A 161,493-nucleotide genomic window follows, 5' to 3' on the forward strand; every position below is an offset into this window, starting at 1 on the left:
AGTGGCACGCGAGCTGGGTTCAGAACGTCGTGAGACAGTTCGGTCTCTATCTACAGTGGGCGTTAGAAATTTGAGTGGACCTGATCCTAGTACGAGAGGACCGGATTGGACGAACCTCTGGTGTATCTGTTGTTCCGCCAGGAGCACTGCAGAGTAGCTACGTTCGGAAGGGATAAGCGCTGAAAGCATATAAGCGCGAAACCCACCACAAGATGAGATTTCTTTAAAGGACCGTGGGAGACTACCACGTTGATAGGCTATAGGTGTAAAGGCAGTAATGTCATAGCCGAGTAGTACTAATAATCCGTAAAGCTTGATGCGCGATGGCTCTGAGGCTGCAAAACCTCAGAGCCGCCAAATGCTTATTTTATAAGTGTAGTACAGGTACTTGTAACTTTTTTGTTTCTTTAATTATGTCAACGATATTAGTTCTGAGAAATCAGAACAGTTTTAAGCTCGAAGCTTATAACTTACCTTTTAAGGTGGCTATAGCAACGGGGCTCACCTCTTCCCATCCCGAACAGAGTAGTTAAGCCCGTTAGCGCAGATGGTACTGCTGTATTGTGGGAGAGTATGTCGTCGCCTTCTTCTTAAGAACCCTTCATCATATTGATGAAGGGTTTTTTTATGCAATAAAGTCAAAGAAAGATGCTAAGCACTTACTATCCAACTACAGGATTCTAATTGTACAATTAAATCAGCAAGTCTCCCTACATATTAGAACTATAAAATTGTCTAAACATACCTAAGACAACCATATATCGCTTATACTATCGCAATTCCTCTTTGGATTCATATATTCTGGAATATACAGAGTCGAATTACTCAGTACACAAGTGGGTTTCTCAAATCCCTGATTTCACAACAAAAGGAAGCTTACTATAAATGATAGCCAATAAAATATATAACACAAAAGCAGCCGATTGGCTGCTTTTGTGTTTCAAAGTCTCAATATTTACCTTTCCTACACTTGCGGAAGATCTCCCTCTCCCTTTACAGGCAATTTAGATTTACCCATCAGGAATTTATCTACGTGATGTGCTGCCTCACGTCCTTCAGAAATTGCCCAGACAATTAATGATTGTCCTCTACGCATATCTCCGGCAACAAACACATTCTTCTTATTAGTAGTATAGGATTTACTTCCTTTAATATTAGTTCTTTCATCTATTTCCAGTCCCATTTTTTCTGCTAGAGATTTCTCTGGTCCTGTGAATCCAAGAGAGAGGAGTGCGAGATCACATGGCCAGTCTTTTTCAGATCCCTCTACTTCTTTGAGTTCTGGTCTTGAACCTGGTCTTTTAATCCATTCTACTTCAACTGTATTTAAAGCTTTCAGTTTACCACTTTCATCCTTGATAAATTCTTTGGTTTGTATACTCCAGTTTCTTTCAACACCTTCTTCGTGGGAAGAGCTTGTCTTCATAGTAAAAGGCCAGTATGGCCACGGATTATCTTTTGTACGCTGTTCCGAAGGTAAAGGCATGATCTCGAAATTAATTACCGATTTTGCTCCGTGTCTATTGGAAGTTCCAACACAATCTGATCCTGTATCTCCACCACCAATAACGATTACATTCTTGCCATTAGCGTTGTATTTGCTGTCCAGCTGATGCAGTCCATCAACATGCTGATTATTATGAGTGAGAAAGTCCATTGCTTGCACAACCCCTTCAGCATCTGATCCCGGAATTGGTAATTTCCTCTTTTCCGTAGCTCCACCACAAAGGACAACGGCGTCGAAACCTTCTAGTTCTGCTATGTCATAATTATTTCCAACCTCAGTTTCTGTCTTAAAAATAATACCTTCAGCTTCTAGAATTTCCAGTCTTCGGTCTATTATTTTCTTCTCTAATTTAAAATCAGGTATACCATAGCGTAGGAGTCCGCCCGGTTTCGCACCACGTTCTAAAACTGTAACTTCATGACCAGCTCTATTTAATTGCTGAGCGGCTGCCAGTCCAGCAGGTCCGCTACCAATGACGGCAACTTTTTTACCAGTTCTCACTGCAGGAATTTCAGGCTTTATCCAGCCTTCTTTAAAGCCTCTTTCTACAATATACTTCTCGATCATTTCGATCGCTACAGGAGGCTCTATAATCCCTAATACGCATGCCGATTCACAAGGTGCGGGACATAATCTTCCCGTAAACTCCGGAAAATTGTTCGTTGCATGCAGGATTGTAAGTGCTTTTTGCCATTTATTCCTGTAAACTGCATGGTTAAAATCCGGGATCAAGTTACCTAAGGGGCAACCTGAATGACAGAATGGTATTCCGCAATCCATGCATCTGCCTCCCTGCTTCTTAAGTTCCTCAGTTGGTAGCTCTTTCTGAAATTCATTATAATTCTTTATCCTGTCCTGAGGTAGTATCGTATCCTCATCTTTTCTTTCGTATTCTAAAAATCCTCTAATCTCTCCCATACCTTACGCCGTTTTAAGAGTTTGCTCGTTGTTTTCTTTCATTTTCTGTAAAGCCTTTTTGTATTCTGTAGGCATGATCTTTATAAAGCCAGCAGAACTTGACTCCCAATTATTCAATATTTCGCGAGCTACATCACTTTCTGTATATTGATAATGCTTTACGATCAAATCTTCTATTTCCGCAATATTTTCTTCGGAAAGTTCTTCGAATTCGATCATTTCCATATTGAACTTATTCCGGTCTATTTTATGGTCAGGATCGTAGATGTAAGCTGTTCCGCCACTCATACCTGCTGCAAAGTTTCTACCTATTCCTCCAAGAATAACTGCAATTCCTCCGGTCATATATTCACAACCATGATCACCAATTCCCTCGATTACGGCTTTTGCACCGGAATTCCGAACGCAAAAGCGTTCTCCGCCGATACCGTTTATATAAGCTTCACCAGCGGTTGCGCCATATAAAGCAACGTTTCCAATAATGACATTTTCGTTTGAAGCGAATGTTGCTTCCTTTGGCTTCCGTATAGATAGTACTGCGCCAGAAAGGCCTTTTCCGAAGTAATCATTAGAATTCCCCTCAATATTTAAGTTTAGTCCGCGAGCGGCAAATGCACCAAAGCTCTGTCCTGCAGATCCTTTAAAATTAAGAGTTAACGTGTTTGGAGGTAGTCCGTTTGCACCGTGAATTTTTGAAATCTCATTACTAATAATGGCTCCCGTCGTTCGATTAGTGTTATCAATAGGGTATTCCAGTGTTACCTGTTCTTTTCGATAGATCGCGGGGTGAGCATGCTTCAGAATATCAAAATCCAATACTCCTTCCAGGTTGTGTAGCTGTTTTTCGGTGTTTGCCAGTGGAACCTGTTCACTCATATTCGGCTTATGTAGAATATTAGAAAGGTCTATTCCCTGTGCTTTATAATGTTTGATCGCTTTATTCATGTCAAGTTTCTGACATTGACCTACCATTTCATTAATGCTTCGATATCCTAGCTGAGCCATGATCTCTCGCAATTCCTGCGCTATGAAATACATGAAATTGATCACATTTTCTGGTGTGCCTTTAAAATTCTTTCTTAATTCAGGATCCTGCGTGGCAATCCCTACAGGGCAGGTATTTAAATGACAGGCCCGCATCATGATACATCCAGAGGCTACTAATGGTGCGGTGGAAAAACCAAATTCTTCAGCTCCTAATAAACAAGCGATAGCTACGTCACGGCCGGTTTTTAATTGTCCGTCGCATTCTACCACAATCCTGCTTCGTAGATTATTCAGTAATAATGTTTGCTGCGCTTCGGCAATTCCAAGTTCCCAGGGTAATCCTGCGTGTCTTAGCGAAGTAAGCGGAGAAGCTCCGGTTCCTCCATCATATCCGGATATCAAAACTACATCTGCCTTTGCTTTTGCAACACCGGCGGCAATAGTTCCAACACCAATTTTAGAAACCAGTTTTACGTTAATTCTAGCTTCGCGGTTTGCGTTCTTAAGGTCAAAAATAAGTTGCGCCAGATCCTCAATAGAATAAATATCATGATGGGGAGGCGGAGAGATCAATCCAACATAAGGCGTAGAGTTTCTTGTTTTAGCAATATCAGGATTCACTTTTGGACCAGGTAACTGTCCTCCTTCACCGGGTTTTGCACCCTGAGCCATCTTTATCTGAATTTCTTTTGCATTGGTTAGATAGTCAATACTTACTCCAAATCTCCCTGAAGCAACCTGTTTAATGGCTGAATTCCTCCAGTTTCCATCAATATCCTTCTGAAAACGTCCGGGATCTTCACCACCTTCACCAGAATTACTTTTTCCTTTAATTCTGTTCATAGCCACTGCCAGATTCTCATGTGCTTCCTTACTTATAGAACCAAAAGACATGGCGCCGGTCTTGAAACGTTTTACAATTTCTGTCCACGGCTCTACCTCTTCAATAGGAATAGGATTTAGTTCCTTGAATTTGAACATCCCTCTAATGGTCATTAACCTTTCGGTCTGCTCATTAATTATTTTTGAATATTCAGTATAAGTATCATAACTATTTTGCTTAACCGCCTGTTGTAGTTTGGCTACGCTGGCAGGGTTAAAAACGTGGCGCTCACCATTTCTTCTCCAGCGATAATCCCCACCTATTTCAAGATCAAGATCGGAATCTGTTTCTGGTGGGAAAAAAGCATGCTTGTATCGTTTCTGAATTTCCTTTTCTACTTCGTATAAGCCTATCCCTTCTATCCTTGTTGGAGTATTACAGAAGTATTTATTTACAAATTTCTTGTTGAGCCCGAGTATTTCGAAGATCTGAGATCCACGATAGGAAAGTAAAGTAGAGATTCCAATCTTATTCATGATCTTCACGATCCCTTTTCCAATAGCAACGTTAAAGTTCTCTACCGCTACTTCAGGATCTTCGATATTGATTTCTTTTCTTTCTACAAGGTTGTAGATAATCTCATTAACCATATATGGGTTAATCGCGCTAGCACCATATCCAAAGAGAGCAGCAAAATGATGAGGCTCACGAGGTTCAGCAGATTCGATGACAATTCCAAAACTGGATCTTCGGTTATAATCCTTCACCCTATGATGAACAAATGAACAGGCTAGTAGAGATGGGATTGGCGCAAGGCTTTTATCCACATTTCTATCTGAAAGAATAATTACATTACAGCCATCATCCACAGCCTCTTTGATCTCTACGATCATTTCTTCCAGCCGGTCTTCGAGACCATTCATTCCTTTTTCTGCGGAATAAAGCATAGAAATACTCTTAGCCTTAAAGCCTGGGTAGTCGATATATTTGATCTTATCAAGATCTTCATTGGAAATAACCGGATTCTGAATTTTTAATTTTTTAGCCTGTTCCGGGACTATATCAAATAAATTGATGTCCTCTCCAATAGTCAGACTAATATCTGTAACAATCTCTTCCCGGATTCCATCCAAAGGCGGATTGGTAACCTGGGCGAATAATTGTTTAAAATAGTTAAATAGTAATTGTGGTTTATCTGAAAGTACTGCCAGTGGAATATCGGTTCCCATGGATCCAATAGCTTCTTTAGCATTGGAAGCCATCGGGGTGATAATTGTGGTAATATCTTCGTATGTATAACCATGCAATTTCAGCCTGGTGACATAATCCACATCTTCAACCGGAGTCTGATTTCCTGTATACTTTACATCTGCCAGATGCAAAAGATTGTTATCGAGCCATTCCTGATAGGGGCGCTTAGAAACAATTTTCTCTTTCACTTCTTCATCTTCGATAATTCTACCTTCGATCATGTCAACCAGGAACATTCTTCCTGGTTCGAGTCTACCGTGTTTAAGAACATTTTCCGGCTTGATGTCAAGAACACCAGTTTCAGAAGACATTACCACGTAGCCATCTTTGGTAACCGTATATCTTGAAGGTCTTAATCCATTTCTATCGAGTAAAGCGCCTATATAATTGCCATCGGTAAATGGAATAGAAGCCGGTCCATCCCACGGCTCCATGATACAGGCATTGTATTCATAGAAAGCTTTTTTACTATCTTCCATTGAAGGGTTTTTCTCCCAGGCTTCAGGAACCATCATCATGATAGCTTCCGGTAAGGATCTACCCGTTTGTAACAGCAGTTCTAACGCCATATCCATGGAAGCTGAATCTGATTTGCCTTCCAGAATTACTGGAATAATTTTTTTAATATCATCTCCAAAATCTTCACTTTCGAAAAGCTCTTCTCGCGCCTTCATTCGGCTTAAATTACCGCGAAGCGTATTAATTTCACCATTGTGACACATATAACGAAAAGGTTGTGCCAGGTCCCACGTAGGAAAAGTATTGGTCGAAAAGCGCTGATGTACCAGTGCAAGTTTGGTGATCACATCTGGATCATTAAGATCCTTGTAATAGATATTAATATCCTGAGGCATGAGTAGCCCCTTATATATTATAGTATTGGTTGATAAGCTTGAAAAATAGAAATAGTCACTTTGTGCCAGACCGGAATGTTCTACCTCATGTTCTGCAATTTTCCGGGCTGAGTACAATCTCTTATTAAAAGACTGCTCATCCATCTCAGATTTCTTACCTATAAAAACCTGTTCAACAGCTGGTTCTACATTAGAAGCCATTTTCCCAAGACATGTGTGATTTACGGGAACTTTACGCCAGCCCAGAATTTCCAGATCTTGATTAGCTACATGTTTTTCAAAAATAGTACGACAAAGATCAGCCTGATTCTTATTCTTCGGAAGAAATAACATTCCAACCGCGTATTCTCGAAAATTTGGAATTTTGAATTCACATACTTTCCTGAAATAGTCATGTGGAACTTCTATTAGAATTCCTGCACCATCTCCAGTTTTACCATCGGCACTGACTGCACCACGATGTTCCAGCCTGATTAAAATATCGATGGCTTTATGTATGATATTATTAGTTCTTTCTCCGTTTAAATTACATATAAACCCTGCTCCGCAGTTATCACGCTCGTTTAGAGGAGAGTACAACCCCTGTTCCTTTATTCCCATATCTTCATTTTCTATATAAATCTCTTAAAGTTAGTTAAAACTGATTAAAGGAAGAGTGTCATATTTCTCGAAGCTATAACTTTTAAGGATTTGATAATCTGAGTGTTTCTAATTGAGAATAACTGAAATATAAGGGCTTAAAATTGTTTTTATTTATTCAGCTTCGCGGACAAGTTTTATTTGGGGGGGTTCCCCCAATTTTAAACAGATCTTAAAAAAATTAGCATATGCATCGGTAATACTCACTAAATTTAAGTTATTAAAATTCAAATCTTTAGCTCCTGATGGGAGTCTTCTTTAGTTCTGAAAATCTTTTCTGCACCCCTCGATGAGCCAGTGCAATTATGCACTACAAACTGTTCTACACAGGTGATACTCCATACTCTATATTCTCATTGAGGACTGCCCGGTCTACTTTTACTTTTTAATGTTTGTTATGGTTCTAACCATTAAATCAATCATTATGGAAAAAATTACTCAATTCAGTCTTCTACGAAGCTTGGATTCTTTCAGATCACTATCAATTAAAACTCTTAAAAGCATTCTAATGCTTGTCGTTTTGATGATTTCGATATTTGAAGCCGTAGCTCAATCACCTCCATTACCGCCCCAAACAGATTGTGTTTCGCAAGATTTACTAGTAGTACAGGCGCGGTTGGATGCACCAACTTGTGTTGACTGCGATGAAGGCACACAACAAAGCTTCCCATTGATCTTATCTATTAATAATAAAACTGGATCTTTCCGGCCTACATTTGCCTTTTTTGGTACGCTGGAAGTTAGAGATGCTGAAGGTAATTTAATTTCTACAGAAACTATCTCCGGCTGTAACGATACTGATGGTTTGCCGGCGAATACAATTACAGAACTGCCATATCCTCCTATTAATTATACCTGTGGCACCAGTTTAAAAATTACAAATTTATATATGGCATGGACTGATGCATCAAAGGTTACGGACCAGTCAAGTAAAAATAGTTGTACTAACATAACTACGAATATAACTTCCAAGGGAGTTCTCGATATTGCTCCAAAATGTGGTACTCTAGGTGAGCTGAATGTCGAAACACCGCTCTCAGGTGGAGTAAGGAATCTAGACTCCAGCTGTTATCAATTGAACGATGCTGAGATTGAAGCACTCCCAATTGGTGGGAAAGCTCCTTATACTTATTTATGGTCTAATGGAGACACAACAAATAAAATCACGGGATTATCGCCAGGAATCTATACATGTATAATTACCGATTCCAACGGATGTACTTATAATATTGAAGGAAATGTTGGCGAACCTACAGGACTTGAGGCTATAGTCAATTCTTCTAATAATGCAACTTGTAATGGAGATTCTGATGGTGCTATTGATATAAGCGTGAGTGGTGGAACAGCAGACTACGCGTATTTATGGAGTAATAATGCGACTACACAGGATATCTCAGGTCTTACTGCGGGAACGTATTCAGTGACGGTGACCGATGCTAATGGCTGTACCGATACGATAGAAAATATTCAGATCAGTGAGCCAGACGAATTGGTAGCTAGTGTGACATTAGTCACTAACGCGACTTGTAATGGAGATTCTGATGGTGCTATTGATATAAGCTTGAGTGGCGGTACGCCAGATTACACATACTTATGGAGTAATAGTGCGACCACCCAGAACACCTCAGGTCTTACTGCGGGAACGTATTCAATGACGGTGACCGATGCTAATGGCTGTACCGATACTATAGATGGTATCGAGATCACGGAGCCAGACGAATTGGTAGTTAGTGTGACATCAGTCACTAACGCGGCTTGTAATGGAGAATTAGATGGCGCTATTGATATTATTGTAAGTGGTGGAACAGCAGACTACACGTATTTATGGAGTAATAATGCGACTACACAGGATATCTCAGGCATACCTGCCGGATCTTATTCAGTGACGGTGACCGACGCTAATGGCTGTACGGATACGATCGATAATATAGAAATAGAAGATCCTTCTACCCTTGAAGCCGAGGTAGTTGATACTTCGAATGTAAGTTGTAATGGATATTCTGATGGATCCATCGATATAAGTGTAAGTGGCGGTACGCCAGATTACACATATTTATGGAGTAATAATGCGACCACCCCAAACATCTCAGGTCTTACTGCGGGAACGTATTCAGTGATGATCACTGATGCTAATGGTTGTACCTATAATCTGAATGATATTCAGGTCACAGAACCAGACATTCTTGATGTCCAGATTGTGGTAGAAGATGTGTCTTGCCCAGGATTTGATGATGGAAGTATTACTTTCACAGCGACTGGAGGAACACCTCCTTATACCTCAGAACATGGAGATTTTAATGAGTTTGGAGTACTGATGCTAAGTGGTTTGACTCCTCAGGAATATGGTATTGTAGTTTCAGATGCTAATGAATGTGGATTAGCGATTGATGGTATTATTATTTCCGAACCTGATGAAATAGTGATTCCAGAAATTCAAACCCAACTTGCAGACTGTATTGGTGGTGATGGTAGTTTTATCTTCCTTGGTGATCCACAGAATCTTTATATAAGTTTTGATGATGGATTATCCTTTGATCTATATGCTGGAGCCATTTCACTTTCAGTAGGGCTTCATGATTTTGTAATCAAATATGGTGAAGATGGTTGTGTGAGCGATTCTGGACAAGTAGAAATTCAGCAAATACCTGCAACTAATTTCCCTCTTGATTTAACAATAACTCAACCCGATTGTGATACTGGTTTGGGTAATGTAGTGATAAGAGTTGGAGTAAATTCTAATATCGATACAGAATTCTTTACCTATAGAATTACTAGTGGAGAAACTGTGTTGTATGAAGAGAAACAAACCCTAGCGGGATTTGATCTTCCACCAGGTGACTATGTTATCTTTGGTTTAAGCGATAATGGCTGTGATTCCGGAAGAACTGAGATTAGATTGGAAGAACCAATATGTGAGAATTTCCAAGGATGTACTTTAGGTTACTGGAAAAATCATACAGACAGATGGTCTTGTCATTCAACCTGCACCTTGTATTCTGATGTATTTGGAAATAGTACTCCTTCACAATTACAGGGTAAAACCTTGATGGAAGTGTTGAACCAGGGTGGTGGTGGAATCTACAATCTAGGTAGACAATCTGTAGCTGCATTATTAAATATTTGTAATGGTGACGTGAACTACGAAATCCTTACTGAAGCTGAGTTGATAGTGTATGTTCAGGATAATTTCAGTAATGCTGGTGCAGCTGGTAGTTATTTGGATGAGTTGAACAACGCCGGTTGTACACTTGGTGGATCTAGAGCAACATCAGCCCCTTCAGAAGGATGTGAAGAGCAAGATGACACAAGACCAGGAAAAGGTAAGCCTACCAAGAATTCTTCTTCGGTGACAAGTGGCTTCAAAGCTTCTCCTGTTCCTTTCAAAGAAAGATTAACTGTACAATATGACTTTGAATATACTTCAAATGTTACTATACAGGTTTATGACCTTAAAGGTCAGTTATTAAGAACTTACAAAGATCGAAAAGTAACGAAAGGAGATAGAACTGAATTAGCTGTAGATTTCAGAATGAAAGCAAATCAGGTTTATATTCTTAGAGTTGCTACCGACAGAGAGGTGTTTAGTAAAAATGTGGTTTCTACTCGGAGATAATTATTAATCAACCAAAAATAGAAAGAGCAGCCAGTTGGCTGCTCTTTTGCATTATAAAAATTCCGAAGAACTTAATCCTTAAGAATACTTCTTGAGATCACAATTTTCTGAATCTCGGAAGTTCCTTCGTAGATCTGAGTGATCTTTGCGTCTCTCATTAATCTTTCTACGTGATATTCCTTTACATATCCATTTCCTCCATGAACCTGAACTGCTTCCACAGTTACATCCATCGCAGTTTTAGAGGCGTGAAGTTTTGCCATGGCACCTGAAAGATCATAGTTTTCTCCCTGATCCTTGTCCCATGCTGCTTTCATAACCAGGTGACGTGCTGCTTCAATTTGAGTATGCATATCTGCAAGTTTGAAGGCGATCGCCTGGTGATTGCAGATTTCTGTTCCAAAAGCCTTACGTTGCTTCGAGTAATCTTTAGCTAGCTCATAAGCTCCTGCTGCAATTCCAAGTGCTTGTGCCGCTATTCCAATCCTACCACCAGAAAGTGTTTTCATGGCAAATTTGAATCCGAAGCCATCTTCACCAATTCTATTCTCTTTAGGAACCTTTACATCGTTAAAATTTAAAGAATGTGTATCACTTCCTCTAATTCCCAACTTCTGTTCTTTAGGTCCAATTTCGAAACCTTCAGAATCTTTTTCAACGATAAAAGCGTTGATCCCTTTATGTTTTTTTTCCTTGTCTGTTTGAGCGATCACAAGATAATAGTCGGCTGAACTACCGTTGGTGATCCAGTTTTTGGTACCATTAAGAATGTAATGATCACCTTTATCTATAGCCGTTGTTCTCTGTGAAGTTGCATCACTACCTGCTTCTGGTTCAGAAAGGCAAAATGCACCCAGTTTTTCACCAGTAGTAAGCTTAGAAAGATATTTCTTTTTTTGCTCCTCGTTACCGAAGGTATCAAGGCCCCAGCAAACCAGCGAGTTATTCACTGATACCATCACTGAAGCTGATGCATCGATCTTCGAAAGTTCCTCCATGGCAAGTACATATGAAATGGTATCCATTCCACCCCCGCCATATTCTGGTGACGCCATCATTCCAAGGAAACCAAGTTCACCCATCTTTTTGATAAGCTCCTTCGGAAATTCCTGCTTCTCATCTCTCTCGATAACACCCGGCAAAAGCTCCTGCTTTGCAAAATCACGGGCGGCATCACGTATCATTATATGTTCTTCGGTAAGTTTAAAATCCATGTGAAAAGAAATTTATAAAAAACTGATTTTTGGAGGGCAAAGATAGCTTTTTGGTATCTATAATTCAATTGATATTGAGTATTTTTACGAATATGAAAAAAAACGAGTATAGATTACTTGGAATAATGTCTGGCACCTCTCTGGATGGTGTCGATCTCGTTTTTACCGAATTGAACTTCAGCAATGCTACGAATTTCAAGATCATATATTCTGAAACTATTCCTTATTCTGAAAAATGGCAAAACAGACTGAAGAATTCTTCCCGTCTCGAGCCAGCTGAATTGAATGAATTGGACCAGGATTATACAAAATATCTCTCTGAAGTTATTCTGAAGTTTATTGCTAAGTACGAGATTGATCTTCTGGATGCTATCTGTAGTCATGGACATACCGTAAAACACAGGCCAGACAAGGGTTTGACGTTCCAGATAGGAAATTTACCTAAAATTTCCAGTCTAACCGACGTTCCTGTAGTTTGCGATTTTCGAGTGCAGGATGTGGAACTTGGTGGACAGGGCGCTCCGCTGGTGCCTATAGGAGACCGAATATTATTCAGTAACTATAAATATTGTATCAATTTAGGAGGTTTTGCTAATATTTCCGAAGAAGTAGAGGAGCAAAGAATAGCCTACGATATTTGTGCAGTAAACACCGTGCTTAATCATTACATGCGCAGCCTTGGAAAGGATTTTGATGAAGATGGCAACCTGGCCAGAACTGGAAAAGTAAATGTTGATCTATTTAACGAACTTAATGCACTCAAGTATTTTCAAAAAACTCCTCCCAAGTCACTTGGTATAGAATGGGTAGATAAATATGTGTTGCCTTTGATCGATTCTTACACCTTGCAAGTTCCAGATATTCTTCGAACTTTTATTGAGCATATTGCTGTCCAGATCGCTGCATGTCTAGAAACTTCTTCAGCTTCAGAAATACTTCTAACTGGTGGCGGTACCTTTAATAATTTTCTAATTGAACGATTAAGATCATATTCTGATGGTGAATTTGTAATTCCGAAGAAAGAAATCATAGATTTTAAAGAAGCGTTGATATTTGCACTTCTGGGTGCGCTTAAATTAAGAGGAGAGATTAATGTGCTTTCCTCAGTAACCGGCGCAAAAATGGATCATTCTTCTGGACGTATCTATGAACCCTGAATATTTTATCAAATTCGGAATAGAGCCTGCTTAGTTTTTTATATTTGCTTCAAAATAATCCAAAAATGAAAGAATTACTCAAAGTATACGAGAATAAAGAACCTGAAATTGTTTTTAACTGGAAGGATTCAGAAACAGATGCTGAAGGCTGGACGGTGATTAATTCTCTTAGGGGAGGAGCTGCCGGTGGTGGTACCAGAATGCGTGTGGGATTGGATCAAAATGAAGTGCTTTCCCTGGCAAAGACCATGGAGGTAAAATTTACCGTTTCCGGCCCACCAATTGGAGGAGCAAAATCTGGAATTAACTTTGACCCTGCAGATCCTCGTAAAAAGGGTGTTTTAGAACGCTGGTATAAAGCTGTATCGCCATTGCTGAAAAGTTATTATGGTACCGGTGGAGATCTTAATGTAGATGAAATCAATGAGGTAATTCCAATTACGGAAGATTGCGGTGTGTGGCATCCACAGGAAGGGGTTTTTAATGGACATTTTCAACCTACGGAAGCAGATAAGATCAACAGGATTGGACAATTGAGACAAGGTGTGATCAAAGTCCTGGAAAATACTAACTTCTCTCCAGATATTAGTAGAAAATACACGGTGGCAGATATGATCACCGGTTATGGTGTTGCAGAAGCTGTTCATCATTTCTATGAAATTTATGGCGGCGATATAAAAGGTAAACGTGCGATCGTACAGGGATTTGGAAATGTAGGTTCTGCTGCAGCTTATTACCTGGCGCAAATGGGTGCTAAAATTGTTGGGATTATCGATAGAGCAGGTGGTCTTATAAATGAGGAAGGTTTCAGTTTTGAAGAGATCCAGCAAATGTTTCTTGATAAAGATGGAAACGCCCTGCGTCACGACAATGTAATTCCTTTTGAAGAAGTGAATGAAAAAGTGTGGAAGCTTGATGCTGAGATTTTTGCTCCCTGTGCAGCTTCGAGATTAATCTCCAAAGAACAGATTACTAATCTGATTGATCGCAAACTGGAAGTAATTTCCTGTGGAGCGAATGTTCCGTTTGCAGATAAAGAGATCTTTTTTGGTCCTATTATGGAATATACCGATGAGCGAGTAAGTCTTATTCCAGATTTTATCTCCAATTGCGGGATGGCCCGAGTTTTCGCCTACTTTATGGAAAGAAGAGTGCAAATGACCGATGAGGCTATCTTCAATGATACTTCTATGACGATCAAAAATGCCATTCAGAATACATTTAATAACAATAGCAGCAAGACGAATATCAGTAGAACTGCCTTTGAAGTTGCTCTGAAACAGCTTGTTTAAAAGTTTGTGCAAATAATTTGAAAAAGCCCGTGAAAGCGGGCTTTTCTTTATTTAAATTTGATTTACAATTTAAAGCGCGATAGCACGTTACATTACAAAACCCAATTATACATATGCTTAATTTTTTACAGCAGGACGAGGTGGTAGATGCTGCTCAGGTAGCAGAACCAGTCGTAGAGGAGAAAACTCTTTCCTTATTTGATTTGATGTTTAGCGGAGGTCTTGGTGGCCAAATCATTATTATCATTCTATTTGTTTTATTATTTGCGGCAGTCTACATCTATTTTGAAAGATTATTTGCGATCAAAGCGGCTAGTAGAGTGGATAAGAATTTCATGCTCCAGATCAAAGATAGTGTTCAAAGTGGCAACATAGAATCTGCAAAGATTCGTTGCGCTCAAAGTGATTCTCCAGTGGCGAGATTAACTGAAAAAGGTATTTCCAGAATTGGGAGTCCGTTGGAGGATATCAATACCGCTATTGAGAACGCAGGAAGACTGGAAGTTTACAAGCTTGAAAAAAATGTTAGTATTCTGGCAACTGTTGCCGGAGCTGCACCTATGATCGGTTTCCTTGGAACCGTTATTGGTATGGTGCTTGCGTTCCATGAACTGGCAACAAGTAGTGGACAGGCTCAAATGGGAGCACTTGCAGAAGGTATTTATACAGCAATGACCACAACGGTAGCTGGTCTTATAGTTGGTATTATAGCTTATATTGGATACAATCACCTCGTTGTGAAAACAGATAAAGTAGTGCACCAGATGGAAGCAACTGCAGTAGATTTTCTTGACCTGTTAAACGAACCGGCTTAATATGAATTTAAGAGGTAGAAATAAAGTAAGTCCGGAATTTAGTATGAGTTCGATGACCGATGTGGTTTTTCTTCTACTCATATTTTTTATGCTGACTTCACCTGTGATCACTCCGGAAGCGCTGGATCTTATTTTGCCTAAAGCAAAGGGTAAGACTACCAGTCAGCAAACACTTTCCGTGAGTATTACGAAAGATCTGCAGTTCTATATTAATAGCGAACGTGTAAGTAGTAGCGCGCTTGAATCTACACTGAAGACGAAACTTGCCGGAGAAGAGAACCCAACGATCATTCTGCGGGCTGAAGAAGGAGTGCCAATTGAGAAAGCTGTGAACGTTATGGATATTGCCAATCGTAATAGCTACAAAATCGTATTAGCAGTAAAACCTGAATAGAGAATGTCGATGCTGGAAACTAAACATGAGAAGAAGTCTTTTACCATCACTGTAGTGTTACATGTGCTGCTTATTCTTCTGTTGATTTTCTTCGGAATGACTTATTTGGATCCACCGCCTGAAAATGGGATCGCGATAAATTTTGGTACTTCGGAAGTGGGTTCTGGCGATAAGCAACCTACTGAACCGGTAAAGTCTGCTCCAAAACAGGCAGCAGCTCAACCGGTGCAGTCTGAACCTGTGATCGAAAAGGAAGTTGTAACCCAGGAAATTGAAGAAGCTCCGGTGATCGAGAAAAAGAAAAAACAACCTACGCCTGTAAAAACAAAACAGCCGGAACCTCCGAAGGAAGAGCCGAAGCCAGTTAAGAAACCTGAGCCAAAGCCAGATAAATCTACTAATGATGCCTTAAGCAGTATCTTAAACGGACCCGAAAGATCTGGAACTGCTACCGGCGGTGAAGGCAATGACAACCAAGCAGGGGATAAAGGTAGTCCAGATGGTGATCCAAATGCCAGTTCTTATTATGGGCAGGGATCAGGATTGGATGGTGATGGAAATTACAGGCTTGGAGGTAGAAAAGCATTGAACAAAGAGAAATTTGTTCAGGATTGTAATGAGTCTGGGATCGTGGTAGTGAAAATCGTGGTAGATCAAACCGGTCGCGTAGTAAGCGCTCAGCCCGGAATGAAAGGCACTACCAATAGTGCAGCCTGTTTAACAGGCCCCGCGCAAAGAGCAGCATTAGCAACCAGATTCAACAGTGATTCCAATGCACCTTCCAAACAGGTTGGAACCATAATTTATAACTTTAAACTTACCGAATAATTGAAATCCTATCAGGAAACCCTGGAGTGGATGTTTCAGCAATTACCCATGTATCAGCGGGTAGGAAAAAGTGCGTTTAAGAAGGATCTTTCCAATACCCTTAAACTTGCAGAACATCTGGATCATCCCGAAAATAAATTCCGAAGTATTCATGTAGCCGGTACAAATGGTAAAGGCTCGGTGAGTCACATGCTTGCTTCGATATTTCAGGAAGCTGGCTATAAAACTGGGCTTTACACTTCGCCTCACTTAAAGGATTTTCGAGAACGAATAAGAATTAATGGTGTGGTGATTTCAGAAGAAGAAGTTGTTGGTTTTATTGAAGTGAATCAAAATTTTCTGGAAACCAACCGACTTAGTTTTTTTGAAATGACTGTGGGAATGGCCTTCGACTATTTTGCAAAGAGTGAAGTTGACATTGCGATCATTGAGACCGGGCTTGGAGGACGTTTAGATTCAACGAATATTATCACTCCTCAATTATCTGTAATAACCAATATTGGTCTGGATCATACTGCATTTCTGGGAACAGATATGCCTGCAATTGCTACAGAAAAAGCTGGTATTATTAAGAATTCTGTTCCGGTTGTAATTGGTGAGAGACATGATCAAACCATGCCTGTTTTTACTGCAAAAGCTGCTGAAGTGGATTCTCCTCTGTTTTTTGCTGATGAATTTGAGCTGGCTGAAGTTGATTCCGATCTTATAGGAACTTATCAGGAGTATAATAAAAAGACAGTTCTGGCAAGTATTGAGATGTTACGCAAAGGTGGCTGGAAGATTACTTCTGAAGCTATTATTCATGGTTTAAATAAAGTACAGAGCAATACGGGTTTAAGAGGAAGATGGGAGATTTTGGGAAATGAACCTAAGATCATTTGTGATACCGCCCACAACGCTGAAGGGCTTAAGCTGGTATTGCAGCAACTTCTGAAAGAAAACTTCACCAGATTACATATAGTTTTGGGAGTCGTTAACGATAAGGATTTGAACTCAATTTTACCATTATTCCCCAAAGACGCCGACTTTTACTTTGCAAAGCCAGATGTACCTCGTGGAATGCCTGCTAAATTTCTGCAGAAAGAAAGTCTCAAATTTGGTTTGAATGGAAATGTTTATTCTTCTATTTCCGAAGCATATATTACCGCGCGGAAAGGAGCTAATACGGAAGATCTAATTTTTATTGGAGGCAGTAATTTTACAGTTGCTGAAGTTCTATAGACTAATGATAATGTGTTAGTTAACATTTATTTGTTTCTTTAGAAGACTTTGTAATAGAGCGCTGCCCTACTTCTGAAATATCCTACAGGCTATTATAACTCCAATCCTACATTGGGCTAACCATTTTGCTGTGTTTTAATAACTAAAACTCGAAAAAATGAAAAGCACTATTCAATTAAGCATTCTGTTATTCCTGGGCTTTCAGCTTGCAGTATACACGCAGGAAACTGAAGAGACCGAGCAGTACGAACCGGTTTACATTACGATGACCACAACTCACTGGAGCGACGATCCTGACACAGATTTCTCGGGATGGTTAGATACTGAAAAGGAGTATTTCGAAAAGGTTGCCAGTAAAAATGACCTTATTCTTAGTTCTGGCGTTTTTACGCACTATTTCACTCCAGATAATTCTGAAGTTGTTCTGGTGAATGTGTACAGAACCTGGAACGATATAGAGGAGGCGAACAGCAGAACTGAGGAACTCATTGCTGAAGGCTGGAAGGATGATGAATCCAGAAAGAAATTTTTTGAAAAGCAGCAATCTTATTATTCTGCAGAACATCGGGATGAGATCTATCAATCCATGCAATTTTCAATACCAGAAACTGTAGATAAAGAAAACCCGAAGATTTATTATGTAAGGACTGCAGATCTAAGTATGAATGGAGAAGGAACACCTGAGAACTTCAAGCAGTATTACGAAAATATCACTAAAAAGAGTAAGAAATTAAAAGGTTACTATACTCACAGGCATCTCTGGGGATCAAATGCTCGTGAAATGAACGAAGTATTTGTATTCGATAAACTCGGTGATATTGAAGAATTCTTTGAAGAGGAACAAGGTCTTGTTAATTCTCATTGGGCAGACGAAGATGAAAGATCAGAGTTTATGGAAGAAATGACTAAGCTGTTCACGGGAAAACATGGGGACTATGTTTACAGAAATGTTCCATCTCTAATGAAATAGGTTACAACTAATTCATAATTAATAAGTTCCAATTCAGGAGTGCTCTATCACAGTTTTTCTTTTGTAATTTCTTTAAAATTGTTTTGTGTAAATGAAAATGTAGTCTATATTTGCATCCGCAATCACGCAAGGGCGCGTAGCTCAGTTGGTTCAGAGCACTTGGTTTACACCCAAGGGGTCAGGGGTTCGAATCCCTTCGCGCCCACAGAATCAAAAGGTTTTCAGTAATGGAAACCTTTTTTTAGCTTAACTCAGTATAAATGCTGAGAAGTGATTGCGAAAATTTAATGAATACCGATTTATTCGGGCGCGTAGCTCAGTTGGTTCAGAGCACTTGGTTTACACCCAAGGGGTCAGGGGTTCGAATCCCTTCGCGCCCACTTATTAAAAAGGCTTCCATATTTGGAAGCCTTTTTCTATGCAATGTCTTCTGTTTTTCTATATTTGATATTAAGGGTGATTAGCTCAGTTGGTTCAGAGCACTACCTTGACAGGGTAGGGGTCACTGGTTCGAATCCAGTATCACTCACTATTGAGGTTAAATTTCGTTGAAACTAAAAAAGGTTCCCGAAGGAACCTTTTATTTATATATTTTATTTTACAGCTTTACGAAAGCAAGGTGCTTATCAAAATGATAAGTGCTATGACCGTGACGCCTAAAGCTGATATCAGAATCTTGTATTGTTTCTTTATCATAGTGCGAAACTACCTCGAATTAGCATACAGTCTTAGCTCCTTTCGAATAGATGATGCCGCTTTACGATAGATTACACACTATTTTTAGCTTACTTCTTACTGGACTTTTCTGCGGGAATATTTTCCAGCACTCTTTCGAGAGCCATTCCTCTTGAGCCCTTGATCAAAAAATAACAGTTCTTAAAATTCGTTTCTTCCAGGTGATTTTTCAAGGCTTCCATCGACTTGAATTTAAAAGTAAAGCTGCTGGAAGTTTCAGTTAGATTAAAATTATCTCCAAGCAGGTATATCTCGGTCAGATTGCCGTTTTCGGCATCTGTAATGATCGTTTGATGCTCTACCGGTGCAGAACTTCCTAATTCGAACATATCTCCAAGAATGGCTATTTTTTGTTTGTCAGTTTTTAAGCTCGTAAAGTTTTGAAGCGCTGCCTGCATGCTAGTTGGATTTGCATTGTAAGCATCCAGAATGATCGTGTTGCTTCCTGCTTCTATCATCTCAGATCTATTATTATCTGGCGAATATGCGGCAATCGCTTTGTCTATCTCATCAAATGGGACCTTAAAGTAGAGTCCAATACACAAGGCAGCGGCCATATTCCGACCATTATAATTACCAGTAAGTTTGCTGATGAAGTCGGTTTGGTTATAATGTACACCGGCGTATTTCTCGCCGTCCAGATATTTTACCTGAACTTCAGATTCAGGATTTTCACCAAATGCAAACGTATGCTTATAGTTCCTGTGCTTTTGTTGTACCTCGTCATCCAGATTCAGGAATATAAGTTTGGTCTCTTCCTGTAGATAATGATACAGTTCTGTCTTCGCTTTTATAACACCTTCAAGACTGCCGAATCCTTCAAGGTGGGCTTTACCAAAGTTTGTAATATACCCATAATCTGGATTTGCTATGGTGCATAAAAAGGCAATCTCTAATGGATGGTTTGCACCCATCTCAACGATCCCGAATTCAGTTTGCTGATCCATGGATAGCAAGGTAAGTGGCACTCCGATATGATTATTTAAATTACCGTGCGTAGCAATGGTTTTGAATTTTCTGGAAAGTACTGCGTTGATTAACTCTTTAGTTGTCGTTTTACCGTTACTTCCAGTAATTGCCAAAATTGGAATGCCTAAATAATTTCTATGGAACAGCGCTAGCTTTTGTAATGATTCAAGTACGTTCTTTACTAATATGTATTGTTCACTGGACTCGGCAACCAATTTATCATCAACAACCACGTAACGTGCGCCCGCAGCAAGCGCATCTGCCGCAAATAGGTTTCCGTCGAAGTTTTCGCCCTTAAGAGCGAAGTACATGGAACCTTGTTTTATTTTTCTGGTATCTGTGTTTGCTCCACTGCATAATAAGAAGCGTTGGTGTAGTCTGGCTGTATTCATGAAATAAATCTATAAAAAAAGCCCTAAACAAGTTAGGGCTTTAAGTTTATTTTATGTTCAGGAAGTCTAGTTGCTTCTTGCGGTTTTATTGTCATTAAGAGACTTCGAACCAACTCTGGACATAGCGTTTCTAAAACCAATATAGTCTGTTGCCATATCCTGCGGGAAATATCTTCTTTGTGCCGGATCCAGCCAGTAAGCACGATCTCTCCAGCTACCGCCTTTATATACTCTTACTTCGTCACTTACAAGCGTTGTTCTTTTCTCTGTATCATACCCTCTTTTTGACAGCGATCCATCAGAACTACTATCAGCGTAAGTGAAATTGTCATATTTAGGAGAGTTATACATTCTCTTGTTAGGATCTTCATCATCTTGCTGAAATGCCTGGTAATATCTGCTAGAGCTCTTATCACCATCACGGAAGTTTCTCTGGTCACTATCTGTGAAGTTAGTTCTCATGTAAGTATCCTCTTCGGTAACTGCTACCTGAGCAATTTCACCTGGAAGATTTCTTGCTACCAGTTTCCCGTTACTTAAAGTGTCGTAAACAACATCATCTGTGCCTACTACTTTTACTGAGCCATCTTCATTGATAGCATGTTTGGTGTAAACGTTACCACGGTAGTAGTTAAAATCGTTGAATTCATCATCTACTATAGGTCTGTAAACATCAGCTACCCATTCAGAAACGTTTCCAGCCATATCATACAGGCCAAAATCGTTAGGCTCGTAAGATTTTACTTCAGCAGTAATATCTGCTCCATCATCACTCCATCCGGCAATTCCGCCATAGTCACCATCACCTTGCTTAAAGTTAGCCAACTGATCTCCCATTTTCTTTACATCACCATTTCTGGTGTACTGTCCATCCCATGGATATTTCTTACGTCCACGATAAGTATTATAACTTCTAATTCCTGTAAGGCCCAGTGCAGCATATTCCCATTCTGCTTCAGTTGGAAGTCTGTATTCAGGATAAATTAAACCACTTTCGCGACCTGGGTAAACCTTTTTGATAGGATTTCCTGCTTCATTAGTTTCAGAAAGTCTATCCTGAGATTCGTCTCCACCCTGGCTAATGTCGGTATTACCTCCGTAAGCCTTGCTAGGAGAATGAATATAGGTGTCGGTGTTGAAAGTTGTACCTGCAGCAACATCTGTATATCTTGCACCTTTCTTTATAAAACCTTCTTTTTCAAGATTGCTTTCATTTACACGGTCTGTTCTCCATTTACTGAATTCCACAGCCTGTATCCAGCTAACTCCTACTACCGGGTACTCAGCATATGCCGGGTGACGAAGGTAGTTGGTTACCATAGTCTCATTATATCCTAAACGGTTTCTCCATACAAGGGTATCCGGTAAAGCACCGGTGTAAATGTTTTTGTAATTCTCTTCACTTGGTGGAAAAACTTTTCTTAGCCAATCAAGATATTCAAGATACATTTTATTGGTCACCTCGGTTTCATCCATGTAGAATGACTGCACGTGTTGTTGGGTTGGAGTGTTATTCCAATCGTGCATAGGATCATCGGCAACGCGTCCCATTGTATAGGTTCCTCCTTCTACAAATACAAGACCCGGTGCAGCATCCTGCTCTTTATAATCTGTATTGTATTGAAAGCCACCTTCGTCAGAATTGATATCCCAACCGGTTGCTCTTGAGGTATTTTTGTAATTGTTCGATTTATTACAGCTCAGTAAGCTTACGCCACAAACCACAGCAATTACGGCTTTAAAAGCTACATTCAAATTCATAGTATTCCCTTCTTAAATGATAGAAAATTAGGCTTTGCAATATACTAATTAACGATAAAAGTACAAGATTATTTTGTTAATTCTAAAAGCTCGCTGAAAGCTATAACTGCCTGATATAGATATAGGTAACAATGATTTATAGAAGCTTAGTTACTAGACTGTTAGAATTTCATGATTATCTGGTTTTCAAAACGGAAAAGAAGATGAAAAATTGCAGTTGTATGTATATTTCATTCCCGTAATTTTAATTTATACTCATAAATTGCAATAAATGGTCGTATATTGAGTTATAACTGTTTAAGGTTTAGTTATCTCACAAAAGCTTCTGATCGACCCCTGTCTAAGGCATTTTAGCTAAATGGTGCTTTCTTAACAGGAATATTACTATATATTTGTTTATCATTCATTCATAAGGAAAATGAAAAAAACTACAATCTTATTGATCGCGACGATCTTTCTTGTCGACTTTTCAATATTTGCACAGGAGGATAGTGGGGATCGTGTGATAACTACGGCTGTTCCCTTTTTGCTTGTAGCGGCAGATGCCAGAGCTGCAGGGATGGGAGACCAGGGAGTCGCTACTTCTCCAGATGTGTTCTCTCAACAATGGAATCCAGCAAAATATGCTTTTGCTACCAGTGAAAATGGAGTTTCTGTTTCTTATACTCCTTACCTCAGTGAGATAGTGAATGATATCTTTCTTGGTAGCTTAAACTATTTCCATAAGATCGATGATAGAAGTGCGGCCGCAGCCTCGCTAAGATATTTCAGCCTTGGTTCTATTGAAACCAGAGAGATCTTCGAGCAGATGCCAATCCTTGTGAATCCTAACGAACTTACTTTTGATATTTCTTATTCCTTAAAGCTAAGTGATTATATTTCCATGGCTGTAGCCGGCCGGTACTTACGATCTGATCTTGGTTTACAGGATAACGAGGATCTTGGAGCGGCCTCTACCTTTGGAGTGGATGTAGCCGCATATTATCAGAGTGCCAATCTAACCTTTGGAGGTTTTGACGGGCAATGGAGATTAGGTGCAAACATTGCGAACATTGGACCTAAAATGAAGTATGATGATGCAGGTCAGGAAAACTTCATACCAACCAATTTAAAGCTTGGAGGTGGTTTTGATTTTATTTTTGATGTGGATAATAAATTAGGGACCTACGTAGAATTTAATAAACTTCTGGTTCCAACTCCGCAGGATTTTAATGGTGATGGACAAATAACTGCTGAAGATGATCTTATTTATAACGAAACCAGTTCCATTGGTGGTATTTTCGAATCTTTCGGAGATGCTCCAGATGGTTTTTCAGAAGAATTGAAAGAGGTGACCGTTGCAGTAGGAGCGGAATACTGGTATCAGGAGAAATTTGCTTTGAGAGCAGGTTATTTTAACGAAAGTGATCAAAAAGGTTTTAGAAAATTCTTTGCACTTGGAGCTGGCTTCGCTTATGAATCTGTAGTGATCGATGCTTCATATTTATTCTCGACCTCTACAGTGCCTAGTCCACTGGAAGGAACGCTTAGATTCGGTTTGAGCTATAATTTTGGCGATACTTTCAATAATTAAATAATACGTTTTAAATTATAAACAAATCGGGGATCCTGTGGGTTTCCGATTTTGTTGTCTTTAATAATCACTAATGAGAAAATTAGATATTACTACCAGCCTCGAGGTTTATGATTCTGCGCAGGAGCTTTCCGAAGAATTACAGGATCTTATGAAGCAGGCAGTTGAAGTAAGAGATCAGGCTTATGCACCATACTCAAAATTTAAAGTAGGGGCAGCGATTTTACTGGATAATGGTGAGGTTGTTGTTGGGAGCAATCAGGAAAATGCATCCTATCCTTCTGGTCTTTGTGCTGAAAGAACCGCTGTTTATTATGCTGGGGCAAAGTTTCCTGGGTCCAGAATCCTGAAGATCGCAATTACTGCTCGTTCTTTGAACCAGGAAATCACCAAACCGGTACCACCTTGCGGAGCTTGCAGGCAGGCATTGGTAGAATACGAAGTAAAGCAAAAGGAAGCTATCGAGTTATATTTTATGGGTGAAACCGGAGAGGTGATGAAAGCAGCATCGGTTGCCGAGATTCTGCCTTTAGTTTTTGACAGTAATTGTCTATAAGGTTTTCGTAATTTTTTGCTTTAAAACTGTTTTCGTTTCTTGCTGAAAATAGTATTTTTGTTATCCGCTCGGCAAAACCAATCTGTCTGGCCTTTTAAATATAAATTTTAGATGAAGAAAATTACAAAAGCCACATACTTAAAGTGGTACGAGGATATGTTGTTCTGGCGTAAATTTGAAGACAAGCTTGCGCAGGTTTATATTCAACAGAAAGTTAGAGGATTTTTACATTTATATAATGGGCAGGAAGCAATTTTAGCCGGAGCATTGCATGCGATGGATCTTGAGAAAGATCGTATGATCACTGCTTACCGAAATCACGTTCAGCCAATAGGTATGGGTGTGGATCCAAAAAGGGTGATGGCAGAGCTTTACGGTAAGAAGACTGGAACATCTATGGGACTTGGCGGTTCTATGCACATTTTCGCAAAAGAACATAGATTTTACGGGGGTCACGGGATCGTTGGTGGTCAGATTCCACTAGGAGCCGGTTTGGCCTTTGCAGATAAATACCACAAAAGGGATAACGTAACTCTAACTTTCATGGGTGACGGTGCTGTTAGACAGGGTTCTCTTCATGAAACTCTAAATATGGCTGTAAACTGGAACCTTCCAGTTGTATTTTGTGTTGAAAATAACGGATACGCGATGGGAACATCTGTAGCTCGTACTTCTAAAGATACAGAGATCTGGAAGTTAGGTAATGGTTACGAAATGCCATGTGGTCCTGTAGACGCTATGGATCCAGTAAAGGTTGCTGAAGCTTTGGATGAAGCGATCACACGTGCTCGTAAAGGTGACGGTCCAACTTTCCTTGAGTTGAAAACTTACCGATACAGAGGTCACTCTATGAGTGATGCTCAGAAGTACAGAACTAAGGATGAGGTAGCCGATTATCAAAAACTAGATCCAATCACTAAGGTGAAGAAGATCATACAGGATAAAAAATACGCTTCAGATAAAGAGATCAAGGAGATCGATAAGCGAGTAAAGGAAAGAGTGGCAGAATGTGAGAAATTTGCTGATGAGTCAGATTTCCCAGATAAGAACATCATGTACGATGTTGTTTACGAACAGGAAGATTATCCATTTCTAGCACATAAATTAGATTAAACTATGGCAGAAGTTATCAAAATGCCGCGTTTGAGCGATACCATGGAAGAGGGTACCGTTGCAAAGTGGTTAAAGAAAAAAGGAGATAAAGTAGAAGAGGGAGATATCCTTGCAGAGATCGAGACCGATAAGGCGACGATGGAGTTTGAATCTTTCTATGATGGTACTTTGCTTCATATAGGTGTTGAAGAAGGAGACGGCGCACCAGTTGACGAGCTTCTGGCAATTATTGGAGAAGAAGGGGAAGATATTTCAGACCTTATTGAAGGTGGTGGAAAATCTTCAGATTCTTCGGAAGATAAAGAAGAGGCTAAAGATTCTTCAGATGATGATTCCGAAGAGAAGAAAAATGATAAAAAGGATAAGGAAGAGAGTAAATCTGATTCAGATAAAGACTCTTCTGATGATTCTGATTCTTCAGGAGGTATTCCTGAAGGAGTTGAGGTGGTGAAAATGCCACGTCTTAGTGATACAATGGAAGAAGGAACTGTTGCAGCCTGGCTGAAGCAGGAAGGAGATAAAGTAGAAGAAGGCGATATTCTTGCTGAAATCGAAACAGATAAAGCAACAATGGAATTCGAATCTTTCTATGAAGGAACACTTCTAAAGATCGGTATCCAGGAAGGTGAATCTGCCAAAGTTGATAGCTTACTAGCTATTATTGGACCTGAAGGAACAGATGTTTCTGGCATTGATGGTTCTACAGACACTTCAGCCAAGAAGAAATCTTCAGATTCTTCCGAAGAAAAACAAAAAGACGAATCGAAAGATTCAGATAAGGAGGAAAAAGAAGATAAGAAATCGAGTGATTCTTCTGCATCTAACGATGGAAAACGAATTTTTGCTTCCCCTCTGGCTAAGAAAATGGCCGAAGATAAAGGAATCGATCTTGCAAATGTAGATGGTTCCGGAGAGAATGGAAGAATCGTTAAAAAAGATATCGAAAACTTTAAAGGAGCTGAAAAGAAGGAAGCTGCTACAGAAGCAAAATCAGATTCTTCAAAAGAAACTACTGCTTCAGTACAGCCATACACTCCAGCAGGTGAGGAAAGCTATGAGGAGCGTAAAAACTCTCCAATGCGTAAAACGATCGCCAAAAGACTTGGAGAGTCTAAATTTACAGCACCACATTACTATCTTACGATAGAAGTGGACATGGCGAACGCGATGGCTTCACGCAAGCATATCAACGAGATGCCTGATGTTAAGGTGTCTTTCAATGATATGGTGATCAAAGCTTCAGCAATGGCCTTAAGAAAGCACCCGCAGGTGAACAGCCAGTGGACAGGTGACACGATGAAACTTGCCAATCATATCCACATGGGAGTTGCAGTTGCAGTCGATGAAGGATTGGTAGTTCCAGTACTTAAGTTTGCTGATCAAATGTCTCTTACTCAAATTGGAGGTAATGTTAAAGACCTTGCCGGGAAAGCTAGAAATAAAAAGATACAACCAGCCGAAATGGAAGGAAGTACTTTTACTGTTTCTAATCTTGGAATGTTTGGGATTGTAGAATTCACAAGTATTATCAATCAGCCAAACTCAGCAATTCTTTCTGTTGGAACGATTGTAGAGAAGCCTGTAGTTAGAAATGGGGAGATCGTAGTTGGTAATATCATGAAACTTACCCTTGCTTGTGACCACCGTACAGTAGATGGAGCAACAGGAGCACAGTTCCTGCAAACTCTAAAAACATATATGGAAAACCCAGTGACGATGCTGGCATAAGTTTAGCCGTCATAACTATATTTGAATCCCGCATAATTGCGGGATTTTTTTATCTTTAGCTTTATGAGAAACACTACATATAAAGGTAAAATAGCTGGTTTGACAATGGTAGTTGCAGGATTATTATCCTGTAATGCGCAAACTACTGAGAATGTTATAGACAGTAAAGAGGTTGCAGAGCATCTGGAATACTTAAGTTCAGATGATCTATTGGGCAGAAAGACCGGTACAGCCGGAATTGAAGAGGCCGCCAGCTTTATAGAAAAAGAATTTAAAAGCGCCGGAATCAAACCTTATTTTGAAACTTACCGGGATAGCTTTCAGGTTAAAAATATCGATGGATTTAATATTGTAGGTTACCTTGAGGGAAGTGACGAAAAGCTCAAAAATGAGTTTATCGTGATAGGAGCTCATTACGACCATATTGGTGAAGGAAAACCGGTGGATGGCGATGCTATAGCTAATGGTGCTAATGATAATGCTGCGGGTACCGTTGCAGTCCTCGCGCTGGCAAAAGAGTTCGCTAAGCTGAAAAATAATAAGAGAAGCATCCTGTTTACTTTATTTTCTGCGGAAGAGATGGGGTTGGTAGGCTCAAAACATCTTGCCAATAAACTAAAATCTGAAGAGCTTGATCTGTATGTCATGTTCAATATTGAAATGATTGGAGTTCCCATGAAAGCCAAAGATTACAAGGCGTATCTCACCGGATTTGAAAAATCTAACCTAGCTGAAAAATTCAATGAATATTCTAAAGGTGAGAAGGTGCTTGGATTTTTGCCACAAGCGCAGCAAATGAGCTTATTCAAACGAAGCGACAACTACCCATTCTATGAAACCTTTGGTGTGCCGTCACAAACTGTTTCTACTTTCGATTTTTCAAATTATAATTACTACCATCACGTAGATGATGAAGCTGAAAAACTTGATCCGGAATTCATGTCTGAGCTTATTAGTGCATTGATCCCAGGACTTACCAAAATGGCAAATTCTGAAGAGAAAGAAATTAAAATGACGGGTGATGAGTAAAATTGTGATTACCGGAACCAGTCGTGGAATTGGATTTGAAATGGTGAAGATCTTTGCAGAACAGGGTCACGAAGTACTGGCACTTTCCAGAGATAATGAACCAGTCAAAAAACTAAGCCTTGACCAAGTGAATGCGCTCGCATTCGATATTACCAGTGTTTCTGAGATTGAAAGTGTTGGTAAATGGATCGCAGATAGATGGGACTCTAAAGTTGATATTCTAATAAATAATGCAGGAACACTTTTAAATAAACCTTTTGCTGAGTCTACCATGGAGGATTTTTCAGAAGTATATAAAGTGAATGTGATAGGAGTCGCTGAGCTTACCCGCCAGTTTTTACCATTTATGAACACGGGAGGACATGTTGTTAATGTTAGTAGTATGGGTGGAATACAGGGAAGTATGAAGTTTCCGGGACTTGCTGCTTATAGTTCAAGTAAGGGAGCGCTTATTACACTTACTGAGCTACTTGCTGAAGAATACAAAGAGAATGGTCCAGCCTTCAATGTTCTTGCCTTGGGTGCTGTTCAAACTGAGATGCTTGAAGAAGCTTTTCCTGGTTACGAGGCACCGATTTCTGCGGAAAAAATGGCGAGTTATATAGCCGATTTTAGTCAGAACGGTCAGCAGTTCTACAATGGGAAGATCATGCAGGTTTCTAATAGTACTCCATAATTTATGAGAGAAATTCTTTCAAAATATCTTCCGGCTACTGCTGTGGAACCTATTTCTGAAATGATCAGGTTGCATTCGGTTCATTTGAAGATTGTAAACGAAAGAGTGACCAGGCATGGAGATTACCGGAGAATGCCAGATGGGTCTCAGCAAATTACCATCAATTCTAATTTGAATAAATATAGATTTCTAATTACCACAGTACACGAGATCGCACATCTGGTAGCTTTCGAAAAATATGGAAGAAGTATCAAACCACATGGCCAGGAATGGAAACATTGTTTTAGAAGTTTAATGTTACCTTTCATCAGGCCCGAGGTTTTTCCAGGTTCTTTATTGCCAGTGATAGCAAATCACTTCAGAAACCCTAAAGCTTCAAGTGATACAGATGCACATCTTTCAGTAGCATTGAAAAGCTATGATGCCGAAAATGATAAGAACTATGTTTTTGAGATCCCTTCTGGTAGCATTTTCAGAATTCATAATGGTAAAACCTTCAAGAAAGGGCCTAGAAAAGTAAAAAGATTTGAATGTCTGGAAATTGATACCGGACGTATATATTTATTTCAGCCTAATGCTGAAGTAGAACTGCTAAAAGTTTAAATATGACTGGAACCAAGAAAGACAATTATTATGCTATCCTTATGGCCGGTGGAGTCGGTTCCAGGTTCTGGCCTGCCAGCAAGAAATCTTCTCCCAAGCAATTTCTGGACATACTTGCTGTTGGTGAAACTCTATTTCAAACCACTTTTAAAAGACTGTCGAGATTAATTCCCCAGGAAAACATCTACGTGCTTACGAATGAAGATTATGTAGATGTGATTAAGGAACAGATTAGTTCGATCCACGATGATCAAATTGTTGGAGAACCGGCTATGAGAAATACTGCACCCAGCATTTTACTGGGGTCCATGAAGATCTACGATAAAAATCCAGATGCCAGTATTGTGGTTGCTCCAAGTGACCATTGGATTAAGGAAGAGGAGGATTTCATTACAGCTTTGGAAAAGGCCTTTTTAGAGGTTGAAAATAATGATAAGCTTATCACTCTCGGGATTGAGCCTAATAGCCCCAATACTGGTTATGGCTATATAGAGTATGATAAAAATGAAGCTGCTGAGGTTAAACCAGTAATTAAATTTACTGAAAAGCCTGGCGAGAAGAAAGCTCAGGAATTTCTGGATGCAGGGAATTATGCCTGGAACGCGGGTATTTTTATCTGGCGGGCGGAGACGATCATTGCAAATTTCAAGACTCATTTGCGTGAAATGTATGACCTGTTCGCGAAGGCCGAAAAACTCTTGAATACTACGGAAGAAAAAAAATTTATAAAGGAGAACTATCATCTGGCAGCTAATATTTCTATTGATTACGGTATCATGGAAAAGTCGGATAAAGTATATATGATCCCTGCCAGTTTTGACTGGAATGACCTGGGAACCTGGTCATCTGTTCAGTCTGAGCTTCCAGCAGATGAAGACGGGAATACCTTAATGAAGGCCCGAGTGCTTTCAAAGGATGCAAGTAACAACATCATCTCTACCTCTGGGAATAAATTGGTAGTGATTCAGGGACTTGATGACTATATAATCGTAGAAGATAAGGACGTGCTTATGATCGTTCCCAAATCCAACGAACAGGGGATTAAAGAATGGCGTAAAACGGTGATGGACAAATTTGGTGTAGAATTAGGTTAAGATGGAAGAAAAACAAGCTCTTAAGGAAGAGCCGAAAGAGAAGGTTTCAGAAAACCTTAGTAAGGATGCGAAGCAAATAAGCAGCCAGGCAAGAAATTTCCTGAGCCGATTGCTGGATATACGTCCGGATACCGATAGGGAATCTACGGTAGAGGCTGTGCAGAAGGATATATCCTTTAAAGGACATAACGCCTGGATCCTTATTTTCTCCATTTTCGTAGCGTCTATTGGTCTAAACGTAAGTAGCACTGCTGTAGTTATCGGTGCCATGCTTATCTCTCCATTAATGGGTCCTATTGTAGGAATTGGAATGGCGGTAGCTATAAACGATGTGGATACACTCAGACGTTCATTTGTCAACCTGGGAATAATGGTTGGGCTTAGTGTTTTAACTGCCACTGTTTACTTCTTTATCTCACCCGTTAAGAACGAAACACCGGAGCTTGTAGCCAGAACATATCCAACCATACTGGATGTGCTGGTAGCGATTTTTGGTGGTTTAGCGTTAATAGTGGCGAAGACGAAAAGAGGAACCATTGCCAGTGTGATACTTGGAGTTGCGATTGCAACAGCTTTGATGCCTCCATTATGTACGGTGGGATATGGTATAGCCAATGCTAAATGGGAATATGCTCTTGGAGCATTATATTTATTTTCAATTAATGCCGTATTTATAGCGCTATCTACATTTGTGGTTGCCAAATTACTTGGTTTTCCATTAGTACGTTATGCCAATAGCAAGCGAAGGAAGAGAATCGCGCAGATTGCATCTACTATAGCCATTATCGTAATGATCCCGAGTGTTGTTTTATTTGTTAAGCTTTTAAGAGAGCAGGTTTATCATAGTAAGGCAGAAGAGTTCATCACAAATAACCTAAGATATAACGGAGCTGAAATCATCAAAAATACCAGTGATTTTAAGGATAAGGAAGTTGATATCTATTTTATTGGGAACCCTGTTCCGAATGCCACGATCGAAACCTGGAAGAGCCAGATGAAAGAGATTGAAGCACTGGCAGATGCTGAACTGATAGTCCACCAGGGAGCAGATCAATCACAGGATATGGATATGCTGTCGAGTCAGTTGAGAAGCGGTATTCTTGAAGATCTTTATGTTAAGAATCAGGAAGTGATGGCTAACAAGGATAAAAGAATTGAGCTTCTCGAAAAAGAGTTGTCTAAATATCGCGGAGAAAAATTCAGTTTTACTGAATTGAGTAAGGAAGCCAAGATCAATTATGAAGACATTGAAGAAATAGGCTACTCTAATCTTATGACCACAAATTTCCAGAAGACTGATACTATCCCAACCTTTACTGTAACCTGGGATAGAGATTTACGCGGTGACAAGTTAAAAGTTCAGCAAGATAAATTTGGTCAGTGGATGAAGATGAGATTAAAGCTGGATACAGTAGCGATCAAGAATGTTCGTTAGTCAAGAGTTTATGAGCACTTAAATATCTGTACTGAGTGAAAGTTCAAAATTTAGACTTATACGACTATAAGAAGTTGTAAACAATTCAGAAAATTGGGAGAATAGGACAGATTTTACTACTGATTTTGATTGGGATAAGTTTTCATGTGAAACTAATATAAAATTTAGCTGAATAAATACCGCGAAAGAAATGGAATAATCTTAAAGATCTAATTGGTAATTGGATAGAACTTGAATGAGATAATGATGGTTGATTTTTGAAAAAGTTCTTGAACAAGAATTTTTACCGGTAGAATCAAACTAGCTCTGTTTAGAACAACTGTCAATCTTTTACTGGGTATAAAGCGGAAAAATTGTTTTTGTTAGACAAAGAAAATATTGATCCGAAAATTCAGTTGCCAAAATCGCACAACTTGCGATAACAGAAAACTACTGCTGCAAGTCCTACGACTAACCAAAAAACTTTATATTTCTAATGCCCCTTCAGCTGAGCTTCTCGAACTTTTTTGAATAGATTGGAAGAGTAAACGAAATCTGTTACAGTTCTATCCTGAGTATGGAAGATGTCTTCTTTAGTACCTTTCCAGGCCAATAGTCCGTCTTTTAAAAACGCGATTCTTTCTCCAATCTCTAATACAGAATTCATATCGTGCGTAATTACAACAGTAGTAATTTCATTTTCATGAGTCAGCTGTTGTATAAGGTTATCAATGATGGTGGCTGTCTGTGGATCCAGACCCGAGTTTGGTTCATCGCAGAAAAGATATTTAGGTTTATTTACAATCGCTCTGGCAATCGCTACCCTTTTCTGCATCCCTCCACTAATTTCAGAAGGCATTTTAGTGTCGTTTCCTTCGAGATTAACTCTTTTCAATACTTCGTGTACGCGATCACGCATTTCACCTCTCTTCTGATTAGTGAACATTCGCAATGGGAACATCACATTCTCTTCAACGGTCATGGAATCGAAAAGCGCTCCACCCTGAAACAGCATTCCAATTTCGGTTCTTAATTCCCTCTGCTCTTCATCTGAAAAGTTGGAGTAGGGTTTCCCGTCATATTCTATCGCACCCTGATCTGGTTTAAACAATCCAAGCATACACTTCAGAAAAACACTTTTCCCAGATCCAGATTGCCCGATGATAAGATTTGTTTTACCGCGCTCAAATTGATAGTCGATACCTTTTAGTACTTCCTGACCGTTAAAACCTTTATGTAAATTCTTTACCTGTATCATATGCTAGCTTAATAAAAGTTGTGTTATAACGTAGTTGGTAATGATCAAGACCACACTTGTCCATACGAATGAGGTGGTAGAAGCTTCTCCAACTTCGAGGGCTCCACCTTTCATAAAATATCCGTGATAAGATGGGACCGTAGCGAGAATAAAGGCAAATAATATTGTTTTAATAAAAGCGTAAACAAGGTGAAAGCCAATGAAATCATCCTGCAACCCAGTAAGAAATTGATCGCTAGTCACAAAACCACCAAAAACTGCAGCTGTATAAGCCCCCGCAATTCCCAGGAACATAGATATGGCGATCACGAATGGATACGTAAGCATCGCCATGATCTTAGGGAAAATAAGGTAGTTCTTGGAATTAATACCCATAACCTCAAGAGCATCGATCTGCTCCGTAACCCTCATGGAACCAATACTGGAAGTGATAAAAGATCCAACCTTACCCGCCATGATAATGGAGATAAATGTGGGAGCAAATTCCAGAATGATCGACTGTCTTGCTGCGAAAGCAACCAGTGATTTTGGAATTAACGGATTGTTGAGGTTCAAAGCTGTTTGGATCGCGACAACCGCACCTATGAAGAAAGACAGGAATGATACAATTCCCATAGAGCCCATAATAAGCTCATTGATCTCCTTAAATATTAGATTTCTTAGAACCGAGCCTTTGGTCATTCTGCCAAAAACTCCCTTAAGCATTATAAAGTATTCCCCAATGGAGTACAGGTACGTCATCAATTCAATTTTCTCCAGCTAAAATACTAAAATTTCGTTCTAAAGTATTTAACGCTTAATTAAACTTTAGCGTTTCAAGTTTAGTAATTTTGGGAATTCAAACTAATTTTTTACAGAATGAAACGAAGCTTGATCATACTACTGATGCTAATAAGTTTTAAACCAGTTAGCTCTCAGATCACAAAAGAAAAACCAAAGCTGGTAGTTGGTATTGTTGTAGACCAGATGCGTTATGATTACCTAACCCGATTCTGGGATCAATTTGGAGAAAATGGATTTAGGAGAATGGTCAATAATGGCTATAACTTTAAAAATCATCATTTTAATTATGTTCCTACCTATACCGGCCCCGGGCATGCTTCAGTATTCACCGGGACAACTCCAGCAAATCACGGTATCATAGGAAATAACTGGTATGACAAGTTCGAGGATTCCTTTGTCTATTGTGCCGGTGATGATAATGTGAATCCTGTAGGAACTACAGACCGTGCTGGAAAAATGTCGCCTCATCGCATGAAATCTACCACTTTTGGTGATGAGAACAGGCTGCAAACTCAGGGAAAGGGTAAAACCATAGGGGTAGCCTTAAAGGATCGCGGAGCAATACTCCCAGCTGGTCACGCAGCTAATGCTGCTTACTGGTTTCATGGTAAGGACGAAGCGAAATGGATCACAAGTTCTTACTATATGGAGCAATTACCTCAATGGGTACAGGATTTTAACGAATCGGGTATAGCCAAATCTTATTTAAAGGAGTGGGCGCCGTTGAAGGATATTATGACGTATCAGCAAAGTGGTGTGGATCGTAATGAATTTGAGTTTGGTTTCGACGGAAAAGAAACTGCAGATTTCCCTTACGACTTGAAAGCACTGGCTAAAGAAAATGGTGAATATGATCTTATAAAAGCTACGCCTTTCGGAAATGATCTTACTGCAGAATTTGCTAGAGCTGCGATCAAGGGTGAAGACCTTGGAAAGGATAATGTTACAGATGTGCTTACCCTTAGTTTTTCCAGTACCGATTATGTAGGTCATAACTTTGGAGTGAACAGTAAGGAAATTCAGGATACCTACATGAGATTGGACCAAAATATTGCCGATGTTCTACAATATCTGGATGCTGAGTTTGGTGCTGGCGAGTATGTGGTTTTCCTGACTGCAGATCACGGTGGAGTAGATGTGCCTGCTTACTTAAAGTCTAAAAAAGTACCTGCTGGTTATTATGAAGAATTAACCATGAAGGAAAAACTGAATAAATTTTCTTCTGAAACATTCAAAAATGATAGTCTTATAAAAAATATAAGCAACAGCCAGATCTTCCTGAATTACGATGAATTGTTAGCTGAAGATCTTAGTTTGGAAGAAGTGACTTCAAAGATGTCTCATTTTTTATTGAAACAGGAGAAAATATCAAGAGTATTCACGAGGAATGAACTTCAGATCGGTGCGTTTTCAAACCAGATAGGAGAACTTATTCAGAATGGATATAATCAGAAACGTAGTGGAGACCTGGTATTTGTGATAGATCCTGGTTATATTGTATACCCTGATAAAGGGACGACTCATGGAAGTGGTTTCGCTTACGATACACATGCGCCTCTTCTTTTCTACGGAAAAGGAATTAAGAAAGGTGAAACTTACGAGAAAACGTACATTAGAGATATTGCACCCACTATTTCAGCGATGCTGGGAATTGCTTTTCCAAATGCTAGTACCGGGAAACCTTTAAAAGAAGTACTGGACAGGTAAATTAAAGAAACTTATTTTTAATAGCGTCCCAACGCAAATTTCTTATAAAACGGCCTTCTTCTTCGGAAACGAGAAAAGGTCGTTTTTTCTTTCTGGCATTAAAAAAACCAGATAGATAATGTAAAAAAGCGAAGGGATTCATCTTTAGAGCAGCAAGTTTAGCTGAAGCGATCATGCTTAAAGCAACTCCATATCGAAGTCTGTAGAATGCCTCTCCTTGCTTACGACCAGAATGTTCAAAATAATTCATCCCGGTAGGACGAAGATGTTTGACCAGAAGATTTTCATCAGTCACAACTTTCCATCCGTGGAATCTAGCCAGAAGTTCATCTGCGGTATCCCAGCCCATAGCAGGTTTAAGTTCCCCTATTTGTATAAAACAATGTTTGCTGTAAGCTTTTAATGCGCCACGAATATGATCTTTGCCTGTAAGATTTTCGGGAATCCATTTGTCCTTCCTCTGGACACTGCAAAAGCCTCCAGCCATTCCAACACCAGGTTGCGACTCAAATATCTCAACGATCCTTTGCAGATAATTTTCAGGAAAAATAAGGTCAGCGTCAAATTTGCAAATGATATCGAAATCATCGTCAAGCTGATAGTAGCCCTGATAGAAAGCATTGATCACCTTGCTTCCTGGAGCATGTTCTGCAGAAGATTTATTCTGAATGAGATCTATGAAGTCATATTTTTCAGCAAAACCCTCTACAATTTCTGAAGTTGCATCTGTAGAATTATCATCCACCACCACGATTTTCGCAGGTTTCAGCGTTTGATTAGCAAGGGACTCCAGAGTCCTGCCAATGATATTGGCTTCATTATGTGCGGGGATGATAATATAGATTCTCACGAAATGGGAATTTCAGTAAGCAGCTAAGATAGAGTATTAGATCCTTTCAGCATAGACCGCGTAGTACCTTGGAGTAAACTTCCGAAGAATAGGGCGTAAGCCAATTTTATTTACTGGATGTGCCCATTGAATACTATCTTTTATCTGCCAGCCAGATTTTTCCAGCAACCAGTCAAACTGCCATTTTTCAAACTCATGATAATGCCGGTCCCAGGGATCTATTTTGCTACGATAGGCGGGAGCAAACCATAGTTTTAAGGGAACGCTTGCTACAAGTTTTGAAGCTTTGATCTCTTTCAGAATATTATATGGAGCGAGTAGATGTTCGAAGATTTCGAACGCTGTAACGCAATCATAAGAATTTGTTTGGACCGCCTCAAAGTGATCGTCCAGATCTTCCCCACTGGTATTAGTTACCTGAAAACCCTCCTTTTCCATAATTTTTGAAAACGGATTGGGAACTCCCAGATCCAGAATTCGTTCCTCTCTGGAAATATGATTTTCTAAAAATTCCAGTGTCTTCTGAAAGCGTTCTTCAGGGAAACTTTGTTCGTACATTATACCTCGTAAGTGATCGCATTAATGTTCATTCCTGCACCAACGCTGGCAAACATTACGACGTCACCTTTCTCAAGTTTTTGATGGTCAATTTTACCTTTGCGTACAAGGTCCAGAAGCGTTGGAACGGTGGCTACACTGCTATTTCCCAGTTCGTGGATGGTCATAGGCATCACATGTTCAGGTGCTTGCATGTTATGCAATTTGTAGAACCTGTTGATGATAGCTTCATCCATCTTCTCATTCGCCTGGTGGATAAATACAGTTTTAAGATCTCCAATTGATTTCCCGCTATTCTCCAGACAGGTTTTCATCGCTTTTGGCACGTTCACCAGAGCAAATTCATAGATCTTGCGACCATTCATTTTTATAAAACGAATATCTTCGGAAGATTTGCTATTATTGGATTTTCCGAAGTAAATATATTCAGATTCCTGCAATGAGAATGTTGCCGACTCGTGAGAAAGAATACCTCCAGTTTCTTCTGAAGCTTCTAAAATTGCTGCTCCGGCACCATCAGAAAAGATCATGCTATCTCTATCGTGACTATCTACAACCCTGGATAAAGCTTCAGCACCAATTACCAGACAGCGTTTCGCAATTCCAGCCTTAATAAATGCATTTGCCTGCACCATCCCTTCGATCCAGCCAGGACAGCCAAAGAGGATGTCGTATCCTACACATTTAGGATTGCTGATCTTCAATTTTGCTTTTACCCGGGTAGCTAAACTTGGTACGGTGTCGCTTTGAACAGTATTAGATTTAACGTCACCATAATTATGAGCAACTATTATATAATCAAGAGTTTCAGGATCTATTCCAGCATCTTCTATAGCTTTTTTGCTAGCCAGAGTTGCAATGTCTGAAGTATTCATTTCAGGTTCAATATACCTGCGTTCTTCAATGCCAGTAATAGCTTTGAACTTGCGAATCGTAGTAGGATTGTCCTGAGGAAAAGAACTCCCGTCGAGGTTAAAGAACTCATGTTGCTCAAAGTCAGCATTTCTTGTGACAACATTGGGTATGTAACTTCCAGTACCGGTAATTTTAAAATTCATCTGACTCTGAGATTATAAATATTTCACAATTTAATTAAATAGCCTTAAGCTACATTTAAAATTTAATACTTTTTGGTCGAAAAAAAACCTGCCAGTTGACAGGTTTTTATTTCTAAAGTGCTATCTAGCTTATACTTCGGCATATTCTTCAGTAGGAGGGCAGGTACACATAAGGTTCCTGTCTCCATAAGCTTCATCCACACGTCGTACACTTGGCCAGAACTTATTTTCATGTAAATGGCTTAGTGGATATGCTGCTTTCTCACGAGTATACGGTAAATTCCATTCGTTAGCGGTAAGCATATGTATGGTATGCGGAGCATTTTTCAAAACGTTATTAGGTTCATCTACCGATGCTTCGTCAATTTCTTTTCGAATTGAAATTAGCGCATCACAGAATCTGTCCAGTTCAGGTTTTGATTCACTTTCGGTTGGTTCGATCATTACAGTTCCAGCTACCGGGAATGATACTGTTGGAGCATGAAACCCATAATCGATCAAACGTTTGGCGATATCTGTCACTTCAATCCCTTTTTCTTTGAAAGGTCTGCAATCTACGATCATCTCATGTGCAGCACGTCCTCTTTCTCCAGAATAAAGGGTTTTATAATGTCCGTTTAAACGTTCCTTTATGTAATTAGCATTCAAAATTGCATATTCTGTTGCCTTTTGAAGGCCTCCAGTACCAAGCATTTTGATGTATCCGTAAGAAATAAGGCAAACGAGAGCAGAACCCCATGGTGCTGAAGAAATTGCACCAATCGCCTGATCTCCGCCGGTTTTAATCACCGGGTTTCCAGGAAGGAAAGGTTTCAACTGCTCAGCTACACATATTGGACCAACTCCAGGTCCACCACCTCCGTGAGGAATGGCAAAAGTTTTGTGCAGGTTCAGGTGGCAAACATCAGCACCAATTTTACCTGGATTGGTAAGTCCAACTTGGGCGTTCATGTTAGCGCCGTCCATATAAACCTGACCGCCATTTTCATGAATGATATTGGTTACTTCACGAATAGCAGATTCAAATACCCCGTGTGTAGAAGGATAGGTAACCATTAGTGCAGCAAGATTGTCCTTGTGTTTTAATGCTTTTTCGCGTAGATCATCAACGTCTATATTTCCATTTTCAGTGGCCTTGGTGACAATCACTTTCATACCGGCCATTACTGCTGAAGCAGGATTTGTACCGTGAGCAGACGATGGGATCAGGCAAATATTTCTATGACTGTCTCCATTCGATTCGTGGTACGCACGTATAACCATTAAACCAGCATACTCGCCCTGAGCACCGGAATTTGGTTGTAATGAGGTTGCTGAAAATCCTGTAATTTCAGTTAACTGGTCTTCCAGTTCTTTTAATATGGTTTGATAACCCTGAGCCTGGTCTACAGGAACAAATGGGTGCAAGTTCCCCCATTGTGGATTACTTAAAGGTAACATTTCTGAAGCGGCATTCAATTTCATGGTGCAGGATCCAAGACTTATCATCGAGTGGTTCAATGAAAGATCTTTGCGCTCCAGTTTTTTGATATAACGCATCAATTCAGTTTCTGAATGATACAAATTGAATACTTCATGAGTTAAAAATTCAGTGGTACGTCGAAGTGATTCCGGCATTCTAATTTCTGAAGATAATTCAGATACTTCAGTAGCCTCTTTATCTTTTAATTCAGCAAAAACTGAAATGATCGCGTTCAGATCGTCTGTAGTAGTGGTCTCATTGATCGAAATACAGGCACTTTCAGAATCGGGATAGAAAAAGTTTATCTCTTGCTTTTCAGCAATAGTTTTCAAAGATTTAGCGTCAACCTTTACATGTAGCGTATCAAAATATGCTGAATTCTGCTGTTCGAAACCAAGTTTCTTCAAACTATCCTCCAGGCTAACTGCCGTTGCATGCACAATACCTGCGATGTACTCCAGTCCGCGTGGACCGTGATATACCGCATACATTCCTGCCATCACTGCAAGAAGAACCTGTGCAGTACAAATATTGGAAGTTGCTTTATCTCTTTTTATATGTTGTTCACGGGTTTGCAGCGCCATTCTAAGGGCATTATTCCCGTCAACATCCTTCGTAAGACCAATAATACGTCCTGGAAGGTTTCTTTTAAAATCCTCTCTGGTTGCAAAAAATGCTGCATGAGGTCCTCCATATCCTAACGGAATTCCAAAACGCTGCGTAGTTCCAACAACCACGTCTACTCCAAGTTCTCCCGGAGCCTGAAGCATTACCAGACTAAGTATATCTGCCGCGAATGCAGTTTTGATATTAGCTGCTTTACAATTCTCGACAAATTTTTTATAATCGAAGATCTGACCGAATTTGCCAGGATACTGCACAAGTGCTCCAAAGTATTCTTCAGAAAAGTCAAATTCTTCATGATCTCCAACAACCATATCGATCCCAAGGAAGTTAGCACGCGTTTCCATTAGAGAAATGGTCTGCGGTAATGTTTGCTGAGAAACGAAAAATTTATTGACGTTTGCTTTTTTCTGATCTCTTTCGCGAACAGAGAATAAGAGTGCCATGGCTTCAGCTGCAGCAGTAGATTCATCTAATAAAGATGCATTTGTTAGCTCCATACCGGTAAGATCGCTTACCATGGTCTGGAAATTCAGAAGGGCTTCTAATCTACCCTGAGCGATTTCTGCCTGGTAAGGAGTATAAGCAGTGTACCAACCCGGGTTCTCCAGAATATTTCTCTGGATTACCGCTGGCAGGATGCTTTGATGGTATCCTAAACCAATGTAGGTTTTATATAATTTATTCTTTTCTGAAAGCTTCTTGATATGTTCTGCATACTGGTTCTCACTCATTGCTTTTGGCAAATTAAGTGGGTTTTCCAGCCTGATATCATCAGGAATTGTTTCGTATATAAGTTGCTCTATAGAATCAACGCCAATCGTGTCCAGCATTTCCTGAAGATTTTCAGCTTTGGGACCAATATGGCGTAATGCGAAAGAATCTGTTCTCATCAATAAATTAAGTTGTGTTTTTGTGGCGCAAAAGTACATAATTCCGTGCTAATTTAAAGTGGTTTAGAGGTATACAGTTGTTAAGATTTTTGACTGATCAAAAACTAGTAAAGAATATGTAATTTCGTAAGATGAGGTACCTTCGGCAGGCTTTTGAATTATATATAAATAGTAGTATTCACGTTGCTGTTGCGGTGGTATGCTTCGCGGTGATAAGTATAGTCGAAAATAACTTCCAAATAAGCCTAGGTCTACTGGCTTTTATTTTTTTCTCGACGATCACTGGATATAATTTTGTCAAATACGCTGGCATTGCGAAACTGCATCATTCCAGTCTTGCCGGAAACCTGCGAATCATTCAAATATTTTCTTTTATAAGTTTTCTGGCATTGATCTATTTTGCTATTCAACTGTCAGTAAATGTCCTGCTAGCAACAGGTATCCTAGGCTTACTAACACTTTTGTATGCATTACCGGTTTTTGGAAACAGCAGGAATTTGAGAAGTCTAGCCGGGATTAAAATATTTGTCATTGCAATGGTATGGGCGGGAACTACTCTTTTACTGCCCGTGATCAATGCTCAGCAACTGCTTAATCAATCAACTCTTATAGATTTATTCCAGCGGTTTTGTATGGTGGTTGTGCTTACGTTACCCTTTGAAATAAGGGATCTAATTTATGATTCTCATTCTCTTGAAACGATTCCGCAAAGAATTGGAATTAGGAAAACAAGGATCTTTGGGGTTATTTTATTGATACTGATATGTCTTATTGAAATATTTCAGCAGCAATTTCGCAGTTATAGCTTTCTAAGTTTATTTCTGGTTTGTGTAATTCTTGGAGTATTTCTGCTTAGGAGCAGAGAGCGGCAGGCTAAATATTATGCTTCTTTCGTGGTGGAGTCGATTCCCATAATATACCTGGGTATTGTATTATTTATGAAGTATGTTCTTCCGATTGTAGTTTACTAATATTTTCACGCCATTCTTTCTTTTTTTCTTCGGAACAGCATTCTAGATTTGCTTCTTTCAGCTTATGGGTGAGTTTGGAATTTCTACTGGAAAATGTGCGGCATGTTCTGCAGAAGGCAAGATGGATCGTTAACTTGATCTTTTCAAAAAAACCTGCTTCATCGTACTGTGCTTTCGTGCAACAGGTAGCTGCTTCAGAACAGTCAACAAAAAGAGATTTACTTTTTTCACTCATAATTAAAACCAGTTTTTTTCCATGCACGCGGCCAGAGCAGTTCTGGCGCGATGAATAATTACCCACAAATTAGACGGCGTGATATCAAATTCATTACAAATCGCTTCCGTATCAACTCCATCTATAGTTTTACGCTTAAAAATTGCTGCTTGCTTTTCATTAATAGAATCCAAACAATCCAGAATTGCCAATCCCAGTTCATTATTTTCCATTTCATCCTCGGCAGTACGATCAAATTGGTCTGCGACCTGTTCTTCCAGCCATTCACCTTCGCTATCTTCTCCAGTATAATTGATCTTAACTTCAGCCTGACCTTTCCTGGAGTTATTACGCCGATAATGATCAATAATCTTTCGCTTCAGGATCGAAATGAGCCAGGTTCTTTCGCTGGCTTCGCCTTTAAAGTTTTTGGCAGATTTTAAGCCCGCCAGGAAGGTTTCAGAAATAAGGTCATTAGCGACTTCACGGTCATTTACACGCACGATCGTATAATTAAACAGATAATCTGAATATCTGTCTACCCATTTATTTGGTTCAAGTTGGTTTGAAGGCATGTGTGCTTGTGACGGTTGCAACTCAAAAATATGAAAAGAATGGCGATCCCGTAGCTTTATAATCAGGTTTTACCATTCTTTTCAGAATTATTTATTTACTTATTAAGCCAGCTCTTCTTAATAGAGCATCTGGTTTTGGTTCTTTTCCGCGGAAGCGTTTGTACAGTTCCATTGGATGCTCTGTACCACCTTGCGAGAGTATGTTATCTTTAAATTTATCTGCGACATCCTTGCTGAATATTCCGTTTTCCGTAAAATATTCAAATGCATCTGCATCCAGTACTTCTGCCCATTTGTAAGAATAATATCCTGCAGAATAACCACCCTGGAAGATATGGGAAAATGCTGTACTCATACAATTACTGACTACATCCGGGAATAATTTGGTAGATTCGAATGCTTCTGTTTCATGTGCCTTTACATCACTTACATTCGAAGGGTCCTGTGCGTGCCAGCTAAGATCTAACATTCCAAAGCTTAACTGTCTCATGGTTGCCATACCTTCCAGAAAGTTGGAAGATTCCTTGATCTTAGTAATATATTCCTGAGGAATGGCCTCACCGGTTTTATAATGTTTTGCAAAGAGTTGCAAAGCTTCCTCCTCATAACACCAGTTTTCAAGAACCTGGCTTGGTAGTTCTACAAAATCCCAGTATACATTGGCACCAGAAAGACTTGGGTAAGTTGTATTTGCGAGCATACCGTGCAGTGCATGACCAAATTCATGGAACAAAGTTGTTAATTCATTGAAGGTTAGTAATGAAGGTTGCTTCTCTGTTGGTTTAGTGAAATTGCATACTATAGATATATGGGGTCTCTCATTCTGCCCATTCTCTATCGACTGCTGTTTGTAAATCGTCATCCATGCACCATCTCTTTTTCCTGGGCGGGGATGAAAGTCGGCATAGAAAAGAGCAATATCATCTCCTTGATTATCGGTAACATTGTAGGTTCTTACATCCTGGTGATATACATCAACATCAGTTGTTTGTTCGAATTTGAGTCCGTAAAGTTTCCCTGCGATGGTAAACACCCCATCGATCACTTTTTCTAACTGGAAGTATGGTTTCAGCTTTTCGTCATCCAGATCAAATAATTTCTGTTTCAATTTTTCAGCATAATAAGCTGAATCCCATTTTTGGAGGGTATCGATCTGGTCAAGCTCTTTAGCGAAGTTTTCTAATTGGTTAAACTCTCGTTCTGCTGCAGGTCTTGCTTTTTCCAGCATTTCCTCGAGAAAAGACTCTACTTTATGCGGGGTTTCTGCCATACGTTCTTCAAGAACAAAGTGAGCATGGGAATTATAACCGAGAAGTTTTGCTCTTTCATATCGCAGTTTTGCGATATCAAGAACATTTTGCTGGTTATCAAGTTCATCACCTTTAAAAGCTCTCGATCCAAATGCGAGAGAAAGTTCCTTTCGCAATTCCCTGTCATTGGCGTATTTCATGAATGGAATGTAACTTGGGTATTCCAGACTGAAGATCCAGCCTTCAGTATCTTTGGATTTTGCAATATTCCTGGCTTCTTCTTTGAAACTTTCAGGCAATCCACCTAAACGGGATTCTTCAGTAACAACCAGCTCATATTTATTGGTTTCAGCTAAAACATTTTCACCAAACTGCAATTTTAGCTTAGATAATTTCTTGTCGATCTCACGTAAGGCCTGTTGATCTTCGCTAGCCAGGTTGGCGCCATTACGAGTAAAAGCCTTATACTTCTGGTCAAGTAAGGTGGTTTGCTCCTTGTTGAGGTCCAGTGATTTTCTTTGATCGTAAACCTTTTTGACTCTTTTAAAGAGCGCATTGTTCAGAATAACATCATTCTTGAATTCTGAAAGTAAAGGAGAAATATCCTGGGCGATCTTCTGAATTTCTTCATTGGTTTCCGCAGAATTTATATTGAAGAAAATGCTGGTAACCCGATCAAGTTTTTTTCCCGAAAACTCTAATGCTTCGATAGTATTTTCGAAGCTTGGTTCTTGTTTACTGGAGGTGATCACCTCAATATCATTTTGGGCAAGTTCTATAGCCTTTATAATGGCAGGTTTGTAATCTGAAGTTTTTATGCTTGAAAAAGGAGCTTGATTGAAATCTTCCAGTAATATATTTTGAGAGCTCATGAATGTAAGTTTAACGCTTTTGCAATATTATATGAACGTTATTGCAAAAGATCTAATTAAAATTTCTATTTTAGCCTTTTAATCGATTAAAGATCAACTTATAACGATACAGTAGTATAACAAGTTCTGGTTAAAATTTAGAATGGTTAATAAATAATAACGGGTTAAAGGTTTACTGCTTAGGGATCACTTTGTGATCCCTTTTTTTATTTCTTTTTCTGAACGCTTTTCGCGCCTTCGATCACCTTTTGTTTAAGACCTTCTTTGTAAACAAGAATTTTGTCCATGATGCACTTATCTGCCGTGCCTATTATTTGCGCTGCCAGGATACCTGCATTCTTAGCGCCATCGAGTGCAACTGTCGCGACAGGAACGCCGCCAGGCATTTGCAGAATTGATAATACTGAATCCCATCCATCTATAGAGTTTCTTGATTTTACTGGAACTCCAATCACTGGCAATGGGGACATGGAAGCTACCATCCCTGGAAGGTGAGCTGCACCGCCGGCACCTGCGATAATAACTTTAATATTTCTTTCGTGCGCATTTTTACTAAAATCGAATAGTTTCTCTGGGGTACGATGAGCGGAAACGATATCTACTTCCACCGGTATATCAAATCCTTCCAGTATGTCGATTGCTTCCTGCATTACAGGCATATCACTGGTACTACCCATGATCACAGCTACTTTTCCCATTTTACTATTTTTTACTAATAACTTGAATACTATTCTTTACCTTTTCAGCGATCTTTCTAGCTTCGCCCAGATCTTTATTTACGATGGTTACATGACCCATTTTTCTAAAAGGCCTGGTGATCTTTTTACCATAGATATGCGGAGTAACTCCTTCCATACCCATGATCCTCTCGATATTTTTATATAGAACCTCTCCTTCGTGATTTTCATCACCTACCAGATTTACCATGATCCCTCCAAGTTTACTATCGGTTTTACCTAAAGGCAAGTCCAGAATTGCTCTAATTTGCTGTTCGAACTGGTTGGTGTAGGAAGCTTCAATGCTATAATGACCACTATTGTGAGGCCTTGGAGCCACTTCATTGATGAAGATTTTATCGTCTTCAGTCTGAAACATTTCAACCGCGAGTAACCCTACGTGTTCAAATGCTTCGGAAACATTTTCAGCTAGTTTCCTTGCCTTTTCAGCTACATTATTATCGATACGCGCTGGACAGATGACATATTCTACCTGGTTTGCCGTGGGATGAAATTCCATCTCCACAACAGGATAAGTGCGAACTTCACCTGAAGGATTCCGTGCCACGATAATCGCCAGTTCATTTTTGAAAGGCACCAGGTTTTCAGCAATACATTCTGCATCGGGAAGATTGGCGAGATCAGCTTCCGTTCTTATAACCGATACTCCTTTTCCATCATAACCACCGGTAGCACTTTTCCAGACGAAAGGTAAACTTACTTTCTGTTCGTTGACGTCTGATTTTAAAAGTTTCAGATTTGGAAATCTTTTGAAAGCTGCAGTCGGTAAATTGTGTTTTTCGTAAAATTCTTTTTGTACCGCCTTATTCTGAATCTTCTCGAGTGTTGCTGCGGAAGGATATGTTTTAACGCCTTCGCTTTCCAGCTGTCTTAAAGCTTCTATATTAATACTTTCAATTTCAAAAGTTAATACATCTGCTTTTCTACCAAATTGAAGCACAGTTTCATAATCCATTAGATCTCCCTGCTCAAAATAGTCGCAGGAAATTCTTGAAGGAGCCTCTGGGCTTGGATCCAGCACAAGTGTCTGGATATCGTACTTTCGGGTCTCATAAAGCATCATTTTACCAAGCTGGCCACCACCTAGAATTCCCAGTTTAAAGTCTGATGAGAAATAATTTATCATAAGTTAATTCGGCTTTTAGCAAAAATAAGTTATTCCTGATTCCTGCCATATTTATTCAGCAAGAATTCGGGAAGGCCGGCTTGTATAGATTCCTTATCTTTGCCACTTAAAATTGCTGAATTTTGATAAAGCTACACGATCTGGAATTCGAACCTTATATCTCTGAGGAGGAAATTACGAAAGCCATTGATACTATTGCTAAACGATTGAATGACGAATATACAGGCAGAAAACCTGTTTTTATCGGGATCCTGAACGGCTCTTTTATGTTTGCTTCCGAAGTGATCAAACGATTTGAGAGTGACTGCGAGATAAGTTTCGTGAAAATGGGTTCTTATGAAGGCACCAAAACAACCGGGGAAGTTAAAACTTTATTGGGTTTAGGACAGGAACTTGCAGGTAGGGAAGTTGTTCTTCTGGAAGATATTGTAGATACCGGTAATACGCTCGTTGAGGTGGATAGAATTTTAACTGAGGCAGGTGTAGCTAATTACCAGGTGGCAACACTGTTCTTTAAACCTTCAGCTTACAAAAAAGATGTTCCGGTACAAATTATCGGGATGGAGATACCTAATAAATTTATTGTTGGTTACGGTCTTGACTACGACGGTCTGGGCAGGAACCTAACTCAAGTATATAAACGCAAAGATAGCAAAATGACAAATCTAGTGCTGTTTGGCCCTCCGGGTGCAGGCAAGGGAACTCAGGCAACCATTTTAAAGGAAAAGTACGATCTTATACATATTTCTACAGGAGATGTATTCCGGTATAATATCAAGAATCAGACAGAACTTGGGCTCAGCGCAAAATCGTTTATTGATAAGGGACAACTCGTTCCAGATGAGGTTACCATCAATATGCTGAATGCTGAAGTTGAAAAAAATGAAGGTGCTAATGGATTTATTTTTGACGGATTTCCAAGAACTGAAGCCCAGGCTGAAGCATTAAGTGAATCTCTGGAAGCGAAAGGTACTGAAGTAAATGCCATGATCGCTCTGGAAGTTGAGGATGAGATACTTGTTGAAAGATTGCTGGAAAGAGGTAAAACTTCAGGTAGACCAGATGACGCTGATGAGCGTGTTATTCGCAATCGTATCAAGGTTTATTATGCTGAAACTGCCATTTTAAAGAATTTCTACCAGAAACAAAATAAGTATTACGGAGTGAATGGTGAAGGTAGTATAGAAGACATCACTACTCGACTGAGTTCTGTGATCGATGAATTAATGAAATAAGATATGACTGAAGGGAATTTTGTTGATTATGTAAAGATCCATGTTTTCTCCGGAAAAGGAGGGAAGGGTTCTGCGCACCTGCATAGGGAGAAATATATAACCAAAGGAGGTCCCGATGGTGGTGATGGTGGTCGTGGTGGCCACGTAATCGTAAAAGGGAATGAGAACCTCTGGACATTATTCCATCTTAAATTTAAACGTCACGTTAAAGCTGAGCATGGTGGTAATGGGAGTAAACAGAGAAGTTCTGGTGCTCAGGGTACAGATGAATACATCGATGTGCCATTAGGTACGGTGATAAGGGATACTGAAACTAACGAGATCATCAAGGAAATTACTGAAGATGGTCAGGAATTTATAATTGCTGAAGGTGGTAAAGGAGGACTCGGAAACTGGCATTTTAAAAGTTCAACGAACCAGACTCCACGTTATGCTCAACCAGGAATTGATGGTCAGCAGGTGGATATTACTCTGGAGCTGAAAGTTCTTGCAGATGTTGGTCTGGTAGGTTTTCCTAATGCTGGAAAATCAACCTTGCTTTCAGTAATTACTGCTGCAAAACCAAAGATTGCCAATTATGAATTTACCACTCTAAAGCCAAATCTAGGGATTGTTCAGTATCGTGATTTTCAAACTTTCGTGGTTGCAGATATTCCTGGGATCATTGAAGGAGCAGCCGAAGGTAGAGGTCTTGGACATCGATTCTTAAGACATATCGAGCGTAACTCAACGCTACTTTTCTTAATTCCTTCAGATGCGAAGGATATTAAAGAGCAGTACGATATTCTTGTTGATGAGCTTAGGCGATACAATCCTGAATTAATGGATAAGGACAGGTTGATCGCAATTTCCAAAAGTGATCTTTTAGACGAGGAACTTAAGGCAGAAATGAAATCACAACTTGATAAAGAACTTGATTTTCCATACCTGTTTATTTCTTCGGTAGCTCAAAAAGGACTGCAAGAGCTCAAAGATAAATTATGGCAAATGCTTAATTAAGCTTGTTTAATTCCTGTTAAATAGGTGTTTGCTCCGGCTGGTTTTGGCTATTTTTAGAAAAAACCGGTTATGAAAATTCTAAAAATATCTACTTTATTATTATTTATGGCTGCCTGTAATACACCGCAGGCAGTCTATGATTACGATCAAACGGTTCAGTTCGATCAATACAATTCTTATTCAATTTATTCCGATTTACAAACAGGACTCAATCAGTTAGATCAGGGAAGGTTATTAAATGCTGTAAACTCTAAGATGCAGGAAAAGGGCTTCAGTAGATCTCAGACAGCCGGACTTCAGGTAAATGTATATACGCAGGAGTACGAAAGAGATAATCGTAGCAGAGTTGGTCTTGGCCTTGGTGGAGGTGGAGGCAATGTTGGAGTAGGAGTGAGCGGAGGTATTCCTATTGGAAAAATGGATACCTACATGAAGCTAACATTTGATTTTATAGACATAGAGAAAGATGCTTTGGTTTGGCAGGCGGTAGTAGAGAGTAGCTTTGATGCAAACGCTGATCCAGAAAAACGTCAAAAAACTTTTGATAAAATAGTTGAGAAAGCTTTAGAAGGCTATCCGCCACAGGAATAGTCAGCTTCAATTATACTAATAAAAAAGCCCCATGCAATTGCATGGGGCTTTCCATTTTGATTGGTTAGTTAGTACAAGGTTGAAACTAGTTCTCGTTGTCTTCAATCATATCGTCATCCATGGAATCTTCAGAATCATCTTCTGTCATCGACTGACTTTCAGATTTTCTGTTTGATACTACAAATGCACTTCTTCTGTTCTTAGCATATTCTGCATTAGAGCATCCGGTTGGTTGAGTACAGTCATTTACTGGACGTGTTTCACCATAACCTTCAGATGTTAGTCTGCTTCTGTCAATTCCCTTCTTAACAAGGTAGTCTACTGTAGAAGCTGCTCTTCTTTTAGATAATGCCATGTTGTAGCTGTCTGAACCTCTAGCATCTGCATGAGACTCAACTTTCACTTTGATATTTGGATAATCATTCATGTAAGTTACCACTGAATCCAGAACAACTTCAGACTCTTTCTTGATCGTTGCTTTGTCAAAGTCGAAATAGATTTTGCTGCCATCGATCGGGATAAGATCCTGACCACTTGTTGGGTCAACTTCAGTAGGAGCCTCGACGATCTCATTCTCTTCACGGGTGAATTGATATAGATTATCTGTTCCTCTTCTATTTGAGGCAAAATATCCAGTTTCATCACTCTCTTTCACAACATATGCGAAATCATCGTTACCACTATTAATAGAAGATCCAAGGTTTTCTACTTCACTGAAGTCGCCTTCAGTTCTGTAGATGTCAAGGTTACCAAATCCCTGGTGTCCATCTGAAGTGAAGTATAAAACATCATTTTCGCTAATGAAAGGAAATTGCTCTCTGTGAGCTGTGTTCACTCCAGCACCAAGATTTTGAGGCGTTCCGAAGGTTCCATCTTCATTGATGTCCACCACGTAGATATCAAAAGATCCACTTCCACCAGGCATGTCGCTGGCAAAGAATAACTTCGTTCCATCTGCATTTATGCTTGGGTGTTCTACTGAATATTCTTCACTACTAAAAGGTAGTTTTTCAACGTTGGTCCATTCACCATCTACCATTTCAGCACGGTAAATACTAATGTGAGCTACACGAACATCATTCTCATTTTTCACACGATCTTCATTCGTTCTGGCAAAATAGATAGTATTTCCATCCCGACTGAAGGTTGCTGAACTCTCATGCTCATCTGTATTGATAACATCTGAAAAAAGAACTATGTCTTTCATCTCACCATCATCATCCATTTGTGCACTGTAAAGATCCAATGCTGGCATTTTATTCCATGGATAGATAGGACGTTCCTGGTTTCTTGTCGATGCAAAAGCTACACGATCACCATAGAATCCAATTCCGAAGTCTGAAGATGAAGCGTTGTTCATAATCTGATCATACTTGAATTTATGAGGAACTACAGTATCCAGAGTATTCTTGAATTCCTCATGATTCCAGTCATTTCCAGATAACTCATTCATTAGCTCATCGGCTTTTACATAATTACCCTGAGCCATCAATGCGTGAGCATATCGGAATTGATACTCCGGTGCAACAGCACCGGAATGTCTTAAAAATAACATCTCATATACTTCAGCTGCGTTCTGCATCTGATTAGTATAGAAGTAAGAGTCTCCAAGATTCTGAAGAATCTCCTGAGGTTTCTCATTTACGTTTTCATAAGCATCAGCTGCATCGATATAAGCTGCATTGGCGAAAAACTTGTTTCCGTCTCTAATGTCAGACTTTTGACCGAAAGCTGTAATGCTCACGAATAAAATTAAAAGTGTACTATATATATTTTTCATCTTAGTCTGGTTTTAGAAGAATCTTGGTGATTTGTCATATCCTTTCTTAAGTCCGAATAGGTCCAGATCAAACAATAGCATGATCTCATGAGAACCATCGTCGCTCAGGTCATAAGTAGGGTAATCATATGCATACCCAATTCTTAATCCCGGAGTAACCTGAAAGTTTACCAAGCCTGTAACAGACTTATCGAATCTATAACCAACACCTGCTTCAAATCTGTCATAAAGCAATGCGTTCGCATTTACATCTACAGATAGTGGTGATCCTTCAACCCCTCTAACCATAGTAGAAGGCTTTAATTTAAAGTTTTCAGTAATGTCAAACACATAACCACCGGTAAGGTAGTAATGGATCTCTTCAGAACCTTTGTCTCTTAGTAACTGGCTGTCATCAAGATGATCTGCTGTTAACAAGTTAGGTGCAGAAACACCTAAGTAGTGCTTGTCACCAAACCAGAAAGCTCCAACTCCAAATACAGGAAATACTTCGCTAATGTTTTGGAATGCTGCATCACCTGGATCATTTAAACGTAACCCTGCAAGGTTTGCGTCGAATGTCGTTAGACCTGCCTTTGCACCGAAAGATAACTTTGTGTTATCACCAGTTGGGATCACGTATGCGAAATCTGCAGTGATGTTATTTGTTTTCTCAACATCACCAATCTCGTCATGAACCACAGTTAGTCCAAGTTCAACACGTTCGCTTACCGGAGTGTGGGCAAAGAAGTTGAGGGTGCGTGGTGCACCATCAACATCTGTCCATTGCATTCTGTAAATCGCTCCCAGGTTCAACATGCCTGGATCGTCTGTCGCATATGCAGGATTCACTACACTCATATTGTACATGTACTGAGTGAATAGTGGATCTTGTTGAGCCATACCCTTTATAGAGAAAAGGATAATGCCTGCGAATAATAAATATTTTGTGATTATTTTTTTCATCTCTTGTTCTTGTTTATCCTAATTATCTACTTAAGTATACTTTTCCTCTTCTTGGCTCAGTGCTACCATCTTTGAAGTCCAGGTAATAGAAGTAAACTCCTACTGGTAACAAACCGTCACCGAATGAACCTTGATTGCTGGTACCATCCCAGTTTGGAGTATTTGCATTCCCCTTGTAAACTGAGTCACCCCATCTGTTGTAGATCTCAATAGTGTAGTTAGGATAGAAATCTTCGATATATCTAATCTCGAAATCATCATTTAATTGATCACCGTTTGGTGAAATACCTTCTGGTATGAAGAAGTCACATTCCAGGCTAACGTTCACGGCAAGTCTTTGTGAGCTATCACAATCTGATGCCGGGTCGTATAATGAAGCGAAATATGTTACTCCATCCTGAAGTGCTGTTCCAGTGCTTAATGCATCAGTACTATCTGCACTTGCATACCAGGTTACATTTGAAGTCTGGTCTATTGCATCATTCAGGTCTGCGATCGTTGGATCGTCGAACTGGCAGAAAGTTTGATTTGCATCTTCGATCGTTGGAGTTCCAGGATCTGTAATGCTTACTTCGAACGTTGTAGCTGCAGATTCACAACCTGCATCTCCTCGTTGAGTTACATAGTAAGTTCCTTCAGCTAAAGGAGCATCTTCAGCAACCATCATCGTAAGATCAGCATCAGTATAGAAAGTTAGATCTTCACTGCCTGCTGTTAGATCTGCACCTGTTGGATCAAGTACCGCACAGAAAGTTGCATCACCAACTACTGGAGCGTCTCCTACTTGCTGAACAGTAATTGTAAACTCAGCACTAGCATCTCCACAATCATTAATTGCAGCTACAGTATAAGTAACAGTGTAAGTTCCTGCATCAAAAGCTGAAGGATCCATCATTCCATCTGTAACAACAGTACCATCTTCAAGAGTGAACTCACCATTTGTATCAGCATCAACTGATAAGAAATCAAACAGATTCTGTACACCATCGTTTTGACAAACTGCAATGTCCATATCCATTCCTGCAAAAGCAGCGTCCTGTACAGTAATTGTAAAGGTTGCAGAAGCTTCGCCGGTTGTACATGGAGAATCATCAGTAAGAGTATATGTAATTTCGAAATCACCTTCACCCATCATAGTAGGACTAAATGTACCGTCTTCATATCCTTCAAACGTTCCGTTTAGATTTGCACCCTCAGGTAAATAAGAGAATAAGTCTACATCTTCAGCATTTCTACAGATTGGATCTGGATTGGCGATGTTGCCAATTTCAGCGGGTATTCTTTTTGGTATGTTTACTGTTAGCAAAGCACTATCAGAACAATTATCATTTGATACTGTATATGTTGTAGCAAAGATTGTTTGGTCTTCATTGTTATTATAATCAGCTACTAAATCAGCAATCGTAGGATTAAATGTTCCGTCATTAGATACCCCAGCTTCAAGTAAATCTAAATAGAATTCCCTTGCATCGCTTTCGTTGAAGCTATCCACTTCACCTCTACATACCTCAATGTTATTATCTGCACCTGCGCTTACGCCCTGATTTACAAAAATTGTAAAAGTCGTTGAATCACTAGTTCCATCAGTCACACAACTTGCAGAACCATCTACGGAGTAAGTAATCTGATATCCGTTATCGTTCGGTCCAACAGAGCTGTCAAACATTCCATTAGCTACGTTATCTCCACTGAAAGTACCACCTGTTGAAGTATCAGCATTTAAGAAATCAGCAAGATTAATGATTCCAGCATCAGAACAGACAATTTGATCTGTGATATCACCAGCATTAGCTGCTTGTAGATTATTTACAGTAATAGTAAATGTAGCCGTATCTGAAGTTCCATTAGTTACGCAATCAGCAGATCCATCTACGGAGTAAGTAATCTGGAATCCGTTATCGTTCGGTCCAACAGAGCTGTCAAACATTCCGTCAACTACGTTATCTCCACTGAAAGTACCACCTGTTGAAGTATCAGCAGTTAAGAAATCAGTAAGATTGATCATTCCAGCATTAGAACATACAATTTGATCTGCGATATCACCAGCATTAGCTGCTTGTGGATCGTCTACTGTAATGATGAATGTAGCCGTGTCTGAAGTTCCATCAGTTACACAATCAGCAGAACCATCTACGGAGTAAGTAATCTGGTATCCATTATCGTTCGGTCCAACAGAGCTGTCAAACATTCCGTCAACTACGTTATCTCCACTGAAAGTACCACCTGTTGAAGTATCAGCAGTTAAGAAATCAGTAAGATTGATCAAACCTAAATCAGAACATACCGTTTGATCAGCCAGTTCACCAGCTTCGGCATCCTGAATATTATTTATAGTAAGGTTGATAATAATTAAAACACCACAATCTAATTCTGAAGATTCTGAGTACTGAAAATTAAATTCCTGGGAATCATCTGTTGGTGAAGCAATAAAATTAGCAAGATTACTAATCTCTATTATAGCATTGTCATCAAAATTGCCTACTTCAAAATCATCAACTCCTGTCTCTTCTATTAAACCTTGAAGGAAGGAAATTCCCTCTGGTGTATTAGAAATCAAATCTTGCGCTTGTGTTACGCATAATGTTCTGGAAACGCTAGCATTAACTTGGGCATCCTGAACTGTAATTGTGAATGTGGTAGTATCATTATCTGTTACACATGGCTGAGCATCTGCAACGGTGTAAGTGATAGTATACTCACCTGCTCCAACAGAAGGATTAAAGCTATTTCCACTAACACCATCTCCTGTGAATATTCCTTCAGTATTAGCATTAGGATCATTATTGATCAGGGTAGTAAGATTGATGTCATCGTTGTTAGAACACACTATGGAGACATCGTCAAAACTTCCTGCATTTGCAGCTTCTGTAGGAGTTACAGTAACAGTAAGTTCGGTTGAATATTCACACTCCCCATCAGAATAAGAATAGGTAGTAGTAAAATCTTGAAAATTGTTACTTCCATATTGAATCAATAATTGACTAGGAGTAGGATTCAACGTTCCGTTGGTTGGAGTTCCTTCAGGTAATAGGCTTAAGAAATAAGGAGCAATATCACCTAAATCATCAATTGTCTCATCTATAACATCATTACAGGTAGTTACAGAATTACTAGGCAAATTAATTATTCCATCTCCTACGCTAAAACTAAGATTAGCCGAATCTTCACATGATGTACCTTCTCCAACCGTATAATTTGAACTAAAAGGACCTTCAAGACCGTTATTGATATCATTAGTAATGCTGGTAACATTTGAGAAAGAACCTCCCTCATTTGCGTCATCGCTAAGTAAACTTGATAGATAGACTATCAATTCATTTTCTGTTGAGATGTTGCCACCACAAATAATATTTCCATCGGTATTGTCAGTTCCTGCATTACTTCCGTTTTCAACTGTAATTGTGAATGTGGTAGTATCATTACCTGTTACACATGGCTGAGCATCTGCAACGGTGTAAGTGATAGTATACTCACCTGCGCCAACAGAAGGATTAAAACTATTTCCACTAACACCATCTCCTGTGAATATTCCTTCAGTATTAGCATTAGGATCATTATTGATCAGGGTAGTAAGATTGATGTCATCGTTGTTAGAACACACTATGGAGACATCGTCAAAACTTCCTGCATTTGCAGCTTCTGTAGGAGTTACAGTAACAGTAAGTTCGGTTGAATATTCACACTCCCCATCAGAATAAGAATAGGTAGTAGTAAAATCTTGAAAATTGTTACTTCCATATTGAATCAATAATTGACTAGGAGTAGGATTCAACGTTCCGTTGGTTGGAGTTCCTTCAGGTAATAGGCTTAAGAAATAAGGAGCAATATCACCTAAATCATCAATTGTTTCATCTATAACATCATTACAGGTAGTTACAGAATTATCAGGAGCTCCATCGATACATTCTTGTACATTTACTGTAACAGTCGCCGAATCTGAACATGTTCCATTATCAACAGTATAAGTAAAGTCTCCAGCAGTATCTGTTGATGGATCAAAAGTTCCATCACCAGGTGACCAAGTACCACCTAGATCCGGAGTTCCATTAAGAACATCGATTAATTTAATTGGATCGTCAGTTGGGCTTAGAGTAACAGTTCCATTTTCTCCAGCATCTGGATTAGCAAGTACAATCAAATTCAATTCTACATCATCTTCACAACCTTCTTCTGTTGTAAATGTCGCAAGAGTTGTGAATGTCTGGAAGGGGTTGCTGTTGTATTCATTTGCTAAACTAGCAATGGATGGATTAAAACTAACCTCCGATGGCAAGCTTCTGTTGTCAACCAAACTAAGAAAAATAGCCGTTGGAGACTCACCATTACCTAATCTGGTTTGTAGATCGTCCTGGCAAATCGTTTCAGTAACATCAGCACCGGCATCAAAATCTTCTAAAGTAACGACAACTCTCGCTCTGTCACTCATTTGAGTTTCACATGGAGGGAATGGATCATTCCTGTCATTAACAATTTGAGCGGCGTAATAATCTTCACCATTAATCAATTCAACATCATCTGCTAGTGGAGAATTAGAAGTCATGCTTCTATACCATCTAATTGCCTGACTATTTTCTTCAGTTCCAGTTGCTACTAAATCGGCAACAGTAGCACCCTCGCACAAATTTTGTGCAGGTTCTGCAGTCGGTGCTGGAGCTTGTGTTGGATCGTAACCTACTGATGCTCTGGAGGAAGGACAATTGCCATTTACAGAGCTTACCTGTCCTACAAAATAACTTTCATTCGGAGTAAGCTCCTGACCTTCAGGTAAAGCATTACTTCCAGATTCATCTAGATATACCTCTAATGTGTAATCTGGATCTGCAATAAATAGATCCTCAAGGTCTGCGACTGTGAAATTAGAAGAAATACATGGAGCGAGAGTAAAATCATTTCTTCCTGGGAAAAGTGTATTATCAGGAGTGTCAGCTGTAGCTACACTTACCGTAACAGATACTCTAGTGCAATTTTCTGTTGTACTACCAATAAAATAAGTTTCTCCATCAGTAAGCAGTTCATTTCCATTTATAGGATCTGTGTCATTGTTAGAATCAGCCGTTTCGTATATAGCTGCATTCGTGCCGTCACTAAATCTTAGATCACTTACTGTTTGCAAGAAACAGTAATCTTGATCCTGATCTGGTGTAGCGCACTGTCCATAAGAAGACATTGTTCCAAAAATTAAGGATAAGGCAAAGAGATAAAATACTTTCCCCTTAAACCTTAAGGTAAAATTTTGCATAGGCTAGGTGTTAATTGTTAAATAAATTCGGTTTAAATAAAGTTGCACAAATATTAAAATAATTTTTAATATGTACAGTTAAATTAAGAAACATCTTAACGTTTGACTCAAATAATGCTAAATATTGCGGTTCAGGTCATTACAAATCTTAAATTTAATAAAATTTCATTTATGTTAATAAAAAATACGTTTCTGCCTTTTATGTTCATGTTGCTGACGTCAATCGGTTACACTCAATCTGATATTTCCACAGCAGAAAAGTTACTAAACTCTGGAGATGATAAAGCGGCTGAAACATTGCTTCTTCAACATGATTCTGAACTTAAAGCGATTGAGTTACTAGGTGATATTTATAGCTTCAGAAAAAGTTGGGATATGGCGATCTCTAAGTATGAGCAACTTGTAAAAGCGAAGCCAAACGATAGTAATTATAATTTCAAATTAGGCGGAGCATTGGGGATGAAAGCCTATTATGGGTCAAAATTTCAGGCAGCCATGCTTATTGGTGATGTTAAAAAACATTTATTAAAAGCTGCTGAGCTGGATCCAAACCACTCTGAGTCAAGGCGTGCGCTGGTAGAACTCTATATGCAGATTCCAGGATTTGTAGGAGGAAGCCAAACAATGGCAGAAAGCTACGCATCAGAACTTCATAGAATAAATGAATTGGATGGTCTTTTAGCAGACGCTTACATCTATAAATTCTTGGACTACCAAAAGCTTGCGGAGACAAAATACGAAGCGGCGATTAAGCTTTCTAGAAGAAAGCCTGAGTTAATTACTCGCAATTATCTCAATTATGAACTTGCCGAAGTTTCGGCAATTTATTCGATTGAGTTGGACTATGGCCAAGGTCTTATTAAACGTTATATCGAAAACTATGGTTATAAAGACATAAAAGATCCATCATGGGCTTACTATAGATGGGCTCAGATCGAGAGATTAAATCAAAATCAGGACGTAGCTTTGAGCTATATCAGGAAATCATTGGAGATTGCACCTGACTTCGATAAAGCGCTTATCGAAAAGCAGAAAATTCAGAGAATGTAATTTTTAGCCCTCATATTACTTTTATATTTGTACAAATCTTTTCCATGAATATACATTTTATAGCCATCGGTGGTAGTGCAATGCATAGTCTTGCGATTGCACTTCAGCGAAAAGGGTATCATATTACTGGCAGTGATGACGCTATCTTTGAACCCTCCAGATCTCGTCTTAACAAAGAAAATATACTTCCGCAGAAAATGGGATGGGATGCTTCGAAAATAACTTCAAATCTCGATGCTGTTATCTTAGGAATGCACGCACGGGAAGATAATCCAGAGTTAGCGAAGGCGAAGGAGCTGGGTATTAAAATATACAGTTATCCCGAATTTATTTTCGAACAATCAAAGAATAAGACCCGGGTAGTTATAGGTGGCTCACATGGTAAAACTAGTATCACCTCAATGATCCTGCATGTGATGAATTATCATGATAGGGATATTGACTATATGGTGGGTGCAACTCTAGAAGGTCTGGACAATCCTGTTCATTTGACCCAGGAGAATGATTTTATTGTTATTGAAGGAGATGAATACCTAAGTTCTGCAATCGATAGACGTCCAAAATTTCATCTTTATCAACCAAATATCGCCTTGCTGAGTGGGATAGCATGGGATCATATTAATGTATTTCCAACGTATGAAAATTATGTAGAGCAATTTAAAATCTTCATCAATTCTATCGTTAACGGCGGAATACTGGTTTATAACGAGGAGGATCAAACGGTAAAGGAACTTGCAGAGACTACGGAAAATCCAATTAGAAAACATCCATATCATACCCCAGATTATCATACAGAAGATAATACTACGATACTGGATGCCCCGGAAGGTGAATTGCCGCTGGAGATATTTGGTAAGCATAATATGAATAATCTTGCAGGATCAAAATGGATCTGCCAGCATATGGGTATTGATGAGGATGATTTTTATGAAGCGATCGCCACTTTTAAAGGTGCTTCGAAAAGACTGGAAAAAGTTGCTGAAACTTCCAATGGAGTTATCTTTAAAGATTTCGCACATAGTCCATCCAAGGTTGCTGCTACTACTGCCGCAGTTAAAGAACAGTATCCAAAAAGGAAATTGATTGCTTGCCTGGAGTTACATACTTATTCAAGCTTAAATGCAGATTTTTTGAAGGAATATAGAAATACTTTAGAAAAGGCTGATGAAGCACTTGTTTTCTATTCTCCTGATGCGGTCGCGATAAAGAAACTAGATGATGTTTCTGAAGATCAGATTGAACAAGCTTTTCAAAAGGAAGGATTGAAAGTATATACAAGCCCTGAAAATTTTGAGGCTGATCTGAAAAATTTAGGTTTTAATAACGCTGTACTGCTAATGATGAGCAGCGGTAATTATGGTGGCTTGGATATGGAATCATTAAAAGAACTTATCTAATGCTACTATTAGCTCATATTGATATATTTTAGAGTATGAGCAAAAATTCATCAAAAAGTATTAAAACATGGGCTGAAGATGATCGTCCAAGGGAGAAACTTTTATTAAAGGGACGTCTGGCCTTAAGCGATTCAGAATTACTGGCAATTCTCATTGGTTCTGGTAGTAAGAACGAGTCGGCTGTTGAGCTGTCGAAAAGAATTCTTGCGCAGTCTGATAACAATCTCAACCAAATGGGAAAGTTAAGCATTGGGCAACTCTGTCAATTTAAAGGAATTGGAAGCGCAAAGGCAGTAGTGATTACCGCCGCGCTGGAATTAGGAAGAAGAAGACGGCTGGAGGAAACTCTGGAATTAAGTAAAATATCTTCTAGTTCTTCAGTTTTTGAGATAATGCAGCCAATAATAGGGGAATTACCTCATGAAGAATTCTGGATCTTGTATCTTAATAACAGTAATAAGATTCTGGAGAAATTTCAGATAAGCAAAGGAGGAATTACCGGGACTCTGGTAGATGTTCGAATAAGTTTGAAAAAGGCTTTAGAAATAGGTGCGGTTTCCCTTATTTTGACTCATAACCATCCAAGTGGAAATTTACGTCCTAGTGAAGCAGATAAGCAATTGACCCAAAAGCTTAAAACTGCTGCGGAAAGCCTTGATATTAAAATTCTTGATCATATCATTGTTACTGAAAAGTCATATTTTAGCTTTGCCGACGACGGAATTCTATAAGACTTCATTAAATGCTTCTAATTTATACCCAAAAAGTTACACCGCGAATTGTTTACATATTTAAGCATTTATGTGCACACATTCTGGGGATCCCCATCAACTTTACCTCCAAGATCGAAGAGTTTATCGCTCATGATGGACCAAAGTTAAGCTACGGAAAACAAGCATTGGGGAACGAATTTTTTATTCAGAATGTAGATCTGCTTCTGGAGCAGGGTTTTTCAGAAATAGAAATTAAGGTGCAGCCATGGGATGACACGATTGGATTTTTTGCCCTGGCGGAATCCAGCGATCTACCCTTTGATATATTTGCCGCTTCTTTCTATCTGCTTAGCAGATATGAAGAATACCTACCACACGTTAAAGACGAATTTGGAAGATTCCCGGCATCTGAAAGCATTGCATTTCAGGAAAACTTTTTGCATAAACCAATTGTGGATATCTGGGCTTATAAGTTTCAGGAAATCCTGATGGAGCGTTTCCCTCAGTTAGAACATAAAAAAAGAGCTTATCATAACAGTACCATTATTACTTCAGAAAACACATTCATTTTTAAGAATAAAGGTTTTCTAAGAAGTTTTGTTGGTTTGCTGTCAGACCTTGTGCAGTTTAACATAGGGAAGGTAATAGATAGATTGCAGGTATGGATCCGAATAAAATCAGATCCCAATGATACTTTTGAAGATCTTATTAGCATCATTAGAGAAGATAATATCGAAACTTTGTTCATGTTTCAATTAAGCGATTTTTCGAGACATGATCAAAATATAAGCCACAATAGGATTCCCCACAGAGCAGTGATTAAATCGGTAGCAGATTATTCGAAAGTTGGATTACTGATGGGTTATTATGCAATGGAAGATATCAGAATTCTGCGAAAAGAGAAATTGAGATTAGAGGATATAGTGCATAGTTCTGTCGAACATGCGATGAATCATCAGTACAATCTCAGGCTCCCTGATCAATACAATAACCTGATTGAGCTAGAGATCAATAACGATTACTCCATGGGTTACCCGGATAAACTTGGCTTTAGAGCGGGTACGAGCACTTCTTACCTTTTTTATGACATTAATATGGAAGTGACCACGCCTCTAAAGGTTCACCCGTATGCGTTCAATTCGAATGTAGTAGCTAAAATGACCCGCAATAAATTAAATGAAGATCTTCGCAGGATCATACTGGAAACAAAGGAAGTTCAAGGGACTTTAAGATCTGTGTTTTCTAATCACGATTTTTCGCAGTATTCAGATTCCAATTCTTATTATTCAGTATTAAACCAAATTCATGAAATTGACTAATATCCGGGACGTTTATTTTGATCTCGATCATACGCTGTGGGATTTTGATAAAAATTCATCACTCGCATTTCAGGAAATTTTTGAAGATCAGAAGCTGGAGATAGAACTTCAGGAATTTCTAAAGATCTATATGCCTATAAACCATCAGTACTGGAAATCTTATCGAAACAATCTGCTTAGCAAAGAGGATCTTAGGTACGGTAGATTGAGAGATAGTTTTGAAGCTTTAAAGTTTGAGGTGAGCGATACTTTAATCTCAAAAATGTCTGAGGATTACATTAATTACCTTCCTAATAATAATTATTTACTGGATGGCGCAGTGGATATTCTCAGATATCTGTCGGCCTCGTATAATTTACACATTATCACCAATGGTTTTGAGGAGGTTCAGCATTTAAAAATGGAGAAATCTGGCATTCTGGAATACTTCAGGACAGTGACAACTTCAGAAGAAGCAGGAGTAAAGAAGCCGCATTCGCTGATCTTTGAAAAAGCTATTGGTAAGGGTACCGGTAAACCTGAAACTTCGGTAATGATTGGTGATAATTTCGAAGCAGATATTTGTGGGGGTCATCAATATGGCATGAAGGTTATCTATCTGGATCCCAGTGAAGATAATTTCAATACTGAATATCCACGGATCCAAAAGTTAAAACAACTAAGGGATTATCTATAATAACAAAGATTAGGTATTTTCGTAGACTAAGAAAGCTTTCCCGTGTCTAGACAAATCCACATTTCCAAAACAATTGCAGGCCTGTTCTTACTGGCGCTCTTCACCTCCTGTTTTAAAGATGTAGACCTTAGCCAGACAGAGGATATTCAAATAACGCCAGATATTGATGTCGATATCATTTATTATGATCTCAACAAAGATGACTTTCTGGATTCTGACACCGGAGAGTTTACGGCTATCATTAGAGATACAGTTAGGCTTGAATATCTTGATGACAGTTATATGCAGGATGGTCTAACCTATGCTGAATTCAGGTTTCGACATGAAAATAGTTTTCCTTATGCTATAAGAAGTGAGCTGAATTTTTTGAATGACCGAAACAGGAAGGAATTTGATGTGAACTATATCATCCCGGCTGGTAGTGATACAATGATCTCTGTAATTGATACGCTTCATATCGTACAGGAATCAAATATAAATCAGGTTAAGAAATCTATAGAACTAGCAGTAGAATTAGAGCTTTTAGAGCCTTCTAAAAGTCTCGAAGGAAATTTGAAATTTTCATCTAGAGGATTATTTAGACTAACTTTTTAATATGAGAATTGCAATAGTACTGCTTATATTCTTCTATTGCAGCTCTGTCTCCGGGCAAAATAAACCATTGCTTTATAATGTAGATGATCTGCCACAGGCATTACTTCAGAATCCAGGTGCCAGGATCGATTTTACAAGACATTTTGGAATTCCCTTGTTTTCGCAAATTCATTTTTCTGTAGGTTCGACAGGTGTTACTGCCAAAGATATTTTTGAAGATGATGGGCGTAATATCAATGCAAGAATTCAAAGGGCTATCAGGAATCTTACTTCGACAGATTTTTTTTCTATCAATGAGCAGATAGATATCCTTTCTTTTGGGTGGAAGATGGGCAATAGAGGTTATTTTTCTGCAGGGGCATATCAGGAAGCCGATATCTTTGCGTACTTCCCCAGTGATCCTGCAAAACTTGCTTTTGAAGGAAATGCAGACTACATAGGCCGACCCTTTAGATTCGATGATGTTAGCTTTACAGGAGAGGTGCTTACTGTATACCACGCAGGCTTCAACTACAAAATGGATTCTAAACTCACTGTTGGTGGTCGCGTCAAGCTGTACTCCGGAATTTTCAATGTAGAAAGCGTGGATAATGAAGGAACCTTTACAACCTATGATACACCTGGGGAAGAAAACTTCTATAATCACGAAATTGATGATTTTAATATTTTAATAAATACCTCTGGTTATGCAAGTCTTCGTGATGAAGAAGACATGACAGTTGACCAGGCAGCTGCTGAACTTCTTAGCAGGTCCTTCTTTGGTCAGAATGTTGGAGTGGGAGTTGATGTTGGATTTCATTATAGAGTAACAGATCAATTCTCTGTAAACGCTTCTTTCAGGGATCTAGGACTTATGTTTCATCAAAAAGATATTGAAAATTCCAGATACTTTGGATCTTATGATTCAAGTGGTTTAGAGCCGCTTTTTCCTGAATTGGATAACGAAGAGACCATTCCTTACTGGGACGTTCTAGAAGAGCAATTTGATGCGAATCTTAAAGATGTAAAAACCTTTAGCGAATATAATACCTGGCGTCCATTGAAATATAATGCTTCGATTCAATTTGGGACAGGCAAGTCAATCTTACCCTGTGACTATTTAATTAGCAAGAAGCCTCGCTATATGAATTTATTCGGAATGATAGTTTCCGGAGTAAATCGTCCTAAGGGTCCTACTTATGGTGTCACCACTTACTGGGACAGGAAAATAAACGATTATTTTAGATTTAGAGTGTCTTATGGTTTGGATCAATTTTCTCGAACTAAATTTGGGGTAATGGCTTCCAGTAGATTTAAAAACTTTAATGCCTATATCGCAGTAAACGATATTATTGGCTATACCAATCTTGCCAATGCGCATAGTGCATCCTTGCAATTAGGCATACAATACGTATTTAAAGACTTATGAAAAAATTAGTGATTTTAGCAGCAATGATTTTTAGTGGAAACATTTTTTCCCAGGATCTAAATGATTTTAAATATATAATTGTCCCTGAAAGCTATGAAATTCTTGGGAAAACGAACCAGTATCAATTAAACGCCCTTACAAAATTCCTATTTGAAAAGAATGGTTTTAAAACTATTATGAAAACTGAAACCTGGCCAGAAGATCTTCAGCAAAATCCATGTCTGGGCGTAAGTCCGGTTTTAGTGGAAGATTCTGGATTGTTTGTAACCAAGATGCGGATAGAACTCCAGGACTGTAAAGGAATGACCGTCTATAAAACTCGTGAGGGAAAGAGTAAAAAGAAGGAATTTCAAGCTGCCTACCAGGAATCTTTTCGAGATGCTTTTCAGGACCTGGCAGATTTGAAATATGAGTATAACTATAGCTCAGGCAATGCAGAAACGGTTGAAAAGTCAAATGAGATTTCTTCTGTCATAGAGGATAGGAATATAACTTCTGAAGCAAAAAATGAGGTAATTTCAGAATCTGAAAGTGATGTCGCTCATGAAGTAGTAGCTACCAAAAAAAATGATCTGCCAGCAGGGTGTGAAGTTGAGGGAAATTTAGATTCTCTGGAAAATAGTCAATGGATCTACGGTGATGCTGTTTTTGAATTGAGAGCTTTTGATTCCAATTATGCCTTATACCAGCTGAATGCACCCGAACCTATAGCGCTATTATTGAAGACTAATAAACCCAACGAATTTGTATATAGAGCGCTCCTGAATAGTGGAACGGTATCTTATCGCAAAAATTCAGGATTAGAAATTAGCTACTTCGACAGTAAAACTAATAAGCAGGAGTCAGTATTCTTAAAAACTAAAGATTAATATCCATACTTTTTTTGCCAGCGCTTCCGCAGAAATTCACGTTGCGCATTTTCCCGCTGATTATTTCCGGGTTCATATAGGGTAGTGCCAGCGATATCATCTGGTAGAAATTCTGCTGCAACAAAATTACCTGCGTGATTATGGGCATATTTATAATCTTTTCCGTAACCTATATCTTTCATTAATTTCGTGGGTGCATTCCTGATTGCCAAGGGAACCGACAGATCACCTGTTTTCTTTACAATGCTTTGAGCTTTATTAATAGCCATGTAGGCTGCATTACTCTTAGGTGAAGTTGCCAGGTAGGTCACGCACTGGCTTAGTATAATTCTGGCTTCCGGATATCCAATTGTATTCACCGCCTGGAACGAATTATTAGCTATCACCAGGGCGGTTGGATTTGCGTTGCCAATGTCTTCGCTCGCCAGGATCAATAATCTACGGGCAATAAATTTAACATCTTCACCTCCTTCAATCATTCTTGCCAGCCAGTAAACTGCAGCATTTGGATCACTCCCTCTAATAGATTTGATAAATGCAGAAATAATATCGTAATGCTGTTCTCCCGTTTTATCATAGAGAACGGTATTTTGCTGAACCTTCTGAAGTACAAGTTCATTAGTGATCTTTACATTTACTTCTTCTGAAGTGACTAGTAATTCAAAGATATTCAGAAGTTTCCTGGCGTCTCCACCGCTTAATCTTAATAAAGCTTCAGTCTCTTCTAGCTGTACATTTTTAGCCGAAATTACCTTGTCCTGTTCCATTGCTCTCTTCAGGAGATCTACCAGGTCTTCTTTTGAGAACGGTTTTAGAATATAAACCTGACATCTGGACAAAAGGGCAGATATAACCTCAAAACTTGGATTTTCTGTGGTAGCACCAATTAAAGTAACCCATCCTTTCTCTACAGCTCCAAGTAGAGAATCCTGTTGAGATTTACTGAATCGATGGATTTCATCAATAAATAGAATCGGACTTTTGGTGGTAAATAAACCATCACTTTTCTTAGCCTTTTCAATGATCTCACGTACATCTTTTACGCCACTACTAATTGCGCTTAGGGTAAAGAAAGGTCGGCCAGATTCCGAAGCTATAATATTCGCCAGTGTGGTTTTGCCTACACCAGGAGGTCCCCATAAGATCATGGATGGAATGATTCCTTGTTTAATTTGTTGTCGCATAGCACCATTCTTACCAATTAAGTGATGCTGACTCAGGTAATCATCAAGAGTTTTAGGACGCAATCTTTCTGCTAGTGGTTGACTCATAGGTGTTTTGTCTGACAAGTTAACATCCTGATTTATTTGGACGCTTTTTTGTAATATTAATTAAAATTGAATACAATTTGAAACCTTCCTCTCCATTTGTTTTTACCAGCGGCACAATAGGGTATCCCTTGTTATTCGTGTTGATGATCTGGATAGTTTTCTGGGCAGAGCTTCGGTTCAATTTAAATTTAGCGCCCTTCGGTGTAAGGCCGGGGGAAGCGGTTGGGCTTCGGGGGATCATATTCTCACCCTTCATTCACTCAGATATAAAACATCTCTTTAATAATACAATTCCCTTATTCATTCTATCTCTCGCCTTATTTTACTTTTACAGACCCTTACGCTGGAAGGTGTTGTTAATTGGTCTCGTTTCAACAGGTTTGATTACATGGATTATAGGTCGACCTGCAAATCACATTGGAGCTAGTGGAATTATCTATTTACTTGCTGCATTCCTTTTCTTCAAGGGAATTTTTTCTAAGAATTATCGCCTTGTAGCCTTGTCGCTTATAGTAGTATTCGTTTATGGTGGGTTGATATGGTATGTAACTCCAATAGATCCAAAAATTTCGTGGGAGGGACACCTGGCTGGCCTATTGAGCGGACTGGGGCTGGCTGTGGTTTTTAAAAAACAAATCGCAAAACCTCCTAAATATCATTGGGAATCTCCAGATTTTAAAGATTCTGATGATTTATTTATGCAGCATTTTGACGAGCAGGGAAATTTTGTAGATAACCTGCCTTTTCAGAATATGGAAGAGGAGGAAACCGAGTATAACTACATCTATACCGAAAAAAAGTCAGACGACAAGAATTAACTTCTTTGTCTAACTGTTTCGTAAAGCACGGCGCCACAAGCTACAGATACATTCAAAGAAGCGATCTCTCCAAGCATTGGTAGTTTTGCCCTAAAGTCTGATAGCTTAAGAATGGAATTTGATACTCCTTTAGCTTCATCCCCCATTACGATGGCCAGAGGTTGCTTGAGGTCAATATCGTAAACGGTTTCATCTGTTTTTTCAGTAGCTGCAACGATCTTTACATCATATGTTTGTAGATGAAATAATGCATCTTTAATATGATCTACTTTGCATATTGGTACTTTGAACACGGCTCCAGCTGAAGTTTTCACCGTATCAGCATTAATAGGAGCAGATCCTTTTTCCTGAATAATGATGCCATCTACTCCACAACATTCTGCGGTTCTAATAATGGCTCCAAAATTCCTAACATCAGTAATCCCGTCCAGTAGCAGGTAAAGTGGAATTGTACTTTTATTTTGAACAGATTCTACAAGATCATTAAGACTTACAAAACTTATAGGCGATATATTAGCTACGACTCCCTGGTGATTACCCTTACTGAGTTTGTTTAATTTCTCAATTGGCACATAAGACATGGTGAAAGATCCGCCCTTTAGATGACGGTTCAATTCCTGAAACAAGCTCCCGGCTAAGCCTTTCTGGATAAATACCTTTTCAATACTTTTCCCACTTTCTATAGCTTCAATCACAGCTCGAATTCCGAATATTCTTGTAGTTTCTTCCATGCTTCAAAGTTAGTACAATTATATCCTTCGAGAAATGATTAATAAAAAAAAGCCACCCATTTGGGTGGCTTTTCATATTGAATTAAATCAATATTTATTCATCATCTTCCTCAGTCGCTGGACCAGGGTAAGTTGATTGATCTGGTGTAGTCGTATCCCAAAATACTGGAGTTTGAGCATCATCTCCACCAATTGCACCAGCAGCATCAATGTAGTTAGCATTGTTTAAGTTCTGCTCATCGATTGGATAAGTATATCTAAGTGGAACGAAAGTCTCATTATCTGTTGGGATATTGAAAACCGGATCGTCATATAATCTCCATGTAGACCATCCTTCAGCAGGGTTATCAAACATTGCTATCCAGAACTGAGTTGCAAATTGCATTTCAGAACCATCGTAAGCAACTTCAGGCTGTGACAGGTACTCTTCAGTAGCATCACCAGAAATACCCCAGTACTCCATAGATGCTGTAATTGCAGCGTTGTAATGAGTCTCAGCATCTCCAGGAACATTATATCCAAGTTCAGCAGCTTTAGACAGATTAAATCTAACTTCAGCATAGTCTAAGAGAATTCCTTCTCTAGTTGGATCAAGGAATGCGTCTCCAATGTGAGTAAAGGAACCATAGTTATTACTTCCACCATAATCACCACCAATGTAACCATCAGCAATATTATCATCGAAATAAACCATTCTTCTTGGGTCTTCAAATTGATTCATGTAATCAACGATTGTCTCAGAAGCAAGGAAATCAGCTCTACCGCTCTGTACCAAATCTTCCCAAAGTGGGTTTGTGTTTGGTGCATTAGATTGGTAATCGATCGTAGCATTGTCATCATTTGATGTGAAAACACCGGCTGACACAGCAGACTCAACAGTAGCTTGAGATAAAGAAGGATTTATAGCCTGAAGTCTAATTCCCATTCTAAGTTTAAGAGAATTAGCAAACATCATCCATTTAGCCATATCTCCAGCGTAAACAACATCAGATCCACTATAGCCTTGACCTGCAGATAGCATTGCAGTGACATTATCTAATCTTGATATTAGATCTTCATAGATAGTTGCTGCATCATCATACTCAGGATTAGGGAATTCGTTAGGTTGTAAGGCTTGAGTATATGGAATGTCTCCAAAACCATCAACTAGCAGGTGCCAGCCGTAAACCTCCATAACTTCCAATTGGCCTAACCGTGCATCTTTTTGATTCTGGGAAAGTTCAGTATTTTCATTTACAACTCTCTTAGCATCCTGGAGATCGTAGATAACATCGCGATAATATTCGCTCCAAACTGCATCTGGATTTTGGCGAGCCGTAAAATCATAGTTAGGCTCATCAGTATAAGTCGTGGTAGTTAAATACTGTCCTAGAAACCTGTAGATAGGTTCATTTACGTTAGGACTGGCGGTGTAATCACCAACACTCACCGTAGCGGCAGTAAATAAGAATTCTGAAGCTACAGCATCGGGGTTTTTAGGATCCCGGTTTAAATTTTCATACTGTTCATCACTCTGGCAGGACCAAAGCATTGCAACAGCTGAAAAAGCAACAATATATTTTTTCATAGTATATTAATTAAAAGTTAAATTTAAGACTAGCACCTATTTCTCTCATAGTTGGGTAAGCACCAGACTGGTATCCTTGAACGTTACCAGCACTTAAACCTGCTTCAGGATCTGCGTAAGGAATGCTCTTGTCGATAATCCAAAGGTTACGACCAATGAATGATACAGAGGCTCTTGTAAATGGTAAAGCTTCAAGTACTCTATCACCAAAATTGTAAGTAAGTGTTGCTTCTCTCAACTTAACATATCCAGCGTCATAAACATGAAGTGCATTAGGAGCACGAGCATATCCAAATGGGTTTAAATAATTGTCTGTTCTAGCTCTGGTCTCATTTGGAGAAGTGTTAGTTACTTCGTAAGTCCCGTCATCATTGAAACTAACATCTCCCTGAACACCTTCCAGCAGAACCCCACCACCATCTTCGATAGTATTTCTAATTGGATTGCCAAGTTCGTTAGTACCTACACTGTTAGCATAGATACCAGTAGCAGAACCGTACCATTGGTCAAGGGAGAAAACACTTCCACCTTTTTGAACATCAATTAGAAATCCAAGAGCTATGTTTTTATAAGTAAATGTATTCTGTACACCACCAATCCAATCTGGTTGGAAATCACCAATTACATAGTTAGAGTTAGGAGTTTTTGCATAGTTACCAGATGCAGTTATCACTTTATTACCTTGATCATCATATACGAAATCTGTTCCTCTAATAGCACCGTAAGGTTCACCTGGAGCAGCATTAATAGAAATACCACCTTGTAGGCTAGCTAACTGAAGGTTTTCGATCCCATCAGCAAGTTCAAGTACTTCGTTCTCGTTTTTCGCCCAGTTCACGTTGATGTTCCAGTTGAAGTCTTCAGTTCTAATTGGGTTTAAGGTTAATGCAACCTCGATACCTTTGTTTTCAATCACACCAGCATTAAGAAGCTTTTCAGAGAAACCAGTGGAAGCAGATACAGGAACCGGAGTAATTTGATCTTCAGTTCTAGATCTATAGTAAGATACATCTAAACCAATTCTTCTATCGAAGAAGTTTGTTTCCAAACCAACTTCATAAGACTTAAGACGCTCTGGTTTTAAGTCTGGGTTTCTAAGTCTTGAATTGTTACTCGCTACACCAGCTCCATTGAAACCAGAATATATGGTATACGTGTTAAATACGTTGTAAGGATTAGTATCATTACCAACCTCTGCATAGTTACCTCTAAGTTTGGCAAAACTTAACCAGTCTGCATCAATTAGATTTGATAACAGAATACTAGCAGATACCGCAGGGTAGTAGAAAGTGTTGTTTTCTTTTGGTAATGTAGAAGAACGGTCTCTACGAATAGTACCTTCAAGGAAGTAAGTGTTGAATAGACCTACACTTGCTCTAGCATAAACACCATCAAGCATTCTTACAGCTTCATATTCTGAAGGTGGGTTAAGCGGGCTAGCACTGTTACTTAGTGCGTAGAATCCAGCTTTATTTAATCCTCCATTTGTAGAAGCAAAAATGCTGTTGCTTTCATTTCTTCTTAAGTTGAAACCTAAGTTACCATCAATATTCACATCATTACTAATGTCTTTATTGAAGTTTAAAATTAAATCATAGTTATATTCTGCAGCTCTGTTGTTGTAACGGCTGTATTTTGCGATATCAGCAGAATTAACATTGATTCTTTCTTCCTGTAGTTCATCGAACGTATCAAAAGTAAATCTACCTAGTATGCTGAATACATCATTCAGTTCATAGTTAAGGTTTATGTTACCAAAATATCTATTACGAGTATCAGTTTGAAAGTTTTGATAGAACGTCCAGTAAGGGTTATCAGAGTAAATTGGGGATAAATTATCAGGAGAATTCGGGTTCCAGGTAATGTTCTGTCCTGTAGCTTCATAAGCTCTCCTTTGATCTTCTAGATCCACATTAGTTTGGAACCACTGTCGGAACTGTTGCATAATGTTCAAAGAACTATATCCAGTTCCGTAACGTCCTTTACCATCAGTCTTAGTATAAGTAATGTTCGCCTGAGCGTTGAACTTATCTGTGAACTCATGAGAACCACTAAACTTAAGTGTGTTTCTTTTAATGTTAGAGTTAGGAAGGTTACCTTGTTGATTCAGGTGAGTTCCGCTCAATCTGAAAGAAGAAGTTTCTGATCCACCATCTAAAGCAACAGAGTTTACAGAAGTGTAACCAGTTTGCCATACACTGTTAGGATTATTAGCGCCCGCTACCCAAGGAGACGCTTGTTGGTAAGTATCTAATTCAGGGTAGATCGAGTTCCACTGGTAAATTTGTCTGTTTGGATCAAATGCAGCACCAAAAGAAGCATCTTCAGTAAAAGGAGTTGTTTCATCCAGGTTACCATCACCATCAACATCATAAAGGTTAAAGTATCCATCATCAGACGCGTAATAAGCACCATATCCTGTACCGTACTGATCCTGATATTCTGGAAGTGTTTCCATATCTGGATTCGTCACAGTAATAGAAGACTGTACAGATATACCAATACCTTTACCTTTAGAACCTTTTTTAGTTTCAATAATTACAACACCGTTCGCAGCTCTTGCTCCGTAAAGAGCAGTCGCAGCAGCACCTTTAAGTACGTTGATGGAAGCAATGTCATTCGGGTTAATATCCGAAGCAGCGTTACCATAATCATAACCACCGCGACCAGCAGCTTGTCCGCTACTGTTAGGAGTGTTATTGCTAATAGGAGTACCATCAACAACAAAAAGCGCCTGGTTGTTCCCGGTAAGAGAGGAGTTACCACGAATTACAACGTTCGTAGATCCACCAAGTGTTCCAGAAGACTTAATACTAAGACCAGAAACTTTACCTGATAGAGAGTTCACGAAGTTTTGTTGTGGAACATCAGAAACAGCTTCACCACCTACTTCTTGAGTAGAATAACCTAACTGTTTCTTTTCTCTCTTAATACCTAATGCAGTTACTACAACTTCATCAAGTTGAGCAGAATCGTTCTCCATTACCACATCGATTTGGTCATTTGTGCTAACGGTGTATTCTGCTTGTTTCAATCCAACGAAAGAGAAAACCAAAACATCTCCCTGAGTTGCTGTGATTTCATAATTTCCGTCGAAATCTGTTTGGGTACCCGTGCCTGTACCTTTAATAAGAACGTTCACACCAGGAAGGGGAAGACCATCTGAGTCAGTCACCGTACCCGCAATAGAACGTTCCTGTGCAAAAGTTATTTGCACCACGAACGCCAGTAATAGCGTTAAAATACTACTAAACTTTGTTTTCATTTTAAAATTTGTTTGAATTAGCCGACGCCAAATGTGATAATAAATGGTTAATAAACCAAGCTTTTGTTTCCAAAAAACGTGCTTTATTAGAAGGTTTTGTTAAATCCGGTGTTATTTGTTGATAAAATGAAGATTTATTAAATACAATAATTGATTGGGTGTTGAGTTTGAGGATTTTTTAAATCCTTATAGCCGAAATTAAATGTTGTGTACAATGCGCCTTAGTATTTGATAGATGAAACTGTTTGAAAAATAGATAGTAACGTATTTGAATAATCCTTTTTTATTTATATCTTTGCAAACCCTAAAAATCGGGGGATTAAATTTTATTAATAATTAGTGTATAGGAAATTATGCCAACAATTTCACAATTAGTACGAAAAGGAAGAGCCAAAATAACCAAGAAGAGTAAATCGGCTGCTTTGGATTCGTGCCCTCAAAGGAGAGGTGTTTGTACACGTGTGTATACCACTACTCCTAAGAAACCGAACTCTGCTATGAGAAAAGTAGCAAGGGTAAGGTTAACAAACGGGAAAGAGGTTAACGCCTACATTCCTGGAGAAGGACACAATCTACAAGAGCACTCGATAGTATTGGTTAGAGGTGGAAGGGTAAAAGATTTACCAGGTGTTAGATATCACATTGTTCGTGGTGCGCTAGATACTGCCGGTGTTGAAGGTAGAACTCAGCGAAGATCTAAGTACGGTGCAAAACGCCCTAAGAAGTAATTAAAAACTTTTAATGTAAAGAAATGAGAAAAAGACAGGCGAAAAAGAGACCGCTTTTACCAGATCCAAAATTTAACGATCAGCTAGTTACACGTTTCGTGAACATGATGATGTGGGATGGTAAGAAGTCGGTAGCCTTTAAGATTTTCTATGATGCTATTGCAATTGTAGAGGAGAAAAAACAAGACGAAGAAAAATCTGGTTTGGAAATTTGGAAAGATGCTCTTTCTAACGTTATGCCTCACGTTGAGGTGAGAAGTAGACGTGTGGGTGGTGCAACATTTCAGATTCCAATGCAAATTCGTCCAGACCGTAAGGTTTCTACTGCTATGAAGTGGTTAATTAGTTTTGCGCGTAAGAGAAACGAGAAGTCTATGGCGGCTAAATTGGCTGCTGAAGTTCTTGCTGCTGCGAAAGAAGAAGGAGCTGCTGTTAAGAAAAGAGTGGATACTCATAAGATGGCTGAAGCTAACAAAGCATTCTCTCACTTTAGATTCTAAAACAACATGGCACAAAGAGATTTAAAATTTACTAGAAATATTGGAATTGCGGCTCATATTGATGCAGGTAAAACTACAACAACAGAGCGTATCCTTTATTATACAGGTATAAGTCACAAGATTGGTGAAGTTCATGATGGCGCTGCTACTATGGACTGGATGGAGCAGGAGCAGGAGCGTGGTATTACGATTACCTCTGCTGCTACACACTGTAAGTGGATGTACCGCGATCAGGAATTTACTGTAAATATTATTGATACTCCGGGTCACGTTGACTTTACCGTAGAGGTGGAGCGTTCATTACGTGTACTTGATGGAGTGGTTGCATTGTTTTCTGCAGTAGACGGGGTAGAGCCTCAGTCTGAAACTGTATGGAGACAGGCAGATAAATATAGAGTTCCACGTCTAGGGTTCGTTAACAAAATGGACCGTCAGGGAGCAGATTTTTTCAACGTATGTCGTCAGGTAAGAGAAATGCTTGGTGGTAACCCGGTGCCTCTTCAGGTTCCAATCGGTGATGAAATCGACTTTAAAGGTGTGGTAGATCTTATTTCTAAGAAAGCAATTATATGGAATGACGAAGATCATGGGATGACCTATGAAACTATCGATATTCCTGCTGAATTAGAAGCAGATGTAAATAAATACCGTGCAGAATTAGTAGAAGCGGTTGCAGAATATGATGAAGCTTTGATGGAGAAATTCTTCGAAGATGAGTCTTCTATTACTGAAGATGAAATCATCGCTGCATTAAGAGCTGCTACTATAGATATGAGCATCATTCCAATGATGTGTGGTTCTGCATTTAAAAATAAAGGTGTTCAGGCAATGCTTGATGCTGTGATGCGCTACCTTCCTTCTCCAGTAGATGTAGAAGCAATCGAAGGTACAAACCCTGATACAGGTAAAGAGGAAAGTCGTAAGCCAAATGTGGATTCACCATTTTCTGCGCTTGCGTTTAAAATCGCTACCGATCCTTTCGTAGGTCGTCTAGCCTTCTTCCGTGCTTATTCAGGTACTCTTGACGCTGGTTCTTACGTATTAAATGTACGTTCTGGTAAGAAAGAACGTATTTCCAGAATTTACCAGATGCACTCTAACAAACAAGAGCCTATCGATAGTATCGAAGCTGGAGATATTGGAGCTGCTGTAGGATTCAAGGATATTAAGACAGGTGATACGCTTACAGATATGGATCACCCTATCGTTCTTGAGTCTATGTCTTTTCCTGCGCCGGTAATTGGTATCGCGGTGGAGCCTAAAACTAAGGCCGACGTTGAGAAAATGGGAATGGCATTGGCTAAATTAGCTGAAGAAGATCCAACATTTACTGTAAAAACTGATGAGAACTCAGGTCAGACAATTATCTCTGGTATGGGTGAGCTTCACCTTGAGATCATTATCGATCGTATGAAGCGCGAGTTTAAGGTAGAGGTGAACGTTGGTGAGCCTCAGGTAGAATATAAGGAAGCTGTTCGTAGAGATGCAGACCAGAGAGAAGTTTACAAGAAACAATCTGGTGGTCGTGGTAAATTTGCAGACATTGTTTTCACTATGGGACCTGTAGATGAAGATTTCGAAGGTGATGGTCTTCAATTCATCGACTCTATTAAAGGTGGACGTATTCCGAAAGAATTTGTTCCTTCAGTAGAGAAAGGATTCAAAGAAGCAATGAAAGCTGGACCACTTGCAGGATTTACAATGGATTCATTGAAAGTTGAACTTAAGGATGGTTCTTTCCACCCCGTGGATTCAGATCAACTTTCCTTCGAATTGGCTGCTAAAATGGGATATAAATCTGCTGCTAAATCTGCAGGAGCTGTAATTCTTGAGCCAATCATGAAAGTAGAAGTTGTGACTCCAGAAGAAAATATGGGTGATATCGTTGGTGACCTTAACAGAAGAAGAGGTCAGGTAAATAACATGTCAGACAGATCTGGAGCGAAGGTAATCAAGGCTGAAGTGCCACTTTCTGAAATGTTCGGTTATGTAACCACATTAAGAACACTTTCATCAGGTAGAGCAACTTCAACTATGGAATTCTCTCACTATGCTGAAACTCCTTCAAATATTTCTGAAGAAGTAATCAAAGCAGCAAGAGGAGCAGCAAACGAATAATCTTAAGGAAATGAGTCAAAAAATCAGAATAAAACTAAAATCTTACGATCATAATCTGGTAGACAAGTCTGCAGAGAAAATCGTGAAAACCGTAAAGACTACGGGAGCTGTTGTTACCGGACCAATTCCGTTACCAACAAACAAAAAAATCTTTACTGTTCTTCGTTCGCCTCACGTGAACAAGAAATCCAGAGAACAGTTCGAGTTAAGCTCTTACAAGAGATTACTTGATATCTATAGCTCTTCTTCAAAAACGATTGATGCGTTGATGAAGTTGGAACTTCCTAGTGGAGTAGAGGTAGAGATAAAAGTGTGATAAAACAGTTCCGCGCACCACGGTGCGCGGTTAACATGTCCTAAGCGTTTCGCGAAGGAAAAACGGTGAAAAATACAATTCAGGGCTGAATGTGTTTTTCAGCCCTTAGTTTTTTAAATAAGTAAACAATTAATAATTAATTAAATATGTCTGGGTTAATAGGAAAAAAGATCGGCATGACTAGCATTTTCGACGAGAATGGGAAAAACATCCCATGTACCGTGATTCAAGCTGGGCCATGCGTGGTTACCCAAGTCAGAACCAAAGAGGTTGACGGGTATGAAGCACTTCAACTTGGTTTCGATGACAAAAAGACTGTTGGAAAAGCTGCTGAAGGGCATGCTAAAAAAGCAGGAACCGTTGCAAAACGTAAAGTCGTTGAATTCCAGGGTTATAATGAAGATTACAAATTAGGTGACTCTGTTACCGTGGAACATTTCAAAGAAGGTGAATTTGTGGATATCGCAGGTACATCTAAAGGTAAAGGTTTCCAGGGTGTTGTTAAGAGACACGGATTTGGAGGAGTTGGACAGGCCACACACGGTCAGCACAACAGATTAAGAGCTCCTGGTTCTATTGGTGCAGCATCTTATCCTGCGAGAGTTTTCAAAGGAATGAAGATGGCCGGTAGAATGGGTGGCGAGAGAGTTAAAGTTGAAAACCTGAGAGTTTTAAAGGTAGTTGCAGACAAGAATCTTTTAGTAGTTAAAGGATGTGTGCCAGGATCTAAAAACTCATACGTAATCATTAGTAAGTAATGGAAATAGCAGTTTTAGATATTAAAGGAAAAGAAACAGGTAGGAAAGCAAAGCTTTCTGATGCCGTTTTCGCTATAGAGCCTAATGACCATGCTGTTTATCTAGATGTTAAACAATACTTGGCTAATCAACGCCAGGGAACTCATAAAGCTAAAGAAAGAGCTGAGATTGCGGGTTCTACTCGTAAAATCAAAAAACAAAAAGGTACTGGTACTGCGAGAGCAGGTAGTATCAAGTCTCCTATCTTTAAAGGTGGTGGACGTGTTTTTGGACCAAGACCAAGAAATTACGGTTTTAAATTAAATAAAAATCTAAAGCGTCTTGCAAGAAAATCTGCGCTTTCTATCAAAGCAAATGATAAAGCCATTATGGTAGTTGAGGATTTTACATTCGATGCTCCAAAGACTAAAAACTTCACGGAAGTTCTTAAGGCTCTGGGTCTTGAAAGTAAAAAATCTCTAATTGTGTTGGGTGACTCAAATAAAAATGTATATTTGTCGTCGCGCAATTTAAAGTCTTCTGAAGTGATAAGTAGCTCAGAATTAAGCACTTATAAAATTCTTAATGCTAAGAATATTGTCTTTTTAGAAGGATCTTTAGAAGGAATTGAGTCGAAATTAAGTTAATATACCGTTATGAGCATCTTAATAAAACCTGTTATTACAGAAAAAGCTACCGCAGATAGCGAGATGAATAATCGTTTCACTTTTGTGGTAAGTAACAAGGCGAATAAGATTCAGATCAAAGATTCGATCGAATCTGCTTATGGCGTGTCTGTTACAAAAGTTCGAACTATGAATGTCCGCCCGGATCGCAAGACTAAATATACTAAGTCTGGTATGATCACTGGTAAAACTAATGCTTATAAGAAAGCAGTAGTACAGGTGGCGGAAGGTGAAACAATTGATTTATACAGTAATCTTTAAGATTAAACAATGTCAGTTAGAAAATTAAAACCAATTACACCTGGTCAGCGTTTTAGAGTAGTAAATGGGTATGACGCCATTACTACTGATAAGCCGGAGAAAAGCCTATTGGCGCCGATAAAAAAATCAGGTGGTAGAAACAGTCAGGGAAAAATGACCATGCGCTACAAAGGTGGTGGTCACAAAAGAAGGTATCGTGTAATCGATTTTAAGCGTGATAAGCAGGGAATACCTGCTACAGTTGCTTCTATCGAATACGATCCAAACAGAACGGCCTTTATCGCATTGTTGAATTATCAGGATGGAGAGAAAAGGTATATTATTGCTCAGAACGGGCTTCAGGTTGGACAGAATGTAGTTTCTTCCAATGAGGCTGCTTCTCCTGAGATCGGGAATGCGATGCCATTGGCAAACATTCCGCTAGGTACGGTAATTTCCTGTATCGAGTTAAGACCAGGTCAGGGAGCTGTGATGGCGCGTAGTGCTGGTGCTTTCGCTCAGTTGTTAGCGAGAGAAGGTAAGTATGCGACGATCAAATTGCCTTCAGGGGAAATTAGACGTGTTCTTTCACTTTGTATAGCTACAATCGGAGCTGTTTCTAACAGTGATCACCAATTAATGGTTGGTGGTAAAGCCGGTAGAAGCAGATGGTTAGGTATACGTCCAAGAACGAGACCGGTTGCGATGAACCCTGTCGATCACCCAATGGGTGGTGGTGAAGGTAGAGCTTCAGGTGGTCACCCACGTTCTAGAAAAGGTCTTCCTGCTAAAGGATTCAAGACCCGCTCAAGAACTAAAGCGAGTAATAAATATATTGTAGAACGTAGAAAGACTAGAAAGAAATAAGATATGGCACGTTCATTAAAAAAAGGACCTTTCGTTCATTACAAACTGGAACAAAAAGTGGCTCAGAATGTTGAGTCAGGAAAGAAGGCCGTGATCAAAACCTGGTCTAGAGCTTCTATGATTACTCCAGATTTTGTAGGACAAACTATAGCAGTGCATAATGGGAAACAATTCGTTCCTGTTTATGTAACTGAAAATATGGTGGGTCATAAACTAGGAGAATTTTCACCAACACGTTCTTTCAGAGGGCATGCAGGTGCAAAAAATAAAGGTAGAAAATAATTGAAGCTATGGGAGTTCGTAAAAGAGAAAGAGCAGAGCAAATAAAAGAAGCCAAGAAACAGGTAGCTTTTGCAAAGTTAAATAACTGCCCTACTTCGCCTAGAAAGATGCGCCTTATGGCGGATTTGGTTAGAGGAGAGAAAGTAGAAAAAGCGCTTCATATTCTAAAGTTCAGTAAAAAAGAAGCATCCAATCGTTTAGAGAAACTTTTAGTTTCAGCTATTGCCAACTGGCAAGCTAAAAATGAGGAAGCTAACCTTGAAGAAGCTGAGCTATTTGTGAAAGAGATTCGTGTAGACGGAGGAAGTATGTTGAAAAGACTTCGTCCTGCTCCACAGGGTCGTGCACACCGAATTAGAAAGAGATCCAATCACGTTACATTAGTGCTTGGAGCAAACAATAATACACAAAGCTAAGAGATAGTATGGGACAGAAAACAAATCCAATCGGGAATCGCCTTGGTATCATTAGAGGTTGGGAGTCCAACTGGTACGGAGGTAATGACTACGGCGACAAACTTGCCGAAGACGATAAGATTAGAAAGTACATCCATGCTCGTCTTTCTAAAGCTAGTGTTTCGCGTGTAATCATCGAGCGCACGCTTAAGCTTGTAACCGTTACTATCACTACCGCCAGACCTGGTATCATTATCGGGAAAGGTGGACAGGAGGTAGACAAGCTTAAGGAAGAGCTTAAAAAGATTACCGACAAGGAGGTTCAAATTAACATCTTTGAAATCAAAAGGCCAGAACTTGATGCGCATTTAGTTGCTTCAAGTGTTGCAAGACAAATTGAGAATAGAATCTCTTACCGTCGTGCAATCAAAATGGCCATTGCGGCTGCAATGAGAATGAATGCTGAAGGGATCAAGATTGAAATTTCCGGACGTTTAAATGGTGCTGAAATGGCACGTTCAGAATCATACAAGGATGGAAGAATACCTTTGTCTACTTTTAGGGCTGATATTGATTATGCTTTAATCGAAGCTCATACTACTTATGGTAGATTGGGAATCAAAGTATGGATCATGAAAGGTGAGGTATACGGAAAAAGAGAGCTTTCGCCTCTAGTTGGTCTTGCAAAAAACCAAGGAAAGAAATCCGGTGCCGGACGAGGTGGAAACAAATCACGTCGTAGAAAGTAATTTTTTAAAGGAAAGAAAAAATGTTACAACCTAAAAGAACAAAATACCGTAAGCAACAAAAAGGCCGTATGAAAGGGCTTGCTCAAAGAGGGCACAGGCTTTCAAACGGGACCTTCGGAATCAAATCAATGGATTCCAGCTTTGTTACTGCACGTCAAATAGAAGCAGCACGTATCGCCGCTACCCGATATATGAAAAGAGAAGGTTCTATCTGGATCAAAATTTTCCCGGATAAGCCTATTACAAAGAAACCTCTTGAAGTACGTATGGGTAAAGGTAAAGGTGCCGTGGAATATTGGGCAGCAGTGGTAAAACCAGGAAGAATAATGTTTGAAATTGGTGGAGTGCCAATGGCGACTGCTAAAGAGGCTTTACGTCTTGCAGCACAAAAACTTCCGGTAAGAACAAAATTTGTTGTAGCTAGAGATTATCAAGAATAATATTGGAATTATGAAACAATCAGAAGTAAAAGAATTGTCTGTTGCAGAATTGCAAGAAGAGCTTGGTAAGTCTCGAAAAGCTTATTCAGATTTAAAAATGGCTCACGCTGTTTCGCCTTTGGAGAATCCGATACAGTTGAGAACTGAAAGGAGAAAAGTGGCGAGATTAGCTACAGAGTTAACTAAAAGAGAACAACAATAATTGTTATTCTGCTGAAAGATGGAAAAAAGAAACTTAAGAAAAGAGCGTGTAGGGGTTGTTACAAGTAACAAAATGCAGAAATCCATAGTGGTTGCTGAAGTGAAAAAAGTTAAACACCCTATGTATGGAAAATTCGTTTTGAAAACGAAAAAGTACGTAGCACACGACGAAAATAACGACTGCAACGAAGGTGATACTGTAAAGATCATGGAAACAAGACCTTTAAGTAAATCCAAGACTTGGAGATTAGTAGAAATAATTGAAAGAGCGAAGTAAATCATGGTACAACAAGAGTCCAGACTAAAAGTAGCAGATAATACCGGAGCTAAGGAAGTCCTTACTATCCGTGTGTTAGGAGGTACAAAGAAAAGATACGCATCTGTTGGAGACAAGATAGTTGTCAGTGTAAAAGAATCTACACCTAACGGAAATATCAAGAAGGGTGCAGTTTCAACAGCAGTTGTTGTTCGTACCAAGAAGGAAGTACGCAGACCGGATGGATCTTATATCCGTTTCGATGATAATGCATGTGTACTTTTAGGTCCTCAGGGTGAAATGCGCGGTACTCGTGTATTTGGTCCTGTAGCACGTGAACTTCGTGATAAGCAATTCATGAAAATTGTATCATTGGCACCTGAAGTGCTTTAATACATTAAGAAAATGACAAAGCTTAAAATAAAATCAGGAGATACCGTACGTGTAATCGCTGGTGACCATAAAGGTCAGGAAGGGAAAGTGCAGAAGGTACTTATCGAGAAGAATAAAGCTATTGTGGAAGGGGTTAATATGATCTCTAAGCATGAGAAGCCTAGTGCTTCTAATCCACAAGGTGGAATTAAGGAGAAAGAAGCTCCAATTCATATATCTAATTTATCACTAATCGACAAGAATGGTGATTCAACGAGAGTTGGTTATAGAGAAGAAGATGGAAAGAAAGTGAGATTCTCTAAAAAATCTAATGAAGTAATATAGTTATGGCATACGTACCAAGACTTAGACAAGAATATAACGAGAGAGTTAAGAATGCTCTTAAGGATGAATTCAGTTACTCCAATATTATGGAGGTGCCAAAACTGGAGAAGATAGTAATCAGCCGTGGAGTTGGTGGAGCAGTGGCAGATAAGAAACTTATCGACCATGCAATCGACGAACTTTCTGCAATTAGTGGACAGAAGGCTGTTGCTACGATCTCTAAGAAGGATGTCGCATCATTCAAATTACGTAAAGGAATGCCAATTGGCGCTAAAGTTACTTTACGTGGATATAGAATGTATGAGTTCCTGGATAGATTGATTACAAGTGCATTGCCACGTGTTCGTGATTTTAATGGTATCAAATCTAATGGATTTGATGGTAGAGGAAATTACAACCTTGGAATCACTGAGCAAATCATCTTTCCTGAGATCGATATCGATGCTGTGAATAGAATCGCTGGAATGGATATCACTTTTGTTACTTCCGCGGAAACCGATAAGGAAGCAAAAGCATTGTTAACCGAACTAGGATTACCTTTTAAAAAGAACTAATTATGGCTAAAGAATCAATGAAAGCCCGTGAGGTGAAAAGACAGAAATTGGTAAAGAAGTATGCTGAGAAACGTGCTGCTCTCAAAGAAGCAGGTGATTACGAAGGTTTACAGAAACTACCAAAGAATTCTTCTCCGGTTCGTTTGCATAACAGATGTAAACTAACTGGAAGACCAAAAGGGTATATGAGACAATTTGGTCTTTCTCGAGTAATGTTCAGAGAGATGGCTAACCAAGGTCTTATACCAGGTGTTAAAAAGGCAAGCTGGTAATATTATAAACTGGATGAAGGTTCAATAAAGAAAACCACATCCGCAAATAAATTTAAATGAATACAGATCCTATTGCAGATTACTTAACAAGAATCAGGAATGCAAATGCTGCAAACCACAGAGTTGTGGAAATTCCTGCTTCCAATGTTAAAAAAGAGATCACTAAGATATTATTCGATCAGGGATATATTCTAAGTTACAAATTCGAAGACACTACCGCTCAGGGAGTGATCAAGATCGCTCTTAAGTATGATAAGATTACTAAAGAGCCAGTAATTAAGAAGATTCAACGAATAAGTAAACCTGGTTTACGTAAGTATGCCGGATCAACAGAGATTCCAAGAATCCTGAATGGTCTTGGTATCGCGATTGTTTCAACTTCTCACGGAGTAATGACTGGAAAACAGGCTAAAGCCGACAAAGTTGGCGGTGAAGTACTGTGCTACGTTTACTAATACTTAAAAGACTAAAGAAATGTCAAGAATAGGTAAAAATCCAATTACAATTCCAGAAGGTGTGACAGTAGAGCACAAAGATGGTCTTGTAACGGTAAAAGGAAAGTTAGGAGAGCTTAAGCAGCAGGTACAGGATATCGATGTTAAAATCGAAGATAATGTAATTACTTTTGAGCGTACTTCTGATAAAAGTGATCAGAAAGCAAAACACGGTCTTTATCGTGCTTTGGTTAATAATATGATTGAAGGTGTATCTAATGGATTCACTAAATCACTTGAACTTGTAGGTGTTGGTTATAGAGCTAGCAACCAGGGTAACAAGCTTGATTTGGCTGTTGGTTATTCTCATAATATTATACTAGATTTGGCTCCCGAAGTTAAAGTGGAGACGATCTCAGAAAAAGGTAAGAACCCTGTCGTTAAACTTACTTCACATGATAAGCAACTTGTTGGACAGGTAGCTGCGAAGATCCGATCGATGAGAAAACCTGAACCTTATAAAGGAAAAGGTATCAAGTTTGTTGGTGAGCAATTGAGAAGAAAAGCAGGTAAATCCGCATAATAAAGATAGTTATGGCAGTGTCAAAACAAGATAGAAGAAACAAAATTAGAAAACGTATCCGTAAGGATATCGTTGGAACAACAAGCCGTCCTAGATTATCTGTATTCAGAAGCAATAAAGAAATTTATGCTCAGATTATCGATGACGTTGAAGGTAAAACTTTAGCTTCAGCATCTTCAAGAGATAAGGATATCGTATCTGCATCTGCAGATAGAAAAGAGCAGGCTCAAATGGTTGGTAAAGCCATAGCTGAGAAAGCGAAAAGTGCTGGTATCGATACAATCTCCTTCGATAGAGGTGGATATCTATATCACGGTAGAGTTAAATCATTAGCAGAAGGTGCTCGCGAAGGAGGACTTAAATTCTAGAAAATATGTATCAAGATTATAAAAACGTAGAACATGTAAAACCAGGAGGTCTTGAATTGAAGGATCGTTTGGTTGGAGTACAACGTGTTACTAAAGTTACAAAAGGTGGTAGAGCCTTTGGATTCTCAGCTATTGTAGTAGTAGGAGATGAAAATGGTGTAGTTGGTCAGGGACTTGGAAAATCCAAGGAAGTGGCAGATGCTATCTCTAAGGCTGTAGAAGACGCTAAGAAAAATCTGGTACGCATCCCTTTACATAAAGGAACACTACCTCACGAACAAAAAGGTAAGTATGGTGGAGCAAGAGTAATGCTTCTTCCTGCTGCTGCTGGTACCGGTATCATTGCTGGTGGAGCGATTCGTGCGGTACTTGAGTCTGTAGGTGTGCATGATGTACTTTCTAAGAATCAGGGATCTTCGAACCCACACAACGTAGTTAAAGCTACCTTCGATGCTTTACTTCAATTAAGAAGTGCTGAAACTGTTGCAAAGCAGAGAGGTGTTTCTTTGGAAAAAGTATTTAAAGGTTAAAATCAAGGAATAAGATGGGAAAGATAAAAGTCACTAAAAGGAAAAGTGCTATTAATCGCACGAAAAATCAAAAGCTTGTTCTTGAGTCTCTAGGACTTAAGAAGATCGGGCAGACGGTTGAACATGACGATACGCCAAACATCCTTGGTATGGTAAATAAAGTTAAACACTTAGTTTCTGTCGAAGAAACAAAATAATAATCTCTCATGGATTTAAGTAACTTAAAACCTGCAGAAGGTTCAGTTAGAAAGAATAGCAAGCGTATTGGTCGTGGTGAAGGATCTGGTAAAGGTGGAACCTCTACCAGAGGTCACAAAGGAGCCAAGTCTCGTTCTGGTTATTCTAAAAAGATAGGATTTGAAGGAGGTCAGATGCCACTTCAAAGACGTGTACCTAAGTTTGGATTCACAAACAGAAATCGTAAGGTTTACCAGGGAATTAACCTGGATACTCTTCAATCTCTTGTTGATGAAGGAAGAATTAAGGATACAGTTGATATGGACGTGCTTGCAGAAAACGGTCTTGCCGGAAGAAACGAGCTTGTTAAGATATTAGGTAGAGGTGAATTAAAGGCAAAGTTGAAAATATCTGTTCATAAATATACGGCCTCAGCGAAAGAAGCTATCGAAGCTGCCGGAGGTGAAGTTGTTACTTTATAATAGATAATCAAATGAAATTCATCAATACGATTCAAAATATTTGGAAAATCGAGGAACTAAAAAACAGAATTTTAGTAACCCTCGGTTTGCTTTTGGTATATCGTTTCGGGGCGCAGGTAGTGCTTCCCGGAATTGATGCCGCTCAGCTTTCAAGCCTGGCTAACCAGACAGATAGTGGACTATTAGGTCTACTTAACGCATTTACGGGTGGAGCGTTCTCAAATGCTTCAGTATTTGCTTTAGGTATTATGCCTTACATCTCTGCTTCTATTGTGGTGCAATTAATGGGGATTGCTATTCCTTACTTGCAAAAGCTTCAGAAAGAAGGTGAAAGTGGACGTAAAAAGATCAATCAAATCACCCGATGGTTAACCATCGCTATTACATTGGTACAGGGGCCTGGTTATATTTATAATCTGTTTGCCACCCTTCCTGGAGAGGCATTTTTGCTTGGAGATAACTTAACTTTTGTGATCTCTTCAGTAATAATTCTTACTACAGGGACAATTTTTGCAATGTGGTTAGGTGAGAAGATCACAGATAAAGGGATTGGTAATGGTATTTCATTGTTAATTATGGTGGGTATTATTGCTACTCTTCCACAGGCATTCATTCAGGAATTTGCTTCCAGAGTATTTGAATCCAACGGTGGTATGGTAATGATCCTTATCGAACTTGTGATCTGGTTTGCTATCATCATGGCATCTGTAATGCTGGTAATGGCAGTACGTCAAATACCTGTACAGTATGCAAGAAGATCTGCTTCTGGTGGATATGAAAAGAACGTTTTTGGTTCTAGACAGTATATACCTTTGAAATTAAATGCATCGGGTGTAATGCCAATCATTTTCGCTCAGGCGATCATGTTCATTCCTGTAGCTCTTGCGGGTCTATCAGACTCAGATACTGCTCAGGGTGTAACAGCAGCATTCCAGAACATATTTGGTTTCTGGTATAACCTTGTATTCGCTCTATTGATTATTGTTTTTACATATTTCTATACAGCGATCACGGTGCCAACCAATAAAATGGCAGATGATCTTAAAAGAAGTGGTGGTTTTATTCCAGGGATTCGTCCAGGAACTGAAACTGCTGAGTACTTAGATAGGATCATGTCTCAAATTACGCTTCCTGGATCTATTTTCCTGGCTCTTATTGCGGTGTTCCCTGCAATAGTTTTCTCTTTGTTGGGTGTACAGCAAAGTTGGGCGTTGTTCTTTGGAGGTACTTCACTTCTGATTATGGTTGGAGTTGCAATAGATACTATGCAGCAGGTAAATTCTTATCTACTGAATAGACACTATGACGGATTAATGAAAACAGGTAAAAACAGAAAAGCAGTAGCTTAATTATGGCAAAGCAGGCAGCGATTGAACAAGACGGAACCATTATCGAAGCATTGTCTAATGCAATGTTTCGAGTGGAATTAGAAAATGGTCACGTAGTGACTGCACATATCTCTGGAAAGATGCGTATGCATTACATTAAATTACTTCCTGGAGATAAGGTGAAACTGGAAATGAGTCCTTACGATTTAACTAAGGCTCGAATAACTTACAGATACTAAAAAGTAATTTTCAGCCTTTTATAAATTTTTTATACTTTTGCACTCTGAAAAATTTATGACGGCTAAAATTTCACAAAAAGGATAATTCCTTGTAAGTGAATTAAAAAGAGATAAGATGAAAGTTAGAGCATCAATAAAAAAGAGAAGTGCCGACTGCAAGATTGTTCGCAGAAAAGGGCGCCTTTACGTTATTAACAAAAAGAATCCTAGATTTAAACAAAGACAAGGCTAATTATGGCAAGAATTGCAGGGGTAGATATACCTAAACAAAAGCGAGGAGTTATAGCGTTGACCTATATCTTCGGAATTGGTAGAAGCAGGGCTCAAGAGATACTTGCACAAGCTAAAGTAGACGAGAGTAAGAAAGTTTCTGAATGGGACGATGATGAAATCGGTAAAATTCGTGAAGCCGTTGGTCAGTTTACAATCGAAGGTGAGTTGCGTACTGAAGTTCAGATGAGCATCAAACGTCTTATGGACATTGGATGTTACAGAGGAATTCGTCACAGAGCTGGTTTACCTTTAAGAGGACAGCGTACTAAGAATAACTCGAGAACCAGAAAAGGTAGAAGAAAAACAGTTGCTAACAAGAAAAAAGCAACTAAATAGTAATTAGTATGGCAAAGAAGACAAATCAAAAGGCCGGTAAGACTCAGAAGAAACGTAAAGTAATCGTTGAATCCAACGGTGAAGCTCACGTTACTGCTTCTTTCAACAATATCATTATTTCCCTTACCAATAAGAAGGGTGATGTTGTATCGTGGTCGTCTGCAGGTAAAATGGGCTTTAGAGGATCTAAGAAAAATACTCCTTACGCTGCGCAGTTAGCTGCTGAAGATGCTTCGAAAGTAGCACATGAAGCTGGAATGCGTAAAGTAAAGGTTTATGTTAAAGGTCCTGGAAATGGTAGAGAGTCTGCTATTAGAGCAGTACACAATAGTGGTATCGAGGTTACTGAAATTATCGATATTACGCCACTTCCACACAATGGTTGTCGTCCACCAAAGAGACGTAGAGTTTAATAAATTTTATTCATAAGAGAGGATTTAGATTATCGAAGGACTAATGCCTTAATTCATAATCCCTTTCTAAAATATCTATAGTAATGGCAAGATATACTGGTCCAAAGACTAAAATAGCCCGTAAATTCGGAGAAGCTATTTTTGGTGACGACAAATCTTTCGAAAAAAGAAATTATCCTCCAGGACAGCACGGTAATAACCGTCGTAGAGGAAAGAAATCGGAATATGCAATCCAGTTGATGGAAAAGCAAAAAGCTAAGTATACGTACGGTATACTTGAGCGTCAATTCCGTAATATGTTTGAAAAAGCAACCAGAGCACAGGGTATTACTGGTGAGGTTCTTCTTCAACTTTGTGAGTCTCGTTTAGATAATGTAGTGTACCGTATGGGTGTAGCGCCTTCAAGAAGAGCTGCGCGCCAGTTAGTAGGTCACCGTCATATTACTGTAAACGGAGAACTTGTAAATATTCCTTCTTACCACCTAAAGGCTGGTGATGTTGTTGGGGTAAGAGAAAAATCTAAATCACTTGGTGTGATTCAGGAGTCATTATCTAATAGCAGTAATGTTTACGAATGGCTTTCATGGAATTCTGAAAAGAAAGAAGGTACTTTCGTATCTGTTCCGGGAAGAGTTCAAATTCCTGAAAACATCAACGAGCAATTTATAGTCGAATTATATTCGAAATAATAATTCATCATACAGAAGTCGAAATATGGCAATACTAAATTTTCAGAAGCCCGATAAAGTTATAATGATTGATTCTACAGATTTCGAAGGGAAATTTGAATTTCGCCCTTTGGAACCTGGATATGGATTGACTGTTGGTAACGCTTTAAGACGAGTGCTTTTATCTTCTTTGGAAGGTTTCGCGATCACTTCAGTAAGAATAGAAGGTGTAGATCATGAATTCTCTACCATCGCAGGTGTAGTGGAAGATGTAACTGAGATCATTTTGAACTTAAAACAAGTTAGATTCAAAAGACAGATCGATGAGATCGATAACGAATCAGTAACAATTTCTGTTTCCGGAGAAGAGCAATTAACTGCCGGTCACTTCCAGAAATTTATCTCAGGTTTTCAAATCCTAAATCCAGATCAGGTGATCTGTCATATGGATAAGAAAGTAAGCCTGAACATGGAAGTTACTATTGAAAAAGGTAGAGGTTACGTTCCGGCAGAAGAAAACAAGAAGGCCAATGCACCACTAGGTACCATATTCGTAGATTCTATTTACACTCCTATAAAGAATGTAAAATATAGTATCGAGAATTACCGTGTGGAGCAGAAGACTGACTATGAGAAGCTGGTATTCGAAATCATTAGTGATGGTTCTATCCACCCTAAAGATGCTTTAACTGAAGCTGCAAAAACTCTTATACACCACTTTATGTTGTTCTCTGATGAGAGAATCACTTTAGAGGCTGACGAGATCGCACAGACTGAAACTTATGATGAAGAAAGTCTTCATATGAGACAACTGCTCAAAACTAAACTTGTCGACCTTGACCTGTCTGTTAGAGCATTGAACTGTCTGAAAGCTGCTGAAGTTGATACTTTAGGAGATCTTGTTTCTTACAATAAGAATGACCTTATGAAGTTTAGAAATTTCGGAAAGAAATCTCTAACTGAATTGGAAGAACTTGTAAGTAACAAAGGTTTAAACTTTGGAATGGATCTTTCAAAATATAAACTCGATAAAGACTAATATAAAGGCGAGATCTCTCGCCTTTCTTTTATAATTAAAATCTGTCATATTTTGCTCCCCATAAAGGGTAGAAGCAAGATGGCAAAAGATAAAAAGTCATGAGACACGGAAAAAAAACAAATCATTTAGGTAGAAAAACAGCTCATCGTAAAGCTATGCTTGCGAATATGGCATGTTCCCTAATTGAACACAAGCGCATCAACACTACAGTTGCAAAAGCCAAAGCTTTAAAAGTTTTTGTTGAGCCTCTAGTAACTAAGTCTAAAGATGATACTACTCACAACAGACGTATCGTTTTTAGTAAGTTGAGAAGTAAAGAAGCAGTTAGCGAACTTTTTCGTGAAGTTGCTCCTAAAGTAGGTGATCGTCCGGGTGGATATACAAGAGTTATTAAACTTGGTAGTCGTCTTGGAGATGCTGCTGAAATGGCACTTGTGGAATTGGTTGATTTCAATGAGACTTACAATGTAAGCGGAGATAAACCTAAAAAGAAGAAGTCTACTCGGAGAGCAGGTAAGAAGAAGGCTGAAGAAACTACAGCTCAACCTGAAGAAGCGAAGGCTGAAACTAGAAAAGAAGAGTCTAAAGCTGAAGAGCCTAAGACTGATAATAAAGAAGATAAAAAAGACGAATAGAAATGAATCTTTTCAACTTCTAATTTTTAAAAAGGATAAGCTTTCAGAGTTTATCCTTTTTTTATATCCATACGATAATTGTTTAATTTTATTGCCACAACAACATAACTATGAAATATCAGGCTAAAAGAAAAGCGATCATTTTACTGGAAGATGGAACGATCTTCTATGGAAAAGCAGTAGGTAATGCTGAAGGTGAGGCTTCAGGTGAAGTTTGCTTCAATACAGGTATGACCGGGTACCAGGAGATCTTTACAGATCCTTCTTATTATGGGCAGCTCATGGTGACCACTAATGCTCATATAGGGAATTATGGTACGAGCAAGGATGAGAATGAATCCAACGGAGCTAAAATTGCAGGTTTAATTTGTAAAAACTTCAGCTACGTTCAAACCAGACCTTCAGCTGATCAAACACTGCATGAATTTTTAGATACCAATAAGATCTTTGCAATATCTGATGTAGATACCCGTGCGCTTGTTACGTATATTCGAGAGAATGGCGCCATGAACGCCATTATATCTACAGATGTTAAGAATATTGAATCTCTTCAGAATAAGCTTAAAAAGGTTCCTGATATGAACGGTCTTGAACTTGCATCAAAAGTTTCCACAAAAGAAGCTTACTATTATGGAGATGAAAATTCAGATTTAAAAATTGCAGCTTTGGACGTTGGCATTAAAACCAACATTCTACGTCACCTTGCTCAACGTGGAGCTTACATTAAAGTTTTTCCTTTTGATGCCAGTTACGAAGATATGAAGTCATGGAACCCGGACGGTTATTTCCTGTCCAATGGTCCCGGAGATCCTCAGCCACTTGAAAACGCAATAAGCGTAACGAAACAGATCATAGAAAACGATCATCCTTTATTCGGAATTTGCCTTGGTCACCAGATCATTGCACTTGCTAATGGTATTGAGACTTATAAAATGCACCATGGTCACCGCGGAATCAATCACCCGGTAAAGAACCTGATTACGGGCAAAGGCGAGATCACTTCTCAAAATCATGGCTTCTCTGTCGATAAAGCTCAAACTGAAGCTCACGCCGATGTAGAAGTAACCCATGTATGCCTAAACGATCAAACGCTAGGTGGGTTAGCTATGAAATCAAAGAATGTGTTTTCTGTGCAATATCACCCGGAAGCTGGTCCAGGACCACATGACGCTAGTTATCTTTTTGATGAATTCATAGATCGAATCAAGAAAAGGCAGTCAGCATAGTAAAAAGCCGGAGTTCAAACTCCGGTTTTTTTTGTTACTCTTACAGGTAAAATTAATTTGTTTGCTAACTTTAATGGTCTAGATTTGATTGCAAATCTACATCATGAAAAACATCATCGTTATTTTCCTATTCCTATCAGGAATTTCAGCTAATTCACAATCCACAGAAAATCAGTTCTCCTTAAATATTTTAATGCCTTCAGCAGAATATGAACTTGCTTTAGGTGAAAATACCAGTCTTGACGCTAACCTCGGTTTGGGTTTCGGCTATCATTATTCAGACTTCACAGATGAAAGTGAATTTGGCGTTTATCCCAATTTAAGAGCGCAATACCGCTGGTACTATAATTTTGATAAAAGAATCGATAAAGGAAAAAAAGTATCTGAGAATAGCGGGAATTATGTAGCCGGAGTACTGCTGTTATCAAGTGGTGAGCCACTTTTTGGCGATATGGATTTGCGAAATGATCTATCAGGATTTGTAGGTCCAGCCTGGGGCTTACAACGAGTATATAATGGCAATTTCAAACTAAACCTAAATTTGGGGATTGGATATGGTTTTAACGATAATGGTGATGGTTATGTTTCTCCTCTTATCGATATTCAACTAGGATTTAAGCTGGGAAAAGATAAGAGCTAATGTTTCAAATACCTCACAATTCAATCCTAATCCTGGCATCATACCGGGATTTTTGCTTTCCTGACTGGTGCAACTTCGAAAACGTTTTAGTAGATTTCCTGTTATAAATGCTTTAAAACTAGCTCTCTCAGTCGGAATTTAATCCTTGTATTCGTATCTTGCCTGTAATTCAAATAAAAATTAAAATACAGAACATGAGCGCAATTTTAGATATACATGCACGTCAAATTTTTGATTCTAGAGGAAATCCAACCGTAGAAGTAGATGTTTATACAGAAAATGGGATAATGGGTAGAGCTGCAGTTCCATCTGGGGCATCCACCGGAGAGCATGAGGCTGTTGAACTTCGTGATGGAGGAGATGATTTTATGGGTAAAGGAGTATCTAAAGCGATCGAGAATGTAAATGGGGAGATAGCTCAAAAGCTTCTGGGTTTTTCTGTATTTGAACAAAATCTTATCGATCAAACGATGAGAGACCTTGATGGTACTCCAAACAAATCAAAGTTAGGTGCGAATGCAATTCTAGGTGTTTCTCTTGCTGTTGCTAAAGCAGCTGCGAATGAACTTAACATGCCTTTGTATAGATACATTGGTGGAGTTAGTGCTAACACGCTACCTGTACCTATGATGAATATTATTAACGGAGGTTCACATAGTGATGCTCCTATCGCATTTCAGGAATTTATGATCATGCCGGTAATGGCTGAAAGTTTTTCTCATGCTTTAAAGACAGGTACAGAGATCTTCCATAATTTGAAGAAGGTACTTCATGATCGTGGGTTGAGTACCGCAGTAGGTGATGAAGGTGGTTTTGCACCGACTCTTGACGGAACCGAAGATGCTTTGGATACCATACTAAAAGCTATTAAGCAGGCTGGATACGAACCAGGTAAGGAAGTAATGATCGCACTGGATTGTGCTGCTGCTGAATTTTTTGTGAATGGTAAGTATGATTATACCAAATTTGAAGGTGATAAAGGTAAAATTAGAACTAGTGAAGAGCAGGCAGAATACCTGGCAGAATTAGCTTCTAAATACCCAATTATTTCTATTGAAGATGGTATGGACGAAAATGACTGGGAAGGTTGGAAAGCCGTTACCGACAAGATCGGAGATAAAGTTCAGTTAGTTGGAGATGACCTTTTTGTGACAAATGTAGAACGTCTTGGAAGAGGAATTAAAGAAAATATCGCCAACTCGATACTTATCAAAGTAAACCAGATTGGTACTTTAACTGAAACTATCGCTGCTGTAAACATGGCTCACAATGCTGGGTATACATCAGTAATGTCACACCGTTCTGGAGAAACAGAAGATAATACAATTTCAGATCTTGCAGTTGCGCTGAATACGGGACAGATCAAAACAGGGTCTGCATCAAGAAGTGATAGAATGGCTAAATACAATCAACTACTTAGAATCGAAGAAGAATTAGGAGAGGTTGCATATTATCCACAGGATAAAGCTTTTAAGATAAAGTAAGCGAAACATATATATTTCTAAAGCCTCTTCAGTTTGAAGGGGCTTTTTTTGTGAAGTAAATAGTATATTAACAATCATTTAATTAAAAGAATACTTCGGTATTCAATAGAATCCTTATTTTCAATTAAATAACCAACCATACTATTGAAATCTAAATTCTTATTTGTCGCTGCGGAAAATGATGGAATTCCACGTTGTAAAGCTGGGGGAATGGGCGATGTAGTAAGGGATGTTCCAAGGCAGATCGCTGCGAGAGGCGACGAAGCAATTGTGATTACTCCATCTTACTCCAGGATCCATCTTCAGGATAGCAATCGTATTTCTGAAATTAAATTTACTTTTAGAGGGGTGCCTCATACCGGAGAGCTTTATGAAGTTCAGGGGAAAAAGGAAATAGAAGGTATCAGGCATTTTGTAATACATCATCATGATATAAAAGCGGGTGATATTGCGCATATTTATTTTAATGATGCTGACCAGCCATTTTTCACAGATGCTAACATATTTTCTCTCTTTTGTTCTGCAGTTGCAGCTACCATAAAAGATGGTGTCTTTGGAGAGATCAATCTTGTTCATTTACACGACTGGCACACCAGCATGTTATTATTTTTGCGAGAATTCGATCCTGAGTATAAACTTCTGCAAAGCATTCGTTTTGTGTATTCGATTCACAATCTGGCAATACAGGGGATAAGACCTTTCAGTAATAATTATTCTTCGGTAGATGCATTTTTTCCAAATGTCCCGTATGATCATGAAGTTTTGATGGATAGAAGATATCCAGATTGTATAAACCTTATGGCTGTTGGAATCAGGCTGGCTGATGCTGTTCATACAGTTTCACCATCTTATATGGAGGATATACAGAAACCGAGTGATCCACCTCACTTTATTGGTGGAGAAGGTCTGGAAGATGACCTTAAAAAGGCAAATCAGGAAAACCGACTTTTTGGAATTCTCAATGGTGCGAATTATACTGATATAAATTCCGTAGAAAAAGGAATACTATTTAGACAATGCATCCGTCGACTTTTTCGATGGTTACAGGAAGAGAACAAGGATTATAAATCACATTACTTAGCGCATACAGGTGAAAAACTTACACGCTGGCAGCAAAAGCAGCCGGATTTTATCTGTAGCAGCGTAGCACGTTTAACGGAGCAGAAGTTCTTTTTCTTCAGGGAGAATCCAGACCTTTTACCAGCTTTAATGAAAAAACTTGAAGAAGTAAATGGCATATATCTTTTGTTAGGTACAGGTGCGCCGGAATACGAAACAATATTTAGAGAAGCTAGCTATCAATACAAGAATTTGATCTTCATCAACGCCCAGTCTGAAAGTGTTATTGATATGCTTTATCAGGAATCTGATCTTTATCTGATGCCAAGTCAGTTCGAGCCTTGTGGAATTAGTCAGATGCTGGCCATGAGAAATGGTCAACCCTGTTTGGTTCATAATACCGGAGGTTTAAAAGACACGGTTATTCATGGTGAAACCGGATTTAGTTTTGATGGTGAAACTACCGCGGAAAAGACGGCTGACTTTTTAAAGCAGTTCTCTTATGCGGTTGACCTTTTCTTTCAGAATAAAAAAGAATGGAAGAAAATTAAACAGAATGCTAAAAAACAGCGCTTCACCTGGGATAAATCTGTAGATGCATATTACGAGTTTTTGTATAAAGCTAAAGTGGATTCGGTAGACTGATTTTCTCCTACTTTCTAATCTAATAACTTGATACTTGCCGGCATATTTTTTCCCTATTATTTCTGGAATTATTAAATCAGGCCAGACTTAATCATCCGACTTAGTTAAAATTCACGAAAACGGAAGAAAATAGGGGTATTTCTGAAATTTCGTTAGTCGGCTTAAAATAATTTTAACACTAAAATTCGTAAATTAGCAATCCTTAAAAATTAATCTAAAGAACAATATATAATATGTCTAAAACAGCAACTTTCGAATTTGACGGAAAGAAATATGAATTTCCCGTTACTGTGGGAACTGAAGATGAAATTGGTATAGATATCAAGACGCTTCGTGGAGAAGCCGGACTTATCACATTGGACCCAGGATTTAAGAACACTGGTAGCTGTGAAAGTGCGATCACCTTCCTGGATGGTGAGAAAGGAGTGCTTAGATATAGAGGTTACGCAATTGAAGATCTTGCTGAAAAAGCTGATTTTCTTGAAGTAGCTTACCTTTTGATTTTTGGCGAGCTTCCAGACAAGTCACAACTTGATAAATTCACCAAGGATATTAAAGAGCAGTCTCATGTTGATGAAGAAATGAAGAAGATCCTTGACGGTTTTCCTAAATCTGCTCATCCTATGGGTGTTCTTTCATCATTAACCAGTGCTCTTATCGCATTCAATCCATCTTCTGTAGATGTTTCTTCAGAAGAAGATATGTACAAAGCAATTGTAAAAATTCTTGGGAAATTCCCGGTTCTTGCTGCATGGACATTGAGAAAGAAAAACAGTCTTCCGCTAAATTATGGAGATGAAGATCTGGGTTATGTAGAGAATCTGCATAAGATGATGTTCGAGAAGCCAAATAAATCGTACAGTGCAGATAAAGCGGTGATTGAAGCTCTAGATAAACTATTAATTCTTCATGCAGATCATGAGCAGAACTGTTCTACTTCTACGGTAAGAATGGTAGGTTCATCACATGCTGGTCTTTTCGCATCTATTTCAGCAGGTATTTCAGCTTTATGGGGTCCATTACACGGTGGAGCTAATCAGGCTGTGATCGAAATGCTTGAAAAGATCAAGGAAGATGGTGGTGATACGCATAAGTTTATGCAAAAGGCTAAAGATAAGGAAGATCCATTCCGTTTGATGGGATTTGGACACAGAGTCTACAAGAACTTCGATCCACGAGCTAAGATCATTAAGAAATCTGCAGATGAAGTATTAGGGCAATTAGGTGTGCAGGATCCTGTCCTGGATATCGCAAAAGGACTGGAGAAAGAAGCTCTTGAGGACGATTACTTCGTAGAGAGAAAATTATATCCAAACGTAGATTTCTATTCAGGAATTATTTACAGAGCATTGGGAATCCCAGTGGAAATGTTCACCGTAATGTTTGCTTTAGGTAGACTTCCAGGATGGATCGCACAATGGAGAGAAATGAGACTTAGAAAAGAGCCAATTGGAAGACCTCGCCAGATCTATATTGGAGAAAATCTTAGAGATTTTAAACCACTTGGAAGCAGATAAATTTCTGACTATCATATTTTACGAATACCACAAAAAAGCTTCATCATCGTATGAAGCTTTTTTTTATCTATAAAGGAGTGTTGAGTTTTGTAATCGTACTTGTTATAACTTCGTTTCCAGATACGACTGTTAATAGCAATTTGTATTCCTGATATTCTTCAGGTATGCTAAAGGAAATTTTAGGGCCTGAACCTAGAACTCTTAAAGCAAGTGGATTTGAATATGAGTCAAATTTTAATAATGTCCATTCAAAATTATAGGTTTTATTTGCCTCAGTAACGCTAACCCAATATGAGTCACTAAAGAGCATGGCATTGAAAGTGACCGTCTCATTGGCGATAATTGGTACCGCAGGTTTCAGAATTCTAATCGATAAATCGGTTTGAGCTGGGCTATTCTGATTCCATATACCATGCACTGTATTAAAATCAGACTTTTTTCTTCCTTTAAAATCTAAAAGTCCATCGAAACTCAATCTACTGCTTAATCTTTCATCCTGCCAGTTGCTGAGTATGAGGCCAGGATCCTGTTTCAATTGACTATCCGTGTTTTCTGGTGAAATGGAAGTAATCAACGTTGGAATTTTATTAGCCGTAGCAAAATTTAAAGTCTTCGAAAGAAAAGTTGTATCGCTCACTATTAAGCCGAAATAATCCACTTCGAGATTTAGTTCATTCAAATATGATAGTAAAGATCTAGTGTCTGAATTCAATTCAAGGTTTAGGATAATTGGAGTAGTAGAATTATTGTAACGGATTTTTGATAACAATTGGTTGTACAGACCTAACTGTCTTTGAAGTTGCTCAAACTGATAAGGTTTGCTCGATGTTTCTCCAAACACATCAAAAGAGAATCCTATTACATTGCTATATTTTTCCAATTCAGCAATTTTTTCTAATACTTCATTCTCAAAATCGTTGAAATGAAGAGAATTATCTATTTTATCATAAGATTCCGCGGCACCGAAATCATAAATTACTCTCATATCAGTTTTCGAAGCATATTTTAAGGTATTATAATCATAAACGTTACCCCCGGGATAGAAAATAGTTGAAATATTTATTTCCTGCATTAATTTAAAATCCTCGAGTAAAGTTTGGCGGTTAAGAGTGTAATAGTTTTCCTTCCAGTTGATACCTTTTTTGTAACGTACACCTCTTATTTCTTCTGCAAATTGAGTTCTTTTATACCTCTCTGTATTGTTGACTTTTACCGGATCTTCTTTTAAAAACTGCGTAGCATAGTCAGCAAAAATATTTAAAGAATCGGTGGTCCATTCAATATATTTCTTCGCGTATAATTTTCCTTCTGGAATATTATCGTCAAAAGCACTATTAAAGAAAACGATTGCCGATATTTCCTCAAAATCTGTCTCGATGGCTTTTCTAGCATTTTTAAGCCATTTTATTTGGTTTTCTTCTTTTAATAAATTAACCGAACCAAACTCTGTTAGCATGACAGGTTTACTAGTTAATCTTTTTAGTCTTTCGTGAAAACCTGAATAAATATTCTGAAATGAAACGCTTTTTTCATTTTGATTTAAGTAGCCATAATTTAGAGCGGTGATTCCTACCCAGTCTACATATTTATCTCCAGGGTAGTACTTCTGCATTCCTTTAGGTTTCCATGGATTCCAAACGAATATAGTTTTGTAAGCACCTTGATCTTTGATTAGGTTGTAAACATGTATCCAAGCTTTTTTAAACTCTAATTCAGGTTGATTGCCTGCATGGCTCCAGGGATACTGTGGATTATCAAATTCGTGGGCAAAGCGTAGAAAAACAGGTTTGTCAAATACTGCTAATTCTTTACCAAATTTGATAATATAATCGTCATATAATCCAGCTGATACTCTACTAAAAATACTGCTTCGGCTGGATTTCGTAGTTGAAGTAGCTTCGGTTTCTAACCACGGTTCCCAGGTTATCATTGGAATTGCACCTTTCGAATCAATAGAATTTATAAGTTCACCTGGATAATTGCTCTGTCCATTATTCTTCCACGCCAAATAAAAGGATACGATGTTAAAATTTATATTTTGCTCAGTCTCAATCCTATCAATATCACGAAGACTAACTGTGCCGGTATCACTTATGGGGTGAAAAATGCCTAAATATGATTTGTTCTGTTTTTTAATATATGTTGGAGTAATGTTGTCCCAACGAGCTGTTGCTTTTTTTTGGATAAACCATAGAGATCCACAGAGTATAGTTAAAAGCAATGGCAGTGCAATACTTCTCGTACCAATAAATATTATATTTCTAATTTTCCCAATGGCAACTTTAATTGCACTTATTTTCCGTAGAAAACTTTTACTCAATGTATTTTTTAAGATATTATTCTCGTTTGTAGTTTTTACTGTCAGATATATGCCGAAAATCATGATAGCGGCGTTGAATAAAGCAAAGCCCGACATCACTAAAGCGAAAGGGGTGTAGTTTATAGACAATCCATAAATTACAGCAGTAATTGAAATTATTGCAACTATAGTATTTGGTAAAATTATCTTGTAGTTCGTAGCAAACTCATTTTCTTTTGGTGTAGGTAGATATGGTATGTTCTTATCAAATAATGTATATATAAAGCCCAGTACGTAGATCCACCATGTATTAATTTCCAATAATCCACCAAGAAGATGAAAACCTCTTTCCTTGCGTTGTATGACCCAATTTTGAATGTAAGTTCGTATAAGGATAGAGCTAAAAACAACAGGGAGTAATGCTAAGCCGAAATCTATAAAATTCCCTTGCCAGGGCGTGATTGAAAATAAAAGAGAGACGACCGGAATTAAAAAATTTAATAGACAGATAATTCCGCTCAAGTAATGAAGAGGGAGTATTCCGAAGTGAATTTTTTGTCTATAGGAGAAATATTTAAATAACCTAGGGTAGACTTTGAACAATAGGTCAAATGTTCCACGAGACCATTTCAATTGTTGTTTATAATAACCGGTAAGGCTAGAAGGAGCTAATCCTTGTGCGAGTATTTTAGGAAGGTAAATGCCTTTCCAATTTTTAGCATACAGTTTCATCGTTGTATGCATATCTTCGCATAAACCTGCTGCATGACCTCCAATACTATCAAGTGCGGATCTTCTGAAAACACAGTTCGCACCAATAGCATTCACACTACCATAGGCGTTCAGGGTCATCATCATTGGACCATAAAATTGAAACGTTTGTTCAGCTGCTCCTTGAGCGACAAGTGTTTCCTTTATATTATAGTATCCCTGTACAGTCTGTACAAAACCGATTTCAGGATTTGAGAAGTATGGAAGGATCTCATCCAGGAAGTCTGGATCTGGTATGTGATCAGGATCAAGAATAACTGCGATTTCTCCACGTGCAACTTTTTCCAGAGCATTATTGATATTGCCAGCCTTCGCATCCTTTTTGATCAAGCGAGTAACGTGATGAATGCCATTACTTTCACAAAACTGTTTTAAATATGGGTCATCAGCTTCATCACATAGATAGGTCTCGTGAGGATAGTCTATTTTAATGATCGCTTCTAAAGTGGTTATGATCATCTGATATGGCTCACCGGGAAAGTAAGTCGTCAAAACATCTACGGTAAAATCTTTCTCTGTTCCAGTAGTTTTTGGTAATGAAATATTGGAATAATTGTACCAGAGATATAACTTTTTAAGGATACCGTAGAATAGGCTTATAGAAAGGAGAATATATAATATAGTATTTCCGCGAAATTCTGGCTTTGCAAAATAGAATATAAAGTTCAATATACTTACTAAGCCTAATATGATTAACAATTTGATAATCATATTTTGCTTAGGGGTGGGAGCCAGAATTTTACTTTTCCTCATTATCCGGATTTAGTACATAGAATGGAATATTTGCCGTAGCATAGTATTCTGATCCATTTTTGAGATATAGAAAAATTCGGTAAGGGCCTTCTTCCTTAGGTGTTTTGAAGTTAGCATAGTTTTGGTTTGTACTTATATCAGAACCAGTATAGATTTCACTGTTCTTATTCTCAAACCAAGATTCACGTCTGATTTCCCATGTGTACTCATAATTTTTATTATCGGATCCTGTAAGAACAACTTCCATAGTGACTTTGGCTAAAGGTTCAAGCACAATATTTTGCTTAGCCCCTTTCTCATTAAGTAAAATATATTCTAACTCCGGACCAGGATAAGTTTTATTTTCTTCTTTCCATATATTTTCCAACTCAAAGACCGCCTGGGTCTTTAATTTGTTTTCACTAAAGAGACTATACCAAGAAGGAGTATTCTCATTTTTTTGACCCCAGTAAAATACAAAACTACCCAGTGATCCTTCTCTTTTCAATGGAAGAATATATTTCCTGTGTCGCTCCTTGATTTGTTCAGCTTTCTTAGTGCTTGTTTCTTCAATAGGAGCCATCCAACTTGTTGTTTCAGCTTCCCATGGTCCATTAACACCCCATTCAGTAATTACATGAGGTCCGTCCCATATAGGGGAAATTGGACTTAGCTTCTCGGCAAATGCACTCAGAGTCCCGAATGAGTTAAATGAAACAAAATCCAGTTGAGGGCTTCTTGTTATGATAGAGAGAACTCTAGATTTGTTAGCGCCTATCGTAGAGGTGCTAACAGGATGATTTCCATCTAATTCATGTATTAATTCGATGAGCTCGTTGTAATTGGAGAAGAAATCTGTGTTTTTGTGTAAGTAGGGATAGTAGATTTCGTTGCCCAAATTCCAATAAAGTAATGCCGGGTGGTCTTTAGAACTAATGATCGTATTCTTTATATCAACTTTTAAACGTTGGAAAAGCTTTTCTTCCTCATAATATTCCGGAGAGCTATTAAACTTAGGTAAAGGAATATCGACGACTACCGCAAGGTCTAAGCGATGAGCTTCATCAAGGGTTGTTTTTAGATCAATAGTGTCATAGATGCGGGCTGTGTTTGCGCCTGCATTTTTAAGCTCTAACAGATATTCTCCTTGAGCAGCACCTCCTTTAATATAAAATGGTTTACCATTCCTAATTAGCCAATAACCTTGTTCAGTTTTTTCAATATGAACAGTTTTCGTGTGATTTTCACATACATCATCCGAGCAGGCCATAATAGTAGTTAGAACTATTATAGCAATCAAATTTAAAATAATAGTATTTGGCGAATATGTCTTGATAGAAGGATTTATTAAAAAAGCTAATATATTAAAGAATGTTCATTAATTATAAGTAAGATGTTTTTTAAATAGAGTAGCGAAACTTCAAGTAATCTTTGCAGATAAGAAATGAGATAGATTTGGCTTTTATTATATTTGTCAAAACCCTAGCAATGAAATTGCATATATCAAGTGAAACATCCAGATTACGCGCCGTAGTGCTGGGAACCGCCAGGAGCATTGGACCTATTCCAACTCTTGAAGAAGCATACGATCCCAAGTCTCAGGAACATATCAAAGCTGGGACCTATCCAACTGAAGAAGATATGGTGGCAGAAATGGATGCTGTAGCCGCAATGTTGGAGAAGTACGATGTTCAGGTTTTCAGACCTAAGATCGTTGAAGACTACAACCAGATATTTACACGGGATATCGCTTTCGTGATCGATGATAAATTTATTAAATCAAATATATTGCCTGACAGGGATCAGGAGATCGAGGCCATAGAGCATGTAATGAGACAGATCGATCCTGCAAAGATCATTACCTTGCCCGAGGAAGCTCATATTGAAGGAGGGGATGTGATGCCTATGGGAGATCATATATTTGTTGGGACCTATAAAGGAGAAGATTACCGGAACTTTATCACAGCCAGAACAAACCAACAAGCTGTAGACGCCTTAATAAGGGAATTTCCTGATAAAAAGGTGATTAGCTTTAGTCTTAAAAAAAGCAATCATATTGCTAAGGATAATGCTTTGCACCTGGATTGTTGCTTCCAGCCTGTAGGAAAGAACAAGGCAATCATTTACAAAGGTGGGTTTTTGATAGAAGACGAGTATAACTGGCTTGTTGATTTCTTCGGAAAAGAAAACATTTATGAGATCACCCGTGATGAAATGTACCATATGAATTCGAATATCTTTTCCATTTCTGAAAGTGTGGTAATTTCAGAAAAAGGATTTACACGACTTAATTCGTGGTTGAGAGAGCAGGGAATTACCGTAGAGGAAGTGCCTTATGCTGAAATATCGAAACAGGAAGGATTGCTTCGCTGTTCAACCTTACCATTAATCCGCGATTAACAGATAGCTATGAAACAGATTACAGATACCATTTTAATGGTTAGACCGGTAAATTTCAGAATGAATGAACAGACTGCAGTCAACAACTATTTTCAGAAGAAATTAGATAAATCCAATGTGAATAGCCTTGCAACTGAAGAGTTTGACACGTTCGTGAACAAATTGAGAGACGTAGGAGTAAAGGTGATCGTGGTAGATGATATCAAAGAAGAAGATACTCCAGATTCTATTTTTCCAAACAATTGGGTGTCGTTCCACAGCGATGGAGAGATAGCTTTGTATCCAATGTTTGCTGAAAACAGGCGTAAGGAAAGACGACTGGAATATTTCTCCAAACTGGAAGAAGCTGGTTTTAAGATCAATAATATCGTAGATTATACTTCTGCGGAAGAAGATGATATTTTCCTTGAAGGAACGGGAAGTCTTATTCTGGACCGGGTAAATCAAAAAGCATATTGTGCAATTTCACCTCGTGCAGATGAAGATCTGGTCATTGAGTTTTGTGAGGATTTTGAATTTACACCGGTTATTTTCAATGCCTATCAAAGTGTTAAGGACAAGCGACTTCCAATCTATCATACCAATGTAATGATGTGTCTCGCTGAAGAATTTGCGGTTATTTGCCTTGATACAATAGATGACAAGAAAGAACGCAAAAATGTAGTTAAACATCTTAAAATGGATGGGAAAGAGATCATATCCATCAGTGAGGAACAAATGCATGAATTTGCTGGTAACATGTTACAGGTTCAGGGAGCTGAAGAAAAGTTTTTAGTAATGAGTGCCCGCGCACACAGAAGTCTTAATCCGGAACAGATAAATAATATAGAAAAGTATTGTAAGATCTTAAGTTCTGAGATCGAGACGATCGAAACCTGCGGAGGCGGAAGTGCTCGTTGCATGATGGCTGAGGTTTTTTTACCAAAATCATAGTAAAGTCTAAAGTAAATTAATTTAGAGGTGATACTTTACTTTCACCTCTTTACTATCTATTTATTAGCCACGTTATAGGATTTAACCGAAGTGTCAACTTCATGCGCCCCAATATCATCCGTGCTCGATGATAATATTGTTCCAAAATAATCTCTTGTACCTGGATTAGAAATAATTATACCTCCATTAATGGCTGGTGACGTACTTTCCAGTAAGTATGAAGTCAAGTTAGAAAGGTTATTTTCTCTACCTACAACACCACCATTTCCAGGATCTTTTAAAAGTGGATTTGCTTGCAAGCCAGAATTTTCATTATTATAAACTTCGTTTCCAGTTGTTCTGAATTCACTCAACGATGTATAAAGATCTCCCTTATAAAGGATACTGAAATCGGAGTTTGTGTAATATAGATTTCCTGCGAAATAGCCATCATAACCGCTTGGAATGCTAATTAAGTCGGCTCCATTGACAGCATAAAGTATATTATTATAAAATTTTATATTGTTTTTCACTGGTTTCCAGACATTGTATTTTATGTTGGCGGCTTGATTATTGGTTGTTTTTTCTTCAATATACAGGGTATTATTATGAACTGTAATATCGCTCATCGTACCGTTATTTCCATTAAAAAGATAGACGCTTCCACCATTCGTTGCTGCATCATTTTCACTTACATTGTATCTAATAGTTATATTACTCATAGGTCTCGATCCAGTAAACTGGCCCACCATAAATCCTGCTCCATCATTATTGTGAGAATAGTTATACTGCATTACTCCATTAGTAACACCCCCATCCATATCAAAACCTCCACCGTCACAACCGGTTCCAGAACTCATGCCATAGACCTCGGAATATTGAATGGTTACATTATCTGCATCCCAAAACCAAATACCTACTGGTCCACCGCAATTGGTATTGCCACTTCCAGAATTGTAAACGGTAGAATGCTCTATGATAGAATTTTGTACATCTGATAGTAGGATGCCATTACCGGAATGTTTCCCTTTATCGTAACCTTTTATGTTGAAAACTTCGCAATTTCTAACAATTATATTTCTATGAGCATATCCCGTTTTCGATGCGGAGAACTCGCCATAGGAAGAGATACCTGCATCTAAACAATCATGAACCTTGTTATTTTCTATTAGAACATTGGCATAGCCAGAGTTACCGTTCCATGCTCCTATAACAATACCAAACTCCTTGAATCCGTAAACTTCTGTATTTGTAACTTCTATCAAATCCAGTTTTATATTTCCAGGAAGATCATTATAGAAAGAGATTCCGGAATTTGTATTCGTATGCATTCCACTTCCTTTTACGATAATATTATCTATTTTGATACCCGACGTATTATAAGCATAAATACCAAAACCGGTGCCCGCGTTAATCTCTGCTTTTCCAGAACCATATGATTTAATGGAAATTGGATTAGCGCTATTATTGGCATCTTCAGAATCTAAATAAATATTTCCGTTAAATTCATCACCTCCTTTAAGAAAGATTTCATCGCCAGGCTGAAAATTCACACTATTTAGTTTTGAGAGATTTTGCCATGGGTCCTCTGGAGACAAGCCTGTGTTTGAATCATTCCCAGTGGAACTAACATAGTATGTGTTATTTTTACAAGAACTATCACTGGCAAACTCACCCTCAATAGCTCCATAATTTGCAAAACGAAATGCGAAATTTCCGGCTAGGGTAGAGCAGTTTTCTCCGCTTGCATTCGATGAAAACCTGTGTACTCCAGACCAATCTAGATCCTCATTAGCTCCATTTATGCCACTACCATATGTGCAGAAGGTATAATCTGAGTTTGATGAGCAATTTTGTTGAGTTATTACTTGGGTTTCTTGTAGAGATACCACTAAAGCTTGAATGTCAATTTGAGTAGAACCGTCAGCAGTGGTTAACAACATATTGAAAGTTCTATCTTCATTATTAAGAATGATTCCATTTAGAGGTGAATCTTGATCTTGACAGTTAGTGCATTTATAAGTGCCGGTGATCGGAGCTACGTTATTAGTTGCAGTTTCTTCGGAAGCTACAACAGATCCTTCCTGATTTTTAAATACTACATTCGATATTATTGGTTTATCCGATTCATCAATTGTAAAATCAAAACTAAAATCTTTTGAATCGAAATGTACTAATACATCTGAACTTTTATTCGTGTTTTCCTGTTGCTTAAATGAAGTCACTTCTGCATTGAAAGTTTCTCCATTTTGAAGTGTAATAGTGCAACTTGCCTCTGGATCTAACACAGAAATATCTTTAAGGTTCCTGGGCGCTTTTAATAATAGAGTACCTCGAAACTTTGAATTTTTGGTTGCAAAAATACCTTTGTAGATAGAAATTGCGCGATTTCCATCGTGCTTGAGGTCTTTTTCTTGAAGACTATTTTCTTTTCCTAGTTCAACTTCAACAGCATCTTGCGTGCACCCCGTGATCATTAATAGAACTGAACAAATTAATAAAAATTTTGAGCATAACTCGAAACGAGGTGTAAGTAGTTTATAATTTGCCAGATTCATAAATAGGTTGTTTGGGAGAAAAAATAGAATCGGACCTATTGGTAAAATTCACCTCCTTCATTTAAGGAAGCAAAATAAGTTTTAAATTCGTCTAAAAGCAAATAAAATCGATGAAAAGCATCATTTTAACAATGTGAGGTTCATAATTTTAACGTTTAGTTTCGCAAAAACAATGATCATACTGTACAGTTGAACATTTTAAGTCTAAAATCCATAGTAGGAGTTATATTCTGTGTGATTAATTTTTATACTAATCAGTAGTATATCTGTTCTTAAGATTTATGGTAGAATTGCTAATGCTTACTAAAGGCAAATTAAATAGCAAAATAGATGCGTTGCATGATGGCTGAGGTTTTTCTACCTAAAGCCTGATTCTTGCTAATTACTCTTTTGTAGAAGTTTTCTGCTGAAGAGAAAAGTTATAATTACGCTGAATATGGCAAATGGTAGGGAACTGATGATCAGAAATTTTTGCATTGCCGTGAGTACGTTGGAATCTGGTTTCGTATGACCGAGTACAATAATTGCCTCACAAAGTATAAATATCAATACCGCCCATACCAGGCGGTATTTCTTTTTTGGTTCGGTATTTCCTTTATCTGTAAACATACTGAGTACAAAGATGGCCGAGTCTACTGACGTAACCAGGAAACTAATCAATAGTAATATCACGACTAAACTGGATACGGCAGGTAGAGGATAATTTTCGAAAAAGATAAAAACTGATGTAAATACATTACTAAATTCGTTACTGTAAGTACCAGCATCTTCAATGATTTCAAATGCGGAAGTTCCAAATACGCTAAACCAGAAGAAACTTCCCAGGGAAGGAATCAATAGAACTCCAAAGATCAACTCTCTAATGCTTCTCCCTTTCGAAATTCTCGCTATAAATATCCCGGTGAAAGGCGCCCACGCCAACCAAAATGCCCAGTAATAATAGGTCCAATTGGTAAGAAATTGCTTTCCCGGATCGAAATTTCCTCCGGCGAGACTCAGCGGTATAAAATCGAAGACATAGTGATATAAAGAATTCTGAAAATTTGAGATAATTTCAGGGATGTTTCCCTGTACGAAAACAAATAATAGCAATAAAATAGTGATATAAATATTCCAGTTGGAGATCCTTTTTATACCCTTATTTACACCGGCCCATGCCGAGAAAAATGCCAGCACGCATATGATAAGAACGAGAAATAAGTTCGTTAAGAGGTCCCCGGGATCTTTTGATTGCAAATGACTTATTCCTCCTTCGATTTGCGAGGTTCCAAGTCCAATTGCGGCGACTAAACCGATCATGGTGGTTAGAATCGTGAGAATATCAATAGATTTTCCCCAGTGATTACTATGAAATACTTTGAAACTGGAACTTAACCGTATATCCTGTTTTTCTACAAATAAACTGTAAGCAATGATCAATGCAAATAATCCATAGAAGGCCCAGGCAGTAAAACCCCATTGATAAAATGTATATTCCAGAGAGATGATTTCTGGAGCAGAACCTGTTGCTATCGGAGGGTTCAAGAACATGTACACCGGTTCCTGAACAGCTCTCAATAAAATACCTGCTCCCATTCCGGCACTGTAAAGCATAGCTATCCAGGATAACCTGTCATACTCCGGTGGATATTTTCCTAATCTTATCCTTCCAATTTTTGAAATAGCGATTATAAGGAGGAACAGAACGCAACCTGATCCAAGCCATAAGTAGAACGTTCCGAAGTATTCGCGAACCCATAAAGATCCATTTTCTATAGCTTCATAAAATTTGTCTGTAAATAGAAAGATGAAAACCGATCCTGATAATAAAATCGAACCAGAGAAGGTGAGTACTTTATTTCTAAGCAATTCTTTCATGGAACTTAAACAGAGCCGCCTTTAAGATTTTTTTCCAGAGGGGCCATAGGCGATCTTATTGATCATCCCTTCAAATATGAAGAAATGAAACGGGTACATCGCATACCAGTAAGCACGACCTAAAAGTCCTTTCGGTCTAAAAGTGGCATTTTGATGAAGCACATTGTTTTCATCGATCTTAAATTCCAGCCAGGCTTCCCCGGGAACCTTCATTTCTGCAAATAACAAAAGTCTTTTTTCTTCTCTATCGGCAAGTAAAACTCTCCAGAAATCTAGAGAATCACCTGCATGAAGTTTTGTAGCATGTGTACGGCCTCTGCGAAGTCCAACACCACCTGCAAGTTTATCCAGATATCCTCTAATCTTCCAGAGCCAGTTTCCATAATACCATCCGGTTAGTCCACCAATTGCCCATACTCTTTCAAGTACTTCTTCAGTATCGCTTATTTCCTTGCATTTCTTATCCTGCATACACCCGTATTTGGGTATTTGTATGTATTTGTTCAGCTCCCTGCGAAAACGACCACTACTCATGCTGTCTTTCCAGCTAGAGATGACTTCATTCTGTTCGATCTTATAGAAGGCCATTCTAATAGCTTCTTTATACGGAATAAGGTCAACGTTTAAAAGTTCCTGCAAACGTGTGTCTTTTGTGATCACTTCAACAGACATACTATCTACCAGGTTCTGCGCAAGTTTATAGGATGTTGAGGTTACAAAATATAGCCAATATGAACTTAGTTTTGGAGACATAATAGGCACACGAAGTATCCAGAGCTTTAATTTTCTGACCTCTGCATATTGTAGCATCATTTCCTTATAGGTGAGAATATCGGGACCGCCAATGTCATAAGATTCGTTATAGCAGTCCTCGCAGCCAATAACCCGAATGAGATACTGTATCACATTTCTTATAGCAATTGGTTGTATACGTGTGTCTACCCATTTTGGGGTCACCATCACCGGTAACTTTTCACAAAGATCGCGTATGATCTCAAAGGATGAACTCCCACTACCTACGATGATCGCGGCACGGAGTACGGTAACATTGAATTCTCCCTTATATAGGATTTCCTCAACGGCCTTTCGTGATTTTAGATGTTTCGATAGTTCTTCTTCATTGATAATTCCACTGAGGTAGATCACTTGTTCTACGGAAGTTTCAGCCATCATCGTATTAAAGTTCGTAGCGGCTTGAGCTTCCTGTTTATCAAAATCCTCGGTTGAGCCGGTCATCGAGTGGATGAGATAATAGGCAGCATCGATGTTTTTGATAGCTTCCGGAGCTTTTGTGTCTTCAAGATAATCGATCTCTACGATCTCCACTTTTTCCCGGAGTTCCTCATTGGAAGTGAATCTATGTTTATTTCGAACTGCACATACTACATCATGGCCTTGTTCAAGTAATTGAGGCAGAAGCCTCATGCCAATATAACCGTTAGCACCGGTAAGTAGTATGCGCATTTGAGAAATTTGATCTTCAAATTATAAATTAAATTGCTACTTTCACCTGAGATTAGTAAAACTTTATTAAATGAATAACGTGCTCAAATTTGTTCTGCTCATCATTGGGATAGGGCTTATTGGCTATGGGTTGTATGATATTCTAACTCCTGAATTTTCCATCGATGCTGGACCCCTTCAGGTAGAAGCTCATGGTGATAACACACAATCTTATGCAATGATCGCATTTGGAGTGCTCGCTCTGGTAGGAGGTTTAGCATTTGGCAAGCGTTAATTACAAACTTATTGTTCTGAAGATATTGATCACAGAGGAACTTATATATTCAATTCCAATGGCGATCACAATAAAACCTATGATTCTGGAAATAGCATTAATCCCAGATGCACCAAGCATGGAAACTATATAATAGGAGCTTCTAAGAACGAGCAGCGTAGCTAAACAAACACTAAAAATTGCTCCTACCGCAATCATTTTCTCATTCCAGGTCGCATATTCCTCGTATAATCCAATCAAAAAAGATATGGAGCCAGGGCCAGCAAGCATAGGAATGGCCAGTGGAGTAAGCGATACGCCATCACGCTGATAAGCGTCTTCCTGAACCTTCGGCTTATCCATACCTTTATGCTTAGCAAAAGAGCCAGTTAGCAAGGCAAAACCAGAAGTAGTTATAATTAAGCCTCCAGCAATTCTTAAAGAATCGAGGCTTATTCCGAAGAAATTAAGGATATATCTGCCAGTAAAAAAACTTATAAGTAGGATCACGAAAATATTGATCGCTGTAAGCAGGGAGGTGCGAGACCGCTCAGATTTAGTGTCCTCTTTGGTAAGTCCAACGAAAATAGGGACAGTGCCCAGGGGATTGATCACAGAGAACAAAGCAGCGAAAACATAAATGAATAGTTCCATTGATTTTTTTCCGCAAATGTGCATCGATAAACGATTTTCCGCGGAAAGTTGAAATCAATTTTAGGTTAAGGAATTGTTTCGAAATTCGCTTGGAATTACACATTTATAAGTCATCGATCTGCGTAGGAGCATTGTCGGTCTTGTAGTTGATAATTTTCTGGAAGAACTTATGAATACCGGGCTTGTCTGCCTTGACCTTGATGAAATGATGATCCCTGTAAATACTATATTCTTCAGCTTTTCCTTTATATAGATTTAATTTGTAATAAGGAATCACGAGAGCGTAAGTTTCAAGTAGTGATCTAAACATTACGATAATCCCGTTGCCTCTCATTTCAACATTGCAAACATTGGCATTATTATCTAAAATGAGCAGGTTGTAGATTTCTATACTTGAGGAAGTTATCTGTAATTTTGGAGAACCTGAGCCACGAAGTTTGACCCGTTCCATTAGCGTAAATGGTTTTCCTACTTCAGCACTAATCTTTTCTGAGATCGCAGGACGATTGTAAGAGATATTAATTAGCATTTCTTTTTTCCTAAATATAAGGATTTGCGTTAAAAGGCTGGCGACCGGAACTTCAATTCTTTTTATCTTTGCGCACTTAATAGAATACAAAACAGGCATAAAAGCGTTGAAAATGACCATAGAACAAATTCTTGCAGCAAAAGTTAATGAAGCAGTTACCAAACATTACGAGGTGGAAGCTCCAACCATTGAGTTCCAGCCAACACGCAAGGATTTTGAAGGAGACATCACTTTAGTTGTATTCCCAATGCTGAAACAAATCAAGACCAATCCGGCTCAACTGGCAGAAAACATTGGTAGCTATTTAAAAGAAGAGGTAACTGAAGTAGCAGATTATAATGTAGTAAAAGGATTTCTTAATATCGTAATAAGCGATGCTTACTATATTAATTTTTTTAATCAAATCAAAGATCGATCAGATTTTGGAGTGTTGTTGCCCCAAAGTGATGCCAGTGGGATCATGATTGAATATAGTTCCCCGAACACCAACAAACCCTTACATCTTGGTCATATTCGAAATAATCTTTTAGGTTTTTCTGTAGCCGAAATCTTGAAGGCTGCGGGAAATACTGTCCACAAAGTACAGGTGATCAATGACCGTGGAATACATATTTGTAAGTCCATGGTGGCATGGCAGAAATTTGGAAATGGTGAAACTCCTGAATCTACCGGATTGAAAGGTGATAAGCTGGTTGGAAATTACTACGTGAAGTTTGACCAGAAATATAAGAAGGAATTATCTAAAGTAGCCGAAAATGAATTAATTGAAAGGGTGGAAAATGCCTCCAGCGGTCAATGGTTAGATTTGAATGAAAAAGACGAGCCGTTATTGAAAACCGTTGAGAAATGGTATGAAAAAGCTTTGAGGAATTATATTATTGAAACGACTTCTATTGATAAATCTTATGTAGAAAAAAAAGTGTTTTTTAGGAGTGACTTTATATTGAACTCTAATATTGAGAAAGATAAAGTGATTCTAGAACAAAAGGTTAAGTTCTTTTCATTTTTACGAAATAATCAGTTTCTAAGTACAGATATGGTATTGTCAGAAGATGATAATATTATTAGTTCAAAAATTGAAGAATTAAGACCTTATCTCCTTAAAGAAGTTGAGTCAGAGCCTCAAATTATAGCTAATGTTCCGATTTTGCGGGAAGCCCAGGAAATGCTTAGAAAATGGGAGGCGAACGATCCTGAAGTGGTAAAATTATGGTCTACCATGAACCAGTGGGTTTATGATGGTTTTGATAAAACCTATAATGCCCTTGGAGTTGATTTTGATAAAAATTATTATGAAAGTGAAACTTATCTTTTAGGTAAGGATAATGTGCAGAAAGGTCTTGAGGATGGTGTTTTCTTTAAAAAAGAAGATGGAAGTGTCTGGATAGATCTAAGTGATGAAGGTCTGGACGAAAAGATCGTTCTAAGAAGTGACGGTACTGCGGTTTATATGACTCAGGATATTGGAACTGCAATCCAGAGATTTGCAGATTTTGATATTAACCAGATGGTTTATACCGTTGGGAACGAGCAGGAATATCACTTTAAAGTGCTTTTCCTTATTCTGAAAAAGCTTGGCTGTGATTGGGCAGAATCCCTTTACCACTTAAGTTATGGGATGGTGGACCTTCCTTCCGGAAAAATGAAATCTCGTGAAGGAACGGTTGTAGATGCCGATGACCTGATCAGGGAAATGGCTGAAACTGCCAGAAATATTTCTGAAGAATTAGGAAAACTAGATGGGTATTCTGATACTGAGAAAGAAGAACTTTATAGAATTATCGGGCTTGGAGCTTTAAAATACTATATCCTTAAGGTCGATCCAAGAAAACGAATCCTGTTCAACCCTGAAGAATCTGTAGATTTCCAGGGGAACACAGGACCATTTATTCAGTATACCTACGCAAGGATCCAGTCGATATTAAGAAAAGCAGATTTTGATACTTCTGCAGAACTATCGAAAAGTTTTAGTTTCCATGAAAAAGAAAAGGAACTGATCAAGCAGGTTCAATTATTTCCGGAAACCATTGCATTGGCAGCAGAAAATCACTCACCGGCTTTAATCGCCAATTATACTTACGAACTCGTAAAATTTTTTAATTCCTTCTATCAGAATGTTCAGATATTGGGAATAGAAAATGAGGAAGAGAAAATTTTCAGAGTGCAATTATCCGGTTTAGTAGCCAATGTCATAAAATCGGCTTTCAAATTACTTGGGATCGAGGTTCCGGAGAGAATGTAATAAGGAGGTACGATTTTGGAATGACAGGTTCCGAAATTCGTCATGCTGTACTTGATTCAGCATCTAAAATGAAATTCGTTTCATTCTTTTATAAAATAGGATTTTCATCCTGAGCAAAGTCAAAGGATGAATTTTAGAAGATGGACTTTATACTTCAGCTTCAAATCATTAAATTTGCAATTCGCTGTATAGCAGCAATAGAATAAAATCACAGGAAAGATTATGTTTGATAATTTAAGCGATAAGTTAGATAGTGCCTTTCACGTCTTAAAAGGACATGGGCAGATTACAGAAATAAACGTTGCGGAAAGCCTTAAAGAGGTTCGTCGTGCTTTGGTAGATGCCGATGTCAACTATAAGATTGCTAAAGAATTTACCAATACGGTAAAAGAAAGAGCTCTTGGACAGGATGTTTTAACCACGCTGAAGCCTGGACAATTGATGGTGAAACTCGTAAAAGACGAGTTGACGCAATTGATGGGTGGAGAAGCTGAAGGAGTTAATCTATCAGGAGATCCTACGGTTATTCTAATGTCTGGATTGCAGGGTAGTGGTAAAACCACTTTTTCTGGAAAATTGGCAAATTTCTTAAAGAATAAGAAAACTAAAAAACCTCTTTTGGTTGCCTGTGATATTTATCGTCCGGCAGCGATCAATCAGCTTCATGTTGTTGGAGAACAGGTTGGTGTTGAGGTTTATTCTGATGAAGGCAATCAGGATCCTGTTGCGATTTCTAAAGATGCTATTGCTTACGCTAAAAAGAACGGCCATAATGTGGTAATTATTGATACCGCTGGTAGACTTGCTGTTGATGAGGCGATGATGACCGAGATCTCAAATATTCACCAGGCGATCCAACCACAGGAAACTCTTTTCGTAGTAGATTCCATGACTGGTCAGGATGCAGTGAATACTGCGAAAACCTTCAACGAAAGATTGAATTTCGACGGGGTTATCCTTACAAAGTTGGATGGTGATACTCGTGGTGGTGCTGCAATCTCAATTAAATCTGTAGTAAACAAACCTATTAAATTCATCGGTACCGGTGAAAAAATGGATGCGATCGATATCTTCTATCCTTCGCGTATGGCGGACAGGATCCTTGGAATGGGGGATGTTGTCTCACTTGTTGAAAGAGCGCAGGAGCAGTATGATGAAGAGGAGGCTAGAAAACTTCAGAAGAAGATTGCTAAAAATAAATTCGGATTTGATGATTTTCTAAATCAGCTTCAGCAGATCAAGAAAATGGGATCTATGAAAGATCTTATGGGTATGATCCCGGGAGCAGGTAAAATGCTGAAAGATGTGGATATTGATGATGATGCCTTTAAAGGTATTGAAGCAATTATTCATTCTATGACCCCGGAAGAAAGAAGCGAGCCTAAGGTTATAAATGCCAGTAGAAAGAAAAGAATCGCTAAAGGTTCTGGTACTACGGTTCAGGAAGTAAACCAACTCTTGAAACAATTCAACCAGATGGGTAAAATGATGAAGATGATGCAAGGCGGTGGTGGTCGTAAAATGATGCAGATGATGAAGGGGATGCAATAGTCTGTATAATATCAAAACACAACAACAACTAACACACAACAATTAATGACAATTCTCGACGGTAAGAAGCTTAGTAATGACATCAAAGATGAGATTGCTGCTGAAGTTACCAAAATTAAAGATCGCGGGGAAAAAGTGCCGCACCTTGCTGCAATAATTGTGGGTAAGGATGGAGCAAGTTTAACATATGTGAACAGTAAAGTAAAGGCCTGTGAAAGAGTAGGATTTCAATCCTCACTTTACAGAATGCCACATACTGTAAGCGAGATCGAGCTGCTGGACAAGATCCAGGAATTGAACGAGAATGATGATATTGATGGATTCATAGTTCAGCTTCCTTTGCCACCACAAATTGACACTCAAAAGGTATTGAATGCAGTTGATCCAGATAAAGACGTAGATGGATTTCACCCTACGAACTTCGGAAAAATGGCACTGGATATGACCACCTTCATTCCTGCAACACCATTTGGAATACTGGAACTTCTTGAGCGCTATGATATTCCTACAAAAGGGAAGCATACAGTGGTGATAGGAAGAAGTTATATCGTAGGCAGACCTATGAGTATCCTTATGGGTCGTAGTGGTTTTCCCGGTAATTCCACGGTAACCTTAACTCATGAGTTTACAAAGAATATTACGCAGGTAACGTCTCAGGCAGATATCGTTATCATCGCAGTAGGAATTCCAGATTTTCTTAAGGCTGAAATGATCAAAGACGATGCTGTTATTATTGATGTTGGAATTACCAGAGTACCAGATGATAATACTGAAAAAGGTTATGTCATCAAGGGAGATGTAGATTTTGAAAACGTGAGCAAAAGAGCTTCATATATCACACCGGTTCCTGGTGGAGTAGGGCCTATGACGGTTTCAATGTTACTTAAAAATACACTTCTTGCAAGGGAACGACATAAAAAAAGAGGGAATTAAATTCCCTCTTTTTTTTTAAGGTTCCTTCTCAATTTTCCAGTCGAGATAATTATGAAGATCAGATTCTATAAATCTCAATCCAAAAGTAAAGATTGCCATATCATCAATATATCCCAGACCTGGAATAAAGTCGGGTATAATATCAAGTGGATTCAAAATATAAAGAAAAGAGAATGCGACAGTAGCAATTGTGAACCAAGGCACCTTGTTGTAAACACCTATTCTATAGTCTTTTAGCATCCCATACATTAACTTCGCTAGCTCGCTATATTTCTGTAATAACCCCGAATTGTTGATCTTATCATCAACTTTATCCTGGCTATCCATAGCGATGCTTACATCATTGTCGTCGATCTTTGTTACTTCAGTTTTAAAGTAATCTTCGTCTATTTTTTTCTTTAGGTTTCCAAACATAGTTTTTTCTTTTAGTTATAATCGGTGGTGAGCATTCCCATACTCTTTCTTGTAGATCTTCAGAATTAATAAAAACAAGGATACCAGTAATGGTCCAAATATCAATCCTATAAATCCAAATAGCGGTACTCCCACGATCACCCCGAAAAGTGTGATCAATGGATGAACACTTGCCAGTTTTTCAAGTACATAAAGTCGTATAATATTATCAGTTGAGCCTACAACTACTAGTCCGTAAATTAACAGAGCTATTGCCTGGAAGTCGTTTCCCTGCGCGAATAATAGAATGACCGCGGGTAGGACTCCTATAGCTGTTCCTATAAATGGAATCATCGAGCCAATTGCAGTAATCACAAACCAGAAAAAAGGATCTGGAACCCCAAATATCAAGTAACCTATAAGTGCTATTACACCCTGTACGATGGCTACCAGTGGAATTCCCAAAGCGTTACTTCTAACCAATTGATCACTTTCGTCGCCAATCACCCGAATATTATCCTTTCCTAACGGGATATATTCGATTAGGGAATGTCTCATTGACTTCTGATTCATAAGCATGTAGTACAGCATGAAATACATGATCCCGATCGCAATAAAGGCATCAAATGTTCCACCGGCGAGGTTCTGTAAGTTGTTCGACAGCCATCCTGTAATTGCAGAAGTGTCAATACTCTCGCTTATATTATAACCTATATACTCTTCGGCTATATTCAGCTGGTCTTTTAAAGCGCTAAGCACCCTTTCAGAATTTGCAACGGCTTTTCCTATTTTACTGGTAAGCATAATTGCAATTAGTGTGACTGGAATCAGGATGCCAATAATACTTCCGGTCATTAACAGCGTAGCTGCCAAGGCTGGTTTCCATCCTCGGTTTACCAGTTTTTTTTGCCAACCCTTCATGATAACATAAAGTGTTACCGCACCCAGAACTCCAGAGAGGTAAGGAATTACCTCCCTAAAGATCAATACCGAAAGGAACAGTATTAATAGTAATACAAAAATTTGCCGTACAAGTGACGGTTTCAGTTTATCCATTTGGTTGGTTGGTGATGAATAAAGGTTATTAACTCGCGAATAATTTACTCATGTCTTTAAAGGCTTTGAACTCCAATGCATTTCCGCAGGGATCTTTAAAGAACATGGTAGCTTGTTCGCCCGGTTTTCCCTCAAACCTGATATAAGGCTCGATAATAAAATCGATATGTTTTCGTTTTAGGAGGCCGGCAAACTCATGAAATACATCCCATTGCAATACTACCCCAAAGTGAGGAACTGGAACATCCTTTCCATCTACAGGATTGGAAGTCGAACTGGCGCTTTCTTGTGGGTCCTGATAATGTATTACCAGTTGGTGTCCAAAAAAATTGAAATCCACCCAGTGATCACTACTACGGCCTTCGCCACAACCTAAAGTTTCTTTGTAAAATTTTCTACAGGACTCCAGATCAGATACTGGGATCGCTAAATGAAATGGCTGTACTTTCATAAAATTAAAATTGGTTGGTTCAAAATCATGAACGCATAAGGTTCATCCTCTAAATGTAAAAAGAACTACCAATATTAGTACAATAACCAGCCTAATTCTGTGTTAAGATTTGGAGATTCTGGGACGCTTTTTCTTCCCGGTTTGACTATCGTCAAGTACAGAGCCCTCTTCGGTTTTGGTAGATTCGCCGGTGAGTCCATTAATAGTGTCAAGCTCTTCCCTCGTAAGATGACGCCATTCACCTACCGGAATATCCAGGGAAACGTTCATGATGCGTACCCTTTTTAAAGAGGTCACTTCATAGTCTAAATATTCACACATTCTACGAATCTGTCGGTTTAAGCCTTGAGTAAGAATGATCTTAAAAGTATGTTTGCCAAGTTTTTCCACTTCGCATTCACGAGTTACTGTATCCAGAATAGGTATTCCTGAAGACATTTTCTGTATAAAATCTGATGTAACCGGTTTGTTGACGGAAACTACATATTCTTTTTCGTGATTGTTTCGTGCCCGCAGGATCTTATTCACAATATCTCCGTCGTTGGTAAGAAAGATTAGACCCTCACTAGGTTTATCTAAACGCCCGATAGGGAAAATCCGCTTTGGATAATTGATGTAATCAACAATGTTATCTTTCTCAACCCGTGTATCTGTAGTGCAAACGATACCAACAGGTTTATTAAAAGCGATGTAGACATTAGGTTCTTTTAGTTCGGCTTTGGATACTGGTTCTCCATTCACTTTAACCACATCTCCCGGTTTTACTTTAGTTCCCATCTCTGGAACTACGTCATTTATCGTGATGCGACCCTGGTCAATTAATTTGTCTGCCTCTCTACGGGAACAATATCCTAACTGACTCAAATACTTATTAATTCGAACTTCTTCTGCCATGTCACAAAGATAGTAGATACAATCGGTACGTCGGAATTTGAAAAAAAATAAAATTTTTAAAACCTCAGGCAACCTTTCGTAACTTTCTCTCGTCTATATAAATAGAAGGCCTTTTAAAAATGGTAAAAGTAATACAGCTTTTTAAAAACGAATCCTCTCTCATCAAAAGAGCGAGTGCAGGAAACAGGGATGCCCAGAAGCAGATCTATGAAAAGCACGCTCCAAAGATGCTAAGTGTTTGCCGGCAGTATATAAAAGATCTGCAACATGCCGAGGATACCATGTTGAAGGGTTTTATGAAAGTGTTCACTCATCTGGATACCTTTAAAGATGTAGGTAGTTTTGAAGGTTGGATTCGAAAGATCATGGTGAGAGAAAGCATTAGCTTTTTAAGGCAGTTCAAAGAACTACAATTTCAGGAAGATGACGAATTTGGTCATGAAGTGGCAAATAATATAAATTCTGAAATGGACGTGGCAGATATACAATCGCTTATAGATAGTTTGCCTGAAGGTTATAAAGCGGTTTTTGTATTGTATGCGGTAGAAGGTTACAAGCATAGTGAAATTGCTAAGATGCTTGCGATAACCGAAGGGACCTCAAAATCCCAGCTGTTTAAGGCTCGAAAGATGCTTCAGCAAAAAATTAAATCTAATAATACATCTAGTTATGGCGCCAATTAAATTTGAAGAACATATCAGGGAAAAACTGGATAGCCGGGAGATTAGTCCATCAGCTGGAAGTTGGGATAAACTTAGTGAACAGTTAGATGAAAAGGAAAGCTCGGGAAAGAATAATAAATGGTGGATATCCTCAATAGCTGCAATTTTTGTGCTTGCACTCTGCGGAATCATCTACCTGAATATGAATAGAAGTGTCGAAAATACTATAGTGAATACTCCGGAAATCCAGAAGCCTTCTGAAAATGCAATTGATGAATTTGAGAGTCCGGTGCGATTAGCAGAACAGGAAAAAACTGAAGAATCCCAGGCTCAGCCGGAGTCAAAACCGAAGTATGTACAGAAAACAGCTTCCGAAGATATAAGAACTACATCAAACAAAAAAGAGCAGATCGCATTAGTTGAAGTAGAGGAAATGATTAACAGAGAGCCTATAAAAACTGCAAAACCAGCTAGTTTGCAGGAATTAAAAATTTCCGAAGAGATGAATAAAGTATTGGCTGAGGTTTCCAGGCTAGAATCTCAAAACGGAGAGGTAAGCGATACTGAAGTGGAAGCACTGCTCAATAAAGCCATTGCAACTATAGAATATGAAAATGTGCAGAAGTCGAGTGAAATTTCGGCAGACGCTTTACTGGCCGATGTTGAAGCTGAAGTATACGAATCATTTAAAGAGAAAGTTTTTGAGATCGTTAAAACAGGTTACCAGAAAGCTGCGGTGGCGGTGTCCAATAAACTTGATCATTCAGAAGAAAAATAATTTTCCCTATCAGGGTCGTTCATCAATCAATAACTAAATACCAAACATCATGAAATCATTACTAATTACATTCGCATTATGTATTCTCAGTTTTAGTCCATGTGACGCTCAAACTGTCGAAATCACAAATGGGAACAAGATCGAAGTTCTAAAGAAACAGCGCGAAAACATTATCAAACAGGAGAAGGACGAACTAAAGGCAGAAGTAGAAGCTATCAATGAGCGGCGGGATAACGAAGAAATTTCCATGCAGGAAGCTGATGAGCTAAAAGAGGAAGCCGCTAAAAATCATGCGCTGAATATCGAAAATCGCTTGGCTATCCTTGATAATAAAATCGCACTTCTGGAAAGAAACGAGGAATCTAAAGTTGAAAGTGACAAAACATTCGTTTTCTCCTGGAAAGATGAGGACGACAAAGAAGATCCCGATTACGAGGACAAGCGTACAACTTCTACTTTAATGGTAGCTGCAGGATTCAACAATGCTTTACAAGATGGGCAGTCGCTCAATGATTCAGATTTTAAAATTGGCGGGAGTCGGTTTTTCGAAATTGGTTGGGTGTGGAGAACCAGAGTTTTCGAGGAATCTAACTGGTTAAGACTTAAATACGGAATTTCATTTCAGTTCAACGGACTCAAACCTACAGATAATAGATTTCTGGTTGACAATAATGGAATTACAGAATTACAGGAGTTTGAGTATGACCTGAACAAGTCAAAATTTAGAATGGATAACCTGGTCATCCCGGTGCATTTTGAATTCGGACCTTCAAAGAAAATTGAAAATGAAGGGGATTATACATTTTCAACTTATAAAAAGTTCAAAGTTGGTCTTGGTGGATATACCGGTTTCAGCTTAGGTGAAAGACAGAAACTGAAATATAAAGAGGATGGTGACAGAACCAAAGAAAAATTGAAATCTGATTATAACACGAACGATTTTATATATGGACTGAGTGCATATGTAGGATGGGGAAATACCTCGCTCTACGCAAAATATGATCTAAACCCGATCTTTGAAGATCCAAACCCAGAGTTGAATAATGTATCTCTTGGAATTCGTTTCGACCTTGATTAATTAGCCAATATAGTTTAGTTTTGCGGGGCTTTAAATTTGAGTAATCATTTTTAAAGCCCTTTCTTTTTTGAAGCCTTTTCATTTTGTATTTTTCCATTAAATAGTTGTGAAAATTTGATCTCCAGAACTACCATAGATAATGTGTTTGAAACCGCCCGTGTAGAGGAGGTGATTGGGGATTTTGTACAATTAAAGAAGTCTGGTAGTAATCTAAAAGGGCTTAGTCCTTTTACAGATGAACGTTCTCCAAGTTTTATGGTCTCCCCGGTGAAACAGATCTGGAAAGATTTTAGTAGTGGAAAAGGAGGTAATGTCGTTGCTTTTTTGATGGAGCACGAACACTTCAATTACCCTGAAGCGATCAAATATCTCGCGAAAAAATACGGAATTGAAATAGAGGAGACGCAGCAGACAGACGAGCAGAAGGAGCAGGCCGATGAACGCGAAAGTATGTACCTGGTTTCAGAATATGCCAGTAAATATTTTCAGACTCAAATGCATAAGACCGATGAAGGTCAGGCAATAGGTTTAAGCTACTTTAAAGAACGTGGCTTTACTTCTGAAACTATTAAAAAGTTCGATCTGGGATATTCTCCAGATGAATGGGATGCTTTCACGAAAAATGCACTCGGTGATGGCTACAAACTGGAATTCCTGGAAAAAACGGGTCTTAGCATTGTTAAGGATGAAAAGACATTTGACCGTTTCAAAGGAAGAGTCATGTTTCCAATTCAATCAATGTCTGGACGGGTTCTTGGGTTTGGAGGGAGAATCCTCGGGAATTCGAAAAAAGCAGCTAAATACCTCAATTCTCCGGAAAGTGATATTTACCATAAGAGTAAAGTACTCTACGGGATCTATCACGCCAAGCAGTCTATTGCCAAAGAAGATAATTGTTACCTCGTTGAAGGGTATACCGATGTCATACAATTCCATCAAAGTGGGATAGAAAATACGGTATCGTCTTCCGGAACTGCTCTAACTTCAGAACAGATCAGGTTGATCAACAGGTTGACCAAAAATATAACGGTCTTGTTCGATGGCGATGCTGCAGGAACCAGGGCGTCTATGCGAGGGATTGATCTAATTCTCGAGCAGGGCATGAACGTGAAAGTTTGTCCGTTCCCAGAGGGTGAGGATCCGGATAGTTTTGCCCGCTCGAATTCTGAAGCAGAGCTGGAGGAGTTTCTAAAGGGAAACTCTTATGACTTCATTACTTATAAGGCATCCCTGCTTATGGATGAAGCCAAAAATGATCCTGTAAAGAAGGCAGATCTTATTCGGGATATGGTACAGAGTATAGCGAAGATTCCTGATAATATCCAGAAGGAAGTTTACTTACAGGAATGCTCGCGGATTATGGATATTTCTGAAGATGTTCTGTATGCAACCTTAGCTCAATTAGAAAAAAAAGACGGCAAAACTCCGGCGAGGGCCGAGAAAAAACCCATGCAGGTTGTTCGAAATGAAGAAGCTGCTCCAGTCAAGAAAGTAGATCAGCTTTATATTCTGGAAAGAAAGATCATTAGTCTGCTTGTTCTCTACGGAAGGCAGGAAGGTGAATTTCATGATGTTATTCTAAAACATAATGATCAGGGTGAGCCGGTGTATGAATCTGAAGTGCAGGAAGCGAAGGTATTTGAAAAAATCTATCTGGATCTTCAGGATGACGAAATTGAATTTACCAATAAGGACTTTAGGGAATTATTTTCACTTCTTATAGAGAGACTAAATTCTGAAGATGAGTTTGGAGTGGAAATGATCATCAATGACCTTGAGAAATCTCAGGCTGTTGAACTTACCGATATCTTAATGGAAGATGAGCAGTATGAACTTCATGACTGGGAACGACATGATATTCCTGTAAAAAGTAAAACTCAGGGAGTTGCACAATTCGTAACCCAGACTATATTGTCATTACGTAGATTTCTGGTTGGTCGTAAGATCAACGAACTTATGGAAGAAATACGTGAAGTATCTTCAGAAGAAGAACGTACAGAAAAGATCCAGGAGATCATGAGCTATACCAGTTTGAGCACAATTCTTTCAGACCGTCTGGGAAGGGTTATGTAGTGTTTAGTTGTAATAATCTGGATTGCGTAATAAGATCTGCAACATTATCTACTTTTAGTTTTTTCAGCAGCCTTGTTTTATAGGTGCTTACTGTCTTTTCGTTAATGTCAAGCGCTTCAGCAATATCCTTATTTCTTTTTCCGGAAGAAAGCAGATTTAATACTTCAGTTTCGCGAGTAGAAAGCTTCTTGAATTTTGTAATCAAACTCTTACCTCTCGTGATACCGGAATTTAGTTTCTCCGTGATCTTGCGGTTTAAGTAGATTCCACCTCTTGCAACCTGGTAAATTGCCTTCTCCAGAGTCTCACTATCTGTGTGTTTGGAAATATAACCTGCGGCTCCAGCTTTAATGGCGCTCAAGGCATACATTTCTTCTGGATGTGAACTAAAAATAAGTGTTTTTACCTCAGGAAATTCCTGCTTGATCCTTCTAATGGCGTTGATACCGTTGATTTGCGGAAGATCCAGTTCCACGATCAAAACATCGGGAGCGTTCTTTTCTAAATGACTGAACAATTGGGTGCCACTGCTTACTCTGCCTGTAACTTGTAGTGCCGGATTGTTCTGAAGTACGCATTTAATCCCTTCAAAAATTATTGGATGATGGTCTGCAATTAATACTCGATACATGATTCTAAGTTAAAAACAAGTCCGGGGGTAACTCGTTGAGTTTGGTTTATTTAACTTAAAAATACTGCTTTGACCCCTGATATGGGAAATCAGCTACACATATTCGATAAGATGATTATTTCAACAGATGAACGGGTATGTCGCAAACGGGTATTGGCACCATCTTATGTGTGTTCGCAGCATTCAAACGAGAATAGATCTGGAAGACTTCACGTTGTCTGCCTTCAAATTCTGAAGAGGTTTTCCCCGCTTCTTTTGCAGTCATCGCCCATTCAAGTTCATCGTACGATGCTCCTAATTGATCTTCATCACTTCGGCTGTCACCAAAAAGTCCATCGGTTGGAGCTGCAGTCATGATATCATTAATAATGTTGAGGTATTTCCCCAGGGCATAGACTTCACTTTTCATAAGATCTGCTATCGGACTAAGATCAACACCGCCATCACCATATTTTGTATAGAATCCAACTCCAAAATCTTCCACTTTATTTCCAGTTCCTGCAACAAGGTATCCATGTAATCCAGCAAAATAATAAAGAGTAGACATACGAAGTCTCGCTCTTGAATTTGCTAAGGTTAGATCCAGAGAAGCAGATTGTCTTTCCTGCGGCATGACAGATTTAAATTGTTCAAATACCGGGGTGAGATTTACTTCAAGGTTACTTACGTTCGCAAAATTGTGTTCCAGTTCGCTAATATGTTTTCTGGCGCGGGTAACCTGGCTGCTCGCCTGGTGAATCGGCATTTCCAGGCATAGTGTAGGCATTCCGGTTTTTGCGCAAAGCGTTGAGGTTACTGCAGAATCTATACCGCCACTAACTCCAACTACAAACCCATTCATATTTGCTTTTGTAGCGTACTCTTTTAACCAGTTTATGATATGATCAGCGACTTTTTCGGTTTGCATAATGTTGGGTGATTTAATTAGTAAGTAATACCTTTGCCTCACAAATCTAACACTAAAAGCCAATTTTTAAAAGATGGCTGCGTTAAAGCCTTCCTAATTGCCAGTTATGCTGAAAAAGATCCTGTTCTTTATTACAATTATTTCGGTGTTTTCCTGTAATAATCAGTCTGAAACCGAAGAAAAGATCGACAGGATCGAGGTAGATCTGAAAGTTATAAGATTTGAACAGGAATTTGCCAGTACAAAACCTCAGCAATTACCTGAATTAAAACAGAAATATCCATTTTTATTTCCTGAGCAGTTTCCAGATTCGGTTTGGATAGATAAGTTATCTGATACCCTTCAGCTGGAGATTAATCAGGCTGTAGAAGATGAGTTTTCAAATTTCACGAATCAGGAAGATGAATTATATGCACTTTTTCAACATATGAAATACTACTTTCCGGAGTTTGAAGTACCTGTGGTAATTACGGTAACTTCCGAAGTGGATTATAAGAACAAAATAATTTATACAGGAGATTATTTATTTGTTTCCCTCGATACGTATTTAGGTACAGATCATCAGTTTTACACTGGTCTTCAGGAGTACTTGAAAAAGAACTTTAAAAAAGATCAGATAGTAGTAGATGCTGCGGAAGAGATTTCAAAAAAATACGTTCCAGGTCCAGATTCACGAACGTTTTTAAGTCATATGGTGTATTATGGTAAGATTCAGTATTTGAAGGAGATGCTCCTGCCAATGCTTGACGCTGCAAGAAGAATAGGCTATACTGAAGAAGAATTTAACTTCGCCGAAAACAATGAATCTCAGATCTGGAGATACTTTGTAGAGAACGAACTTATTTACGATACAGATAACCAGTTGCAGACACGTTTTCTATTTCCTGCACCATTTTCAAAATTCTATCTTCAGCTGGATGCTGAAAGTCCGGCCAGATTAGGTCAATATATTGGGCTTAAGATCGTGAAAGCATACATGGAAAAGAACGACATATCCCTGGACAGAATGCTAAATACATCTGCTGAAGAAATTTTCAATAAAGCCAATTTTAAACCGAAGAAATAATGCCAGAATTTAAAAAATCTGAGATCAATATAGAAGTTGTAACAGACGATAATCATGTACCTGAGAATATCACCTGGAGTGCTGAAGATGGGAATGTATATAAAGAAGATGCAAAAGCTTTGATGCTATCTGTTTGGGATAGTAAAGATCAGGAAACTTTAAGAATCGACCTTTGGACCAAGGAAATGCCAGTAGATGAAATGAAAAAATTCTTTCATCAAACGTTGGTTTCTATGAGTGACACATATTTTCGCGCTACCCAGGATGATAAAATGCGTGATACCATGAAGGATTTCTGTGATTATTTTGCTGAAAAAACTGAAATCAAGAAGAGCTAATTGGAAAAACTGATCTTTGTTTATAATGCCGATTCAGGTAAACTCAAATCGCTAATAGGAGCTTTCCAAAAGGTCGTGAATCCCGATTCCTACGACTGTAATTTATGTAAACTTACTTACGGTGCTTTCGATGAAAAGAAGGCCTGGAGAGACTTTCGTAAAAACGGAGATCTTGATATGGAATTCCTGCACAGAGATGAGTTTTTGAAAAACTATGCTTCTAAATTTGGACATAAGTTTGAATTTCCTATCATCCTCGCGCAGAACCAGAAAGGTCTGGAAGTTTTGGTGTCAACTTCAGAATTAAAGGAAATAATGGATGTTGAGGAGCTTATTTCAAGAATTAAGGAAAGAACCTAATTTTTCTGATCTTCCGGAAAAAACTTTGACCAGTTTGTTGGCTTAAGATGTTCTAATATTCCCTGCAATCCATATTCTCCGTTGCGAATGAGCATTTCTCCATTTGGTTTTATTATAGCGTATGAACCACATAAGCTTGGGTTCCTAAATATGTTTTTTCTCAAGAAATCATACTGATCCTTAAATATAAATTCAGACTGCTTTTCTTTGAGTTCAGGTAGCTTGATGCCATTTTCGAAATGACTAGAATATTTAACTTGAGGATACTCTTTTTCTAATTGTTTAATGTGTCTGGATATGTATCGATAACTATTACCAACTCGCTGAGAATTCCATTCATTTGGTGCTTGATTAGTGCAATAATCATCTTTGAAGGTGTAGTGTAAAATGAAGGTGGTTTTAGCAGTATATGTATTGCCGGTCAGAATAGTCATGGATTCCTTAAACTGCCGGTAATTGATGTTGTAGATTTCGTAAACAGGATGATTGAATCTAATAACCATGTTGCTATCTCGAGCAGCATATTTCCATAATGCGAAATCCCCATCACCAGAAATCAATTTTGCATCAAAGGCTCCTTGTGAAATAGAATTCCCATTTTTATCGAGGTAGTAATCGGTCGAAGGAACTTTGTATACACTACAGCTATTGATAATAAGAGTGATAAAAAGAAATAATGCAATCTTGCAAATGTTTCCTGACATCTATTTATTATTCAGCTGCTCGTTGATGCTTTCAATATAATCTAATACTTCATCCTGTCCTAAACCTGTAGATGCTGAAGTAATGAAATATTCCGGCATCTCTTCCCAGGTTTCCAGCATCTCCGCCTTGTAGTTGGCAATATGCTTGTCAAGAACCTTCGGTTTGAGCTTATCAGCCTTAGTGAAAATGATACAGAACGGGATCGCGTTTTCTCCCATCCACTGCATAAATTCCATGTCTATAGGTTGAGGAGAATGTCTAGAATCAATAAGAACAAATGCGCAAACCATTTGTTTACGTTGTTCAAAATATGCAGTGATGAATTTCTGAAATACTTTTTTAGTAGATTTTGAAACCTGCGCATATCCATATCCCGGTAGATCCACCAGGTGCCAGTTTTTATTGATCAGAAAATGATTGATCAACTGGGTCTTTCCCGGTTTCGCTGAAGTTTTTGCCAGGGACTTTCTGCCCGTAAGCATATTGATAAGTGACGATTTCCCAACATTACTACGGCCAATGAATGCATATTCCGGCAGGGAGCTGTTTGGACAATGATCAACTTTGGAATTACTTATGACGAATTCTGCAGTTTTGATCTTCATAATAAAAGATTTTTAGATAGCTCTTTCTTTAAGCCATGCGTGAAGCACTTCATTGAATTCCTCAGGATGTTCCATCATAGCGGCATGACCACATTGATCGATCCAGTAAAGATCTGAATCTGGTAATAACCTCTGGAAATCCTCAGCAACTTCAGGAGGAGTGACCGTATCATTTTTCCCCCAGATAATGCAGGTAGGCGTTTTCATCTTTGGAAGATCCTTCGCCATATTGTGTCGAATTGCACTCTTGGCAATGGCCAGTGTCTTTACCAGTTTATTTCGATCACTTACTGTTTCATATACTTCATCCACGATCTCCTTGGTTGCAACCTGAGGATCGTAAAAAACAGCTTCAGCTTTTTTCTTGATAAATTCGTAATCACCACGTCTTGGATAACTCTCGCCCATGGCATTCTCATATAAACCAGAACTACCGGTAATAACCAAAGCTTCTACACTTTCAGGAAACATTTTAGTCGCCAGTAGTGCAATATGACCTCCAAGGGAATTACCAAGCAGAATCACTTTTTCGTAACCTTTATGGTCCAGAAATTCTTTAAGATATTTCGCGAACGTTCCTACACTGGTCTTGAGAAGGGACATTGAGTAAAGTGGTAATTCCGGGATTAACACCTTATAGCCATTTTTTGGAAAGTGACTTACAACTCCGTCAAAATTACTTAGGCCTCCCATAAGTCCGTGAAGAATAACAATCGGGGTGCCTTCGCCTTTTTCAAGATATGTGAATTTCCCCTCCTGCCTTAAGTGATCTTTCATTGATAGCCTTTGCGATTAGCAATCGCAAATATAGCGATTTCGATACAAGTATAATCATTTTTGATTAACTGCAAACTCATTTTTGGTAAGTGGCAATATAAGATTTCAGAGAAAAATTAAACTAAATCCTCCACTTTCTCCCACGAATTTTCAAGAGTCTGAATAATAAGGAAATAGAGCTATTTCAAAGGTTTTCAATCACATACGGTGGTAAAACTTATCAACATTGTGGTAGAAAGTGGTAAAATGTGGTATTATTTTCAATATATTTGACTTTATAAAGTCAAATCGTGGTAAATCTCATTGGAACATACGAATGTAAAGTAGATGCTAAGGGCCGGTTAATGGTTCCTTCAGCATTGAAAAAGCAATTGACTCCAATGTTGCAGGATGGTTTTGTGATCAAAAGATCAGTTTTTCAGCCTTGTCTGGAATTATATCCTATGGAACAATGGGATATCATGATGACGAAGATCAATAAACTGAACAGGTTTAAAAAGCAAAACAATGATTTTATAAGAAGGTTTACGGCCGGTGTGAAAACAGTGGAAGTAGACTCGAATGGTCGACTTCTAATTCCGAAGGATCTAATAGGATTTGCCGGAATTGATAAGGAGATTGTCCTGTCTTCTGCGATTGCCATCGTAGAAATATGGGATAAAGATAAATATGAAAACGCCATCGAAGGTTCTTCAGATGATGACTTTGCAAGTCTTGCTGAAGAAGTGATGGGTAACGACGAGCATGATGGACTATCATAATCCTGTTCTTTTAAAGGAATCTGTAGATGGATTGAATATCCAGCCGGATGGAGTTTACGTAGATGTGACCTTTGGAGGCGGTGGTCATTCCAGGGAGATTTTGAGCAGGCTTGGACCTTCTGGGAAATTATACGCCTTTGACCAGGACAGGGATGCGTTGGAGAACAAGATAGAGGATGAACGCTTTACACTTATCAATGAGAACTTTAGATTTCTGAAGAGATTTCTAAGATTCTACGGTGTAAAGGAAGTTGATGGAATTCTTGGTGATTTTGGTGTTTCTTCACATCAGTTCAATGAAGCTGAAAGAGGGTTTTCAACAAGATTCGATGCCAGGCTGGACATGAGAATGAACCAGGGAGATAAGCTTAGTGCATACGAAGTCATTAATGAATACGAAGAGGAGCAACTGAAGAAGTTGTTCTATGCGTATGCAGATTTGAAAAACGCACCCAAACTTGCCCGTACCATCGTGGAAGAAAGAAAAAATGGAGCTATAGAAACCAGTGAGCAACTAAAGGATCTATTGAAGCCGCATTTATTCCGCGGAAAGGAAAATAAGATCCTGGCGCAGATCTATCAGGCAATTCGTATAGAAGTGAATCAGGAAATTGAAGTGCTCAAAGAGTTTCTTCAGCAAACTGAAGAAGTGATCTGTAAAGACGGAAGGTTGAGTTTGATCTCTTACCATTCTCTTGAAGACAGGTTGGTAAAAAGATATATAAGGAGTGGGTTGTTTGAAGGAGAACCGGAGAAAGACATGTATGGTAACATAGATGTCCCTTTCAGGAAAACCAGCGGACTCATCATTCCCTCAAAAGTTGAGATAAAACAAAATAACCGGGCGAGAAGTGCCAAATTAAGGGTGGCGCGTAAGCTTTAAGAATTATGAAGAAAGGGTTTTACAATATACTCAAGGCTAATTTTCTTATTAGCGAAGATGCTGTAAAAAACTGGCGGTTCATTGTCTATTGTACCATTCTGGCAATTATCATGATCGCCAGTTCTCACAATGCAGAGAAGAAGGTGCATCAGATCGCAAGATTAAGCACAGAAGTGAAGGAGTTGAGAAGTGAGCATATTGAACGAAGATCAGATCTAATGAAGATCAAAATGGAATCCACTATCACCGAATCTATGTCGGGTAAAGGTATTGGACCGTCTGATACGCCACCGAACAAAATTAGAGTCATCATAAAAGAATAAACCTTAAATGGCAACAACAGAAAAAAGCATCCTGAATCGTATGTATTTCGTGGCCGGCTGCCTGTTCCTCTTCGCAATCGCGGTAGGGGTGAAATTGCTGAATATTCAGTTTGTTCATGGTGAACATTACAAAAGTCTTGCGGAAGAGCGTACTCTAAGAAATTTTAAAATTCCTGCGAATCGAGGGAATCTTTACGATTCTAATGGAAATCTACTGGCTACTTCAGTTCCCAAATATGACATTCGATTTGATGCCGTAACTGTTTCAGACAAAAATTTTGAAGAGAACATAGGAGAGTTGTCTGCTAAGCTGTCCAAAATGCTAGGACGTTCTGCTTCCTATTATTCCCAGAAATTAAGAACAGCGCGTGCAAATAAACAGCGCTATGTATTGATCGCTAAGAATCTTGGGTATTCAGAATACATGAAGATCAAGAGTTTTCCCATGTTCAATCTTGGTGCTTTCAAAGGTGGAATGATCACGGAACAAAGCACGGTTAGAGAGCATCCTCTTGGTAAAATGGGAGAACGAACCGTGGGCTATGAGCGTAGGGATGAGAATGGATATTTTACACGCGTTGGCCTGGAAGGAGCTTTCAGTAACTACCTGAGAGGTACAGATGGTCGTCGTTTAAAGCAGAAGATAGCTAAAGGACAATGGAAACCTATTAGTGATAATAACGAAATGGAGCCGAAAGATGGTTATGATGTTATTTCTACCATCGATGTAAATATTCAGGATATCGCGCATCATTCACTATTACGTCAATTAGAATATTTTGAGGCAGATCATGGTACTGTGGTGGTGATGGAAACCGCAACCGGTGAGATCAAAGCAATGTCAAATCTTGGGCGCACAAAAGACGGGACTTATTTCGAAAAAAGAAATTACGCAGTATACGAAGCCCACGAGCCTGGTTCTACTTTTAAATTAATGGCGATGGTAGCTGCACTGGAGGATGAGGTAGTGGATACCAGCCAGGTTATTGATACAGAAAAGGGTGTGGTGCGGTTTTACGGTCGCCCTGTACGGGATTCACATCATGGTGGTTATGGTAAAATTTCGGCGGCGAAGGCATTTGAATTGTCTTCTAATACAGCGTTTACCAAAATGATTACTGAAGGTTATAAGAATGACCCGTCCAAATTCGTAGATAGATTATACGACATGGGTCTTAATGATAAGATAGGTCTTGAAATTAAAGGTGAGGGCTCTCCTCGAATTCCTCACCCTCAGGACAAATCCTGGAATGGCTTGAGTTTGCCTTGGATGGCCTTTGGTTATGGGGTGGCAATTACGCCTTTGCAAACGCTAACTTTTTACAATGCGATCGCAAATGACGGTGAAATGATCAAGCCGCGATTTATCAAGGCGGTGAAAGATCGGGATAAGTCTATAATCACCATGGATAAGCAGGTGATGAACCCATCTATCTGTTCTCCAGAAACTGCAGCCAAGGTTCGTGAGATGATGAAGAATACGGTTGAACGCGGCACAGCTGCCAATATCTATACTGAAAACTTTTCGATGGCCGGTAAGACAGGAACGTGCCAGACCGAATACTGGATAGAACCAGGTAGATATATAGCTTCTTTTGCCGGATATTTTCCTGCCGAAGATCCTAAATACTCCTGTATTGTGGTGATTCATAAGCCTAATAGAAGAAAAGGGTATTATGGAAATATCGTAGCAGCTCCTGTTTTTAAAGATATTGCCAGAAAGATCTATACCGACACACCGGTGATGGATGAGCTTGAAAATCTTGATTTTGAAGACGAGGATATCCAAGCCGACTTTGACACGTACTACGCAAGCATACAGGATGAAAAAATGCTGATGCCAGATGTTACCGGAATGCCGGCAATGGATGCGATCTCTATCCTTGAGAATCTTGGGATACAGGTTCGCTTGAATGGAAAAGGAGTAGTGAAAAGACAATCTGTTTCGGCAGGAAAGAAATTAGATAATAACGCCATCGTAAATCTTGAATTGAGTTAATGCAGGTTTTAAAAGACATACTCTATAAAGTAAATATTAAGTCGGTTTCCGGAGATACCGGGGTGACCATACGCGATATTCATTTCGATTCCAGAAAAGTTTCTCTAAATGATGTTTTCATCGCTATTCGAGGAAGCTTAAGTGACGGTCATGACTATATTAAAAATGCTGAAAATCAGGGAGCACTTGCTATTGTATGTGAGGAGCTTCCGAAGGAAAAGGTGAATGGTGTTACTTATATTGAAGTAGCAGATTCCAAGAGGGCGCTGGCGTATATTTCAGCTAATTATTACGAGAATCCTTCAGAAAACCTAAAACTGGTGGGAGTTACCGGAACCAATGGGAAAACGACCATTGCGACTTTGCTATATGATTTATTTACCAAAGCTGGATTTAAATGCGGACTACTTTCTACGGTGAAAATCATGGTTGGAAATGAAGAACGTACCGCCATTCGAACGACTCCAGATTCCATAAGTATCAATTCACATCTAAGTGATATGAATGATGCCGGTGTGGAATTCTGCTTTATGGAAGTAAGTTCACATGGAATCGATCAGCATCGTACGACGGCTCTCAAATTTCAAGGCGGAATTTTCACGAACCTCTCGCATGATCACCTGGATTACCATAAGGATTTTGCAGAATATCGTGATGTGAAAAAAAGGTTTTTTGATGAATTGCCAGCTTCAGCTTTTGCACTTACTAATATCGATGATAAGAATGGTGATATAATGCTTCAGAATACAAAAGCGAAGAAATACAGCTACGCTTTAAAATCCTATGCAGATTACCAGGCTCAGATTCTTGAAAACAATTTTACAGGATTGCTTCTGAAAGTAAGAGACCAGGAATTATGGTCCAGACTGATAGGAACTTTTAACGCTTATAATGTACTTGCTATTTATGCCACTGCGGAATTATTGGGATTAAAAACCCTGGAAACACTTCGAATTATAAGCGAACTGAGTTCGGTTAGTGGGAGGTTTCAGTATATAATTTCAGAAAAAGAAAAGGTAACAGCAATTGTTGACTACGCACATACACCCGATGCACTGAAGAATGTATTGGAGACCATCAACAGTATTCGCACCAAGAATGAAAACTTGATTACGGTGGTAGGCTGTGGTGGTGACAGAGACAGTACTAAGAGACCAAAAATGGGGCATATTGCTTCTGCATTAAGCACCAAAGTGATCTTCACCAGCGATAATCCAAGAACCGAAGATCCGGATAAGATCATCGAGGACGTGGAAGCTGGAGTGGAGCCCCAGAACTTCAAAAAGATAATGAGCGTAACCAACCGAAAACAGGCAATTCGAACGGCCTGCCAGATGGCTACAAACAACGATATTATACTAATTGCCGGGAAAGGTCATGAGACTTATCAGGAGGTAAACGGAGAACGATTTGATTTTGATGACCTCAAAATTGTAAAGGAATTTCTAAAAACTCTGGATAAATAATGCTGTATTACCTGTTTAAATTTTTAGAAGATAGATATCAGCTGCCAGGAGCACAGTTATTTGAGTTCCTGTCGTTCAGGTCTGCAATGGCGATCATATTATCGCTGGGAATTTCTACGATCTATGGAAAACACATTATCAATTACCTGAGAGCTAAACAAATAGGTGAGAGCGTTAGAGATCTTGGGCTAAAGGGTCAGACAGAAAAAGCAGGTACACCAACCATGGGAGGCGTAATCATTATAGTTGCGACGCTAATCCCTGTTTTGTTGTTCGCAAAGCTGGAAAATATCTACGTCATCCTGTTGATCATAACCACCCTATGGATGGGTGCGATCGGGTTCCTGGATGATTATATCAAGACATTTAAGAAAGATAAAGAAGGATTAAAGGGAATTTTTAAAGTGATCGGTCAGATTGGACTTGGTCTAATTGTAGGATGTACCATGTATTTCCATCCGCAGATTACTACAAAGGAAGTAATTACGGACACGAATCCTACTGAAAATGTGATTGCCAGAGCTGAGGTTGTGGATATGGGTCCGGAAGTAAAGGATACCAGTACAACCATTCCGTTTGTTAAGGACAACGAATTTGAATACTCCAGTTTAATAAGCTGGATAGATGCAGATCTTGTAAACTATGCGTGGCTGATATTTATTCCTATTGTGATCTTTATCGTAACGGCAGTGTCTAATGGTGCGAACCTTACTGATGGTATTGATGGACTCGCCGCTGGATCATCGGCCATTATTGTATTAACCCTGGGAATCTTTGCCTGGGTTTCGGGTAATATCATATTTTCAGATTACCTGAATATCATGTACATCCCACGGTCTGGTGAGATGACCATTTTTATAACGGCTTTTGCCGGTGCTTTAGTTGGTTTCCTTTGGTATAACACATATCCAGCCCAGGTTTTTATGGGAGATACCGGAAGTCTAACCATTGGAGGAATTATCGCAGTGCTTGCGATTGCGACCAGAAAGGAATTACTAATACCATTACTATGTGGAATTTTCCTGGTGGAAAATCTTTCAGTAGTACTACAGGTAGGCTGGTTCAAATGGACTAAGAGAAAATTTGGTGAAGGAAGAAGGATATTTTTGATGTCCCCTCTTCATCATCATTATCAGAAAAAAGGCAGACATGAAAGTAAGATCGTAGTAAGATTCTGGATTATCGGAATTTTCCTGGCGATACTTACCATCGTCACCTTAAAAGTACGCTAGGATGGAAAGACTGGTCATATTAGGAGGTGGAGAAAGTGGAGTTGGTACGGCAATTCTCGGGAAACAGAAGGGCTACGAGGTTTTTCTTTCAGATAAAGGAAGGATCAAGGATAAGTACCGTGATGTTCTTACAAAACTGGAAATAGATTGGGAAGATGAGAAACATACAGAAGAAAAGATTCTGAATGCAAATGTGGTGATGAAAAGCCCTGGTATTCCAGAAACTGCTGCACTTGTTGTAAAACTTCGGAAGAACGATATTCCTGTTATCTCAGAAATTGAATTCGCTTCCTGGTTTTCTGAAACTCCGGTAATTGGAATTACAGGAAGCAACGGTAAAACAACGGTGACCAACCTGATACAGCATTTACTGAAGAACGGCGAGGTAAATTCAGGAATGGGTGGAAATATTGGAAACAGCTATGCGAAAATGGTTGCTGAAAATAAGCATAATTGGTTTGTTCTGGAATTATCCAGTTTTCAACTGGATGGAATCGAAGATTTCAAACCGCATATAGCCATTTTGACCAACATTACGCCAGATCATTTAGATCGCTATGATTACAAATTTGAAAATTATATAGAATCAAAATTCAGAATAACAAAGAATCAAACAGCCGAAGATTATTTCATCTACGATGCAGATGATCCAGTGATCACAGAATGGCTTGAGAAAAATCCTGTGATAGCACAAAAGTTGCCATTTTCGATGGAAAAGAAACTTGAAAAAGGCGCTTACTTAGAAGATACCAACATTGTTATAAAAATAAATAATACCGAGTTTACTATGTCAACATCAGATATATCCCTACAGGGCAAACACAACACCAAGAATGCAATGGCTGCGGCCACCGTTTCTCAGTTGCTTAGAATTAGAAAGCAAACCATAAGAGAAAGCATGGCTAATTTTCAAGGTGTGGAACATCGTCTGGAAAAGGTGCTAAAGATCAACAATGTGATGTATATCAACGATTCCAAAGCGACCAACGTAAATGCAACTTATTACGCATTAGAAAGTATGGAATCTGAAACAGTATGGATCCTTGGAGGTGTGGATAAAGGCAATGTTTATGATGATCTACTTCCTTTAGTGAATGAAAAAGTAAAGGCGATCATCTGTTTAGGAGTTGACAACGAGAAAATCAAAAGAGCTTTTGGAAATATCGTGGAGAACCTTGTAGAAACCGGGTCTATGGATGAGGCAGTTAAAATGGCTTACAGATTAGCAGATAAAGGTGATAATGTGTTATTGTCTCCGGCATGTGCGAGTTTCGATCTATTCGAAAATTATGAGGATAGAGGCAGACAGTTTAAGAATGCCGTTCGTAATCTATAAGAATTAATAAAATTATTGAATAGGATAATGAGCAACGTATTTGCAAATTTAAAAGGTGATAAAGTGATCTGGGCGGTAGCAGCTTTGCTGGCGATCTTTTCCTTTTTGCCGGTGTACAGCGCCAGTAGTAACCTGGCCTATCTCCACGGAGATGGTAGTACTACCGGATTTCTTATCATGCACTTTTTTCACTTGCTTCTTGGTTTTTGCCTGTTATTCGCAGTACATAAAATACCTTATCATTACTTTCGGGGAATAAGTATTTTGCTACTCCCCATAGTAATTATTTTGCTGATTTTTACAATCGCCCAGGGGACCACTATTGATGGTGCCTATGCCAGTAGATGGATACGTATTCCGGTATTAAATGTATCCTTCCAGTCTTCAACTCTGGCTTCGGTCGTATTGATGGTTTATGTAGCAAGATATCTCTCTAAGATCACCGAGAAAAAAGTAACATTTAAGGAGACAATAATTCCGCTATGGGCGCCTGTTTTCGCCGTATTAGTGCTAATTTTGCCGGCCAATTTCTCCACAACGGCGATCATTTTTGTCATGACGCTGATACTGATGTTCTTAGGAGGTTATCCTATCAAATACCTATCAGCCATTGTTGGTGTCGGCATTGTAATGCTGGGAATTTTTGTGCTAACAGCTAAAGCATTTCCAGGTTTATTACCAAACAGGATCGATACCTGGTCAAGCCGAATTGAAACCTTTTTCGATGGAGAGGAAGCAGATGAACAATACCAGGTCGAGAAGGCTAAGATTGCGATCGCTCAGGGAGGTATTACAGGAACTGGAATTGGTAAAAGTGTACAAAGAAATTTTTTACCCCAATCTTCTTCAGATTTCATTTACGCGATCATCGTGGAGGAAATGGGGTTAATAGGAGCTTTTGGAGTAATGCTGGCTTATTTGCTTCTGTTATTCAGGATTGTCATTGTTGCAACCAAAGCAAGTAGCATATTTGGTAAACTGGTGGTAATGGGCGTAGGATTGCCTATAGTTTTCCAGGCGCTTATCAACATGGGTGTCGCGGTGGAATTATTTCCGGTAACAGGACAAACCTTGCCACTGGTAAGTAGTGGGGGAACGTCCATCTGGATGACCTGCATCGCACTTGGAATTATACTGAGTGTAAGTGCAAGAAGAGAAGAGATTAAAGAATTTGAAAATGAGAGCCTGAATGGCGAGGAAGAGAATCCTCTGGATATTTTGAGCGAAGCGATATGAAGAAGAACATGCGAGTTATATTATCAGGTGGCGGAACAGGTGGGCATATCTATCCTGCGATCGCTATTGCAGATGAGATAAAAAATCGTCATCCAGAAGCTGAGATATTGTTCGTAGGTGCGAAGAACCGCATGGAAATGGAGAAGGTGCCTCAGGCTGGTTATAAGATAGAAGGTCTGTGGATCACAGGGATCGATCGTTCCTTAAGTCTAAGAAATTTATCTTTTCCTTTTAAGTTAATTAGTAGTATCTCAAAATCGAGAAAGATTGTAAAGAGATTTAAGCCAGATGTAGTCGTTGGTACGGGTGGATTTGCCAGCGGACCATTACTGCGTGTAGCGATCTCCAGAAATATTCCAACGCTGGTGCAGGAACAGAATAGTCTTCCAGGTATCACAAATAAAATACTAGCCAAGAACGCAAGTGTTATCTGTGCTGCCTATGAAAAAGTAAAAGATTATTTCCCTGCGGAAAAAACTGTCATTACTGGGAACCCGGTTAGACAGGATTTGCTTAAGGTAAATACACTAAGGCAGGAAGCTCAGGAATATTTTAAACTGAAGACTGGAAAGAAAACAGTACTAATTTTAGGCGGAAGCCTGGGAGCAAGAAGGATCAATAAACTTATTGAAACCTATTTGAAAAGGTTCGAACAGGAAAATGTACAATTGATCTGGCAAATTGGGAAATTGTATTATTCAGATTATAAGAAGTACGCTTCAGAAGCTATCGTGGCGAAGGAATATATCAATCGTATGGACCTTGCCTATGCAGCTGCAGATGTGATCATTTCAAGAGCTGGAGCTGGAAGCGTTTCAGAATTATGCATAGTAGGAAAACCGGTGTTATTTATCCCTTCCCCTAATGTTGCTGAAAATCATCAGGCGAAAAATGCCATGGCGGTAACAGATCATGATGCGGCATTGATGATTACTGAAGATGAACTTACAGAAAAATTTGATCCATGCTTTTTCAGTTTTTTAAAGGATGAAAGAAGACTGGAAAGATTTTCAAGAAATATAAAACAACTGGCGCTGCCTAACGCCACATCAGATATTGTCGACGAAGTAGAAAAGCTGGTAGAAAGAAACTAATGAAGAACCCTGATCACATAGAACATTTTTATTTCATCGGTATCGGTGGAATTGGGATGAGTGCGCTCGCCAGATATTTTCAGGCGAAGGGCTCTAAGGTTTGTGGTTACGATCGTACACCTTCGAAACTTACAGCAGAACTGGAGAAGGAAGGAATTAATATTAGTTATGCAGATGAGGTTGAGGCTATTCCACAGAATATTTTAGAGGATGTGGAAAACAGCCTCGTGGTGTATACTCCTGCAGTTCCAAAAGGTCATAAACAGTTTAATTATTTTCAACAGGAAGGATTTGAGGTCGTTAAAAGATCTGAATTACTAGGAATGGTTACCGTTAATAAATACTGCCTGGCCGTTGCCGGTACTCACGGAAAAACTACCACAACCGCTATTTTAGGTCATTTGCTTAAAGAAACTGGCGCGAAAGTAACTGCATTCCTGGGTGGTATTAGTGAAGATATTCAGTCAAACCTGATCATGCAGGGCGATGAGGTCGTAGTAGTAGAAGCAGATGAGTTTGATCGTTCATTCCTTCGGCTTTCTCCCAATATTGCGGCGATTACTTCTATGGATGCAGACCATCTTGATATCTACGGAAGTAAAGAAGAACTGGAAAAATCGTTTAAGGACTTTGCTGCAAAAATACCTGAAAGCGGCACTTTATTCGTAAATAACAAATTATCTCTAAGCGGAAAGACTCTTGGCATAAATGATGCGAGTGATTATTCAGCTAAGAACGTAAAGATTGAGAATGGTACTTATGTCTTTGATCTAAAGACTCCTTCTCAAACTATAGAAAATTTAAGATTTAATCTACCCGGCAATCACAATTTGCTGAATGCTATAACAGCCTTGGCGATGGCGATCGAATACGGATCCCCAACCATCGATCTGGCCAGGGCTTTATATTCTTTCAAAGGTGTTAGACGTAGATTCAATTATAAGATTAAAACTGATAAACTGGTGTTAATTGATGACTATGCTCATCATCCTACAGAGATTTCTGCAGTACATCAGGCGGTTCGTGCAATGTACCCAGACAAAATTGTTCTTGCGGTTTTTCAACCCCACTTGTTTAGCCGTACCCGTGACTTCGCTGAAGATTTTGCCTCCAGCCTTTCAGAATTTGATAAGGTCTTTCTCATGGATATTTATCCCGCACGAGAAACCCCAATCGAAGGCATCACTTCAGCCTGGTTACTGGAACAAATAGAAAATGATTACAAGAGACTTGTTAGCAAACATGATCTTATTGATTCTATAAGGTCTGAATATGCAGATGTTGTAGTAATGATGGGCGCTGGCGATATTGGAGATGAAGTTGAATCTGTTCAAAATGCATTACAGAATGAAGCGTAGTCTAAAGTTTTTAAAGCCTCTAATTTTAATTCTCCTAGTAGGAGGACTTTATGGTTTTGCAGAACATCGCCATAAGAACAGAAAATTAACCAATATCAAGGTTAGTTTTACCGAGACAGAGAACCTCTATGTGACTGAGGAAGTGGTTAATAAATTGTTAATACAATCTAATGACAGTATCTCGAGTATAGATAAAGAAACTTTAGATTTGAATAGAGTGGAAGCCATGCTGAACGATCACGACATGATTGAAAATGCAGAAGTATTTCTAACACTCGACGGAAAATTGAAAGCAACCGTAAGTCAGAGAAAGCCAATAGGCAGGGTAGCTGGAAATTCTTCATTTTACCTGGATAGAAATGGGGAGATCATGCCATTATCAGAATATTACTCGGCTAGAGTGCCACTAATGTTCGGTTTTGATGGAAGTACTGTAGCTGAAGTTTACGGGGTCGTAAGTTATATTCAGAATGATGACTTTCTAAGGAAACATATAACGGGCATTACTCGTTTAAATGCTGAAGCCTATGCTTTAGAACTTAGAGAGAATGATTTTCAAGTTTATTTTGGAGATACTACAAAGATAGATCTCAAGTTTAACAATTTTAAAGCCTTTTACAAAAAGGCTAAGAAGGATAAGAAATTAAATACCTACAAAAAAGTGAACCTACAATTTGGAGATCAGGTTGTGTGCACGAAAAAATAGTTTATGGAACAGAACGATATTGCAGTAGGATTAGATATTGGAACTACCAAGATTGTGGCTATGATCGGCCGCAAGAATGAGTATGGAAAAGTAGAGATCGTAGGCATAGGAAAATCAAAATCCCTGGGCGTACATCGCGGAGTGGTGAATAATATCACCCAGACAATCCAGTCTATCCAGCAGGCAATACAGGAAGCAGAAGCCGATAGCGGTTTAAAGATCAGTGAAGTGGTAGTTGGAATTGCGGGACAGCATATTCGAAGCCTTCAGCATAGTGACTATATCACCAGGCAGAATCCTGATGAGGTTATAGATTCTGAAGACATTCATACGTTGTGCAACCAGGTCCATAAACTGGTTATGCTACCGGGAGAAGAGATCATTCATGTGCTTCCGCAGGAATTTAAAGTAGACGGACAGGCAGAAATTAAAGAGCCTATCGGGATGTACGGTGGAAGACTGGAAGCTAATTTTCATGTGGTTGTTGGACAGGTTTCTTCCATAAGAAATATTGGTCGATGCGTAAAAAGCGCAGGTCTGGAACTTTCAGCAGTGACTCTGGAGCCGTTAGCTTCAGCAAATGCTGTTCTCAGTCAGGAGGAAAAAGAGGCAGGTGTGGCACTTATCGATATAGGTGGTGGTACGACAGATCTTGCCATTTTTAAAGATGGAATCATCAGGCATACTGCGGTAATTCCTTTCGGTGGAAATGTGATTACTGAAGATATTAAGGAAGGATGTTCAATTATTGAAAAGCAGGCAGAATTACTCAAGATCAAATTTGGATCAGCATGGCCGGGTGAAAACAAGGATAATGAGATCGTTTCTATTCCAGGTTTACGTGGAAGAGAGCCGAAGGAGATCACTTTGAAGAATCTTTCCAAGATCATCCATGCACGAGTAGTAGAGATCATCGATCAGGTTTACCTGGAGATCAAAAATTATGGTCACGATGAGCAAAAGAAAAAATTGATCGCTGGAATCGTTCTTACCGGAGGTGGTGCTCAGTTAAAGCATCTTAAGCAACTGGTAGAATATATCACGGGAATGGATACAAGAATAGGATATCCTAACGAACATCTGGCCGGAAATAACGATTCAGAAACCACCAGTCCGGTATATGCTACGGCAGTTGGATTGGTAATGAATAGCCTTGAAAAAGGGAATAACAAGTATCAGGAGGAAGTTGTGCTCTCTAAAAACCAAATGGTAGAAGATGAGGTTGATGAGCAAAATCATGATGAGGACGATGATGAGTATGATACTTACAGGGAAGAGCCCTCTTCCAATAAGGTTGCTCGAAAAAGCATCTTTGATAAATGGGCAGAGAAATTCAAGGATTTCTTAGACAATGCAGAATAAAATAGATACAATACAACCAGTAAAACAGAGTTTATGAGCAGTACAGAATTTGGAGACATCTCATTCGATTTACCAAAAAACCAATCGAACGTCATCAAAGTGATTGGAGTTGGAGGTGGAGGAAGCAACGCCATTAACCATATGTTCCAGGCAGGAATAAAAGGGGTTGATTTTGTTGTTTGTAATACCGACTCCCAGGCTTTGGAGAACAGTTCGGTTCCAAACAAAATCCAGTTAGGGGTAACTTTAACTGAAGGACTTGGAGCAGGAGCGAACCCTGAGATCGGTGAGAAAGCGGCAGTAGAAAGCTTTGAGGAAATTAAGCAAATGTTGGATACCAATACCAAGATGATCTTTATCACGGCAGGTATGGGTGGTGGTACCGGGACTGGTGCTGCTCCAATAATTGCAAAACAGGCAAAAGAACTGGATATTTTAACGGTTGGTATCGTGACCATTCCATTTCAGTTCGAGGGAAGAAACAGAAACGAACAGGCACAATTAGGAGTTGAAAGACTGCGTAAGCATGTAGATTCACTCATCGTGATCAATAATAACAAACTTCGTGAGGTTTATGGAAATCTTGGTTTTAAAGCCGGATTCTCGAAAGCTGATGAAGTGTTGGCAACTGCATCCAGAGGAATTGCAGAAGTTATAACGCACCATTATACTCAGAATATTGACCTTCGCGATGCGAAGACTGTATTGAGTAATTCTGGAACTGCAATTATGGGTTCTGCCCAGGCTTCAGGAGCCAGTAGAGCTACAGATGCGATCATGAAAGCACTTGATTCGCCATTATTGAACGATAATAAGATCACCGGAGCCAAAAATGTTTTACTGCTAATTGTATCTGGTAACGAGGAGATCACTATCGATGAAATTGGAGAGATCAATGATCATATTCAGCTTGAAGCTGGACATAGTGCTAACATCATTATGGGTGTTGGTGAGGACGAATCTCTTGAAGACTCTATTGCTGTAACTATTATCGCTACTGGTTTTGATGTAGAACAGCAAAATGAGATCACTAATACGGAAACTAAAAAGATCATTCATACCCTGGAAGACGAGCAAAGAGCCGAGCAGGAGTTGATCGCTAAAAGAACTGGTTCTGTTTCTGAAGTATCTCAGGACAGGAATGATGATATTGAAGATGCTCAAATAGAATTTGAAGCACCTAAAAAGGAAGAAAAGATCGTTCATACTCTTGATGAAAATGTAGAGGAAGTAGACGAGGTTGGTAAAATTCAGAAAAAGGTAGAAGATATTTATAAAACACCAGATTTCGCAAGAAAGCTTGATGTTATCTATGAGGAAGTGAATCCTGAAGAGTTTATCATCAATGATACTTCGGAAACACTGGATACCGAAAATTTTAAGGAATCTGAAGAAGGTAAATCTGAAAGTGAAGATCAGTTCATGTTTACTTTCGATATTCCAATGAATCAGAAGGAAGAGAAGAAACAGACTTCAGAAAAGAAAGAAGAGGTAAAGCGTCATTCTTTAAACGAAGAAGAGGAAGAGTCTGCAAGAAATATACGAGTGAACGAACATGTTGAGATTGTTCCTGTAACCGAAAATTCTGCCACGGGAGTAAAGCGATATAGTCTTGATGATTATATGGAAGTGGAGCAACAACTTGAAAGTTCCAAGGCTCCGGAAAAGGAAGAAGAAAAGGATGAGACAGTGGCTTTTGAGAAAAAGACTGTAGCTCCAGCTCCTTCAAGAGAAAATGACAATGATGAGCATGATCCATTTGATAATCCAATTTCTTCTGAAGTTGTGCGTCAACGCACGGCAGAGCGTAAAGCGAAGATGAAGGAGTTCAATTACAAGTTTAGAACTGGTTCAGCACAGATCGACGAGATCGAAAAGCAGCCGGCTTATAAAAGAGCTGGAATCGAGTTAAATAATTCGAAGCCTGGCGAAAGCAAACTTTCCAGAACCAGCATCGAGCAGGATGACAATAACGAATTGCATTTTAGAAAGAACAATTCTTTCTTGCATGATAATGTGGACTAAAAGTCACCATAGTGAAACAAAAAAGCTGCCCTTTGGCAGCTTTTTTTATGTTCAGATTTTGCGAACTAATTACTTTCGTGCAGGAACTTCATCTGTATCTCTTCGATATTTAAGCATGGAAATTCCTGCTACGAAGAATACAAATCCCAGGATGGTAAGTGCCCAGGGGCTTAACATAAGTGCTATACTTCCAAAGATTCCTAAGACTCCCATTACCAGTGCGATCGCACCACCAACGGTCATAATCATTGCTAAAACTTTAATCATAAGACATTAAAATATTGGTTATCAGAATTAAAAGTATCTATTTAATTTATTCAGAAATCAATATTAACAAACTTTACAATTTTAACCGAAGCCTTTCAATTTCTTTAATTGCTTCCTTCTCATCACCCCAACCTTCGATTGTCGTATTGTCTTCCAGATCATAATTTGAAAACCAGGTCTCCAGAATATTTTGTGCTCCGGGGTAATTTTTGGATAGTTGCTGATAATTTTCAGCCTGTATTGTTCTTAATTCCCTTCTGGCTGGGATGGCAATAATTTTAAAGTCTTCTTCGCCCGCATCTATCATTTTGATCATACCAATTGGAATGAATTCCACGATATCTCCAGATTGCAGTGTGCTGCTAAGAATCATAATGTCCAGCGCATCACCATCACCTCCATTCGCGGGATCTGAATAAGTGGAAGGTATAAACCCATAGTTCGCAGGATAAGCCAGGAAATCAATAATCCTTTCCTTACCATTACGAAGGGAAGTACTAAAAAGTCTTAAGTCCTTATCGTATTCTACTTTAGCATTTGTACCTGCTGGTATTTCGATCACTGCCTGGTAATTGCCTTTTTTCGAAAGTAAACTGGTAGCCAGCAGGTCCTGTCTGGATTTGCAGGATGCAAACAGTATTACAATAAGAATAGCCAGGTACCTTCTCATTCTAGTTCCAGTAGATCATAAAGTATTTGATCTTTGCATCATCCGGGATTTGTGAAGCCATGATCTTACTATCCGTATCATAACGAAGATTAGACGGTAACTGTGATTTGTCTATTGTAATGTAAGCATTGATCTCATCCAGAAATACCACGGCAGAATTTATCGTATTCTCGATCCTTGAGATCGTATAATTCTCCATGATATCCTTGAAGGTACTATTTACACTTAGTCCGTTCTTAGTTTCGTATCGGGAATCAAGTATGCGAATATATCCAATGGTACTGGTAGAGTCGAATTCCTGCAAGGGTTCCAGGCTCATTAAAGCTGCACCATCTTCACCAAAGATCTTGATCTCATCTGTAGAACGAAAGTCATCAGGACCGCTTGTTTGTCTTACAATGCTATCATTTTGGAAAATGCTATCTAACTGGTTGATCTTAACCTCCTTTTTCAAAGGTCCCACTTGCGTTGGAGTTATTAGAAATGGGTTTTCTTCATCACTCGTGCATGATACCATCGCGGCGCAAAGGCCTAGAAAGATTAGAGCTTTTTTATACATAGATTTCTGTTTCCTTTATTTTAAAAATTTATTCAATATTCCCATTACGCCGCGTATAAAAGTCGCACTCGTTAGCACTTTGATGATCGCTCCTTCACGGGAACGTCCGCTTTTACGACGGCTACTGGTTTTTGCTACTTTTTCTCGCTGATCTTTAGCCTGTTGTTTTGCTTCTTCACGATCTGCTTCTTCGATCTTTTTATTCAGGATCTCGTAAGCACTTTCGCGGTCAATTTCCTCATTATATTTCCGGGCAAGTTCAGAATTTTTGTTGATTTGTCTTAATTCTGAATCACTTAATATGTCCATTCTACTCATTGGCGCGCGCAACATGGTCGCTACCAGGGGAGAAGGTCTTCCTTTTTCGTCTAATGCTGAAACCATAGCCTCTCCAATACCTAACGAGGTAAGCATATTTTTGGTATCGTAAAATTCTGAAATCGGATAATTTTCAGCAGCAAGTTTAATAGCCTTACGGTCTTTAGCTGTAAAAGCCCTTAATGCATGCTGAATTTTAAGTCCCAGCTGTCCCAGAACTTCTTCAGGAACATCAGCCGGATTCTGAGTGACAAAGTACAATCCAACACCCTTGGAACGTATCAGTTTTACAATACTTTCAATTTGATCTAGCAATGCATCTGAAGCTTCATCAAAAATAAGATGTGCCTCATCTATGAATAAAACAAGTTCCGGTTTATCCATATCACCTTTCTCTGGAAAGGTTGAATAAATTTCAGCAAGAAGTGAAAGCATGAAGGTGGAGAATAATTTTGGCCTGTCCTGAAGATCGGTAAGCCTCAATATATTCACATAGCCCTTTCCGTCTGATGTTTTTCTCAGGAGATCGTTTACCTCAAAAGATTTTTCACCAAAGAACAGCTCTGCGCCTTGTTGTTCCAGCGCAATGATCTTCCGCAGAATAGCACCTGTGGATGCGCTTGAAATTCTACCATATTCCTTGCTGATCTCCTCCTTGCCTTCCTCTGTGGTATATTGAAGCATCTTTTTGAGATCCTTAAGGTCCAGAAGTGGTAATTGGTTGTCATCACAATATTTGAATATGATCGCCATGATCCCGGATTGGGTATCATTTAGATCAAGTATCCTTGATAAGAGCACTGGACCAAATTCACTGACTGTTGCTCTGAGTCTTACTCCATCCTGTTCTGAAAGGCTTAGCATCTCTACTGGTGCAGCATCTGGAGAGAATGGAAATCCCAGTTTTTCATGACGCTCATCTATAAAAGTGGCACCTTCTGAAGCTTTCGCGATTCCACTAAGATCTCCCTTTACGTCCATCAGTAAAACCGGCACTCCTTTCTGAGATAGGTTTTCAGCAAGGATCTGCAGGGTCTTTGATTTTCCGGTTCCTGTAGCTCCTGCGATTAATCCGTGGCGATTCATCGTTTTTAACGGAATCTTTACTGGAGCATTTGCAAAAACTTGTTCGTCGAGCATTCCTGCGCCCAGATAAATATAATCACCCTTTGTACTGTATTCCGAAGATATGTGATCTACAAACTTTTCTGATGTGGTCATTTAACTGCAGGTTTTAATAATTTAATAGTTCCGGTTTTGCTATCTATTTCAGCTTCAATTCCATTAGGGATGGTGCTGTTGTCATCTATATGACCAATCATCGCACCTGAGAATGCCGGGATATTTAAAGGTTTTATATAATGGTCTATAACTTCCTCCATAGTAAGTGAACCGTAGCCACTTCCGCCGGGATCACAGCCTGTACACTTTCCAAAGACGAATCCTGAGATCTTATCCAGTATACCACCAAGTTTTAGTTGGGACATCATCCTGTCTACGGCATAGATTTTTTCTCCAATATCTTCAAGATACAGGATCTTATTCGACCAGTCCGTAGGGAAATATGGTGTTCCCATAATTGAGGTAAGTACAGATAGGTTTCCACCCAGTAATTCCCCTTTGGCGTTACCAGTATTGATAGTTCTTATTCTATTGCCAGTTTGGACTTCCAGAAAGTTCAAATTTTCTGGATTTGAATATTCGATCATATCTCCTTCGAATAACAGCCGGTGAAAAATATCGTAATTAAAAGTATTCCATGAAGAGCTTGCCATAGGTCCATGAAAGGTCACTAAACCAGTTTTTTCGTACATCGCAAGATGCAATGCTGTAATATCACTGTAGCCTATGAAAATCTTCGGATTCTTCCGAATGAGCTCGTAATCAAGTTTGTCTATAATTCTTGCAGCTCCCGAACCTCCACGAAGTGAAATGATCGCATCTATTTCAGGGTCACCAAACATTTGATTCAATTCTGAAGCACGTTCTTCATCGGTTCCTGCCAGGTGGCCGTATCGGTTTTTCACAAATTCTCCAAAACTCACTTTTAAACCCATCGCTTCCAGGTTTTCCTTGGCGATCACAAAAGGTTCGCTGTCAAAAATTGCTCCTGCAGGACTTGTTATTCCAATAGTATCTCCTTTAGAAAGTCTTTTCGGTAGAAGTTTCTTATTAGTTGAAATTTGCCGCTCTGCTGTTGCTGAAAATGATTGTAGGGGAATACTTAAACCGGCAAGTCCCAGGCCGTAAACAAAATTGCGTCTTTTCATAGGTATGTATACTGTCTCGAAAATAGGGAATATTTGGAACTTCTAAAATTCAATAGTTATTTCTAATGTGAATAAGAAGCTTTGAAACTTCAGCTTTGATCTCTTTTGCGGAGCTCATATGATTCGAATTCATAATACTGAAAGTTAAAAGTCGGTCGCTATTCGTTTTAAGGTATCCGCTAAGACTATAGTTATTTTTTAAACTTCCTGATTTTGCAAATACGAATGCTTCTTCGTCCGTTAGTAAGTTTGCAAGTGTTCCATGCTTTCCAGCCGTAGGGAAAATGGTTGAAACCCAGGCCTTACCTTTTTCGTCTAATAAAACTTTCAGAATGATTGCCAGGTTAGCAGGAGTATTCATGTTGTACCTTGATAAGCCAGAGCCATCTGCCCATTGGAATTCATCAGGCAATCCTTTAAATATACTATTTTTAGCGTGATCTATAGAGATTTTAGTGCTCATGGTATCCGTCATTTTTTCTGAAATCATGATAAGTAATTGTTCTGCAATGAGATTATCGCTGGTATGCATCATTTGCTTGTAAATACTATCGGAAGCCACAGATTTTATATTATGACTGGCTTTTGGTCCTGGCGGGATGATTTTAATAGTTCGACCAATTTCTTCCTCAATGATTCTGATGCTCAATTCTTCTGAAGTTTCAAAAGGAATTCTTAGAGTATCATTCTTCTGAAGTTTCTGTGGAATCCTGAATTCATTGGTTCCCTTAAGTTTTTCCAGTGTTTCAGAATTAATAGTTCGGGTATAATTGCTAAAAATTTCCGGAGAAACTTTAAGATCTTTATTCTCCATCGTAAAAATTGCTGTATTCCCATAAACAGGTATTGCGGATATTTGAGGGGAGAAGGCATATTCAAAATCGTCCCAGCTCCATCCGGCACCATACATTTTCTGCTTCCAGTTAGCTTTTTGATAATAGATAGAATCCTTGGAATTCCGTAGAAATTGCAATGACGTACTGGAAGACACTTCTGAATCCAGTAGCCCAGGATCACCGGTGGCTGAAAAGATCAAAGAATCTTTAGCCTTCCGGTACCTGAATGTTATGATGCTGTCCTCCAGGCATTTTATAGCAGAATAAAGGCTTAATATTTTGGTGTTGGAAGCTGGAGTAAAAGATTTGTGGGCATTATATTGATAGATATTTTTACCAGTCTCTGCATCTAAAAGTGCGATCCCGGTAAATCCATGGTGAATCTTCTCAAACTTGGTTGTTTTCCGCGATAAGCTAGTAGCACATGAACTCAGGCCGAGAATGAATAAAACTGCTAGGAAGACCGTCAGGCGCATATTAAAATTTTTGACTTAAATATATACTTTATCATACTTACAATTAAACCAATCGTTTGCAAACTCAAAAACAAAGGTTATTTATCCTGAAGTATAATGATTATCTTTGCCGGCTATGATTTCAGAAGAGACAAAGAGCCTGGTTGATAAAGGAATAATGCTTCCGCTAATGGAAGAATTTTATACGATCCAGGGTGAGGGATTCCACAAAGGAACGGCTGCATATTTTATAAGGATTGGTGGTTGTGATGTAGGTTGTCACTGGTGCGATGTGAAGGAAAGCTGGGATGCCAGTACGCACCCGCCTACGCATGTTGGGGAAATCGTTGAGAATGCTACCCGACACAGTAAAACTATTGTGATCACGGGTGGAGAACCATTAACCTGGGATATGACAGCTCTGACTCAAAATCTCAAGAAACAAGGTTGTGATATTCATATTGAGACTTCAGGAGCTTATGAGCTAACGGGTACCTGGGACTGGATCTGTCTTTCTCCAAAGAAAATCAAATTGCCAACCGAGGAGATCTATCCTTTGGCCAATGAGTTAAAGGTTATTGTTTTTAACAAACATGACCTGAAGTTCGCTGAAGAGCAGGCGGCGAAAGTAAGTGAGGACTGTATTTTATACTTACAGCCTGAATGGAGTAACCGCGATAAAGTGATCCCAATGATCGTTGATTATGTAATGGAAAATCCGCAGTGGAAAGTATCGCTACAAACCCATAAATATTTGAACATACCATAAAAAAAACGCCCGACAGGGCGTTTTTTAAATTATAATCTGCTGCTGGACTACATATTAGTTAGCATTCTTAAATGGAACTTTTACATAGCTGTTGTCCCATCCAATAAGAAGGTCTGCACCGTTCTTAGCTTCCTGAAAAGCCATAGATAGAGATTCAATAGTATTAGGAGCCTGTCTTACTGGTACATTAATTCTTACCTGATCTTCCTTATCTGTATATTCATAAGAACCCCATGTGTTGGTTTTGCTGTTAAGAATAACAGTCCATTCCTTTTCTCCTGGAATTGTGTATAAGGTATAATTTCCAGCTTTTACCGTAGCATCTGCAACTTTCATGTCTTTGTATAAAGTAACTTCAGTTGCTTCATTCGCTCCTGTTCTCCATACCTCACCATAAGGTACCAATTTACCGAAGATCTCACGATTTCTTTTTTGTGGTCGGCTATAAATAACTCTCGCGACTGCTGCATCATCTTGGTCTCTGTAGAGCGCAAGATCCATTGGACTGGCATCTACTTTGGAAAACTTAAGTTCTTCCTTAGAGTAGTTCACCTTATCGTTATCCTGTGCGTTAATAGGGTTTGCAACAAAGAAAAACATTGCACTTAAACCACCTATGATCAATTTTTTCATAATTCTAATATTTGAATTTTAGTTAGTATAAAGATAAGACGCAGAGAGGTGTGAATTGTTAAAGAAGCACCAATATGCTGTTAAAATTTTAGCTGAGGTTTACAAATGAAAGAAAAGTTTGAAATTTATAATGATATACTACCATTTGATATGCATGTTTTAATTTGAACTTTTCAAATATAATTATTATTGAATATTATGTTTTCATTTATATAGCTTCAGCCCATATTTGTCCCATAATAATAAACAATATAAGTCATGTGTGGAATTTTAGCAGTTATCGGAAAAGATCTTGACAAAAAGAAGATCGCTGATCTTTCAAAAAGGATGTCTCATAGAGGCCCTGATGAAAGCGGACTGAAAATTACTGAAAAAGGTTATGTGTTAGCTCACGAACGCCTATCAATCGTAGATCTCACCACAGGTATTCAGCCTATACAAGGAACTGAATCTGCCTGGATGGTACACAATGGAGAGATCTATAACCACATGTCACTTCGAAATAACGAATTAAAGGATCATACTTTTAGAACTACCGGAGATTCTGAAGTGATCGTACATATGTATGAAAAGTATGGTCTTGAATTCGTAGATAAATTAGATGGCGTATTCTCATTTGTGATCATTGATGGTGATGACTTTATGGTCGCCAGGGATCCAATTGGAGTAAAGCCACTTTATTATGGTAAGGACGAGGCAGGTTCCATGTGGTTTGCCAGCGAAATGAAATCTCTTGCAGATAGCTGTACTGAATTTCATGCTTTTCCTCCTGGACATTATTATACTCCAGAAACCGGATTCGTAAGATACTATTCTCCAGAGTGGTTCGAATCTGAAGTGGCTACTCAGCCAGCAGATCTTAAAAAGCTACGTGAAAGTTTGATCGAAGCGACCAGAAAGAGATTGATGGCAGATGTTCCTCTTGGTGTATTGCTTAGTGGTGGACTCGATTCGTCATTAACAAGTTCTATTGCGGCGAGACTAATGAAAGATAGTGGCCAGACTTTGCATTCCTTTTCAATTGGTTTGGATGAAGCAGCACCAGATCTAATTGCAGCGAGGAAAGTTGCCGACTTTCTTGGAACTGAGCATCATGAAATTCATTTCACTGTAGAGGAAGGGATCTCTATTTTGAAGAAGCTCGTATGGCATCTTGAAACTTACGATGTTACTTCAATTCGTGCCAGCACTCCAATGTATTTTCTCTCTAAAGCGATTGCTGAAAAAGGGATTAAGGTTGTATTGTCTGGAGAAGGCTCTGATGAGATCCTTGGTGGATACTTATATTTTAAGAACGCTCCTTCTGCGGAAGAGTTTCAGAAGGAAACCATTAGAAGAGTACAGCGTCTTGCCACTGCAGATTGTCTGAGAGCCGATAAGTCAACGATGGCCCATGGTCTTGAAGCAAGAGTGCCATTCCTGGATAAAGCATTTTTGAAAACCGCTATGGAAATAGTTCCTGAAGAAAAAATGCCGGTAACTTATGATGGTGTTGAAAAATATATATTAAGAAAAGCATTCGATACTCCTGAAGAACCTTTCCTGCCGGAAGAAGTTCTATGGAGACAAAAAGAGCAATTTAGTGATGGTGTAGGATACAACTGGATCGATCAGTTAATTGATCATGCTTCAGAACAGGTGACAGACGTCCAAATGGAAACTGCGGCAACAAGGTTTCCTGTAAACACACCAACTTCAAAAGAAGCTTACTTCTACCGTGAGATCTTTCAGCAGCATTTCCCTCAGGATTCCGCAGCTAAAACAGTAAAAAGATGGATCCCGAAATGGCAGAAAGACCTTGATCCTAGTGGAAGAGCCAATGAAACTCACGTAGCTCCTGGAATGAAAAAAGTAGCTGTGTAAAACTGGTTTAAATATTTGAATTTCCTCAAAACCCGAAATGTGAAAATTATCTTAAACATTTCGGGTTTTTCCACATAATTTGTTGATAACTTCGAGGCTCATCACAGGTCTATAACCTGTTAAAAGTATGCGAATTGTTATATTTGTTCGTTATCCAAAAGAGACAAAATTAATTAGCATAATATGAGCGAAGAAGCTAAGAAACATAATTATTCTGCCGACAGTATTCAGGCGTTGGAGGGGATGGAGCATGTTCGAATGCGGCCTTCCATGTATATTGGAGATACCGGGGTTCGAGGATTACATCACCTGGTTTATGAAGTTGTTGATAACTCCATAGATGAGGCCCTTGCCGGACACTGTGATAATATAAAAGTTACTATCAACGAGGATAACTCGATCACTACTGAAGATAATGGTAGGGGTATTCCTATTGATCTACATAAAAAAGAAGGAGTTTCTGCGCTGCAGGTTGTAATGACCAAAATTGGTGCAGGTGGTAAATTCGACAAGGATTCTTATAAAGTTTCCGGTGGACTTCACGGTGTTGGGGTAAGTTGTGTGAATGCACTTTCTGAGCACCTTACGGCTACTGTTTATCGTGATGGCCAGATCTGGCAGCAGGAATATGAACTTGGAAAGCCATTGTATCCGGTAAAGCCTACAGGTGAAACCGATTTGAGTGGAACGATCGTTACATTCAAACCAGATCCTAGCATTTTTCAACAAACTCTGGAGTATAATTATGATACTTTGGCCAGTCGTATGCGTGAATTAGCATTTCTGAACAAAGGAATTCGAATTAGTCTTACAGATATGAGGAATAAAGAGGATAATGGCGAATATGTTCAGGATCATTTTCATTCTGAAGAAGGACTAAAGGAATTTATAAAGTTTCTGGACGGGAACCGTGAGCCGATCATTGGTCATGTAATTTCGATGGAAGGTGAAAAGAATGATATTCCTGTTGAGGTTGCCATGATCTACAATACCTCGTTCAGCGAAAATTTACATTCCTATGTAAATAATATTAATACGCATGAAGGTGGAACCCATCTTTCCGGGTTTAGACGAGGATTGACAACTACACTTAAGAAGTATGCAGATGCTTCTGGTCTGTTGGATAAGATTAAATTTGAAATTACAGGAGATGATTTTCGGGAAGGACTTACCGCGATCATTTCTGTAAAAGTTGCGGAACCTCAATTTGAAGGTCAGACGAAAACAAAATTAGGTAACCGTGAGGTTACTTCAGCAGTATCTCAGTCGGTTTCTGAAATGCTGGAAAACTATCTGGAAGAGAATCCGAATGATGCAAAAACCATTGTTCAGAAAGTAATCTTAGCTGCGCAGGCAAGAAATGCCGCGAAAAAAGCCCGTGAAATGGTTCAGCGTAAAACTGTCATGAGTGTTGGCGGTTTACCTGGGAAATTATCTGACTGTTCAGAGCAGGATCCCGCACAATGTGAAGTATTTCTGGTAGAGGGAGACTCGGCAGGTGGAACAGCCAAACAAGGTAGAGATCGTAAATTTCAGGCGATCCTTCCATTGCGGGGTAAAATTCTGAATGTTGAAAAAGCGATGTCTCATCGTGTTTTCGAGAACGAGGAGATCAAGAATATTTATACAGCACTTGGAGTAACTATAGGTACCGAAGAAGATAGTAAAGCTTTGAATCTTTCAAAATTGAGATATCATAAGGTAGTTATCATGTGTGATGCCGATGTAGATGGTAGTCACATTGAAACTTTAATCCTCACTTTCTTCTTTAGATACATGCGAGAATTGATCGAGAGTGGTCATATATTTATCGCTACTCCGCCACTTTATCTTGTAAAAAAGGGACAGAAGAAACGTTATGCGTGGAGCGAGAAAGAACGTGATGAAATCGCAGAAAGTTATAGCGGTGGTGTTCAGATCCAAAGATATAAAGGTCTTGGTGAGATGAACGCTGAACAGTTATGGGACACCACGATGGATCCTGAATTCAGAAAATTAAGACAGGTGAATATCGACAATGGAGGAGAAGCCGACAGGATCTTTTCTATGCTAATGGGAGATGAAGTTCCGCCAAGACGTGAGTTTATTGAGAAGAATGCTAAATATGCAAATATCGATGCTTAATTTTCACTAACATAGTATGATCTAAACCCACACTAAAACTAAGTGTGGGTTTTTTTCGTTTAATATTTACGGGACTATTATCTTTACCAACCTTAACACCTATAATTTAACCTAAATCAATTACCGTGAAAAATTTCAAAATCTTGACGCTAATCCTTGCTTTTTTTGGCAGTGGAATGGCACATGCTCAATTGGTACCTGCAGAAGGTCAGGAGATCATTGATGACCTTCTATTTATTGCAGATGGATTCGCTACTCCTGCAGCAGAGAGTGCAGCTTACCAGGCAACAGCCAGCTGGTTTACTTCTGCGAAAGCACTGGAACCGTGGAAAGTTGATGTTTCCTTGCATGCAAATGCTCTATTTGTTCCTTCAAGCAAGAAAGAATTTACTATAAATAATAATGATTTTTCGAATCTTACTATCTCTGGCGGTAGCAATGCCGCTGTAGTGCCAACTGCCTTTGGTAGTGATACAGATGTAATGTTTAACGGGAACTTTCTTGGTCAGGAATTTGCGTTTCAGGCGATTGAAGGGATAGACACTGGAGCTTTGATGTATCCATTCGCCCAGGTTTCAGTTGGATTGCCTTTAGGTTTCCAATTAGGAGTAAGAGCTCTGCCAGCACTAGAGGTAAGCGGATCTGAATTCAGCACCTATGGGATTGGTTTAAAGCATAATTTGAGTCAGTATTTTGGTAGAAGAAGAACCAGGGATGATGATTTGGAAGTGGCGGCCATAATTGCCTATGATATTTTTGATGTGAAATATGAGTTTGAGCAAATTTCTGTACCTAATTTGCTTAATCTTAATTTGATCGATGTAAGTTCAGGCGTATGGATGGCCGAGGTAATGGCTTCAAAGAAATACGAAAACTTTGAAATATTTGGAGCTCTAGGTGTTGCGCAGTCAGACTTTGAATATGAATTTGGAGGCAGTGGATTAGCATTGGATCTTGTAAATAGTGAGATTTCAAGATTGAATGATTCACAGGCTCAATTCAAAGGAGATATCGGATTTAATTTATACTTCAATAGTTTTAAAGTTAGTACGATGGCAACTGCTGGGAAGTATGTAAATCTTAATGTTGGGTTGCACTTCCTTCTTTAGGCAATACTTGATTTAACCATTCCTTATTATTAAAACTGCTTCGTAATTCGTAATTTCGCTGTCATTATTAATAGAAATTAAATATAATTTTAACATGAAAGTTACCATAGTAGGAGCAGGTGCAGTTGGTGCCAGTTGTGCAGAATATGTAGCCATAAAAAATTTCGCTTCAGAAGTAGTATTGCTTGATATCAAAGAAGGATACGCTGAAGGAAAAGCAATGGATCTAATGCAAACGGCGACACTAAACGGTTTCGATACCAAGATTAGTGGAAGTACAAATGATTATTCTAAGACAGCAAACAGTGATATCGCGGTAATTACCAGTGGTATTCCTCGTAAGCCGGGAATGACAAGAGAGGAATTGATCGGGATCAATGCAGGAATCGTAAAAGAAGTATCTGCGAATTTGATCAAACATTCTCCAGATGTAACCTTGATCGTGGTTAGTAATCCAATGGATACTATGACTTACCTGGTTCATAAAACTACGGGACTTCCTAAAAATAAAATTATTGGAATGGGTGGAGCATTGGATAGCGCTCGTTTCAAATACAGATTAAGTGAGGCTCTTGAATGCCCACCGTCAGATGTTGACGGTATGGTAATTGGTGGACATAGTGATACTGGAATGGTGCCACTAACTCGTCTGGCTACTAGAAATTCTGTACCGGTATCAGTCTTTTTAGATACAGATCGTCTTGATCAGGTTTCAGAAGATACGAAGGTTGGAGGAGCTACCTTAACTAAACTTCTTGGAACCAGTGCATGGTATGCGCCAGGAGCTGCTGTTTCAGGTCTTGTTCAGGCGATTGCTTGTGACCAGAAGAAAATGTTTCCATGTTCAGCCTTACTGGAAGGTGAGTTTGGATTAAATGATCTTTGTATTGGAGTGCCTGTTATTTTAGGTAAGAACGGTATTGAAAAGATTGTCGAAATCGAGCTGAACGATGCTGAAAAAAATAAAATGAAAGAAAGTGCCGAGGGTGTGAAAAAGACCAACGGATTGCTAGACGTTTAAGCTTGTAATAAACTTTCCCGACTATACTCTAAAGCCACATTCTATGTGGCTTTTTTGATGCTTTTAAAAGTTAAAATTATCCAAAAAAAAATATTGGGATTTGAATTATGAAGTCCTATATTTGTCCGTTTTTAAAATAGACCTAATAATCAATAATTTGAGGAATAATGCAGAATAAAGGACTGATTAAAGTTTTTGCAATTTTGTTTGGGCTGGTATGTCTATACCAGTTGTCATTTACGTTTTTGACAAACAACGTTGAGAGTGATGCTGAGGAATTTGCCATGCAGAAGGTTGGCGAGGATGTAGAAAACTACTCAGAACTTCGTGACCAGGCAGAAGCAAGGTATCTTGATTCTATTGGAGATAATGAAATTATCGCCGGGATCACTTACGATTCAGCAAAAGACAAAGAACTGAACAAAGGATTGGACCTTAAAGGTGGTATCAACGTAATTCTTCAAATTTCAGTTAGAGATATTTTAAGCGGATTGGCGAATGATTCTCAGGATCCGGCTTTTAGAAAGGCGATCTCTGAAGCCGATAAAGCTCAAACAGATAGCCAGGAGAACTATGTAGATCTTTTCTTCGAAGCTTTTAACAACATTCCTAATGCTAAACTTGCATCTCCGGATGTATTTGCTAACAAAGCATTAAGTAGTGAGATCAACTTCAACATGAGTAATGAAGAAGTTGAGCCAATTATCAGACAAAAAATTGACGAATCTATTACTTCAGCGTTTGAAGTACTTAGAAAGCGTATCGATAAGTTTGGTGTAACTCAGCCAAACATTCAGCGTTTAGGAAATTCAGGAAGAATTCTTGTGGAATTGCCAGGTGCTAAAGATATCAGCAGGGTGAAGAATTTACTTCAGTCTACTGCACAACTTGAATTCTGGCATACTTATAAAAGCAACGAGCTAGGTGGATTCCTGGTTCAGGCGAACAATCGTCTTGCTGAAATGAAAAAGTCTGAGGAGGTTACTTCCGAAGAAGAAATAGATTCAGCAGCAACTTCAGGTGACAATGAGATCGATGATCTACTTGCCGATGCTGAAGACAGTACTAGTGTTGAAACTGGAAACAATCCGTTGTTTGACCTAATGGCATCTCCAGGTTTTCAAGGCGGGCCGGTTCTTGCAAACTTCAATGTTCAGGATACTGCGCAGGTAATGGATTACCTTCAAATGCCTCAAGTAAGATCATTACTTCCTTCAGAAATGCGTTATGCTAAATTTGTATGGGGTGTTGCAGATGAGGATACAGAAACTGCTGCATTATATGCATTAAAAGGTAACCGTAACATGGAACCACCACTTAGTGGAGGTGTGATTACAGATGCACAACAAACGTACGATCAGTTAGGTCGTATTGCAGTGAGCATGCAAATGGATGGAACAGGAGCTAAGATCTGGGAAACCATGACAGGAAAAGCTTCTGCAGAACAAAGCCAGATCGCGATCGTTCTTGATAAGATTGTATATTCTGCACCAGGTGTTTCTACCGGAGCTATTGCTGGAGGTAGAAGTGAGATCACTGGTGATTTTACAATTACTGAAGGGCAGGATTTAGCGAACGTACTTAGAGCAGGTAAACTTCCAGCTTCAGCAGATATTATTCAAAGTGAAGTAGTAGGACCATCTCTTGGTCAGGAAGCTATCGATAGTGGTATCATGTCATTTGGTATCGCACTTATTCTGGTATTATTATGGATGATCCTTTACTATGGTAAAGCGGGAGTTTATGCAGATATCGCCTTAATCGTGAACATTTTGTTCATCTTTGGTATACTTGCAGGTCTTGGAGCGGTATTAACGCTTCCTGGAATCGCCGGTATCGTATTGACAATAGGTATGTCTGTAGATGCGAATGTACTTATTTTCGAGCGTATCAAGGAAGAACTTGCCAAAGGTAAGGCTCAGAAAGAAGCAATTGCAGATGGATTTAAGAATGCATTGTCTTCCATTTTGGACGCCAATATAACTACAGGTCTTACAGGTCTTATCCTATTCTTATTAGGTACTGGTCCTATTAAAGGTTTTGCAACTACTTTATTAATTGGTATTGCTACTTCTTTATTTACAGCAATCTTTATTACCAGATTGTTTATCGATGGATATGGAACAAGAGGAAAATCTTTGGATTTCTCAACTTCTATAACTAAGAATTTGTTTACGAACATGAATATCGACTTTCTTAAGAAGAGAAAGATCGCTTATATCGTTTCAGGATTATTTATCGTAATTAGTTTAGGTTCATTACTTACACAAGGACTTAACGAAGGAGTGGATTTTGTTGGAGGTAGAACTTATACGGTAAGGTTTGCAGATGATGTAAATCCTACTGCCGTAGAGAAGGATCTTGCTGAAGTATTTGGAAGTGCAGAAGCTAAAACTTTTGGTCCGGACAATCAGTTAAAGATTACGACCAAGTATAAAGTTGATGAAGAAGGTGCTCAGGTTGATGAAGAAATTCAAAGATCTCTATTTGATGCACTTGGATCATACCTTCCTGCTGACATTTCCTATGAAGAATTTGTTGATGGAGCTGATGATAAGCAAGTTGGTGTAATGCAGTCAATGAAAGTTGGTGCTACCATTGCAGATGATATTAAGAACGCTTCATTCTGGGCAGTATTAGGATCCTTAATCGTAGTATTCCTTTATATTCTATTGCGCTTTAGAAAATGGCAATTTAGTTTAGGAGCTGTGGCTGCGGTATTCCATGATGTGTTGGTCGTATTGGGTATCTTCTCTTTACTATACAAAGTAATGCCATTTAACATGGAGATCGATCAGGCATTTATAGCGGCGATCTTGACGGTTATTGGTTACTCGCTGAATGATACGGTGGTAGTATTCGATAGAATTCGTGAATTCGTAAACGAACATTCTACATGGCCATTAGGAAAGACGGTGAATGCCGCACTTAACAGCACGTTGAGCAGAACTTTAAATACCTCGCTTACTACCTTGGTAGTACTTCTTGCGATCTTCATTTTTGGAGGGGAAAGCATTAGAGGCTTTATGTTCGCATTGATCATAGGTGTGATCGTAGGTACCTATTCTTCACTATTTATCGCTACTCCGGTAATGTTTGATAGTGTAAAGAAGAAAGCCTCTTTGGAATCTAAGAAAGAACCGGTTACTGAAGAAGTTACTACAGTTTAGAACTAACCGAATATATATTGAAAAAGGCTTCCAATCTGGAAGCCTTTTTTTATG

146 protein-coding genes, 3 tRNA genes and 2 rRNA genes are annotated in these 161,493 nt (G+C 38.9%); 105 read left to right on the forward strand and 46 right to left on the reverse strand.

All coding sequences use genetic code 11. The annotated features are described in order from the left end of the window. A 23S ribosomal RNA gene (locus tag ACSHZO_RS00005) occupies window positions 1-321 on the forward strand; the annotation flags it as partial. A 157-nt stretch (window positions 322-478) separates the two neighbouring features. Next, window positions 479-588, forward strand: a 5S ribosomal RNA gene (gene rrf, locus ACSHZO_RS00010). Window positions 589-964: 376 nt separating this feature from the next. Here the strand turns inward: rrf and ACSHZO_RS00015 are convergent. After that, window positions 965-2,425 (reverse strand): glutamate synthase subunit beta, encoded by a 1,461-nt coding sequence (locus tag ACSHZO_RS00015; RefSeq protein ID WP_298247986.1) that lies wholly within the window; start codon window positions 2,423-2,425, stop codon window positions 965-967. 3 nt (window positions 2,426-2,428) lie between these two features. Further along, window positions 2,429-6,940, reverse strand: coding sequence for a glutamate synthase large subunit (gene gltB / locus ACSHZO_RS00020; RefSeq protein ID WP_298247987.1), 4,512 nt, complete (start codon window positions 6,938-6,940; stop codon window positions 2,429-2,431). A gap of 463 nt (window positions 6,941-7,403) precedes the next feature. Here gltB and ACSHZO_RS00025 point away from each other — a divergent pair, with 463 nt between their 5' ends. Next, the gene (locus ACSHZO_RS00025; RefSeq protein WP_298247988.1) at window positions 7,404-10,592 is read left to right on the forward strand and encodes a hypothetical protein; all 3,189 of its coding nucleotides are present in this window, start codon (window positions 7,404-7,406) and stop codon (window positions 10,590-10,592) included. A 71-nt stretch (window positions 10,593-10,663) separates the two neighbouring features. Here the strand turns inward: ACSHZO_RS00025 and ACSHZO_RS00030 are convergent, their stop codons facing one another. Beyond that, window positions 10,664-11,806, reverse strand: a complete 1,143-nt coding sequence (locus ACSHZO_RS00030) for an acyl-CoA dehydrogenase (RefSeq protein WP_141876783.1) — start codon at window positions 11,804-11,806, stop codon at window positions 10,664-10,666. A 92-nt stretch (window positions 11,807-11,898) separates the two neighbouring features. Here ACSHZO_RS00030 and ACSHZO_RS00035 point away from each other — a divergent pair, with 92 nt between their 5' ends. The 10 genes from ACSHZO_RS00035 (at window position 11,899) to ACSHZO_RS00080 (ending at window position 19,012) form a co-directional block, all read left to right on the forward strand. Then, complete coding sequence (locus ACSHZO_RS00035; RefSeq protein WP_298247989.1) at window positions 11,899-12,963, forward strand: anhydro-N-acetylmuramic acid kinase; 1,065 nt, start codon at window positions 11,899-11,901, stop codon at window positions 12,961-12,963. A 65-nt stretch (window positions 12,964-13,028) separates the two neighbouring features. After that, on the forward strand, window positions 13,029-14,255 hold the full coding sequence (locus ACSHZO_RS00040; protein WP_141876785.1) for a Glu/Leu/Phe/Val dehydrogenase dimerization domain-containing protein: 1,227 nt from the start codon (window positions 13,029-13,031) through the stop codon (window positions 14,253-14,255). A 113-nt stretch (window positions 14,256-14,368) separates the two neighbouring features. Further along, window positions 14,369-15,070 (forward strand): MotA/TolQ/ExbB proton channel family protein, encoded by a 702-nt coding sequence (locus ACSHZO_RS00045; protein WP_141876786.1) that lies wholly within the window; start codon window positions 14,369-14,371, stop codon window positions 15,068-15,070. Window position 15,071: 1 nt separating this feature from the next. Continuing rightward, entirely contained in the window at window positions 15,072-15,464 is a 393-nt protein-coding gene (locus tag ACSHZO_RS00050) for an ExbD/TolR family protein (RefSeq protein ID WP_295181816.1), read from the forward strand. 3 nt (window positions 15,465-15,467) lie between these two features. Next, window positions 15,468-16,292, forward strand: coding sequence for an energy transducer TonB (locus ACSHZO_RS00055; RefSeq protein WP_295181819.1), 825 nt, complete (start codon window positions 15,468-15,470; stop codon window positions 16,290-16,292). Next, complete coding sequence (locus ACSHZO_RS00060; protein WP_298247990.1) at window positions 16,293-17,513, forward strand: bifunctional folylpolyglutamate synthase/dihydrofolate synthase; 1,221 nt, start codon at window positions 16,293-16,295, stop codon at window positions 17,511-17,513. Window positions 17,514-17,670: 157 nt separating this feature from the next. Continuing rightward, window positions 17,671-18,483: a hypothetical protein gene (locus ACSHZO_RS00065; RefSeq protein WP_298247991.1), complete on the forward strand. Its 813-nt coding sequence runs from the start codon at window positions 17,671-17,673 to the stop codon at window positions 18,481-18,483. A 130-nt stretch (window positions 18,484-18,613) separates the two neighbouring features. Next, a tRNA-Val gene (locus ACSHZO_RS00070) sits at window positions 18,614-18,688 on the forward strand. A 100-nt stretch (window positions 18,689-18,788) separates the two neighbouring features. Beyond that, a tRNA-Val gene (locus ACSHZO_RS00075) sits at window positions 18,789-18,863 on the forward strand. A 74-nt stretch (window positions 18,864-18,937) separates the two neighbouring features. Then, window positions 18,938-19,012, forward strand: a tRNA-Val gene (locus ACSHZO_RS00080). A gap of 256 nt (window positions 19,013-19,268) precedes the next feature. Here ACSHZO_RS00080 and ACSHZO_RS00085 read toward each other — a convergent pair. After that, entirely contained in the window at window positions 19,269-20,579 is a 1,311-nt protein-coding gene (locus ACSHZO_RS00085; protein ID WP_298247992.1) for a UDP-N-acetylmuramoyl-tripeptide--D-alanyl-D-alanine ligase, read from the reverse strand. Between the two features lie 66 nt (window positions 20,580-20,645). Next, a complete protein-coding gene (gldJ, locus tag ACSHZO_RS00090) occupies window positions 20,646-22,340 on the reverse strand; it encodes a gliding motility lipoprotein GldJ (protein ID WP_298247993.1) in 1,695 nt (564 codons plus the stop codon). A gap of 418 nt (window positions 22,341-22,758) precedes the next feature. On the opposite strand from gldJ, the gene porV reads away from it, so the two are divergent. The 9 genes from porV (at window position 22,759) to ACSHZO_RS00135 (ending at window position 32,147) form a co-directional block, all read left to right on the forward strand. Beyond that, entirely contained in the window at window positions 22,759-23,913 is a 1,155-nt protein-coding gene (porV, locus tag ACSHZO_RS00095) for a type IX secretion system outer membrane channel protein PorV (protein WP_298247994.1), read from the forward strand. Between the two features lie 73 nt (window positions 23,914-23,986). Next, complete coding sequence (gene cdd / locus ACSHZO_RS00100; protein WP_298247995.1) at window positions 23,987-24,469, forward strand: cytidine deaminase; 483 nt, start codon at window positions 23,987-23,989, stop codon at window positions 24,467-24,469. A 111-nt stretch (window positions 24,470-24,580) separates the two neighbouring features. Further along, window positions 24,581-25,582, forward strand: a complete 1,002-nt coding sequence (gene pdhA / locus ACSHZO_RS00105) for a pyruvate dehydrogenase (acetyl-transferring) E1 component subunit alpha (RefSeq protein WP_295178191.1) — start codon at window positions 24,581-24,583, stop codon at window positions 25,580-25,582. A 3-nt stretch (window positions 25,583-25,585) separates the two neighbouring features. Further along, a complete protein-coding gene (locus ACSHZO_RS00110) occupies window positions 25,586-27,310 on the forward strand; it encodes a pyruvate dehydrogenase complex dihydrolipoamide acetyltransferase (RefSeq protein WP_298247996.1) in 1,725 nt (574 codons plus the stop codon). Between the two features lie 63 nt (window positions 27,311-27,373). Then, window positions 27,374-28,339, forward strand: a complete 966-nt coding sequence (locus tag ACSHZO_RS00115) for a M28 family metallopeptidase (protein WP_298247997.1) — start codon at window positions 27,374-27,376, stop codon at window positions 28,337-28,339. Further along, window positions 28,332-29,015: an SDR family NAD(P)-dependent oxidoreductase gene (locus ACSHZO_RS00120; RefSeq protein ID WP_298247998.1), complete on the forward strand. Its 684-nt coding sequence runs from the start codon at window positions 28,332-28,334 to the stop codon at window positions 29,013-29,015. The genes ACSHZO_RS00115 and ACSHZO_RS00120 overlap by 8 nt, the downstream gene beginning before the upstream one ends. Before the next feature lie 3 nt (window positions 29,016-29,018). Next, window positions 29,019-29,618 carry a SprT-like domain-containing protein gene (locus ACSHZO_RS00125; RefSeq protein ID WP_295178199.1) on the forward strand — a complete coding sequence of 200 codons (600 nt, stop codon included), beginning with the start codon at window positions 29,019-29,021 and terminating at the stop codon, window positions 29,616-29,618. A gap of 2 nt (window positions 29,619-29,620) precedes the next feature. After that, window positions 29,621-30,712 (forward strand): mannose-1-phosphate guanylyltransferase, encoded by a 1,092-nt coding sequence (locus ACSHZO_RS00130; RefSeq protein ID WP_298247999.1) that lies wholly within the window; start codon window positions 29,621-29,623, stop codon window positions 30,710-30,712. Window position 30,713: 1 nt separating this feature from the next. Beyond that, on the forward strand, window positions 30,714-32,147 hold the full coding sequence (locus tag ACSHZO_RS00135) for a DUF389 domain-containing protein (protein ID WP_298248000.1): 1,434 nt from the start codon (window positions 30,714-30,716) through the stop codon (window positions 32,145-32,147). Between the two features lie 472 nt (window positions 32,148-32,619). Here the strand turns inward: ACSHZO_RS00135 and ACSHZO_RS00140 are convergent, their stop codons facing one another. Both ACSHZO_RS00140 and ACSHZO_RS00145 read right to left on the reverse strand, forming a co-directional pair. Continuing rightward, window positions 32,620-33,384 (reverse strand): ABC transporter ATP-binding protein, encoded by a 765-nt coding sequence (locus ACSHZO_RS00140; protein WP_298248001.1) that lies wholly within the window; start codon window positions 33,382-33,384, stop codon window positions 32,620-32,622. Window positions 33,385-33,387: 3 nt separating this feature from the next. Next, window positions 33,388-34,125, reverse strand: coding sequence for an MlaE family ABC transporter permease (locus tag ACSHZO_RS00145; protein ID WP_295178207.1), 738 nt, complete (start codon window positions 34,123-34,125; stop codon window positions 33,388-33,390). A 117-nt stretch (window positions 34,126-34,242) separates the two neighbouring features. Here ACSHZO_RS00145 and pafA point away from each other — a divergent pair, with 117 nt between their 5' ends. Further along, a complete protein-coding gene (gene pafA, locus ACSHZO_RS00150; RefSeq protein WP_298248002.1) occupies window positions 34,243-35,874 on the forward strand; it encodes an alkaline phosphatase PafA in 1,632 nt (543 codons plus the stop codon). A 1-nt stretch (window position 35,875) separates the two neighbouring features. Here the strand turns inward: pafA and ACSHZO_RS00155 are convergent, their stop codons facing one another. The 4 genes from ACSHZO_RS00155 to gcvP form a co-directional block, all read right to left on the reverse strand. Further along, entirely contained in the window at window positions 35,876-36,724 is an 849-nt protein-coding gene (locus ACSHZO_RS00155) for a glycosyltransferase (protein ID WP_298248003.1), read from the reverse strand. 36 nt (window positions 36,725-36,760) lie between these two features. Continuing rightward, window positions 36,761-37,282, reverse strand: coding sequence for a methyltransferase domain-containing protein (locus tag ACSHZO_RS00160; RefSeq protein WP_298248004.1), 522 nt, complete (start codon window positions 37,280-37,282; stop codon window positions 36,761-36,763). After that, window positions 37,282-38,340, reverse strand: a complete 1,059-nt coding sequence (locus ACSHZO_RS00165; RefSeq protein WP_298248005.1) for a 3-oxoacyl-ACP synthase III family protein — start codon at window positions 38,338-38,340, stop codon at window positions 37,282-37,284. The genes ACSHZO_RS00160 and ACSHZO_RS00165 overlap by 1 nt, the downstream gene beginning before the upstream one ends. A 129-nt stretch (window positions 38,341-38,469) precedes the next feature. Further along, complete coding sequence (gcvP, locus tag ACSHZO_RS00170; RefSeq protein ID WP_298248006.1) at window positions 38,470-41,319, reverse strand: aminomethyl-transferring glycine dehydrogenase; 2,850 nt, start codon at window positions 41,317-41,319, stop codon at window positions 38,470-38,472. Between the two features lie 131 nt (window positions 41,320-41,450). Here gcvP and ACSHZO_RS00175 point away from each other — a divergent pair, with 131 nt between their 5' ends. Beyond that, entirely contained in the window at window positions 41,451-42,290 is an 840-nt protein-coding gene (locus tag ACSHZO_RS00175) for a hypothetical protein (RefSeq protein ID WP_298248007.1), read from the forward strand. Here the strand turns inward: ACSHZO_RS00175 and ACSHZO_RS00180 are convergent. From ACSHZO_RS00180 to ACSHZO_RS00200, 5 genes are all read right to left on the reverse strand, one after another. Further along, window positions 42,256-42,525 (reverse strand): hypothetical protein, encoded by a 270-nt coding sequence (locus ACSHZO_RS00180; protein WP_295178223.1) that lies wholly within the window; start codon window positions 42,523-42,525, stop codon window positions 42,256-42,258. The genes ACSHZO_RS00175 and ACSHZO_RS00180 overlap by 35 nt on opposite strands. Before the next feature lie 2 nt (window positions 42,526-42,527). After that, the gene (locus tag ACSHZO_RS00185) at window positions 42,528-43,079 is read right to left on the reverse strand and encodes a sigma-70 family RNA polymerase sigma factor (protein WP_298248008.1); all 552 of its coding nucleotides are present in this window, start codon (window positions 43,077-43,079) and stop codon (window positions 42,528-42,530) included. A gap of 91 nt (window positions 43,080-43,170) precedes the next feature. After that, window positions 43,171-45,201, reverse strand: a complete 2,031-nt coding sequence (locus ACSHZO_RS00190; protein ID WP_298248009.1) for a M3 family metallopeptidase — start codon at window positions 45,199-45,201, stop codon at window positions 43,171-43,173. Window positions 45,202-45,407: 206 nt separating this feature from the next. Then, window positions 45,408-45,899: a 5-(carboxyamino)imidazole ribonucleotide mutase gene (gene purE, locus ACSHZO_RS00195; RefSeq protein ID WP_298248010.1), complete on the reverse strand. Its 492-nt coding sequence runs from the start codon at window positions 45,897-45,899 to the stop codon at window positions 45,408-45,410. A gap of 4 nt (window positions 45,900-45,903) precedes the next feature. After that, complete coding sequence (locus tag ACSHZO_RS00200; protein WP_298248011.1) at window positions 45,904-47,064, reverse strand: 5-(carboxyamino)imidazole ribonucleotide synthase; 1,161 nt, start codon at window positions 47,062-47,064, stop codon at window positions 45,904-45,906. 122 nt (window positions 47,065-47,186) lie between these two features. Here ACSHZO_RS00200 and ACSHZO_RS00205 point away from each other — a divergent pair, with 122 nt between their 5' ends. The 3 genes from ACSHZO_RS00205 (at window position 47,187) to ACSHZO_RS00215 (ending at window position 49,889) form a co-directional block, all read left to right on the forward strand. Further along, window positions 47,187-48,299, forward strand: a complete 1,113-nt coding sequence (locus ACSHZO_RS00205; protein ID WP_298248012.1) for an adenylate kinase — start codon at window positions 47,187-47,189, stop codon at window positions 48,297-48,299. A 3-nt stretch (window positions 48,300-48,302) separates the two neighbouring features. Then, the gene (obgE, locus tag ACSHZO_RS00210) at window positions 48,303-49,298 is read left to right on the forward strand and encodes a GTPase ObgE (RefSeq protein ID WP_141876816.1); all 996 of its coding nucleotides are present in this window, start codon (window positions 48,303-48,305) and stop codon (window positions 49,296-49,298) included. 69 nt (window positions 49,299-49,367) lie between these two features. Then, window positions 49,368-49,889 (forward strand): DUF4136 domain-containing protein, encoded by a 522-nt coding sequence (locus ACSHZO_RS00215; protein ID WP_298248013.1) that lies wholly within the window; start codon window positions 49,368-49,370, stop codon window positions 49,887-49,889. Window positions 49,890-49,974: 85 nt separating this feature from the next. Here the strand turns inward: ACSHZO_RS00215 and ACSHZO_RS00220 are convergent, their stop codons facing one another. From ACSHZO_RS00220 to ACSHZO_RS00230, 3 genes are read right to left on the reverse strand one after another with little or no spacing between them, the layout of a single operon-like run. After that, entirely contained in the window at window positions 49,975-51,669 is a 1,695-nt protein-coding gene (locus ACSHZO_RS00220; protein ID WP_298248014.1) for an OmpA family protein, read from the reverse strand. Window positions 51,670-51,681: 12 nt separating this feature from the next. Continuing rightward, a complete protein-coding gene (locus tag ACSHZO_RS00225; protein ID WP_298248015.1) occupies window positions 51,682-52,614 on the reverse strand; it encodes a PorP/SprF family type IX secretion system membrane protein in 933 nt (310 codons plus the stop codon). Between the two features lie 22 nt (window positions 52,615-52,636). Further along, window positions 52,637-57,853 carry a gliding motility-associated C-terminal domain-containing protein gene (locus ACSHZO_RS00230; RefSeq protein WP_298248016.1) on the reverse strand — a complete coding sequence of 1,739 codons (5,217 nt, stop codon included), beginning with the start codon at window positions 57,851-57,853 and terminating at the stop codon, window positions 52,637-52,639. A 114-nt stretch (window positions 57,854-57,967) separates the two neighbouring features. Here ACSHZO_RS00230 and ACSHZO_RS00235 point away from each other — a divergent pair, with 114 nt between their 5' ends. The 8 genes from ACSHZO_RS00235 to ACSHZO_RS00270 are packed head-to-tail and all read left to right on the forward strand — an operon-like array spanning window position 57,968 to window position 65,879. Further along, window positions 57,968-58,903 (forward strand): tetratricopeptide repeat protein, encoded by a 936-nt coding sequence (locus tag ACSHZO_RS00235; RefSeq protein WP_298248017.1) that lies wholly within the window; start codon window positions 57,968-57,970, stop codon window positions 58,901-58,903. Between the two features lie 44 nt (window positions 58,904-58,947). Next, window positions 58,948-60,300, forward strand: coding sequence for a UDP-N-acetylmuramate--L-alanine ligase (locus tag ACSHZO_RS00240; protein WP_298248018.1), 1,353 nt, complete (start codon window positions 58,948-58,950; stop codon window positions 60,298-60,300). A 35-nt stretch (window positions 60,301-60,335) separates the two neighbouring features. Next, window positions 60,336-61,031, forward strand: coding sequence for a RadC family protein (radC, locus tag ACSHZO_RS00245; RefSeq protein ID WP_298248019.1), 696 nt, complete (start codon window positions 60,336-60,338; stop codon window positions 61,029-61,031). An 11-nt stretch (window positions 61,032-61,042) separates the two neighbouring features. Beyond that, window positions 61,043-62,332 carry a polysaccharide deacetylase family protein gene (locus tag ACSHZO_RS00250; RefSeq protein WP_298248020.1) on the forward strand — a complete coding sequence of 430 codons (1,290 nt, stop codon included), beginning with the start codon at window positions 61,043-61,045 and terminating at the stop codon, window positions 62,330-62,332. After that, complete coding sequence (locus ACSHZO_RS00255; RefSeq protein WP_295178259.1) at window positions 62,319-63,008, forward strand: YjjG family noncanonical pyrimidine nucleotidase; 690 nt, start codon at window positions 62,319-62,321, stop codon at window positions 63,006-63,008. Before ACSHZO_RS00250 ends, ACSHZO_RS00255 begins: the two co-directional genes overlap by 14 nt. A gap of 42 nt (window positions 63,009-63,050) precedes the next feature. Further along, complete coding sequence (locus ACSHZO_RS00260; RefSeq protein WP_295178261.1) at window positions 63,051-63,602, forward strand: hypothetical protein; 552 nt, start codon at window positions 63,051-63,053, stop codon at window positions 63,600-63,602. 1 nt (window position 63,603) lies between these two features. Next, on the forward strand, window positions 63,604-65,010 hold the full coding sequence (locus ACSHZO_RS00265) for a DUF5723 family protein (protein ID WP_298248021.1): 1,407 nt from the start codon (window positions 63,604-63,606) through the stop codon (window positions 65,008-65,010). After that, window positions 65,007-65,879: a hypothetical protein gene (locus tag ACSHZO_RS00270; RefSeq protein ID WP_298248022.1), complete on the forward strand. Its 873-nt coding sequence runs from the start codon at window positions 65,007-65,009 to the stop codon at window positions 65,877-65,879. Before ACSHZO_RS00265 ends, ACSHZO_RS00270 begins: the two co-directional genes overlap by 4 nt. On the opposite strand, the gene ACSHZO_RS00275 is transcribed toward ACSHZO_RS00270, so the two are convergent. After that, on the reverse strand, window positions 65,876-67,150 hold the full coding sequence (locus ACSHZO_RS00275) for a replication-associated recombination protein A (RefSeq protein ID WP_298248023.1): 1,275 nt from the start codon (window positions 67,148-67,150) through the stop codon (window positions 65,876-65,878). The two genes, ACSHZO_RS00270 and ACSHZO_RS00275, sit on opposite strands and share 4 nt — an antisense overlap. A 77-nt stretch (window positions 67,151-67,227) precedes the next feature. Here ACSHZO_RS00275 and ACSHZO_RS00280 point away from each other — a divergent pair, with 77 nt between their 5' ends. Then, window positions 67,228-67,968, forward strand: coding sequence for a rhomboid family intramembrane serine protease (locus tag ACSHZO_RS00280; RefSeq protein WP_295178269.1), 741 nt, complete (start codon window positions 67,228-67,230; stop codon window positions 67,966-67,968). Here the strand turns inward: ACSHZO_RS00280 and rlmB are convergent. From rlmB to ACSHZO_RS00295, 3 genes are all read right to left on the reverse strand, one after another. Next, the gene (gene rlmB, locus ACSHZO_RS00285; RefSeq protein ID WP_298248025.1) at window positions 67,965-68,699 is read right to left on the reverse strand and encodes a 23S rRNA (guanosine(2251)-2'-O)-methyltransferase RlmB; all 735 of its coding nucleotides are present in this window, start codon (window positions 68,697-68,699) and stop codon (window positions 67,965-67,967) included. The genes ACSHZO_RS00280 and rlmB overlap by 4 nt on opposite strands. Window positions 68,700-68,793: 94 nt before the next feature. Then, window positions 68,794-70,266, reverse strand: a complete 1,473-nt coding sequence (locus ACSHZO_RS00290; protein WP_298248026.1) for a SusD/RagB family nutrient-binding outer membrane lipoprotein — start codon at window positions 70,264-70,266, stop codon at window positions 68,794-68,796. 10 nt (window positions 70,267-70,276) lie between these two features. Then, window positions 70,277-73,531: a SusC/RagA family TonB-linked outer membrane protein gene (locus tag ACSHZO_RS00295; protein WP_298248027.1), complete on the reverse strand. Its 3,255-nt coding sequence runs from the start codon at window positions 73,529-73,531 to the stop codon at window positions 70,277-70,279. 353 nt (window positions 73,532-73,884) lie between these two features. Here ACSHZO_RS00295 and rpsL point away from each other — a divergent pair, with 353 nt between their 5' ends. The 37 genes from rpsL (at window position 73,885) to ACSHZO_RS00480 (ending at window position 97,665) form a co-directional block, all read left to right on the forward strand. Then, window positions 73,885-74,259: a 30S ribosomal protein S12 gene (rpsL, locus tag ACSHZO_RS00300; protein ID WP_010230128.1), complete on the forward strand. Its 375-nt coding sequence runs from the start codon at window positions 73,885-73,887 to the stop codon at window positions 74,257-74,259. 23 nt (window positions 74,260-74,282) lie between these two features. Further along, window positions 74,283-74,759, forward strand: a complete 477-nt coding sequence (gene rpsG / locus ACSHZO_RS00305) for a 30S ribosomal protein S7 (RefSeq protein WP_108172297.1) — start codon at window positions 74,283-74,285, stop codon at window positions 74,757-74,759. Between the two features lie 6 nt (window positions 74,760-74,765). Then, window positions 74,766-76,877, forward strand: coding sequence for an elongation factor G (gene fusA, locus ACSHZO_RS00310; RefSeq protein ID WP_298248028.1), 2,112 nt, complete (start codon window positions 74,766-74,768; stop codon window positions 76,875-76,877). Between the two features lie 10 nt (window positions 76,878-76,887). Next, window positions 76,888-77,193 (forward strand): 30S ribosomal protein S10, encoded by a 306-nt coding sequence (gene rpsJ, locus ACSHZO_RS00315; RefSeq protein WP_010519396.1) that lies wholly within the window; start codon window positions 76,888-76,890, stop codon window positions 77,191-77,193. A gap of 146 nt (window positions 77,194-77,339) precedes the next feature. Then, window positions 77,340-77,951, forward strand: a complete 612-nt coding sequence (gene rplC / locus ACSHZO_RS00320) for a 50S ribosomal protein L3 (protein WP_298248029.1) — start codon at window positions 77,340-77,342, stop codon at window positions 77,949-77,951. Then, complete coding sequence (gene rplD / locus ACSHZO_RS00325; protein WP_298248030.1) at window positions 77,951-78,577, forward strand: 50S ribosomal protein L4; 627 nt, start codon at window positions 77,951-77,953, stop codon at window positions 78,575-78,577. The genes rplC and rplD overlap by 1 nt, the downstream gene beginning before the upstream one ends. A 9-nt stretch (window positions 78,578-78,586) precedes the next feature. Next, on the forward strand, window positions 78,587-78,877 hold the full coding sequence (gene rplW, locus ACSHZO_RS00330; protein WP_298248031.1) for a 50S ribosomal protein L23: 291 nt from the start codon (window positions 78,587-78,589) through the stop codon (window positions 78,875-78,877). A gap of 9 nt (window positions 78,878-78,886) precedes the next feature. Next, window positions 78,887-79,723 carry a 50S ribosomal protein L2 gene (gene rplB / locus ACSHZO_RS00335; protein WP_026915150.1) on the forward strand — a complete coding sequence of 279 codons (837 nt, stop codon included), beginning with the start codon at window positions 78,887-78,889 and terminating at the stop codon, window positions 79,721-79,723. Between the two features lie 3 nt (window positions 79,724-79,726). Continuing rightward, window positions 79,727-80,005, forward strand: coding sequence for a 30S ribosomal protein S19 (rpsS, locus tag ACSHZO_RS00340; protein WP_011710692.1), 279 nt, complete (start codon window positions 79,727-79,729; stop codon window positions 80,003-80,005). Between the two features lie 8 nt (window positions 80,006-80,013). Further along, window positions 80,014-80,421 (forward strand): 50S ribosomal protein L22, encoded by a 408-nt coding sequence (gene rplV, locus ACSHZO_RS00345; RefSeq protein ID WP_141876838.1) that lies wholly within the window; start codon window positions 80,014-80,016, stop codon window positions 80,419-80,421. Window positions 80,422-80,429: 8 nt separating this feature from the next. Continuing rightward, window positions 80,430-81,149 carry a 30S ribosomal protein S3 gene (gene rpsC / locus ACSHZO_RS00350; protein WP_026915151.1) on the forward strand — a complete coding sequence of 240 codons (720 nt, stop codon included), beginning with the start codon at window positions 80,430-80,432 and terminating at the stop codon, window positions 81,147-81,149. Window positions 81,150-81,169: 20 nt separating this feature from the next. Next, window positions 81,170-81,589 (forward strand): 50S ribosomal protein L16, encoded by a 420-nt coding sequence (gene rplP / locus ACSHZO_RS00355; RefSeq protein ID WP_026915152.1) that lies wholly within the window; start codon window positions 81,170-81,172, stop codon window positions 81,587-81,589. Window positions 81,590-81,599: 10 nt separating this feature from the next. Then, window positions 81,600-81,791, forward strand: coding sequence for a 50S ribosomal protein L29 (gene rpmC, locus ACSHZO_RS00360; protein WP_026915153.1), 192 nt, complete (start codon window positions 81,600-81,602; stop codon window positions 81,789-81,791). 18 nt (window positions 81,792-81,809) lie between these two features. Beyond that, on the forward strand, window positions 81,810-82,067 hold the full coding sequence (gene rpsQ, locus ACSHZO_RS00365) for a 30S ribosomal protein S17 (RefSeq protein ID WP_026915154.1): 258 nt from the start codon (window positions 81,810-81,812) through the stop codon (window positions 82,065-82,067). Between the two features lie 3 nt (window positions 82,068-82,070). Next, the gene (gene rplN, locus ACSHZO_RS00370; protein ID WP_141876840.1) at window positions 82,071-82,439 is read left to right on the forward strand and encodes a 50S ribosomal protein L14; all 369 of its coding nucleotides are present in this window, start codon (window positions 82,071-82,073) and stop codon (window positions 82,437-82,439) included. Between the two features lie 12 nt (window positions 82,440-82,451). Further along, on the forward strand, window positions 82,452-82,763 hold the full coding sequence (gene rplX / locus ACSHZO_RS00375; protein ID WP_298248032.1) for a 50S ribosomal protein L24: 312 nt from the start codon (window positions 82,452-82,454) through the stop codon (window positions 82,761-82,763). Between the two features lie 2 nt (window positions 82,764-82,765). Then, window positions 82,766-83,317: a 50S ribosomal protein L5 gene (rplE, locus tag ACSHZO_RS00380; RefSeq protein ID WP_298248033.1), complete on the forward strand. Its 552-nt coding sequence runs from the start codon at window positions 82,766-82,768 to the stop codon at window positions 83,315-83,317. A 2-nt stretch (window positions 83,318-83,319) separates the two neighbouring features. Further along, window positions 83,320-83,589 (forward strand): 30S ribosomal protein S14, encoded by a 270-nt coding sequence (gene rpsN / locus ACSHZO_RS00385; protein ID WP_011710683.1) that lies wholly within the window; start codon window positions 83,320-83,322, stop codon window positions 83,587-83,589. A 56-nt stretch (window positions 83,590-83,645) separates the two neighbouring features. After that, window positions 83,646-84,044 (forward strand): 30S ribosomal protein S8, encoded by a 399-nt coding sequence (rpsH, locus tag ACSHZO_RS00390; protein WP_141876843.1) that lies wholly within the window; start codon window positions 83,646-83,648, stop codon window positions 84,042-84,044. 19 nt (window positions 84,045-84,063) lie between these two features. Then, on the forward strand, window positions 84,064-84,606 hold the full coding sequence (rplF, locus tag ACSHZO_RS00395) for a 50S ribosomal protein L6 (protein WP_298248034.1): 543 nt from the start codon (window positions 84,064-84,066) through the stop codon (window positions 84,604-84,606). Between the two features lie 11 nt (window positions 84,607-84,617). Beyond that, window positions 84,618-84,974 carry a 50S ribosomal protein L18 gene (rplR, locus tag ACSHZO_RS00400; RefSeq protein WP_026915161.1) on the forward strand — a complete coding sequence of 119 codons (357 nt, stop codon included), beginning with the start codon at window positions 84,618-84,620 and terminating at the stop codon, window positions 84,972-84,974. A 5-nt stretch (window positions 84,975-84,979) separates the two neighbouring features. Then, window positions 84,980-85,504, forward strand: coding sequence for a 30S ribosomal protein S5 (gene rpsE / locus ACSHZO_RS00405; RefSeq protein WP_011710679.1), 525 nt, complete (start codon window positions 84,980-84,982; stop codon window positions 85,502-85,504). A 14-nt stretch (window positions 85,505-85,518) separates the two neighbouring features. After that, window positions 85,519-85,701: a 50S ribosomal protein L30 gene (gene rpmD, locus ACSHZO_RS00410; protein WP_026915162.1), complete on the forward strand. Its 183-nt coding sequence runs from the start codon at window positions 85,519-85,521 to the stop codon at window positions 85,699-85,701. A gap of 9 nt (window positions 85,702-85,710) precedes the next feature. Next, window positions 85,711-86,163, forward strand: a complete 453-nt coding sequence (gene rplO / locus ACSHZO_RS00415; RefSeq protein ID WP_298248035.1) for a 50S ribosomal protein L15 — start codon at window positions 85,711-85,713, stop codon at window positions 86,161-86,163. A gap of 11 nt (window positions 86,164-86,174) precedes the next feature. Continuing rightward, window positions 86,175-87,512 carry a preprotein translocase subunit SecY gene (secY, locus tag ACSHZO_RS00420; RefSeq protein ID WP_026915164.1) on the forward strand — a complete coding sequence of 446 codons (1,338 nt, stop codon included), beginning with the start codon at window positions 86,175-86,177 and terminating at the stop codon, window positions 87,510-87,512. A 2-nt stretch (window positions 87,513-87,514) separates the two neighbouring features. Continuing rightward, window positions 87,515-87,730, forward strand: coding sequence for a translation initiation factor IF-1 (infA, locus tag ACSHZO_RS00425; protein ID WP_011710675.1), 216 nt, complete (start codon window positions 87,515-87,517; stop codon window positions 87,728-87,730). Between the two features lie 115 nt (window positions 87,731-87,845). Then, window positions 87,846-87,962, forward strand: a complete 117-nt coding sequence (ykgO, locus tag ACSHZO_RS00430) for a type B 50S ribosomal protein L36 (protein ID WP_010519235.1) — start codon at window positions 87,846-87,848, stop codon at window positions 87,960-87,962. A gap of 2 nt (window positions 87,963-87,964) precedes the next feature. Next, entirely contained in the window at window positions 87,965-88,339 is a 375-nt protein-coding gene (rpsM, locus tag ACSHZO_RS00435; RefSeq protein WP_141876847.1) for a 30S ribosomal protein S13, read from the forward strand. An 8-nt stretch (window positions 88,340-88,347) separates the two neighbouring features. Beyond that, window positions 88,348-88,752 carry a 30S ribosomal protein S11 gene (gene rpsK, locus ACSHZO_RS00440; RefSeq protein WP_141876848.1) on the forward strand — a complete coding sequence of 135 codons (405 nt, stop codon included), beginning with the start codon at window positions 88,348-88,350 and terminating at the stop codon, window positions 88,750-88,752. Window positions 88,753-88,835: 83 nt separating this feature from the next. After that, entirely contained in the window at window positions 88,836-89,441 is a 606-nt protein-coding gene (gene rpsD / locus ACSHZO_RS00445) for a 30S ribosomal protein S4 (protein ID WP_026915167.1), read from the forward strand. A gap of 25 nt (window positions 89,442-89,466) precedes the next feature. Continuing rightward, the gene (locus tag ACSHZO_RS00450; protein WP_298248036.1) at window positions 89,467-90,459 is read left to right on the forward strand and encodes a DNA-directed RNA polymerase subunit alpha; all 993 of its coding nucleotides are present in this window, start codon (window positions 89,467-89,469) and stop codon (window positions 90,457-90,459) included. A gap of 98 nt (window positions 90,460-90,557) precedes the next feature. Further along, window positions 90,558-91,094, forward strand: coding sequence for a 50S ribosomal protein L17 (rplQ, locus tag ACSHZO_RS00455; protein ID WP_298248037.1), 537 nt, complete (start codon window positions 90,558-90,560; stop codon window positions 91,092-91,094). Between the two features lie 110 nt (window positions 91,095-91,204). Further along, complete coding sequence (carA, locus tag ACSHZO_RS00460) at window positions 91,205-92,320, forward strand: glutamine-hydrolyzing carbamoyl-phosphate synthase small subunit (protein WP_298248038.1); 1,116 nt, start codon at window positions 91,205-91,207, stop codon at window positions 92,318-92,320. Window positions 92,321-92,423: 103 nt separating this feature from the next. Beyond that, entirely contained in the window at window positions 92,424-92,960 is a 537-nt protein-coding gene (locus ACSHZO_RS00465) for a hypothetical protein (RefSeq protein ID WP_298248039.1), read from the forward strand. Window positions 92,961-93,154: 194 nt separating this feature from the next. Continuing rightward, window positions 93,155-94,444, forward strand: coding sequence for a phosphopyruvate hydratase (eno, locus tag ACSHZO_RS00470; RefSeq protein ID WP_298248040.1), 1,290 nt, complete (start codon window positions 93,155-93,157; stop codon window positions 94,442-94,444). Between the two features lie 144 nt (window positions 94,445-94,588). Then, entirely contained in the window at window positions 94,589-96,148 is a 1,560-nt protein-coding gene (locus ACSHZO_RS00475) for a glycogen synthase (protein ID WP_298248041.1), read from the forward strand. 233 nt (window positions 96,149-96,381) lie between these two features. Next, window positions 96,382-97,665, forward strand: a complete 1,284-nt coding sequence (locus ACSHZO_RS00480) for a citrate synthase (RefSeq protein WP_295182158.1) — start codon at window positions 96,382-96,384, stop codon at window positions 97,663-97,665. A gap of 67 nt (window positions 97,666-97,732) precedes the next feature. On the opposite strand, the gene ACSHZO_RS00485 is transcribed toward ACSHZO_RS00480, so the two are convergent. Both ACSHZO_RS00485 and ACSHZO_RS00490 read right to left on the reverse strand, forming a co-directional pair. After that, window positions 97,733-101,488, reverse strand: coding sequence for a glycosyltransferase (locus ACSHZO_RS00485; protein WP_298248042.1), 3,756 nt, complete (start codon window positions 101,486-101,488; stop codon window positions 97,733-97,735). After that, window positions 101,475-102,737, reverse strand: a complete 1,263-nt coding sequence (locus ACSHZO_RS00490) for a hypothetical protein (RefSeq protein ID WP_298248043.1) — start codon at window positions 102,735-102,737, stop codon at window positions 101,475-101,477. Before ACSHZO_RS00490 ends, ACSHZO_RS00485 begins: the two co-directional genes overlap by 14 nt. Window positions 102,738-102,955: 218 nt before the next feature. Here ACSHZO_RS00490 and ACSHZO_RS00495 point away from each other — a divergent pair, with 218 nt between their 5' ends. Together ACSHZO_RS00495 and ctlX are read left to right on the forward strand one after the other, a co-directional pair. After that, on the forward strand, window positions 102,956-103,867 hold the full coding sequence (locus ACSHZO_RS00495; protein ID WP_298248044.1) for a dimethylarginine dimethylaminohydrolase family protein: 912 nt from the start codon (window positions 102,956-102,958) through the stop codon (window positions 103,865-103,867). Window positions 103,868-103,876: 9 nt separating this feature from the next. Beyond that, the gene (gene ctlX, locus ACSHZO_RS00500) at window positions 103,877-104,800 is read left to right on the forward strand and encodes a citrulline utilization hydrolase CtlX (protein ID WP_298248045.1); all 924 of its coding nucleotides are present in this window, start codon (window positions 103,877-103,879) and stop codon (window positions 104,798-104,800) included. A gap of 56 nt (window positions 104,801-104,856) precedes the next feature. Here ctlX and ACSHZO_RS00505 read toward each other — a convergent pair whose 3' ends face one another. The 3 genes from ACSHZO_RS00505 to ACSHZO_RS00515 form a co-directional block, all read right to left on the reverse strand. Beyond that, on the reverse strand, window positions 104,857-107,256 hold the full coding sequence (locus ACSHZO_RS00505) for a right-handed parallel beta-helix repeat-containing protein (RefSeq protein WP_298248046.1): 2,400 nt from the start codon (window positions 107,254-107,256) through the stop codon (window positions 104,857-104,859). A gap of 459 nt (window positions 107,257-107,715) precedes the next feature. Then, complete coding sequence (locus ACSHZO_RS00510; RefSeq protein ID WP_298248047.1) at window positions 107,716-109,194, reverse strand: BCCT family transporter; 1,479 nt, start codon at window positions 109,192-109,194, stop codon at window positions 107,716-107,718. Window positions 109,195-109,215: 21 nt separating this feature from the next. Next, window positions 109,216-110,658 carry an SDR family oxidoreductase gene (locus tag ACSHZO_RS00515; protein ID WP_298248048.1) on the reverse strand — a complete coding sequence of 481 codons (1,443 nt, stop codon included), beginning with the start codon at window positions 110,656-110,658 and terminating at the stop codon, window positions 109,216-109,218. 70 nt (window positions 110,659-110,728) lie between these two features. Between ACSHZO_RS00515 and ACSHZO_RS00520 the strand changes: the two genes are divergently transcribed. Further along, window positions 110,729-110,932 carry a hypothetical protein gene (locus ACSHZO_RS00520; RefSeq protein WP_295182145.1) on the forward strand — a complete coding sequence of 68 codons (204 nt, stop codon included), beginning with the start codon at window positions 110,729-110,731 and terminating at the stop codon, window positions 110,930-110,932. On the opposite strand, the gene ACSHZO_RS00525 is transcribed toward ACSHZO_RS00520, so the two are convergent. Further along, window positions 110,933-111,565 carry a MarC family protein gene (locus ACSHZO_RS00525; protein ID WP_298248049.1) on the reverse strand — a complete coding sequence of 211 codons (633 nt, stop codon included), beginning with the start codon at window positions 111,563-111,565 and terminating at the stop codon, window positions 110,933-110,935. Window positions 111,566-111,668: 103 nt separating this feature from the next. Next, window positions 111,669-112,094, reverse strand: a complete 426-nt coding sequence (locus ACSHZO_RS00530; protein ID WP_298248050.1) for a hypothetical protein — start codon at window positions 112,092-112,094, stop codon at window positions 111,669-111,671. A 112-nt stretch (window positions 112,095-112,206) separates the two neighbouring features. Between ACSHZO_RS00530 and argS the strand changes: the two genes are divergently transcribed. From argS to ACSHZO_RS00545, 3 genes are all read left to right on the forward strand, one after another. Next, window positions 112,207-114,336 (forward strand): arginine--tRNA ligase, encoded by a 2,130-nt coding sequence (argS, locus tag ACSHZO_RS00535; RefSeq protein ID WP_298248051.1) that lies wholly within the window; start codon window positions 112,207-112,209, stop codon window positions 114,334-114,336. A gap of 222 nt (window positions 114,337-114,558) precedes the next feature. Next, window positions 114,559-115,887: a signal recognition particle protein gene (ffh, locus tag ACSHZO_RS00540; RefSeq protein ID WP_298248052.1), complete on the forward strand. Its 1,329-nt coding sequence runs from the start codon at window positions 114,559-114,561 to the stop codon at window positions 115,885-115,887. 45 nt (window positions 115,888-115,932) lie between these two features. Then, a complete protein-coding gene (locus ACSHZO_RS00545; protein WP_298248053.1) occupies window positions 115,933-116,820 on the forward strand; it encodes a bifunctional 5,10-methylenetetrahydrofolate dehydrogenase/5,10-methenyltetrahydrofolate cyclohydrolase in 888 nt (295 codons plus the stop codon). A gap of 15 nt (window positions 116,821-116,835) precedes the next feature. Here ACSHZO_RS00545 and ACSHZO_RS00550 read toward each other — a convergent pair whose 3' ends face one another. The 4 genes from ACSHZO_RS00550 to rluF form a co-directional block, all read right to left on the reverse strand. Further along, window positions 116,836-117,234 carry a YkvA family protein gene (locus tag ACSHZO_RS00550; RefSeq protein WP_298248054.1) on the reverse strand — a complete coding sequence of 133 codons (399 nt, stop codon included), beginning with the start codon at window positions 117,232-117,234 and terminating at the stop codon, window positions 116,836-116,838. 15 nt (window positions 117,235-117,249) lie between these two features. Then, a complete protein-coding gene (locus tag ACSHZO_RS00555; RefSeq protein WP_298248055.1) occupies window positions 117,250-118,269 on the reverse strand; it encodes an AI-2E family transporter in 1,020 nt (339 codons plus the stop codon). A 28-nt stretch (window positions 118,270-118,297) separates the two neighbouring features. Next, window positions 118,298-118,720 (reverse strand): VOC family protein, encoded by a 423-nt coding sequence (locus tag ACSHZO_RS00560; protein ID WP_298248056.1) that lies wholly within the window; start codon window positions 118,718-118,720, stop codon window positions 118,298-118,300. A gap of 102 nt (window positions 118,721-118,822) precedes the next feature. After that, entirely contained in the window at window positions 118,823-119,614 is a 792-nt protein-coding gene (rluF, locus tag ACSHZO_RS00565) for a 23S rRNA pseudouridine(2604) synthase RluF (protein ID WP_298248057.1), read from the reverse strand. A gap of 119 nt (window positions 119,615-119,733) precedes the next feature. Here rluF and ACSHZO_RS00570 point away from each other — a divergent pair, with 119 nt between their 5' ends. The 4 genes from ACSHZO_RS00570 (at window position 119,734) to dnaG (ending at window position 124,205) form a co-directional block, all read left to right on the forward strand. Then, window positions 119,734-120,297 (forward strand): RNA polymerase sigma factor, encoded by a 564-nt coding sequence (locus ACSHZO_RS00570; protein ID WP_298248058.1) that lies wholly within the window; start codon window positions 119,734-119,736, stop codon window positions 120,295-120,297. Beyond that, a complete protein-coding gene (locus ACSHZO_RS00575) occupies window positions 120,284-121,054 on the forward strand; it encodes a hypothetical protein (protein ID WP_298248059.1) in 771 nt (256 codons plus the stop codon). Before ACSHZO_RS00570 ends, ACSHZO_RS00575 begins: the two co-directional genes overlap by 14 nt. A 49-nt stretch (window positions 121,055-121,103) precedes the next feature. Beyond that, entirely contained in the window at window positions 121,104-122,132 is a 1,029-nt protein-coding gene (locus ACSHZO_RS00580; RefSeq protein WP_298248060.1) for a hypothetical protein, read from the forward strand. A 114-nt stretch (window positions 122,133-122,246) separates the two neighbouring features. Further along, window positions 122,247-124,205 (forward strand): DNA primase, encoded by a 1,959-nt coding sequence (gene dnaG / locus ACSHZO_RS00585; RefSeq protein WP_298248061.1) that lies wholly within the window; start codon window positions 122,247-122,249, stop codon window positions 124,203-124,205. Here dnaG and ACSHZO_RS00590 read toward each other — a convergent pair. Continuing rightward, window positions 124,198-124,836 (reverse strand): response regulator, encoded by a 639-nt coding sequence (locus tag ACSHZO_RS00590; RefSeq protein WP_298248062.1) that lies wholly within the window; start codon window positions 124,834-124,836, stop codon window positions 124,198-124,200. The genes dnaG and ACSHZO_RS00590 overlap by 8 nt on opposite strands. Window positions 124,837-124,951: 115 nt before the next feature. Next, complete coding sequence (gene nadE, locus ACSHZO_RS00595; RefSeq protein ID WP_298248063.1) at window positions 124,952-125,743, reverse strand: NAD(+) synthase; 792 nt, start codon at window positions 125,741-125,743, stop codon at window positions 124,952-124,954. 106 nt (window positions 125,744-125,849) lie between these two features. Between nadE and gldB the strand changes: the two genes are divergently transcribed. The 3 genes from gldB to ACSHZO_RS00610 are packed head-to-tail and all read left to right on the forward strand — an operon-like array spanning window position 125,850 to window position 127,507. Then, a complete protein-coding gene (gene gldB, locus ACSHZO_RS00600; protein ID WP_298248064.1) occupies window positions 125,850-126,809 on the forward strand; it encodes a gliding motility lipoprotein GldB in 960 nt (319 codons plus the stop codon). Next, window positions 126,809-127,147 (forward strand): gliding motility protein GldC, encoded by a 339-nt coding sequence (gldC, locus tag ACSHZO_RS00605; RefSeq protein WP_141876876.1) that lies wholly within the window; start codon window positions 126,809-126,811, stop codon window positions 127,145-127,147. Before gldB ends, gldC begins: the two co-directional genes overlap by 1 nt. Further along, on the forward strand, window positions 127,148-127,507 hold the full coding sequence (locus tag ACSHZO_RS00610) for a GTPase (RefSeq protein WP_295178071.1): 360 nt from the start codon (window positions 127,148-127,150) through the stop codon (window positions 127,505-127,507). On the opposite strand, the gene ACSHZO_RS00615 is transcribed toward ACSHZO_RS00610, so the two are convergent. The 3 genes from ACSHZO_RS00615 to ACSHZO_RS00625 are packed head-to-tail and all read right to left on the reverse strand — an operon-like array spanning window position 127,504 to window position 129,594. Beyond that, window positions 127,504-128,211: a hypothetical protein gene (locus ACSHZO_RS00615; RefSeq protein WP_298248065.1), complete on the reverse strand. Its 708-nt coding sequence runs from the start codon at window positions 128,209-128,211 to the stop codon at window positions 127,504-127,506. The genes ACSHZO_RS00610 and ACSHZO_RS00615 overlap by 4 nt on opposite strands. After that, complete coding sequence (gene yihA, locus ACSHZO_RS00620; RefSeq protein ID WP_298248066.1) at window positions 128,212-128,817, reverse strand: ribosome biogenesis GTP-binding protein YihA/YsxC; 606 nt, start codon at window positions 128,815-128,817, stop codon at window positions 128,212-128,214. Between the two features lie 12 nt (window positions 128,818-128,829). Next, on the reverse strand, window positions 128,830-129,594 hold the full coding sequence (locus ACSHZO_RS00625; protein ID WP_298248067.1) for an alpha/beta fold hydrolase: 765 nt from the start codon (window positions 129,592-129,594) through the stop codon (window positions 128,830-128,832). Between the two features lie 290 nt (window positions 129,595-129,884). Between ACSHZO_RS00625 and mraZ the strand changes: the two genes are divergently transcribed. Genes mraZ through ftsZ form a run of 13 tightly spaced genes read left to right on the forward strand, consistent with a single transcriptional unit; the run spans window position 129,885 to window position 145,375 of the window. Next, window positions 129,885-130,355 carry a division/cell wall cluster transcriptional repressor MraZ gene (gene mraZ, locus ACSHZO_RS00630; RefSeq protein WP_295178065.1) on the forward strand — a complete coding sequence of 157 codons (471 nt, stop codon included), beginning with the start codon at window positions 129,885-129,887 and terminating at the stop codon, window positions 130,353-130,355. Continuing rightward, entirely contained in the window at window positions 130,342-131,238 is an 897-nt protein-coding gene (rsmH, locus tag ACSHZO_RS00635) for a 16S rRNA (cytosine(1402)-N(4))-methyltransferase RsmH (RefSeq protein WP_298248088.1), read from the forward strand. The genes mraZ and rsmH overlap by 14 nt, the downstream gene beginning before the upstream one ends. A gap of 5 nt (window positions 131,239-131,243) precedes the next feature. Continuing rightward, complete coding sequence (locus ACSHZO_RS00640; protein WP_298248068.1) at window positions 131,244-131,561, forward strand: FtsL-like putative cell division protein; 318 nt, start codon at window positions 131,244-131,246, stop codon at window positions 131,559-131,561. 7 nt (window positions 131,562-131,568) lie between these two features. Then, the gene (locus ACSHZO_RS00645; RefSeq protein WP_298248069.1) at window positions 131,569-133,560 is read left to right on the forward strand and encodes a penicillin-binding protein; all 1,992 of its coding nucleotides are present in this window, start codon (window positions 131,569-131,571) and stop codon (window positions 133,558-133,560) included. After that, complete coding sequence (locus ACSHZO_RS00650; RefSeq protein WP_298248070.1) at window positions 133,560-135,026, forward strand: UDP-N-acetylmuramoyl-L-alanyl-D-glutamate--2,6-diaminopimelate ligase; 1,467 nt, start codon at window positions 133,560-133,562, stop codon at window positions 135,024-135,026. The genes ACSHZO_RS00645 and ACSHZO_RS00650 overlap by 1 nt, the downstream gene beginning before the upstream one ends. After that, window positions 135,026-136,258 (forward strand): phospho-N-acetylmuramoyl-pentapeptide-transferase, encoded by a 1,233-nt coding sequence (mraY, locus tag ACSHZO_RS00655; RefSeq protein WP_295178058.1) that lies wholly within the window; start codon window positions 135,026-135,028, stop codon window positions 136,256-136,258. The genes ACSHZO_RS00650 and mraY overlap by 1 nt, the downstream gene beginning before the upstream one ends. 1 nt (window position 136,259) lies before the next feature. Further along, window positions 136,260-137,594, forward strand: a complete 1,335-nt coding sequence (murD, locus tag ACSHZO_RS00660; RefSeq protein WP_298248071.1) for a UDP-N-acetylmuramoyl-L-alanine--D-glutamate ligase — start codon at window positions 136,260-136,262, stop codon at window positions 137,592-137,594. Between the two features lie 27 nt (window positions 137,595-137,621). Beyond that, window positions 137,622-138,830 (forward strand): FtsW/RodA/SpoVE family cell cycle protein, encoded by a 1,209-nt coding sequence (locus ACSHZO_RS00665; RefSeq protein WP_298248072.1) that lies wholly within the window; start codon window positions 137,622-137,624, stop codon window positions 138,828-138,830. Then, the gene (gene murG / locus ACSHZO_RS00670) at window positions 138,827-139,924 is read left to right on the forward strand and encodes an undecaprenyldiphospho-muramoylpentapeptide beta-N-acetylglucosaminyltransferase (RefSeq protein WP_298248073.1); all 1,098 of its coding nucleotides are present in this window, start codon (window positions 138,827-138,829) and stop codon (window positions 139,922-139,924) included. Before ACSHZO_RS00665 ends, murG begins: the two co-directional genes overlap by 4 nt. Beyond that, complete coding sequence (murC, locus tag ACSHZO_RS00675) at window positions 139,924-141,282, forward strand: UDP-N-acetylmuramate--L-alanine ligase (protein ID WP_298248074.1); 1,359 nt, start codon at window positions 139,924-139,926, stop codon at window positions 141,280-141,282. The genes murG and murC overlap by 1 nt, the downstream gene beginning before the upstream one ends. Next, a complete protein-coding gene (locus ACSHZO_RS00680) occupies window positions 141,272-141,988 on the forward strand; it encodes a cell division protein FtsQ/DivIB (protein ID WP_298248075.1) in 717 nt (238 codons plus the stop codon). Before murC ends, ACSHZO_RS00680 begins: the two co-directional genes overlap by 11 nt. 3 nt (window positions 141,989-141,991) lie before the next feature. Next, window positions 141,992-143,350, forward strand: a complete 1,359-nt coding sequence (ftsA, locus tag ACSHZO_RS00685) for a cell division protein FtsA (protein WP_141876890.1) — start codon at window positions 141,992-141,994, stop codon at window positions 143,348-143,350. A 33-nt stretch (window positions 143,351-143,383) separates the two neighbouring features. Further along, entirely contained in the window at window positions 143,384-145,375 is a 1,992-nt protein-coding gene (gene ftsZ / locus ACSHZO_RS00690; protein WP_298248076.1) for a cell division protein FtsZ, read from the forward strand. A gap of 69 nt (window positions 145,376-145,444) precedes the next feature. On the opposite strand, the gene ACSHZO_RS00695 is transcribed toward ftsZ, so the two are convergent. The 6 genes from ACSHZO_RS00695 to ACSHZO_RS00720 all read right to left on the reverse strand — a co-directional run bounded on the left by ACSHZO_RS00695 (window position 145,445) and on the right by ACSHZO_RS00720 (window position 150,771). Continuing rightward, on the reverse strand, window positions 145,445-145,642 hold the full coding sequence (locus ACSHZO_RS00695) for a hypothetical protein (protein WP_141876892.1): 198 nt from the start codon (window positions 145,640-145,642) through the stop codon (window positions 145,445-145,447). 73 nt (window positions 145,643-145,715) lie between these two features. After that, window positions 145,716-146,312, reverse strand: a complete 597-nt coding sequence (locus ACSHZO_RS00700) for an inorganic diphosphatase (RefSeq protein WP_295178041.1) — start codon at window positions 146,310-146,312, stop codon at window positions 145,716-145,718. 1 nt (window position 146,313) lies between these two features. Beyond that, window positions 146,314-146,871: a hypothetical protein gene (locus ACSHZO_RS00705; protein ID WP_298248077.1), complete on the reverse strand. Its 558-nt coding sequence runs from the start codon at window positions 146,869-146,871 to the stop codon at window positions 146,314-146,316. Window positions 146,872-146,886: 15 nt separating this feature from the next. Then, a complete protein-coding gene (locus tag ACSHZO_RS00710) occupies window positions 146,887-148,410 on the reverse strand; it encodes a helicase HerA-like domain-containing protein (RefSeq protein WP_298248078.1) in 1,524 nt (507 codons plus the stop codon). Continuing rightward, window positions 148,407-149,459 (reverse strand): S66 peptidase family protein, encoded by a 1,053-nt coding sequence (locus ACSHZO_RS00715; protein ID WP_298248079.1) that lies wholly within the window; start codon window positions 149,457-149,459, stop codon window positions 148,407-148,409. The genes ACSHZO_RS00710 and ACSHZO_RS00715 overlap by 4 nt, the downstream gene beginning before the upstream one ends. Window positions 149,460-149,508: 49 nt before the next feature. Beyond that, a complete protein-coding gene (locus tag ACSHZO_RS00720) occupies window positions 149,509-150,771 on the reverse strand; it encodes a D-alanyl-D-alanine carboxypeptidase (RefSeq protein ID WP_298248080.1) in 1,263 nt (420 codons plus the stop codon). Window positions 150,772-150,886: 115 nt separating this feature from the next. Here ACSHZO_RS00720 and ACSHZO_RS00725 point away from each other — a divergent pair, with 115 nt between their 5' ends. Next, window positions 150,887-151,519 (forward strand): 7-carboxy-7-deazaguanine synthase QueE, encoded by a 633-nt coding sequence (locus tag ACSHZO_RS00725; protein WP_298248081.1) that lies wholly within the window; start codon window positions 150,887-150,889, stop codon window positions 151,517-151,519. Between the two features lie 54 nt (window positions 151,520-151,573). On the opposite strand, the gene ACSHZO_RS00730 is transcribed toward ACSHZO_RS00725, so the two are convergent. Beyond that, entirely contained in the window at window positions 151,574-152,152 is a 579-nt protein-coding gene (locus tag ACSHZO_RS00730) for a DUF2911 domain-containing protein (RefSeq protein ID WP_298248082.1), read from the reverse strand. 258 nt (window positions 152,153-152,410) lie between these two features. Here ACSHZO_RS00730 and asnB point away from each other — a divergent pair, with 258 nt between their 5' ends. The 5 genes from asnB (at window position 152,411) to secDF (ending at window position 161,439) form a co-directional block, all read left to right on the forward strand. Beyond that, complete coding sequence (gene asnB / locus ACSHZO_RS00735) at window positions 152,411-154,015, forward strand: asparagine synthase B (RefSeq protein ID WP_298248083.1); 1,605 nt, start codon at window positions 152,411-152,413, stop codon at window positions 154,013-154,015. A gap of 183 nt (window positions 154,016-154,198) precedes the next feature. Continuing rightward, window positions 154,199-156,139, forward strand: a complete 1,941-nt coding sequence (gene gyrB, locus ACSHZO_RS00740; RefSeq protein ID WP_298248084.1) for a DNA topoisomerase (ATP-hydrolyzing) subunit B — start codon at window positions 154,199-154,201, stop codon at window positions 156,137-156,139. Window positions 156,140-156,264: 125 nt separating this feature from the next. After that, window positions 156,265-157,248 carry a DUF6588 family protein gene (locus ACSHZO_RS00745; RefSeq protein ID WP_298248085.1) on the forward strand — a complete coding sequence of 328 codons (984 nt, stop codon included), beginning with the start codon at window positions 156,265-156,267 and terminating at the stop codon, window positions 157,246-157,248. Window positions 157,249-157,342: 94 nt separating this feature from the next. Continuing rightward, complete coding sequence (locus ACSHZO_RS00750) at window positions 157,343-158,269, forward strand: malate dehydrogenase (protein WP_298248086.1); 927 nt, start codon at window positions 157,343-157,345, stop codon at window positions 158,267-158,269. Between the two features lie 167 nt (window positions 158,270-158,436). After that, entirely contained in the window at window positions 158,437-161,439 is a 3,003-nt protein-coding gene (gene secDF / locus ACSHZO_RS00755; RefSeq protein ID WP_298248087.1) for a protein translocase subunit SecDF, read from the forward strand. Window positions 161,440-161,493 lie beyond the last annotated feature (54 nt).

It is taken from the genome of Christiangramia sp. 3-2217-3z (assembly GCF_051195275.1).
Classification (GTDB): Bacteria; Bacteroidota; Bacteroidia; order Flavobacteriales; family Flavobacteriaceae; genus Christiangramia; species Christiangramia marina.

What these genes read in the sequence shown, in the direction of transcription:
- ACSHZO_RS00185 (WP_298248008.1), bottom strand. Translation starts at nt 43,079, where the DNA reads ATGCCTTCAAACCAACTTGAACCAAATAAATGGGTAGACAGATATTCA.
- ACSHZO_RS00290 (WP_298248026.1), bottom strand. Translation starts at nt 70,266, where the DNA reads ATGAAAAAATATATTGTTGCTTTTTCAGCTGTTGCAATGCTTTGGTCC.
- gyrB (WP_298248084.1), top strand. Translation starts at nt 154,199, where the DNA reads ATGAGCGAAGAAGCTAAGAAACATAATTATTCTGCCGACAGTATTCAG.
- ACSHZO_RS00590 (WP_298248062.1), bottom strand. Translation starts at nt 124,836, where the DNA reads ATGTATCGAGTATTAATTGCAGACCATCATCCAATAATTTTTGAAGGG.
- ACSHZO_RS00545 (WP_298248053.1), top strand. Translation starts at nt 115,933, where the DNA reads ATGACAATTCTCGACGGTAAGAAGCTTAGTAATGACATCAAAGATGAG.
- ACSHZO_RS00560 (WP_298248056.1), bottom strand. Translation starts at nt 118,720, where the DNA reads ATGAAAGTACAGCCATTTCATTTAGCGATCCCAGTATCTGATCTGGAG.
- ACSHZO_RS00515 (WP_298248048.1), bottom strand. Translation starts at nt 110,658, where the DNA reads ATGCGCATACTACTTACCGGTGCTAACGGTTATATTGGCATGAGGCTT.
- ACSHZO_RS00520 (WP_295182145.1), top strand. Translation starts at nt 110,729, where the DNA reads ATGAATAACGTGCTCAAATTTGTTCTGCTCATCATTGGGATAGGGCTT.
- rplB (WP_026915150.1), top strand. Translation starts at nt 78,887, where the DNA reads ATGTCAGTTAGAAAATTAAAACCAATTACACCTGGTCAGCGTTTTAGA.
- rplV (WP_141876838.1), top strand. Translation starts at nt 80,014, where the DNA reads ATGGGAGTTCGTAAAAGAGAAAGAGCAGAGCAAATAAAAGAAGCCAAG.
- gcvP (WP_298248006.1), bottom strand. Translation starts at nt 41,319, where the DNA reads ATGAGAACAGATTCTTTCGCATTACGCCATATTGGTCCCAAAGCTGAA.
- ACSHZO_RS00065 (WP_298247991.1), top strand. Translation starts at nt 17,671, where the DNA reads ATGAAAAGCACTATTCAATTAAGCATTCTGTTATTCCTGGGCTTTCAG.
- rpsS (WP_011710692.1), top strand. Translation starts at nt 79,727, where the DNA reads ATGGCACGTTCATTAAAAAAAGGACCTTTCGTTCATTACAAACTGGAA.
- cdd (WP_298247995.1), top strand. Translation starts at nt 23,987, where the DNA reads ATGAGAAAATTAGATATTACTACCAGCCTCGAGGTTTATGATTCTGCG.
- rplW (WP_298248031.1), top strand. Translation starts at nt 78,587, where the DNA reads ATGAGCATCTTAATAAAACCTGTTATTACAGAAAAAGCTACCGCAGAT.
- rpmD (WP_026915162.1), top strand. Translation starts at nt 85,519, where the DNA reads ATGGGAAAGATAAAAGTCACTAAAAGGAAAAGTGCTATTAATCGCACG.
- ACSHZO_RS00705 (WP_298248077.1), bottom strand. Translation starts at nt 146,871, where the DNA reads ATGTATAAAAAAGCTCTAATCTTTCTAGGCCTTTGCGCCGCGATGGTA.
- carA (WP_298248038.1), top strand. Translation starts at nt 91,205, where the DNA reads ATGAAATATCAGGCTAAAAGAAAAGCGATCATTTTACTGGAAGATGGA.
- ACSHZO_RS00015 (WP_298247986.1), bottom strand. Translation starts at nt 2,425, where the DNA reads ATGGGAGAGATTAGAGGATTTTTAGAATACGAAAGAAAAGATGAGGAT.
- ACSHZO_RS00215 (WP_298248013.1), top strand. Translation starts at nt 49,368, where the DNA reads ATGAAAATTCTAAAAATATCTACTTTATTATTATTTATGGCTGCCTGT.
- secY (WP_026915164.1), top strand. Translation starts at nt 86,175, where the DNA reads ATGAAATTCATCAATACGATTCAAAATATTTGGAAAATCGAGGAACTA.
- ACSHZO_RS00490 (WP_298248043.1), bottom strand. Translation starts at nt 102,737, where the DNA reads ATGGCCTGCTCGGATGATGTATGTGAAAATCACACGAAAACTGTTCAT.
- gldB (WP_298248064.1), top strand. Translation starts at nt 125,850, where the DNA reads ATGCTGAAAAAGATCCTGTTCTTTATTACAATTATTTCGGTGTTTTCC.
- rluF (WP_298248057.1), bottom strand. Translation starts at nt 119,614, where the DNA reads ATGGCAGAAGAAGTTCGAATTAATAAGTATTTGAGTCAGTTAGGATAT.
- ACSHZO_RS00190 (WP_298248009.1), bottom strand. Translation starts at nt 45,201, where the DNA reads ATGAGCTCTCAAAATATATTACTGGAAGATTTCAATCAAGCTCCTTTT.
- purE (WP_298248010.1), bottom strand. Translation starts at nt 45,899, where the DNA reads ATGGGAAAAGTAGCTGTGATCATGGGTAGTACCAGTGATATGCCTGTA.
- ACSHZO_RS00040 (WP_141876785.1), top strand. Translation starts at nt 13,029, where the DNA reads ATGAAAGAATTACTCAAAGTATACGAGAATAAAGAACCTGAAATTGTT.
- rpsQ (WP_026915154.1), top strand. Translation starts at nt 81,810, where the DNA reads ATGGAAAAAAGAAACTTAAGAAAAGAGCGTGTAGGGGTTGTTACAAGT.
- ACSHZO_RS00450 (WP_298248036.1), top strand. Translation starts at nt 89,467, where the DNA reads ATGGCAATACTAAATTTTCAGAAGCCCGATAAAGTTATAATGATTGAT.
- rsmH (WP_298248088.1), top strand. Translation starts at nt 130,342, where the DNA reads ATGGACTATCATAATCCTGTTCTTTTAAAGGAATCTGTAGATGGATTG.
- nadE (WP_298248063.1), bottom strand. Translation starts at nt 125,743, where the DNA reads ATGCAAACCGAAAAAGTCGCTGATCATATCATAAACTGGTTAAAAGAG.
- fusA (WP_298248028.1), top strand. Translation starts at nt 74,766, where the DNA reads ATGGCACAAAGAGATTTAAAATTTACTAGAAATATTGGAATTGCGGCT.
- ykgO (WP_010519235.1), top strand. Translation starts at nt 87,846, where the DNA reads ATGAAAGTTAGAGCATCAATAAAAAAGAGAAGTGCCGACTGCAAGATT.
- ffh (WP_298248052.1), top strand. Translation starts at nt 114,559, where the DNA reads ATGTTTGATAATTTAAGCGATAAGTTAGATAGTGCCTTTCACGTCTTA.
- rplQ (WP_298248037.1), top strand. Translation starts at nt 90,558, where the DNA reads ATGAGACACGGAAAAAAAACAAATCATTTAGGTAGAAAAACAGCTCAT.
- ACSHZO_RS00200 (WP_298248011.1), bottom strand. Translation starts at nt 47,064, where the DNA reads ATGATAAATTATTTCTCATCAGACTTTAAACTGGGAATTCTAGGTGGT.
- ACSHZO_RS00485 (WP_298248042.1), bottom strand. Translation starts at nt 101,488, where the DNA reads ATGAGGAAAAGTAAAATTCTGGCTCCCACCCCTAAGCAAAATATGATT.
- ACSHZO_RS00720 (WP_298248080.1), bottom strand. Translation starts at nt 150,771, where the DNA reads ATGCGCCTGACGGTCTTCCTAGCAGTTTTATTCATTCTCGGCCTGAGT.
- gldJ (WP_298247993.1), bottom strand. Translation starts at nt 22,340, where the DNA reads ATGAATTTGAATGTAGCTTTTAAAGCCGTAATTGCTGTGGTTTGTGGC.
- ACSHZO_RS00045 (WP_141876786.1), top strand. Translation starts at nt 14,369, where the DNA reads ATGCTTAATTTTTTACAGCAGGACGAGGTGGTAGATGCTGCTCAGGTA.
- ACSHZO_RS00055 (WP_295181819.1), top strand. Translation starts at nt 15,468, where the DNA reads ATGTCGATGCTGGAAACTAAACATGAGAAGAAGTCTTTTACCATCACT.
- rpsM (WP_141876847.1), top strand. Translation starts at nt 87,965, where the DNA reads ATGGCAAGAATTGCAGGGGTAGATATACCTAAACAAAAGCGAGGAGTT.
- mraY (WP_295178058.1), top strand. Translation starts at nt 135,026, where the DNA reads ATGCTGTATTACCTGTTTAAATTTTTAGAAGATAGATATCAGCTGCCA.
- murD (WP_298248071.1), top strand. Translation starts at nt 136,260, where the DNA reads ATGGAAAGACTGGTCATATTAGGAGGTGGAGAAAGTGGAGTTGGTACG.
- ctlX (WP_298248045.1), top strand. Translation starts at nt 103,877, where the DNA reads ATGAAACAGATTACAGATACCATTTTAATGGTTAGACCGGTAAATTTC.
- rplR (WP_026915161.1), top strand. Translation starts at nt 84,618, where the DNA reads ATGGCAGTGTCAAAACAAGATAGAAGAAACAAAATTAGAAAACGTATC.
- rplO (WP_298248035.1), top strand. Translation starts at nt 85,711, where the DNA reads ATGGATTTAAGTAACTTAAAACCTGCAGAAGGTTCAGTTAGAAAGAAT.
- ACSHZO_RS00725 (WP_298248081.1), top strand. Translation starts at nt 150,887, where the DNA reads ATGATTTCAGAAGAGACAAAGAGCCTGGTTGATAAAGGAATAATGCTT.
- gldC (WP_141876876.1), top strand. Translation starts at nt 126,809, where the DNA reads ATGCCAGAATTTAAAAAATCTGAGATCAATATAGAAGTTGTAACAGAC.
- ACSHZO_RS00750 (WP_298248086.1), top strand. Translation starts at nt 157,343, where the DNA reads ATGAAAGTTACCATAGTAGGAGCAGGTGCAGTTGGTGCCAGTTGTGCA.
- rplD (WP_298248030.1), top strand. Translation starts at nt 77,951, where the DNA reads ATGGAAATAGCAGTTTTAGATATTAAAGGAAAAGAAACAGGTAGGAAA.
- rplE (WP_298248033.1), top strand. Translation starts at nt 82,766, where the DNA reads ATGGCATACGTACCAAGACTTAGACAAGAATATAACGAGAGAGTTAAG.
- secDF (WP_298248087.1), top strand. Translation starts at nt 158,437, where the DNA reads ATGCAGAATAAAGGACTGATTAAAGTTTTTGCAATTTTGTTTGGGCTG.
- ACSHZO_RS00645 (WP_298248069.1), top strand. Translation starts at nt 131,569, where the DNA reads ATGGCAACAACAGAAAAAAGCATCCTGAATCGTATGTATTTCGTGGCC.
- ACSHZO_RS00145 (WP_295178207.1), bottom strand. Translation starts at nt 34,125, where the DNA reads ATGACGTACCTGTACTCCATTGGGGAATACTTTATAATGCTTAAGGGA.
- ACSHZO_RS00265 (WP_298248021.1), top strand. Translation starts at nt 63,604, where the DNA reads ATGAGAATTGCAATAGTACTGCTTATATTCTTCTATTGCAGCTCTGTC.
- ACSHZO_RS00510 (WP_298248047.1), bottom strand. Translation starts at nt 109,194, where the DNA reads ATGAAAGAATTGCTTAGAAATAAAGTACTCACCTTCTCTGGTTCGATT.
- ACSHZO_RS00615 (WP_298248065.1), bottom strand. Translation starts at nt 128,211, where the DNA reads ATGTCAGGAAACATTTGCAAGATTGCATTATTTCTTTTTATCACTCTT.
- ftsA (WP_141876890.1), top strand. Translation starts at nt 141,992, where the DNA reads ATGGAACAGAACGATATTGCAGTAGGATTAGATATTGGAACTACCAAG.
- porV (WP_298247994.1), top strand. Translation starts at nt 22,759, where the DNA reads ATGAAAAAAACTACAATCTTATTGATCGCGACGATCTTTCTTGTCGAC.
- ACSHZO_RS00465 (WP_298248039.1), top strand. Translation starts at nt 92,424, where the DNA reads ATGAAAAACATCATCGTTATTTTCCTATTCCTATCAGGAATTTCAGCT.
- ACSHZO_RS00125 (WP_295178199.1), top strand. Translation starts at nt 29,019, where the DNA reads ATGAGAGAAATTCTTTCAAAATATCTTCCGGCTACTGCTGTGGAACCT.
- rpsE (WP_011710679.1), top strand. Translation starts at nt 84,980, where the DNA reads ATGTATCAAGATTATAAAAACGTAGAACATGTAAAACCAGGAGGTCTT.
- ACSHZO_RS00495 (WP_298248044.1), top strand. Translation starts at nt 102,956, where the DNA reads ATGAAATTGCATATATCAAGTGAAACATCCAGATTACGCGCCGTAGTG.
- ACSHZO_RS00035 (WP_298247989.1), top strand. Translation starts at nt 11,899, where the DNA reads ATGAAAAAAAACGAGTATAGATTACTTGGAATAATGTCTGGCACCTCT.
- ACSHZO_RS00085 (WP_298247992.1), bottom strand. Translation starts at nt 20,579, where the DNA reads ATGAATACAGCCAGACTACACCAACGCTTCTTATTATGCAGTGGAGCA.
- ACSHZO_RS00715 (WP_298248079.1), bottom strand. Translation starts at nt 149,459, where the DNA reads ATGAAAAGACGCAATTTTGTTTACGGCCTGGGACTTGCCGGTTTAAGT.
- ACSHZO_RS00480 (WP_295182158.1), top strand. Translation starts at nt 96,382, where the DNA reads ATGTCTAAAACAGCAACTTTCGAATTTGACGGAAAGAAATATGAATTT.
- ACSHZO_RS00030 (WP_141876783.1), bottom strand. Translation starts at nt 11,806, where the DNA reads ATGGATTTTAAACTTACCGAAGAACATATAATGATACGTGATGCCGCC.
- obgE (WP_141876816.1), top strand. Translation starts at nt 48,303, where the DNA reads ATGACTGAAGGGAATTTTGTTGATTATGTAAAGATCCATGTTTTCTCC.
- yihA (WP_298248066.1), bottom strand. Translation starts at nt 128,817, where the DNA reads ATGAAGATCAAAACTGCAGAATTCGTCATAAGTAATTCCAAAGTTGAT.
- rpsL (WP_010230128.1), top strand. Translation starts at nt 73,885, where the DNA reads ATGCCAACAATTTCACAATTAGTACGAAAAGGAAGAGCCAAAATAACC.
- rplF (WP_298248034.1), top strand. Translation starts at nt 84,064, where the DNA reads ATGTCAAGAATAGGTAAAAATCCAATTACAATTCCAGAAGGTGTGACA.
- ACSHZO_RS00225 (WP_298248015.1), bottom strand. Translation starts at nt 52,614, where the DNA reads ATGAAAAAAATAATCACAAAATATTTATTATTCGCAGGCATTATCCTT.
- ACSHZO_RS00235 (WP_298248017.1), top strand. Translation starts at nt 57,968, where the DNA reads ATGCTAAATATTGCGGTTCAGGTCATTACAAATCTTAAATTTAATAAA.
- ACSHZO_RS00730 (WP_298248082.1), bottom strand. Translation starts at nt 152,152, where the DNA reads ATGAAAAAATTGATCATAGGTGGTTTAAGTGCAATGTTTTTCTTTGTT.
- ACSHZO_RS00220 (WP_298248014.1), bottom strand. Translation starts at nt 51,669, where the DNA reads ATGAAAAATATATATAGTACACTTTTAATTTTATTCGTGAGCATTACA.
- ACSHZO_RS00650 (WP_298248070.1), top strand. Translation starts at nt 133,560, where the DNA reads ATGCAGGTTTTAAAAGACATACTCTATAAAGTAAATATTAAGTCGGTT.
- ACSHZO_RS00160 (WP_298248004.1), bottom strand. Translation starts at nt 37,282, where the DNA reads ATGTACGAACAAAGTTTCCCTGAAGAACGCTTTCAGAAGACACTGGAA.
- ACSHZO_RS00640 (WP_298248068.1), top strand. Translation starts at nt 131,244, where the DNA reads ATGAAGAAAGGGTTTTACAATATACTCAAGGCTAATTTTCTTATTAGC.
- ACSHZO_RS00180 (WP_295178223.1), bottom strand. Translation starts at nt 42,525, where the DNA reads ATGAGTGAAAAAAGTAAATCTCTTTTTGTTGACTGTTCTGAAGCAGCT.
- rpsN (WP_011710683.1), top strand. Translation starts at nt 83,320, where the DNA reads ATGGCTAAAGAATCAATGAAAGCCCGTGAGGTGAAAAGACAGAAATTG.
- rpsC (WP_026915151.1), top strand. Translation starts at nt 80,430, where the DNA reads ATGGGACAGAAAACAAATCCAATCGGGAATCGCCTTGGTATCATTAGA.
- radC (WP_298248019.1), top strand. Translation starts at nt 60,336, where the DNA reads ATGAGCAAAAATTCATCAAAAAGTATTAAAACATGGGCTGAAGATGAT.
- ACSHZO_RS00025 (WP_298247988.1), top strand. Translation starts at nt 7,404, where the DNA reads ATGGAAAAAATTACTCAATTCAGTCTTCTACGAAGCTTGGATTCTTTC.
- ACSHZO_RS00175 (WP_298248007.1), top strand. Translation starts at nt 41,451, where the DNA reads ATGAGGTACCTTCGGCAGGCTTTTGAATTATATATAAATAGTAGTATT.
- ACSHZO_RS00115 (WP_298247997.1), top strand. Translation starts at nt 27,374, where the DNA reads ATGAGAAACACTACATATAAAGGTAAAATAGCTGGTTTGACAATGGTA.
- rpsD (WP_026915167.1), top strand. Translation starts at nt 88,836, where the DNA reads ATGGCAAGATATACTGGTCCAAAGACTAAAATAGCCCGTAAATTCGGA.
- asnB (WP_298248083.1), top strand. Translation starts at nt 152,411, where the DNA reads ATGTGTGGAATTTTAGCAGTTATCGGAAAAGATCTTGACAAAAAGAAG.
- ACSHZO_RS00695 (WP_141876892.1), bottom strand. Translation starts at nt 145,642, where the DNA reads ATGATTAAAGTTTTAGCAATGATTATGACCGTTGGTGGTGCGATCGCA.
- ACSHZO_RS00580 (WP_298248060.1), top strand. Translation starts at nt 121,104, where the DNA reads ATGAAATCATTACTAATTACATTCGCATTATGTATTCTCAGTTTTAGT.
- ACSHZO_RS00505 (WP_298248046.1), bottom strand. Translation starts at nt 107,256, where the DNA reads ATGATCACGGGGTGCACGCAAGATGCTGTTGAAGTTGAACTAGGAAAA.
- ACSHZO_RS00680 (WP_298248075.1), top strand. Translation starts at nt 141,272, where the DNA reads ATGAAGCGTAGTCTAAAGTTTTTAAAGCCTCTAATTTTAATTCTCCTA.
- rlmB (WP_298248025.1), bottom strand. Translation starts at nt 68,699, where the DNA reads ATGGAAGAAACTACAAGAATATTCGGAATTCGAGCTGTGATTGAAGCT.
- ACSHZO_RS00255 (WP_295178259.1), top strand. Translation starts at nt 62,319, where the DNA reads ATGAAATTGACTAATATCCGGGACGTTTATTTTGATCTCGATCATACG.
- ACSHZO_RS00530 (WP_298248050.1), bottom strand. Translation starts at nt 112,094, where the DNA reads ATGCTAATTAATATCTCTTACAATCGTCCTGCGATCTCAGAAAAGATT.
- rpsH (WP_141876843.1), top strand. Translation starts at nt 83,646, where the DNA reads ATGAATACAGATCCTATTGCAGATTACTTAACAAGAATCAGGAATGCA.
- rplX (WP_298248032.1), top strand. Translation starts at nt 82,452, where the DNA reads ATGACAAAGCTTAAAATAAAATCAGGAGATACCGTACGTGTAATCGCT.
- ACSHZO_RS00570 (WP_298248058.1), top strand. Translation starts at nt 119,734, where the DNA reads ATGGTAAAAGTAATACAGCTTTTTAAAAACGAATCCTCTCTCATCAAA.
- ACSHZO_RS00665 (WP_298248072.1), top strand. Translation starts at nt 137,622, where the DNA reads ATGAGCAACGTATTTGCAAATTTAAAAGGTGATAAAGTGATCTGGGCG.
- pafA (WP_298248002.1), top strand. Translation starts at nt 34,243, where the DNA reads ATGAAACGAAGCTTGATCATACTACTGATGCTAATAAGTTTTAAACCA.
- murC (WP_298248074.1), top strand. Translation starts at nt 139,924, where the DNA reads ATGAAGAACCCTGATCACATAGAACATTTTTATTTCATCGGTATCGGT.
- ACSHZO_RS00240 (WP_298248018.1), top strand. Translation starts at nt 58,948, where the DNA reads ATGAATATACATTTTATAGCCATCGGTGGTAGTGCAATGCATAGTCTT.
- ACSHZO_RS00625 (WP_298248067.1), bottom strand. Translation starts at nt 129,594, where the DNA reads ATGAAAGATCACTTAAGGCAGGAGGGGAAATTCACATATCTTGAAAAA.
- ACSHZO_RS00250 (WP_298248020.1), top strand. Translation starts at nt 61,043, where the DNA reads ATGCTTCTAATTTATACCCAAAAAGTTACACCGCGAATTGTTTACATA.
- ftsZ (WP_298248076.1), top strand. Translation starts at nt 143,384, where the DNA reads ATGAGCAGTACAGAATTTGGAGACATCTCATTCGATTTACCAAAAAAC.
- ACSHZO_RS00555 (WP_298248055.1), bottom strand. Translation starts at nt 118,269, where the DNA reads ATGGATAAACTGAAACCGTCACTTGTACGGCAAATTTTTGTATTACTA.
- ACSHZO_RS00550 (WP_298248054.1), bottom strand. Translation starts at nt 117,234, where the DNA reads ATGTTTGGAAACCTAAAGAAAAAAATAGACGAAGATTACTTTAAAACT.
- ACSHZO_RS00130 (WP_298247999.1), top strand. Translation starts at nt 29,621, where the DNA reads ATGACTGGAACCAAGAAAGACAATTATTATGCTATCCTTATGGCCGGT.
- rpsK (WP_141876848.1), top strand. Translation starts at nt 88,348, where the DNA reads ATGGCAAAGAAGACAAATCAAAAGGCCGGTAAGACTCAGAAGAAACGT.
- rplC (WP_298248029.1), top strand. Translation starts at nt 77,340, where the DNA reads ATGTCTGGGTTAATAGGAAAAAAGATCGGCATGACTAGCATTTTCGAC.
- rpsG (WP_108172297.1), top strand. Translation starts at nt 74,283, where the DNA reads ATGAGAAAAAGACAGGCGAAAAAGAGACCGCTTTTACCAGATCCAAAA.
- ACSHZO_RS00575 (WP_298248059.1), top strand. Translation starts at nt 120,284, where the DNA reads ATGGCGCCAATTAAATTTGAAGAACATATCAGGGAAAAACTGGATAGC.
- gltB (WP_298247987.1), bottom strand. Translation starts at nt 6,940, where the DNA reads ATGGGAATAAAGGAACAGGGGTTGTACTCTCCTCTAAACGAGCGTGAT.
- ACSHZO_RS00295 (WP_298248027.1), bottom strand. Translation starts at nt 73,531, where the DNA reads ATGAAAACAAAGTTTAGTAGTATTTTAACGCTATTACTGGCGTTCGTG.
- ACSHZO_RS00230 (WP_298248016.1), bottom strand. Translation starts at nt 57,853, where the DNA reads ATGCAAAATTTTACCTTAAGGTTTAAGGGGAAAGTATTTTATCTCTTT.
- rplP (WP_026915152.1), top strand. Translation starts at nt 81,170, where the DNA reads ATGTTACAACCTAAAAGAACAAAATACCGTAAGCAACAAAAAGGCCGT.
- ACSHZO_RS00120 (WP_298247998.1), top strand. Translation starts at nt 28,332, where the DNA reads ATGAGTAAAATTGTGATTACCGGAACCAGTCGTGGAATTGGATTTGAA.
- rpsJ (WP_010519396.1), top strand. Translation starts at nt 76,888, where the DNA reads ATGAGTCAAAAAATCAGAATAAAACTAAAATCTTACGATCATAATCTG.
- ACSHZO_RS00110 (WP_298247996.1), top strand. Translation starts at nt 25,586, where the DNA reads ATGGCAGAAGTTATCAAAATGCCGCGTTTGAGCGATACCATGGAAGAG.
- ACSHZO_RS00525 (WP_298248049.1), bottom strand. Translation starts at nt 111,565, where the DNA reads ATGGAACTATTCATTTATGTTTTCGCTGCTTTGTTCTCTGTGATCAAT.
- eno (WP_298248040.1), top strand. Translation starts at nt 93,155, where the DNA reads ATGAGCGCAATTTTAGATATACATGCACGTCAAATTTTTGATTCTAGA.
- ACSHZO_RS00710 (WP_298248078.1), bottom strand. Translation starts at nt 148,410, where the DNA reads ATGACCACATCAGAAAAGTTTGTAGATCACATATCTTCGGAATACAGT.
- ACSHZO_RS00165 (WP_298248005.1), bottom strand. Translation starts at nt 38,340, where the DNA reads ATGAATTTTAAAATTACCGGTACTGGAAGTTACATACCCAATGTTGTC.
- murG (WP_298248073.1), top strand. Translation starts at nt 138,827, where the DNA reads ATGAAGAAGAACATGCGAGTTATATTATCAGGTGGCGGAACAGGTGGG.
- ACSHZO_RS00275 (WP_298248023.1), bottom strand. Translation starts at nt 67,150, where the DNA reads ATGAGTCAACCACTAGCAGAAAGATTGCGTCCTAAAACTCTTGATGAT.
- infA (WP_011710675.1), top strand. Translation starts at nt 87,515, where the DNA reads ATGGCAAAGCAGGCAGCGATTGAACAAGACGGAACCATTATCGAAGCA.
- ACSHZO_RS00135 (WP_298248000.1), top strand. Translation starts at nt 30,714, where the DNA reads ATGGAAGAAAAACAAGCTCTTAAGGAAGAGCCGAAAGAGAAGGTTTCA.
- ACSHZO_RS00050 (WP_295181816.1), top strand. Translation starts at nt 15,072, where the DNA reads ATGAATTTAAGAGGTAGAAATAAAGTAAGTCCGGAATTTAGTATGAGT.
- argS (WP_298248051.1), top strand. Translation starts at nt 112,207, where the DNA reads ATGACCATAGAACAAATTCTTGCAGCAAAAGTTAATGAAGCAGTTACC.
- ACSHZO_RS00270 (WP_298248022.1), top strand. Translation starts at nt 65,007, where the DNA reads ATGAAAAAATTAGTGATTTTAGCAGCAATGATTTTTAGTGGAAACATT.
- pdhA (WP_295178191.1), top strand. Translation starts at nt 24,581, where the DNA reads ATGAAGAAAATTACAAAAGCCACATACTTAAAGTGGTACGAGGATATG.
- rpmC (WP_026915153.1), top strand. Translation starts at nt 81,600, where the DNA reads ATGAAACAATCAGAAGTAAAAGAATTGTCTGTTGCAGAATTGCAAGAA.
- ACSHZO_RS00140 (WP_298248001.1), bottom strand. Translation starts at nt 33,384, where the DNA reads ATGATACAGGTAAAGAATTTACATAAAGGTTTTAACGGTCAGGAAGTA.
- ACSHZO_RS00700 (WP_295178041.1), bottom strand. Translation starts at nt 146,312, where the DNA reads ATGAGAAGGTACCTGGCTATTCTTATTGTAATACTGTTTGCATCCTGC.
- rplN (WP_141876840.1), top strand. Translation starts at nt 82,071, where the DNA reads ATGGTACAACAAGAGTCCAGACTAAAAGTAGCAGATAATACCGGAGCT.